Source organism: Flavobacterium cheonhonense, from assembly GCF_035671315.1.
GTDB lineage: Bacteria > Bacteroidota > Bacteroidia > Flavobacteriales > Flavobacteriaceae > Flavobacterium > Flavobacterium cheonhonense.
This window is the reverse complement of sequence record NZ_JAXAVY010000001.1, coordinates 922745-1153430: the sequence shown is the minus strand read 5'-3', so window position 1 is coordinate 1153430 and position 230686 is coordinate 922745. Positions and strand designations below refer to the sequence as shown.

The 230686-nt window shown below is 39.1% G+C and carries 203 protein-coding genes and 5 tRNA genes (1 of these 208 only partly in view); 101 read left to right on the top strand and 107 right to left on the bottom strand.

All coding sequences use genetic code 11. The features are described from left to right. Positions 1 to 592, bottom strand: partial view of a 1-aminocyclopropane-1-carboxylate deaminase/D-cysteine desulfhydrase gene (locus tag SK086_RS05060; RefSeq protein WP_324690236.1) — the 5' portion only. The gene continues 305 nt to the left of window position 1, outside the view; the window shows 592 of its 897 coding nt (coding positions 1–592); the start codon lies at positions 590 to 592; its stop codon lies off the left edge, out of view. Positions 593 to 1154: 562 nt separating this feature from the next. Between SK086_RS05060 and SK086_RS05055 the strand changes: the two genes are divergently transcribed. After that, positions 1155 to 7250, top strand: a complete 6096-nt coding sequence (locus SK086_RS05055; RefSeq protein WP_324690234.1) for a fibronectin type III domain-containing protein — start codon at positions 1155 to 1157, stop codon at positions 7248 to 7250. Here the strand turns inward: SK086_RS05055 and SK086_RS05050 are convergent. After that, on the bottom strand, positions 7247 to 7573 hold the full coding sequence (locus tag SK086_RS05050) for a hypothetical protein (RefSeq protein ID WP_324690444.1): 327 nt from the start codon (positions 7571 to 7573) through the stop codon (positions 7247 to 7249). The two genes, SK086_RS05055 and SK086_RS05050, sit on opposite strands and share 4 nt — an antisense overlap. A 31-nt stretch (positions 7574 to 7604) precedes the next feature. Between SK086_RS05050 and SK086_RS05045 the strand changes: the two genes are divergently transcribed. The 5 genes from SK086_RS05045 to SK086_RS05025 all read left to right on the top strand — a co-directional run bounded on the left by SK086_RS05045 (position 7605) and on the right by SK086_RS05025 (position 12968). Next, the gene (locus SK086_RS05045; RefSeq protein WP_290876127.1) at positions 7605 to 7781 is read left to right on the top strand and encodes a DUF5522 domain-containing protein; all 177 of its coding nucleotides are present in this window, start codon (positions 7605 to 7607) and stop codon (positions 7779 to 7781) included. Positions 7782 to 7938: 157 nt separating this feature from the next. Beyond that, complete coding sequence (locus SK086_RS05040; RefSeq protein ID WP_324690232.1) at positions 7939 to 9930, top strand: urocanate hydratase; 1992 nt, start codon at positions 7939 to 7941, stop codon at positions 9928 to 9930. Between the two features lie 90 nt (positions 9931 to 10020). Beyond that, positions 10021 to 10554 carry a DUF4136 domain-containing protein gene (locus SK086_RS05035; RefSeq protein ID WP_324690229.1) on the top strand — a complete coding sequence of 178 codons (534 nt, stop codon included), beginning with the start codon at positions 10021 to 10023 and terminating at the stop codon, positions 10552 to 10554. Positions 10555 to 10833: 279 nt separating this feature from the next. Further along, entirely contained in the window at positions 10834 to 12597 is a 1764-nt protein-coding gene (locus SK086_RS05030; protein ID WP_324690227.1) for an aromatic amino acid hydroxylase, read from the top strand. A 62-nt stretch (positions 12598 to 12659) separates the two neighbouring features. Next, positions 12660 to 12968, top strand: a complete 309-nt coding sequence (locus SK086_RS05025) for a rhodanese-like domain-containing protein (protein WP_324690226.1) — start codon at positions 12660 to 12662, stop codon at positions 12966 to 12968. 46 nt (positions 12969 to 13014) lie between these two features. Here SK086_RS05025 and SK086_RS05020 read toward each other — a convergent pair whose 3' ends face one another. The 12 genes from SK086_RS05020 to alaS form a co-directional block, all read right to left on the bottom strand. After that, positions 13015 to 14385, bottom strand: a complete 1371-nt coding sequence (locus SK086_RS05020; RefSeq protein WP_324690224.1) for an RCC1 domain-containing protein — start codon at positions 14383 to 14385, stop codon at positions 13015 to 13017. 71 nt (positions 14386 to 14456) lie between these two features. Next, complete coding sequence (locus SK086_RS05015) at positions 14457 to 15104, bottom strand: response regulator transcription factor (protein WP_324690222.1); 648 nt, start codon at positions 15102 to 15104, stop codon at positions 14457 to 14459. A 239-nt stretch (positions 15105 to 15343) separates the two neighbouring features. Next, positions 15344 to 17296, bottom strand: coding sequence for a tetratricopeptide repeat-containing sensor histidine kinase (locus tag SK086_RS05010; RefSeq protein WP_324690220.1), 1953 nt, complete (start codon positions 17294 to 17296; stop codon positions 15344 to 15346). Between the two features lie 3 nt (positions 17297 to 17299). Next, positions 17300 to 19192: a tetratricopeptide repeat-containing sensor histidine kinase gene (locus SK086_RS05005; RefSeq protein WP_324690219.1), complete on the bottom strand. Its 1893-nt coding sequence runs from the start codon at positions 19190 to 19192 to the stop codon at positions 17300 to 17302. A 49-nt stretch (positions 19193 to 19241) separates the two neighbouring features. Further along, positions 19242 to 19523: a hypothetical protein gene (locus tag SK086_RS05000; RefSeq protein WP_324690218.1), complete on the bottom strand. Its 282-nt coding sequence runs from the start codon at positions 19521 to 19523 to the stop codon at positions 19242 to 19244. A 95-nt stretch (positions 19524 to 19618) separates the two neighbouring features. After that, positions 19619 to 20146, bottom strand: a complete 528-nt coding sequence (locus SK086_RS04995) for a DUF6252 family protein (protein ID WP_324690217.1) — start codon at positions 20144 to 20146, stop codon at positions 19619 to 19621. Positions 20147 to 20237: 91 nt separating this feature from the next. Then, positions 20238 to 21665 (bottom strand): hypothetical protein, encoded by a 1428-nt coding sequence (locus SK086_RS04990; RefSeq protein WP_324690216.1) that lies wholly within the window; start codon positions 21663 to 21665, stop codon positions 20238 to 20240. Positions 21666 to 21725: 60 nt separating this feature from the next. Continuing rightward, positions 21726 to 23558 carry an outer membrane protein assembly factor BamB family protein gene (locus tag SK086_RS04985; RefSeq protein ID WP_324690215.1) on the bottom strand — a complete coding sequence of 611 codons (1833 nt, stop codon included), beginning with the start codon at positions 23556 to 23558 and terminating at the stop codon, positions 21726 to 21728. 23 nt (positions 23559 to 23581) lie between these two features. Further along, on the bottom strand, positions 23582 to 23953 hold the full coding sequence (locus tag SK086_RS04980; RefSeq protein WP_324690213.1) for a hypothetical protein: 372 nt from the start codon (positions 23951 to 23953) through the stop codon (positions 23582 to 23584). 76 nt (positions 23954 to 24029) lie between these two features. Continuing rightward, positions 24030 to 24977, bottom strand: coding sequence for a GSCFA domain-containing protein (locus tag SK086_RS04975; protein ID WP_324690212.1), 948 nt, complete (start codon positions 24975 to 24977; stop codon positions 24030 to 24032). An 87-nt stretch (positions 24978 to 25064) separates the two neighbouring features. After that, positions 25065 to 25841, bottom strand: coding sequence for a hypothetical protein (locus SK086_RS04970; RefSeq protein ID WP_324690211.1), 777 nt, complete (start codon positions 25839 to 25841; stop codon positions 25065 to 25067). A gap of 200 nt (positions 25842 to 26041) precedes the next feature. After that, a complete protein-coding gene (gene alaS, locus SK086_RS04965; protein ID WP_324690210.1) occupies positions 26042 to 28678 on the bottom strand; it encodes an alanine--tRNA ligase in 2637 nt (878 codons plus the stop codon). Positions 28679 to 28973: 295 nt separating this feature from the next. Here alaS and SK086_RS04960 point away from each other — a divergent pair, with 295 nt between their 5' ends. The 5 genes from SK086_RS04960 to SK086_RS04940 all read left to right on the top strand — a co-directional run bounded on the left by SK086_RS04960 (position 28974) and on the right by SK086_RS04940 (position 32258). Further along, entirely contained in the window at positions 28974 to 29954 is a 981-nt protein-coding gene (locus tag SK086_RS04960; protein WP_324690208.1) for a M23 family metallopeptidase, read from the top strand. 50 nt (positions 29955 to 30004) lie between these two features. Further along, on the top strand, positions 30005 to 30337 hold the full coding sequence (locus SK086_RS04955) for a MerR family transcriptional regulator (RefSeq protein ID WP_290875676.1): 333 nt from the start codon (positions 30005 to 30007) through the stop codon (positions 30335 to 30337). 62 nt (positions 30338 to 30399) lie between these two features. Beyond that, positions 30400 to 30987, top strand: a complete 588-nt coding sequence (locus tag SK086_RS04950) for a LemA family protein (RefSeq protein WP_324690206.1) — start codon at positions 30400 to 30402, stop codon at positions 30985 to 30987. A 9-nt stretch (positions 30988 to 30996) separates the two neighbouring features. Further along, complete coding sequence (locus SK086_RS04945; RefSeq protein ID WP_324690204.1) at positions 30997 to 31434, top strand: TPM domain-containing protein; 438 nt, start codon at positions 30997 to 30999, stop codon at positions 31432 to 31434. Positions 31435 to 31436: 2 nt separating this feature from the next. Further along, positions 31437 to 32258: a TPM domain-containing protein gene (locus SK086_RS04940; protein ID WP_324690203.1), complete on the top strand. Its 822-nt coding sequence runs from the start codon at positions 31437 to 31439 to the stop codon at positions 32256 to 32258. Positions 32259 to 32315: 57 nt separating this feature from the next. On the opposite strand, the gene SK086_RS04935 is transcribed toward SK086_RS04940, so the two are convergent. Further along, positions 32316 to 35087, bottom strand: a complete 2772-nt coding sequence (locus tag SK086_RS04935) for an outer membrane beta-barrel protein (protein WP_324690202.1) — start codon at positions 35085 to 35087, stop codon at positions 32316 to 32318. Positions 35088 to 35190: 103 nt separating this feature from the next. Beyond that, positions 35191 to 36501, bottom strand: a complete 1311-nt coding sequence (der, locus tag SK086_RS04930) for a ribosome biogenesis GTPase Der (RefSeq protein WP_324690200.1) — start codon at positions 36499 to 36501, stop codon at positions 35191 to 35193. Between the two features lie 96 nt (positions 36502 to 36597). Here der and SK086_RS04925 point away from each other — a divergent pair, with 96 nt between their 5' ends. After that, complete coding sequence (locus SK086_RS04925; RefSeq protein WP_324690198.1) at positions 36598 to 37107, top strand: hypothetical protein; 510 nt, start codon at positions 36598 to 36600, stop codon at positions 37105 to 37107. A 1-nt stretch (position 37108) separates the two neighbouring features. On the opposite strand, the gene era is transcribed toward SK086_RS04925, so the two are convergent. After that, positions 37109 to 37993: a GTPase Era gene (era, locus tag SK086_RS04920; RefSeq protein WP_290875690.1), complete on the bottom strand. Its 885-nt coding sequence runs from the start codon at positions 37991 to 37993 to the stop codon at positions 37109 to 37111. A 116-nt stretch (positions 37994 to 38109) separates the two neighbouring features. On the opposite strand from era, the gene SK086_RS04915 reads away from it, so the two are divergent. Next, a tRNA-Met gene (locus tag SK086_RS04915) sits at positions 38110 to 38182 on the top strand. 59 nt (positions 38183 to 38241) lie between these two features. After that, the gene (locus tag SK086_RS04910) at positions 38242 to 38685 is read left to right on the top strand and encodes a DnaJ domain-containing protein (RefSeq protein WP_290875031.1); all 444 of its coding nucleotides are present in this window, start codon (positions 38242 to 38244) and stop codon (positions 38683 to 38685) included. Between the two features lie 65 nt (positions 38686 to 38750). On the opposite strand, the gene SK086_RS04905 is transcribed toward SK086_RS04910, so the two are convergent. Continuing rightward, positions 38751 to 39605, bottom strand: coding sequence for a leucine-rich repeat domain-containing protein (locus SK086_RS04905; protein WP_324690195.1), 855 nt, complete (start codon positions 39603 to 39605; stop codon positions 38751 to 38753). 181 nt (positions 39606 to 39786) lie between these two features. Here SK086_RS04905 and SK086_RS04900 point away from each other — a divergent pair, with 181 nt between their 5' ends. Both SK086_RS04900 and SK086_RS04895 read left to right on the top strand, forming a co-directional pair. Then, a complete protein-coding gene (locus tag SK086_RS04900; protein WP_324690193.1) occupies positions 39787 to 40275 on the top strand; it encodes a DUF1761 domain-containing protein in 489 nt (162 codons plus the stop codon). A 52-nt stretch (positions 40276 to 40327) separates the two neighbouring features. Then, positions 40328 to 41476 carry a GNAT family N-acetyltransferase gene (locus SK086_RS04895; RefSeq protein ID WP_324690192.1) on the top strand — a complete coding sequence of 383 codons (1149 nt, stop codon included), beginning with the start codon at positions 40328 to 40330 and terminating at the stop codon, positions 41474 to 41476. A gap of 97 nt (positions 41477 to 41573) precedes the next feature. Here the strand turns inward: SK086_RS04895 and SK086_RS04890 are convergent, their stop codons facing one another. Both SK086_RS04890 and SK086_RS04885 read right to left on the bottom strand, forming a co-directional pair. Continuing rightward, on the bottom strand, positions 41574 to 41948 hold the full coding sequence (locus SK086_RS04890; protein ID WP_324690190.1) for a DUF4345 domain-containing protein: 375 nt from the start codon (positions 41946 to 41948) through the stop codon (positions 41574 to 41576). 175 nt (positions 41949 to 42123) lie between these two features. Beyond that, entirely contained in the window at positions 42124 to 44028 is a 1905-nt protein-coding gene (locus SK086_RS04885; protein ID WP_324690189.1) for an ABC-F family ATP-binding cassette domain-containing protein, read from the bottom strand. Between the two features lie 100 nt (positions 44029 to 44128). On the opposite strand from SK086_RS04885, the gene SK086_RS04880 reads away from it, so the two are divergent. Then, a complete protein-coding gene (locus tag SK086_RS04880; RefSeq protein ID WP_324690188.1) occupies positions 44129 to 44515 on the top strand; it encodes a DUF983 domain-containing protein in 387 nt (128 codons plus the stop codon). Here the strand turns inward: SK086_RS04880 and SK086_RS04875 are convergent. From SK086_RS04875 to topA, 7 genes are all read right to left on the bottom strand, one after another. Beyond that, positions 44502 to 45548 (bottom strand): NAD(P)/FAD-dependent oxidoreductase, encoded by a 1047-nt coding sequence (locus SK086_RS04875; protein ID WP_324690187.1) that lies wholly within the window; start codon positions 45546 to 45548, stop codon positions 44502 to 44504. The two genes, SK086_RS04880 and SK086_RS04875, sit on opposite strands and share 14 nt — an antisense overlap. Before the next feature lie 64 nt (positions 45549 to 45612). Continuing rightward, positions 45613 to 46527 carry a type IX secretion system ring subunit PorN/GldN gene (gene porN / locus SK086_RS04870; protein ID WP_324690186.1) on the bottom strand — a complete coding sequence of 305 codons (915 nt, stop codon included), beginning with the start codon at positions 46525 to 46527 and terminating at the stop codon, positions 45613 to 45615. 46 nt (positions 46528 to 46573) lie between these two features. Next, positions 46574 to 48115, bottom strand: a complete 1542-nt coding sequence (gene porM / locus SK086_RS04865; protein WP_324690184.1) for a type IX secretion system motor protein PorM/GldM — start codon at positions 48113 to 48115, stop codon at positions 46574 to 46576. Positions 48116 to 48166: 51 nt separating this feature from the next. Further along, on the bottom strand, positions 48167 to 48814 hold the full coding sequence (gene porL / locus SK086_RS04860) for a type IX secretion system motor protein PorL/GldL (protein WP_290875049.1): 648 nt from the start codon (positions 48812 to 48814) through the stop codon (positions 48167 to 48169). A gap of 53 nt (positions 48815 to 48867) precedes the next feature. Further along, positions 48868 to 50292, bottom strand: a complete 1425-nt coding sequence (porK, locus tag SK086_RS04855) for a T9SS ring complex lipoprotein PorK/GldK (RefSeq protein WP_290875051.1) — start codon at positions 50290 to 50292, stop codon at positions 48868 to 48870. Positions 50293 to 50551: 259 nt separating this feature from the next. Next, positions 50552 to 51703 (bottom strand): formimidoylglutamase, encoded by a 1152-nt coding sequence (locus SK086_RS04850; protein ID WP_324690180.1) that lies wholly within the window; start codon positions 51701 to 51703, stop codon positions 50552 to 50554. Positions 51704 to 51706: 3 nt separating this feature from the next. After that, positions 51707 to 54223: a type I DNA topoisomerase gene (gene topA, locus SK086_RS04845; RefSeq protein ID WP_324690178.1), complete on the bottom strand. Its 2517-nt coding sequence runs from the start codon at positions 54221 to 54223 to the stop codon at positions 51707 to 51709. A 331-nt stretch (positions 54224 to 54554) separates the two neighbouring features. On the opposite strand from topA, the gene miaB reads away from it, so the two are divergent. The 10 genes from miaB (at position 54555) to SK086_RS04795 (ending at position 65013) form a co-directional block, all read left to right on the top strand. Then, positions 54555 to 56003, top strand: coding sequence for a tRNA (N6-isopentenyl adenosine(37)-C2)-methylthiotransferase MiaB (miaB, locus tag SK086_RS04840; protein ID WP_324690176.1), 1449 nt, complete (start codon positions 54555 to 54557; stop codon positions 56001 to 56003). A 4-nt stretch (positions 56004 to 56007) separates the two neighbouring features. Then, the gene (locus tag SK086_RS04835) at positions 56008 to 56505 is read left to right on the top strand and encodes a YcxB family protein (RefSeq protein ID WP_324690174.1); all 498 of its coding nucleotides are present in this window, start codon (positions 56008 to 56010) and stop codon (positions 56503 to 56505) included. 7 nt (positions 56506 to 56512) lie between these two features. Then, positions 56513 to 57775, top strand: coding sequence for a sigma-54 interaction domain-containing protein (locus SK086_RS04830; protein ID WP_324690173.1), 1263 nt, complete (start codon positions 56513 to 56515; stop codon positions 57773 to 57775). A gap of 52 nt (positions 57776 to 57827) precedes the next feature. Beyond that, positions 57828 to 58667 carry an RHS repeat domain-containing protein gene (locus tag SK086_RS04825; protein WP_324690171.1) on the top strand — a complete coding sequence of 280 codons (840 nt, stop codon included), beginning with the start codon at positions 57828 to 57830 and terminating at the stop codon, positions 58665 to 58667. Positions 58668 to 58707: 40 nt separating this feature from the next. Beyond that, the gene (locus SK086_RS04820) at positions 58708 to 59211 is read left to right on the top strand and encodes an LptE family protein (RefSeq protein WP_290875587.1); all 504 of its coding nucleotides are present in this window, start codon (positions 58708 to 58710) and stop codon (positions 59209 to 59211) included. A gap of 49 nt (positions 59212 to 59260) precedes the next feature. Continuing rightward, a complete protein-coding gene (locus tag SK086_RS04815) occupies positions 59261 to 60085 on the top strand; it encodes a tetratricopeptide repeat protein (RefSeq protein ID WP_290875585.1) in 825 nt (274 codons plus the stop codon). Between the two features lie 12 nt (positions 60086 to 60097). After that, entirely contained in the window at positions 60098 to 60436 is a 339-nt protein-coding gene (gene secG / locus SK086_RS04810) for a preprotein translocase subunit SecG (RefSeq protein ID WP_290875583.1), read from the top strand. Between the two features lie 139 nt (positions 60437 to 60575). Beyond that, positions 60576 to 60851 carry a co-chaperone GroES gene (locus SK086_RS04805; RefSeq protein ID WP_290875581.1) on the top strand — a complete coding sequence of 92 codons (276 nt, stop codon included), beginning with the start codon at positions 60576 to 60578 and terminating at the stop codon, positions 60849 to 60851. Between the two features lie 50 nt (positions 60852 to 60901). Then, on the top strand, positions 60902 to 62533 hold the full coding sequence (gene groL, locus SK086_RS04800) for a chaperonin GroEL (RefSeq protein WP_324690168.1): 1632 nt from the start codon (positions 60902 to 60904) through the stop codon (positions 62531 to 62533). A gap of 128 nt (positions 62534 to 62661) precedes the next feature. Beyond that, positions 62662 to 65013, top strand: coding sequence for a hypothetical protein (locus tag SK086_RS04795; RefSeq protein WP_324690167.1), 2352 nt, complete (start codon positions 62662 to 62664; stop codon positions 65011 to 65013). Positions 65014 to 65041: 28 nt separating this feature from the next. On the opposite strand, the gene SK086_RS04790 is transcribed toward SK086_RS04795, so the two are convergent. From SK086_RS04790 to xrtF, 9 genes are all read right to left on the bottom strand, one after another. Further along, positions 65042 to 65731: a DedA family protein gene (locus SK086_RS04790; RefSeq protein ID WP_324690165.1), complete on the bottom strand. Its 690-nt coding sequence runs from the start codon at positions 65729 to 65731 to the stop codon at positions 65042 to 65044. Between the two features lie 76 nt (positions 65732 to 65807). Beyond that, a complete protein-coding gene (locus SK086_RS04785) occupies positions 65808 to 66530 on the bottom strand; it encodes a DUF2490 domain-containing protein (protein ID WP_324690163.1) in 723 nt (240 codons plus the stop codon). 54 nt (positions 66531 to 66584) lie between these two features. Then, entirely contained in the window at positions 66585 to 66926 is a 342-nt protein-coding gene (locus SK086_RS04780; RefSeq protein ID WP_324690161.1) for a heavy-metal-associated domain-containing protein, read from the bottom strand. A gap of 34 nt (positions 66927 to 66960) precedes the next feature. Then, positions 66961 to 68982 carry a TonB-dependent receptor plug domain-containing protein gene (locus tag SK086_RS04775; RefSeq protein ID WP_324690160.1) on the bottom strand — a complete coding sequence of 674 codons (2022 nt, stop codon included), beginning with the start codon at positions 68980 to 68982 and terminating at the stop codon, positions 66961 to 66963. Positions 68983 to 69054: 72 nt separating this feature from the next. After that, positions 69055 to 69474, bottom strand: a complete 420-nt coding sequence (locus SK086_RS04770) for an HYC_CC_PP family protein (RefSeq protein ID WP_324690158.1) — start codon at positions 69472 to 69474, stop codon at positions 69055 to 69057. 52 nt (positions 69475 to 69526) lie between these two features. After that, positions 69527 to 70882 (bottom strand): MBL fold metallo-hydrolase, encoded by a 1356-nt coding sequence (locus tag SK086_RS04765; RefSeq protein ID WP_324690157.1) that lies wholly within the window; start codon positions 70880 to 70882, stop codon positions 69527 to 69529. A gap of 1 nt (position 70883) precedes the next feature. Beyond that, positions 70884 to 71714, bottom strand: a complete 831-nt coding sequence (locus SK086_RS04760) for an ATP cone domain-containing protein (RefSeq protein ID WP_324690156.1) — start codon at positions 71712 to 71714, stop codon at positions 70884 to 70886. Positions 71715 to 71759: 45 nt separating this feature from the next. Further along, positions 71760 to 72206, bottom strand: a complete 447-nt coding sequence (locus SK086_RS04755; RefSeq protein ID WP_324690154.1) for an exosortase F system-associated membrane protein — start codon at positions 72204 to 72206, stop codon at positions 71760 to 71762. Continuing rightward, positions 72181 to 72738, bottom strand: a complete 558-nt coding sequence (gene xrtF / locus SK086_RS04750) for an exosortase family protein XrtF (RefSeq protein ID WP_324690152.1) — start codon at positions 72736 to 72738, stop codon at positions 72181 to 72183. The genes SK086_RS04755 and xrtF overlap by 26 nt, the downstream gene beginning before the upstream one ends. Positions 72739 to 72810: 72 nt before the next feature. Between xrtF and SK086_RS04745 the strand changes: the two genes are divergently transcribed. From SK086_RS04745 to rpe, 5 genes are all read left to right on the top strand, one after another. Further along, positions 72811 to 73266 carry a GAF domain-containing protein gene (locus SK086_RS04745; protein WP_324690150.1) on the top strand — a complete coding sequence of 152 codons (456 nt, stop codon included), beginning with the start codon at positions 72811 to 72813 and terminating at the stop codon, positions 73264 to 73266. Between the two features lie 106 nt (positions 73267 to 73372). Next, the gene (rpsO, locus tag SK086_RS04740; protein ID WP_133533524.1) at positions 73373 to 73642 is read left to right on the top strand and encodes a 30S ribosomal protein S15; all 270 of its coding nucleotides are present in this window, start codon (positions 73373 to 73375) and stop codon (positions 73640 to 73642) included. A gap of 138 nt (positions 73643 to 73780) precedes the next feature. Beyond that, positions 73781 to 75958: a polyribonucleotide nucleotidyltransferase gene (locus tag SK086_RS04735; protein ID WP_324690149.1), complete on the top strand. Its 2178-nt coding sequence runs from the start codon at positions 73781 to 73783 to the stop codon at positions 75956 to 75958. A gap of 140 nt (positions 75959 to 76098) precedes the next feature. Next, positions 76099 to 76962, top strand: a complete 864-nt coding sequence (locus SK086_RS04730) for a sigma-70 family RNA polymerase sigma factor (RefSeq protein ID WP_026711939.1) — start codon at positions 76099 to 76101, stop codon at positions 76960 to 76962. A 365-nt stretch (positions 76963 to 77327) separates the two neighbouring features. Continuing rightward, entirely contained in the window at positions 77328 to 77990 is a 663-nt protein-coding gene (gene rpe / locus SK086_RS04725) for a ribulose-phosphate 3-epimerase (RefSeq protein WP_324690146.1), read from the top strand. 5 nt (positions 77991 to 77995) lie between these two features. On the opposite strand, the gene SK086_RS04720 is transcribed toward rpe, so the two are convergent. Further along, on the bottom strand, positions 77996 to 78994 hold the full coding sequence (locus tag SK086_RS04720) for a GntR family transcriptional regulator (protein ID WP_324690145.1): 999 nt from the start codon (positions 78992 to 78994) through the stop codon (positions 77996 to 77998). 103 nt (positions 78995 to 79097) lie between these two features. Here SK086_RS04720 and SK086_RS04715 point away from each other — a divergent pair, with 103 nt between their 5' ends. The 7 genes from SK086_RS04715 (at position 79098) to SK086_RS04685 (ending at position 88656) form a co-directional block, all read left to right on the top strand. Further along, on the top strand, positions 79098 to 80150 hold the full coding sequence (locus SK086_RS04715; RefSeq protein ID WP_324690143.1) for an aldose epimerase family protein: 1053 nt from the start codon (positions 79098 to 79100) through the stop codon (positions 80148 to 80150). Then, positions 80147 to 81217: a glycoside hydrolase family 53 protein gene (locus tag SK086_RS04710; protein WP_324690141.1), complete on the top strand. Its 1071-nt coding sequence runs from the start codon at positions 80147 to 80149 to the stop codon at positions 81215 to 81217. The genes SK086_RS04715 and SK086_RS04710 overlap by 4 nt, the downstream gene beginning before the upstream one ends. A 2-nt stretch (positions 81218 to 81219) precedes the next feature. After that, on the top strand, positions 81220 to 82236 hold the full coding sequence (locus tag SK086_RS04705) for a glycoside hydrolase family 53 protein (protein WP_324690139.1): 1017 nt from the start codon (positions 81220 to 81222) through the stop codon (positions 82234 to 82236). A 5-nt stretch (positions 82237 to 82241) separates the two neighbouring features. Next, on the top strand, positions 82242 to 84662 hold the full coding sequence (galA, locus tag SK086_RS04700; RefSeq protein ID WP_324690137.1) for a beta-galactosidase GalA: 2421 nt from the start codon (positions 82242 to 82244) through the stop codon (positions 84660 to 84662). Then, positions 84662 to 85828 carry a galactokinase gene (galK, locus tag SK086_RS04695; RefSeq protein ID WP_324690136.1) on the top strand — a complete coding sequence of 389 codons (1167 nt, stop codon included), beginning with the start codon at positions 84662 to 84664 and terminating at the stop codon, positions 85826 to 85828. The genes galA and galK overlap by 1 nt, the downstream gene beginning before the upstream one ends. 103 nt (positions 85829 to 85931) lie before the next feature. Beyond that, positions 85932 to 86984 (top strand): UDP-glucose--hexose-1-phosphate uridylyltransferase, encoded by a 1053-nt coding sequence (locus SK086_RS04690; protein ID WP_324690134.1) that lies wholly within the window; start codon positions 85932 to 85934, stop codon positions 86982 to 86984. A 1-nt stretch (position 86985) separates the two neighbouring features. Further along, on the top strand, positions 86986 to 88656 hold the full coding sequence (locus SK086_RS04685; RefSeq protein WP_324690132.1) for a sodium/sugar symporter: 1671 nt from the start codon (positions 86986 to 86988) through the stop codon (positions 88654 to 88656). A gap of 3 nt (positions 88657 to 88659) precedes the next feature. Here the strand turns inward: SK086_RS04685 and SK086_RS04680 are convergent, their stop codons facing one another. The 17 genes from SK086_RS04680 to mraZ form a co-directional block, all read right to left on the bottom strand. Continuing rightward, positions 88660 to 89409: a zinc-dependent peptidase gene (locus SK086_RS04680; RefSeq protein WP_324690130.1), complete on the bottom strand. Its 750-nt coding sequence runs from the start codon at positions 89407 to 89409 to the stop codon at positions 88660 to 88662. 415 nt (positions 89410 to 89824) lie between these two features. Continuing rightward, positions 89825 to 89898: transfer RNA gene (locus SK086_RS04675), tRNA-Arg, on the bottom strand. 85 nt (positions 89899 to 89983) lie between these two features. Beyond that, on the bottom strand, positions 89984 to 90433 hold the full coding sequence (locus SK086_RS04670) for a GatB/YqeY domain-containing protein (protein WP_324690129.1): 450 nt from the start codon (positions 90431 to 90433) through the stop codon (positions 89984 to 89986). Positions 90434 to 90798: 365 nt separating this feature from the next. Continuing rightward, positions 90799 to 92751: a cell division protein FtsZ gene (gene ftsZ, locus SK086_RS04665; protein ID WP_324690127.1), complete on the bottom strand. Its 1953-nt coding sequence runs from the start codon at positions 92749 to 92751 to the stop codon at positions 90799 to 90801. Between the two features lie 35 nt (positions 92752 to 92786). After that, positions 92787 to 94172, bottom strand: a complete 1386-nt coding sequence (ftsA, locus tag SK086_RS04660; RefSeq protein WP_324690126.1) for a cell division protein FtsA — start codon at positions 94170 to 94172, stop codon at positions 92787 to 92789. A 6-nt stretch (positions 94173 to 94178) separates the two neighbouring features. Continuing rightward, positions 94179 to 94901 (bottom strand): cell division protein FtsQ/DivIB, encoded by a 723-nt coding sequence (locus SK086_RS04655; protein ID WP_324690125.1) that lies wholly within the window; start codon positions 94899 to 94901, stop codon positions 94179 to 94181. Continuing rightward, positions 94898 to 96238, bottom strand: coding sequence for a UDP-N-acetylmuramate--L-alanine ligase (murC, locus tag SK086_RS04650; RefSeq protein WP_290876365.1), 1341 nt, complete (start codon positions 96236 to 96238; stop codon positions 94898 to 94900). The genes SK086_RS04655 and murC overlap by 4 nt, the downstream gene beginning before the upstream one ends. 22 nt (positions 96239 to 96260) lie before the next feature. Further along, positions 96261 to 97352 (bottom strand): undecaprenyldiphospho-muramoylpentapeptide beta-N-acetylglucosaminyltransferase, encoded by a 1092-nt coding sequence (murG, locus tag SK086_RS04645; protein ID WP_324690123.1) that lies wholly within the window; start codon positions 97350 to 97352, stop codon positions 96261 to 96263. Beyond that, on the bottom strand, positions 97353 to 98663 hold the full coding sequence (locus tag SK086_RS04640; protein WP_324690122.1) for an FtsW/RodA/SpoVE family cell cycle protein: 1311 nt from the start codon (positions 98661 to 98663) through the stop codon (positions 97353 to 97355). Positions 98664 to 98700: 37 nt separating this feature from the next. Next, positions 98701 to 99063: a four helix bundle protein gene (locus tag SK086_RS04635; protein ID WP_324690120.1), complete on the bottom strand. Its 363-nt coding sequence runs from the start codon at positions 99061 to 99063 to the stop codon at positions 98701 to 98703. Positions 99064 to 99092: 29 nt separating this feature from the next. Then, on the bottom strand, positions 99093 to 100430 hold the full coding sequence (gene murD / locus SK086_RS04630; RefSeq protein ID WP_324690118.1) for a UDP-N-acetylmuramoyl-L-alanine--D-glutamate ligase: 1338 nt from the start codon (positions 100428 to 100430) through the stop codon (positions 99093 to 99095). Position 100431: 1 nt separating this feature from the next. Continuing rightward, positions 100432 to 101658 (bottom strand): phospho-N-acetylmuramoyl-pentapeptide-transferase, encoded by a 1227-nt coding sequence (gene mraY, locus SK086_RS04625; protein ID WP_290876376.1) that lies wholly within the window; start codon positions 101656 to 101658, stop codon positions 100432 to 100434. A 4-nt stretch (positions 101659 to 101662) separates the two neighbouring features. Beyond that, entirely contained in the window at positions 101663 to 103126 is a 1464-nt protein-coding gene (locus SK086_RS04620) for a UDP-N-acetylmuramoyl-L-alanyl-D-glutamate--2,6-diaminopimelate ligase (RefSeq protein WP_290876378.1), read from the bottom strand. Further along, positions 103123 to 105132, bottom strand: coding sequence for a penicillin-binding protein (locus SK086_RS04615; protein WP_324690117.1), 2010 nt, complete (start codon positions 105130 to 105132; stop codon positions 103123 to 103125). Before SK086_RS04615 ends, SK086_RS04620 begins: the two co-directional genes overlap by 4 nt. Next, positions 105123 to 105470 (bottom strand): FtsL-like putative cell division protein, encoded by a 348-nt coding sequence (locus SK086_RS04610; RefSeq protein ID WP_324690115.1) that lies wholly within the window; start codon positions 105468 to 105470, stop codon positions 105123 to 105125. The genes SK086_RS04615 and SK086_RS04610 overlap by 10 nt, the downstream gene beginning before the upstream one ends. Before the next feature lie 4 nt (positions 105471 to 105474). Continuing rightward, positions 105475 to 106383, bottom strand: a complete 909-nt coding sequence (gene rsmH / locus SK086_RS04605; protein WP_324690114.1) for a 16S rRNA (cytosine(1402)-N(4))-methyltransferase RsmH — start codon at positions 106381 to 106383, stop codon at positions 105475 to 105477. Then, positions 106358 to 106831, bottom strand: coding sequence for a division/cell wall cluster transcriptional repressor MraZ (gene mraZ / locus SK086_RS04600; protein ID WP_290875307.1), 474 nt, complete (start codon positions 106829 to 106831; stop codon positions 106358 to 106360). The genes rsmH and mraZ overlap by 26 nt, the downstream gene beginning before the upstream one ends. A 390-nt stretch (positions 106832 to 107221) precedes the next feature. Here mraZ and SK086_RS04595 point away from each other — a divergent pair, with 390 nt between their 5' ends. Both SK086_RS04595 and yihA read left to right on the top strand, forming a co-directional pair. Next, positions 107222 to 107986: an alpha/beta fold hydrolase gene (locus tag SK086_RS04595; protein ID WP_324690112.1), complete on the top strand. Its 765-nt coding sequence runs from the start codon at positions 107222 to 107224 to the stop codon at positions 107984 to 107986. 46 nt (positions 107987 to 108032) lie between these two features. Then, complete coding sequence (gene yihA / locus SK086_RS04590; RefSeq protein ID WP_290875311.1) at positions 108033 to 108650, top strand: ribosome biogenesis GTP-binding protein YihA/YsxC; 618 nt, start codon at positions 108033 to 108035, stop codon at positions 108648 to 108650. A 3-nt stretch (positions 108651 to 108653) separates the two neighbouring features. On the opposite strand, the gene gldC is transcribed toward yihA, so the two are convergent. After that, positions 108654 to 108989: a gliding motility protein GldC gene (gene gldC, locus SK086_RS04585; protein ID WP_290875313.1), complete on the bottom strand. Its 336-nt coding sequence runs from the start codon at positions 108987 to 108989 to the stop codon at positions 108654 to 108656. Next, positions 108982 to 109947, bottom strand: coding sequence for a gliding motility lipoprotein GldB (gene gldB / locus SK086_RS04580; protein ID WP_324690110.1), 966 nt, complete (start codon positions 109945 to 109947; stop codon positions 108982 to 108984). The genes gldC and gldB overlap by 8 nt, the downstream gene beginning before the upstream one ends. 93 nt (positions 109948 to 110040) lie before the next feature. Here gldB and nadE point away from each other — a divergent pair, with 93 nt between their 5' ends. Beyond that, positions 110041 to 110847 (top strand): NAD(+) synthase, encoded by an 807-nt coding sequence (gene nadE / locus SK086_RS04575; protein WP_324690109.1) that lies wholly within the window; start codon positions 110041 to 110043, stop codon positions 110845 to 110847. A gap of 83 nt (positions 110848 to 110930) precedes the next feature. Beyond that, positions 110931 to 111560 carry a response regulator transcription factor gene (locus SK086_RS04570; RefSeq protein ID WP_290875319.1) on the top strand — a complete coding sequence of 210 codons (630 nt, stop codon included), beginning with the start codon at positions 110931 to 110933 and terminating at the stop codon, positions 111558 to 111560. A 30-nt stretch (positions 111561 to 111590) separates the two neighbouring features. Here SK086_RS04570 and dnaG read toward each other — a convergent pair whose 3' ends face one another. From dnaG to SK086_RS04545, 5 genes are all read right to left on the bottom strand, one after another. Continuing rightward, positions 111591 to 113570, bottom strand: a complete 1980-nt coding sequence (dnaG, locus tag SK086_RS04565) for a DNA primase (protein ID WP_324690108.1) — start codon at positions 113568 to 113570, stop codon at positions 111591 to 111593. A gap of 186 nt (positions 113571 to 113756) precedes the next feature. Next, positions 113757 to 114779 (bottom strand): cell envelope integrity protein TolA, encoded by a 1023-nt coding sequence (locus SK086_RS04560; protein WP_324690106.1) that lies wholly within the window; start codon positions 114777 to 114779, stop codon positions 113757 to 113759. A gap of 30 nt (positions 114780 to 114809) precedes the next feature. Next, a complete protein-coding gene (locus tag SK086_RS04555) occupies positions 114810 to 115577 on the bottom strand; it encodes a hypothetical protein (protein WP_324690104.1) in 768 nt (255 codons plus the stop codon). After that, entirely contained in the window at positions 115564 to 116124 is a 561-nt protein-coding gene (locus SK086_RS04550) for an RNA polymerase sigma factor (RefSeq protein ID WP_324690102.1), read from the bottom strand. Before SK086_RS04550 ends, SK086_RS04555 begins: the two co-directional genes overlap by 14 nt. A 148-nt stretch (positions 116125 to 116272) precedes the next feature. Further along, on the bottom strand, positions 116273 to 117253 hold the full coding sequence (locus SK086_RS04545; RefSeq protein WP_290875329.1) for a polyprenyl synthetase family protein: 981 nt from the start codon (positions 117251 to 117253) through the stop codon (positions 116273 to 116275). Positions 117254 to 117384: 131 nt separating this feature from the next. Here SK086_RS04545 and SK086_RS04540 point away from each other — a divergent pair, with 131 nt between their 5' ends. Further along, entirely contained in the window at positions 117385 to 118218 is an 834-nt protein-coding gene (locus tag SK086_RS04540; RefSeq protein WP_290875331.1) for a hypothetical protein, read from the top strand. 58 nt (positions 118219 to 118276) lie between these two features. Here SK086_RS04540 and rlmN read toward each other — a convergent pair whose 3' ends face one another. Next, complete coding sequence (gene rlmN / locus SK086_RS04535) at positions 118277 to 119317, bottom strand: 23S rRNA (adenine(2503)-C(2))-methyltransferase RlmN (protein ID WP_324690101.1); 1041 nt, start codon at positions 119315 to 119317, stop codon at positions 118277 to 118279. Positions 119318 to 119389: 72 nt separating this feature from the next. On the opposite strand from rlmN, the gene SK086_RS04530 reads away from it, so the two are divergent. Next, entirely contained in the window at positions 119390 to 120031 is a 642-nt protein-coding gene (locus tag SK086_RS04530; protein ID WP_324690100.1) for an O-methyltransferase, read from the top strand. A gap of 16 nt (positions 120032 to 120047) precedes the next feature. On the opposite strand, the gene SK086_RS04525 is transcribed toward SK086_RS04530, so the two are convergent. The 6 genes from SK086_RS04525 to SK086_RS04500 all read right to left on the bottom strand — a co-directional run bounded on the left by SK086_RS04525 (position 120048) and on the right by SK086_RS04500 (position 125352). Beyond that, entirely contained in the window at positions 120048 to 120605 is a 558-nt protein-coding gene (locus SK086_RS04525; RefSeq protein ID WP_324690098.1) for a phosphatase PAP2 family protein, read from the bottom strand. After that, positions 120605 to 120928, bottom strand: coding sequence for a Sec-independent protein translocase subunit TatA/TatB (locus tag SK086_RS04520; RefSeq protein WP_290875339.1), 324 nt, complete (start codon positions 120926 to 120928; stop codon positions 120605 to 120607). The genes SK086_RS04525 and SK086_RS04520 overlap by 1 nt, the downstream gene beginning before the upstream one ends. A 45-nt stretch (positions 120929 to 120973) precedes the next feature. Beyond that, positions 120974 to 123223, bottom strand: coding sequence for a M1 family metallopeptidase (locus SK086_RS04515; RefSeq protein WP_290875341.1), 2250 nt, complete (start codon positions 123221 to 123223; stop codon positions 120974 to 120976). Between the two features lie 61 nt (positions 123224 to 123284). Beyond that, positions 123285 to 123785, bottom strand: a complete 501-nt coding sequence (locus tag SK086_RS04510) for a DUF6702 family protein (RefSeq protein ID WP_324690094.1) — start codon at positions 123783 to 123785, stop codon at positions 123285 to 123287. A 6-nt stretch (positions 123786 to 123791) separates the two neighbouring features. Beyond that, on the bottom strand, positions 123792 to 124556 hold the full coding sequence (locus SK086_RS04505) for a peptidase associated/transthyretin-like domain-containing protein (RefSeq protein ID WP_324690092.1): 765 nt from the start codon (positions 124554 to 124556) through the stop codon (positions 123792 to 123794). 28 nt (positions 124557 to 124584) lie between these two features. After that, positions 124585 to 125352, bottom strand: coding sequence for a hypothetical protein (locus tag SK086_RS04500; protein ID WP_324690090.1), 768 nt, complete (start codon positions 125350 to 125352; stop codon positions 124585 to 124587). A gap of 123 nt (positions 125353 to 125475) precedes the next feature. On the opposite strand from SK086_RS04500, the gene pepE reads away from it, so the two are divergent. Further along, positions 125476 to 126189: a dipeptidase PepE gene (gene pepE / locus SK086_RS04495; protein WP_324690088.1), complete on the top strand. Its 714-nt coding sequence runs from the start codon at positions 125476 to 125478 to the stop codon at positions 126187 to 126189. Between the two features lie 43 nt (positions 126190 to 126232). On the opposite strand, the gene SK086_RS04490 is transcribed toward pepE, so the two are convergent. Beyond that, a tRNA-Gly gene (locus tag SK086_RS04490) sits at positions 126233 to 126305 on the bottom strand. A 120-nt stretch (positions 126306 to 126425) separates the two neighbouring features. On the opposite strand from SK086_RS04490, the gene SK086_RS04485 reads away from it, so the two are divergent. After that, entirely contained in the window at positions 126426 to 126869 is a 444-nt protein-coding gene (locus SK086_RS04485; protein WP_324690086.1) for a GNAT family N-acetyltransferase, read from the top strand. Here SK086_RS04485 and SK086_RS04480 read toward each other — a convergent pair. Beyond that, entirely contained in the window at positions 126858 to 127565 is a 708-nt protein-coding gene (locus SK086_RS04480) for a murein L,D-transpeptidase catalytic domain family protein (RefSeq protein WP_324690084.1), read from the bottom strand. The two genes, SK086_RS04485 and SK086_RS04480, sit on opposite strands and share 12 nt — an antisense overlap. A gap of 191 nt (positions 127566 to 127756) precedes the next feature. On the opposite strand from SK086_RS04480, the gene SK086_RS04475 reads away from it, so the two are divergent. Further along, the gene (locus SK086_RS04475) at positions 127757 to 130216 is read left to right on the top strand and encodes a DUF5916 domain-containing protein (RefSeq protein ID WP_324690083.1); all 2460 of its coding nucleotides are present in this window, start codon (positions 127757 to 127759) and stop codon (positions 130214 to 130216) included. 44 nt (positions 130217 to 130260) lie between these two features. Then, positions 130261 to 131787, top strand: a complete 1527-nt coding sequence (gene gpmI / locus SK086_RS04470) for a 2,3-bisphosphoglycerate-independent phosphoglycerate mutase (RefSeq protein WP_324690081.1) — start codon at positions 130261 to 130263, stop codon at positions 131785 to 131787. 27 nt (positions 131788 to 131814) lie between these two features. Here the strand turns inward: gpmI and SK086_RS04465 are convergent, their stop codons facing one another. Continuing rightward, complete coding sequence (locus tag SK086_RS04465) at positions 131815 to 133083, bottom strand: acetyl-CoA hydrolase/transferase family protein (protein WP_324690080.1); 1269 nt, start codon at positions 133081 to 133083, stop codon at positions 131815 to 131817. Positions 133084 to 133239: 156 nt separating this feature from the next. Here SK086_RS04465 and SK086_RS04460 point away from each other — a divergent pair, with 156 nt between their 5' ends. From SK086_RS04460 to SK086_RS04425, 8 genes are all read left to right on the top strand, one after another. Further along, positions 133240 to 133884, top strand: a complete 645-nt coding sequence (locus SK086_RS04460) for a leucine-rich repeat domain-containing protein (protein ID WP_290876438.1) — start codon at positions 133240 to 133242, stop codon at positions 133882 to 133884. A 2-nt stretch (positions 133885 to 133886) separates the two neighbouring features. Further along, a complete protein-coding gene (locus tag SK086_RS04455) occupies positions 133887 to 134591 on the top strand; it encodes a TerC family protein (protein ID WP_324690077.1) in 705 nt (234 codons plus the stop codon). Between the two features lie 6 nt (positions 134592 to 134597). Then, complete coding sequence (locus tag SK086_RS04450; RefSeq protein ID WP_324690076.1) at positions 134598 to 135272, top strand: TetR/AcrR family transcriptional regulator; 675 nt, start codon at positions 134598 to 134600, stop codon at positions 135270 to 135272. Between the two features lie 2 nt (positions 135273 to 135274). Then, positions 135275 to 136939, top strand: a complete 1665-nt coding sequence (locus SK086_RS04445) for a peptidase domain-containing ABC transporter (protein ID WP_407652322.1) — start codon at positions 135275 to 135277, stop codon at positions 136937 to 136939. 5 nt (positions 136940 to 136944) lie between these two features. Beyond that, positions 136945 to 138291 carry an HlyD family secretion protein gene (locus tag SK086_RS04440; RefSeq protein ID WP_324690075.1) on the top strand — a complete coding sequence of 449 codons (1347 nt, stop codon included), beginning with the start codon at positions 136945 to 136947 and terminating at the stop codon, positions 138289 to 138291. Next, a complete protein-coding gene (locus SK086_RS04435; protein WP_324690074.1) occupies positions 138291 to 139676 on the top strand; it encodes a TolC family protein in 1386 nt (461 codons plus the stop codon). Before SK086_RS04440 ends, SK086_RS04435 begins: the two co-directional genes overlap by 1 nt. A gap of 73 nt (positions 139677 to 139749) precedes the next feature. After that, positions 139750 to 140568 carry a type I methionyl aminopeptidase gene (map, locus tag SK086_RS04430; protein WP_290876325.1) on the top strand — a complete coding sequence of 273 codons (819 nt, stop codon included), beginning with the start codon at positions 139750 to 139752 and terminating at the stop codon, positions 140566 to 140568. Next, on the top strand, positions 140568 to 141338 hold the full coding sequence (locus tag SK086_RS04425; RefSeq protein WP_290876323.1) for a class I SAM-dependent methyltransferase: 771 nt from the start codon (positions 140568 to 140570) through the stop codon (positions 141336 to 141338). Before map ends, SK086_RS04425 begins: the two co-directional genes overlap by 1 nt. Before the next feature lie 60 nt (positions 141339 to 141398). Here the strand turns inward: SK086_RS04425 and SK086_RS04420 are convergent, their stop codons facing one another. Next, entirely contained in the window at positions 141399 to 144203 is a 2805-nt protein-coding gene (locus SK086_RS04420; RefSeq protein WP_324690071.1) for a M16 family metallopeptidase, read from the bottom strand. Between the two features lie 193 nt (positions 144204 to 144396). On the opposite strand from SK086_RS04420, the gene SK086_RS04415 reads away from it, so the two are divergent. From SK086_RS04415 to SK086_RS04400, 4 genes are all read left to right on the top strand, one after another. Beyond that, positions 144397 to 145650 (top strand): type IX secretion system plug protein, encoded by a 1254-nt coding sequence (locus SK086_RS04415; protein WP_324690069.1) that lies wholly within the window; start codon positions 144397 to 144399, stop codon positions 145648 to 145650. A 75-nt stretch (positions 145651 to 145725) separates the two neighbouring features. Further along, positions 145726 to 146112, top strand: coding sequence for a Co2+/Mg2+ efflux protein ApaG (apaG, locus tag SK086_RS04410; protein WP_324690068.1), 387 nt, complete (start codon positions 145726 to 145728; stop codon positions 146110 to 146112). A gap of 134 nt (positions 146113 to 146246) precedes the next feature. After that, positions 146247 to 147875: an L-glutamate gamma-semialdehyde dehydrogenase gene (gene pruA, locus SK086_RS04405; RefSeq protein ID WP_324690066.1), complete on the top strand. Its 1629-nt coding sequence runs from the start codon at positions 146247 to 146249 to the stop codon at positions 147873 to 147875. 109 nt (positions 147876 to 147984) lie between these two features. Further along, positions 147985 to 150273, top strand: coding sequence for a T9SS type A sorting domain-containing protein (locus SK086_RS04400; RefSeq protein WP_324690064.1), 2289 nt, complete (start codon positions 147985 to 147987; stop codon positions 150271 to 150273). 29 nt (positions 150274 to 150302) lie between these two features. Here the strand turns inward: SK086_RS04400 and rsmG are convergent, their stop codons facing one another. After that, positions 150303 to 150932, bottom strand: coding sequence for a 16S rRNA (guanine(527)-N(7))-methyltransferase RsmG (rsmG, locus tag SK086_RS04395; protein ID WP_324690062.1), 630 nt, complete (start codon positions 150930 to 150932; stop codon positions 150303 to 150305). Between the two features lie 112 nt (positions 150933 to 151044). Between rsmG and SK086_RS04390 the strand changes: the two genes are divergently transcribed. The 10 genes from SK086_RS04390 (at position 151045) to SK086_RS04345 (ending at position 158215) form a co-directional block, all read left to right on the top strand. Continuing rightward, positions 151045 to 152139 (top strand): fatty acid desaturase family protein, encoded by a 1095-nt coding sequence (locus SK086_RS04390; protein WP_290876715.1) that lies wholly within the window; start codon positions 151045 to 151047, stop codon positions 152137 to 152139. 59 nt (positions 152140 to 152198) lie between these two features. After that, positions 152199 to 153383 carry a pyridoxal phosphate-dependent aminotransferase gene (locus SK086_RS04385; RefSeq protein WP_324690060.1) on the top strand — a complete coding sequence of 395 codons (1185 nt, stop codon included), beginning with the start codon at positions 152199 to 152201 and terminating at the stop codon, positions 153381 to 153383. Between the two features lie 218 nt (positions 153384 to 153601). Further along, complete coding sequence (gene purT / locus SK086_RS04380; protein ID WP_324690058.1) at positions 153602 to 154768, top strand: formate-dependent phosphoribosylglycinamide formyltransferase; 1167 nt, start codon at positions 153602 to 153604, stop codon at positions 154766 to 154768. 2 nt (positions 154769 to 154770) lie between these two features. Then, on the top strand, positions 154771 to 155118 hold the full coding sequence (locus tag SK086_RS04375; protein WP_290876315.1) for a DUF6370 family protein: 348 nt from the start codon (positions 154771 to 154773) through the stop codon (positions 155116 to 155118). Between the two features lie 66 nt (positions 155119 to 155184). Then, entirely contained in the window at positions 155185 to 155760 is a 576-nt protein-coding gene (locus tag SK086_RS04370) for a Crp/Fnr family transcriptional regulator (RefSeq protein ID WP_324690057.1), read from the top strand. 215 nt (positions 155761 to 155975) lie between these two features. Continuing rightward, the gene (locus SK086_RS04365; protein ID WP_324690056.1) at positions 155976 to 156692 is read left to right on the top strand and encodes a pirin family protein; all 717 of its coding nucleotides are present in this window, start codon (positions 155976 to 155978) and stop codon (positions 156690 to 156692) included. A 63-nt stretch (positions 156693 to 156755) separates the two neighbouring features. After that, positions 156756 to 157040 (top strand): GNAT family N-acetyltransferase, encoded by a 285-nt coding sequence (locus SK086_RS04360; RefSeq protein ID WP_324690054.1) that lies wholly within the window; start codon positions 156756 to 156758, stop codon positions 157038 to 157040. A gap of 10 nt (positions 157041 to 157050) precedes the next feature. Next, positions 157051 to 157458: an OsmC family protein gene (locus SK086_RS04355; RefSeq protein ID WP_290876307.1), complete on the top strand. Its 408-nt coding sequence runs from the start codon at positions 157051 to 157053 to the stop codon at positions 157456 to 157458. Between the two features lie 5 nt (positions 157459 to 157463). After that, on the top strand, positions 157464 to 157694 hold the full coding sequence (locus SK086_RS04350; protein WP_290876305.1) for a (4Fe-4S)-binding protein: 231 nt from the start codon (positions 157464 to 157466) through the stop codon (positions 157692 to 157694). Beyond that, entirely contained in the window at positions 157691 to 158215 is a 525-nt protein-coding gene (locus tag SK086_RS04345) for an NADPH-dependent FMN reductase (protein WP_324690051.1), read from the top strand. Before SK086_RS04350 ends, SK086_RS04345 begins: the two co-directional genes overlap by 4 nt. A 32-nt stretch (positions 158216 to 158247) precedes the next feature. On the opposite strand, the gene SK086_RS04340 is transcribed toward SK086_RS04345, so the two are convergent. Beyond that, on the bottom strand, positions 158248 to 159864 hold the full coding sequence (locus tag SK086_RS04340; protein WP_324690050.1) for a hypothetical protein: 1617 nt from the start codon (positions 159862 to 159864) through the stop codon (positions 158248 to 158250). A 119-nt stretch (positions 159865 to 159983) separates the two neighbouring features. On the opposite strand from SK086_RS04340, the gene fabD reads away from it, so the two are divergent. From fabD to SK086_RS04325, 3 genes are all read left to right on the top strand, one after another. Further along, on the top strand, positions 159984 to 160856 hold the full coding sequence (gene fabD, locus SK086_RS04335) for an ACP S-malonyltransferase (protein ID WP_324690048.1): 873 nt from the start codon (positions 159984 to 159986) through the stop codon (positions 160854 to 160856). Between the two features lie 76 nt (positions 160857 to 160932). Continuing rightward, positions 160933 to 161610, top strand: coding sequence for a peptidoglycan DD-metalloendopeptidase family protein (locus tag SK086_RS04330; protein WP_324690046.1), 678 nt, complete (start codon positions 160933 to 160935; stop codon positions 161608 to 161610). Between the two features lie 8 nt (positions 161611 to 161618). Next, positions 161619 to 161879, top strand: a complete 261-nt coding sequence (locus SK086_RS04325; protein WP_324690044.1) for a hypothetical protein — start codon at positions 161619 to 161621, stop codon at positions 161877 to 161879. A 31-nt stretch (positions 161880 to 161910) separates the two neighbouring features. On the opposite strand, the gene SK086_RS04320 is transcribed toward SK086_RS04325, so the two are convergent. Genes SK086_RS04320 through SK086_RS04310 form a run of 3 tightly spaced genes read right to left on the bottom strand, consistent with a single transcriptional unit; the run spans position 161911 to position 164975 of the window. Beyond that, on the bottom strand, positions 161911 to 162801 hold the full coding sequence (locus tag SK086_RS04320) for a DMT family transporter (RefSeq protein ID WP_324690043.1): 891 nt from the start codon (positions 162799 to 162801) through the stop codon (positions 161911 to 161913). 24 nt (positions 162802 to 162825) lie between these two features. Then, positions 162826 to 163842 carry a UDP-glucose 4-epimerase GalE gene (gene galE / locus SK086_RS04315; protein WP_324690042.1) on the bottom strand — a complete coding sequence of 339 codons (1017 nt, stop codon included), beginning with the start codon at positions 163840 to 163842 and terminating at the stop codon, positions 162826 to 162828. Between the two features lie 2 nt (positions 163843 to 163844). After that, positions 163845 to 164975 (bottom strand): DegT/DnrJ/EryC1/StrS family aminotransferase, encoded by a 1131-nt coding sequence (locus tag SK086_RS04310; RefSeq protein ID WP_324690040.1) that lies wholly within the window; start codon positions 164973 to 164975, stop codon positions 163845 to 163847. 96 nt (positions 164976 to 165071) lie between these two features. Here SK086_RS04310 and SK086_RS04305 point away from each other — a divergent pair, with 96 nt between their 5' ends. From SK086_RS04305 to SK086_RS04295, 3 genes are all read left to right on the top strand, one after another. Further along, the gene (locus SK086_RS04305; protein ID WP_324690038.1) at positions 165072 to 166307 is read left to right on the top strand and encodes a 3-deoxy-D-manno-octulosonic acid transferase; all 1236 of its coding nucleotides are present in this window, start codon (positions 165072 to 165074) and stop codon (positions 166305 to 166307) included. A 35-nt stretch (positions 166308 to 166342) separates the two neighbouring features. Next, positions 166343 to 168490: a S46 family peptidase gene (locus SK086_RS04300; protein WP_324690036.1), complete on the top strand. Its 2148-nt coding sequence runs from the start codon at positions 166343 to 166345 to the stop codon at positions 168488 to 168490. A 154-nt stretch (positions 168491 to 168644) separates the two neighbouring features. After that, on the top strand, positions 168645 to 168839 hold the full coding sequence (locus SK086_RS04295; protein WP_290877471.1) for a hypothetical protein: 195 nt from the start codon (positions 168645 to 168647) through the stop codon (positions 168837 to 168839). Positions 168840 to 168928: 89 nt separating this feature from the next. Here SK086_RS04295 and SK086_RS04290 read toward each other — a convergent pair whose 3' ends face one another. Further along, a complete protein-coding gene (locus tag SK086_RS04290; RefSeq protein WP_324690033.1) occupies positions 168929 to 169279 on the bottom strand; it encodes a DUF1508 domain-containing protein in 351 nt (116 codons plus the stop codon). A gap of 294 nt (positions 169280 to 169573) precedes the next feature. On the opposite strand from SK086_RS04290, the gene SK086_RS04285 reads away from it, so the two are divergent. The 6 genes from SK086_RS04285 (at position 169574) to SK086_RS04260 (ending at position 174660) form a co-directional block, all read left to right on the top strand. After that, a complete protein-coding gene (locus SK086_RS04285; RefSeq protein WP_324690031.1) occupies positions 169574 to 170914 on the top strand; it encodes a tyrosine-type recombinase/integrase in 1341 nt (446 codons plus the stop codon). Positions 170915 to 170947: 33 nt separating this feature from the next. Next, positions 170948 to 171739, top strand: coding sequence for a hypothetical protein (locus tag SK086_RS04280; protein WP_324690029.1), 792 nt, complete (start codon positions 170948 to 170950; stop codon positions 171737 to 171739). Positions 171740 to 171843: 104 nt separating this feature from the next. Next, the gene (locus tag SK086_RS04275) at positions 171844 to 172122 is read left to right on the top strand and encodes a helix-turn-helix domain-containing protein (RefSeq protein WP_324690028.1); all 279 of its coding nucleotides are present in this window, start codon (positions 171844 to 171846) and stop codon (positions 172120 to 172122) included. 129 nt (positions 172123 to 172251) lie between these two features. Continuing rightward, the gene (locus SK086_RS04270) at positions 172252 to 173391 is read left to right on the top strand and encodes a hypothetical protein (protein ID WP_324690027.1); all 1140 of its coding nucleotides are present in this window, start codon (positions 172252 to 172254) and stop codon (positions 173389 to 173391) included. A 42-nt stretch (positions 173392 to 173433) separates the two neighbouring features. Then, positions 173434 to 174093 carry a hypothetical protein gene (locus SK086_RS04265; RefSeq protein ID WP_324690025.1) on the top strand — a complete coding sequence of 220 codons (660 nt, stop codon included), beginning with the start codon at positions 173434 to 173436 and terminating at the stop codon, positions 174091 to 174093. A gap of 306 nt (positions 174094 to 174399) precedes the next feature. After that, positions 174400 to 174660: a hypothetical protein gene (locus tag SK086_RS04260; protein ID WP_324690023.1), complete on the top strand. Its 261-nt coding sequence runs from the start codon at positions 174400 to 174402 to the stop codon at positions 174658 to 174660. Positions 174661 to 174892: 232 nt separating this feature from the next. Here the strand turns inward: SK086_RS04260 and SK086_RS04255 are convergent. The 3 genes from SK086_RS04255 to mutS form a co-directional block, all read right to left on the bottom strand. After that, a tRNA-Leu gene (locus SK086_RS04255) sits at positions 174893 to 174978 on the bottom strand. A gap of 13 nt (positions 174979 to 174991) precedes the next feature. Beyond that, positions 174992 to 175064: transfer RNA gene (locus SK086_RS04250), tRNA-Gly, on the bottom strand. A 140-nt stretch (positions 175065 to 175204) separates the two neighbouring features. Further along, positions 175205 to 177772 (bottom strand): DNA mismatch repair protein MutS, encoded by a 2568-nt coding sequence (gene mutS, locus SK086_RS04245; protein WP_324690442.1) that lies wholly within the window; start codon positions 177770 to 177772, stop codon positions 175205 to 175207. A 204-nt stretch (positions 177773 to 177976) separates the two neighbouring features. On the opposite strand from mutS, the gene SK086_RS04240 reads away from it, so the two are divergent. From SK086_RS04240 to SK086_RS04230, 3 genes are all read left to right on the top strand, one after another. Further along, entirely contained in the window at positions 177977 to 178438 is a 462-nt protein-coding gene (locus tag SK086_RS04240) for a DUF1573 domain-containing protein (protein ID WP_290876345.1), read from the top strand. Between the two features lie 103 nt (positions 178439 to 178541). Next, positions 178542 to 179072, top strand: a complete 531-nt coding sequence (locus SK086_RS04235) for an RNA methyltransferase (RefSeq protein WP_324690020.1) — start codon at positions 178542 to 178544, stop codon at positions 179070 to 179072. A 57-nt stretch (positions 179073 to 179129) separates the two neighbouring features. Next, complete coding sequence (locus tag SK086_RS04230) at positions 179130 to 181232, top strand: Ig-like domain-containing protein (protein ID WP_324690018.1); 2103 nt, start codon at positions 179130 to 179132, stop codon at positions 181230 to 181232. On the opposite strand, the gene folK is transcribed toward SK086_RS04230, so the two are convergent. Continuing rightward, a complete protein-coding gene (gene folK, locus SK086_RS04225) occupies positions 181233 to 182366 on the bottom strand; it encodes a 2-amino-4-hydroxy-6-hydroxymethyldihydropteridine diphosphokinase (RefSeq protein ID WP_290876339.1) in 1134 nt (377 codons plus the stop codon). Positions 182367 to 182544: 178 nt separating this feature from the next. Here folK and SK086_RS04220 point away from each other — a divergent pair, with 178 nt between their 5' ends. Then, positions 182545 to 185139 carry an AsmA-like C-terminal region-containing protein gene (locus SK086_RS04220; protein WP_324690016.1) on the top strand — a complete coding sequence of 865 codons (2595 nt, stop codon included), beginning with the start codon at positions 182545 to 182547 and terminating at the stop codon, positions 185137 to 185139. Positions 185140 to 185217: 78 nt separating this feature from the next. Here the strand turns inward: SK086_RS04220 and SK086_RS04215 are convergent, their stop codons facing one another. Next, on the bottom strand, positions 185218 to 186012 hold the full coding sequence (locus tag SK086_RS04215; protein ID WP_324690014.1) for a DUF2797 domain-containing protein: 795 nt from the start codon (positions 186010 to 186012) through the stop codon (positions 185218 to 185220). 135 nt (positions 186013 to 186147) lie between these two features. Between SK086_RS04215 and SK086_RS04210 the strand changes: the two genes are divergently transcribed. Together SK086_RS04210 and SK086_RS04205 are read left to right on the top strand one after the other, a co-directional pair. Beyond that, positions 186148 to 187680: a GH3 auxin-responsive promoter family protein gene (locus SK086_RS04210; RefSeq protein WP_324690012.1), complete on the top strand. Its 1533-nt coding sequence runs from the start codon at positions 186148 to 186150 to the stop codon at positions 187678 to 187680. Between the two features lie 240 nt (positions 187681 to 187920). Next, the gene (locus SK086_RS04205; protein ID WP_324690010.1) at positions 187921 to 190116 is read left to right on the top strand and encodes a TonB-dependent receptor domain-containing protein; all 2196 of its coding nucleotides are present in this window, start codon (positions 187921 to 187923) and stop codon (positions 190114 to 190116) included. 51 nt (positions 190117 to 190167) lie between these two features. Here the strand turns inward: SK086_RS04205 and clpX are convergent, their stop codons facing one another. The 6 genes from clpX to SK086_RS04175 form a co-directional block, all read right to left on the bottom strand. Continuing rightward, positions 190168 to 191397 carry an ATP-dependent Clp protease ATP-binding subunit ClpX gene (gene clpX, locus SK086_RS04200; protein WP_290876795.1) on the bottom strand — a complete coding sequence of 410 codons (1230 nt, stop codon included), beginning with the start codon at positions 191395 to 191397 and terminating at the stop codon, positions 190168 to 190170. A 95-nt stretch (positions 191398 to 191492) separates the two neighbouring features. Further along, positions 191493 to 192179, bottom strand: coding sequence for an ATP-dependent Clp endopeptidase proteolytic subunit ClpP (gene clpP, locus SK086_RS04195; RefSeq protein WP_290876801.1), 687 nt, complete (start codon positions 192177 to 192179; stop codon positions 191493 to 191495). A gap of 277 nt (positions 192180 to 192456) precedes the next feature. Continuing rightward, positions 192457 to 193791 (bottom strand): trigger factor, encoded by a 1335-nt coding sequence (tig, locus tag SK086_RS04190; RefSeq protein ID WP_324690007.1) that lies wholly within the window; start codon positions 193789 to 193791, stop codon positions 192457 to 192459. Positions 193792 to 193879: 88 nt separating this feature from the next. Beyond that, entirely contained in the window at positions 193880 to 194224 is a 345-nt protein-coding gene (locus tag SK086_RS04185) for a phage holin family protein (RefSeq protein ID WP_324690005.1), read from the bottom strand. A 23-nt stretch (positions 194225 to 194247) separates the two neighbouring features. After that, a complete protein-coding gene (locus SK086_RS04180) occupies positions 194248 to 195012 on the bottom strand; it encodes an alpha/beta fold hydrolase (RefSeq protein WP_324690004.1) in 765 nt (254 codons plus the stop codon). An 85-nt stretch (positions 195013 to 195097) separates the two neighbouring features. Continuing rightward, on the bottom strand, positions 195098 to 195811 hold the full coding sequence (locus SK086_RS04175; RefSeq protein ID WP_290876534.1) for a pyridoxine 5'-phosphate synthase: 714 nt from the start codon (positions 195809 to 195811) through the stop codon (positions 195098 to 195100). A gap of 114 nt (positions 195812 to 195925) precedes the next feature. On the opposite strand from SK086_RS04175, the gene SK086_RS04170 reads away from it, so the two are divergent. The 8 genes from SK086_RS04170 to murI all read left to right on the top strand — a co-directional run bounded on the left by SK086_RS04170 (position 195926) and on the right by murI (position 204194). Next, complete coding sequence (locus SK086_RS04170) at positions 195926 to 196585, top strand: CBS domain-containing protein (protein WP_290876536.1); 660 nt, start codon at positions 195926 to 195928, stop codon at positions 196583 to 196585. Between the two features lie 50 nt (positions 196586 to 196635). Continuing rightward, positions 196636 to 197517, top strand: a complete 882-nt coding sequence (locus SK086_RS04165) for an NAD kinase (RefSeq protein ID WP_324690001.1) — start codon at positions 196636 to 196638, stop codon at positions 197515 to 197517. Between the two features lie 164 nt (positions 197518 to 197681). Beyond that, on the top strand, positions 197682 to 198368 hold the full coding sequence (gene porG, locus SK086_RS04160) for a type IX secretion system protein PorG (protein WP_324689999.1): 687 nt from the start codon (positions 197682 to 197684) through the stop codon (positions 198366 to 198368). Positions 198369 to 198371: 3 nt separating this feature from the next. Further along, positions 198372 to 199112, top strand: a complete 741-nt coding sequence (locus SK086_RS04155; RefSeq protein WP_324689998.1) for an isoprenyl transferase — start codon at positions 198372 to 198374, stop codon at positions 199110 to 199112. Continuing rightward, on the top strand, positions 199045 to 201792 hold the full coding sequence (locus SK086_RS04150) for a BamA/OMP85 family outer membrane protein (RefSeq protein WP_290876544.1): 2748 nt from the start codon (positions 199045 to 199047) through the stop codon (positions 201790 to 201792). The genes SK086_RS04155 and SK086_RS04150 overlap by 68 nt, the downstream gene beginning before the upstream one ends. Positions 201793 to 201826: 34 nt before the next feature. Next, positions 201827 to 202822, top strand: a complete 996-nt coding sequence (locus SK086_RS04145; protein ID WP_324689996.1) for an OmpH family outer membrane protein — start codon at positions 201827 to 201829, stop codon at positions 202820 to 202822. A gap of 23 nt (positions 202823 to 202845) precedes the next feature. Next, positions 202846 to 203346: an OmpH family outer membrane protein gene (locus SK086_RS04140; RefSeq protein ID WP_324689995.1), complete on the top strand. Its 501-nt coding sequence runs from the start codon at positions 202846 to 202848 to the stop codon at positions 203344 to 203346. A gap of 68 nt (positions 203347 to 203414) precedes the next feature. Further along, on the top strand, positions 203415 to 204194 hold the full coding sequence (gene murI, locus SK086_RS04135) for a glutamate racemase (protein WP_324689993.1): 780 nt from the start codon (positions 203415 to 203417) through the stop codon (positions 204192 to 204194). Positions 204195 to 204302: 108 nt separating this feature from the next. Here the strand turns inward: murI and SK086_RS04130 are convergent, their stop codons facing one another. Genes SK086_RS04130 through SK086_RS04120 form a run of 3 tightly spaced genes read right to left on the bottom strand, consistent with a single transcriptional unit; the run spans position 204303 to position 212204 of the window. After that, positions 204303 to 204821 carry a gamma carbonic anhydrase family protein gene (locus SK086_RS04130; RefSeq protein ID WP_324689992.1) on the bottom strand — a complete coding sequence of 173 codons (519 nt, stop codon included), beginning with the start codon at positions 204819 to 204821 and terminating at the stop codon, positions 204303 to 204305. A gap of 43 nt (positions 204822 to 204864) precedes the next feature. After that, entirely contained in the window at positions 204865 to 205863 is a 999-nt protein-coding gene (locus SK086_RS04125; RefSeq protein WP_324689991.1) for a PorP/SprF family type IX secretion system membrane protein, read from the bottom strand. Between the two features lie 5 nt (positions 205864 to 205868). Next, positions 205869 to 212204, bottom strand: coding sequence for a choice-of-anchor L domain-containing protein (locus SK086_RS04120; RefSeq protein ID WP_324689989.1), 6336 nt, complete (start codon positions 212202 to 212204; stop codon positions 205869 to 205871). A 126-nt stretch (positions 212205 to 212330) separates the two neighbouring features. Between SK086_RS04120 and SK086_RS04115 the strand changes: the two genes are divergently transcribed. The 3 genes from SK086_RS04115 (at position 212331) to SK086_RS04105 (ending at position 216404) form a co-directional block, all read left to right on the top strand. Next, positions 212331 to 213227, top strand: a complete 897-nt coding sequence (locus SK086_RS04115) for a NifU family protein (RefSeq protein WP_324689987.1) — start codon at positions 212331 to 212333, stop codon at positions 213225 to 213227. Between the two features lie 173 nt (positions 213228 to 213400). Continuing rightward, positions 213401 to 215449 (top strand): thioredoxin domain-containing protein, encoded by a 2049-nt coding sequence (locus tag SK086_RS04110; RefSeq protein WP_324689985.1) that lies wholly within the window; start codon positions 213401 to 213403, stop codon positions 215447 to 215449. Positions 215450 to 215570: 121 nt separating this feature from the next. Then, positions 215571 to 216404: a mechanosensitive ion channel family protein gene (locus SK086_RS04105; protein WP_324689983.1), complete on the top strand. Its 834-nt coding sequence runs from the start codon at positions 215571 to 215573 to the stop codon at positions 216402 to 216404. Here the strand turns inward: SK086_RS04105 and tsaB are convergent, their stop codons facing one another. From tsaB to SK086_RS04090, 3 genes are read right to left on the bottom strand one after another with little or no spacing between them, the layout of a single operon-like run. Further along, complete coding sequence (tsaB, locus tag SK086_RS04100; RefSeq protein ID WP_324689981.1) at positions 216405 to 217067, bottom strand: tRNA (adenosine(37)-N6)-threonylcarbamoyltransferase complex dimerization subunit type 1 TsaB; 663 nt, start codon at positions 217065 to 217067, stop codon at positions 216405 to 216407. Between the two features lie 11 nt (positions 217068 to 217078). Then, positions 217079 to 218374 (bottom strand): efflux RND transporter periplasmic adaptor subunit, encoded by a 1296-nt coding sequence (locus SK086_RS04095; protein WP_324689979.1) that lies wholly within the window; start codon positions 218372 to 218374, stop codon positions 217079 to 217081. A gap of 3 nt (positions 218375 to 218377) precedes the next feature. Then, positions 218378 to 219823, bottom strand: a complete 1446-nt coding sequence (locus SK086_RS04090) for a TolC family protein (RefSeq protein ID WP_324689977.1) — start codon at positions 219821 to 219823, stop codon at positions 218378 to 218380. Between the two features lie 190 nt (positions 219824 to 220013). On the opposite strand from SK086_RS04090, the gene SK086_RS04085 reads away from it, so the two are divergent. Further along, a complete protein-coding gene (locus SK086_RS04085) occupies positions 220014 to 221381 on the top strand; it encodes a DUF4403 family protein (RefSeq protein WP_324689975.1) in 1368 nt (455 codons plus the stop codon). Positions 221382 to 221485: 104 nt separating this feature from the next. Here the strand turns inward: SK086_RS04085 and SK086_RS04080 are convergent, their stop codons facing one another. The 12 genes from SK086_RS04080 to gcvH all read right to left on the bottom strand — a co-directional run bounded on the left by SK086_RS04080 (position 221486) and on the right by gcvH (position 230681). After that, complete coding sequence (locus SK086_RS04080) at positions 221486 to 221683, bottom strand: hypothetical protein (protein ID WP_324689973.1); 198 nt, start codon at positions 221681 to 221683, stop codon at positions 221486 to 221488. A 34-nt stretch (positions 221684 to 221717) separates the two neighbouring features. After that, positions 221718 to 222311 (bottom strand): DUF420 domain-containing protein, encoded by a 594-nt coding sequence (locus SK086_RS04075; protein WP_324689971.1) that lies wholly within the window; start codon positions 222309 to 222311, stop codon positions 221718 to 221720. Further along, positions 222304 to 222987, bottom strand: coding sequence for an SCO family protein (locus SK086_RS04070; RefSeq protein WP_324689969.1), 684 nt, complete (start codon positions 222985 to 222987; stop codon positions 222304 to 222306). The genes SK086_RS04075 and SK086_RS04070 overlap by 8 nt, the downstream gene beginning before the upstream one ends. Position 222988: 1 nt before the next feature. Next, positions 222989 to 223645 (bottom strand): hypothetical protein, encoded by a 657-nt coding sequence (locus SK086_RS04065; protein ID WP_324689967.1) that lies wholly within the window; start codon positions 223643 to 223645, stop codon positions 222989 to 222991. Positions 223646 to 223722: 77 nt separating this feature from the next. Next, positions 223723 to 224079 carry a cytochrome C oxidase subunit IV family protein gene (locus tag SK086_RS04060; RefSeq protein ID WP_290872605.1) on the bottom strand — a complete coding sequence of 119 codons (357 nt, stop codon included), beginning with the start codon at positions 224077 to 224079 and terminating at the stop codon, positions 223723 to 223725. Positions 224080 to 224101: 22 nt separating this feature from the next. Then, on the bottom strand, positions 224102 to 225130 hold the full coding sequence (locus SK086_RS04055) for a cytochrome c oxidase subunit 3 (RefSeq protein WP_290872604.1): 1029 nt from the start codon (positions 225128 to 225130) through the stop codon (positions 224102 to 224104). Between the two features lie 43 nt (positions 225131 to 225173). Next, entirely contained in the window at positions 225174 to 225761 is a 588-nt protein-coding gene (locus SK086_RS04050) for a cytochrome c oxidase subunit 3 (RefSeq protein ID WP_290872603.1), read from the bottom strand. 2 nt (positions 225762 to 225763) lie between these two features. Further along, entirely contained in the window at positions 225764 to 226666 is a 903-nt protein-coding gene (cyoE, locus tag SK086_RS04045) for a heme o synthase (RefSeq protein ID WP_324689963.1), read from the bottom strand. Positions 226667 to 226892: 226 nt separating this feature from the next. Further along, complete coding sequence (locus SK086_RS04040; RefSeq protein WP_324689961.1) at positions 226893 to 229007, bottom strand: gliding motility protein RemB; 2115 nt, start codon at positions 229005 to 229007, stop codon at positions 226893 to 226895. A 17-nt stretch (positions 229008 to 229024) separates the two neighbouring features. Continuing rightward, positions 229025 to 229768, bottom strand: a complete 744-nt coding sequence (gene deoC, locus SK086_RS04035) for a deoxyribose-phosphate aldolase (RefSeq protein ID WP_324689959.1) — start codon at positions 229766 to 229768, stop codon at positions 229025 to 229027. Positions 229769 to 229936: 168 nt separating this feature from the next. Continuing rightward, positions 229937 to 230329, bottom strand: a complete 393-nt coding sequence (locus SK086_RS04030; RefSeq protein WP_324689957.1) for a VanZ family protein — start codon at positions 230327 to 230329, stop codon at positions 229937 to 229939. Further along, positions 230301 to 230681, bottom strand: coding sequence for a glycine cleavage system protein GcvH (gcvH, locus tag SK086_RS04025; protein ID WP_324689955.1), 381 nt, complete (start codon positions 230679 to 230681; stop codon positions 230301 to 230303). The genes SK086_RS04030 and gcvH overlap by 29 nt, the downstream gene beginning before the upstream one ends. Between the last annotated feature and the right edge of the window lie 5 nt (positions 230682 to 230686).

Below are 230686 nucleotides of genomic sequence, written 5' to 3'. Positions count from 1 at the left end.
TTAAAAAATCGCCTTTGAGCGCCGGAAATCCTAAAACTTGTTGACTAACTTTTGAACTGTTAATAATACCTGAAATAGTCCCACCGGTCCCAACAGCGCAACAGATGAAATCAAAATCAGCATCGATTTCCTCTAAAATCTCTTCACATCCTTTGACTGCTAAGTTGTTAGTACCGCCTTCGGGCAACAAAAAAAAATCTCCAAACTGTTCCTTTAGTCTTTGCAAAAACGCTTCATCATTCTTTTTCCGATAATCTTCTCTTGAAACGAAGTCAAAAACCATTCCGAATTCACAGGCTTTATTGAGAGTTGGATTGCATGAGACTTTGTCCCGAAGCTCTTCTCCGCGAATAATTCCAATCGTTTTCATGCCGTTTTCTTTACCGGCAGCGGCTACGGCTAGTATATGATTAGAAAAAGCACCACCAAAAGTTAACAAAGTAGAATAATTGTCTTCTTTGGCCTTTTGCAAATTGTAGTAAAGTTTTCGGAATTTATTACCGGAAACATGAGGATGTAGCAAATCCTCTCGCTTTATATAAAGCGAGTAATCGTCAGTTTCCAGAGGTATTTTTTGATTGTAACTTTTCAAAAAAAGTCTTTTAACAAAGGTACAAATCGATTTGTTTTAATTATATAAACATTGGTTTTAATTCCTTTTAGATGATTTAGCAACATAGCAATGTATCAATTCCCTTAAGTAAAACTCCAGAACCCAATAATGAATTGAAAATTAATTATGCATTAAAAAACCTATGGATGATTTACAAAAACAAAGCTATTTGACACAAAAAAATCGTGAATAACATCAAATACTTGTTAAAAAAACAACTCCGAAAAATAATATCCTGCGCTAAATCAAATATTTTATTTGCCATATTTAAACGATAATAAAGGTTATTAGAAACTAAAAAAAATAATTTTACGTACATAAATTAGCTTTTCGACGTTAATTTTAACTTTTAACCGTAAATCTTTTTTCTCAACTAAAAACTACATTATTTTTATTATGTTTTTTAAAGAATTTTAAGAGAATTTCCATTGTTTTAACTTTTTTTATAAATACTAAACAATATATGATAAAAAAATTACCCCAAAAAAAAACAACATTTAACAATAGAAAAAACAAGGATACGACACACTTAGTCTTACTAATGGCAATGTTTCTTTTGTTAGGCAATGTTTCTGCATACAGTCAATGTTCAAACTATCAAGTTTATGAAAGTTTCAACGGAATATCCACTCCAACATCTGGAGGAACTTGGGCAGAAAATTCAATAACACACGGAAACAATCTACCTAGAACCGGAGGGTCTAGTATAGCTTTCAATGCTTCTAACGATGCTATCCGAACACCTCTAATTAGTAATCCCGGAATTTTTTCGTTTTGGTATGTTAGGAACAACAACAACAATAACCACTCGTTTACAATCCAAACTTCTCCCGACGGAACAACCTGGACTACACGCGGAACAACTACACAACCAACAACTACCTACCAACAATATTCTATCAATATAGGGGCCTTAGGCTTAACTAATGTATATATTAGGATAATAGACACTCGACCAAGCGGAACTAACCTCCGCGTTATAGATGATATCTCATGGACGTCAACCGTGAGCTCAAACAATACAGTTGTCCCAAGTGTAGCCGATTGCACACAAACCATTTCGTGCGGAACCACTTATACGTTTACGGATGCGGGAAGCCAAAACGACACTTACAATAGTTCAACCGATTACACCATAACTTTCACTCCTTCTGTGGCAACTAACAAGATTCAAATGGTTTTTAGTGCATTCAACACTGAAAACAATTATGACGGAATGGTCATTTACAACGGCCCAAATACATCCTCTCCGATAATTCCTTCTACTTTACCGGCTGGAACAGACCCTGTGAATTGCCCCGCCGATTCGTTTTACGGAAACAATAGTCCCGGTACTATTATATCAACTGATGTCTCAGGTGCCATAACAATACGCTTCAGATCTGATACCGTAACCAATCGTGCAGGATGGTTAGCCAGCGTTAGTTGTATTTCTATACCCAATTGTGTTGCTCCGACAAGCCAGGCCAGCGCCTTCACCTTAGGAACATCAACCTCAAGTTCATTACCAGCAACATTCAGCGGCACAGCCAACGGCTATTTAGTGATTCGTTCAACCAGTAGTACCCCTCCAAGTCAACCGGTTAACGGCACTACTTACTCTGCAGCCAATATTACTACTCTGGGAAGCGGTTTGACATTTGTTCAAAGCAGTAATTCAACTACTATCACTGGAACAGGTCTTGCTGGCAACACTCAGTATTATTATTTCATTTATGCTTACAACAACACAAGCTGTTCCGGAGGTCCCGTATACAATACTAGTGGTCCTTTAGTTGGAAATGGTATAACTTGTCCTGCCGTTCCCAATTCCGTAACCACTTCAGGTATTACTACCAACAGCTTTACACTCAACTGGGCTTACCCAACAGGAGGTATGTCGGCTGCCATATCCTACACCATCCAAATCACTACAGATGCAGGATACACAAGTAATATTCCCGGCTCCCCGTTTACAATATCAGCCCCTACAACTAGTTTCAATGTCACCGGTCTCTCCGTAGGTTCCACTTATTATTATCGAATATTAGCCAGCAACGGATGCAACAGTAGTTATGTAACCGGCAGTATTTTAATACCGATAGCTAATGATAATTGTAATGGTGCTATTCCACTAACCGTTAATGCAAATACCTCCTGTTCATCAGCAACAACAGGCAGTACAGTGGGCGCAACTCAGTCGCAAGCTGGTTGTGTTGGTACTGCTGATGATGACGTTTGGTATAGTTTCGTAGCCACTTCAACTTCTCATATAGTAACAGCAACCCCTAACACAATTTCTGATATCGTTTTACAAGTTTTTAGTGGAAGTTGCGGTAGTTTAAATAGCTTAGGATGTACCGACGCTACCATTTCTTCACCTGAAACTACTACATTAACCGGCTTAACTCCGGGCAATACTTACTACGTTAGAATATACAGTTATGGAAGCGGCTCAGGACAAGGAAGTTTTTCATTGTGCATTACCACTCTGACGCCTTGTACAACACCAAACGCTCAAGCATCCGGCTTAGTTATCGGCACTATAACTTCAAGCGATATTCCGGCCACTTTTACAGGTACTGCTGACAGCTATTTGGTTATCCGATCAACCTCCAGTACTCCACCGTCTCAACCTGTGAATGGAGTTGTTTATTCAGCTGCCAATATTGCTACTTTAGGAGCAGGACTAACATTCGTCCAAACCGGTAATTCAACATCTATTACCGGCTCTGGTCTAAATGGTAACACCCGATACTATTACTACATTTATGCCTACAACAACACCAATTGTTCAGGCGGACCAATGTATAACACTAGTGGTCCATTAAGCGGCAACGCTGTTACTTGCCCGGCAGCTCCAAACCCGGTAACAATAACCGGAACAACAACCAGTAGCTTTACACTAAATTGGACTACCCCAACAGGTGGTGGATTTGCTCCAATTTCATATAGTATTCAAATTACAACGGATACCGGTTACACCAGCAATATCCCGGGCTCTCCTTTTTCATTATCCGCTCCAACAACCAGTTTGAATGTTACGGGATTGAATCCTAGTACAACCTACTACTACAGAATACTGGCCAATAACGGATGTAATAGCCCGTATAGCACCGGTAATGCTTCTACAACTCTTACCAATGACAATTGCAATACCGCCATCCCGCTTAGCATATCTTCCTCATGCAATTACACTTATTATTCTAATAACGGCGCGACTGACAGTTCAGGCGTACCGGCTCCGGGTTGTGCGAGTTATTCCGGAGGAGATGTTTGGTTTAGCGTAGTGGTTCCTGCAAATGGCATTATTGAAATTGATACTGACGATTCGGTTATGACCGACAGCGGAATGGCAATATACAGTGGCACATGTGGCAGTTTAACTTTGATTGAATGCGACGACGATGACAGTGCCAACGGATTAATGTCTTATATATTCAGATCAGGCTTAACTCCGGGAAGCACTATTTTCATTAGACTTTGGGAGTATGGAAATGATAACAACGGTAGTTTCGGAATATGTGTTTCAAGCCCTGTCCCTCCGGTTAATGATAATCCTTGTGGCGCAATAGATTTAAACGTTAACACAAGTTGTAGTTTTCAAACATTTTCAACCTCCGGTGCTACTAACACTACAGCGGTAACTGCACCAATTTGCGGTAGTTATGCTGGTGGAGATGTTTGGTTCAGCGCAATGGTACCAAGCAATGGAATTATTAGAATTGATACTAATTCAAACACTATTACCGACGGAAGTATGGCTGTTTACAGCGGAAACTGTGGTTCATTAACTCTTTTGCAATGTGATACAGACAGCAGTACTAATGGATTAATGCCTTATTTAAACTTGACCGGATTAACCCCGGGAACAACAATTTTTATTCGTTTTTGGGAAAGTGGCAACGATGTTTTCGGCACTTTTTCAATCTGTCTTTCTACCGATTGCACTTCAGGTAACGGCTCAGGTAATACATCAATCTCTTGCCCTAATATTCTGGCCGGAGGATTAGACTTGAATGGAGCTGACCCTTCTCCGGTTACTTGCGGTTCATCAAGCTGTACTACCATAGAAGCAGAATATTTACAACTGGGAACCACCTCCAACTATACTGTTGAAAATATCGTCTATAATCCACCATACCAATTCAACTGTTTGGCTAACCCGGTTAGTGTTAACGTAGATGATGTTTGGTCTCCGGTGGTCAACCTACCTTTTAATTTCTGCTTTTACGGTACTAACTACAATCAGTGTGTAATTGGTTCTAATGGTGTTTTAACTTTTAACACTAGTTATGCCGGCACCGCCTCAGGCTATGCTTTTAACGACAATCTTCCAAACAACACCGATGATCAGTTGGTTGGCAATGCTATTTTTGGGGTATTCCACGACATTGACCCAAGCGAAGGTGGTGAAGTTGGATGGGAATTGGTTACTTTGAATACCGGATGTAGAGCTTTAGTCGCTTCTTGGTATAATGTACCTATGTTCTCAGACAATTCTATTTTATACACCGGCATGATGGTTTTATATGAAGACACTAACATCATCGAGGTTTATGTTAAAGAGAAAAAAATAGACAACAACAACGTTTCTCCATGGAATAGTGGAAATGCCATTATCGGCTTACAAGATGGCACACGTACACAAGCAGTAGTTGCCCCTAACCGCAATGGTTTGAGCAACAATTGGACTGCCACGAATGAAGCTTGGAGATTTGTTCCGTCCGGCACATCCATAACGTCTATCAAATGGTTCGAAGGCGCAGGCACATCAGGAACGGTAATTGGCAACACAGACACTATAAGCGTATGCCCGGCTTCAACCACTACTTACACCGCTGAAGTAACTTACAATATGTGTAACGGTGGCATCGTAAAATTAGTAGACCAAACAACTGTAGTGGTGTCAAACTCAAAAATCTGGAATGGTTCAGTAGACAACGATTGGAACAAAAGCAACAATTGGACTCCAAGTGGTATTCCAAACAATGCTGATTGCGTAAAAATTCCTGCAACTGCTAACAATCCGGTTATTTCAGGAACCAACTATGTAGGATATGCCGGTTCATTATTGGTGTATAACGGCGCCACATTAACCGTCAATTCTAATAATGCTATCTCCGTTACTGATTGGGTAAATGTTGCAAGCGGCGGAACTTTTTTAATCAACAACAACGCCAGCTTAGTCCAAATTAACAATACAACCAATACCGGAAATATCATTTACAAGAGAAATGCGAGTATTCGAAAGCAAGATTATGTGTATTGGTCGTCTCCGGTGGCAAATTATACTGTAAATAACATCGCATCTCCATTATCTTTTGCTACTATTTTCAAATGGAATACTACAGTAGCAAACTCAAATGGCGGTCAAGGCAATTGGAATCCTGCCTCGGGCGACATCATGATTCCCGGCAAAGGATATATAGCCAGCGCTCCAAACAGTTTCAGTAGTACCACTAATACAACTTTTTACGGAAGCTTTACCGGAGTTCCTAATAATGGTCCTATATCAATAGGTGTTTCCAGAGGAAGTGACACCAATACAGCCTACCACGTTGGACTTAACGGTACAGAAATCAACAATTACAGTGACAACTGGAATTTACTCGGTAACCCATATCCTTCTGCCATCCGCGCCAGTCAATTTTTATTGGACAACAACACGAAAATCATGGGGAATGTGAGACTATGGACGCATGGTACATTACCTAGCAACATCTCGAGTCCGTTTTATGGTTCGTTTGTTTACAATTACAGCCCGGGAGATTACTTAACGTACAACTTCACGGGAACCAGTTGCTGTCCGGCAGCAGGAGCCGACTTGTTTATTGGATCCGGACAAGGTTTCTTTGTTCAAATGGTGGACGGTCCGACAGCGTCAGATAACGTGAGTTTTAACAACAACCTGAGAAGTACAAGTTACACCAACAGTAACTTTTACAGATTGGCCAATTCCAATAGCGCCGAAAGTTACGTTGACAGTATGGAAAGAAACAGAATTTGGCTAGATATCGTAAACAGCTCCAGTCGCTCAGACAGAACTTTATTCGGTTACATCCAAGATGCCACTATGGCCGAAGACAGCTTCTTCGATTGCTTGACCCAAAACACCGGTGATTTAAGAATCTACTCGTTGATTAACGATAAAAAATACATCATCCAAGGCCGAGCTTTACCTTTCGATATAAACGATGAAGTTCCGATAGGCGTTAATGTGCCAACCACCGGAAATTATAGTATCGGACTGGCCGGAATAGACGGATTATTCAACGAACAAAACATCTATTTAAAAGACCTTTTGTTCAACACTACTCACGATTTGAAATCGGCACCTTACCAATTCACCGCTAATGCCGGAAATTATAACGACCGATTCCGTGTGGTATATTTGACTTCTACATTGGGCAATACCGACTTAGATTACAACAACGAAATCAAAGTCATTACCAACGAATCACTTAGCGTGAGCTCAAGCCATCAAATCATGCAGTCGGTAATTGTTTACAACGTACTCGGACAAGAAATAGACCGTTACGAAAATGCCAATAGCAATTTCCTAACGTTATCCAACGTTAGAAAAAACAACACTACTTTGTTACTAAAAATAAAACTCGACAATGGTATGACTACCGTCAGAAAAGTAATTTACTAACCAAAATACTTTAAAAACTTCCAAAAAGACCTTTGCTTTACATAGTGAAGGTCTTTTTCGTTAGCATATGCTTCTCGCTCAAACGAAATGGCACGATACGCCCTTTTGGCATCTTGTTCCTTCGAAAAATGCCATAAAAACGCTAAAGCATACCATACAAAAAAAGGCAAAATCAACAACTCCAATTGCTGGCGCAAATGGATCTTCTCATGATTCAACAACACCGCATCCGCAACACTCTCCCGCTGCTTCAAAAACACAAACGGGAAAACCGTCAATCCTCTATACCCTTTCGGCACTAAATATTTCGAAACGATGAGTATCATTACTTATAAACTCTTTAAATTTGCGACTATGAACGAGCAAAATAAGGAAAATAAATTAATCGAAGGCGAGGACTATTACCTCACGCCCGAAGGTTATAAAGTTTTCACCGAAAAATACCACTTAAAACGCGGCTATTGCTGCAAAAGTGGTTGCCGTCATTGTCCGTACGGATTTGATAAAAAAACAGGAATAATAAAAAAATAATTTGGGCGTTACCACAAGGGTCGGGCTTTCCGTTGCAATCTTTTTAAAGAGGATTTGTCTTCTACGAAGACCAATCCTTAAAAAGGATTTCCACTCCAATCCCTAACGCTTCAGGCAAAAACAACAAACAACATATAACAAACAACTTACAACCAAAATGACTTTTCAAGAACAAATACTTCAAGGAATTCCGGCCGTTTTACCACAGCCGAAAGCTTATGAACCACAAATCAATCACGCGCCAAAACGCAAAGAAATACTAACCGAAGAAGAAAAAAAATTAGCCTTAAGGAATGCATTACGCTATTTCGAACCGCAACATCATGCTACGCTAATTCCGGAGTTTAAAGCTGAGTTAGAAACCTATGGCCGGATTTACATGTACCGCTTTCGTCCGGATTACCGCATGTATGCCCGTCCTATATCTGAATATCCCGGAAAATGCGAACAAGCCAAAGCCATCATGCTCATGATTCAAAATAATTTGGATTATGCCGTAGCGCAACATCCGCACGAGTTAATCACTTATGGCGGTAACGGTGCAGTTTTCCAAAATTGGGCCCAATACTTACTCACCATGAAATACTTGGCGGAAATGACAGAAGAACAAACTTTAGTCATGTATTCCGGTCACCCAATGGGATTGTTTCCATCGCATCCGGATGCACCGAGAGTCGTAGTTACTAACGGTATGGTCATCCCAAATTACTCCAAACCAGACGATTGGGAAAAAATGAATGCCTTAGGCGTTTCCCAATACGGACAAATGACAGCGGGCAGTTATATGTACATTGGACCACAAGGCATCGTTCACGGAACAACTATAACGGTTCTGAACGGTTTCCGAAAAATCAAAAAATCTCCCAAAGGCGGTTTATTCGTAACCTCAGGTCTTGGCGGAATGAGTGGTGCCCAACCTAAAGCCGGAAACATTGCCGGTTGTGTAACGGTTTGTGCCGAAGTAAATCCTAAAATTACGCATATCCGTCATTCTCAAGGTTGGATTAACGAAATCATTGAAAACATAGATGAATTAGTACCAAGAGTTAAAAAAGCCTTAGCTGCCCAGGAAGTAGTTTCTATTGCGTATTTAGGAAACATAGTAGATGTTTGGGAACGCTTTGACCAAGAGAATTTACACATCGATTTGGGTTCAGATCAAACCTCATTACACAATCCGTGGGCTGGTGGCTATTACCCTATCGGTTACACTTTTGAGGAATCAAATGAACTAATGGCGAACCAACCGGAAAAGTTCAAAGAAGAAGTCCAAAAAACCCTGCGCCGTCATGCCGCTGCCATCAATAAACACACGGTAAAAGGCACTTACTTTTTTGACTACGGCAATGCTTTTTTATTGGAATCTTCTCGTGCCGGCGCCGATGTAATGAACGACCATCCTACTTTGGGAAGAGAATTCAAATACCCGAGTTACGTACAAGATATTATGGGCCCGATGTGTTTTGACTACGGATTTGGCCCTTTCCGTTGGGTTTGCGCCTCCGGAGATCCGAAAGATTTGGCCAAAACCGATCAAATTGCCTGTGAAGTGTTAGAGGAAATGATGAAAACCGCACCCGAAGAAATCCAACAACAAATGGCCGATAACATCCAATGGATCAAAGGTGCTCAAGAAAATAAATTGGTTGTAGGTTCGCAAGCACGTATTTTGTACGCAGATGCCGAAGGACGAATCAAAATTGCCGAAGCTTTCAACCAAGCTATCGCCCGTGGCGAAATCGGATATGTGATATTAGGCCGTGACCACCACGATGTTTCTGGCACTGATTCGCCTTACCGCGAAACCTCAAACATCTATGACGGCTCTCGTTTTACTGCTGATATGGCTATTCACAATGTGATTGGTGACAGTTTCCGTGGCGCCACTTGGGTGTCCATTCATAACGGCGGAGGTGTCGGTTGGGGCGAGGTAATTAACGGCGGATTTGGTATGGTTCTTGATGGTTCAAAAGCAGCGTCAAGACGCTTAGAATCAATGCTTTTTTGGGATGTTAACAACGGAATCTCACGAAGAAGTTGGGCCAGAAATGAAGGTGCTGTTTTCGCTATCAAAAGAGCTATGGAAACGCAACCTTTGTTGAAAGTTACCATCCCTAATGTAGTTGATGACGGATTGTTAGATTTTTAAGATTATTAGACTGACTTAGACTAAATAATCCTTGTAAGTTAATTCAAAATCTGACGATCTAAGAAGTCTAACAATCAAAAAAAATGACATATGAAAACAACTAAAATTTTACCGTTTCTACTACTGTTAGTATTTGCTTCTTGTAGTTCGGTTAGAGTGTATTCTGACTATGACAAACAAGTCGATTTTACACCTTACAAGACTTATGCCTTCCACAAGAACGGCATAGACAGAGCCGAGATATCTGATTTAGATAAAAAGCGTATTTTACACACCATAGATGAAACTATGAGTGCTAAAGGATTTACCAAAAGTGACAATCCCGATTTGTTGATTTCCTTCTTTACCAAAGAAAGAGAAGAAGTCAATGTCAACCAATTCAATGCCGGCTGGGGTTACGGTTGGGGTTGGGGTTGGAATCCGTTCTTATGGGGCGGCAATACTATGGTAACCCGCCATACTGAAGGTTCATTGTACATCGACATTATTGACGCCAAGAAAAAAGAATTAATTTGGCAAGGTGAAGGCGAAGGCGTGTTAACCAAAGACCGTGACAAAAAAGAAGCCCTGATTAAAGAATTTGTGTCCAAAATTCTGGAACAATATCCACCACAGAAGAAGTAAAGAGTAAAAAAACCGCAATAGAAAAATATTGCGGTTTTTTTAGCTGATGCCCTAGCCCGGATGGAAACGGCATCCTTTTACAGCTGTTAGGTTTAAAAAACCTGACAGCTGTAAAAGATATAGTGGACAGCCGGAAACGAGCTCCTAAAGAGCGAACTGGCGAAGCAAAAAGCTCCTTCCATCCGTTGCACTCTTGATGAACGTTTGTTTTTTTATGATTTTTATCACAGTTGTTTTGGCTAAGATTTGTAAATTTACGAACACAACAAAACACTCTATATGGAAGCGCATTTTGAAAGCAACCCTTTGATTGACAGGCTACCAAAGCATCTAAAACAGTTTATCAAACCGCAAGATTACAACGATTATACGCCTATAAATCAGGCCGTGTGGCGTTATGTGATGCGCAAAAATGTGGATTATCTTTCAAAAGTAGCACACGAATCTTACTTGGACGGATTGCAAAAAACCGGTCTGGAAGTGGATTCTATTCCGAACATGTACGGCATGAACCGCATTTTAAAAGAAATTGGTTGGGCTGCCGTGGCTGTAGATGGTTTTATTCCGCCGAATGCTTTTATGGAATTCCAAGCGTATAACGTTTTGGTAATTGCTTCCGATATCCGACAATTAGAACATATTGAATACACACCTGCTCCGGATATCATACACGAAGGTGCAGGCCACGCGCCTATTATTGCCAATCCGGAATACGCCGAATATTTGCGACGTTTTGGGGAAATTGGCTGTAAAGCGATTTCGTCCTCGCGCGATTACGAATTGTATGAAGCGATTCGTTTGTTATCGATTTTAAAAGAAGCGGAAGACACTCCGGAAGCCGAAATTAAAAAAGCAGAAGATCAAGTAGATTTTTTGCAAAATAATATGGGCGAACTTTCGGAAATGTCCAGAATCCGGAATCTACACTGGTGGACAGTGGAATATGGTTTAATCGGAACAATAGACAATCCGAAAATTTATGGCGCAGGCTTGCTTTCCTCTATAGGTGAAAGCGCTTGGTGTATGACAGATAACGTTAAAAAAATCCCTTATGATATCTCGGCTGCCGATCAAAGTTTTGACATAACCAAACCGCAACCGCAACTGTATGTAACCCCCGATTTTGCGCATTTGAGCTTGGTTTTGGAAGAATTTGCCAATACTATGGCTTTGCGAACCGGAGGTTTATCAGGCGTTAAAAAACTGATTGATTCCAAGGCTTTGGGCACTATTGAATTGAGCACAGGGATTCAAATTTCCGGGGTATTTACTAACGTGATTGAACACGAAGGAAAGCCGGTTTATGTGCAAACTACGGGTAAAACGGCCTTGTCTTACCGCGAAAAAGAATTGGTAGGTCACGGAACCGCATACCACGCTGAAGGATTTGGTTCGCCAATCGGAAAACTAAAAGGCATTAACTTAGCCATTGAAGACATGAGTCCGCGTGACTTAAGAGCTTACGACATTTACGAAGCGGAAAAAGTTACCTTAGAATTTGAAGGCAATATCAAAGTAACCGGAGAAATCATTACTGGTTCCCGAAATCTGCAAGGAGAAATTATCATTATCAGTTTTAAAAACTGCACAGTAACCCACAACGAAACCGTACTCTTTTTACCGGAATGGGGAACATACGATATGGCAGTAGGTAAAAAAGTTATATCCGTTTTTTCCGGTCCGGCCGATGTGAACAGTTTTGACATGATTAACCATGTGCCTTCTTCGCAAACTATCAAAGCCAAAAAATCAGCAGAGCGCGAAGAATTAGAAGGTTTATACCTCAACGTACGAAACATACGTGAAGGCAAACCGGCAGTCATTTCACTAGAAAAAACGTTCGAATTGGTCAAAGACAAACATCCTAAAGACTGGTTATTGTCTGTAGAAATTGCCGAATTATGTGACAAAACGAACAATACTGCTTTATTACATGATGTTTTGGTGCATTTGGAAAAAGTGAAACAAAGTCGCCCCGAGATAGCTCATTTAATTTCAGGCGGACTAGGATTGTTTCTGGAAAAAGTAAGTTTACAACACTAGTGTAACCTTTGTTACTGCCAACTAAAGCCGACTAAAATATCTTTGCTGAAAAAATTTGAATTATGGGACTATTAGACATGTTAGGTTTAGGCGGCAAATCAGAAAGCATTAAAGATTTTGTAACGAAAGGCGCTGTGATTATTGATGTAAGAACCATTGGAGAATTCCGCGAAGGACACATTAAAAGTTCAAAGAATATTCCACTCGACACCATTAGCGGTAAAGTAAACGACATTAAAAAGTTAGACAAACCCGTAATTGTCTGTTGTCGTTCCGGAATGCGAAGTGCTCAAGCCGCTTCTATGTTGAAATCGGCCGGCATTAACGTAATCAACGGTGGTGGTTGGCAGAGTTTGGAAAGTAAATTATAGTATAAAGCCCCGAAGTATCGGGGCTTTTATTTTGTTTATACCAATGTTATCTAATAACCAACTTACGTGTTTCAATCCCTTTATTTTCGAATTGAATTTTGATTAAATAAATTCCGGGACTTTTCTCCGCTAAATCAAAATTGGCATGATTTCCGAAAATATTTTGCGCCACCAACTGCTTTCCTAAAACATCATAAACCCAAACAGATTGAATTGATTCTCCTTCGGATTGGATTGTAAAAAGACCACTACTCGGATTGGGAAAAATCTTTAAAGAGGATAAATTATTTTCTGTTACATTCAATCCTGTGCAATTGAATAAAGCCGAAGGAATTGTTTTTTGTATATATGTGCCATCACCCAACATTCCATCAGAGTTGTTCCCAAATCCCCAAGTACTTGTAGTTCCGTCTTGGACAAATGAGAAACTCAAACCTGCTGTAGCATTTTGAATACCTGTTACACCGGAAATCTGAAATGGCGCTACTCTATTGGTAATGGTTCCGTCACCCAATTGATAAGAAGTATTCAATCCCCAACCCCAAACAGAGCCATTGGTTTTGATAGCCAAATTATGATTATTGGCTTGCACTTTTAGCCAATCTGTATCGGTTCCTATTGGAATGGGGGCTGTTTTATTGGTGGTTGTATTGTCACCTAATTGTCCTTGTGCATTATAACCCCAAGTCCATAGTGTTCCATTGGTTTTAATCGCAACACCATGTTGTTCACCTGCTGTGGCAAAAGCCCAATCTGTTCCGGTCCCAACTTGCGTAGGAGTATTAACAAACATAGTGGTCCCCAAACCCAATTGTCCATTTAGTCCGACGCCCCAAGTCCATAACGTGTTATTCGCGCGTCTAGCTATGCTGTGCGAACTTCCGACAGAAACCGACACCCAATCATTTGCGGTTCCGATTCGTACAGGAGAGGGACGATTGACATAGGTTCCATCACCTAATTGTCCCGACATATTGCCGCCCCAAGCCCAGAGAGAACCATTGGTTTTGATTCCCATAGTGCAATTAATATTAGACGAAATTGACTGCCAATCGGAATCGGTTCCTATTTGGACAGGAGTGTTGCGCTGAGAAGTTGTCCCATCTCCTAATTTCCCGTAGGTATTTTGTCCCCAAGCCCAAAGTGTTCCGTTATTTTTAATGGCAAAAACAGAGTACCATCCGGCAAAAACAAAAGACCAATCATTATCGGTTCCCACTTGTACCGGAACACCAACATCTGACGTTACCGGACCAATTCCTAGCTGACCATACTGATGATCGCCCCAAGTCCAAAGTGTTCCGTCTGATTTAATAGCAGCGGTAAAATGATTTCCTGCCGATATTTTTTGCCAGCATTGGGCATTAACACCTATAGCAAGTAAAAAGAAAATAATAAGTAATTTTGATCTCATCATGATATGTTTTAGTGAAACAAACTTATAATGAGATTGACGTAAAAAAAATACGACAGATGCCGTATTCTACCTTATATCAGATTATTACTCTTAGCTTTTTGAATCGCTTCGAGTTTGTTGTGGACTTGTAGTTTATTGTAAATATTCTCGATATGCTTACGCACTGTAGAAGGCGACAAGAATAAATTATCAGCAATAATATTGTAATTCAATCCTTTGCTAAGTTGTTCCAGCACTTCCACTTCTCTGGTTGTCAGCTTGATTTCTTCTTGACATTTTTCTTCAAAACTCACAGGATTTCTCAGCAGTTTCAGGGTTTTTAATGCGATAGAAGGATTCATCGCCGCACCGCCATTGAGCGTTTCTATAATACCTTGATGTAATTCTTTGGGATTGACTTCCTTTAACAAATAGCCATCAGCTCCTGCTTTAATGGCGTTGAAAATATTTTCATCGTTGTCAAACACCGTCAACATGATGATTTTGATTTGCGGGTATTTCGATTTGATGATTTTAGTGGCTTCAATTCCGTTGCAAACCGGCATTTCAATATCCATCAAAATCAAATCAATACACTTGTTTTGCTCGAGCTTCTTTTGTAGATCATTGCCATCCACCGCGGTAAACTTCAAAACCAAGTCGTCGAAAAAAGACAACTTCTCGGCTACTGCTTTTTGCAAAAAAACATTATCGTCTACTATGGCTATTTTGGTGGACATATGCTGCTATTGTATAACAAATTTGACTCTTTTTTTTGAATGTTGGTTCATCCATTCTAAAAAAGTCCTTTTCAAACGTGTAGATTGGCTTGAAAATCCACAGAATGAAAAGGACAACAATAAAAACAACCTATTGTTTTTTATTAATCAATACCACTTGACATTCCAAAGTTGAAAAAAGAAAGGGTAAAAAAAAATACGTCATTTGACGTATTTTCTCAAGTGGCATTACAACATCACTATGTTAACCTAATAGTAATTTTAGTACCTTCATTAGGTTTGGAAACCAAATCAAAATCGCCTCCGATATCCTGAATGCGCTTTTGCATGTTGTGAATTCCGTTGCCCATCACGACCATCTCTCGGTCAAAACCTTTACCGTCATCGGCAATTGTAATTGCTATCCCGTTTTCGTCAGGTTCAATGTTCACCGTAACGTTTTTAGGCTGGGCATATTTGATGCTGTTGTTGATGGCTTCTTGTATGGTTCGGTACAAATTCATCCCTTCTACAGAAGAAAAAGTATTGCTTTTCAGCAGTGGATTGACTGAAAACGTAAAGCAAATATCCTCTTTAGCTTCCTGAGCTTTCTCCATAAAATTGTGGATTCGCGCTTGTAAATCTTCAAAGGTAATCTCGCTTTTTTTCATCGCCCAAATCGTATCGCGCAGTTCAATAATGGTGGATTTGGCAAAATTGCTGATACCGTTTAGTTTACTATCTAGTTTGGCATTTTGTATATCAAAGGCATATTTAATATTGTCTATAGATGAAATAATAAAGGTTAATTGCGAACCTATATTGTCATGCAAATCTCTTGAAATAGCCAAACGCTGCTCTTGTAATTTGTTTTGGGTTTCGATTTTGGCAATGGCCGATTTGAGTTCATACTCTTGCTCCTGCTGTTTGTTTTTAAGTTTTTGCTGGCGGTAAACCAAATAAATGATAATCAATAAGGCTAACGAGATGAGTCCGAGTATTAAAAATTGGGTTTCTTTCCTTTTGATTTCCAACTCACGGGTAGCGATTTCAGCTTTGGATTTCTGTATCAGCCTTTCTTTCTTTTCCGTTTGGTATTTGGTTTCCAACTCGGCGGTTTGCTTCTCCGATTTACTTACCAATAACTGCTCGTTAAGTACTGCTAATTTGTCTATGTAATAATCAACACTGTCGGGTTGGTTCAAGTGAGAACAAACCTTAATTAAGCATTTGTAATTCTTTTGCAGTTTTTCGTTATGCTGCGTTTGTTCGTAAAACTTTCGAGTGCGTAAAAGCACCGCTTTCGCCTCATTAAACTTGTTATTGGCCAAGTAATTAGTCGCCAAGTTTAAATCGAAATTATTCTTATCCAAATCCGAATTCAGCTCTTCTCGAGCCTGTTTTGATTTTTCGTATAACGCCAATGCGTCTTTCGATTTTTTTTGCTCCGACTTAATGGATGCGATATTATTGAATCCGCTGGAAATACCTTTTTTATTGCCTACAGCCGTACAAGCTTTGACACTTTTATCGTAAAACTTTAAAGCATTGATGGTGTCATTCAAATTGAGATAAACATTGCCAAGGTTGAGGCAAGAAACGCATAAATCTTCGGTAAAATTATTTTTCTCCTGATAGGCTACTACTTCTTGGATGTATTGCAGCGCTTTAGGGTAATTTTTGAGTTTAAGATGGATTAAACCGATGTTGCCTTTGATAATGCCGATATTTTTCTCGTCTTTAATGCTTTCAAAATAAGACAACGCTTCAATAAACGACGCCATAGCCGCTTTGTATTGGTTGGTTTTTTCGTAAATGTTGGCCAAATTATTATTGATTTTAGCCAAACCTCTACTGTCTTTTCTGAGTTTTCTGATTTTATAAGCTGAAAGGTAATTCAGTTTTGAGTTCACAAAATCGCCTTTAATGAAATATACCGCACCAATATCGCTGTATACCTGAGCCATCAAAGTAGAATCGTTTAATTTCTTAGATTCCGACAAGGCTTTTCCGCCGTAATGCAAGGCCGAATCGATAGAAACTTTCGAATAATACCAAGTCAAATCGGAATAAATAGAAGCTACTTTTTTAGTTTCCGGATTGGCTTTCAAATCCTTTTTTAAGCCATCGATTATGTCTTGGGCATTTTGAGCAAACCCTTGGAAAGACAAGCCAAACAGCGCTAGGAACCAGATATATAATTTCCATTTCATGGCTTACAAAAGAATGTTGATTTCAGTTCCCGAAGCAGCACTTTGTAGGTTGAAATGACCGTTAATCTCAGTGATGCGTTTTTGCATGTTAAATAAACCGTGTCCTTTCGCTACCGCAGCTACATCAAAACCTTTTCCGTCATCTTTGATTTCGATGGCTATTTGTGTCCCTAACTTTTTTACCTTGATGTCGATGTTCTTGGCTTCGGCATACTTGATACTGTTGTGAATCGCTTCCTGAATAGTGCGGTAGATGTTCATCCCTTCGATGGAACTGAACTTACGGTCTTTCAAATCGCTGTCGACAAAAAAATTGAACTGTATCTCCTGCTTCACCTCTTTGGCCTTGTCTACAAAATTGTGGATTCGGGTTTGCAAATCTTCGAACGAAATTTGGCTTTTATTCATCGCCCAAATCGTGTCGCGCAATTCAATAATGGTGTCTTTGGCAAAGCTGCTGATGTTGGAGAGTTTGGCATCCAATTTTTCATTTTGTATGTCGAAGGCGTACTTGATATTATCGACGGAAGAAATAATAAAAGTCAGCTGAGAGCCTATGTTATCGTGTAAATCTCTTGAAATGGCCAATCGTTGTTCTTGCAATTTGTTTTGGTTTTCGATTTTAACAATGGCGGATTTGAGTTCAAACTCCTGTTCCTGCTGCTTAATTTTTAATTTTTGTTGGCGATAGACCAAATAAATAATACACAGTAAAGCAAAGGAAATCAGCCCTAAAACCAGGAACTGCATGTTCTTGTTCTTGATTTCGATTTCGCGTTCTCTGATTTCAGCCTTGGATTGCAGGAGTTGTTTTTCTTTCTTCTCGTTTTGATATTTAGCCTCTAGCTCAGAAAAGGTTTGGGCGCGATCCACATCAAAAACAGAATCCCTGAGCTTAATATAGCTTTCTTGGTCTTCCACGGCTTTGGCCAAATTGTTACGTTTCTTATTGAACAAAGCGCGTTGCATATAAAAATCGCGCAACTTCTCGGCGTTTCCGCTTTTTTTAGAAAACCAATAGGCTTTTTCAAAGAGTTTTTCAGCTTCGTTAAAATCATCCAACTCATGGGCTATGGTGGCCAAATTGGTATAGTTGGTGGCGCGTTCGTAATAGTAATCCGTGTCTTTATTGCCTTGGCTGAGTTCAAAATTTTTATCATTGATTTTTAGGGCCGAAGTAATCCAGCGTTTGGCTTCTTTGAACTTTTTTTGTTTCAACAAAGTGTTCCCGATATTGTTATACGTTTCTCCCACATTCAGCGTATCTTTTCCTTTGTAGTATTGAAATACTTGTTTGTGATAATACAAAGCGCTGTCGGGCTTGTTCCAATCGTCAAAATTGATGGCTACGGCATTTAAGGCATTGCTGATCATATCCGGACTTTTCTCTTTTTGACTTACCCAGTATTTCAGGGCTTTTTTTCCGTAATAAATGCCTTTAGGATAACTTTCAAAATCGTGATAAGTTAACGAGAGCATAGCGTTGAAAAAAGCAATCCAGTTTTCTTTTTTTTCTTTTTCGGCTATGCGAATGCCTTGTAAACAATAGGCTACTGCCTTATCATACTGTCCTTGCTTGCGATAAACTTTGGCCATATTGTTGTAAACCGTAAGCAACGATGGAATATCATTTCCCGATTGCAAAATTTTCAAAGCGCGATTTCCATAAACTACGGCGCTGTCCAGTTGATTGTAATCGGTGCAACGAGCATTTTTACAAAAGAAATATTGACCTTCATCAGCCTGGGTTTTAATAAGCCGTTTAGCGATTTTAAAATAATAATCTGAAGAATCCTGAGAAGTAAAAGCTTTGCCCAAGGTTGTTCTTAAATCTTGGGCCATAGTCATTACTGACATGAATAAACCGACAAAGAGGAAGTAGTACTGCTTTTTCATTCGGATATAGTATACCATAAATGTAGTGAAAATGTTAAAATTTTCAATATCACTTCTCTTTTTTAGGGGTTGATTCTTCAAATAACTGGTAATTGAGTTCGAAGATATTACGACTCAAAGCGGCATTAACATCTCTCATTTTCACTTTTAAATCGTCCGAAAGTTGGATTTGGAGTGATTGATTTTTGCAATCTTCGTTGAGTTGTATTATCAGTTGCTCCAGCGGTTCCAGTTTAGAAGCAAAAGCGTTGCGTTCGGAAAACATCTTATACTGAAGGTAAACGATGAGTCCGATGAGTACCAAAAAAACAGTTATCAAAAAAAATGTCATATCGATTTGGATGTAGCCCGTAAAATTCCGTTAAAAATGAAGCAAAAAAAATACGGCATACGCCGTATTTTTTAGTGACAAACAGGTTTGATTGTTTAGTTTGACGTGAAATTTACGTTGAACGCACCGTTAGTAACTGCTTTGGTGTCTTCTCCGGCTTGATTTTTCCCGGTAAAATTAAATGTTCCTTTTACGTTAGTTTCAGAAATTTCAGTAATGGTCACTGTACCGGCTACTCCTGAGTTTTCATAAGGCGCTGCCCAAACCAAGGAGTTCATCGGATTGCTGATGTTGCTTTCGATGTAACTGGCTACCGTTGAAATGGCAGCATCCTCACTGATTTCGTAAGAACCAAGTCCGTCGTAACCTGTAATTATAATTTGAATGGCTTTCCCGGAAGCATCACTTCCTTGAACAATAATTGTAGTAAGTCCGCCAATGACTTGTTTGGTAGCAAATGTTCCCATCTCCATAGAGGTGTAATTTGCTCCGCCTACCTTGGCTTTAACAGTTCCCAGAGTTGCATTACTTCCGCCACCACCATTGTCATCGCTACTGCAAGAGGTAGTTAAAGAAATAAGGGCAATGGCAAAAAATAATCCGATTTTTTTAATAGTTTTCATGTTTATATAAGGTTAAAGTTATTAGAGCAAATTTGGTGTAATCCTAAAAAGCAATCAATACGACATTTGCCCTATTTTTCTCATTATTAACCTATTTCCCTTTCATTAACAAGACTTTAGGGAAAGCCACTGCTTTTAAACTGTTGGTTTCATTCTGACTTGAAATAAAATATAGCGTTTCATTGGTCTCATCATAAAAAGGCAAACCATCGAAATCAGGCGAATTGATTTTGCTACCCAAATTAATCGGCTCTGACCAATTCTTCCAAGTATCATCTAAACGATATGTAACATAAATATCATAACTCCCGAAAGCACTGAACCCATTACTGCTAAACAACAAAGTTTTGGTATCCGACAATAACTGACACATGCCTTCATCTGCCGCAGAGTTAATTACTTTGCCCATGTTTTGCAGAAAACCATAACTACCATCTTCCTTTTGTTGGGCGAAATACAAATCGCTTCCGCCTTGGGAAAAATCGGTTTCTATTCCCATAATTAAGACCTTCAAATCGGGCGTTAAATGCGCTTCGGCAGTTTCATCATAATTGTTGTAAGCCGAGACTTTTAGTTGGCCTTGATTAACATAAGTTCCGTTTTGGACCGTAAACAACTCAAAACCCGTTTCTGTGGTTCCGCGTGTATAAGTGGCACCACCTTTTAAAATAAGATTATCGGTTATGCACCACAAATGATTATAATACTGATTGGTATTCAGTGTCGGCTCCGGCTTTTTGTTATCCCATCGACCGGACGCATTTTTTGTAAAGCTGTAGATTTCGGTTTTTGCCTCACCAACTGCTGTAATATAAAGCGTTTTTCCATCGGTTGACACTGCTCCGCTGGAAGGCACTAATCCTTGTAATTCGATGGTTTTCGCATTAGGTAACAATTCGAAAGCGGTTGTTGTATTAACCGTTGGTGCTATAGGCGCATCGCTATCTGAGATCCCAATCGCATCAATTTCTTTTTGTCCGGGAAGCAAGGCAAAATTAAATTCGACCCTAACGGCTACTACACCTGATACTGCTTGTTCCAAAATGGCATATTCCACACCCGGATTAACCACATCGGGTGCTTCCTGAATTTTTCTTCTTTTGCGTTTAAAATAATAGTTTCTGTCAGCAGGTATAGTGGCTTTGAATGTTGGTGTTTTGTAGTCTTTCTTTCGACCCCAAACCGTTTCGTATTTACCGTTTCCTTTGTCTACAGCAATGCGAACAACACAACCCGCATTTAAGTTTTCAAAAACAGCCACTTGCTTTACGGTTTGTGGTTTTTCAAAACTCACTTCTACCCATTCGTAACCGTCCAACGCTTTTTTGGGCATCCAGGCATTCGGACTAGTTCCGCCTTGTGGAAAAGCATCAGGTTTGCCTAAAATTCTTTTTATACTGTTTTGTTTTCCACCCAAATCGGAGGAATATTTTATCAATTTATGAGCCCACTGAACTTGTTGTGCTTGCGTCATTCCAAAGACTAAAAAAAACGCATACAGTAATATTTTTGTTTTCATTTTAACCGAATTAAAAAAGGACTGCAAAAAATTGCAGTCCTTAACCACTTACTCAAAAACTCAATTATTTACTTTTATCTTTTCTACTTTTTTGCCTTTGAAAGCAAAGATGAATTCGCCATCATCTGTAATATCAATACCGGCGCCGTATTGCGGACTTCCGCCTTTTCCTTTAGATTGAACTGACCCTTTGGTTTCACCGTTAGTCATATCAATACCATAGATGATGTTTTTGCTGTTTCTTTGGTCTCTCAGATAATAATTACCTTCTATTTCGTAGAAATAATCCACACCTCTGATTTTTTCGGTGGCGTATACTCGAGAACCATCTTTTTTGTTGTAAGACGCTAATCCCTTTTCAGAAAGCACCACTACTTTATCGCCAAAATCGATTACATCTGTTGCTTTTCCTACTTTAGCATCATTGTGTTTTACATCGAACAATTGGTTCCCGGACGCGATATCGTAACCATAAAACTCATCACCATCACCTACAAAAAGGGTTTTGTCATTTTCGATAATGAAATCGGTGATGCGTTTATCGAATTTTTCAGAACGCCATGACGTTTTACCGGTTTTGTCATCCAAACACAACACAGAGTTCTTTTGGGCTTTGTAATCCCAGTAAATGTATGGTACCCATTGTTTTACCGAACCGCCACCAAAAGCAGAGGCTGCACCGAAACCTGCTGACGTTTCCTCCAAACGGAATTCTTGTACTTGAACTTTACCACCAACTTGCACCAAAACTTTATCGCCTGATTTATAGATGTTCGGCATACAAAAGGCACCGGTAATTTTTTCAGAAGCCCAAAGCAATTTTCCGGATTCTAAGTCGTGTTTTTCTACATATTTGGTTCGGTCGCGAGTTCCTAAAATCACTATGTACACTGCGTTATCGGTAAATAAAGGTTCGGCTATAGTACGGTAAATTTTAGATCTTCTGCCACCGCTGAACAAACCGCCGTTGGCGCCTTGCATATCATTTTCATAAGTCACTTCCCAAAGCTTCTGCCCGTTGTTGATGTTGTATACTTGCAAACCGTCGAGATACATGTACAACTTATCGCCTTTGATCCACAAATCCACTATAGCTCGGCGGGTAACCAACTCTTTTTCGATGGTTCCTATAAAAGTCGCATCCCATAAAATATCCCCATTTACCGCATTAATTTTCACCAATTGGTTTTTAAATCCGGCAAACAAAGCGCCCAAAGCAGTTGGCTTGAAGTTAATCATCACGATTTCATTTCTTCCCGGATCATAGATGTATTTTCCAACACCACCTTTAAAACGGTTGGTTTCCCAAACTTTCTCACCGGTATTGGCTTTAACCAAGATTACCGAAGCTTTTTGCGAAATCAAGAAAGCATCCAATTCACTGATGTATTTTACAGTTTCCAATTCACCTTGATCGGTTCCTTCCTCGGCTTTAGTGCCTTTTGGAATTAAGTTTTGGTATTCTTCAGAATTCCAAAGTTCTTTTCCGGTAGCAATATCAATAACCGCTACTCTGTCGGTTCCTAATTTTCTTTCATCAAAAAGAAACAAATAGCCGCCTTTATCACCTCCGCGTTGAATCACGTATTGGTATTCGCATTTGTTGGTTTTGTTGGTCGTGATTTTTTTGTAGTCACCGCTCCAAACGGTTTTCCCGTTGGCATCTAATACGGTAGCCGAATTGTCATCGGTACCTAATACGTACTGCCCATTGTTAATGGATACAGCCAAACGAGTAGCTTTGTTATCGAACTCAGCTTCCCAAGCGGTAGCAAAACTTCCCGATTTTTTTCCGGCGGATTTGCCTTTTCCTAATAATTTGCCAAATTGGGCATTGGCAGGCAATGAGAACGCCAACAATAGCGTCATCATTAGTAAAGTAACTTTTTTCATGTTTTTTGTTTTTATTGTTAGGGTTAAAAGGTAACGGTATAGCGAATTTTATAACGTTGTTGCTTTTGCAGTTTGAACTTGAATTTGTGCTCAAGAATGTAATTCGACATGAAATTGATGAAGTCAATATTCTTAATGTCGCTGTCTACTTTAAAGAAAGAAGAAACCTTCCCGTTTTGGACTACGCCGATATCGACTACCATAGTACCTTTGACTTCAGCGTATTTTTTGTTTTTCTTTTTTTGGAAGTCATCCGATTGAAATACGTCATCGATTTCTTTGGTTACGGTTTCCGAAACCACTTCTTCGTCGGTTAGCACCGGACGTTGGGCCGAAACTTTTTGACTGGCCAATAGGACAAAAGCCAAGACCAAAAGGGTTTTTATTGTTTTCATGTTTTAGGTTGTTAAATAGCATAACAAACCTATAGCGAAATACTAAGGCAGGAAATACGGCAAATGTCGTATTTTGTTAAAATTGGAAGTGCGGAAACTGCTCTTTTAGACTGATAATCTTCTGGTTAAGGGTTTCCAAAAACTGTTGGTGACTTTTGGTCTTAGGATTAAACGGGCGATGGGCCAAGCCTTTTTGAATGTTGCAAACTTCCTGCATGGTAGCAAAACAATTGTCATTGACATAATGCTCAAAAAAGCGAATCCAAATGTAATCGATAGCGATTTGGCTGGGATGCAACATATCATCGGCGTAGAAGCGATAATCTCTGAGTTCGTCCATCATAATTTCGTAAGCCGGAAAATAGTTGGATGAGGCGTTATCGAGCACGATTGCGTGAACAGCCGTCATCAAATGGGCTTTGCTGCGTTGGTTTTCGGGAAAACCGTCTTTGGTATGGCGTACCGGTGAAATGGTAAAAATGAACTTGACCTCCGGATTAATTTGGCGAATCAAATTCATGATATTTTGAATCGATTGCGCTATGCTTTCAGGTGAAATAATTTCTTTGGCAAACTCGCTTTGCGGCACTTTATGACAATTGGCTACAATGGCATTAGAAGATTTTAATCGATAAATCCAGGAAGTGCCGTAAGTAATTACCACATGTGTAGCTTCGGTGATTTGCCGATGCATGGCATGAAGCGTATCGTTCAATTCTTGTAAAAAAACTGATTTATCCGCCCGACTGCATTCAGAATGTACTTCGTAACTGTGCCACAAATCGTTGTGATAGAAAATATCAGTTTCAGTAAAAAATTTTTGGTTGACCACTCGGTTGACCAATTGCTCTATAGAAATCGGATTGAAGATAATTCCGAATGGATTAATAGTCGTTTGAAATTTAAAGTAGTCGAATTTCTCGCCCATATTTTCGGCAAAACACGACCCTAACAACAACACCTTCGAATGGTAATTGATGGGAAACTCATAGGTTTTAACCGGAACTTTAGTAGTGAAATTCATAGCTTACTATTTGCCTCAAAAATACAAAAAATAAAAACCCTTTCCTTGACAGTGGAAAGGGTTTTCGGAAATAGTGTTTGATTTGAATTATTTGAAATATGTAAATTGATGTTGGTATTGCCCGTCGGCACTGTAAAGCGCTACCGGATAATTGATATTATTGTAATCCGCATCCATGGAAACTTCAATTGGAGATTCACCCGAAACGGTAGTAATTTGTTGTGTTACATTGTGCTGCATCCCGAATAAACCATCGGCAATAAAACTGTACAATTTGATGGTGTTGATTCCGGTTACATTTTGCATCGGATGATTGGCATTGTCATAAGTATAAGCAACACTGAAATTTGTTGTGTTAGATGCAAACTCTTTTTGGATCACTTCCCCATTGTGGAAATAAAATCTTTCTACAATATCTGACGGTGCATTTTGAGTGGCTGTATTACCACTAAATCCGTTTACAGTCACCGAACCATCTACATTGTATGTAAAGACACTTTTAAAGCCATAATTGCTGGTCGGTTGTACTTTTACCGCTTGAATTAATTGGTTGTTACTGTTGTAAGTAAAAGTGGTAGTAGCTATATTTTGGTTGGCTGTGTTGAATCTTTTAACCTCAGCAATCAAATTACCGTTATAAGTGTATAAGTCATATCCTGAACCATCGGCTACCGCTTCGATTTCAAAAGCCACCTTAGTCAATTTAGTTCCTTTGTAAAAGAAAGTATAGCTGGCATTTTGACCCATGTTTACAGAAGTTAATTTTCTAAGTAAGACAGGACTATCAGTATCGCTATCGCTGGAACACGAAACCAAAGAGGTAATGATTAAAACAAGGAATAGGTATTGAAATACTTTTTTCATGACGCATTAGTAGTTTTGGCATATTCAATTGCTGGGGCTTTTTGAATACGAGTCAAAAGTATTCAGGCCAGTAGTAACTCAAAAAAACTTTCGATATACTACCCGAAAATCTGTTAAACAACAATTGAAATGTAGTTTATCGACAAAAAAAAGCCTTTTCCGTTTTGGAAAAGGCTCATTTATAATCTACTATCAATTTGTTATTTCACAAAATCCACAGCTTTGGTTAACGCTTCTTGGATTCCGGCTACATTTTTACCTCCGGCTGTAGCAAAGAACGGTTGTCCGCCGCCACCGCCTTGGATGTATTTACCCAATTCACGAACTACTTGACCGGCGTTTAAGTTTTTCTCGGCTACTAGTTCTTTTGAGATGTAGCAAGTTAACATCGGTTTGTCCTCATCGGCTGTGGCTAACACTAAGAATAAATTAGTGCCTAAATTGCCTAATTCATAAGCCAAATCTTTAGCGCCTTCCGCATTCAAATCGACTTGAGTAGCCAAGAATTTAACGCCGTTGATTTCTTGTAATTGTGACGCCAATTCACCTTTTAGGTTTTTGGCTTTCTCTTTTAACAATTGCTCTATTTGCTTTTTCAATTTGGCGTTTTCGTCTTGTAACGAAACAACCGCTTTGAGCGTATCTTGTGGGTTTTTCAAAGTTTCTTTAATGGAAGCCAAGGCATTTTCTTGTTGGGCAAAGAAATCTTTCACCGCTTCTCCGGTAATCGCTTCAATACGACGAATTCCGGCCGCTACGGCGCCTTCGGACACAATTTTGAAATGCCAGATTTCGGCGGTGTTTTTTACGTGAATACCACCACACAACTCTTTGCTGTCGCCAAATTCGATCATGCGAACCGTATCACCGTATTTCTCGCCAAACAACGCCATAGCACCTTTGGTCAATGCTTCTTGTATTGGAATATTTCGGTATTCCCCTAATTGGAGTTGGGCTTCAATTTGGGCATTCACACTGGCTTCCACCTGACGTAATTCTTCGTCGGTGACTTTACTGAAATGCGAAAAGTCGAAACGCAAATAGTTTGGATTCACCAACGAGCCTTTTTGCTCCACATGCGTTCCCAAAACAGTTCTCAAAGCCAAATGCATCAAATGCGTAGCCGAGTGGTTTTTGGAAGTTGACGTTCTCAAATCGGTGTTGACCTTGGCCATGAAAGTGGCGTTTACATTTTCCGGTAACTGTTTGGCGAAATGCAAAATCAGGTTGTTTTCTTTTTTAGTGTCGATAATGGCAATCGTTTCATTGGCAGAAACCAATGTCCCTTTGTCGCCTACTTGACCACCTCCTTCCGGATAGAATGGTGTGTTATCTAGAACGATTTGGTATAAAACACCGTCTTTTTTAGAATCGACTTTACGGATACGGGTGATTTTGACTTCGTTCTCTGTTTGGTCATACCCCACGAACGTTTCCACATTTCCCGGAATTAACACTTGCCAATCTTCAGTAGAAACCTCAGAAGCAGCGCGAGAACGGTCTTTTTGTTTTTGCAACTCAGCGTCAAATTCCGATTCGTTGAACGAATAACCTTTTTCTTTTAAAATCAGTGCTGTTAAATCTTTCGGGAAACCGAACGTGTCATACAATTCGAATACTTTTTCCCCTTTGATTTCTTTATCCGAAGCTTCGGCAACGACTTTATCCAGCAATTGCAAACCTTGTTCTAAAGTTCTAAGGAATGATGATTCTTCCTCGCGAATAACATTGGTGACTAACTGTTGTTGCGATTTGATTTCCGGGAAAAAATCGCCCATTTGATCTGCTAAGACCGAAACTAATTTATTGATAAACGGTTCTTTCGTATTTAAGAACGTAAAGCCGTAACGAATGGCTCTACGCAAAATTCGGCGAATCACATAACCAGCACCTCCGTTAGACGGCAATTGTCCGTCGGCTATAGCGAAAGCCACGGCACGAACGTGATCAACAATGACGCGAATGGCAATATTCGTTTTATTTTGTTCCTCAGAAATATTTTTGACTTCGTTAGAAGTGTATTTTAATCCTGTAATCTCTTCTACTTTGGCAATTAGTGGCGTGAACACATCGGTATCATAATTCGAGGTTACGTTTTGCATGGCCATACACAAACGCTCGAAGCCCATCCCGGTATCTACGTGTTGGGCAGGCAATTTTTCTAAACTGCCGTCGGCTTTGCGGTTAAATTCCATGAATACGTTGTTCCAAATTTCCACCACTTGCGGATGATCGGCATTCACCAAGCTACGCCCTGACACAGCCGCTCTTTCGGCATCGGTTCGTAAATCGATGTGGATTTCGGAACACGGACCACACGGGCCTTGGTCACCCATTTCCCAGAAATTGTCTTTTTTGTTGCCTAAAATGATACGGTCTTCCGATACGTATTGTTTCCAAATATCAAAAGCTTCTTGATCGAACGGTACATTTTCGGCCGGATTACCTTCAAAAACGGACACGTACAAACGGTCTTTGTCCAATTTCAACACTTCAGTCAGGAATTCCCATGCCCAAGCCAAGGCTTCTTTTTTGAAGTAATCGCCAAAAGACCAGTTGCCCAACATTTCGAACATAGTATGGTGATAGGTATCAAAACCTACATCTTCCAAATCGTTGTGTTTTCCGGAAACGCGGAGACACTTTTGGGTATCGGCTATTCTTGGACTTTTCGGTGTTCCGTTGCCTAAAAAGAATTCTTTGAATTGTGCCATACCCGAGTTGTTGAACATTAGGGTTGGGTCGTCTTTCAAAACGATAGGTGCTGAAGGAACAATTAAGTGTCCTTTGCTTTCGAAGAATTGCAAGTAGGCTTTACGGATGTCTTGTGATTTCATTTTAGATGGCTAGATTGTTAGATCTTTAGATTATCAGATTTTAAAAAAAAACGGCTTACTGTTTAGCCCCGATTGCAGTGAAAATCCTTTTTGTAAAAAAGATTGTAACGGAAAGCGGGAAAATGGTTTAGCAATTGACCCAAACGTTTCGCTCCCAATCCTTCAACTTAGCTCAAGATGACCCTTAATTTGAAAGCTTCAAATTAAAATTTCGGATATGACTGAAACATTTGTTAAATTTGTTCGTATAACCATTGTTTTTTTAAACAAGCACAAAAATAGTATAAAATCAAAGATGGCGAAAAAAGTAAAGTATTATTTCGACCCCGAAAGTTTGGCTTACCGAAAAATCAAGCCGAAACTGTCTAAAAAACTGGGATACATAGGGTTGTTTTTGCTGTCTTCTGCCTTGTTTGGTTTTTTGTGTTTTGTGGTTTTATTGAATTCTTCCTTCTTGGAGACGCCGAAAGATCGTTTGCAAGCGCGTGAGATTGAGACCATGAAATTGCGGTATGCGATTTTGAATAAAAAAATCGATCAAGTAGAAGAAGTTTTGGCGGATGTTGAGGATAGAGATAACAATATTTACAGGGCCTATTTTAACACCTCTCCCATTCCGGCGGAACAACGAAAAGCGGGATTTGGCGGCGTAAATCGATACAAAGAATTAGAAGGTTTTGACAATTCGGAATTGGTGATTAACACCTCGAAACGAGTAGATGTAATTTCCAAAGAGTTGGCCATACAGTCGAAATCGTTGGATGAAATTTTGAAATTGGCCAAAGAGAAAAACAAATTATTAGCGGCCATACCGGCGATACAACCGGTAAAGAATGAACAAATGAAGCGAGTAGCCTCGGGATTTGGATACCGCAGTGACCCGTTTACCAAAGTGCGCAAAATGCACCAAGGCATGGATTTTACGGCTAAAACCGGCACACCGGTGTTTGCTACAGGCGACGGTGTGGTTAAGAATGCCGACAACTCCAAATCGGGTTACGGGAATCACATAGAAATCAGCCACGGTTATGGCTATTTGACCTTGTATGCGCACTTGAGCAAGTATAAAGTAAAACGCGGTCAACGTGTAAAACGCGGCGACATTATAGGCTATGTGGGTAGTACAGGACGAAGCGAAGCACCGCATTTGCATTATGAAGTACACAAAGACGGCAAAGTAGTGAATCCGTTGAATTTTTACTACGGCAATATTTCGGCGGCAGAGTACAATGTGATTTCGAAAATAGCAAACCAGGAGAATCAATCATTGGATTAACGATTTTAGATTGTTGATTTAAGATTTATGAATAAAAAAATATAACGACTATGCATATCGAGTTAAAAGAAGGAAAAAGGTATTACAGCATTGGCGAAGTGGCAAAGGCTTTTAACGTGAATGCGTCATTGATTCGTTTTTGGGACAAAGAATTCGATATCCTAAAGCCGAAAAAGAACGCTAAAGGTAATCGTATGTTTACCCCGGAAGATGTAAAGAATTTGCAACTCATTTACCACTTAGTAAAAGAACGCGGCTTTACGTTAGAAGGTGCCAAAACCCATTTAAAAGAAGGCCAAAAGAAAACCTTAGACAAATTTGAAATCATTAGCAAACTCGAGGCGGTGAAAGCCCAATTATTAAATATCAAGAACCAACTTTAGGCTTGGTTTTTGTAACAAACAACAAAACTTAAAACTAATAACAAACACTTAAATTAAAAAACATGGATTTTAAAAAATTTTTACCTTGGATTATTGGAATCGGATTAGTATTGATTATTGGATTCTGGGTTATGGGAGTTATGAACACCGGATTACAAAAAGATCAAGCCGTTAATAAAGAATGGGGAAATGTTAATACTGCTTACCAAAGAAGAAATGACTTAATTGGCAACTTAGTGAATACCGTAAAAGGAGCTGCCGAGTTTGAAAAAAGTACGTTAACTGCTGTAATCGAGGCCAGAGCTAAAGCTACAGCTGTTACTATTGATCCGACTAATGTTACACCCGAACAATTAGCGGCCTTTAATTCCGCTCAATCCGGAGTTTCTTCTTCGTTATCAAGATTATTGGTTTCAGTAGAACAATATCCTAGCTTGAAAGCCAATGAAAACTTCTTGAAATTACAAGACGAATTAGCCAGCACAGAAAATCAAATTCTTACAGCCAGAACTCGTTTCAATGAAGTGGTACAAGAATACAACAATTATGTTTTGGCTATGCCACAAAGTATTTTCTTAGGCAAGTACAAAGAGAAACCATACTTCAAAGCTGTTGAAGGTGCTGAAAAACCGGTAGAGGTAAAATTCTAATCCCATACGATGTCAAAAGTAGAAGATTTTCTAACTCCTGAAGAAGAACAAGAAATTGTAGCAGCCATTCGCACGGCTGAAAAGAATACTTCGGGAGAAATCAGAGTACATCTTGAAAAACATACTTCCATTGCTGCGTTTGATCGCGCGATGGAAGTTTTTCATTTGCTCAAAATGGACGAAACCGAGTTGAAAAACGGGGTTTTGATTTACCTAGCGGTGAAAGACAAAACCTTTGTGATTTGTGGCGACAAAGGCATTAACGATTTGGTGCCAAATGATTTTTGGGATTGCACCCGTGATGTTATGGCGACCCATTTTAAAGAAGGTCGATTCAAACAAGGTTTGATTGACGGCATTTTGCGCGCCGGGGAACAATTGCAAAAGTACTTTCCGTACCAAGAAGGCGATACCAACGAATTGTCGAACGAAATATCAAAAGGATAAATATGAAAATTCCAAACCTGAACATTCCAAATTCCAAATGGGTTTTGAAATTGGTCTTTATCCTCTCCTTTTGGCTGAGTAGTAATAGTGTTTTTTGTCAATTTACCATTCCCAAAGTGCCGGCTGAACAAACCTCAGTTTACGATTATGCCGATGTTTTAAAGCCCGACGAAGAAGCGCAACTCAAAGAGAAACTGATACGTTATTCAGACAGTACCACTTCACAAATTGTAGTAATTACTATTGAGAGTTTACAAGGGGAAGATATTGGTATCTTAACCCCAAAATGGGGACATGCCTGGGGAATCGGCGGCTCTAAACAAAACGACAATGGTGTTATCATTTTGTTGGCCAAAAAAGAACGCAAAATATGGATTTCGGCCGGTTACGGTTTAGAAGATCGATTGACTGCCGGAATTGGAGGAGAAATTACCCGTAACATTATTATACCGGAATTCAAAGCCGGCAGTTATTATAAAGGCCTTGACAAAGGAACTGACGCTTTGTTTGATGTTTTTAAAGGCAAGTACAAAGGAGAAAGAAAAAAAGCTAAAAAAGAAGGCAATATTCCTATCTTACCCATTATTATCATTGTAATTGTAATCATTTTTATCATTGCTAAAAATAAAGGCAACGGCGGCAATCATGGTAATCGCGGTGGCGGTGGTTTTGACTTAGCCGACATCATCATCTTGAGCAGTTTGGGTCGCGGTGGTGGCGGTGGCTTTGGCGATTCTTCCGGTGGTGGTTTTGGAGGCGGAGGCTTCGGTGGCGGCTTTGGCGGCGGCGGATTCTCGGGCGGTGGTTCGGGCGGAAGCTGGTAGATTTAGTGAGCAGATTTAAGATATAAAAAAACTCGGTCAAATGACCGAGTTTTTTATTTAATCCGTTATAAAGATACCACCTTCTGCTTTTTTCTTGCCGCCAAACTTTTCGAGTTTGCAGGTTAGTGAAAACATCACGTAACGGCGCAATACAGTATTCTCAGAATCGATAATCGCTGTTGGCGTAATGGTTCGGGTGGCGTTTTGGTTTTGGTCTAATAAGTCGTAAACTTTGACTTTGGCCAAAAACTGGTCTTTGAAGAAATTGTACCCTAAACTCACATTCCACAAATAGAAATCCTTTTTGTAACCATCAGCTATGTTGGAATTATAATTGTATCCGAAATCACTACCAATAACAAACTTTTTAGGCACATAAGAAGTAATTTCCAACTTGGCATTATGAACAAAGTTCTGTGCATTATCAATGATATAGTTTTTGTAATTGGTGGTATTAAGAGTGTAGCGATAACTTGGTGCTATAGTAATTAATTCGTCTATACTCCAAGTTAAATTGACCCTCGGATTAATTTGTAAGCCTTTCGACTCAAATTCAACCGCATTGGTCAACCCTTTGTTGGCATCATAATTAAAATTGATTCCGGCACCGTAACGCAAGGTTCTTTTTTCTTTTTTGAACGACTTATTCCAGTTTACGCCGAAATATGAATTGTAAACTACATCAACGTTTTGGTAAGTGGTTGTCGCTTTAAAATTAGTATCGAAAACCGTTGAAGATACTACAGCATCCTGACTCAAATTGAAGCCCGAATAGATGTAATAACCGGAACGACTTTGGTAATCATAATCATTGAAACTAAAGTATAAATTGTGTCTTTGTGTGGGTTTAAGCGCATCATTCCCTACGAATGTACTTAATGGATTAGATAAATTTTCAACCGGTAAAACCTGATTGGCTTGCGGCAATTGTACGCCAAAATCATAGAAGGAATAAATCGATTTAGATTTCCCCATACGGTGACTGATATAGCCTTTAATTCTTGGGAAAACGTAATTTTTGTTACGATTGGTAGTCACGCCTAAATAGTTCGAACGCGCATCAAAGGTCACAAATTCAGGGCCGATATTAATGCGCCCGTTGGTTTTGTTTTTCCCTAAAATCAATCCGGTTGAAGGGAAGAATGTAGTAGCTTTAGATGAAGTTTCATTCGATTGCAAATCGTTGAAATCGTTATAATCAACTCCATCAAAATCAAAAGTAGTCAAGCTATTTTTGATGTTGCGATACGTTACTTCTGAAGTCAAGCTCAACCGAAGTGAATCGGCTATAGGCTCGCCAAATCGGACTTCGAGTTTCACAAAATCGTTATTGGTTTTATCCCACTGATTTTGATTCCTAATATCATCGGGCGTAGTATCGGTAAAGAGTGTGGCCGAATTGGTATTCAAGAAATTGTCTCTGCGTTGGAATTCCGATTCAAAATTAATCGACATACCTCGGTTTTTCTTCAAAAATTGTTTGCTGTAACTGGCTTCTGTTCCAAAGGTGGTAAAGTCATTTTCGCTGTAATCGTCATTGGTGCTCGAATTCAGTTCGTCTGATGCTTCATTAACGGTGACTTGATTTCTAGACGACTTGTTGTAATTTTTAGTTTTTTGAAAGTTAGGATTGATATAAATAGTATTCAAAGAATCTATCGCAATTTCAAAATCCATGTCTAAAGTATGTCCGTTACTACCGCTTCTACTCAAGCCATTAGAATTGGTAAAGGTTTTGCCTTCCGGAAGCAGGTTGATTCTGTCTGTTCTTGAAGTATTTTCGGTTTCGGCATTAGAGAAATAATAGCTACCGCTTTGGTCAATTTTTTTCATCCATTTGTCTTGGTAATTCACCCCAACCAAATTCGATCGTGTAATTCCGCGACTGCCACCAAATGACATATTGTTAATCCCGAAACTGCCATCATCATTGTAAAAGACAGAAGAGTTTCGGCCGCCACCCATATTGTCAAACACTTCGTCCATGGAAAAACCGATGGAGTTGATGTTGTTGGAAGAAGCCAAGACACTGACTTTCCTTTCTCCTTTAAAATAGTTGAGTAGCAAACTCGATTCGTATCTTTTGTCCGAACCCGTTCCGGCTACCACTTTTCCGAAAAAGCCTTTATTTTTTTCTTCTTGTATCGTAAGATTGATGGTTTTTTCTTGTGATCCGGAAGCTTCTCCTGAGATTTCTTCGGCTTTGGTTTTGGTGTCTACTACTTGCACCTTGTCAATAAGTTCTGCCGGCAAGTTTTGGGTAGCGATTTTACCGTCTTTGCCAAAGAACGGTTTGCCGTTGACCAAAATATTATTCACTTCCTGGCCGTTAACGGTGATTTTACCTTCAGGAGTAATTTCTACTCCCGGCAATTGCTTGAGTAAGGCTTCTACGTTGGCATCGGCGCCGACTTTAAACGAAGCGGCATTGAACTCCAAGGTATCTTTTTTGATGCGGATAGGCGGAATTTCGGCTTTCACCACTACTTCATCTAATTGATTCGTAGCTTCTTTGAGTTCGATAGCACCAAAATCTTTGTCGTTTACCAAAGAAGTCATTTCTTCCTTAAAATCTTGGTAACTGATGTAGGATACTTTTAACGCAACCGGCTTGTCTATCTTTTTGATTTTAAAAGAAAACGTACCCATTTTGTTGGTAATCGTATAGTCGATAATAGTAGAATCTTTTACTGAGGTGAGATACACGGTAGCCGATTCGATGGGCAACTTGGTGGTTTGATCAATTACTTTTCCCTTTAAGGATAGCGTTTGACCGAAAGCAACAGTAGAGAAAAGAACTAGTAAGGCTAGGTAAAGCGATTTTGGCATAAAAAAAATTTAGCAGTTATTATTGGTTAAGGAAAGCATAATAACGGCTAAATTCTTATTTTAGTATGGAATGTAAAAATTTCTTACGAAAATTTAACATTTTCTACTTTTCACGGATGTAGATGTCAATCGGCACCCCTGAGAAATCCCAGTTTTCGCGGATTTTATTTTCCAAGAAACGCTTGTACGGTTCTTTTACGTATTGCGGTAAATTGGCAAAAAACACAAACTGTGGTGTTGGTGTTGGCAACTGCATACAATACTTGATTTTTACGTATTTCCCTTTCAACGCCGGCGGTGGATAGGCTTCGATTAATTTCAACATATAGTCGTTGAACTTAGAGGTTGGGATGCGTTGCTTTCTGTTTTCGTATACTTTTACAGTACCTTCCAAAGCTTTCAGCAAACGTTGTTTGGTTAGTGCTGATGTAAAAATAATCGGCACGTCGGTAAACGGTTGCAATTCTTCGCGGATTTTGTTTTCATAATCGCGGGTTGACATGGTATCTTTTTCCACCAAATCCCATTTGTTCACCAAGATAATAACCCCTTTTCGGTTTTTTTCGGCCAACCAGAAAATACTTTGGTCTTGACCTTCAAAACCACGGGTAGCATCGATTAGTAAAATACAAACATCCGAGTGTTCAATAGCACGCACTGAACGCATTACCGAATAGAATTCTAAATCTTCTTTTACTTTTGCTTTTCTGCGGATTCCGGCGGTATCTACCAAATTAAATTCGAATCCAAAACGATTGTATCTGGTATCGATAGAATCTCTTGTGGTTCCGGCGATATCGGTTACTACGAATCGATCTTCACCTATTAAGGCATTGATGAAAGACGATTTTCCGGCGTTCGGACGACCTACTACACAAAAACGCGGTAAGGCTTCTTCTTCTTCGGTTACTTCCGGTAATTCCGGTAATACTTCGACTAACTTATCTAGCAATTCTCCCGTTCCACTACCGCTGATACTGGCAATCGTATAATATTCACCTAAGCCTAAATTATAGAATTCCACGGCGTCTTTTTCGCGCATGGCATTGTCTACTTTGTTAACAGCTAATAAAATCGGTTTGGTTACTTTTCGGAGCAATTTGGCTACTTCTGCGTCCATCGGCGTGATGCCTTCTTCAACATCGACTACAAAAATAATCGCATCGGCTTCATCAATGGCCAATTCCACCTGACGACGGATTTCACCTTCAAAAATATCATCTGAACCTTTGATATAACCACCGGTATCAATCACCGAAAATTCTTTGCCGTTCCATTCGCTTTTGCCGTAATTTCTGTCGCGCGTCACACCGCTAACCGAATCTACAATGGCTTCTCTTCTTTTGATTAAACGGTTAAAAAAAGTGGATTTCCCTACGTTAGGTCTTCCAACTATGGCTACAATATTGTTCATAATCATTTTAAATATGGTGCAAAGGTAGTATTAAAGAGCACAAATTCAATTATTTTATTATTTTTAGTATTGCTTTAACCACCAAATAAACCTTTTATGGACACGCAACAAGAAGTTAGACTTCGCCCTCGGTTTTTTAAAGACATCGACCAAAATATTGAAATCGTCAGGGAAAAGTTTGTAAACTACCGACAAAAAAACCAGTCGACAGACTTTTTGATGAAAGTGAGAAACAATCACATACAGTTTACTTTTTCTGCAGAAAAGAGACAGTATTGGTCACCTCATTTGAGTATTGAATTGGAAGAAAAAGAAGGAAACGAAAAAAATGCAACTCACATTCGCGGCTTGTTTGGCCCCGATCAAACGTTGTGGACGATGTTTGTGTTTTTACATTTTGTAGTGGCCGGTATTTTTATTTTATTCGGCATGTTTGCCTTATCTAACTATTCGCTGAACGAACCGGTAACTATGGATTTAGTAGTGATGTTTATTATGGTAATTGTTTGGTTTTTATTGTATGTCGTAGCCCGTCAAATACGAGAAAGAGGGCATTCCCAAACCGATGAATTGGAAGCCATCTTTTTAGACGTTATTAAAGACTGAATTATTTTTGGTTGTAGCCAAAACGACGCAATTGGTAAGCATTACTTCTCCAATCTTTATTGACTTTCACGTACAATTCGATATGGATTTGCTTGCCGAAAAACTGCTCTAAATCTTCACGAGCCTGCATGCCGACTTTCTTCAAAGCGCTGCCTTTGTGACCGATGATAATTCCTTTTTGCGTATCACGTTCTACCATGATGACGGAACGGATTCGGATGATTTTGTCGTCTTCCAAAAACTCTTCGGTTTCGATTTCAACGGCATAAGGAATTTCTTTGTCGTAGTTCAATAAGATTTTCTCGCGGATGGTTTCATTGACAAAGAAACGCTCCGGTTTGTCGGTTAATGCATCTTTAGGGTAATAAGGCGGTGATTCGGGTAATAATTGTAAAATGCGGTCAAAAACTTCTTTAACGTTGAAATTTTCCAACGCGGAAATCGGGAAAATTTCGGCATTCGGCACTTTGGTTTTCCACAAATCGATTTGCTCTTCTAGTTGTTCTTGGTTGGATTTATCGATTTTGTTGAGTAACAATAAAACCGGAATTTTGGAATGGATGATTTTATTGAAGAAGTCTTCGTCTTTGAGTTCCTTCTCGCCTATTTCCACCATATAAATCAAAACATCGGCATCTTCAAAAGCCGACTTCACAAAGTCCATCATGGATTTTTGCATTTCGTAAGCCGGTTTGATAATTCCGGGCGTATCCGAAAGCACTACTTGGAAATCCTCTCCATTTACGATTCCTAAAATTCTGTGACGCGTGGTTTGCGCTTTAGAGGTAATAATAGATAATCTTTCGCCCACAAAGGCATTCATTAGCGTTGATTTTCCAACGTTTGGGTTACCGATAATGTTAACGAAGCCTGCTTTGTGAGTCATGTAATCTGATTTATTTTTTGCAAAGGTAGTCATATCAGCCCAATAGAAGAAAAAAAGATTTTTTCTGTTTTTTGTTGCATTTGTTGATATTCGTTGTATATTTGCACTCGAAACATCGCGGGATAGAGCAGTAGGCAGCTCGTCGGGCTCATAACCCGAAGGTCACAGGTTCGAGTCCTGTTCCCGCTACTAACGAAAGCCATTCTGAAAAGAGTGGCTTTTTTTATAGCAAAAGGCAACCTATGAATATGAAAAAAATTGTCGAGTACAGAACTTTGCTCGGCGTTACCAAGACCGCAACCTTAAAAGAGTTGAAAACCATCTACCGCAACAGCATGAAAGAGTGTCATCCGGATGCTATAGCAGATGAGCACGAAAGACATTTGGCAGAAGAGAAAAGCAAAGAGATTATTGCTGCTTACCACTTTTTAGTGAGCATTGCTCCTGAAACGATGGAGAAAGACAAAGCTGAATACGACCGAATCACATCAACTACTAATATTGCCGATTTTTATTATGAGAATAGCGTGCTGTACATCACTTTGTTGGACGGCAGTTCATTTGAATATTTCGGAGTTTTGAGACCGGCTTATATTAAAATGATTAATGCAGAGTCGCCGAGTCGTTTTGCCAGAAGACATATTTACAACAACTATTTGTACAGAAGTACAGCTAAGTTAGTTGCTGAGTAACATTAAAAAAGGCCTCAAATTACTTTGAGACCTCCTTTACTATTTAAACCAATCCAATTTTTTTCTTATTCATCTGCGGCAAAAGCTGAATTCTTATCGATATTCACTTTTAGCGTTGTAGCAACTCCTTGCTCATTAACCATCGTCATGTTTAGTGTATCCAATTTGGCTAAGTTTTTAGTCACAAAACCATTGAACATGTTGTAAGAGATATTCATTTCTTTCAAGTTTTTCAATTTCTCTAAATCGAAAGGCACTTGTCCATCCATTTTATTTTCAAACAAACTTAAGGTTTCCAAAGAACTCAAGTTAGATACTTCTTTCTCTAATTTACCGGTTAACTTGTTACTGTTCAACAATAAAACTTTTAATGATTTCAATTGGTAGTAAGAAGTTGGAATAGTACCTTCAATCTCATTGTTGAATAACGATAATGTTTCCAAATTGGCCAAACTTCCAATAGCTGTTGGCAAAACACCGGTTAAACGATTCATGTGTAACTCAATCGATTTTAACTGAGAAGCACTTCCTAATGTTTCCGGTAATGAACCTGAAATTTTATTAAAAGCCACGTTCAACTTAGTCAAACTTTTAAGATTTCCTAAAGTTGCAGGCAAAGTTCCTGAAATATCATTTCTGAATAAATTCAACACTTCTAATGCCGTTAAATCCCCAATCTCAGCAGGCAATTCACCTACTAAATTGTTATTGATTAATTTGATAGCCGTAACTTTATCGTTTTTAACTTCTACTCCGTACCAAGTGGACACCGGTGATTTTAAATCCCATTTGTTGGTCCATTGAGCACCTTTAGTGTTTTTGTACAATTTTATTAATGCATTTTTTTCAGTAGAAGACACTTCAGCAAATACTGAGGCCGATAAAAAGAATACTGCTAAGCAAGTAAAAATAGATTTCATATCATATATATTTGGGGTTAATGACGGTGTAAACTTATAACTGTATTCGTCAAAAAACAAAAAAAATCGATGAAATGCACATTTTGTGAAATTAATTAAGTATTTATCTTACATTAAATAAAATTATAGGTTAAAAATTAATTTAGCTATCTTTGGTATACTAATCAATAAAACTATTATTATGCCATTTAATTTTTACGCTGTTTTAGCATCAACGTTAGTAACTTTACTCGTTGGATTTGTATGGTACAATCCGAAAGTTTTCGGAACCATATGGATGAAAGAAACCGGAATGACCGAAGAAAAAGCAAGACAATCCAGTATGCTTAAAGTTTTCGGGTTGACTATTTTATTCTCTTTTATGTTGGCTTTTTTAATGCCTGTTTTGGTAATTCACCAATTTGGTGCATTGGGAATGATTGGCGGCCCTGAATTTATTGAAACCGCTAAACCTTCTTACGCAGCCTTTATGGCCGATTACGGAACAGCTTTCAGAACTTTTAAGCATGGGGCTTTGCACGGCTTTATGACCGGATTGTTTTTTGCACTTCCTATGACGGCCATCAACAGTTTGTTTGAACAAAAATCATGGAAATACATCTTAATTACCTCAGGATATTGGATTGTTTCCTTTACTTTTATGGGTGCCATTTTGTGCGGGTGGCAATAATTAACATTTTATTATAACCCAATCGCTCTACATTTGTGGGGCGATTTTTTTTATGGCAAACAGCTTTTCATTTCAAATTTACGCAGCTACGGCAGACCTCCCAAAGTCATGGGACCAAGTTGCCGTAGATAATATTTTCCTGCAAACCCATTACTTACAAGTACTGGAAAACTCGGCTCCCACCAATATGCAGTGTTTTTACATTGGTATTTTTGAGGGTTCAGATTTGATTGGCGTTGCTTTATCTCAATACCTCGATTTGAATAGATTAGAGTCGTTTGGAGAGCGTGATCAATGCATGAAAACTTATGTCCGCAATTTCATTTTTAAAAACTTCGCCTCTCATGTTCTCTTTTTAGGCAACAATATGATTACAGGTCAGAACGGTTATGCCTTTTCCAAAACAGTTGATTTTAAATGTATAAGCGATTTACTTTTAGATTGTGCACAATCCATTACTACCTATTTCAAGGGAAAAGGCATAAAAATTCACATTGTTTCATTTAAAGATTTCTATCAGCATTGCTCGGACGAACTTAAAAATTATGGTTTTAAAGCGGTATACGAATTCAAAACCCAACCGAATATGATTTTTGAACTGCAGGAAAGTTGGCAAAACCATGAAGCGTATATCGGTGCGTTTACCAAAAAATACCGCGACCAATACAAAAGAGCCCATAAAAAGGGAGACAGAATTGCAATTCGGGAATTGTCACTTGAGGAAATCACAACCTACGAAGAAAGAATTTACGAACTCTACCATCACGTGGCTAAGAATGCGCCTTTCAATACGTTTTTCCTGGCAAAAAACCATTTTTCCGTGTTTAAAAAACATTGTGGTGACCGATTCCGTTTGACAGGCTATTTTTTGGAAGAAAAATTAATTGGGTTTCATTCTCTGTTACTTAACGGCAATGTTTTAGAAACTTATTTTCTGGGTTACGACGAGCAAATCCAGAAAGAAAAAATGTTGTACCTGAATATGTTGTACAATATGACGCAATTTGGCATAGAAAACCGTTTTAAAAAAATCATTTTCGGCAGAACTGCCTTAGAAATAAAAAGTTCTGTTGGCGCGGAACCGGTAATGATGTCCGGCTTTATTTACCATACCAGCGCTTGGGTTAACCGACTATTGCCGAGAGTATTTCCAAAATTAGAACCTACTTTGACTTGGCAACAGCGACATCCGTTTAAGTAATTCAAAACTTTGTAAACTTCGCTATCACTAGCAAAACGGTTTAACTTTTTTACAAAAAACACTACTTAAGTTGATTTGGTCTTTGATAAGCAATAAATCAGTTGGCTTTTTTGAGTTGCGAATAAGCGTAAATGGCCAAGGTTAACTCGCCAACAGTGCCCAAAAGCAATACTACTGATGGCATCCCGTCGGTTACAAAACTGATCAAACGACCTAAACCCAATCCGAGCATAAAAAGCATATTCGATATCGTGGCGGCCTTCCAGTATGAAGTTTGCTTGAGTCCGATAAACCAAAAAGCAGCAAAGCACAAATACAAGCCCATGATGGCTTTGTAAATATTGGATTCGTCTGTGGTTTGGATAGACAACTTAAAAAGGATATCGAGCTTAAAACCATAGACCAAAGCAGCTACTGCAACTATAGGTATGGAAATGTAAAGGTGTAAATTGTGGCGCCAACTGGTTTTCATGCTATAAAAATACGAAAAGTTCAACTACTACTGTCCTAGCCCGGATTGCAGTGGAAAGCTTTTTGCGCCAACGACTCTACATTTTAAAGGGTTTCTAAGCGACCCACGGAAGCTCATGAAACCCTTATAAAATGATGTTGTTGACGGAAAAACTTGGAATGAAAAGCCGGATAAGCTACAAATTATCGATTTCGGTTTGTACAGTTTCCCAGTCTTCGAGCAATTGATCGAGTTCGGCTTTCTTCTTGTTGTAAGCCACAAAAAAGTTCGCGTTTTCGATGTGCTTGTCGTAATTCGAAGCCAATTCTTTGTCGTCATTTTGGATATCGATTTCGAGTTGCTTGATTTGACTTTCGATTTTACTCAGGCGATTTTGCAGTGATTTGCTCTTTTTTTGGTCTTCGTAAGAAAGGTTTTTAGCAGTTGTTTTGGTTTCGACTACGACGTCCTTCTTTTCAATTTCTCGCATGTTGCTGGCGTTGCGTTGCTCGAGGAAGAAGTTGATATCGCCCAAATATTCCCTGATTTTTTGGTCTTTGAATTCGTATACGATATTGGACATGCCTTGGAGGAAATCCCTGTCGTGCGACACCAAGAGTAGTGTGCCTTCGTACTTTTGGAGTGCGGCTTTGAGGACGTTTTTAGATTTGATATCTAAGTGGTTGGTTGGTTCGTCCATCACCAAAACATTGATGGGTTGCAAAAGCAATTTACACAAGGCCAAACGGTTGCGCTCGCCTCCTGACAATACTTTTACTTTTTTATCTACATCGTCGCCACGGAACAAAAAGGAGCCTAACATGTCGCGGACTTTAGCGCGATTGCCGTCGGTTGCTGCATTGGTCATAGTTTCGAGTAAGGTGAGTTCGCCATCGAGGTACTCCGCTTGGTTTTGGGCGAAATAACCCAATTGCACGTTGTGACCTAATTTGATGCTGCCTTCGTATTGGAATTCGTTTACAATGGCTTTGACGAAAGTCGATTTCCCTTGACCATTTTGACCGACAAAGGCAATTTTGCTACCGCGTTCTACTAAAAGCGAAATATCTTTGAGGATGACTTTATCTCCGTAGGCTTTGGTCACGTGTTCTGCTTCGATGACAACTCTACCGGGTGTTTGCGAAACCGGGAAGGAAATATTCATGACCGAATTGTCGTCTTCATCAACTTCGATGCGCTCGACTTTATCTAATTTCTTGATTAAAGATTGCGCCATGGAGGATTTGGTGGCGCTGTATCGGAAGCGTTCGATGAGTTTTTGGGTTTCTTCTATTTTTTTGGCTTGGTTTTTTTGGGTAGCCAATTGTTTTTCGCGAATTTCTTCACGTAAAACCAAATACTGCGTATACGGCTTATTAAAATCGTAGGCTTTTCCTAAGGAAATTTCTATGGTACGATTGGTGACGTTATCGAGGAACATTTTATCGTGCGATACTATCACGACAACGCCGGGAAAGTTTCTTAAAAACCCTTCGAGCCAAATGATACTTTCGATATCTAAGTGGTTGGTTGGCTCATCCAGCAATAGAATATCATTGGATTGTAATAAGAGTTTGGCCAATTCAATTCGCATACGCCATCCGCCGGAAAAAGTATCGGTTTGGTTATTGAAATCTTCGCGTTTGAAACCGAGACCTAACAAAATTTTCTCGGTATCGCCTACATAATTGTAACCACCCAAAATTTCGTAATGGTGTGTTACATCGCTTAATTGTTCGATTAATTCGGAATAGCTTTGGCTTTCGTAATCGGTTCGTGTCACCAATTGGTGGTTGATTTCGTCGATTTTCAGTTCAGCCCTTTTGATTTCTTCGAAAGCTTGATACGCTTCTTCCAGTACGGTTCGGCCTTTGACGAAGTCGATATCTTGGCGGAGAAAACCGATTTTCACTTCTTTTTCGGTTGCAATCTGACCGGAATCCGGTTTGAAATCGCCCGCTAAAATTTTGAGCATGGTTGACTTCCCGGCACCGTTTTTTCCAACCAATCCAACTCGGTCACCCGCTCCTAAACGAAAGGTTACTTCTTCAAAAAGGTAGGTTCCGCCAAAAGAAACCGATAAATTGTGTATGTTTAACATAATGAATTGTTACAAAAGTTACAGCCAAAAGATTTCTAAAAAGTACCTTTGTAGACGAAAAGCCACTGGGCTGAAAAGTTCCAAATAAAAATTTTTGCAAATGTTAAAAAAAGGATCCAAACTAAATAGCATTTTAACAGGAAGTTGTCCGAAATGCCAAGAAGAAAATATGTACGTAGACCCGAATCCGTACCATCTTAAAAATATTTACGACATGCATGAAGAATGCGGTCATTGCGGATTGCATTACCAAATTGAACCTTCGTTTTTTTACGGCGCGATGTATGTTAGTTATGCCTTGACTGTGGCAATTGGTGTGGCTGCTTTTATTATAGCTAAAGTTTTTATTGGCTTAGATTTGATTGCCTCGTTTGCCGCTATCATTGTAGCTTTATTACTTTTGATGCCGGTAACTGCCCGTTTAGCGCGCAATATTTACATCAATATTTTTGTCCATTACGACAAAGATGCGGCTAAAAAGAAGTAATATATCTTTCAATATTCACGCTTTGGTGTAATGGTTTTTGGTTTTCGATATAGTTGAATAAATCCAAAGCCATAGCGGGAGCCAGCATGACGCCTCTGGTTCCTAAGCCGTTTAAAATATGTATATTTTTGTGCGACGGATGGGTTCCCAGTAAAGGCCTTCTGTCGTTGACCGTTGGGCGTACACCGGCCAAGTGCTCTATGATTTCAAAATCACAATGCAATAATTCTTTGATGCGGTCTATCAGTTCTTGCTTACCTTGATCTGTAGGCAAATCTGTTTTATCTTCCCAATTATAAGTAGCGCCGACCTTAAACAAACTATTACCCAGCGGTAAAATAAAAATGCTGGTATTAATAATCACATCTATATCCAAATCGGGTGCTTTGATAATAAATAATTCACCTTTAGTTCCATCCAGCGGAAGGTTTTTGAAGTACGGGTTTGCGTGCATACCGAAACCTTCTGCAAAAACAATATGTTTGGATTGGTAATCCTTATAAGCAACGAAGTTTGATTCCGGTTTAAGCTTATCATATTCAAAAGTAACAGCCTCATAAACCTTAAGCCTTTTTAAGTAGTCTCGGTAGCTATCTAAAAAAACATCCGTATCTAAATAACCTGTGTGCAATACTTCACCGTATCCGAATGGAGCGTTGATAGCATTGTATTTCTTATGGACTATAGCATTGGAAAGAAAAGGTGCTAAAGTTGGTTTATCAGAAGCGGCAAACCAATTGTTTTGTTCTTCAATAGAAAAGAACTTACGATAGATAGGCAGTTTAAAATCGACTTTTACCTCAAGTTTGGCTTCTATTTGCGCGTAAAACTGTTCGGCTAAAGCCAATTGTCGTTCTGCGTCCCAAACTTGGCTAAAACGCTTTAAAATGACAGGATTGTATAAACCTCCGGCTACTCGAGAAGAATTTTGCGATAGGTTTTCAAAAACCACAAAAGATTTTTGATTTTGCAAAAGGGTTTCAGCAAAAGCAATACCGGCTAAACCGGAACCAACTATAATATAATCGAGCATAATTTTGAGCTAAAAAAAACTCTCACCAGATTGATGAGAGTTTTGTATAGTTTATGAAATAATCTTAGTAATTCCACATATCAGATTCGAAACTGCGAATCTTTTCTTTGACACGCTCAGATTCCAACAATTGCATTTGTGCGTTGTCTTTCATATACTGTTGAATTTCTCTATCGCCATATACATTTTCTTCTTTGTATATCACACCGTTAAATCTTCGTGAATTCAATAAATGGTCGAACGTAATTGGCATGGCAGAGTTTTTATCATTGAAAGCTTTGGCCTCATGCAAAATGTCTCTAGCAGCAGGGAAATATACCCAAAATAAATCGATTACATCTGGGTTCTCTTTCCCAATATCTCTAGCCTCAGGAGTGACAGGACAAATAGCTAATAGTCTGTATTTCAATTCACCTTGACGCTTGTCAAAGTACCAGTATCCTTTAATTTTGTAACCTGAAATATCTTGAGCTGTTAAATCTTGCTTGTTGATATACTGAGGATCCAAAACTTTTCTTCCTGATTTGTAATCATCATAGTAATTATTTATCTCATTGAAACCTTCAGGAATGGTGTCAATGTAGGTAAACGAAGATTCCATATCTTTGATTGATTTCTTGGTATTGAAATAATCATCACCATAAACCTCGGTAATTTTACCATTCTTAATATTCTTTACTAAAACATCAAATAGAGATCTTCTTTCTTTACCTACAAAAGCAGTGTCTATAGGATAATACAAAGGAAAATTAATACGTTCATCAATATCAACAAACTCCCAGATGGTTTTACCCATTAATACATCTCTATCATGCACATAACCGTAAGGAAGCGGTTTGTCGTTGTCAGAAATTAACTGAGCAGGTGTCTTTTTACCAATTTCACTCGGCACTTTAGCATTCAATAAATTTGACTGAGCAAAAGTAGCAGCACTCAATGACACAGCAAATACGACTGATAAAAGATTCTTAATTTTCATGTTTTAAATTGTAAGTTATTTAAGTAGGTATTACTAACTCAAATTATTATTGTATTTCATATATAACTGGAGCTGCAGTTGGTACTACAATTTTAGCTCCTCCAACAACTTTAGTTTTAATATCAGAAATAGTTACTTGGTCTCCACGTGTAACTCTTGCCAAAGCAGCCTTACATCTTCCATCAACTCTATCGCCATTAACAACAATAGCAGGTTGACCAGGAACTTTAAATGTAAATTGAGTTACTTGGAAACTTAAATCGTATAGGAAATCCTCTAACTTAGCTGATACTTGAGATACTTCTAAACGAGATTTAGCACCTTTTTGTACTCCAGTACCTCCACCGATTGCACCAGCAGGCGCAGGAATATTTTTAATACGGAATACTTTTTTGTCAGTAACTGTTTTACCATCGGTCATTTTACCGTTTACAGTAACAGTAACTTCTGTACCTGCACCAGGGTTTAAAAGATATTTACCATTCCCACCAACTTTAGTTAAACCAGGTGCTGAAGCATTTACAAAATTATCACCAATACCGGCAAATGAAATTGTCATTGGATTATCTAAACCTCTGTACACTACGTTCATTTTATCAGCAGATATGTTAGCTGTGTTAGGACGAGGCACAACTACATATTTACCTTGGAAAGGCAATTTAATTGGCTTTCCTCCTTCAATAAAGTTGAAAGAACCAGACAAAGTTTGCTCGCCTACAGCTCCAGCAGTTGTTGAAATCACTGCTTGGCCATTTTCTAATCTACCCGGTCCTGAAAAACCTGTAAAGTTAGCATTAGGATCATATTTACCTAATACAACCTTACCAGTAACTGGCTCACCTTGGAAGAATACATTTTTATCTAAAGCTACGATAGCTTGGAATTTACTGTAAGATGCCTCACTAACAGCTGCCTTACCTAAGGCTGCAGCTATTACATCAGACTCCGCTTTTCTTGCATCATTTTGCCAGGCAGTTAATTTAGCTAATGAAGCAATAGCTGGGAAGCCTTTGAAATGATAATCAAGGTACTTGATTTTAACACCCTCTTTATCTTTTACTTCAGCCAAATCAAACTTCTTGGTAACCTCATTTAAAATTGGAGAATACTTTTTATCAGAAAGAGCAGCTGACATATCAGCTTTGTAAGCTTCAATTGCAGCAATAACTTCTTTACCTCTTGCAGTATAACCGTCTCCTGTAAACCAGCTGTGATCTAAATTATCAGCTTTATCCATTGCCTCATATGGCAATTTACCTGTTTCTTTATCTACTTCTACACCTTTTAAAACCTCTGATTTCAAAGTACCAACAAAGTCATAAAACTTTTTGGTCGCTGCTTGAACTTTATGAGCTGTAGCTGCAGCTGCAATAAATTCTCCTTTAGATTCAGAAGCCTTTGTGTCAAGTGCAAGCATCATTTGCTCATTAGTACTAGTAGCAGATGAGTTTGCAGCTTCAAATCTTTCATTCATCAAACCAAAAGCCGAAAGTACTTCTTTTGACATATTCATTGCCAACATCGCGATGAAAACCAAGTACATTAGGTTAATCATCTTCTGTCTAGGGGTTAGTTTTCCTCCTGCCATTTTTTCTAATTAGTTTATTGTTTTGTTAATAAAATATAGTTCAAAAACTAATTATCCTTTGTTACTCATTGCAGACAACATACCACCGTAAACATTGTTCAATGTTTGTAAGTTAGATGTCAAAGATTGCATTTGGTCTTTTAATTTTAAATTGTTTTCAGCAACTTCATTGTTAATTTGAGCATTTCTCTCTGCACTTTGTAATTGTACTTGGTACAAACCATTCAAAGTTTCTAATTGAGTAGCCGCTTTTGTCATCTCTTCAGCATATTTTTTAGTAGAAGCTACAGAGTCAACAGTTGGAGAAATTGCTTTAGCAGCTCCTTCAAAGTTTTTGATACTGTTTCCTAAGCTTTCCATCAACTGACCGTCGATTTTAGCTTCTTTCAACATGTTGTCTAATTTTTGAGACAATAAACCTTGAGCGTCTTTAGCTTCTTCATTCTTTTTATCTTTAGGTCTTGCTTCTCCACCCGCTAATTCCGGATATACTAAAGACCAATCAATTTCTTTTGCCGGTGTTTCGAAAGCTGATAAAGCAAAAATTGCTGCCTCCGTTAATAGTCCTATAGTTAACATCACTGTACCTGTTAAAGGTCCAAGTTCAAAGTGAGCAATTTTAAATAAAGCTCCGACGATTACTACAGCTGCGCCCATACCATAGGCAAAATTCATAACTTTAGGTGATAATAATCCCATAATAAAAATTTTTTTAGTTAGTTAAGTTAAATATAATTAAGTTGGTTTTGAAATTACTTTCTTGGTGCCTTACCATTTTTGGTTACTTGAGTTCCCATGTAGTCTTGAACAGTTCTGAACCCAATATAACTTCTAGCGGTATCAGCATATTCAAAATCTCTGGTTCCTACTTGTAAAAAGTAAGCTACATCTTTCCATGAACCTCCGCGAACAACTTTTCTCATGTTTTTAGAGTCGCCCACAGTTGGGTTCATTGTTGAAACATATTCATAGGCAGCAGCATCGTAAGAAGAATCAGTCCACTCAGCCACGTTACCTGACATGTTATAAAGGTTATATCCATTTGGTTCGTAAGATTTTGCTTCTACTGTGTATAAAGCTTGATCCGCTGCGTAGTCTCCACGATTAGGCTTAAAGTTAGCCAAGAAACAACCTCTGTCATTTTTAGCATAAGGACCACCCCAAGGATAAGTTCCTGACTCAAGACCACCTCTGGCAGCATATTCCCACTCCGCTTCGGTAGGCAATCTAAAAGAATTGATTAGATCAGGTCTGTTCTTTTTCTTTTTAGATTTAATGTATGAATTTTTATTTAACGTTCTCCAAGCACAAAAAGCTTTAGCTTGCTTCCAAGAAACTCCAACTACAGGATAATCTCCGTAAGCTTGGTGCCAGAAATAATCATTATGCATTGGCTCGTTGTAAGAGTAAGCAAAGTCTTTGATCCAAACAGTTGTATCAGGATAAACTTCTTGTTGTTCCGTTCTGATAAAAGAACTTCTTTTACCTACTTTAGCCTTAGCTGCAGCTTGAATGTCCATCCAAGAATAACGGAATTTTAATTTTCTTACATCGATAGTTCTTAATCCGTTGAACGATTCTGCTAATGGCAAATACATACTATCCATCACTTCAGAATAATATTCGTCAGGATATTTGCTGGTATCTTTGATTAATTTTACTTTTCTATTCAATCTTCTACCTGCATAAGGATCATCATCAGTCCCAACACTGTAATAATTCTCATACATGTATTTATCGTAAGGAGTCATCTTTGCTGGATCAGTATCGTTGAAAGCAAAGTCACCGATACTTCCGGCATTTTTCCCGCCTTTACCGCCTTTACCTCCTGACCCCGCTGTTTGACCAACCTCGTCAGCCAAGATAGCCAAGCGAACTCTGATTGTAGAATCTTTTACCCATTCCACAAACTGTCGGTATTCACTATTGGTTATCTCTGTTTCGTCCATATAAAACGATCTCACAGTAACAGTTTTAGTTGGCGCATCCTGTATATTAGCTAAATCATCATCTGATTTACCCATAATATAAGCACCACCAGGAATCAAGGCCATACCAAACGGCTTCTCAGGATGCCATTTTTTACCTTTAACTCCTACTAATTCACCTTTGTCGCTTGATCGTCCACAGCCCGTTAACAAAGCTAAAACTGATGCGAATGCAATGACTTTCTTCATATAAATTGGGGTTATTTGAATATTTTATTTTTAAGGGCGTAAACCTATTTATTATTTTTTAAAAAAGCAATTAAATAATATTAAATTTTACCCTATCTAATTTCCAATTACACTTTAACAATCCAAAAGTAGAATATTAAAAGGGAATAAAAAAACATTTTATCGATAAAATGCATTGTTTTACTGATAAAATGCATGTTTGTGTTATTTTTGAAATAATTATCTTACACAAAATACAATCGTAAACTATTCTAAATCTTTACAGACAATTTTTTCTTTGTGCTTTCCACCATCTTTCCGGAATCTCATGATTACAGGCAGACAAATATTCCTCGTGGGAACACGGTAATAACGTATTTTTTTTGAGTTTATTGTGTTGCCCTGAAAAAAAATTAATTTCAATCCACCATCGGTCCGTTTTGTTACTCTTATAAAAGACCAACTCTTCATTTTCTAGAGGCACTATATATTTTAAGTAATTGTCTTTAGTTCCAAAAGGATACTCATTAGAACGGAAGTTTATCCCTTCCATGAAATACCAAATTACCTGAGCCATCAAAACAGCCTCTTCTTTAGTATTATTGTGATTGAAAACACCAAAAGAACTTACCTTATCACTAATTCCAGCATAACGCGTTAAACTGCAAATCTCTTTTCCGTTGAAACCATTCGGAATAAAATTAATCAAATTACCTGAATCTGAGGATTTTACAGCTGTTAAATCCACACAAACAATGTCTGCATCTCTGAAAACCGGCTCTGAAAGCGCTATATTGTTAGAAATTTCTCCCAAACGATACGCATCAAAATACAATTTTTCAATCAAATCAATTTCTTCTTGAGAATTGAAATACGTTTGGTAACCGATATTACAATAATTGAACAGGTTGTTCGGCTCGTCTAATACTATTTTTGACAAATAAGAGTCAGAAGTAATTCCATCTTCTTGTTTACCAAAATCAAATTTACTATCAATAGCTACCAAATTCACCATCTGCTCCAAACTATCGTAAGCTCTGTACAACGGATAAGTTAAATCTTGTGAGCCACCTATTATAACAGGTATAACTCCTTTGCGAATTAATTTAGCTGCCACTTTTTGCAAAGCGAAATAGGTATCTTCTAAAGAATTCCCCGGGTAGATATCTCCCAAATCAGCGATAGCACTTTGCCAATTTCCGGGAAACAAACTGTACAACTCTTTTCGAACGGCATTCAAATTCACTGCTTCAAAGGCCTTTGGATTACCACGGTTTTCCAAAACACCAACAACGGCAACTTTAATCTGATCTAAATCGGGGAACTCTTTATCGGTATGAAAGGACACTTTGCTACCAAGGTGTTGAGATGACAGCCCTTTTATATATTCAATTATAACATCGTCAACCGGTGAAAGAAAATCAAATTCCATGGATTACTTTTTTTTAGCGGTAGTTTTTTTAGCGGTAGTTTTTTTGGCCGGAGCTTTTTTGGCAGCTGTCTTCTTCTCCGGTGTTTTCTTGGCAATCATTTCTTGCACTTGCTCCAAGGTTAATTTGGCAGCATCAACATCTTTATTCAATTCGATTTTGATTTTACCTTTGGTGATGACCGATTTTCCCCAACGGGCTTTTTCCACTAAAATACCTTCTTCTTTCCAATGATGAATAACTTTATCGATATCTTTCTGTAATTTCTCATCGATTAAAGTTTCGATATCGGATTGCGATAAGTTATTGAAGTCGTATTTTTTGTTGACATTGATAAACATCCCGTTCCATTTTAAGAACGGACCAAAACGACCAACACCCTTTTGCACGTCCATATTTTGGTACGTTCCGATTGGCGCATCAGCTTTGGTTTTTTCATCAATCAATTCCTGTGCTCTTTCCATAGTCACATCTAACGGATCTTCGCCTTTGGGAAGTGAAATAAATTGTTTCCCGAAACGCACATAAGGCCCGAAACGACCATTGCTCACTTCTACTTCTTCTCCGTTATAAGTACCGAGGTTTTTCGGCAATAAAAACAAATTCAAAGCTTCTTCCAAAGTGATATTGCCAATGTTTTGATCCTGACGTAAACTCGCAAATTGCTTATTTTCGTCTTCGGCATCGCCAATTTGAGCCATAGGTCCAAATTTCCCCAAACGCACCGATACCGGTTTACCCGTTTTCGGATCGGTTCCTAAAATGCGCTCACCACTTTCTCTATCGGCATTCTTCTCTACTTCTGTCACATTCGGGTGAAACTTGTTGTAGAAATCCTGCATCATTTTAGCCCAATCGATATTGCCTTCGGCTATTTCATCAAAGTCTTGCTCTACTTTAGCGGTAAAATTGTAATCTAAGATGGATTCAAAGTTTTTTACTAAAAAGTCGTTTACGATGGTTCCGATATCTGTCGGCACCAATTTCCCTTTATCGGAACCGGTGTTTTCTTTTAAAATTTTCTCGTCAACTTGACTGTCTTTCAAAGTCAACTGCACATATTTTCGCTCTATACCGTCTAAGTTACCTTTCTCAACATAATTTCTGTTGATGATGGTAGAAATGGTTGGCGCATAGGTTGACGGACGACCGATTCCTAGTTCTTCTAACTTCTTCACTAAAGAAGCTTCAGTGTATCTCGACGGCGGACGCGAATATCTTTCGGTCGCAGTAATATTATTATTGTGTAATTTTTCGTTAACCTTTAAAGCCGGCAACATGCCTTCTTGTTCTTCATCGTCGTCGTCGTTGCCTTCTAAATAAACTTTCAAGAAGCCTTCAAATTTAATCACCTCACCGGTAGCTTGAAATACTTCAGAATGGTTGTTGGCTTCTATCTTTACATTGGTTCGCTCCAATTCGGCATCAGCCATTTGTGAAGCTAAGGTTCTTTTCCAAATCAGTTCATACAAACGCGCTTGGTCTCGTTCCACATTCACAGTATGACGCGACATGTCTGTCGGACGAATAGCCTCGTGGGCTTCTTGCGCACCTTTGGATTTGGTATTGTAATTTCGAGGCTTGCTGTATTCAGCTCCGTAGTAACTGGTAATTTCTGCTTGAGCCGCGGCCATGGCTTCTTGAGATAAGTTTACACTGTCAGTTCTCATGTAAGTGATGAGTCCGGCTTCGTACAATCTTTGGGCAATTTGCATCGTAATACCAACCGGAAAATACAATTTACGGGCTGCTTCCTGTTGTAAAGTTGAAGTGGTAAACGGAGCCGCAGGAGACTTTTTGGTCGGCTTGGTCTCCAAATCGGCTACCTTATATGTAGAACCGATATTTTTTTGCAAAAAGTCTTCCGCTTCTTTTTTGGTGACGAAGTTTTTCGGCAATTTGGCTTTGACTACTTTTCCGGCTTCATTGGTAAACTCGGCCGTAACCGAATACGAAGCTACTGCTTTGAACTCTTGAATTTCTCTTTCTCTCTCTACAATCAAACGGACGGAAACCGATTGTACACGTCCTGCCGATAATCCGCCTTTCACTTTTTTCCACAATACCGGCGAAAGTTCGTAACCTACCAGTCTGTCTAAAACACGACGGGCTTGTTGCGCATTCACTAAGTTATAATCGATGCCACGCGGATTTTCAATCGCTTTTTGAATGGCCGATTTGGTGATTTCGTGGAAGACAATTCTTTTGGTTTTGGACTTATCTAATTTCAATTCTTCCGCCAAGTGCCAAGAAATGGCTTCTCCCTCGCGGTCCTCATCGGAAGCCAACCATACGGTTTCCGCATTTTTAGACAAATCTTTCAGTTTTTTGACCAGAGCTTTTTTATCAGAAGACACCTCATACTTGGGTTTAAACCCGTTGGCAACGTCTACTCCTATTTCTTTGGAAGGTAAGTCAGCTATATGGCCGTAACTCGACTCTACCTGAAACTCACTTCCGAGAAATTTTTCGATTGTTTTTGCCTTTGCCGGCGACTCCACGATAACTAAATTCTTTGCCATATCCCGATTATTTACGCGGACAAAAGTAAACGTTTTTTTTAAAATATCGATTTAGTGTTGCTTTTTAACGGTGATTGACCAATAAAAGAAATTTATACCTTAAATATATGATTGACTAAAAAAGTACTTTTTTACAAAGTTTACTGAACCAAAAGTCATAACCTATCTAGCCCCGATTGAAGCGGCGCCGTGCAGAGCGTAAAGCGGGAACACGGATGGCAAGTACGCCCAAACTTATCGCTCCAAAACTTTTGTTAAACCGTTTCTGCCATCTTGTCAGATTTCCGAATTTAGTATTATCTTTGCTGTCCGATTAAGCGAAAATCATTTTATGGAAAAGGAAATTGACGAGAAAAAACAAGGTACCAGCCTGGTTTTAGAACACAAAGAAGGCAATAGCAAAAAACTATTTATAGAAAGCTACGGTTGTGCGATGAATTTTTCGGACAGCGAAATTGTCGCGTCCATTTTAACCGAACAAGGTTACAATACTACCCAAAAATTAGAAGAAGCCGATTTGGTTTTGGTAAACACCTGCTCTATCAGAGACAAGGCGGAACAAACCGTACGCAAGCGTTTGGAAAAATACAATGCGGTAAAACGCAGCATTAATCCGGGCATGAAAGTGGGCGTTTTGGGTTGTATGGCCGAGCGTTTGAAAAGTCAGTTCCTGGAAGAAGAAAAAATAGTGGACATGGTGGTTGGTCCGGATGCTTACAAGGATTTACCGAATTTGTTGAAAGAAGTGGAAGAAGGTCGAGACGCTATTAACGTTATCCTTTCCAAAGATGAAACCTATGGCGATGTTTCACCGGTGCGTTTGAACAGCAATGGCGTGAATGCCTTTGTATCGATTACGCGCGGTTGCGATAATATGTGTACCTTTTGTGTAGTACCGTTTACTCGCGGTCGTGAACGCAGCAGAGAACCGCAAAGCATTATGGCTGAAATCCAAGATTTATGGGACAGAGGTTTTAAAGAAGTTTGCTTATTGGGTCAGAATGTGGACAGTTACCTTTGGTATGGCGGCGGTTTGAAAAAAGATTTCGACAAAGCCACTGAAATGCAAAAAGCTACTGCAACTGATTTTGCGCAACTTTTAGAACAATGTGCGATTGCGTTTCCTAAAATGCGTTTTCGTTTTTCGACATCGAATCCGCAAGACATGCATGAAGAAGTGTTGCATGTGATTGCCAAATACGACAATGTTTGCAATTATATTCACTTGCCGGTACAAAGCGGTAGTACGCGAATTTTAAAAGAAATGAACCGCCAACACACCCGAGAAGAATACATGGAATTGGTGGATAAAATCAAACGTATCATTCCGGATTGCTCTATTTCGCAAGACATGATTGCCGGTTTCCCTACTGAAACTGAAGAAGATCACCAAGACACCTTGAGTTTGATGGAATATGTGGAATACGACTTCGGCTATATGTTTGCTTATTCCGAAAGACCGGGCACTTTGGCAGCGCGTAAAATGGAAGATGATGTTCCGGAAGAAGTTAAGAAAAGACGTTTACAAGAAATTGTAGACTTACAGCAAATACTCAGTGAAAAAAGAACCAAGCGTTTCTTGGGCCAAACCGTAGAAGTGTTGATTGAAAAAGAATCTAAGAAGTCTGACAAACACTGGAGCGGCAGAAACTCGGAAAATGTAGTCACTGTTTTCCCGAAAGAAAATTACAAAGAAGGTGATTTTGTGTTGGTGAAAGTCACCGATTGTACTACTGCGACTTTAATTGGTGAAGCGGTTGGTTACAGTCTGATGCAATAAAATTATGGAGAGTCAAATAGTCATTAAACCAAGCTTTGACGCCAATAGTGTTTTTAAAGCTACTTTATTGGTATATAAAAACAGTAGACTTGTTATTTACTTGATTGTCTTTTTTATCATAATGTTAATTAGTGCCTCTGCTAATGCGTCATATGACGAGTATTTCTGGGTTCCATTGGCAACAATTTATCCTTTGGTTGTGCTTTTGTTTGTGTATCGAATTTATGCCACTTCAAAAAAGCAAATTACCGATAATCCCAGGCTGCAGGAAGACATCAGCCATGTATTTACAGTGGATTATTTTCAGGAAAAAGGAGAAAGTTTTGACATCAAATATTTTTGGAAGGACATTGTAAAACTCGAAGAAAAAAACGATCTCTTTTTAATCTACATTAAAAAGAATCAAGCAAAATTCATCAAAAAGTCGGATCTAAAAAATAACCAATACAACGAATTAAAAGCATTATTCAACTCATTAAACATTAAGAAGAGTTTAAAATAATTCAAACATGGAATCAGTTCAAAACATAAAACAACGCTTTGAGATTATCGGGAACGACCCGAAACTCAACCGCGCCATAGAAAAAGCCATACAGGTTGCTCCGACTGACATTTCGGTATTGGTTGTGGGTGAAAGCGGTGTGGGTAAAGAAAGTATTCCAAGAATTATCCATTCGCTATCTCACAGAAAACACGGAAAATACATCGCCGTTAACTGTGGTGCGATTCCGGAAGGCACCATTGACAGCGAATTATTCGGACACGAAAAGGGCGCTTTTACCGGCGCTACCAATACCCGTGAAGGTTATTTTGAAGTAGCCGATGGCGGTACCATTTTCTTGGATGAAGTGGGCGAATTACCGCTTACAACTCAAGTTCGCTTGTTGCGTGTTTTAGAAAATGGTGAGTTCATTAAAGTAGGTTCTTCTCAAGTACAAAAAACCAATGTACGCATAGTCGCGGCCACCAACGTCAATATGTTCGATGCGATTGAAAAAGGGAAATTCCGCGAAGATTTGTACTATCGTTTGAGTACCGTTGATATTACTTTACCACCGTTGCGCGACCGAAAAGACGACATTCATTTGTTGTTCCGAAAATTTGCAGCCGATTTTGCGCACAAATACAAAATGCCACCGATTAAGTTGAGTGACGATGCCATACAGTTTTTACAACGCTATCGTTGGAGCGGAAACATCCGTCAGTTGCGCAACGTGGCCGAACAGATTTCGGTTTTGGAAACTAATCGCGATATATCATTAGCAACATTACAATCTTATCTGCCATTGGAAGGCAGTACATTGCCATCGGTAATAGGCGGTAAAAAATCGGACAGTGATTTTGCTACCGAGCGAGATATTTTATACAAAGTGCTTTTCGACATGAAAAGTGATTTAAACGATTTGAAAAAGCTGACCTTAGAACTGATGAAAAACGGCGCTAAAGTTCAAGATATTAATCCGAGTTTGATTCAGAAGGTCTACGGTTCCAAAGACAACGAAAGCGAAATTGTATTTGAAACCCAACCGCATATTAATGTAATTCCGACACCAAACCAGTCGCAACAAGAAGAATTTGACGACGAAGACGATGCCAATTATTTGATGGCGGAAACCGTTGACGAAGAAGAAACCCTTCGTTTGGAAGCCAAAGAACTGGAACTCATCAAAAAAGCTTTAGAGCGCAACAAAGGCAAAAGAAAAGCAGCGGCAGATGAATTAGGCATTTCGGAAAGAACCTTGTACAGAAAAATCAAACAGTTTGATTTGTAATAATTTAGCTTATTTTCAAATTAATTTATTAGTTTTATAAGATTAAATTTTTATGATGAAAAACTACTGCTTGCTACTACTGCTAATCACTACATTGTTTTCTTGTACAGACGACACAACCCAACAAAATACTCTCAACTCCAATTTACTGCAGAGGGTCGATTTCTTCCCGGGATTGGCTATAGAAACGAGGTGGAATTTTAATGCTGAAGGTTTACTAATTGAGACCACCAAAGCAGACGGAACGATACTACAAAACTTTACTTATGATGCTAACGACAGACTAACAAGCTCAACTTTGTTCAACAATGACGGCACTACCGAAACACACACTTTTACCTATAACAACAATGGTTTTGTGACTAGTGTTGATGGTCAGGCAGTCACTTTTGATGCTAATTTAGACGCTTATTATGTGGGCAACTTATCCGCAAGCTATAGACTCACCCAAATCAATTCAGAAAAATTATTAACCTATGCCAAATCAGTGTATATTGATTTTGACGACAACGGCGATCCGTATGAACAGATTTGGGACGAAGTAACTGCAACCTATGAAAACAATAATTTACTCAGTTTCTCATACAATGAGAGTTGCCATTCTTCAACTTTTGACAACAATACAAATCCACTTAAAAATGCCACACTTGCCATCCGAAGAGCCTTTAGTTTTATTCAAAACAATAGGTGGCTAAATGAACTTTACTGCTCTACTAATAATCCAACTACTCACGATTATTGTCCCGAAGATCCTGAAAGTGAAGTCTTCAATTACACATACAACTCGAACAATCTGCCTTCAATACAAACCAGGGACAATTACTATCTGGGAGTTTTTGAAAATACTGTAACCGCTGCAAAATATTACTATCAAGGAGACGTTTTGCCATAATTAAAAAATAAAGAATTACTTTAGCCCTTTATTTACAACCATGAAGTTTTTTAGAGTCTTATTCCTTTTTATTGTCCTTTTCAGCATCAACGGTTGCGGGGTGTACAATTTTACCGGAGCCAAACCGATTAACGCCAAAACGTTTCAGGTGAATTATTTCCAAAATACTGCCGAATTGGTAGAACCGGGCATCGAAAGAACCTTTACCTTACGATTACAGGATTTGATTCAAAATCAAACCAATCTGAATTTAACCAACTCCAACGGCGAACTTTTATACGAGGGTGAAATTGTTGAGTACCGAATAGCGCCTATGACAGCCACTGCAGATCAAAAAGCAGCTCAAAACCGTTTGACGATTTCTGTGATGGTTCGCTTTTCCAACAAAAACAAAGAAGAAGATAATTTTGAAAAAAGATTTTCCTTCTTTTATGATTACAGCGGTTCCAGCCAATTAGTCGGACCACAATTAACCGATGCGTTGGACGTTATTTTTGAAAGAATTACCCAAGATATCTTTAACGAATCACTAGCCAAATGGTAAACAGTATTTGTAACTTTACAAATCATCTGAACACAGAATACTGATAACTTTGAACCTAACCGATTATACATACTTACTCAACAAACCCGAAGCCATCAACGATAGGCATGCGGAAACCTTAGACCAAGTACTAAGGGCTTTCCCCTATTTTCAGAGCGCTCGAGTACTAAAGCTGAAACATTTGTACAATCAGGACAGTTTTAATTACAACCATGCGCTGAAAGTGGCCGCAGCTTATACCACCGATCGCAGTATTTTATTCGACTTCATCACCTCGGATTCCTTTGTATCCGTACAAAAAGGGCATTACGAAAAAAAGCTGGAAGAGTTAATGAACATCAATGTGATTGGTCTGGAAGAAGTAAAAGTGGCCTATCAGGAACCAACAGTCAATCCTTTAGAACAATCCATACTGACTTCCATCAAAGAAGCCACCGGCAGTGAAGAACAAAAAGCAGAAGTTAAATTGGACATCGGCAAACCATTGGAATTCTCCAAAAACGAAAAACATTCGTTCGAAGAGTGGCTACAATTGTCCCGACTAAAACCTATTGTTCGTGAAACGGCATCAACATCAGAAACTCCGGATAACGATATTAAAAAGAAAAAGCTGGCATTGATTGATAAATTTATCGAAACCAACCCGAAAATCATGCCGGTGGCCAAAGATGCTGTGGTGCCTGCAATTGAGCCGTTTTCGGAAGACACGTCCCATTTAATGACAGAAACGTTGGCGCGAGTTTACTTGGAACAAAAAAAATATTCCAAAGCAATTCAAGCTTATGAAATATTAATTTTGAAATATCCGGAAAAAAGTAGTTTCTTTGCAAACCGAATTTCGGATATAAAGATTTTACAACAAAATAATAACTAATTATAACACATTATGTTTACCATCTTTTTAGCATTAATCACATTGGTTTGTTTTTTATTAATCATTGCCGTTATGGTACAAAATCCTAAAGGAGGCGGTTTGTCTTCTTCATTAGGCGGATCACAAATGTTAGGCGGTGTTCAAAAAACAACAGACTTTTTAGATAAAAGTACTTGGACTTTAGCAGCTGCTTTAATCGTTTTGATTTTGTTATCCAGTTTAAGCTTCCCGGGTATGGGCGGCGGACAAACCGAATCAAAAGTAATTGAACAAACGGAAACCGCAGCACCTAAAACAGCTACCGAAACTCCGGCCGCTACTCCTGCACAACCGACAGGTGAAAAAAAATAACAAAGACTTTGTTCTTTATCCAAATGCCAGCGCTGACATGCTGGCATTTTTTTTAGGAAAAAATGACAGTAAAAAACCCTTGGCATAATTTCTGAAAAAGTGAAGTCAACAAAATATTATAACCTAAAAATATAACATCATGGCATTAAACATTAAACCTCTTTCTGACAGAGTTATTGTGGAACCGGCAGCCGCTGAAACCCAAACAGCTTCCGGAATTATTATTCCTGACACTGCTAAAGAAAAACCGCAAAAAGGTGTTGTAGTGGCAGTAGGTAACGGAAAAAAAGACCAACCGTTAACCGTAAAAGTTGGTGATACTGTTTTATACGGCAAATACGCCGGAACCGATTTAAAATTCGACGGCAAGGATTATCTCATCATGCGTGAAGATGATATTCTTGCGATTATCTAACAGAGTATTAAGATTTGAATATTAAGTATTAAGACAAAAAAACAAACAAAATGGCAAAAGATATAAAATTCGACATTGAAGCACGCGACGGTTTAAAACGTGGTGTTGATGCCTTAGCGAATGCAGTAAAAGTAACCTTGGGACCTAAAGGAAGAAATGTAATCATCTCTAAATCTTTCGGCGGTCCAACCGTAACCAAAGACGGTGTTTCAGTAGCTAAAGAAGTAGAATTGAAAGACGCTCTCGAAAATATGGGTGCGCAAATGGTAAAAGAAGTAGCTTCTAAAACCAATGATTTAGCAGGTGACGGAACTACAACGGCCACCGTACTCGCGCAAGCTATCGTTAAAGAAGGTTTGAAAAACGTGGCTGCCGGAGCCAATCCAATGGACTTAAAACGCGGTATCGACAAAGCGGTGGAAGCTATCATTGAAGATTTGGGCAAACAAGCTCAAGTGGTTGGCAGCGACTCTGAAAAAATCAAACAAATCGCTTCTATCTCTGCCAATAACGATGAAGTAATTGGTGAATTAATTGCTACTGCTTTCGCCAAAGTAGGCAAAGAAGGTGTAATTACAGTAGAAGAAGCCAAAGGAACCGATACCTATGTTGATGTGGTAGAAGGTATGCAATTCGACAGAGGTTATTTGTCTCCGTACTTCGTGACCAATCCTGAAAAAATGGAAGTGGAATTGGAAAGACCTTACATCCTACTTTACGATAAAAAAGTTTCTTCCTTAAAAGAATTGTTACCGGTTTTAGAGCCTGTAGCACAATCCGGAAAACCATTATTAATTATTGCTGAAGATGTTGATGGTGAAGCACTATCGACTTTAGTGGTTAACAAACTGCGTGGTGCCTTAAAAATTGCCGCTGTTAAAGCGCCTGGATTCGGCGACAGAAGAAAAGCAATGTTAGAAGATATTGCTATCCTAACCGGCGGAACTGTAATTTCGGAAGAAAGTGGTTATACTTTAGAAAATGCCACTTTAGAAATGTTGGGTACTGCTGAAAAAGTAACCATTGATAAAGACAATACCACAGTCGTAAACGGAGCCGGAAATGCCGACATGATTAAAAATCGTGTAAACCAAATCAAAGCCCAAATGGAGACTACGACTTCAGACTACGACAGAGAAAAACTCCAAGAGCGTTTGGCTAAATTAGCCGGTGGTGTAGCCGTATTGTACGTTGGCGCTGCTTCTGAAGTAGAAATGAAAGAGAAAAAAGATCGTGTAGACGATGCTTTACATGCGACCCGTGCCGCTGTTGAAGAAGGAATCGTAGCCGGTGGCGGTGTGGCTTTATTAAGAGCCAAAGCTGTTTTAGACAAGTTACAAGCAAGTAATGCTGATGAAGCAACAGGAATTCAAATTGTATCACGTGCCGTAGAATCACCTTTGAGAACCATCGTTGAAAATGCCGGTTTAGAAGGTTCTGTGGTAGTAGCCAAAGTAGCCGAAGGAAAAGCCAACTTTGGATACAATGCTAAAACCGATGAATATGTAGACATGCTAAAAGCCGGAATCATCGATCCTAAAAAAGTAACCCGTGTGGCCTTAGAAAACGCAGCCTCAGTTTCCGGAATGATTTTAACTACCGAATGTGCTTTAGTAGAAATCAAAGAAGAAAATGCCGGTGGCGGAATGCCAATGGGTGGCGGAATGCCGGGCATGATGTAATGCTGAGTACGAAGAAAAAAATCAGAAGTACAAAATACTAGTAAAAGCGTCTTGAGAAATCAAGGCGTTTTTTTTATTTATTATTGTAAATAAAATTTTATATTTTTGGTTATCGTAATCGCTTTCTTATGTTTAAAACTATTTTTCTTATTGTACTATTAGTTACGACCAGTCTACTAAACGCCCAAGAAACTCCTGATGAAAACCGAGACAAAATTGTAGCTGCTTTAGAAAATTACTTCTTCCTGGAAAGAGAAGCCATTCACCTGCATTTAGACAAATCAACTTTTCTGACTAATGAAAAAATTTGGCTCCAAGGATATGTCATCAACCGAAAAACTAAAAAAGCATTTTTTACTACCAATGTTTATGTTGTTTTATATGATGAAGCAGGAACTGTAGTTACCGAAAAATTAGTTTATGCTTATAACGGCACCTTTTCCGGAGTCATTGATTTAAACCCCAAATTACACTCCGGATTATACTACATTCAAGTCTACACTAACTGGATGAATAATTTCAGCGAAGATGAGTCGTCAATCTTTAAAATAAACATCATCAATCCGCAAGAAGGCATCAAAAACTACAACAAAATCGATCAAGAGTCATTAGACATAACGCTCCATCCTGAAGGAGGAAATTTCATCAACGGCATCAAAAATACTATTGGGATTCGCGTAAAAGATTGCCGAAATAATGCTCCAGACAATCTCGAAGCCATCATACAAAATTCCAAAGGTGAAACCCTCAAAACAGTCCGTTTAAATGCTTCAGGCTTGGGTAAATTCGAGGTTACTCCCGATGATGATTTCAATAACGTAAGCGTGACTTATCAAAACAAAAGCATCACAAAAACTTTTACCGATAAAAATGGTATCGGTTTTGGCTTGGAAGTCAACAATTTTTCTATGGAAGGAAAAACCATTATTAAAATTAAAACGAACCTGGCCACTATGTCTATATTCAAAGATAAAAAAGCCTATTTAGTTGTACATCAAGACAATAAACAGTTTATATATGACTTAGAAATTAATAAAAATGCCCTGGAGCAAACCATTTTGCTTCAAAATACTGATTTATTTGGAGGCATTAATACTATTCGAATAATTGATAACAATCAGAAAGAATGGGCGAACAGAACGTTGTACAATGCTCCCAAAAAAGAAGCACCCATAGTGATAACCAAGAATGGTCGAAAAGCAGATCAATTAGAATTTGTCGGATATGCCGCTACAGCAAACACCAACTTAAGTATTAGTGTTCTTCCTACCGATACCAAATCAACAGCCGAAAACTATTCCATCGTAGCCGGTTTGAGTATTAACCCATACATATCAGAACCTTTAATTAATGCTAATTATTATTTGCTACAACCCAAAAGGATTACCAACTACGAGTTAGATTTGTTCTTAATGAACCAAACACATCCCAAATACAATTGGGAAAACATCAAATCATCAAAGCCTGCTACCAATTTCAGTTTCGATATCGGATTGAGCCTAAAAGGGACTATTAGTCCGAATATTAAAAACAAAACTGATCATAAAGTCAAAATAGTTTCTTTCAAAGACCAAATTATCAAGTCGACTGAAGTGAATGATAAAGGCGAATATTTATTTGAAAATTTAATCTTAACAGATTCTACTTCGCTAGCCATGAGCGTTTTAAAATTACCAAATTTTGAAAGTGTCGAAGGCAAAATCAACTACCAATTACTTAATCGAAAAAAACCTTTTTATAAGGCATTCAAACCTACTGTTCAATGCAAAGAAATTACGGCAGAAAAATTAAGTACTGATTTAGAGCTTCCCAAATTTGCTTCAGAAGCCATTCAACTCGAAGAGGTTAAAATTGAAAAAAAACTAACCTACCAAAGAGTAATTGGCAACAGTTTTTTAAACGGCTATAAAGTAGATGAAAAAATGGAATACATAGACTTACTGAGCTTTATAGAGCGGAACGGATTTATCGTAGAAAGACGATTTGGCGAGGCTACCATTTACAGCAGGGTCAACAACACTATTAATGCCCAACGACCAACACCTCTTATCGTTGTTGACGGTAGAGCCTTGATGACTCAATTTGAATTTACCACCATGCGCATGTCTGACTTTGACGAAATATACCTTAGTTCGAATGCATTAGTACCCGGAATGCAAAATCACACCGGGATTATCAGAGCATACACTAAAAAGAATATCAAACCCGGCTATATCAAAGCCGATCCTAACAATGTTTTGATAAAAGAAGCATTCTCAATCTATCCTAGTTTTAAGAATGCTGACTATAAAAGCACAAACAATACTGGTTTTGACTATTATGGTTTAATCGAATGGAAATCACTAATCCGCGCAAATGACGAAGGACAGTTTTTGTTCCGAATAACGGATTATAACAAACCCGAAGTAAAAGTTATTATTGAAGGTATTACCCCGGAAGGCAAATTAATACACGACGAAGTTATCCTGGAAATGAAATAAAAAAAGCCTCAATTTCTTGAGGCTTTTTTTATAATTCCGATTCTGTATTTGGTGTTTTCTTGATCATTTTAAGGAAAACCGGGAAAGTTGAAATCAAAATAATAAGGATCACAATTTTCTCTATATGGTGTTTTAAATCGATATCAAACTCTTCTAAAAACATACCGTACAAATAATGTCCGGCAAAGATTAAAGTGAACGACCACAAAAAAGAACTCACAATATTGTAGAACATAAACTTCTTTTTATCCATAGTCACAATCCCGGCAACTATGGGCGCAAACGTTCTTACTACCGGTAAAAAACGAGCAAAAATAATCGCTTTACCTCCGTAACGTTCAAAGAAGTCTTTGGATTGGATTAGGTATTTTTTCTTCCACCAAAAACTATCTTCTTTTTTATACAAATAGTAACCACTTTTGGCGCCAAACCAATAGCCAACCATATTACCAATGATTCCGGCTACAGCAACCAAAACTGCTAATAGTGTTACATTTAAGACATCACTTTCTATAATGGTAAAATTCTCAATTAAATCTCGACTGTAAATTCCGGCCAAAAACAACAAACTATCTCCCGGTAAAAAGAAGCCGGCAAACAAACCGGTTTCGGCAAACACAATAAACAATACTATCCAAAGGCCAACTCTAACGCCGCCCAGCGACATGGTAATATAAAACTCAGGATTCAGCAATTGCATCCAATCAAAATCACTCATGAACTAACAAATTAAGGGTGAAAATTCGAGCGTGAAATTAAGGATATTTTTCGGGATAGCGACCACTTTAAACTTTTTATAACACGATATTATGAAATAACGAAATCGAGACAGTATGATTCATCAAATCCGATGCGGAGGATGAAGTGATGTAATGATTCATATAACCCAATTCCAAACGGATGGTATTGTTGTAGTTGAGTCCGAATCCCACTAAGAAACGATTTTGATCGATGCCTTTAGAATTCACTTTATTCTTTCCGAGTGTTGCAAACAGCTCATTTTGCACCACCACATAAAGCTGTTCTTTTTCAGATTTTAGGGTTGTCAAATGCCATAAAAAGCGATTCAATATGCGAAACCTGTTCTGATATGCAGTTTCCGATACCGTTTGTCCAAACTCTGAAATTCCGGATTGTTCTACCCAGCGTTGCTCCAATCGAAACCGATTAATTAAAATATCCTTGGACCATTTAGTAGTCATTTGGTATTGTTCCCACAACCTGTTTTCCTTAAAATAATCATCAGCCGCTGCACTATAGGTATTGACCAATGCATAACCGGCAGTAATATTTTTTGACTCGGAGAAATGATATACCACACCAACTCTGAATAAGTTTTGCATGTTTTGCTCCAACTGATTGTCCATCCTAAACTGCGCCTCCATGTGGTAACCCCATTTAGGAGAAGCTTTGTACTGACCAACATAGGCCATCCAAACCCTTTGATCTTGCTTCAACGCTTGAGAAAAACCAAAAGCAAAACAACCAACTGCCAAAATAGTGTATAATCTTTTCATTTTTTTTAGTAAAAATAGCAATAAAAAACTCCTTCGTTGGAAGGAGTTTCAAATTTACTTTCTTTCATACATACAACAACCGTGGAGCTTTTCGTAATCTTCATCGGTCGCTTTAACCTCATCAGTATCATGACCAACCTTAGCTATGGCTTTCTTTACATCAATTAACAAACATTTTTCTTCGTTAATGATCAAATGCAATTGGTGGTCATCTATGTGCCACTCCGCACTTTTTACTCCCGAAACTGAAAAAGCAGCTTTCTCAATTCGTTTTTTACACATTTCGCAATTACCGTTAACTTCAATGTTATACTTTGCATTTTTACTTTTCTTTTCCTGTGCTTGAGCTGTAAAACTTACGAGCATTAAAAGCAAACCGATTACAATATTTTTCATGATATTCATTTTAAATTGTTTGTTATTATTTTTATTACTTGATTTTAAATCTCAATCCGGCATAATACATTTGTCCGAAAACCGGCGCATAAACTATTGAAGTGTCAAATGTTGGTCCAAATGGATTTTCAGCGCCTAAAACTGCTTTGTGTTGAGTATAATTCCCAATATTTTCTCCACCAACATATATTTCAAAAGTGCTCGAAAAAGTTCGGGTAATTTGAGCATTCATGGTAGAAAATGAAGGCGAAAAATTAGGCAAACGATCGTGATGCGGATTCGTTGCAGTATTTGGCAATTGTTGTTTGCCCAACCAATTCCAAGTGAAATCAAATTTCCATTGCTTGCCCTTTTCAACTATATGAGTAGCATATTCCACATTTCCAAAGAAACGGTGTTTGGCTTGTAATGGTCGTTGAAAACTACCGGAAATATAGTCGGTAGCAATATCGTAATACTTGTAAGCTGTTCTTAGATTCAAATGCTTGATGATTTCTAAATTGAAATCGAGTTGCAAGCTATTGGCATAAGATTTTCCGTCTAAGTTGTAAAACAAGACTTGCTGCGACGAATTCATGACATCAACTACGGCTTGGTTCTGAAAATCGGTTCGGTAAAAATCGATAGTGGTATCGGCTTTCATTCCGAAAAACATAAAGTTTTGGGTAAAACTCAAACCGTAATTCCAAGCAATTTCAGCGTCCAATCCGTAAATTTTTCCGTTAGTATCTAATACCGAAAACACTCGAGAACTGGCAAAAAGGTTTTGGTTTTCCGCAAAAATATTGGCGGCACGCTTTCCACGTCCGGCAGAAAAACGCAAAACAGCCTTTTCCCACGGGTTGTATTTCACATGCAATCGCGGTGTAAAAAAGACCCCTAACCTATTGTGATAGTCCATTCTTCCACCTAAAATGTAACTAAACTTGTCGTTATCATCAAAAGTATACTCGAAGAAAGCACCAACGGAGTTGTCAATTCTGCTCACATCGGCTAAATTCACAAACTCGGCATATTTATCATAGGTAAAGTTCAAACCCGTAGCAAACTTGTGCATCGTATTGCTGATAATCGAGTTGAAAATCAAGTTGGAATAATAGCTTTGTTGTTTGATGTTGTATTGATTCAATCCGAAATACGATTGCTGGTTATGGTTACTGAAAGCGTTTTGAAAACCGATACTTTGGTAAGGCATATCCTTGAAAACATAGCCTACTTTGGAACTGAAATCCAAGCGTTCGGTATTGATTTCAGAACCCCAAAAATTGGTAGTCAGTTTATCTCTGTCGGGATTAAAATCAAGTTGACCGGTTTGTTTTTCATCATTCATATAACGAACATTCAAAAACGAAACCCAACCCGATTCGGGGTTAGCATATTGCCAACGATTCACCACATTCAATTGCTTTCCTAACGGATTATCCATAAAACCGTCATCGTTCATATCGTTTTTTGCTACACGAGCATTACCGTGAACGAACAAACTTGTAGCCCATTTATCGGATACTTTTTTATTGAAATGGGTATTCAACTCGAAACGACTTCCGCTATCGCCATAAGCATTTACAAATAAAGGAATATCGCCTATGGGTTTAATTAATTCGGTATTGATTTGCCCCGAAATGCTTTCGAAGCCATTCACTACACTTCCTGCTCCTTTGGTAATTTGGATGCTTTCTACCCAAGTTCCGGGTGTAAACGACATTCCGTAAGCCTGTGAAGCACCACGAACTGAAGGCACATTTTCTTCTGTTATAAGGATATACGGGCTGGTTAATCCAAGCATTTTGATTTGCTTGGTTCCGGTTAATGCATCGGAAAAATTAACGTCTATCGACGGATTGGTTTCAAAGCTTTCGGCCAAGTTACAGCAAGCCGCTTTGAGTAATTCTTTACTGGTAACCAATGTAGTATTGGCCGTAACATTGAGTGATTTTTTTATTCCTTTTCGGCTGCCTTCTACCGTGACTGTTTTCAAAGAATCTTGTTTGATTGTTTCTTGAGAAAAACTTACGGCAGCACACAACATCGTCAGGAATAACAATGGTGTTTTCATAAATTGTGATTTAAAATTAATTCTGATAAGCCGATTCTATGGTATTAGAATCTGTTCGGAATTAAAATCAAATCAGGCGTAAAAGGTGTATTGACAATAGAGTTGGTAAAGCGGCGGCGCATGAGAATCGCAATAAAAAGCCACTTTTTCGTCTACATATTCAGGAGTAATGGCTACTCCAAAAACTTGGTTTTTGTATTCTGAAAAATAAGCCGGTTCAAAATCGAGTGAAATCGTTTTGATGATGATTTTCTCGGTTTTATTTTTCAAATCGACTTTCTTGTCAGAGCAACAGTCTTTATGAGTGACTACTTCTTTAGCACAACAGGTTTTTTCAACCACAACCGGCATATCACAAACTTCCTCTTTAGAAAAAACGGAGGAAATTGAAGCAATTTTACCTTCGCAATAATGCACACTAAAAGCTAAGCCTGAATTGGAAACCAATATCAGCAAAGCGGTTAGTATACTTATGTGCTTTTTAAATTTCATGCCACAAAGTTAATAATATTAGTTTTTGAAAACCTTAATAACGTCTTAAATATTACAAATCAAAAGATTGTCCCAACATTGGCACGGTAGTTTCATATCCGTATTGCTCTTGTATTTTAATACGAAGTGCATCGCTGGGTTCATTCTCACCGTGAACCAAAAAAACTTTCTTCGGTTTGTTTTGGAGTGCTGACAGCCAATGAAGCAAATCATTTTGATCGCCATGAGCCGACAACCCTTCTATCTCCAAAACTTTGGCCAAAACCGGATAATATTTGCCGTAAATTTTGATTTCGGTAGCACCTTCTAATAGTTTTCTGCCGCGTGTGCCCTCGGCTTGGTAACCCACGATAATCAGTGTAGTTTCAGGTAAACCGATGTAGCGTTCCAAATAGCTCAATACTCTTCCGCCGGTTATCATACCACTCGCAGCAATAACTACCTTAGGCTGTTGGTCGAAAATGGTAGCAACTGTTTCCTGATATTCTGAATTCATGGTGAACATTTTACACATGTCAACACACTGCTGCTCGGAGAGTTTGTGCCATGAGCGATTTTCCATAAAAACATCAAGCACACTGATACCCATAGGCGTATCTATCACATACGGAATGTCCGGCAGACGCTCTTCTTGCTTGAGTTGCCAAAGCAGATACATCAATGTTTGAGCGCGTTCGACAGCAAAACTCGGAATAATAACCGTTCCACCGGCTTGGACTGTATTATTGATATAAGTTTCGAGTAATAATTTGACATCTTCTTGCGGATGAATTTTATTCCCGTACGTACTTTCGAGAAAGATGTAATCGGCTTTTTGCGGTTTGGTAGGGGCGAACATCAGCACATCATCGTCTTGACCGATATCACCGGAGAAAACCAAGGTTTTATTTTCCAATTGTAATTCGATACTACAAGCGCCCAAGATATGACCTGCGTTGCTGAACTTCACAACAATTTCCGCGTCGAGCTGCACTTCATCATTGGGTTTTACAACCCTGAAAAGCGGGAAAACTTTTTCGGTTTGCTCCAAATTGTACAACGGTTCCGCCTTTTCGTGTTTGGAAAAATGTTCTTTATTAGCTTTTTCGGCTTCCTCTTCCTGGATTTTGGCGCTGTCCAAGAGTATCAGTTTGGTGATGTCTTTAGTAGGACTCGTGCAATAAATTTTACCTTCAAACCCTTGATTGACCAATCTGGGCAACCAGCCACAATGGTCTAGATGACCGTGAGTAAGCAGGACAAAGTCGATGGTGTTGGGCAAAATCGGCAATGGTTCCCAATTGAGTTCGCGCAAGGATTTTATCCCTTGGAATTGACCACAATCAACTAAAATTCGGACACCATTGCTTTCGATTAACGTTTTGGAACCGGTTACCGTTCCGGCACCGCCTAAAAATTGGACTTTCATTTTAAAGGTATTTACAAAGTTCGGAAGCTTCTTTGATCACATTTTTTACACGGTTGGCACTCAAACCAATTTGCTCCAAAACTTCAGTGTTGTTTATAATTTCGCTTGCGAGAATCACATCTTGAACCAACAATTTGTCTTTTTCAGCCAAAGTCAGCGTCGTCAAACAAGTGATGGGATACAACTGCCCTTCGTCTATTCTTTTTTGCAAACTGAACTCTTTCGGATAATCCCAACTCAGCAATTGCAAACCCGAACAATGGGCAAAAGTCATCGCATCGGCGGTAAAGCGATTATTGGTCACTATCCAACAGCCGGATATTTTATCTTTTTCGGTAAAAATTAAATGATTCCTATCTTTCAAATCGTTGAATCGCGACAAAATGTACATGGGCACTTTCACATCCGAATTGGTTTCGCTTTTGGCATGAAACTTACATTCGACCATTTCGATGTAATTGTTTTTCATGATGGCAATATCAACTTCGTGTCCGACACATTTGCCGGATAAAAAAAGATTGGTTTGCGCCAAATAACCTTCGGATATAAATAATCTGGCAATGTATTTTTCAAAGAAAAACCCGGCCGGACCTAACAATTGCAACGCCGCCCTTAAATTGTAACGCGCGGCATGGGAATGAGAGGATTTTTTTAGTAAGTTAAAAGCTAATTTGTAGATTTTCTTAGTAGAAATACCATCGTAGACTTGTTTTTCAATCACTTGCAAAACGTCTTCCACTACTTTCTTATCGGCACCCGATTTAAGCAATGAGCTTTTAAGCTTGTCTCGATTAAAATCGACTATACTACCCGAATGCTTTACAATTTTCATGGTCATTGGTATTGGCGGAATTATCGTAAAGTTACGAAAAATAGCTTACCGCTTGACTTGCTTTTGATAATAAAAAGCCGGAATGAAAAGCAAGATGAATATCGGTTGGATTAAAAATCGACGAAGATAAAAAAGGGCCAATTTGTTTTCTTCTCCGAAAAAATTCAACACAAACAAAAAGCTGATTAACAATATAGACCCCAAAATCATGTAGAGCAGTATAGAAAACTTGACCATTTTAGTGTCTTTGAAAATCACATACAACAAGAAAAGCGATAAAACTGTATTGAGATAAAATCGCATACCCAAACTAAAAAACAGTTTAAAAACATTGTACTGCGGTAACTTGGTGTGCGCATATTCGCTTTTGAAATACGCCAAAAATGGGTCGTAAAACAATTGGTCTTCAAAAAAACGAATACCAACCAAAAGTAAAACCAAGATAACAATCCAAAGGAGTTGTTGTTTATTTTGAAGGATTTTTGTTAGCATGTAATGAAAATTTATTGACCCAAATCACCCAAAGTAAAAAAACAACACCGTAAATAATGAACGGAAAAATCACGGCGTGCAACAGCTGTTCTTGCTCAGGGTAATGACATAAAGCCACACTTAGCAAAGCAATTCGGGATATATTTAAAAGATGTATCAGTAGCAAACCAAAAAGAATAAACAACAGCGTTTGTTTCCATCTTCCGGTAAAGGCCACTACAAAAGAAACAAACAAAATCATCACACTTAAGGCATTACAACCTTCAATGATACGGGAAACATACTTACCGTTATAAATGATTTTCAAGCTTGGCTCTGTCGGATGAGATTCGATTTGAGCATCGTTATCAAAAAGAGTCAACAGCGTTTGCGTTTGATTGGCTACCATTTGAGTAAAAGAATCTACCTGATTGGCAGCTGAATCAAATCGATTTAAATACGACTGATACAATACGGTAAGCACTAAATAGGTCAGCAAAAATTTTCCCAGAAAAAGTAAAAAAGGACGGTATTGCTGCAGCAGATTCTTCAAGACTGATTTTTTAACAAATTTATATAAATTTAAAAAAGCGCAGTCGTTACTTTTGCATAAAAATTGGAAAAAATGAATTTAGAAAATTTAAAACCTCAAGTAACCGCCCTGCTTACGGAAGCCAATACTGAGAGAGAAGTAAAGCTTAAAAACTTATGTCAATATTTGTCCGACAATATTTCCTATTACAATTGGGTTGGTTTTTATTTTGCCAATCATGAAAACAGAACCTTACATCTTGGCCCTTATGTTGGTGCTGAGACCGATCATACTGTAATTCCGTTTGGGAAAGGCATTTGCGGTCAGGTAGCCGAATCTAATGCCAACTTCGTAGTACCTGATGTGGCAGCCCAAGACAATTACATTGCTTGTAGTTTTACCGTGAAATCAGAAATTGTGGTTCCTTTATTTGTAAATGGAGTCAACATTGGTCAAATCGACATCGACAGTCATGTACTCGATCCTTTCACAGAAGCTGACGAACGATTTTTAGAGTTTGTAAATGAGGAAGTTGCGAAATTATTTTAAAAATAATTTACAATTTATATTTCACTATTCACAATTATTTCTACCTTTGCACACGAATTGAGAAAGTCTTAATTCATACATAATAATCATTTAAATAAATATTGGAATGTATTTAAGTAAAGAAACAAAAGCTGAAATCTTCGCTAAACACGGAGGAAAAGCTGAAAACACCGGATCTGCTGAAGGGCAAATCGCGTTGTTCACATTTAGAATCTCTCACTTAACTGAGCACTTGAAAAAAAATCGTCACGATTACAACACTGAGCGCTCTCTAGTTCTTTTAGTAGGTAAAAGAAGAAGTCTTTTAGATTACTTGAAGAAAAAAGATATCAACAGATATCGTGAGATTATCAAAGAATTAGGTATTAGAAAATAATACATATCTAAAGAGGTGCTTGCGCGCCTCTTTTTGTTTTAAAAATAAAAGAAAAGTTTCGGTTTTTCATTGGGTTACAAACAACTACTACAACAACTACAACACAACTAACCTAATTGTTTAAACGAATTAATTTTTATGATTCCAAAAGTAACCCAAGAAACAATCGATTTGGGAGATGGGAGAACCATCTTAATCGAAACCGGTAAATTAGCCAAACAAGCAGACGGTTCTGTTGTTGTTAGATTAGGCGACTGTATGCTTTTAGCCACAGCCGTATCTGCCAGAACTTCAAACCCTGGTGTTGATTTTTTACCGTTAACGGTAGATTACCGTGAAAAATTTGCCGCCGCAGGACGTTTTCCGGGAGGTTTTTTCAAAAGAGAAGCCCGTCCAAGTGACAGCGAAGTATTAACCATGCGTTTAGTAGACCGTGTATTGCGTCCGTTATTCCCGAATGATTACCATGCTGAAACTCAGGTAATGATTCAATTAATGTCGCATGACGAAAACGTAATGCCGGATGCTTTAGCCGGTTTAGCCGCTTCTGCTGCCTTAGCTGTTTCCGACATTCCTTTCTACAACTTAATTTCTGAAGTACGCGTAGCCCGTGTAGACGGAAAATTTATCATCAACCCAAGCAGAGCACAATTGGAATTATCTGATATCGATATGATGATTGGCGCTTCTTTAGATTCAGTGGCGATGGTAGAAGGTGAGATGAAAGAAATCTCAGAAGCAGAAATGGTAGAAGCTATCAAGTTTGCTCACGAAGCTATCAAAGTTCAAATCCAAGCTCAATTAAGATTGCAAGAAGCTTTCGGTAAAAAAGAAATTCGTACTTACGAAGGAGAACCGGAAGACGAAGCAGTTTATGCCAAAGTAAAAGCAGCCGCTTATGACAAATGTTATGCGATTGCACAAGAAGCTTCTGGAAAAAGCGAAAGAGGCGAAAAATTTGCAGCAGTTAAAGAAGAGTGTAAAGCCTTATTTACAGATGAAGAATACGCTGAAAACGCTGACTTAGCCGGACTGGTTGGTAAATATTTTTACAAAACCAATAAAGAAGCTGTTCGTAACGTAATCCTTGAAAAAGGTATCCGTTTAGACGGTAGAAAAACAACCGAAATCAGACCTATTTGGTGTGAAACGGATTACTTACCATCAGTGCATGGTTCATCATTGTTTACTCGTGGAGAAACACAAGCCTTGGCAACGGTAACTTTGGGAACTTCAAGAGAAGCCAACCAAATCGACTCGCCATCTGAACAAGGTGAAGAAAAATTCTATTTACACTATAATTTCCCACCATTCTCAACCGGTGAAGCCAAACCTTTAAGAGGAACTTCGCGTAGAGAAGTAGGTCACGGAAACTTAGCTCAAAGAGCTTTGAAAAATATGATTCCTGCCGATTGTCCTTATACCATCCGTATTGTATCTGAAGTTTTAGAATCTAACGGTTCCTCTTCAATGGCTACGGTATGTGCCGGGACTATGGCCTTGATGGATGCCGGAGTTCAAATGATTAAACCGGTTTCCGGAATTGCCATGGGATTGATTACAGATGGTCAGAAATTTGCGGTATTGTCAGATATCTTAGGAGATGAAGATCACTTAGGTGACATGGACTTCAAAGTAACCGGAACCAAAGACGGTATCACCGCTTGTCAAATGGACATCAAAATTGACGGATTGCGTTATGACATCATGGAACAAGCTTTAAACCAAGCTCGTGACGGTCGTATGCACATCTTAGGCAAATTGGTAGAAACCATTGCCACACCAAGACCTGACGTTAAGAAACACGCTCCGAAAATCATCATGAGAACCATTCCGGGTAACTTCATCGGTGCCTTAATCGGACCGGGCGGAAAAGTGATTCAAGAATTACAAAAAGCTACCGGAACTACTATAGTAATCAACGAAGTAGACGAACAAGGTGTAGTGGAAATTTTAGGAACAGATCCGGACGGAATTGCAGCTGTATTAGCCAAAATAGATTCTATCATCTTCAAACCTGAAGTTGGCGAAGCTTACGAGGTGAAAGTAATTAAAATGCTTGACTTTGGAGCCGTGGTAGAATATACTGCAGCACCAGGAAACGAAGTATTATTACACGTATCCGAATTGGCTTGGGAAAGAACTGAAAACGTTGCTGACGTGGTAAAAATGGGCGATGTGTTTATGGTAAAATACTTAGGTGTTGACCCTAAAACCCGCAAAGAAAAAGTGTCTAAAAAAGCGCTTTTACCAAGACCGCCAAGAGACGAAAATCGTCCTCCTAGAGAAGATAAAAAAGACGCTCCAAAGGGTTAATCCAATTCAAATATTAATTCATAAAAAATCCCGATTCATTAGTTTGAATCGGGATTTTTATTTTTTTTACTTTTTTTGTAACTTTTTGACTCCTCCTTACGTACAACCACCCGAACACTTTAAAGAAAAGGAGAACATAAATGAGACAGCTCAAAATCACCAAGCAGGTTACCAATCGTGAAACCGCATCCTTAGACAAGTACCTACAAGAAATCGGAAAAGTGGATTTGATCACGGCTGATGAAGAAGTGGAATTAGCACAACGCATCAAAGCCGGAGACCAAAGAGCCTTAGAGAAATTGACCAAAGCCAACCTACGTTTCGTAGTTTCCGTGGCTAAACAATACCAAAACCAAGGGTTAACCCTACCCGATTTGATCAACGAAGGAAATTTAGGATTGATCAAAGCCGCTCAACGTTTTGACGAAACCCGTGGATTTAAATTCATTTCTTATGCCGTTTGGTGGATTCGCCAATCCATTCTTCAAGCTTTGGCCGAACAATCTCGTATCGTTCGTTTGCCTTTGAACAAAATCGGTTCTATCAATAAAATCAACAAAATGTACGCTTTGTTAGAACAATCTAACGAACGTGCGCCTTCAGCGGAAGAAATTGCTAAAGAGCTAGACATGACGGTTAACGACGTAAAAGAGTCTATGAAAAACTCAGGACGTCATTTATCCATGGACGCACCTTTAGTGGAAGGTGAAGATTCAAACCTATACGACGTATTGCGTTCAGGCGAATCTCCAAATCCGGACCGCGAATTGATTCACGAGTCTTTACGCACCGAAATCGAAAGATCTTTGGAAACTTTAACACCGCGTGAAGCCGATGTAGTACGTTTATATTTCGGTTTAGGTGACCAACACCCAATGACCTTGGAAGAAATCGGAGAAACCTTCGATTTAACCCGTGAGCGTGTTCGTCAAATTAAAGAAAAAGCAATCCGAAGATTAAAACATACTTCCAGAAGTAAAATTTTAAAAACATACTTGGGATAATCCCAACAACCGCAACAACAGTCTGATTAACTGTTCGTTTTTTGATTGATGATTGAAACTCCGGCTGATTACCGGAGTTTTATTTTTTTCACGGCAAATAAAACTCCAGTCTGTTCGCTACGCTCGAGTTCCCGGAGTTTTATTTTTTTGGCGTGCCCTTTCAGGTCAGGCTTTCGGCTTTATCTTTTTTGCCACAACGAGCGCAGGCGAGGTGCCATTTCCTCAAAAAAGGATACCGCCTCAATCCTTCACGCAAACCCTCTTAAAATTCAACCCATTCTTACCAAATGAACTTCACCAAAAAAACCTTGCGAACTTTGCTGTTAAAAACTTAATTTTGCAACAACAACACACAACTGAATTCAATGAAAAACACACTTATTGCTCCATCCGTTTTAGCCGCTGATTTTGCCAACCTGCAACGCGACATCGAAATGATCAACACTAGTGAAGCCGATTGGTTCCACATCGACATTATGGACGGCGTTTTTGTCCCCAATATTTCTTTCGGTATGCCGGTTTTACAAGCCATTACCAAACACGCAAAAAAAACGATAGATGTGCATTTGATGATTGTTGACCCTGATCGATACATCAAAACTTTTGCCGCTCTAGGAGCTAATATATTGACCGTTCATTATGAAGCTTGCACTCATTTACACCGAACCTTACAAGCCATCAAAGCCGAAGGCATGAAAGCCGGCGTAGCATTAAATCCGCATACCAACGTAAGTTTGTTGGAAGATGTAATTAAAGATATTGACTTGGTTTGCGTTATGAGTGTTAACCCGGGTTTCGGCGGACAATCTTATATTGAAAACACTTATTCAAAAGTGGAAAAACTCAAGGAATTAATTATCCGCAAAGGCGCTTCTACTCTAATTGAAATAGACGGCGGCGTGACCGATAAAAATGCCAAACAATTAGTCCAAGCCGGTGCTGACGTTTTGGTAGCCGGCAGTTATGTTTTTGGCGCACAAAACCCAACACAAACCATAGCCGATCTTAAAAAAACCACAGCCCTATAATCGCTTTAGAGAGAGTTTCTTAAAATTAGTGTAGCGTTGTTTTTAACACGCAACTTCGAATTGGTGTTAATCATGTTCGCCAGTATTCTACCCATTGCTTTAAAATCAGTTGAAATGGTTGTAATGCCGTTTTCTACTACTTTTTTTAACGGAGTATCGTTGTAGGATATGATGCCGTAATCAAGCCCTAATACTAAATTTTGAAGTTTCGCCTGCTCTATCACATTCACTAAATGGCGGTCATTAGGAATGATAAACAAACTCCCTTTCCGAATAGCATCGCTTTCAAATGACGAAACTACTTGGTGAGCGCAATCATTTTCTAAACAAAACTTTACAAAGCCATTAACCATTCCGACCGGTTCTTTCTCTCCCGGAAAAATCAAAATCAACTCGGAATATTGCTTTATCTTTTCCAATCCTAAAGTCAACGCATCATACATATCCGTCACAAAGTCTTGATAAACGGCAGGAAATCCCTTGAACAATTCATTGGTTTGGTCTAAAACATAAGTATCATTTAAAGGCAATGATGCAACAACATCACCTGGAATTTCCAAATTGGACGGCATAAGGATAAATTTCGAATAATTCCCTTTGCTTTCGTCAACCAGTTTCTTAAACATCTCCAAATTAAAATGATGAAAGAAAATATCAATTTGAAAGTTCTTGTTCACATGAGAAAGAAATGAATTGTACAAATCTTCTTTAAAGGTATTCAACTCATCGAACAAGAGAAATATTCTTTGTTCCAAAGTAAACTCAACACTCTTAACATAATAGCCTTTACCTAAAACAGCGTAAATAATGCCACGCTTTTTCAATTCCTCATAAGCCAATAAAACCGTATCACGCGAAATAGAAAACTCCAAACTAACTTTATTTACCGACGGCAACTTGTCTTCTCTTTTCAATCGCTTTTCGGCTATAGCCATCTCAACCGACAACACGATTTGTTTGTATTTGGGTTGCGCAGATTGGTTATTTATGGTGATGATTTTCATGCTTGTGCAATTAACTGGTGGTAAGGTACAAAAAAACCGGTAGGTAGTGGTATGGATACAAAAGATTAAATCATACTTTCGTTATAAGATTGATAAAAAAACCATGCTTAAAAACCACATTTCACAAAATTACCTGGGTCTAAATGGGAAATTCTTCGGGTTGACACCCGAGAATCAAGAGGTGTTTTGCTACACTTTAGCCAATAAACAGGGTATGGAAGTGAGTGTAATTAATTACGGCGCCACCATAACATCCATCAAAATCCCGAATTCAAATGGCCTAAAAACCGATGTGGTTTTGGGATTCGACAAACTGGAAGACTACATCAAATCGTTCGATTTACCGAGCGCACCTTATTTGGGAGCCGTAGTTGGCAGATACGCAGGCAGGATAAACAAAGCTTCATTTATTTTAAACGGCGAAAAAATCCAATTGACCCAAAACCACAATACGCATCAAATTCATGGTGGCGAAAGCGGTTTCAGTCAAAAAGTATGGACAATAAAACGCATTCCTTCAGATAAAAACCAATCCATTACTTTAGAATATTTGAGCTGTCACAATGAAGAAAATTTCCCGGGAACGTTAACCATAAGCGTAACTTATACCCTGACTGACGAAAATGAATTAATAGTTGACTTTTCAGCAAAATCAACCGAAGATACTGTTGTTAACCTCACACAACACAGTTACTTTAATTTAAATGGACATCTGGAAAACATCAACCATCAAAAAGTTACGATTAATGCCGACCAGATACTGGAAACTACAGAAGAATTAATCCCGACAGGTAAGTTTATCCCTTTAAAAAATCATGATTACGATTTTTCAACAGCCAAAGATTGTCCGTCAATTATTGACAACACTTTTGTATTAAACGATAGTAAAGCAGCATCATTATACGGTGAAAAATCAAAAATAAAAATGACTGTCACGACCAACCAACCTGCTGTTCACGTTTACGTCGGCGGCAACTGTTTTGGTCAAATAAAAGGCAAAGAAAATGCCGATTATCATACTACCAGCGGGATTTGTTTTGAAACTCAAAACTTTCCTGACGCACCCAACCACAGTCATTTTCCAAACGCCATTTTAAAAAAAGACGAGTGTTACACTCATCAAACTATATTCAAATTTGAAAATCAATTGCCATGAAAAAGTTATTATTTGTACTATTATCCATTTCCTTTTTTTCTTGTTCCTCCGACAATAACTCAGAACCGCAACCACCGGTTGATAATGATGTTTTTATCAGAGGTGCTGACATGTCTTATCTTCCTTTAATTGAAAGTGAAGGTACCGTTTACAAACACAACGGTGTCAATCAAGATCCAATTACAACCCTCAAAAATGCCGGTTGTAACGCTATCAGAATTCGCTTATGGCAAAACCCATCCGATGGGCATTCGGGCATGGCAGAAGTAAAAACCTTTGCCCAAAGAGTTAAAGCCGCTGGCTTAAAAGTTTGGTTAACAGTGCATTATTCAGATACTTGGGCCGATCCGGCACATCAAACCAAACCTGCGGCTTGGCAAAGCTTAACTTTCAGCAGTTTAAAAACGGCTGTTACTGATTACACCAATTTAGTCATGACCGAAATCAATCCCGATATCATCCAAATCGGAAACGAAACCAACGACGGTATGCTTTGGCCGGAAGGGAAACTTTCTACTAATGAAACTCAATATTTAGAGCTCGTTGCTGCCGCCAGTACTGCCATCAGAAGCAAATCAACAACAGCAAAAATCATGTTACACCATGGAGGTTTATCCGGTTCTGATTGGTTTTTCAGCAAAGTAGCCAACATCGATTACGATTACATCGGTCTTTCCTATTACCCGATATGGCACGGTACCAGCTTGGTAACACTTCAAAATACAATTAACAGTTTGGGACAATTGTACAATAAAAAAGTAATCATCGCCGAGACCGCTTATCCTTTTACTTTTGATTACAACGATTACACCAACAACATCATAGGTTTACCAAGCCAAATACTACCGGCTTTTCAAGCCACGCCAACCGGCCAAAAAGGATTTCTTTCCACCATTAAAAACACTGTCACGCAAAGCAATTACGGTTTAGGTTTTTGCTATTGGGGTAGTGAATGGGTTGCGTTTAGAGGACCAACATCAACCAATGGCTCTTCTTGGGAGAATCAAGCGTTATGGGATTTTAACAACAACTCTCTTCCGGCTTTGGAAGTCTTTAATGCCGAATAATTATGCTGAAAAATCTATTGATTCTAGTTGTTTTAGCACTATCGAATGTCCTTTTTGCGCAGCATAAAGAAATTGCTTTTGCCAAAGGCGCCGATATAGGCTGGCTACCGCAGATGGAAGCCACCGGATACAAATTCTATAACAACAACGGTAAAGAAACAGATTGTTTGCAATTACTGAAAGATTTAGGCATGAACTCGATTCGTTTGAGAGTTTGGGTCAATCCGTCCGATGACAAAGCCAGTGGTCATTGCAGCAAAGAGGAAACCATAGCCATGGCATTGCGCGCTCAAAAAATGGGATTTCGTATCATGATTAACTTCCATTACTCTGATTCTTGGGCAGACCCTGCCAAACAATTCAAACCCAAAGCGTGGGAAAAACATTCCTTTGCCGAACTATTGAATGACGTATACAACCATACTTTTGACGTCATCAATGCACTAAAGGTAGCCGGAGTTACTCCGGAATGGGTTCAAGTAGGCAACGAAATCCCGGGCGGTATGCTATGGCCGGAAGGTAGCACCGATAATTGGCCGCAACTCGGACAGTTATTAAACAAAGGTTACGATGCTGTAAAAGCAGTAGATAAAAACATCAAAGTCATCGTACACGTTGACGAAGGAAACAATAATGAAAAGTTCCGAACCTTCTTTGATAATGCCACAGCCCAAAAAGTAAGATACGATGTGATTGGCCTATCTTATTATCCGTATTGGATTAAAAAAGACTACACCGAAACCATAGCCGATTTACAATTTAACCTAAACGACATGGCACAACGTTATGGAAAAGAAGTGATGATAGTGGAAGTGGGCGGCGAAGACGATAAAGTGCAAAACACGCACGAATTATTGACGGCTACCATCAAAGCCGTTAAAAATGTTCCTAACAACAAAGGAATCGGTGTACTTTACTGGGAACCACAAGGCGCCAGAAGCTGGAGTCATTACGCGCTAAGTGCTTGGCAAGCCGATGGTAAACCTTCTCCGGCATTGAACGCTTTCAAAGAAAATTAATCGCAATGAAAAACTTTCAAAAACAATACCTCACCGCCTTATTTTTGGCACTGAGTTTTATAACCTCAGCTCAGCAAAGAATCAGTCTTGATGACGACTGGAGATTCCATTTTGGCCACGCAGCCAATCCGGACAAAGACTTTGATTATGGCAATAAACTACTCTTCCACAAATCCAATGTGTTTGAAACTACGGTAGTCAACCCTAAATTCATCGACACCACTTGGCGTAAAATCAATGTGCCACACGATTGGGTCGTCGAATTGCCATTTGTAAAATCTACTACGCATGAAATGGATACGCACGGCTACAAACCGGTTGGCAGTGCTTATCCGGAAACCAGCATCGGTTGGTATAGAAAACATTTTTCCATCGATAAAAAAGACAAAGACAAGCGTTTCGAACTGCAATTTGACGGCATTTACAGAAATGCAGCCATTTGGATTAACGGCTTTTATGTCGGCACCAATTTTAGCGGCTATCTGGGCAATACTTATGATGTGACCGATTTCATGAATTTTGAAGGCGATAATGTAATCGTTATTCGCGTTGATGCCACCCAAGCCGAAGGTTGGTTTTACGAAGGTGCCGGCATCTACCGTCACGTTTGGTTAAATATCACTAACAAAGTTTTTATCCCGGAAGACGGCATTTTTGTGCATTCAGAAATCAAAGGCAAAAATGCAGTAACTACTATTGAAACTACTATTGAAACTACTGTTCAAAACAACTACTTAAGAAACTCCGATGGCATCGTTTACAGTTATATAACCGATAGAAACGGGAAAATACTGACCAAGACTTCGGAACAAAAAATCAACTTAGGCATCCGAAAAGAGGTTACCCTAAAACAGAAAGTAAACCTGAGCAATGTGCGTTTATGGTCTGTGGATGATCCTTATTTGTACAAAGTCATTACCGTTGTAAAATCAGACAACCAAATTGTACATCAAACTAAAACCCGATTTGGTATCAAAAATGTGAGATTTGATGCCAATGAAGGTTTCTTTTTAAACGGAAAACACCTCAAAATTCAAGGTACTAACAACCATCAAGACCACGCCGGAATTGGGAGTGCCCTTCCCGATTACCTGCAGTATTACCGCGTAAAATTGCTAAAAGAATTAGGCTGTAATGCTTACAGAGCGAGTCATAACGCCCCAACTCCGGAATTATTAGAAGCCTGCGACAGCTTAGGTATGTTAGTCGTCGATGAACAACGTTTGCTCAATAGTAGCCCGGAATATATCGACCAATTCAAACGACTAATCAAACGCGACAGAAACCATGCTTCCGTGTTTTTATGGTCTATTGGTAACGAAGAACAAAACATCCAAGGCAACGACTACGGCAAAAGAATTGCACAAACGCTATTGGCTGTCCAAAAAGAATTAGATCCAACCCGAACCAGCACCTATGCAGCTGATATGGCGAATGATTTTAAAGGTGTTAACGAGGTCATCCCGATTCGCGGTTTCAATTACCGTGAATACGCTGTAGCCGATTACCACAAAGACCACCCGAACCAACCTCTTTTGGGAACCGAAATGGGAAGCACCGTAACCACCCGCGGCATCTACGAAAAAGATACAATCAGAGCATATGTCCCCGACCAAGACATTACCCATCCGTGGTGGGCAAGTAAGGCGGAAACCTGGTGGAAACTCGCAGCCGAAAACAACTATTGGCTCGGCGGATTTGTTTGGACCGGATTCGATTATCGCGGCGAACCTACGCCCTACAAATGGCCTAACATTAGCTCCCATTTCGGCATTATGGATGTGTGTGGCTTCCCGAAAAATATTTACTACTACTACCAGAGTTGGTGGACTGATAAAGATGTTTTGCACATTTCCCCTCATTGGAACTGGCCGGAAAAAGTAGGCCAACCTATAGAAGTTTGGGTCAATTCCAATGCCGAGGAAGTAGAGCTTTTCTTAAACGGAAAAACCTTGGGCAAAAAAGTCATGCCAAGAAACAGCCACCTCAAATGGCAAGTAAACTACGAACCGGGTACGCTCGAAGCTATCGGTTACAAAAAAGGCAAAAAAATCACTTCAAAAACAGAAACCACAGGAACACCCTATAAAGTTATGTTAACCACTGATAAAACTATCCTCATCGCAGATGGCAAAGATACCACCGTTTGTAACGTATCCATTGTAGACGATAAAGGCCGAGAAGTACCGGTTGCCGATAATATGGTAAAATTTCATTTATCCGGCGACGCAAAAATCATTGGCGTAGGTAATGGAGATCCAAGTTCTCACGAACCCGACAAATGTGCAGAAGGCGCTTGGCAACGCAGTGCTTTCAACGGCAAATGCCAAGTAATTATTCTGTCCGGAAAAACACCGGGAACCCTAACCTTAGAAGCCAAGTCTAACGGATTAATTTCGGCATCCGCCACGATTCAAACGCGATAATGAAGAAAAAACTCGTCCAACATACTACGGAACACTTTAAAAAAGTATTTCAAAAATCACCCGATTACCTTTTCCTTTCACCGGGAAGAATTAACATCATTGGGGAACACGTTGATTACAATGATGGTTTTGTAATGCCTGCAGCCATTAACAAATATGTTTGCTTTGCTGTCTCTAAAAACAATGATGCGGCCTTTACCCTTATTGCCCAAGACCTAAACGAAGCCTATCAATTTAAGGTAACCGACGACCTAAAACCGGTAAATCAAATGTGGGTGAACTACATTTTAGGCGTGCTGCACCAACTTAAAGCCAAAGGCCTAAATCAAGGTTGTTCTATCGTTTTCAGCAGTACTATTCCCATGGGAGCAGGATTATCCTCTTCTGCGGCATTAGAATGCGGCATTGCTTATGCCATGAATAAAATATTCGACTTAGGCTTAACCAAACAAGACATAGCGCTTATCGGACAACAATCGGAACATACTTTCGTTGGGGTTAATTGTGGTATCATGGACCAATTTGCCTCGGTTTTCGGCAAAAAAAACAGTGTCATCAAACTCGATTGTAACTCTTTGGAATACAATTACTACAAAGCCGATTTCAAAAAATATTCGCTACTTTTATTAGACAGCAATGTAAAACACACGCATTTGACTTCGGGTTACAACGACCGAAGACAAGAGGTAGAAAAAGGATTAGACATCCTTAAACACTTTCATCCGGAAATCAAAACTTTCCGTGACTGTAATGAAAAAATGGTTACTGACCTCAAAGACCAGTTAAGCGATACCATTTTCAAACGCTGTTTGTTTGTGGTAAAAGAAATCCAAAGGGTTCAAGATGCTGCCATGGCCTTGAACATTTCCGATTTCAAAAAATTAGGCGCCTTAATGACTGAAACCCATCACGGATTGTCTAAAGATTACGAGGTCAGTTGTGCGGAAATTGACTTTTTAGTCGATGCCGTGCAACAAGAAAAATCGGTTTTAGGAGCACGAATGATGGGCGGTGGCTTTGGCGGTTGTTCCATTAATTTGGTCGAAAAAGGAACCGAAAAAGCCTTAATAGAGCGCATTTCAACAGCATACCGTAGTCAATTTGGCATCGAATTAAAAGCGTATAAAGTTAAAATTTCAAAAGGCACAACAGAGTATAAAAATTAAATAGGGCGTTACCCCTCGGCCTGCCTTGAGCCTGCCGAAAGGGGTCGGGCTTTCCGTCTCGTCCAAAGACGAGACTGCAATCCCTAACGCAAACAAAAACAACATGCAACAATTCAACCATAACGAACACCCACACAGAAGATACAATCCGTTACTCGACGAATGGATCTTGGTTTCGCCTCATCGCGCCAAAAGACCTTGGCAAGGTCAAAGAGAAACCCTTCCCGAAGACAACCGACCGGCACACGATGCAAATTGCTACTTATGCGCCGGAAACACGCGGGCCAACGGTGAAAAAAATCCCGATTATAGCGATTGCTATGTGTTTGAAAACGACTTTTCGGCCTTGCTCAGCACTGAAGTTAATTTTGAAAGCAAAGAACAATCACTCTTCCAATTAAAACCGGAACGCGGCATCAACAAAGTAGTTTGCTTTTCACCCAAACACAACCTCACTTTACCCGAAATGGAAGTCGAAGCCATCGAAAAAGTTGTCCAAACCTGGAAAGCCCAATACCTCGAATTGGGCAGTCACGATTTCATCAACTACGTTCAGATCTTCGAAAATAAAGGCAGTGTAATGGGTTGCAGCAATCCGCATCCGCACGGTCAAATTTGGGCGCAATCGTCATTGCCAACCCAAATCGAAAAAACCCAAAAAAACCTGCGTGCTTATTACGAAAAAAACAAAACCAGTTTGCTTAAAGACTATCTGGAGCAAGAATTAAAACAACAAGAACGCCTCGTTTTAGAGAATGAACATTTTGTAGTTTTAGTACCGTTTTGGGCAACTTGGCCTTATGAAACCATGATCATCTCTAAAAGACATTTCAGCAACATCATTGCTATGACGCAGGAAGAAACCAAAGCATTTGCCGAAATCATCAAAGACATCACCGTAAAATACGATAATCTTTTTGAAACTTCTTTCCCCTATTCTTCCGGCATTCATCAAGCACCAACCGACCGAGTAGCGCACCCCGAATGGCATTTTCACATGCATTTTTATCCGCCTTTGTTGCGAAGCGCTACTGTAAAAAAATTCATGGTCGGCTACGAAATGCTAGGCGAAGCGCAACGTGATATTGCTCCGGAACAGAGTGCCAAAATTTTAAGAGACTTACCTAACCAACATTATAAAACTAAAACCACTTAGCATGCAAACTTTAGCCACCCAAGATTACATCGTTTTCTTCGCGTATTTCGTCATTATTGTCGGCTACGGCTTTTGGATTTACAACCGCAAAAAGAAAGCACAAACCAGTAGTAACGACTATTTTCTGGCAGAAGGCTCGCTGACTTGGTGGGCGATTGGCGCATCGTTGATTGCCAGTAACATTAGTGCCGAACAATTCATCGGCATGAGTGGCAGCGGTTTCAAAATGGGATTGGCTATTGCCACTTACGAATGGATGGCGGCGGCCACTTTAGTAATTGTTGCCATATTCTTTATGCCGGTATATTTGAAAAACAAAATTTTCACCATGCCTCAATACCTAAAAAAGCGGTATAACAGTGATGTAGCAATGATTATGGCAGTGTTTTGGTTGTTGCTTTACGTATTGGTAAACCTAACTTCCATACTGTATTTAGGTGCTTTGGCCATTAGCAGTATTTCGGGATTGAACATTACTTTTTGTATGGTGTTTTTAGCTTTTTTCGCCGTGATGATTACATTGGGCGGCATGAAAGTAATTGGTTATACAGATGTCATTCAAGTCTTCTTTCTGATATTAGGCGGATTGGTAACCACTTATTTGGCGTTGAACTTGGTAGCTGCCGAATTCGGTTCCGAAGGTGTCATCAGCGGGTTTAACTTGATGCGAGAGAAAGCTGATGACCATTTCCACATGATCTTCGACACTTCAAATCCGAATTATATGGATTTACCCGGTTTGTCGGTATTAATTGGTGGTATGTTAATCATTAATCTGAATTATTGGGGATGCAACCAATACATCACGCAAAGAGCTTTGGGCGCCGATTTAAAAACAGCTCGCGGCGGCATTTTATTCGCGGCTTTCTTAAAGTTATTAATGCCTGTAATCGTTGTTTTACCAGGAATTGCCGCTTATGTTTTATACCAAAACGGCCATTTTCAAACCGAAATGCTACAAGATGGTAGTGTAAATCCTGACCGCGCCTATCCTATTTTATTAAACTTATTACCCGTTGGTTTAAAAGGATTGTCTTTTGCCGCTTTAACGGCGGCCATTGTGGCCTCTTTAGCCGGCAAGGCCAATAGTATTGCCACCATATTCACTCTAGACATTTATAAAGAGAAAATCAATGTAATAGCCGATGAAAAGAAATTGGTCAACATTGGGAAATTAACCATCATAACCGCTATGATTATTGCTGTAGTTGTGGCTCCGTTTTTAGGGATTGACAAAAAAGGCGGATTTCAATACATACAAGAATATACAGGTTTTGTCAGTCCGGGTGTTTTCGCGATGTTTATCCTTGGCTTCTTTTGGAAGAAAACAACTTCCAATGCGGCTTTATTTGCTACCATAGGCGGATTCATTATGTCGATTTTATTCAAGTTCATGCCGGCGGTAATCGATTTGTCTTTCTTGCATCCTATGGGATTTGCAGTTCCGAATGCAGATGGCGTTTACGAAATTCCGTTTATCGATCGTATGGGATTTGTATTTGCACTTTGCGTTATCGGGATGTACTTTATCAGTATTTATGAAAACAAAAAAGGCCTAAAACCGAATGGTCTCGAAGTAGACAAAACCATGTTCCGCATGTCGCCGAGTTTTACCGTAGGCATGTTGGTTATCCTATCGCTATTGGCTGCATTATACACCTTGTTTTGGTAACATTTAATGTTTGTGATTGAGCATTTTGCTGACCAATTGAAACAACTCCGGAAATCGGCGTTCAAACTCAGACGGCGTTTCAAAGTAATGTTCGATGATGACCGAGATGAATTCAAACTGATTGGTGAAGGCATAAATCCGAAAATAATCGGAGTCAATCAAGCGTTGGCGATTGGGCGGATGATTCACTTGTTCGCGTAATTTATTATAATGTTTGCGAAAGGCCAACGAACTACCATCGTTGCTACTTAAACAATGATGGTGAATAACGTGTGAAAACTCATGGATGCCTAAATTGAGATTGTCGTTTTCCACTTGATAACCTTCCGTAAAATGTTTCCAAGAAAAAACCACGGCTTTGAGTCGCGGGTTAAATTCTCCTTTGTGGTAATTCTCAGAATAGTCGGAATAGTATTCTTCCGGATAGATGAGAATTTTATCAAAAACATCGACCAGATAGCGGCGCATACCAAAAGTCAGCATGACATAAGTTCCGGCAATCAGGGTTTGCATTTCGTAGGTAACTGGTGCTTCACTGCGAGAAATAAAGGCATATTTTTCGGTAAAAGAAGCCAATCGATGATGAAAATAAGCTTTGTGCTTTGGCGAAAGCTTTCGGTAAAAGTCGAATTGATTGTGAATGATTTGTGCTTCCTGAGGTGTTATGGTTTTGCGAGACCAATACCAGTGAATGAACAACGGTCGCTGCCATACTGTAATACTGATATCATCCATTAGCGTGAACAAAAACATTATTACGTAGGAAAAAAGGAAGACCAGAACGAAAAAAATTATAAGGGCAAAAAACACTTCCATTGGCTAAAGATATAAAAAAAGCCCAAGAGTTAACTTGAGCAATTTAATGATGGGAAGATAAATTTTGGGTACCGCTATATTACTTAAAGCACCGCTTTAAAATTAAGAGAAGAAGTGCAAAAGCGCTCTTCTAATACCTGACAGCCACCGGCTGTCCTCCTTTTAATTTCAAATCTCAAAGCTCCTCCAGAAGCTTCGGGATTGAAAATACAAGAGCAAAGAAAATGCTCAAGCGAGCTTGGACATAGGGATTTTGCTGCGCAACATCCCTCAAAGCTCCGCTTTGAAAATACAACATCCAAGAAAATGCTCAAGCGAGCTTGGACATTTTCTTGGATGTTGTATTTATTCGTGACCGCGAAGGGATTCGAACCCCCAACCCTCAGAGCCGAAATCTGATATTCTATCCAGTTGAACTACGCAGCCGATTTAAAGTTTGAGGTACAAAGTACGAAGTTAAAAGGAACACTTCCTACTTCCAACTTTGTACTTTGTACTTTGTACTTTTCAATTATGCTAATAATTTTTTAACGATAGTCGAAATGGTTTTACCATCGGTTTTACCGGCTAAAACGGCTGAAGCTTTGCCCATAACTTGACCCATAGCGGCCATACCTGAAAAACCGCCTTCAGCAATAATGGCCGCTACTGCAGCTTCTACTTCGGCTTCAGACAATTGGGCAGGAAGGAATTTTTCGATTACGGCTACTTGCGCCAATTCCGGTTCTGCCAAATCAGCTCGGTTTTGTTGTTGGAAAATAGCAGCGCTGTCTTTGCGTTGTTTTACCAAACGTTGCAATAATTTGATTTCATCGTCGGCCGATAATGTATCGCCGGCACCTGCTTCAGTTTTGGCTAAGATGATACCGGATTTGATGGCTCTTAAGGCTTCTAAAGCAACGGTATCTTTGGCTCTCATGGCGTTTTTCATTTCGTCCATGATTTGGGTTTCTAAACTCATATTTCAGATTATTAGATTGTTAGATTATCAGATTTTCAGAAAATGCTAAAATGGTTGGCTTTTTAGCCCCGATGGGAGCAAGTATACTTTTTTGTTTTGAGAAAAGCCCTTCGACTGCGCTCAGGGTGACAAAACAAAAAAGATACTGCGGACAGCGGGAATAAGGATTACTGAAACTGCCCGAACCATTCGCTCCAAAAAGCACTGCGAAGGTAAAAAAATAACCCGAAAATCTCAAGGAAATTTTCGGGTTGTTCGATTAGAAAAATGGCAGACTAATCTACGTTATCATATTTGAGAGTAAGAGGAGGAAGTCCGGTGGACTTCAGGTATATGAGCTTTAGCTCAACTCTTATTCCTAACTTTTAATCCACATTGTCATGTAAAAACGAATTGTTGGTACGGATTTGTAAATCGTCGTTACTATCGGTTCCTAAAGACATTCTGGAGTTTGCGTTATTGCCGGTGTTGTTTGACAGGTCAACACCCAATCTTTTGTATGCCGGTTCTTTTTCCAATTCCTCAATGCGTGACGGATTGTTGTGGAATTTATAATTGAACTCTTTTAATTTTCTTCTTCGTTCGTCGGCTCTGTGTTTCAACGTTTCTTCGATAGTCATTTCCATAGGAGATACTTCGTCGAAATAGTTTACCGCTTGCGGCTTTTCGGTTTCCACTTTCATGGTAAAGTTCAATTCTTCTGCGATTGGCTCTTCCACTACTTTAGCGGCCGGTTTAGAGTTTAACAAGTCGTTTTCCAACTCCATGTACTCTTCCAAAGAATATTTGATTACACCGCCTTCGTTGAGTTCAGTTACCGGAACAAATTGTACCGGCTCGTTGACCACAATTTCATTGGCTTCCGACAAATCGAATACGATTTTAGTTTCTTCTACAGCTTCTACCGTTTCTATTTTTTCGAAAACAGGCGCTGCGGCCGGCATGTCAAAAGTGAAAGTGATTTGCTCTTCTTCCACAACATTGGTTGGCTCTACTACGTCCATGGCTTTTACTTCCGGAGTGGTTACTTTGAAATCGATATCTTTAATAGGAGAAACGATTTCGAAAGTCACGTCTAAGTTGCGGATAAACTGGTTCATGGCAATCAACTCATTTTCATTGATAGCCGCCGGAGTTTCAACCACAGGCGCTTGAATTTCTTCTTCAATCAATTCGAATACGATTTTCTCTTCCGGGGTTTCCGCTTTAGGTGTATCAACTATATTTTGGAATACTTCAACCGGTTTTTGCGTTAAGTCGCGTACCAATTTTTGGTCGTCTTCCAAGGCGTGAACAATTTTCTTAACTTCTGTATTAACGATACCGTTTTGTTGTTCTACATTGAAACCGGTAGCAATAATGGTTACCGCGATGGCTTCGCCCAAGCTTTCGTCTTCACCAACACCCATGATGATGTTAGCGTTGTAGCCTGCTTCGGTTTGGATATGATCGTTGATTTCTCCGATTTCGTCAATGGTAATTTCGTTAGAGCCTGAAACGATAAGCAACAATACGTTTTTAGCTCCTGTAATTTTATTATCGTTTAACAATGGAGAATCCAAAGCGGTAATAATAGCCTCTTTGGCACGGTTGTCCCCGGTAGCCACAGCAGAACCCATGATAGCAGTACCGCTATTGGACAATACCGTTTTAGCATCTTTTAAGTCGATGTTTTGCGTGTAGTGGTGCGTAATTACTTCTGCGATACCGCGAGAAGCCGTAGCCAACACTTCATCGGCTTTTGAGAAACCGGCTTTGAAACCTAAGTTTCCGTACACTTCTCTTAATTTATTGTTATTGATAACAATCAAAGAATCAACTTGTTTTCTTAATTTTTCAACGCCTAACAACGCTTGTTCCGAACGTACTTTCCCTTCAAATTGGAATGGAATAGTTACGATTCCCACAGTAAGAATATCTCTTTCTTTGGCCAATTGAGCAATGACCGGCGCAGCACCTGTTCCGGTTCCACCGCCCATACCGGCTGTGATGAAAACCATTTTAGTATTGCTGTCCAACATTTTTTCAATATCGCCCACGCTTTCCAAAGCCGATTGGTGTCCTACGTCGGGGTTAGCGCCTGCGCCAAGACCTTCGGTTAGGTTCACTCCTAACTGAATTTTGTTAGGTACCGGACTGTTTTGCAATGCTTGTGAGTCGGTGTTACATACAATGAAATCTACACCTTTGATTCCTTGTTTGAACATGTGATTGATAGCGTTACTTCCGCCGCCACCAACACCGATTACTTTGATCACATTTGATTGATTCTTTGGTAAATCAAATGAGATGCTTCCAAATTCTGAGTTGCTTATCATACTATTTTGGTGTTAGGTATTTATTCTGTTATTCTTTACTCTGCGTTATCTAAAAAATCTTTGATCTTGTCTACATAGCGATCAAAGAAGGAGCGCTTGATTTGCTTTTCTGTCTCGCGCTCTGCCGGTTTTTCTACTTCCAACGGTTGCTCAATGGCTGCGACCACCTCTTCTTTCGGTTCGAAGACCGGTTGTTGTGGTGCAGTTTTCGGGGCTTCGGCTACTACTTCTTTCAGCTCTATTTTGTAGGCACTGTTAGAGTTGTTTTCGATGCTGTTCATCACCAATCCAACTGCGGTAGCAAATAACGGACTGGAGATTTCTTCGCCCGAGTTACCGGCTAAATGTTCGTTAGGATAACCAATTCGGGTATCCATTCCGGTAATGTATTCCACCAATTGCTTGATGTGTTGGAGCTGTGAACCGCCACCGGTTAACACGATTCCGGCAATTAATTTTTTGCGTGGATCTTCGTGTCCGTAAGCTTTGATTTCCGTGAAAACCTGTTCTATAATTTCCACTACTCTGGCGTGGATAATTTTTGATAAATTTTTAAGCGAAATCTCTTTGGGATCTCTGCCTCGTAAACCCGGAATAGAAACAATTTCGTTGTCTTTATTTTCCCCAGGCCACGCGGATCCGAATTTGACTTTCAACAATTCGGCTTGCTTTTCAATAATCGAGCAACCTTCCTTGATGTCATCTGTAATAACATTTCCACCGAAAGGCACCACTGCGGTATGACGAATAATGCCGTCTTTAAAGATGGCCAAATCTGTGGTTCCGCCTCCAATATCGATTAAAGCTACACCGGCTTCTTTTTCTTCCTGACTCAAAACCGCATCGGCAGAAGCCAATGGCTCTAAAGTCAAGCCCGACAATTCGATACCGGAACTTTGGATGCATCTGCCCACATTTCTGATGGAAGACGCTTGTCCGACTACCACGTGGAAGCTGGCTTCCAAGCGAGCGCCGTACATTCCGATAGGTTCTTTGATCTCGGTTTGTCCGTCAATTTTAAATTCTTGCGGCAATACATGGATGATTTCTTCGCCCGGCAACATGGCCAATTTGTTAACTTGGTCGATTAGCAATTGTATGTCTTTCCCGCTTATTACTTCCTCGGGATTGGTTCGAATTACGTAATCCGTGTGTTGTATGCTTCTGATGTGTTGTCCGGCTATGCCAACCACTACATCATTTATTTTATAACCTGAATTATTTTCTGCCTCAAGAACTGCTTGTTGAATAGACTGAATGGTTTGGGTGATATTGTTTACTACACCACGAGCCACACCAAGGCTTTTGGATTTGCCAACGCCCAAAATCTCCAATTTCCCATACTCATTCTTCTTGCCAATCATGGCTACAATCTTGGTTGTCCCAATGTCTAACCCTACTGCAATATTCTCTTTTTCCATAATCTTCTATTTAATGCACACCACTTGCTTGGTAAACTTTAAATTAATTCTTCGGTACTTTTCCAAAGTGCTGTCAGAAACAGCCTTCTGAAAAAAGGCTTTATAATTCTTAAATTTTCTTTCAATGTTGATGGTTCTTCCGAAATCGATTTGGTAATCGTAATTTCGGTTGGCCATAACCATGCTTCCGTTAGACAAAATTTGCACGCCGATAATGTTTTTTTTCAAAAAATCATCTTCGGCAATATTTCTCAAAACTTCCGCTAATTTTTCTTTTTTCACCGCCGTTATTTCGCCCGAAACTAAGGGTACTCTGGCAGCAAAATTATCAGATAACGGCATTTTATTCCCCTCATAATCAAGATAAAAAGAACCCGTTTCTTCAAACACGCGACCCAGCGGTTGTTTTTGTTCCACCACTGCTTTTAAAACCCCATCAACACTGACAAAAACATCTGCTTTGTGGACCATTGGATGACTGCTTACAGTTTTCTCCAATTTATTCAAATCTAAACCATCTTTATTGATAGTTTTTAGGTCCTGATTTTTTTCTATTAACAATTTATTAACCGTTTCAGGCTTTAAAAAAAGGCTGTTTTCACCTACAAAAACCACTTCGGTTTTCACAATTTTTCGCATGGCATTTCGGTGCGAAGTGAACGAAAACAGGAAGATGACAACGAAAATCATCAACAGTAATCTAATATTTGTCCAAGTCAGCAATTTCATGACAACGCCAATTTAATTTTCGGAACTAATTCACCTATATCTCCTGCGCCGATTGTGACAATTATTTTAGCCGAATTTTCTAAAATAGTCGGAATCAAATCGCCTTTAGAAACCAATTTTTTATTGGGATTTTCCATTTTGGAAAGTAGCCAACTTGACGTTACCCCTTCCATAGGCAATTCTCTGGCCGGGTAAATATCTAACAACAAAATTTCGTCGAATTGCGATAAGCTTTTGGCAAAATCATCGGCAAAATCTTTGGTTCTGCTGAACAAATGCGGTTGGAATACTGCCAGCACTTTTTCACCCGGATACAACTCTCGAACCGCTTGGTGCACGGCGTTGATTTCGGTTGGATGGTGTGCATAATCATCGATGTAAACCAAATCGGTAGTTTTGATTTGATACGAAAATCGGCGTTGGATTCCTTTAAATGAAGCCAAGGCCTTAGCAATGGACTCGGTTGGGGTTCCATAAGTCTTAGACATTGCTAAAGCCATCAAGGCATTCATCAAATTGTGTCTTCCGGGCAAACCGAACTGCAAATCACGGATGGTTTCTGAAGGCGTTTGCACATCAAAAACATAAAACCCGTTTTCAATTCGGATGTTGAAAGCGCTATAGGTTGCTTCTTCATTAATACCGATAGTTAACCCTTCTAACGGCAACCCTTTTGGGACAAAAAGTTGGTTCTTATCGGCTACTTTATTGGCAAATTCTCTAAAAGAATCCTCAATGGCGGTAGCATCGCCGTAAATATCTAAGTGATCCGCATCCATAGAAGTCACGCAAGCAATATCCGGATGCAAATGCAAAAAGGAACGATCGAATTCATCGGCTTCCACTACGGTAACGGTTTTGCCGCTGCCGATTAAATTGGAATGGTAATTTTCGACAATTCCGCCTAAAAAAGCAGTAACATCGGCACCACTTTCGTAAAGAATATGGCCTAAAATACTGGAAGTAGTAGTTTTTCCGTGTGTGCCGGCTACAGCGAAACAAAAAGTATCTTTGGTGATGATTCCTAAAACCTCTGCGCGTTTTTTAACCACGTAATCTCGCTCTAAAAAATAATTCCATTCCGAATGCGTCACCGGAACAGCCGGCGTGATGATTACCAGTGTATTTTCGACATAAAATTCTTTTGGAATTAAGTTGATATTGTCTTCAAAATGAATGTCCATACCGGAAGCCTTCAACTCATCGGTTAACATAGTCGGGGTTTTGTCATAGCCCGAAACTTTTTTACCAATGTTTTGGAAATAACGCGCCAAGGCACTCATCCCGATGCCCCCGATGCCGATGAAATAGACGTTATGGATTTGGTTTAGATTCATTTGAGTTACTGAGTGGCTGAGTTTACTTTATTAATTTAATTATTTCTTCTACTATGTCTTTGGTGGCGTTAGGCTTGGCCAATTTTTTAATATTTTGACTCAATTCCTGCTGCCAATTTTCGTCGGCTAACAACTTGGAAAATGTAGTTTCAAATTGCTCGTCCAATTCAGTTTCACGCAATAAAACCGCTCCGTTTTTATCGGCTATGGCTTTGGCATTTTTGGTTTGATGGTCTTCGGCTACGTTGGGTGACGGAATAAAAATAGTTGGTTTTCCTACCAAACACAATTCGGATACCGATGATGCTCCCGCACGAGAAATAACAACATCAGCAGCGGCATAAATCAAGTCCATTTTATCAATAAATGCTACTACTTGAACATTTTCTCTTTCATTGAAATGTTGGTAGTCGTCGTAGTACAACTTCCCGCATTGCCAAAAAACTTGTACTCCGCTAGCCAATAGAAAATCGAGTTCTTTCGCTATTAATTGATTCACTCTTCTGGCGCCCAAACTTCCGCCTAAAACCAAAAGTGTTTTTTTATTGGAATCTAATTTGAAATAACCGATGCCTTCGCTTCTTTTATGGTCAACATCAAGTAAATCTTGACGTACCGGATTACCGGTTAAGATCATTTTTTCTTTTGGGAAAAAGCGTTCCAAATTATCATAAGCGACACAAATCGCATTCGCTTTTTTACTCAACAATTTGTTGGTGATGCCGGGATAAGAATTTTGTTCCTGAATCACCGTTGGAATATTCATACTATTCGCCGCCTGTAATAACGGTCCGCTGGCAAAACCGCCGGTACCGATAACCACATTGGGATTGAACTTTCTGATGATTTTTCTCGATTTCCACAAACTGCTCATGAGTTTGAGAGGAAACAGCATGTTTTGCAACGTCAATTTTCGTTGTAAACCTGCAATCCACAAGCCTTCGATTTTATAACCGGCTTGCGGTACTTTTTGCATTTCCATTTTATCGCTTGCACCTACAAAAAGAAATTCCGCCTCCGGGAATCGAGACTTTAACTCATTGGCAATGGCAATAGCCGGATAAATATGTCCGCCTGTACCGCCGCCGCTTACTATGAATTTCAACTTTTTCATTTACTTTTTCTTCAAAATAGGTTCCAACGGATTGGCATCTTCTTGGATGGAATAACTTTCCAATTCGGCTTGCTCCGCTGCTTTTTCAGCCGCTTCTTCCTCTTGCAATTGTTTGTCTATCATGCGTTGTAAAGCGTCTTCTCGTTTTTGTTTTTCAGCTAACTCTTCGGCAATTTCTTCTTCTTTCTTGGTCACACTCAAAATAATCCCCAGCGCCAAACAAGTCATCCAAATAGAACTACCACCGCTACTGATTAGTGGCAAAGTTTGTCCGGTTACCGGCAGTAACTCCACCGCTACAGCCATGTTGGTCATCGCTTGAAAAACAATTGGAAAACCTAAACCAATAACCACGAGTTTTCCGAAAAGCGAATTGGCTTTGTGTGCAGCGACTACAAATCGGAACAACAACAACAAGTACAAACTCAACACCAAAATACCACCGAACAAGCCGTATTCTTCCACTATAATGGCGTAGATAAAGTCGGATGATGATTGCGGTAAAAAGTTTTTTTGCACACTTTTTCCGGGACCGAGACCATAAACACCACCTGACGCTATAGCAATTTTAGCCTTTTCGATTTGGTAATCGTCTTCATCGGGTTTGTCTGTGGTAAAATTATCGATACGATTGATCCAAGTATCCACACGATTCGGAAACGCATCCGGAAATTGTTTGGCTACCAAAATAAAAAAGGTCAGTCCAACAATACCGGCGCCTAAAATCACTCCAATATACTTGATTGGATATTTTCCGATAAACGCCAACATCACTACCATTGCAAAAATCAAGGCTGCAGTAGACAAGTTGGCCGGTAAGATTAAGGCGATCGTAATAAAAACAGGCGTCCATAATTCCCACAACGAATTTTGTAAGGTTATTGGCGTTTCACGGGTTTTCGACAAGTAGCGAGCTACAAAAACATAGAGCACTAATGAAGCCAAAGCCGAGGTTTGGAAGGTAATCCCGATAAACGGAATTTGAATCCATCGACTGGCGTTAGCGCCTTGAATTACCTTTCCGTTGACCAAAGTATAAATCAACAAAACCCAAACCACCGGTAACATTACACGCGAAATGGTTCTGAAATAGTGATACGGTACTTTGTGAATTTTGTATAAAATAAAAAACCCAACAAAAACTTGAGCGCCGTGTTTGAGCAAGTACGTTAAAGCATTCCCCGAACCATGACGCATGTACGCCAAATTACTACTCGCGCTAAACACAGGCATAAACGAGAATAGCGCCAACAAGGCCACGAAGGCCCAGATGACTTTATCTCCTTTTAAGCTGTGAATGAGTTCTTTCATTTTTAATTTTAGATATTAAATTTTAAATATTAAATATTCATTTATTGTTCAATCGGTTATTTACTGTTTTTAGGGTTGAGACAAAAATCGCAACTAATTCGCTTGATTCTTTTAAAGGAAACTCTAATTCTGATTTGCTTAACCAATTCATTTCAGTTATAATTTCAAGCCAAAATTGTGTTTCATCAACTTCTTCTAAAACAATATTTAATTTTGCTACAAACTCTTTATCACTTCTTGCTCTACATACGGCTCTGTAATTTGCACCGACAGAAGTTGCACTTTTAGCCAATTGATTAATGACAACTCTTGATGAAATTGAAATCGGCATTTTCTCTACTAGATTTAATATGAGCAAAGAGAATTGCTTGGTTCTATTTTTAAATTCATCATTTGTCATATTTGATATTTAATATCTAATATTTTAGATTATAAATTCTTAACAGCAGCTTTAAATTGGTTTCCTCTGTCTTCATAGTTTTGGAACAAATCAAAGCTGGCACAAGCCGGTGACAACAAAACCGCATCACCTTTTTCCGCTAAGTGTTTGGCCGTGTTTACCGCATCGCGCATATTATCCACTTCTACCATCATATCAACTACGTCACTGAAGGCATCAATGATTTTTTTATTATCTAAGCCCAAACAAATGATGGCTTTTACTTTTTCGCGCACCAAAGGCATCAACTCGCTGTAGTCATTTCCTTTATCCACACCACCAACTATCCAAACGGTTGGTACCGTCATACTGTCGAGAGCGAAGAAAGTCGCATTGACATTGGTGGCTTTGCTATCGTTGATGTACTGTACATTTTGAATTTTGAGTACTTTTTCCAAACGATGTTCAACGCCTTGGAAATTCGACAAGCTTTCGCGTATGGTTTGCTTTCTGATCTTCATCAGTTGGGCTACAGAAGTAGCGGCCATAGCGTTTTTCATGTTGTGCTTTCCTTCCAATGAAATGTCAGCGGTTTTCATTTCAAATTCTTCGTTGTTGATGATAATGTCCATAGTGTCGTCGTTTTTAATAAAGGCTCCGTTTTCAAAAGTTTTTGATAACGAAAAAGGTATAGTTTGTGCTTTTGTTTTATTGTTTTTTAACCATTCAGCTATCGCTTCGTCATCGGCATCATAGATGAAAAAATCAGCTTCCGTTTGATTCATTGTGATTCTGAATTTAGAGGCGATATAATTTTCATATTTATACTCATATCGGTCTAAATGATCGGGACTGATGTTGGTTAACAACGCAATGTCCGGTTTGTAATTGATGATGCCGTCCAACTGAAAACTGCTTAATTCCAACACGTAGTAATCGTAGTTTTCTTCGGCCACTTGCCAGGCAAAGCTTTTCCCGATATTCCCGCCTAAACCTACGTTCAGTCCGCCTTCTTTGAGCAAATGATACGTTAGCATGGTGGTAGTTGTTTTACCGTTGCTTCCTGTAATCCCGATGGTTTTCGCTTTGGTAAACGGATAAGCAAACTCGATTTCAGAAATGACCGGTATTCCTTTTTCAACCAATTTTTTTACCATTGGCGCTTTGTCCGGAATTCCGGGGCTTTTCATCACTACATCGGCATTTAGAACCAAAGCTTCCGTGTGCTTTTCCTCTTCCCAATCGATGTTATATTGTGTAAGAACGTTTTTGTATTTCTCTGTTATCTTTCCGAAATCGGACACGAATACTTCATAGCCTTCTTTCTTTCCTAAAATGGCGGTTCCCACACCACTTTCGCCTCCGCCCAGTACAACCAATCGCTTCATGCTATCTCAATTTTAAAGTCACAATAGAAACAATGGCTAATAAGATGGCTACAATCCAAAATCGGGTTACAATTTTACTTTCGTGATAGCCTTTCTTTTGGTAATGATGGTGCAAAGGTGACATTAGGAAAACCCGTCGGCCTTCGCCAAAACGCTTCTTGGTATATTTGAAATAAGCCACCTGAATGATTACTGATAAATTTTCGGCAAAGAAGATGGCACACAACACCGGCAATAACATTTCTTTGCGAACTGAAATGGCCAATACGGCTATGATTCCGCCTATGGTTAAACTTCCGGTGTCGCCCATAAATACAGAGGCCGGAAAGGAGTTGTACCATAGAAATCCGATTAGCGCTCCAACAAATGCAGAAATGAAAACCGTCATTTCACCCGAATTCGGGATGTACATAATATTTAAGTAACTCGACAAAATAAGATTCCCCGAAACGAAGGTAAAAATCCCTAGTGCGAGCACGGATATGGCGGATGTTCCTGCGGCCAGACCGTCGATTCCGTCAGTCAAATTGGCTCCGTTAGACACTGCTGTGATGATGAAAATCACAATCGGAATAAATACCAACCACGCCCAATTTTCGTAACCATCTCCTGTCCAAGCGATGATTTTAGCATAATCCAACTCGTTATTTTTAACAAACGGAATAGTCGTGGTCGTTGATTTTTTCTCCACCGGTGCTTGGGTGATGACATTTTGCGTTTGATTGAAAGTGATAGGCGTATTCGAACGTTCTCTCACAGTTACACCCGGATGGAAGTACAATACAGAACCTACGATTAATCCGAGTCCAACCTGCCCGATTACTTTGAAAATCCCTTTTAAACCTTGTTTGTCTTTCTTGAAGATTTTGATGTAATCGTCGATGAAACCAATGGTTCCCATCCAAAGCGTGGTTACTATCAACAAGATGATGTAGATATTATTGAGCTTGGTTAACAAAATCACCGGAATCAACGTAGCGATAATGATGATTAAACCACCCATTGTTGGCGTTCCTGCTTTTTGGGTTTGGCCTTCTAAACCTAACTCTCTCACCGTTTCCCCAACTTGCTGGTTTCTTAAGAAGTTGATGATTTTTTTACCGTAAATGGTAGAAATCATCAGCGACAAGATTAAGGCCAAAGCCGAGCGAAACGTAATGTATTGGAATACCCCGGTTCCGGGCACATCCATAGTTTTGTCGAGGTATTCAAATAAATAATATAGCATAGGTTTATTTATTTAGCTGTTCTAATAGTTCTTTTACAATTTTCATATCGTCGAAATCGTGGCGAACGCCCTGAATTTCTTGGTAGGTTTCGTGTCCTTTTCCGGCGATTAGGATAATATCGTTTGGTCCGGCCAACTGACAAGCGGTTTTAATGGCTTGTTTACGGTCGACTATGGACAAGGTTTTCTTTTGATTTTGCGGCTCAACACCTTTTTCCATATCGGCTATAATGTCAATCGGATCTTCTGTTCTTGGGTTGTCCGAAGTGATGATGACCTTATTGCTCATGCTGCTGGCAATGTGCGCCATGATTGGTCTTTTGGTTTTATCTCTGTCACCACCGCAACCTACCACTGTAATCAATTGTTCATTATTGGTTCGGATGTCGTTAATCGTTTTGATTACATTTTCCAAAGCATCCGGTGTGTGCGCATAATCAACTACCGCCGTAATTTTTTGATCGGATACGATGTATTGGAATCTTCCGGACACGCTCTCCAATTCAGATAACAATCGCAATACTTCTAACTTATCCAAACCTAGTTCAACTGCTGTTCCATAAATGGCCAATAAATTGTAGGCGTTAAAAGTGCCAATCAATCGCACCCAAACTTCACTTTCATTAATCTTTAGCAACAAGCCGGACAATTGGTTTTCCAAGATTTGGGCTTTATAATCGGCATACGACTTTAAGGCATACGTTAACTTTCTGGCGGAAGTATTTTGGAACATTACCGCTCCGTTTTTATCATCAACATTCGTCAAGGCGAAAGCCGTTTTAGGCAAATGATCGAAAAATGATTTCTTCACATCTCGGTATTCGGCAAACGTTGCGTGGTAATCCAAGTGATCGTGTGACAAGTTGGTAAATACACCACCGGCAAAATGTAAGCCTTCGGTACGTTTTTGATGAATCCCGTGCGAGCTTACTTCCATAAAGCAATATTCTACACCGGCGGCATTCATTTCTGCCAGATAATGGTTAATGGTTAACGAATCCGGTGTCGTGTGGGTGGCTTTGTATTCGATATCATTCACCATAATTTTTACGGTAGACAACAAGCCTACTTTGTAACCTGCTTTTTGGAACAATTGGTACAAAAGCGAAGCAATCGTTGTTTTGCCGTTGGTTCCGGTAATGCCTACTAACTTTAGATTTTGCGACGGATTACCGTAATAATTGGTCGCCAAATAAGCCAAAGCCGTATTGGTATCTTTTACCTGAATGTAAGTCACACCTGTAACGATAACTTCCGGCAATGTATCGCAAACAATAGCGGTAGCGCCCAAGTTGATGGCTTTTTCGATAAAGTCATGTCCGTTAGAAACCGTACCACGTATGGCCACAAACACATCGTTTTCTTCCACTTTTCTGGAATCAAATTCGATTTTGTGTATAGGCATTTCGGTCGAACCTTTAACGACTTCGATAGCTACTCTGTATAATATGTCTTTTAAAATAATCACGATAATTCGAGTATGATGATTTGATTTTTGGTTAAGGCTGAGCCCGGTTGGATGGATTGTCTTTTCACTTTGCCGAAGCCGATGACTTTAACCTTCATTTTCATATTTTCTAAAAGTGCCACAGCATCCATACCGCTCATTCCTTTTACATTCGGGACAACTTTGGATTCGGAATTGGCTTTGGTTTCAAACTCGGCATAAGCTTTCTCTTGCTTGCCGATTTTTTTATTCAAGTTTTTGATTTCGTTTGTGGATGGCGCATCCGTAAAGATCTTTTGCGCTACTCTTTTAAATACCGGACCAGCTACATCGGCACCATAATAATTATTCCCGGAAGTATTTGGCTTGTGCACCACTACGATACAAGAATACTTAGGGTTTTCTGCCGGAAAGAAACCTACGAAAGATGAAATGTAATGCTTCTCGCTTCCGCCGTTTTTACCGTAATTGGCTTGAGCAGTTCCGGTTTTTCCAGCCATCGAAAAATCTTTAGAATACAACTTAGATCCGGTTCCTTTTTTGACTACATTGGTCAATACTGCTTTTAGTTTCTTAATCGTTTCAGGTGCGCAAATTCTCGGATTAATGACTTCTTTATTGTATTTTTTAATGGTTCGGTTCCATTCTTTGATTTCGGACACAAATTGTGGCTTTACCATTTCACCGTTATTCGCTACCGCATTATACAACGTTAGTGTTTGCAAAGGCGTAACCGAAACTCCGTAACCGAAAGCCATCCATGGTAAGGAAATCGCACTCCAATGTTTGTCGCCCGGCTGAGGAATGTATGGTTTACCTTCACCTTGGAAGGGTAATCCAAGTGGTTTGTTTAAGCCCATACGATCGATGCGATCTACAAATTCTTTAGGGTTGTTTTTGTAATTTTCGTAAACCGCTTGTACTAAAACAGTGTTCGAAGACACCTCAAAACCTCTGCCTAAAGAGATACTACCATAACCGCCTTCGTGAGAATCTCTCACTTTTTTGCCGCGGTAATCGATTACTCCACCAAACGTATTATACACTTTACTGGTATCGACTTTTTGGTCATCCAATAAAGCAATCATGTCGACCAACTTGAAAGTAGAACCCGGTTCGTGAGATTCAGCAATAGCATAATTGGTGGTTTCAAAATAAGTAGAATCGGATTCTCTTAGTTTTCCCAAATTAGAAATGGCTCTGATTTTACCCGTTTTGGTCTCCATAACCACCACACAACCGTGATCGGCTTTGTATTCTTGCAACTGCTTCAACAAAGCATGGTGTGCAATATCTTGGATGTAAACATCTATAGTTGACATTACATCATAACCATCTTGCGGATCTACTTCATTTTGGTCACGTATAGGTTTCCATTGTCCTTTGGCAATTTTTTGTTTCAAGACTTTACCGTCTTTGCCATTTAAGTAATGGCGAAACGACCATTCGATGCCTTTCCCGACTAACTTTCCGTTTTCGTCTTCTCTTTCATAACCAATAGTTCGCTCGGCAATTTTCCCAATAGGATGTTCGCGTACCGTTTTTTGTTCCGTAATCATACCGCCTTTGTTGGCCCCCAAATTGAACAATGGAAAACTTTTAATTTTCACATACTGAGTATAGCTCAACTTTTTGGCGATTAACAAATAGCGATTTTTGTTTGCCCGTGCGGTTTTGAGTTGGTTTAGGTAAAAACCACTTGGTTTGCCTAACATTACGGAAAGTGAATCAGCCAAAAGTTTTACGTTGGTTTCAAAATCCTCCGACTTCGGTGCTACCGCATCGAAACGGATGTTGTAGTTAGGGATTGATGTTGCCAATAAGCTTCCGTCAGCCGAATAAATATTGCCTTTATTCGCCGGAATGACAAAGTTTTTCACTGTTCGTTCTTTGGCCAGTTTTCGGTAATGATCGCCTTCCACCCACTGAATTTTAGTGAGTTTAAACGTAATTGCCAAAGCCATCAAAAACAAGCAGAAAGCCACTAGGTAAATACGGTAAGAGATATGTTTATCTTCTACTGCCATAGCTTTTGAAAGAAACTTTTTTCTATTGGTTTTTTAATTTTTATTTTTTGTGGCGGAACCGATGAAGGGAAAATATTTCGCTCCTTCATTTTTTCGGAAATGGTCGATTCCATCTTTAATTTCATTAATTCCGAACGTTTGTCTACAAATTCAGAACGCAATTCTTTGACTTCGTTAGTCAGCTCGGCGATTCTGAAGATTTTTTGATCGTAACGGTGTTCGTTGGCAATCATCAAAATGGCCAGTAAAATCAAAAACACGATGAAACGCCAATTTTTGGTAGCATCTTCATTCACTAAAAACCGAGCTTTTAAAATGCTGTAAACACCTTTTTTCATCGGATTAAATTTTTTCAGCTATTCTTAATTTGGCACTTCGTGCTCTGTTGTTGATTTTTATTTCGGCTTCTGTCGGCACAATTAACTTTCCTACTAATTTGAACGGTACCGAAAAGTTTCCGAAGAAATCGCGTTCCGGTTCGCCTTCAAAAAGGCCGTTTTTCATAAAGCGCTTCACCAAACGATCTTCCAACGAATGGTAAGAGATAACACTTAAGCGGCCGCCCGGTTTCAATATTTCAAGCGATTGCTCTAAGAACTCTTTGAGCACTTCCATTTCTTGGTTTACCTCAATTCGTATGGCCTGATAGATTTGAGCCAAGACTTTATTTTTTACTTTCTCCGGCAGGTATTTTGCCAAAACCGTTTTCAGTTCTTCGGTCGTTTTGATGTCTTTTTTCTCTCTGGCATCTACTATGGTTCGGGCCAAAGCCGGCGCTACTTTTAACTCGCCGTAATCCAAAAACACTCTTTTCAGGTTGTTTTCGTCGTATTCGTTGATGACTTTATAAGCATCCAACTCGTTTCTTTTGCTCATTCGCATATCGAGGTCGGCATCAAATCGAGTGGAAAAACCTCTTTCCGGCACATCAAATTGGTGAGATGAAACGCCTAAATCGGCTAAAATTCCGTCTACGCTTTTCACCCCATGAAATCTCAAAAAACGCTTGATGTATCTGAAATTCTCTTGAACCAAAGTAAACCGTTCATCCGGCAAGGCGTTATTCCAAGCATCTTCATCCTGATCAAAACCGAACAACTTTCCATCAGGTCCGAGTCTTCGCAAAATTTCTTTGGAATGACCACCACCGCCAAAAGTCACATCGACATATATGCCATCAGGCTTAATATTTAAACCATCTACAGTCTCGTATAATAAAACCGGGTTATGATATTCCATCGCTGTCGTCATTTATGTTTCCCATTACATCTTCTGCTAAATCTGCAAAATCAATGTCGTCACCGGCAATCGATTTTTCATACAAATCTTTATCCCAAATCTCCACAATGTTTACGGCTGACGAGAGCACGATATCTTTTGAAATCTGACTAAAAGTCGTTAAGTCTTTCGGAATCAATAATCGGCCTAAATCGTCAACTTCAACCATTTTTACACCAGCTGTAAAGCGGCGGATGAAGTCGTTATTTTTTTTTACGAATCGGTTAAGCTTATTGATTTTTTGCATCATTAAATTCCACTCTGCCATTGGATAAAGTTCCAAACAAGGCTGAAACACAGAACGCTTCAAGACGAAGCCATCTTGAAGAGAATTAGCCAGTTGCTTCTTCAAAGCCGAAGGAATCATCAGTCTTCCCTTAGCATCAACTTTGCATTCATATGTTCCGATAATGGAGTTCAATTGCTATTTATTTTGGTTATCAGCAAAAATATAAAAATTATTACCACAATTTACCACAAACTACCACTTTGTTAATAAGTTTTACCACTTACTGCCATTTTCCGAGAAAAATCGCCGACAGCCATCTTTTGGTAATTATTGATGATTGTTTAACAAATCCGAACAGGAACAGAAAAAAAGAGATAAAAAACTCATTATTAGCTATATTGTTGACAAAAATTAATTTTTTGAGCTAAAAAAACAGAGTATAAGTCAACTAAAAATTGAGGTTGCTGTTTTGAAAAAAGCGATTGAAAAATCAACTTTCAAGACGGAAATATTAGTGGTAAACCATAATTGTTAGGTATAAAATCATATATTTGTTGCCGAGGTAAAAAGTCAAAAAATTACATGGAAGGAAATTTTAAAAAAGAAGGAAGATATACCTATTTTGAAGTCGGAGAAGGCACGCCTATTGTTGTTTTACACGGATTAATGGGCGGCTTGAGTAACTTTAACGGGGTAGCCGATTATTTCTCCAAAAGAGGTTACAAAGTTGTCATTCCCGAATTGCCTATTTACACTCAAAACATTCTGAAAACCAACGTGAAAGCGTTTGCCAAATACGTGAAAGACTTTATCACTTTTAAAGGATTTGACCGTGTTATTTTGTTGGGCAATTCATTGGGTGGACACATTGCTTTGTACCATTCTAAAATGTACCCTGAAAAAGTGGCGGGTTTGGTGTTAACCGGAAGTTCCGGACTTTACGAGAGCGCCATGGGCGACAGTTATCCGAAAAGAGGAGATTATGAATACATCAAACAAAAAGCAGAAGCCGTTTTTTACGACCCTAAGGTAGCCACCAAAGAAATAGTAGATGAAGTTTTTGCTGTAGTCAACGATCGCATTAAAGTTTTGAAAACTTTAACGATAGCCAAAAGCGCAATCCGTCATAATATGGCCAAAGACTTACCTAAAATGCACGTTAAAACTTGCTTGATTTGGGGAAGAAACGACCAAGTAACACCGCCTCAAGTGGCAGAGGAATTTCATAAATTGATGCCGAATTCGGCTTTGTATTGGATTGACAAATGTGGTCATGCGGCCATGATGGAACATCCGGACGAGTTCAATCGTTTGTTAGACGAGTGGCTTAAAGAGGTTCATTTATAATTTACAAAGAGTCCGTTTTGGACTTTTTTGTTTTTACCGAAACACTATGAAAATTAATACTGCCGAATTTATCATCAGCAACTCCGACGCCAGCAAGTGTCCGAAAGAACCATTGCCGGAATACGCTTTTATTGGTCGCTCCAACGTTGGAAAATCTTCGTTGATTAACATGCTGACCAATCATAAAAATTTGGCTAAAACTTCAGGAAGACCGGGAAAAACCCAGTTGATTAATCATTTTAAAATCAATTCGAATTGGTTTTTGGTCGATTTGCCGGGTTACGGTTATGCGCGTGTTTCTAAGAAAACCAAAGATGTTTTTCAGCAATTCATCACCGATTATTTTGAAAAAAGAGAACAATTGGTTTGTGCTTTTGTGCTGATTGACATTCGTTTAGAGGCGCAAAAAATCGACTTGGATTTCATCAATTATTTAGGCGAAATCGAAGTGCCTTTTTGCCTGATTTTTACCAAAGCCGACAAAATCAGTCGCGGTAAAATTGACGCGCATGTTGCAGCTTACCGTAAAGCATTGTTAGCCAATAATTGGGAAGAAATGCCACAGCACTTTGTAACCTCTTCTTTGGAGAGCACTGGAAGAGATGAGCTATTGGCTTTTATTGACGATGTCAATGCGCAGGTGTTTAAAAGTGGCGAATTATAAACGCTACCCTTTCAACTCCATTTTCTCCGCAAAGTAATCACAAAAATCCTTCATAGTATCCACCATTTTTTCATCACCGGTTGCTCGTTGAAACGTATCTGCCATGGCCACTAAGGTTTGATGGAAAAACTTTTTCATTTCATCTACCGGCATATCTTTGGTCCACAAATCAATACGAAGGGTTTCTTGCGCATTGCTGTCCCAAATAGACAACATCAAGGCTTTGGCTTCTTCTTGCTCAACACCGCCGTCTTGAGCCGTCCATGTGAGTTTTTCGGGAATTCTGTTTTCGTCGAGTTCAACGTTGAATTTTATTTCGGATTTGATGGTATTACTCATTTTTCTTAGGTTTATATTTTGATCTATCGAAGATTTGTTTGGCATCCATTTTTAGCATTTCCTGCAAACTCACTTCGTTATTTTCCATGAAGGAGCGGACAATTTGCCATCCAATCCACTGTCCTATTCTACCCGGCGATTCATTATCAATTTCGAGATAGAACTTGGAAAACGGGGCCATGTTGACAAAACGATTCTCTAGTTTGGCATCGGTACTGAACAACAAATCTTCTTCTATAAAATAGCGCCAAATGTAACTTTCATTTTCTTGACTCCAAGTAATTTGCTCCGGCGTATATCCCATTTTTTCGGCATCTGTATAATCCGGCAGCATAATATCTTTCATATAAAGTTCCTTGCCGTAGTAAATCATATTGGCCAACAAGGTTTTCTCTGTAGGCGGCGGAATTTTTCGAACAGCAAAACTTGATACGATATCCGGCATCATTTGGCGCTCTTCAAAATTTTGTTTCAAATATTCCGGAAAAGTGTAAAATTGATGCGACTTCCCTAAGTACAGCTCCAAAGCGATAATTAATTTATCGTCGGCATAAATGGCTTTGTTGTGATAATCCATTTCGGCTATAACAGTGTAAATTTTAGGCATCACCGTTTCCGGGAAATAGTATTTGAAATGTTTGAACAAGTCCTCTATCTCAGTAGTTTGTTTGTTAAAATCCGGGAATTTCTTTTGGACTTCAGCATACAATGCTCGCCAATCTTTGTTTTGCATTTTATCAATCCAGACCGCATCCGGCGTGCCTTCGGGGAAAAAAAATGGGTACTCGGCTTTTAAATTGGCCAACTCGTTTGGTTTGGCTTCAAAAAAAGCTTGATCAAAACGGTCTACTTTCAAGGCAACCGGAATGGCTTCAACCGCTTTTTCCACCTTGGATTTCTTATCGCAGGAAACCATCAAAACAACCAGTAATACTATTGTGAAATACTTTTTCGTCATAGGGATTAAATATCAGAAAACAAGCAATTGAAAGTTTGCGTTTTTTTACATTTGCAAATATACATTTCAGTTTTTAAAAATTTTCATAAAAAAATGGCTAAAAAAAGCAATCTTAAGGTAGGGGAAACTAATACCCATATTGTTTCATGGTTAAAGAATTACGCTACAATTGCAAAAGTAAATGGTTTTGTAGTAGGAATTTCGGGCGGAGTTGACTCGGCAGTAACCTCAACTTTGTGTGCGCAAACCGGCTTTACTACCTGGTGTATTGAAATGCCGATACACCAAGACAGCAGTCAAGTGAGCCGTGGCAGAGAACATATTGAACAGTTGCAAAAGCGATTTCCGAATGTAAAACACGCGGAAGCGAATTTGACCGAAGTATTTGAAACGTTTAAAAAAGCGGTTCCGAGTTCGGAAGACGAAGGCAAATTGAATTTGTCTCTAGCCAATACAAGAGCTAGATTGCGAATGAGCACATTGTATTATTTTGCCGGAATTCATGGCTTATTGGTTGCCGGAACGGGCAATAAAGTGGAAGATTTCGGTGTTGGTTTTTACACTAAATATGGAGATGGCGGTGTTGATTTGAGTCCGATTGCCGATTTAATGAAAAGTGATGTGTATGCGCTGGGAGCGTATTTAGAGATTCCTGAATCCATCCAACAAGCAGCACCAACCGATGGTTTGTTTGGCGATTCGAGAACCGATGAAGACCAGTTAGGCGCCAGTTATGACGAATTAGAATGGGCTATGTTAGCCGCTGAAGCCGGAAAAAAAGCGACTGATTTTGAAGGCAGAAATAAAGAAGTTTTTGAGATATACAGTCGATTACATAAGATAAATCAGCATAAAATGAACCCTATACCGGTTTGTTTGATTCCTGAAATCTTTAAATAAATGCTATTTTTTTTAACATTTTAATAATATTATTTTTTAACTTTACAGTAAATTTCTATTAATTTTTATCAAATACCACAATTATGATAAATGTATGTATTGCGGATAACTTTCCGGTTGTACACTTTGGAATGAAAGCTTATTTTAAGGATCATCCTGAAATTAGCATCGTGTCCAATGTAGGGAATTTTTTCATGGTCCCAGATGCTTTGAGAAACAAAGAAATTGACGTCCTAATTATAGACTTAGAGCTTGAAGGACTGAAGAGTATTTACGAAATCAAGTCGATCATTAGAAACTTCCCGAAAACCAAAGTTATTGTTTTCAGTAGTTTGTCGGAGCAAATTTATGCGCCTAACGCCATTAAAGCCGGATGTGCAGGATATGTTCACAAGACATCAAAACTTGAGAATTTAGGAATAACCATTGTGAAAGTTCACCAAGGGCAAATTATCCTAAATGAAGAAATCAAGAGAAACTTAGCGTTGATTGCTAAACAAAACAAATCGGAGCGTTTGTATCGAAAACTTTCGAACAGAGAAATCGAGGTGTTGCGTTTCCTAAGCGACGGTAAGAAAAACAATGAAATTGCTAAGATTTTAGCGCTTAACGAAAAAACCATCAGTACGTACAAGCTTCGTTTACTGACCAAACTCAACGTGACTAACTTAGTTGACTTGGTAAACAAAGCCAAAACATTGGAAATCGTTTAAAATTAAAAAACCCCGAAATTCGGGGTTTTTTTATAAGTATATGGAACGTATTCTTCCTATTTTATTGGTCAAACTCACTTTAAGCTTGTTGTAATCGTTGATCATTGTTTTAAGTTCTTCCAAATCGGTTTCCGGTTCCGCCTGAAACGAACCCATCAAATCTTGAATCAACTTATTGATTAAATATTCCCGAAGCGAAATAATCGTTTCCGAAACATATTGCCCAACATTTTGCGTTTTGGTTTTGACATAGATGTGTTTCGTTTCCCAATTATGAAGCAACTCTCTTTCTTCCGACATCAAAATATCAGTAACCACTTGGGAATGTTCCGGAGACAACTGCATCAGATAGTGTTCTACGTTAAACACCTCATTTTGGTTGTAATATTGAATTAAATCGCTGTATATCTCTTTAAAAGTCGGATGAGCCAATTCTACTTCATCTTCCTGTAAACTCAAATAAATTCTTTGGAAAACCTTGTAGGTATTGGTCTCCTTCTCTTCTACCATTTCACCTTCTTCGTTGGCTTTTAAAATATAATCATCAAAATCCGCTTCTTGAGAACCGTAAAGCAACAGCATTTCGAGAATTTTACGTTCCAGTTCATAAATGATATTAACGCGTTCCTGACTGACTTGCGGTTCGTTCTTAACCACTTCAAAAGCCTTTTGCTCTTGCTTTTGTTTCTTTCCTGCTTCGGTAATGTCCTTTTGCACCAATTGCGCCAAAGTATTCAGTAAAACCTGCTCGGAAATATCCATGATACGCGCAGTTTCCTGTATGTAGATTTCGCGCTTAATCCTGTCCGGAATTTTAGAAATACTCACCACCATATCCCGAATCAAATCGGCTTTCTTGATAGGATCGTTGTTGGCTTCGTTCATCAGCAACGAGGCTTTGAACTGTATAAAATCTTTGGCGTTATTCTCTAAATACTGTACTAAATCGTCGTACGAATTTTTTCGGGCAAAACTGTCCGGATCATCGCCATCTGGAAAGGAACAGACTTTAACGTTCATACCTTCTTCCAAAATCAAATCGATACCTCTAATAGAAGCACGCAATCCGGCGGCATCTCCGTCAAAAAGCACCGTAATATTTTTGGTCAAGCGATTGATTAAGCGAATTTGATCCGGCGTTAAAGCCGTACCCGAGGACGCTACCACGTTTTCTATGCCGGCTTGGTGCAGCTGAATTACATCGGTATACCCTTCTACCAAATAACAATTGTTTTGTTTGGCGATGGCTTGCTTGGCATGGAAAATCCCGTAAAGAACTTTGCTCTTGTGGTAAATATCGCTTTCAGGTGAATTAAGGTATTTGGCTGCTTTTTTATCGTTGGTCAAAATTCGACCACCAAAACCCAGATTTCTGCCCGACAAACTCTGGATTGGGAACATCACGCGACCTTTGAAACGATCAAAGTGTTTGCCGTCTTCACGCGTAATGGTTAATCCTACTTTCTCTAAATAATCCAATTGATAGCCTTTGGACAAGGCCTCTTTAGTAAAAGCATCCCAAGTTTCGGGCGAATAACCCAAGCCGAACTTGGCAATGGTTTCGTTGGTAAATCCTCTTTCTTTGAAATAAGACAAGCCAATGGCTTTGCCTTCTTCGGTGTTTAAAAGCGTGTCATGAAAATAGGTTTTGGCGAATTCCGAAACCAAATACAGACTCTCTTTTTCGTTAGCTTCGATTCTGTCTTCTTGCGAAACTTCGGTCTCTTCGATTTCAATATTGTATTTTTTGGCCAAATACCGAATGGCTTCGGGATAGGTGAAATGCTCGTGTTCCATCAGGAAAGTCACCACACTACCGCCTTTTCCGGAACTGAAATCTTTCCAAATTTGCTTCACGGGCGACACCATAAAAGACGGCGAGCGCTCATCGGAAAACGGACTCAACCCTTTAAAATTACTACCGGCGCGCTTGAGCTGGACGAAATCACCAATGACTTCCTCTACTCGAGCAGTTTCAAAAACTTTGTCTATGGTTTCGCGGGTAATCAAAGTTGGGTTTAAGGTTTAAAAGTTTGCGGGTTTAAAGTTATGAAAAAATTGATGTAAGATTGTTGATTAACGATTGTAGATTTCAGATTTATTCTGCAATCATCAATCTGCAATCATCAATCTGCAATAAAAAAAGATGCTCCATTGCTGAAACATCTTTTTGAAGTATAAACTAACCTAATCAAATTAATTGAAGTCGAAGCGAACACCCAAGGAAATGTTGTTTTGCTTGATGGCGTTGTCTTTGAACATCGGATTCAAATCGTATTTCAAATACAAACTGGTTTCGCCGTAACCGATGTAAGTGCTCACACCGTAGATAAAATCGTTCACATTGAAATCGCCTTTTTCTTTTACTGAAATATCATTTCCGTCAAGTTCGTAGCATAACTTTTGTTTTGATTTCACACGCATTCCGGCATAACCTCCGATTCCGAAACGAACACTTTGATGCGTTCTGAATATTTTTTTACCGTCTTTTTCCTTGGCTTTGGTAAAGTCGAATTCCAAGTGAAGCGGCAAGGTTACAAACACGTTGCGCAAACGAGAATCTTTAAGATTGTACCCGAAAGTCTCCAAGTTGGTTTGATCGCCATTGGTCACAAATACACGGTTATCCGTTGGACGCAAGTTGTTGTACATAACCGACATCCCGTATTTCAAATGCAATAAATTGTCGTTTTTAAACAAACGGGTGTTCGATGTAAAACCCCACTCGTAGAAGTGTGAACCCCAGTATCTGAAGTCGGAATTAGCCACACTGCCATCAGTCACCAAGTTGTTCACTCCGGCAGCGAAAACGAATTGAGAAGTAGTTCTTCTTTCACCCAAGATTTTGCGAATAGAATCGCGTTTGATGACTACAGAAAAGTAATGGTTTTTACCTTCTTTGATTTTCCCTTCTACTTTTTGATTCACCAATTCTTTCAATTCATCCTGCGCTTGACCAACGCGGGTTTCGATGTTTTTGGAACGGGTTTCGGCTAATAGTAATTTCTTGGCATCGGCTTGTTCTTTGGTAATTGTTCCGGCTTCCAATTCTTTATTCACGGCTTCAATTTCAGCTTTAAGCGCTGCTTTTTCTTCTTTAGTAATGCTTTCAATCTTTTCAGCTATAGCTCTGGCTTTGGCTTCAAAAGTTTCCTGTGCCAAAGTTTTGTTTGCTAAAAGGCATAGGAAGAGTGCTAAGTAAATGGTAAAATTTCTCATGGTAATTAATTTAGATATGATTAATGATTGCTATTCGTTGTTTCGGTTGGCCAAAGCCACTTTTACTTCTTGGTAGTTTTTGTTGATTTTTTGGAGCATTTTTTCTCTGAAACTGTACTCAACTTCGCCGTCTACTTGCGACAGCAGACTTTTGGCATCTACTTTTACAGTCGCAGTTTTGTTGGTTGATTCTTTGACTTTATGGTCTAAATCGGCTAACAAACTTTCGTCGGATTTGGCTTTGACTTCTTTTCGGATAACGATTTCTTTTTGCTCCATTATTTTGGGCAACTCTTTAAGTGCTACATCCGAAGAAACTTGGTATTCGATGGTTTTGTCTCTGATGATTTGATTGGATTTTGGTGATTGATTTTGGATTGAAACTCCTTGACGATTAGTTCTTTTTTGTTGCCCTTCGACTGCGCTCAGGGAGACATTGTTGTGGGTTGTGGGTTGAACATCAGAAGCAGCTACTGCTTTATTTTGTTTTTGACTTTCAACGATGGGCGCCGTTCTGATTTCAGCAGGATTTTGAGCCGTATCGTTTTTAGTTTCCGTTCCTACTATTGTATTCGGAGTACTGATTACAGTATCGTTTTGATTGAAAAAAAACAAACCAAGCGTTACTAAAACCAAAATACCGGCAGCAATAAACAAAAAGCCAAAAGGTTTTCTTGTTTTTTTTTCTTCGGCTACCGAAAGCATGGCATCCAATCGGTCCCAAGCTTGGGCGGACGGCTGAATTTCTCTGGCATTCAGTTGGTCTCTGAATTGTTTTTCTAATTTATTCGGTTCCATTATGGTAATTTTTTAATTTAATAATGTGGTCTTGGAGCATTTTTCGAGCGTGTGACAATTGCGATTTCGAGGTACCTTCACTAATGTTCAGCATGGTCGCTATTTCGTGATGCTTGAATCCTTCAATAGCATACAAATTGAAAATCATACGATAGCCATCGGGTAAATTGTCAATTAAAAACTGAATATCTTCCACCGAAAACTGACTTTCAATATTGTTATGTCGCTCTTCGAAATAAGTCTCGTCTTCAATAAACTTCACTTTCTTTTGCACTCGGATAAACGAAATACACTCGTTAATCATAATGCGGCGAATCCAACCTTCGAAACTGCCTTTGTGTTCAAAATTTTTCAGATTGGTAAACACTTTCATAAACGCCGTAATCATAATATCTTCCGCTTGGTGCACATCTTTAATGTACTGACGGCAAACACTCAGCATTTTAGGAGCGAATTTCGAATAAATCTGATGTTGCGCATGCCGATTGTTTTCGACAGCCAATTCGATCAATTCTTTCTCGTCTTTATGTAAGTTGATTACTTTCAAAACTATTGGTTAGTGTTTCTATTAGCATAGACGAATGTCAATGAAAAAGGGTTGCATCATCATTTGAAATTTTTTCAATTTGGAGATTTGAAAATTAAAAACCCCAGTAAAACAAAGGCTTTGCAGTGGCCAATATTTTTTAAAAAAATTATTTTTTTCTTTCAATAACGTAATTCACCATGAGTGAAAGCGCATCTCTGTATTCGGATTGGGGAAAATTTTGAAGAATTTGGAGTGCTTCTTCCTGAAACTGCAACATTTTTTGCTCGGCATATTGCAAACCGTTTTTGTCTTTAACGAATTGGATAACTTCCTTAACGCGTTTCTTGTCCTTATTGTGGTTTTTAATCGAATTGATACACCAACTCTTTTCTTTATCGGTACAATGGTTCAATGCATAAATGAGTGGCAAGGTCATTTTTTGTTCTTTGATGTCAATTCCTGTTGGTTTGCCGATAGCGTCATCCGTATAATCGAATAAATCATCTTTGATTTGGAATGCCATTCCTATCAACTCGCCAAATTTTCGCATGGCTTCTACTTGCGTTTCATCTTCCGAAACCGACTTGGCACCGAGAGCACAACACGACGCTATTAAAGTAGCCGTTTTTTTGCGGATGATTTCGTAATATACTTCTTCTACAATATCTAATCTTCGGGCTTTTTCTATTTGCAGTAATTCGCCTTCACTCATTTCTCGAACCGCTACCGAGATGATTCGAAGCAAATCGAAATCGCCATAATCAATAGAAAGCAACAAACCTTTGGACAGCAAATAATCGCCTACCAAAACGGCAATTTTGTTTTTCCATAACGCGTTGATGGAAAAGAATCCTCTACGGCGATTACTATCATCAACCACATCATCATGCACCAAAGTGGCTGTATGGATCAACTCGATTACCGAAGCGCCGCGATAAGTTCGTTCGTTTACTTCGCCTTTCTCAGAGAGCATTTTGGCTACCAAAAACACAAACATTGGACGCATTTGTTTGCCCTTGCGATTGACAATATAATAGGTGATTCGGTTTAAAAGCGCAACCTTAGAAGTCATCGATTCGTAGAACTTTTTTTCGAAAAGCTCCATTTCGGCTTGTATAGGCTGTTTTATTTGCGAAGTGATATTCATTAACAAAAGCACCGAGTTCCATCGGGCATTCAAAGATACAACAATGCCCTCGTTTGAAAAAAATATTTACATTTGATTAAACCTTTTTTAAACTTAGCATTCAAAGCAGAGAACCAAAAATTAAAAAAAATATGAAAATTAAAAGTCTAATATTGAGTACTGCCATAGCAGTTTTAGCGCTAAGCTGTAGCAAAGATGACAGCAACAATGCTGCTTCAAATGATTTAAGTGACGCGAAAGTCAATGCGAAAATCGACTTGGTAACGGAAGATGTTAGCAAAATTGTAGATGAACAATTTGCTTTACAAGCTAATCCATCGGCCGGAAGAAACAGTCAAGAAGTTTCGGCTTTGCCTTCATGTGTAACAGTTGACATTCAATTGACTGCTAACAGTTGGACCAGAACCTTAACCTTTGACAACTGCGAATTGCCTAACGGTAATGTCCTAGACGGAACTATTATTGTAAGCGGAAGTTTGAACTTTGACGCGCCGTCACAAACCATCAGTTACAGTTTTGTAGATTTCCATCACAATGACATTTTAGTGGAAGGCAATCGCACTGTGGTTCGTTCTATTCAAAGCACTTCAGCTCAAGCAGCACCGCATCCGGTAGCCAATATGAGCATAGACATGCATGTAACATTCCCTAACGGAAATGAGTACCACCGAGTTGGAAACAGAATCCGCGAAATGATTGAAGGCTTTGGTACACCGATGATTTGGGCTGACAATGTGTTTACCATCTCCGGAAACTGGACCACCACTTTCCCTGCCGGAACGAGAACATCTACCATCACTACTCCGTTAAGAGCAGAAGCTAACTGCCCGCATATTGTAAGCGGTGTAATTACCACCGTAAGAGATAATAATACCGCTACTTTAGATTACGGTAACGGCGATTGTGACAACCAAGCAACTTTGACTGTGAACGGAAACAGCACCACAATCACTCTAGGAAATTAATTTTAGTTGACTTAGTTATATAAGGAAGAAACTCTCGACAAATTGTCGGGAGTTTTTTTTAGGATTTATTGGCCAATTGACCGCAAGCCGCATCAATATCTTTCCCGCGTGAACGACGCACCTTAGCGACTATATCATTGCGTTCCAAAGCGGTGATGTATTGGTTGATGGCTTCCTCTGAGGCTTGCTGAAACTCACCGTCGTCTATCGGATTGTATTCGATTAGATTGACTTTACACGGTACATATTTGCAGAACTTTACTAAGGCATCAACAGAGGCTTTGTCGTCATTAATTCCTTTCCAAACTACGTATTCATAAGTCACTTTACTTTTGGTTTTTTGATACCAATATTGCAAGGCTTCCCGTAATTCCGGGAGCGGAAAGTTTTTAGTAAACGGCATGATGTGGTTTCGAGTCGATTCGATAGCCGAATGCAAGGATACGGCGAGTTTGAATTTAACCTCATCATCGGCCATTTTTTTAATCATCTTAGAAACGCCTGAAGTAGAAACCGTAATGCGTTTGGGCGACATCCCTAAACCTTCTTCCGAAGTAATCATATCGATGGCTTTCATCACATTATTGTAATTCATCAAAGGCTCACCCATTCCCATAAAAACAATGTTCGATAGCGGTCGGTTATAGTACAACCGACTTTCCCTGTCGATGGCTACCACTTGATCGTAAATCTCGCCCGGTTCCAGGTTTCGCATTCTTTTTAAGCGAGCAGTAGCGCAAAAATTACAGTCTAAGCTACAGCCAACCTGACTGGAAACACAAGCAGTAGTTCGGGTTTCGGTTGGAATCAAAACGCTTTCCACAACCAAGCCGTCGTGCAAACGAACCGCATTTTTGACAGTGCCGTCTTCACTGCGTTGCATTTGATCGACTTTGACATGGTTGATTACAAAGTGGGCTTCTAACATGGCTCTAGTTTCTTTCGACACATTGGTCATATCCTCAAAACTGTGCGAAGCTTTGCTCCACAGCCATTCGTAGACCTGATTGCCGCGAAATGCTTTGTCGCCGTTGGCCACAAAAAAATCACGCAATTGGGTTTTGGTCAAACTTCGGATGTCTTTTTTCTCGATTTCCATGGCGCAAAGTTAGTCATAAAGTTGAAATACTAATTTTGGAATTTGTAATTTTGGCTATCGAAAATTATTCCTATGCATTTCCTTTCCGACGAATTAGATGATTACGTAACGAAACATTCGCAAGACGAACCCGAATTGTTGGCAAAGTTAAACCGAGAAACCCATTTGAAAATCTTGCAACCTCGGATGTTGAGTGGGCATTTTCAAGGTCGCGTTTTGAGTATGTTGTCGAAAATCATCCATCCGACCAACATTTTGGAAATCGGAACTTATACGGGTTATGCCACTTTGTGTTTGGCCGAAGGTTTAGCGGAAAACGGCACCATTGACACCATAGACGTGAATGAAGAATTGGTTGACTTTCAACGAAAATATTTCGACCGCAGCCAATGGGATAATCAAATTTTCCAACATTTAGGTCCGGCTTTGGATATTATCCCAACTTTGGACAAAAAATACGACTTGGTTTTTATTGATGCTGATAAGGACAATTACATCAACTACTTCCACGCCATTGTTCCGATTATGAACAAAGGCGGTATTATTTTATCCGATAACGTGTTGTGGAGCGGCAAAGTGGTGGAAGAAGTGAAAGCCAACGACAGAACAACCAAACTGCTCATGGAATACAATCAGTTGCTGAAAAATGATTCAAGAGTGGAAACCGTTTTGTTGCCTATCCGCGACGGATTAACGGTGTCGAGAGTAAAGTAAAAGTTGGAAGTGCGAATTACGAAGTACGAAAGATGTATTTTGCGTACAACCTGTAAGCGATGTATCCGCAAGTAGCTCCAAAGGCGTAACCGGTTAAAATATCCGTAGGAAAATGCAAGCCTAGGTAAATGCGACTGTAAGCAAAAATCAACGGGAATAAAAACAGTAAGTAAGCGTGTTTGTAGTAGCGTTTTAAAATCAGGAACGTCAGTACTGTTGATGCCATAGAATTCGTGGCGTGACCGGAGAAGAAACTAAAGGAACTACTGGTTTTAACTCGGCGAATAATTTCTCCTATTTCCATATCGTTACAAGGCCGTAACCGTTCAAAACTGTATTTGAAAAGATTGACAGTTTGGTCGCAAATCAGCACCATCACGGCTATAAAAAGAACGTAGTAGCCAAAATTTTTCCAACCGATTTTTTTTTGCAGCAGGTAAAAAACCAAAATAAATACAGGTGCCCAATTCAGTTGTTTGGTAATAATCAACCACAACCAGTCCCATTGTTCCGAACCTAATCCGTTAAGATAAACCAAGACTTGCTTGTCGAGTTGGATGATTCTTTCGAGCATTACATTTGGCGTTTGATCGGACCGGACATTGACTCGAGGTCTTCGGCAGCTTGTTTGATTTCGGGCAAAATGCCTTGATCTACGCTGCTTTTTACTTTATCAACCTCTTCAGTAAAAGTCCCGGTGATGCTTTTCACAGAATCATTTAATTCTTGTACTTCAGCACTTTTCTGAATTTCAGACTTAATTTCGTTGGTGGCATTTTTAAGTTGTGCCATAATCTTCCCCAACGTTCTGGCTATTTCGGGCACTTTATCAGAACCGAATAACATCAAAGCGATGAAGATGATAAAAATTAATTCGCCAAAACCAAATCCGAGCATATCTTAAAACTTCTTTTAATGAGATTGCAAAGTTACAAACTTAAGTTAATCAAACTTAGATTTCTCCGCTGTTTTTGGCCAAGTATTGTTTGCCGTATCGATATCGGCTGTTTCCTCTTTCGGATCCACAACAATCTTGGCAATCGCTTTTTGGGTGGCAAAAGTACGGTTGACTTCTTTGTCGTTCATACGCCAAATTTGCGCCGGGAAATAATGGTTTTCTTTGGTTCCGTCTTCAAAAGTAATTTCAACGATAATCGGCATTACCAATCCGCCCGGTTTATCGAAAGTCACCTGATAGAAATACTTAGGTTCGTTAAGCTTGGCTCTTTCTTCGGCAGTAAAGTTCTTATTGACATACTCATCTAACGCTTGGAAATCGGTAATTTTGAATGGCTTGTTCAATTCCGGTTTGTAATCGGCACTGCCTTCTGCAATCATGTACACCATTGCTCCTGTTCTGGAATCACGACGGCGTCTGGTTTTCATAAAATCGCTCACCTCTTTTGACGGATTATTGCTCACAAAGTATTTTTTCACTTCTTTGATTCCGATGTCATTGTAATCTGTTGTGTAAAACCAACCTCTCCAAAACCAATCCAAATCAACTGCCGAAGCATCTTCCATAGTTCTAAAGAAATCTTCCGGTGTTGGATGTTTGAATTTCCATCGATTGGCGTAGGTTTTAAAGGCGTAGTCAAACAATTCCGGGCCCATAATGGTTTCGCGCAAAATGTTCAGTGCTGTAGCCGGTTTCCCGTAAGCATTGTTGCCAAACTGACGAATGCTTTCGGAATTGGTCATGATTGGTTCTAAACCGGTTTGGTCACCACTCATGTAAGGAATGATATTTTTAGCCGGACCACGACGCGTTGGGAAATTAGGATCGAAAGTTTTTTCGGCTAAGTATTCCATAAACGAGTTTAAGCCTTCGTCCATCCAAGTCCATTGACGCTCATCGGAATTGACAATCATGGGGAAAAAGTTGTGCCCAACTTCGTGACAAATTACGCCTAACATACCATATTTGGTTTGGTCGGAATATTTTCCGGTTTCATCCGGACGACCGAAATTCCAACAAATCATTGGGTATTCCATACCCTGATCACGAGCGTTCACCGAAACAGCTTTCGGATAAGGATAATCAAAAGTATAATTAGAATAGCTTTTTAGAGTGTGCGCTACCATACGAGTGGAATACTCTTCCCAAAGCGGATTACCCTCTTTCGGATACAAAGAAATAGCCATAGAAGTAGTACTTCCTGTTTTTACCGCCATGGCATCGTAGATAAACTTTCTGGAAGTTGAAATCCCGAAATCGCGCACATTTTCAGCTTTGAATTTCCAAGTTTTTTTCTTGTCTGAAAAGCCTTTTTCTGCAGCTTCGGCTTCGGCTTGCGTTACCACAATTACCGGTTTGTCAAAAGATTTCTCGGCTAAAGCATAACGTTTTAATTGTTCCGGAGTAAAAACTTCGCTGCGGTTCATCAAAGTTCCGGTAGCTTCCATGATATGATCGGCAGGAACGGTAATGTTAACTTCGTAGTTTCCGAAAGTCAGCGCAAATTCGCCCGAACCCCAAAACTGCATGTTCTGCCAACCTTCCACATCATTATAAACCGCCATTCGAGGATAAAATTGGGCCAACACATACAAATTATTGCCGTCTTTTTCAAAATGTTCGTAACCCGAACGGCCACCGTCGATGATGTAATTATTGATGTTGTACCACCATTTGATGGAAAACGTAATTTTTTCTTTGTGTTGTAATAGTTTCGGCAACTCTATACGCATCATGGTTTGATTGATGGTATATTTCATTGGATTACCTTGGGCATCTTTAACGTATTCGATTCGAAAACCACCGTCGAAATCTTCTTCTAAATATTTTCTGGAGAAAGTTTGCGCCGAAATAGCCGGATCGGTTTTGCTGTTTTCCACCAATGGCGAATTGGAGTTTCTGGCTTTTTCATTTTGATCCAATTGCACCCATAAATAATCTAAGGCTTCTTTGGCATTGTTGGTATAAGTAATGGTTTCAGAACCGTAAAGACGTTGGTTTTTATCATCTAATTCAACGTCTATCTTATAATCCGCTTGTTGCTGATAATACTCCGGCCCCGGAGCCCCTGATGCTGTTCTGTACATGTTAGGCGTAGCCAACAAGTCGTACATTTGCTTAAATTTATCCGGATTTCTTTCGTCGGTTTTATTGGTTTTAGGTGTTTCCTGAGCTTGGGCAAAACCCATAGACATACAACACAAAAAGGCTACAAACTGAAAAGTACGCTTCATAGAATTTTCTTTAAAGGGCTAAAAATAAAATAAAATTGGGGATTAGCCACGCTAAAGAAAACTATTTTAACATTCCTTTAGTGGTTGAGGAAGACAACAATAGGTTTTGCTTTTTGCCATTGTTGTTAAATTGAATGATATTTTGCTGTTCGTCATGAAGCTCTGTAAGGATACTGTTTTCAACTTCCATCTTATTGATTTTCGAGACTTCTTTTACTGTTAAATAACAAATGATCACATTGTTTTCTTGTTCGTGACTGTGATAGTTCATGGTTTTGAGCTGACCGTTAAGATAAATCTTGAACTTATCCGACAAGTATTTCTTCATCAAAGTCACATCTTCAGGCGTTTCCTTTTGGTCCCCGATATTCGTTTGTTTTTTGTAGGCTTTGGTCAAAGCATCATTCAAATCGTCCATAAAAATGCGGGTAGTGATTTCAAGTCGTTTTTTTTGCGGCACAAAATCGACTTGGTAAATACCAACATAAAAGCGATGCACAGACATGGCAGTTAATCCGATAAAAAGAATGAGTAAAGCCGATATTTTGATTGCTTTCTTCATAAACCTTTATTCTTTTCCATTTTTTAACAACGTCAAATACTGAGAAGCCAATTCGCTCAAACGGAATTTGGCCAATCCTTTGTTTTTCTTTTTCATGTACTCGTCTAATTTGCTGTCATCTGCAATATAATACAGAAATCCTTTGACGTATTCACTCGGAATTTTTAGGCGATTGGTAAAATACTCCGGCTTGAATTGGTTCTCCACCTTGGTTATCAATCGCTCTTTGCGTTCTACTTCCAATTCCTTTTTTAACATCTCAGTTCGTCCTGAAATGGCGTTTAAAATCGGATCTAAACCTATTGAGCCACCGGCCATCATACCCGCTGATGCTGTTGCGTCTAAATCGGTAGCTGTCTTCAATCTTCTTTCAGCCGGCGTATATTTCTTGGCCGGTTTGTCTAAAATGCCCAATGAAACTGCATTAATGTTGCTGTGGTCCTGAATTTCCACTTCCTCTAGCTCGATTATTTTAGGCAGTAATTGGGTGACCAACAATGATTTCTTGACATCGGCTTCCGTCAGCACTATTTTTTTGGTTTCTGTTTGTAGATTTTGAAACCGTAAGGTGTCGCCCACTTTAACAAACAAGGAATAATTTCCGGTTTCATCAGTAGCAGTTGATGATTCCGAGCGTAAGTTGTAAACATTCACCTCGCGAAGTTCCTTCACTGTAGTAACCACTTTCCCTTTCAAAAAAAACAATTCGCCGGATTGCGAAAAACCCGTAACGGAGATAATTAAAGCGAAAACAAGGTACAGTGGTTTCATTAAAGTCTTTTTTTCAAAAGTAAGCATACTATTTTGCATCCGCTTGTTGCAGACTGATATATTTTGTGGCCAATTCTGCCAAGACAAAAGCAGTCATTACCTTATTCTTAGTTTTCATGGCTGCTACAAATTTAGGTTCATCCACTATATAATACCAAAAACCTTTCACGTATTCGGACGGAATTTTAAGTTTGTCAATGCAATAACTTATCCCAAACTGATTTTCTATTCGCTGTAATAAGGTTTCTTTTCGTTCAACTTCCAACTCCTTCTTTAATAGCGCTGTTCTGCCCGACATCCAATTAAATAAAGGATCTAATCCAACCGAAGCACCACTGCTTCCGTCTGTATTTCCTTCAATTCCATCTCCATTAGCAGTTCTCAGTCTTCTTTCAGCCGGTGTGTACTTTTTTATTGTTGGTGCCACAATACCCAAATCGACTGCATTGATGTGTTTATACTGCTTAATCACTACTTCATTCAACCGATGAATCATTGGTTCCAACTTAATAAACACAAGTTTTTGGTCGAAATCGGCTTCCGTAATCACGCGTTTTAAACCTTTGATGGGTAGCGCTGCAAACATCAAAGTATCACCTACGCTGACACTGATGGAAAAAAAACCTTGACTTGCCGTAGTCGCCGTTTGATCCGTATTCAAATTAATCACATAAATACCATCCAAATTAACCGCTTCGGAAACTACTTTCCCGTTCAGCACTTTATCGGAAATCTTTTGAGCCTGAACCACATGCCCAATCAGCAACACTGCTATTATTTTCAAACTGATTTTCATAGACCAAATTTGTAGGGTTAAAAATATAGGCTGCCATTCCTAAATAAATCCCAACAACATGGTAATTTTATGTTAATTAAAAGCGGTAAAAGCTGTACTTTTGAAGGAGAATCAGCAAAAACAATGAAAAAACTAATTATAGCGAGTACCTCAACAGTGCACGGAGGAAAATATTTGGATTATTTGTTGCCTACTTTGGCGCAACACTTTAAAGCTTGTGACGAAATACTTTTTATCCCTTATGCCCGTCCCGGCGGCATCAGTCACGATGACTACACTGCTAAAGTTCGAGAAGTTTTCAGCGCCATTGATAAATCGGTCAAAGGCTTGCACGAATTTCAAAATCCTGTCGAAGCCATTCGGAAAGCACAAGGTATTTTTACCGGAGGCGGCAACACCTTTTTATTGGTAAAACAACTGTACGATAACGAAGTGATGACCGTTTTAGCCGAAGTTTTAAACCATGGAACGCCCTACTTAGGCACCAGTGCAGGCAGCAATATTACCGGCATCAGTATGCAAACCACGAATGACATGCCGATAGTATATCCGCCAAGTTTTGCAACTTTAGGCGTTATTCCTTTTAATTTGAATCCGCATTACCTGGATCCCGATGCAAACAGCACACACATGGGCGAAACGCGGGAAACCCGAATTACAGAATTTCATGCCTTTAATACAACACCTGTTTTAGGTTTGCGTGAAGGCAGTTGGTTAGAAGTAAACAATCATACTATTGTATTGAAAGGACCTTTAACTGCCCGATTGTTTCTGCCGAATAAAGAAGCGGAAGAACTGGCCTCGGAAACTGATTTGACTTTTTTGGGAACACTGTAAAAAATAAAAAACCTCTAACGTAAATTAGAGGTTTTCATTTAAGAGCGGAAGACGAGGCTCGAACTCGCGACAACCAGCTTGGAAGGCTGGAGCTCTACCAACTGAGCTACTTCCGCATTTGTGAGTGCAAATATATAGAATAAGTTTCCTTTGATGCAAATTTTTTTGGAAAAAATTATTGTAAAATCAGAGACCATTTATAACCCAAACAAAACCAAAACGTTAGAAAAAGACTAATGATTACCATTCGAAAAATAACAGCTGAAGCAAGCTATCCGGTACGACATGAAGTGCTGAGAAAAGGCAAACCTATCGACTCTTGTCGTTTTGAGGGCGATGACATTCCAACAACCCAACATTACGGTTTGTTTGAAGATGACAGTTTGCAGGGTATTATTTCGGTGTTTGAGACTTCAAATCCGCTGTTTACAGAAACCCGTCAGAAGCAAATCAGAGGTATGGCGGTTTTAGAACACAACCAAGGTAAAGGCTACGGCAAACAATTAGTGCAGTATTGCGAAAAGGTATTACTCGATTCCGATTGTGAACTGATATGGTTTAATGCCCGAGAAAACGCTAAAGGTTTTTACCAAAAATTAGGATATACTATACAAGGAACACCTTTCAATATTGAAGGCATCGGAATACACTATGTAATGTGGAAAAAATTAAGCGCTTAATTTAGTTACGATCTCTTCTTTAGCGGTTGGATGGTAAATGAACAAACAAGATTTGTCTTTAATCGCATTGATGATTTTTTCGTTCATTTCTACCGGAACAGCCGGACAGCCCTGACTTCTGCCCAAACGCTTGTTTTGTTTGATAAAAGATTCCGACACATAATCGGCTCCGTGGATAACCACCGCTCTCTCGCGGGCCTTATCGTTTAATCCTTTTTGTAAACCGTCTAATTTTAAAGACAAGCCGTGTTTTCCGTTGTAAACTTCGGCCGTCACGTAAAAACCTAAACTACTTTGGAAAGACTCTGCTTTATTGGAAAAAGCCTTAGCAAAATCTTCGCCGGTATTTCTGCCGTGCGCTACCAAAGTTTGAAACAAAACCCTATTTTGATCTAAGTCGATTACCCAAAGTCGTTTGGCAGTAGAAGCCAAACTGAAATCAACTAAAGTCAGTATGTTTTTCTTAACAATACCCTTCTCTTTCAACAATTGAAAACCTTCTAAGGCCACTGAAAAGCTCTCAAAACTAGGCAATGCGAAAGAATTGGCATCCAACTGATGATAGACCGCCACTATCTTAGACTCGGCATCAATAACTGGTTTTTCAGAAATAAAAGCGGTATTTGTTTTGTCGGGAAAACTGTTGAAAGACATCAACAAAAACAAAAAAATTAAAGAAAAAGACTTATAATTCATTGACATTAATAGGTTTAGGATCAGACATGGGTAGGGCAAATATAAAGTATAAATTAAGTAAAGCAAATTTTTCTGCATCAATTAAGCAAATTTTAATCTTTTAACGCCATAATAATCAATCCGTTTTTATTTGAAAGAGGGTTGGAAATATGAATTAAATAATTACTTTTGTTGGTCTAACGCCCATTTAAATGTCTAACCATTCTTACTTTTTTTTCGGCTTGGCTATGCTTTTCTCAAGCATGGCATTGGGACAAAAGAAAACGCTTTTAACTAAAAGCACTACCGAAAAAATAGTAATTGATGGCAAATTCACTGAAACTTCATGGACCAACGCCGATGTTGCCAAAGATTTCTTGATGATAGAACCCGACAACGGCAAACCTATCGCCGAGGGTAAAAGAACCGAAGTCAAAGTGATTTACGACAACAGCGCCATCTACATCGCTGCCACATTATACGATGACGAACCTTCCAAAATTTTAAGCGAATTTACCCTGAGAGACGACTTTGCTGTAGCCGATCATTTTGGCGTTTTGCTCAATGGATACAACGACGGTCAACAAGAGTTTCGCTTTTTCGTGAGTGCTGCAGGTGTTCAGCAAGACGGTGTTTATACGGAAACCTACGGAGAAGATTTTTCTTGGGATGCGATTTGGGACAGCCATGTGGAAATTACCAATTTCGGGTGGACGGTTGAAATGCGAATCCCTTATGCTGCTCTCCGATTTCCTTCTGAAAAAAAGCAAACTTGGGGATTGAATTTTTACCGAGAAATTCGCCGTGATCGCCAACAATATTCTTGGTCATTGTTAGACCGAAAAATCGAAAACGAAAGCATACAAGCCGGAATATTAGAAGGCATCGAAAACATCGAAACGCCTACCCGATTATTCTTGATTCCTTACGCTTCCCAGTATTTTTATTCCAATACTTCCCAAAGAACTTACGGAGAATTACGCGGCGGTATGGATATCAAATACGGGATTAACGATGCCTTTACTTTGGACGCTATTTTGATACCCGATTTTGGTCAGACAAAATTTGACAATGTAGAATTGAACTTAACGGCTTTTGAACAACAATTTACCGAAAACCGACCTTTCTTTACCGAAGGAACGGATTTATTTAACAAAGGTGATTTGTTGTATACCCGAAGAATAGGAGAAACACCGGATTACTTAACCCTTGCCGACAATGAAACCGTCATTGACCAACCCAGTACCATAAAACTCATCAACGCTTTCAAAGTATCAGGGCGAACAAAAAACGGATTGGGCATCGGCGTATTGAATGCGGTTTCTGAAAAAACAAGCGTACATATCAGAAATAATGATACCGGTGAAACCCGACTCGAAACACTATCGCCATTAACCAATTACAATGTATTGGTGCTCGACCAACGTTTTCGCAAAAACTCTTCCGTATCTTTGGTTAATACTAACGTAACTCGAAACGGCGAGTTTCGTGACGCCAATGTTTCTGCCTTGGTTTGGGACTTGAACACCAAGAAAAACACCTACAATCTTTCGGGAAATTTCAAGTACAGCTACGTCAACAACCATTTTGATTTAGAAGATAAAAAAGGTACTAGTGCCTATTTCAATTTAGGCGAAACCAGCGGGAAATACCGCTACAGTATTGGCGGTGTTTATGCCTCAGATGATTTTGACAACAACGACTTAGGGATTAACTTCCAAAACCACTATCATGGATTTTACCTTAACTCGAGTTACCGGATTTTAAATCCTAATAATATTTTCAACACCTTTTTTACAAACCTGAACAATTACGTAGAATTTGACAACCGAACCGGTCGCATTCAATCGGGTTACTCTCGTTTGAACTTCAACACCACCGACAAAAAGAACGACTACTACGGCTTTGGCGCTACTATAAGTCCGTTAAAAATTTACGATTTTTACGAACCTCGATCAGAAAACCAAGAAAAGTTTGTCACGATACCGGAAAGCTTTAATGCGTATTTCTATTTTTCTAGTAATTACAATCGGAAATTTGCCTTAGATGTAAATCCTTTTGCCACGAAATTCAACGAAAAAGACCGCATGAATTATGGTTTTGTCATCAGTCCTAGATACCGTTTCAGCGACCGATTGGCCTTGATTTACAATTTCACTTTCAACCGACAAAACAACAATATCGGCTGGATTGCTTTTGACGAAGATGACAACACCATCTTTGCGCGAAGAAACCGCATAACTTACACCAATACCTTGCAAGGAAAGTATTCCATCAATAATAAAATGAACTTCAATCTGAATGTTCGCCACTATTGGTCGTTTGTAACCAACCACGATATTTTGACCTTACAAGACGACGGCGGTTTTGAAACCAATACAACCTACACCGAAAACCGTAACTCTAATCTCAACTTATGGAATTTAGACCTAACCTATTCTTGGTGGTTCGCACCGGGCAGTCAGGTTTCCATTCTATACCGCAACAATTCGGCTTTGTTCAGCAGAGAATTCAACCGACAGTTTGAATCTAATTTCCGCGACGCTTTGAACAACGATAATTTGAATCACGTATTCTCTATCAGCGTTCGTTATTTTATCGATTACAACTCGGTTAAAAATTCTCGTTTTTACAATTCGTTTACCAAACCTAAAACGAGAGAACGCTTCTAAAAAATCAATTTTATCCCTTATCTTTGTCGGGTAAAATTTTTCTCATGAACAAGAAAGTAATCCTGATGATTTTAGACGGTTGGGGCAAATCACCCGACCCGAAAGTTTCCGCTATTGACAACGCCAATGTGCCGTTTATTAATGGTTTATACAAACAATACCCGAACGCCCAATTAAGAACCGACGGTTTGAACGTAGGTTTACCCGAAGGACAAATGGGGAATTCAGAAGTGGGACACATGAACTTAGGCGCCGGTAGAATCGTGTATCAGGATTTGGCCAAAATTAACTTGGCCGTAGCCAACAAAACCATGGCACAAGAAAAGCCTTTGGTGGCTGCTTTTGAATACGCCAAAGCCAACAACAAAGCCGTTCACTTTTTAGGATTGGTTTCCGATGGCGGCGTGCATTCGCATACATCGCACTTGCGTGGTTTGATAGACGCTTCTCAGGAATTTGGTTTGTCAAACGTATTTATACACGCCTTTACTGATGGGCGCGATGTTGACCCGAAATCAGGTAAAGGTTATATTGAAGACCTGGAAAAATTCATCGGAAATACTTCGGTAAAAATAGCTTCAGTTGTTGGTCGTTATTATGCCATGGACCGAGACAAACGTTGGGAACGCGTAAAATTGGCGTACGATTTAGTGGTAAACGGTTTGGGAAAACACACTACTGATTTGACGCAAAGCATAGCCGATAGTTATACCGAAAACGTAACCGACGAATTCATTTTACCTTTGGTGAAAGTAGATGCCAACAACCAACCTTTGGCTAAAATTCAAAACGATGACGTGGTGATTTTCTTCAACTTCAGAACCGATAGAGGACGCGAATTAACCGAAGCCTTATCGCAAAAGGATTTTCACGAACACAACATGCACAAACTCAATTTGTATTACGTAACGATGACCAATTACGATGATACATATGAAAACGTACACGTAATTTACGATAAAGACAACATCACCGAAACCTTGGGCGAAGTGTTGGAAAAAGCCGGAAAGCAACAAATTCGCATTGCCGAAACCGAAAAATATCCACACGTAACCTTTTTCTTTTCGGGCGGACGCGAAGTGCCGTTTGAAGGCGAAACCCGCATTTTGAGAAATTCACCCAAAGTGGCCACCTACGATTTACAACCCGAAATGAGCGCCTACGAACTCAAAGATGCTTTGATTCCCGAATTGGAAAAAGGCAAAGTTGACTTTGTGTGTTTGAATTTTGCCAACGGCGATATGGTGGGTCATACCGGCGTAATGGAAGCTGCCATTAAAGCTTGTGAAGCTGTTGATGTTTGTGTGAAGGAAGTGGTTGAAACCGCTTTGGCAAATGACTACACTACTATAATTATAGCCGATCATGGGAATTGCGAAACCATGATTAACCCGGATGGTTCGCCGAACACGGCACATACAACAAATCCAGTGCCGATTATTTTAGTTGACAAAGACCATATTAGAGTGCATGACGGCGTTTTAGGCGATATTGCACCAACCATTTTAGAATTGATGGACATTCCGAAACCGGAAGTCATGACCGGAAAATCACTTTTAGTAAGACTATAAAAAAGCCCCGAAGATTCGGGGCTTTTTTTATTTCAACATTTCATAATAACTTCTTTCGATGTTTTCCTGATGGGTTGGATGCGCAATTTTCACCATCTCGTCGATGCGTTGCTTAAGGGTTTTACCGTATAAATTGGCTATGCCGTTTTCGGTGATGATGTATTGCACATGAGAACGCGTGCTAACTACACCGGCGCCTTGTTTGAGATACGGTACGATTCGACTCTCGCCTTTTTTGGTAATGGAAGGCAAAGCAATGATGGCTTTTCCGCCTTCGCTTAATGAAGCGCCTCGGATGAAATCCATTTGACCTCCAACACCGGAATACATGTTTGCCCCAATAGAATCGGCACAAACCTGACCGGTAACATCAACTTCTATTGCGGAATTAATCGCCACCATTTTCGGATTTTTGCGAATGCGTGCGGTATCGTTTACCATAGAAGATTCCTTCATTTCAATAAACGGATTGTCGCTTACAAAATCGTACAATCTTTTGGAACCGATTAAAAAGGTAGCTAAAACGCGACCACGCAAGGTGCCTTTGTAATTACAATTAATAACATCGCTTTCGATTAAATCGATGACACCGTCGGAGAACATCTCAGTGTGTAAACCTAAATCTTTATGGTTAGTTAATTTACTCAAAGCGGCATTGGGTATTGAGCCGATGCCCATTTGCAAGGTGCTTCGGTCTTCAATCAAGGAAGCTACATACTCGCCTATTTTTTCTTCTTCTTTAGAAAAAGTCGTTGGTTCATGACCAAAAATAGGTTCATTGACAGCTACCAAATAATCAATTTCGGATTCGTGCAAAATACCATCGCCAAAGGTTCTCGGCATTTGCGGATTGACTTGCGCGATGACAATTTTGGCATTTTCAATAGCAGCTACAGTAGCTTCAACAGAAACGCCCAGCGAACAATAGCCGTGTCTGTCGGGTGGTGAAACGTGGATAAAAGCCACATCAATCAGCAAGACTTTTTTGCGAAACAAATGCGGTAACTCGCTTAAAAATACCGGTGTATACGAACCGTTTCCGGCTTTTAAAGTGTGGCGCACATTGGCACCAATAAAAAATGAATTGACGTGAAAACTATCGGCTAAATCGGGATTGGCATAAGGCGCATTGCCTTCGGTGTGTAAATGACAAACTTCAACATTTCGTAACTCAGCTGCTCTTTCGGCTAGCGCTTTGGTTAACACAGTAGGTGTTGCAGCCGCAGCTTGAACATACACTCGATCGCTCGATTTGACCACTTTAACTGCTTCAGCAGCGGTGACATATTTGCTCATAACTAAAATTTTGTCCAAAATTAGACCTCAAATCCTTATAAAAATATGACATTTCTCATAAAGCCGTAATGAACTACTTTTAAATAAAAGTTAAAATTTCAATATTGATAGTTTTACTATTATCTTTGCAATCAAATACATTCAAAATCAATAGCTATGAAAAAGATTGTGATTTTAGTTTTAGGATTTCTCGGCGGGATTAATAGTTTGTCATCACAATCTATTCCGGTAGCCGACAACAAGAGAGTGGTGAGTTTAGAAGAAGCTTTGCGTTCGCCCAAAGAGGTGATTAATTTAGACCTGAGCAATCAGCAAATCAACTTAGATAAGATTGATTGGTCTGTATTTTCCAACTTGGAATACTTGAGTTTGAAAAACGACAATTTAACGGTTATTCCGGAAGGCCTTTCGAAACTGAGCAAATTAAAAACATTGGACTTGAGCGGCAACAACTTTAAAGTGTTACCCAAAACCCTGAAGAGCTTGTCCAAATTACAAGTATTGTATTTGAATGACGAAAAGCAATTCGATTTGGAAAAAAGCATGGACGTTTTGAGCAACCTGAGTAGCTTAAAAGAATTACATTTGGAAAACGACAAATTACAATCGCTTCCCAAACAGTTTGACAAAATGAAATCTTTGGAATTGTTGTATTTGAACGACAACGACTTTATGGAATTACCCAAACAAATCATGCGCCTGGATCATTTGCGCTTTTTGGATTTTAAAAACAACAAGGTTGACCCGAACCTACCTGACATGAGAAATTTGAACTTCGGATTTAAATTAATATTAGAATAACTATGATGACAGAAGCCATTATTCCGTTATTATCTTTGATTGCCTTAGAAGTAATCCTGGGGATTGACAACATTATTTTCATCTCTATTTTAGCCGATAAATTACCTGAAAGCCAACGGAACAAACTAAGGTTTTGGGGAATCGGATTAGCACTAATTATGCGTTTGTGTTTGTTGGCCTTGATTTCCTGGATTTTAAAACTGGACCAAACCTTGTTCCGCATATCAGACATCGATTTTACCGGAAAAGGCCTTATTTTGATTGTTGGCGGATTGTTCCTGATTTACAAAAGCACCAAAGAGATTTACCACAAAACTGAAGCTTTACAATCCGATGAACCAGTTACCGTTAAAAAAGCGTCTTTCGGGAAACTGCTGGGCGAAGTAGTTTTGTTGGATTTGGTTTTCTCAATCGACTCTATCATCACTGCGGTTGGCATGGTACAACAACTTTGGGTGATGTATACTGCAGTAATTGTCACGGTAGTAATTATGCTGGCAGCGGCTAAACCGATTAGTGAATTTATTGCCAAACATCCTTCTTTTAAAATCTTAGCCTTGTGCTTTTTAATGATGATTGGCGTTTCACTTATTGCTGAAGGCCTGCATTTTGAAATCCCGAAAGGTTACATCTATTTCTCGATGGCTTTTGCCTTTTTAGTCGATGTAATCCAAATGAAAACAATCAAATCGGTTCCTCATAAATAAAACAACATGAATAGTATCTTATCCAACATCACGATTACGGTAAATCCGAAACTATTTGTAAAAAATCCGGAGACCTCAGATTTAGGTAAAAAAATCATTCAAAAAAGCATACTCTTAATGGATGATATTGGTTTTGAGAATTTTACCTTCAAAAAGTTAGGCGAGCAAATCGGTTCAAACGAAAGCTCAATATACCGTTACTTTGAGAGCAAACACAAACTCTTGCTGTATTTATCTTCTTGGTATTGGGGTTGGTTGGAATACCGCATGGTTATTTCGACCACCAATATTCCTGATCCGATGGAAAAATTAAAAAGAGCCATTACGATAGTAACCGAAAAAATAGAAGATGATTCGAGTACTTTACATATCAATGAATCGATTTTAAACAAAATCATCATAGCCGAATTCACCAAAACATTGTTAACAAAAGAAGTAGACGAAGAAAACAAAGAAGGTTACTTTTTGGTTTACAAAAGGGTAATCAATCGCATCATCGACATTATTCAGGAAGTGAATCCGGATTATGCTTTTGCCAAAAGTTTGGCTTCTTCTATAGTAGAAGGTTCATTGCACCAACACTTTTTAAAAGACCATTTAAAAACCATTACCAATTGTAACGAAAACAATTCGCCAACGCAATTTTACATTGATTTGGCCCAAAAAATCTTAAGCAAATAATTATGGCTATAACAGCGTCTCAAAGGTTAATTAACCTACTCAAACTCGACCGCAAAGACATCACACAGGTATTTTTCTACGCCATCTTTGCCGGGTTGGTCAGCTTGTCTTTACCACTCGGAATTCAGGCCATCATCAACTTAATCCAATCCGGAAGAGTAAGCGTTTCTTGGATTGTATTGGTCTTCATTGTAATTGCGGGTGTGGCATTGGTTGGCATTTTATCGTTGATGCAATTGCGCATCACAGAAAATTTACAACAAAAAATATTCATTCGTTCCTCGTTTGAATTCGGATATCGTTTGCCCAAAATTAAAACGGAAGCTTTGCACAACCAATATCCGCCCGAATTAGCCAATCGCTTTTTCGACACTTTGACTATTCAGAAAGGAGCGTCAAAATTATTGATCGACTTTTCTTCGGCTTTGTTGCAAATTGTTTTCGGAATCATATTACTATCGCTTTACCATCCGTTTTTTATCTTCTTTGGTATCTTTTTGATGGCTTTGTTGTATATTATTTTTAAGTTCTCTTACAACTCGGGTTTGTCAAGTAGTTTGAAAGAATCGAAGTATAAATATAAAGTAGTGAGCTGGTTACAAGAAATGGCTCGAAACAACTTCAGCTTTAAAAAAACATCTAATTTCGACTTTGCCTTGACCAAAAACGACCGCTTGGTAGCTGAATATTTAACCCATCGCGAAAAACATTTCGGGGTAATTAAAAGACAATTTACCCAATTAATCATCTTTAAAATCATCATTACAGCCGGATTATTACTCATTGGCGGTTATTTGGTTTTGAATCAAAAAATGAACATAGGTCAGTTCGTAGCTGCGGAAATTATCATTTTATTGGTGATTAACTCGGTAGAAAAAATCATCATCGGATTAGAAACCTTGTACGATGTTTTAACTGCAGTAGAAAAAATTGGTCAAATAACCGATTTAGACATTGAAGAAACATCGTCTAAACCGGCCGACTATTGCTACACCAACATCCAATTGGCGGCGGAGAATTTAAGCTTCAAATTTCCCGATGCCACCGATTATGTGTTGGAAAAGATAAACCTCACTATCGAACAATCGGACAAAATTTATTTAGAAGGCAACAACGGTTCGGGAAAAACCACCTTAATCAGAATTCTATCCGGTTTAATGAAACCAACTTCAGGTTCGTTTTACATTAATGATGACACCTACCGCAAAATCGACTTAGAACAATATCGCTCGCAAATCAATACCATTATCACCGGCGAAACACCGTTTGAAGGCACCATTTTGGAAAACATTACTTTTAACAACCCATTGGTTTCTCAAGACGATTTAAAATGGGCGATTGACAGCGTTAAATTGGGCGACTTCATCAAATCGTTACCTAAAGGATTGGATACCAAAATTTATCCGGAAGGCAAGCAACTGTCTTCTTCCAATGCCCAAAAAATATTATTGGCCCGAAGCATTATCAACCGTCCGAAGATATTGTTCTACGAAGATGCCTTAGATAAAATGGACAACGATGCAGCGCAAGAAGTAATCGATTTTATCACTTCAAACGAGAATAAATGGACCTTAATTGTTTCCTCTAAAAACGACTATTGGAAACAAAAATGCAACCGAAAAATCACCATGAGCGACGGAAAAATTATTAACGACACTAAACAGTAATCGAAATGCTTAATATTTCTAACAACAATCGAATTGGCGAAACCATAGAAAAATACAGCACTTTTAAAACGCTGAGTGATCGCCCGCATTACAAAGTTTTGAATAAAATAATTGGAGGCGTTTCCCTTTTTGGTTTATTGATTTTGTTCTTGCCTTGGACGCAAAACATCTCAGGTTCGGGTGCTGTAACGACGCTAAAACCGGATCAAAGACCGCAAACCATTCACTCGGCTATTGCCGGAAGAATAGAAAAATGGTACGTTAAAGAAGGTGATTTTGTAAAAAAAGGCGACACAATTTTATTCATTTCGGAAACCAAAGAAGACTACCTGGATCCAAATTTGGTTAAAAACACCGAAAGCCAACTTAAAGCCAAAGAAATGGCCGGACAATCCTACGGCGGTAAAGTAGTTTCGTTGGAAGGTCAAATTGAAGCCATTCGAAACGAACGCCAACTCAAATTACAACAAGCCCAAAACAAAATCCGTCAAGCCATCTTAAAAGTCAAAAGCGACAGTATGGATTTGGTAGCCGTGCGTACACAAATTAAAATCGCCACTACCCAGTTCAATCGTTCCTTGGCCTTAAATAAAGAAGGCCTGAAACCAATGACTGATGTGGAAGAAAAACGCTTGAAATTGCAAGAAACCGAAGCCAAAATCATCACGCAGGAAAACAAATTATTGGCCAGCGAAAACGAATTGATTAACGCCAAAGTAGAAGTTAATCGCATCATAGCCGAATACAACGAGAAAGAGCAAAAAGCCAGCAGCGACAGGTTTACGGCCTTAAGCAGTCAGTACGATACTGAAGCCCAAGTCAATAAACTCAAAAACCAATACACCAATTACCAAATCCGAAACGGGATGTATTACATCAAAGCGCCGCAAAGTGGTTATGTTAACCGCGCATTGCAATCGGGAATCGGTGAAACCATTAAAGAAGGCACTCAGATTGTGAGTATCATGCCGGCCAAATACGACATCGCGGTAGAAACTTTTGTTTCGGCTACCGATTTACCGTTGTTACACAAAGGAGAAAAAGTCCGAATTTGGTTCGACGGCTGGCCTACTATTGTCTTCTCGGGTTGGCCTAACTTGTCTTACGGAACTTTCGGCGGTAAAATTGTAGCCATCGAAAACTTCATCAGCGACAATGGTAAATTTCGCGTTTTGATTGCGCCGGATGAAAACGAAGAAGCCTGGCCAAAACAAATCAGCATCGGTTCGGGCGCACAAACCTTAGCCTTACTCGACAATGTACCGGTTTGGTTTGAAATTTGGCGTACGCTGAACGGATTTCCACCAAACTATTATCAGCCTAAAAACAGTACTCAAAAAGACAAAAAATAATGAAATCGATTCTCATAGGTTTTTTATTGCTCGGATTTTCGGTTTGGGGTCAAAACACTACCAAAGAACTTACCTACAATGAGTTTTTGGGCTTTGTCAAAAAATACCATCCGCTGGTGAAAAGCGCCAACTTAGAAATCAATCAGGCACAAGCCAATTTAATGATGGCGCGCGGCGGTTTCGACCCGAAAATTGAAGTCGATTTTGAACAAAAGAAATTCAAAGACAACCAATACTATTCGATTTTAAACAGCAGTTTTAAAATCCCGACTTGGTACGGTGTGGAAATCAAAGCCGGTTTCGACAATAACGAAGGCATTTACCTCAACCCTGAAAACACCGTTCCCAATCAAGGCTTGACTTCTTTGGGAATTTCTGTGCCTTTGGGACAAGGTTTGTTTATCAACCAAAGAATGGCCGATTTGCGCAAGGCTAAAATTCAAGTAAAATTGAGTCAAGCCGAAAGAAATTTAATGGCCGTTTCGGTTTTATACGACGCTTCGGTGGCGTATTTCAATTGGAAACGAAACTATAATGAAGTTACACTATATCAAACCTATCTCAACAATGCCAATATCCGTTATCAAGGCATCGCCAAGTCGATTGAACAAGGCGACAAACCGGCTATTGACAGCGTAGAAGCAGGAATTATCGTTAGAAACAGAAAATTGAGTTTGGAAGAATCACAGTTGAAACTGGCCAAAGCCAAATTGGAGTTGGCCAACTTCCTGTGGTTGGAAAACAATGTCCCTCTCGAATTACAAGACGACATCATTCCGGAAGAAAATTTAGTGCTTACTATTAAAGAAACCTTGCGCACCAACGACTTAATGTTGGATAATCCTTCTTTGGAAAACCATCCGAAGATTAACGCTTTGGAGCAAAAAATCGAAATGCTCGAGGTAGATCGAAAACTCAAAGCCAATATGTTGTTACCAAGAATCGATTTAGGATATTCGTATTTGTCCGAGCCAAGATACTTTGACAATTATCGATTTCAAGATTATAAAGTCGGTTTGAACTTTTACTTCCCGCTTTTTTTGCGAAAAGAACGCGGCAGTTTGCAACTGGCCAAGCTGAAGTTACAAGATGTAAAATTCGATTTGGATTTGGAGCGAGTATCGTTGAAAAACAAAATTAAAGCGCAACAAACCGAAATCAGTTCCTTAGAAAAACAGAAACAGTTGATTGACAATTTAGTGGTAGATTACAACACCATGTTAACTTCGGAAGAACGGTTATTTACCTTTGGCGAAAGCTCGATTTTCTTAATTAATACACGTGAAAACAACTTAGTTTCCGCTCAATTGTCGAAACTAGTAATCGAAAACCGCTACTTCGATTCGAATGCCAAACTGTTTAAAATCATGGCCAATCCTGAATAAGTAAGCGTAAAATAATTACTTTTGCAACCTCATTCACGGCAACAAGCCCAATGCAAAAGTTAAATTACAGCAGATGATTATTCAAAAAACAGCAGAAGAAATCGAATTGATGCGCGAAAGTGCTTTGTTGGTTTCCAAAACTTTAGGCATGATAGCCACCGAAATAAAACCCGGAGTTACTACTTTACAACTCGACAAATTAGCCGAACAATTCATCCGTGACCATCAAGCGGTTCCGGGATTTTTAGGTTTGTATGGTTGTCCGTCGACTTTATTGACCAGCGTAAACGAGCAAGTAGTTCACGGTTTACCTACCAGCCGACCTATCGAAGAGGGCGATGTGGTATCGGTAGATTGCGGGGTGTTGAAAAACGAGTTTTACGGTGATCACGCTTATACTTTTGAAATTGGCGATGTGGCACCGGCGACCAAAAAATTGTTACAGGTTACCAAAGAAAGTTTGTACGTAGGAATCCGCGAGTTTAAAATAGGAAACCGCGTAGAAGATGTTGGAAATGCCATTCAAAAATACACTGAAGCACATGGCTACGGCGTAGTACGAGAATTAGTCGGACATGGCTTAGGACGCGTGATGCACGAAGCACCAGAAATGCCAAATTACGGCAAAAAAGGTCGAGGCAAATTATTTGTAGAAGGCATGGTAGTAGCTATCGAACCGATGATTAACATGGGAAGTCGCAACATCAAAACCTTGAAAGACGGCTGGACAATAGTAACCGCAGACAAAAAACCAAGTGCGCATTTTGAACACAATGTAGCTTTGGTAAACGGCAAGCCCGAATTGCTTTCGACTTTTGCCTATATCTATAAAGCTTTAGGTATTGAGAGTAACGAAGAAGAAGAATTCCGCCAAAAACCATTAGTGCTGTAATGAAGAAATTATTCAAATTCATCTTAAACACTATTCCGAGACCTATCTTAATTCGGTTAAGTATAGTAGTGCGTCCGATTTTGGCTTTTGTTTTGAAAGGCAGTCGTTTCACGGATCCGATTGACGGGAAAAGTTTCCGCATGTTTTTACCTTACGGTTACGGCAACCAAAGAAATAATGTGTTGTCTCCGAGTACACTTTCCTTAGAAAGACATCGTTTGTTGTGGTTGTATTTGCAAAACGAAACCGATTTTTTCACTGCTAAAGACAAAAAGAAAGTCTTGCATTTTGCGCCCGAACAGGAATTTTACAAACGGTTTAAGAAACAAAGCAATATCGAGTATACGACCACCGATTTACTTTCACCATTAGCAGATGTGAAGGCTGACATTTGTAACTTGCCTTTTGAAGACAACCACTACGATATTATTTTTTGTAACCACGTTTTGGAACACATTCCGGATGACACTAAAGCCATGCAGGAATTGTATCGTGTATTGAAACCGGGCGGCATGGGCATTTTCCAGATTCCGCAAGATTTGTCCAGGGCCGTTACTTTTTCGGATGACAGCATCACCGATCAAAAAGAGCGCGCTAAAATTTTCGGACAATACGATCACGTTCGGGTGTACGGCAGGGATTATTTTGACAAATTGAGAAGCATTGGATTTACTGTAATCGAAGAAGATTACACCCACAAGATTGCTCCTGAATTGGTAGAAAAATATTGTTTGGCCAAAGGCGAAATTATTCCTGTTTGTTACAAATAAAAAACCGCAAATTCACAAATTATCTATTTGCGAATCTGCGGTAAATTTTTTAAAAAAAATCTATTCCGGCATTAAAACACCAATGGCTTTATCTTTGGTTAAATATTTCTTTGCTACCTCTTGGATTTCTTTGGCAGTAACAGCTTTTACTTTTTCTGACACTGTTAAAATTTCCTCAGGATTTGAGCCATTCATAAACGAACGGGTAAAATTAGTCAACCAATAACGGTTTTCTTTGATTTTCTTTTTATACTCTAAAGCTTCAGCTTCTTTGTATTTGTTAACGTCTTTTTCTTCCGGACCGTTTTTAACAATTTTATCCAATTCAGCCAAAGCCGATACCGTTAGTTTTTCAGCATTTTCCGGACCGCATGGGAAACTGATGTTAAACCCGTATGATTCATATGGGACTTTAGACATACTGCCACGAGCGCTAACGCCATACACGCCACTTTCGTTTTCTCTTAATTCTTCCACCAATTTAATGGTAAGCACTTCACCTAAAGCAGTCATAGCAATAGCGTCATTAGAAGAATATGTTGCATCACCATAGTACATAATGGTTACATTACTTTTGGGATCTTTTCCTTTGTTGATTACTTTTTTAACATCGCCTTTTAAAAAGCGGTAGCCTAAATCTTTAGCCGTTTCTTTCGTATTGTTAGAAGGCAAAGAGGCAATATACTTTTTGGCAAAACTTTCCATAGCTGCATCATCAACATTACCAACAAAGAAGAATTCAAAATCAGCTGCATTAGCAAAGCGTTCTTTGAATTTGTTGTATGCTAATTCATAATCGGTGGCTGCCCATTTTTCTTCTGTTGGCACGATGCCGTTCCATCTTGGATTTTCTTTGTTCAAATAGCCGTAAAACTCTTGTTGGAAATAAAATCCGGGTTGTGAAATCATATTCCCCATAAAGTTGGATTGCTTTTGTTTGTAGCCTTCAAAAGCCGCTTTATCAAAATTCAAATCGGTAAAATAAGCGTGTAACATTTGGAACGCATACTCTAAATCTTTAGGCGTGGTATTCCCTCTGAAACCTTCTGTTACATTGCTAATGTAAGGCGTTACTGAGGCTATTTTGCCGGCCATAAACTTATCAATGTCGTTTTGGGTTAAACCTGAAAATCCGGCTTCTGTTAAACCGTTATTGGCGAACTGCGTTTTTTTGATTTCTTCATTTGAGTACATGTTGGTTCCCCCGAAACTAATGGCTTCTAACAAAATTTCGTCGTTTTTGAAGTCGGTTTTCTTATAAGTCACTTTTGCACCGTTGGAAAGCGTTAAAGTGGTCGCCCCAATTTTGTCATTGGTTTCTTTTTTCACTATAGCGCCTTCTTTAATGGGTTTGCGCAACAAACTTGAAGCTACCGCCTTATCTTCATATGGTTTTAAATCTTTAGCATTAACAACTAAAGCCTCTAAAACTTCTTTTTCGGTTACTTTTTTCAATCCTTCTTTTTCAGGTGAAGTAATCACCACTACCCTGTTATCGTTTTTGATAAAATCTTTAATTAAACCATTCACCTGTTCTAATTTGATGGAAGAAAGTATTTTTCCCATATTTTGGTATTCCCATTCTATGCCGGGCATTGGGCTTTCTTCTAAGAAATTTGATTGGCATTCCCAGATTAAGTCCTCTGAGTTGGTCTTGTCTCTGTCTTTGTATTGATTTTCTATTCTGGAAATGATTTCGCTTTTGGCTCTTTCAAATTCTCCGGTTGTAAAACCATACTTTTTGACTCTTTCGTTTTCGGCAACCAATACTTTCAATGCTTCAATTTGTTTCTTTTCATCAATCATAGCAAAAGATTGGAAAGCTTCTTTGTTTCTGGCAAAAGTTCCGCCGTGATAAGTATACCCATAAGTAAATGGTGGTGTCGGTGAATTGGCCAACTCGTTCAAACGGTTATTCAACATGGTTGAAAAAACACCTTCAGTCAATTTATCTTGTAAATCCTTGATGGTTTTGATTTTTTTTGGCGCTTCATAATCTTTATACAACAATTGAATTTGGGTTTGAGCCGCTTCTTTATCACTTTCAATCGCCACTAAAGTTTCTTTGTGATTGGGAACATCAAACACTTTTCTTGGTTTCTCATTAGCCGGATTTTTGTAACTCTCGAAATGATCTTTGATTTTTTGCTCCATTTGGGCCACATCAATATCTCCAATTACAATAACACTCATCAAATTAGGACGATACCAATCTTTGTAAAAATTGGTTAATTTTTCATGAGTGAAATTTTGTAGAATTTCTTTTTTCCCTATCGGCAAACGATCGGCATATTTGGATTGGTACATCATTTTAGGAATGTAGCGATCTTCCATTCTTTTGTCGGCGCCTAACCCTAATCGATACTCTTCTAAAACCACTCCTCTTTCTTTGTCAATTTCCTCAGGAGTTAAATTGGCATTAAAAGCCCAATCTTCGATGATTTGGAATCCTTTTTCTAATTTTTCTGGATTGTCGGAAGGTAACGGAAGAAAATACACCGTTTCATCAAAACTGGTATAAGCATTGAGGTGTTGACCAAATTTTATCCCTATACTTTGTAAGTAATCCACCAATTGATTTTTCGGAAAACGTTTGGTTCCATTAAAGCACATGTGTTCCATAAAGTGCGCCAATCCTTGTTGGTCGTCGTTTTCTAAAATGGAACCGGCATTAATAACCAGTCGCAAATCCACTTTATTTTCTGGCTTACTGTTTTTCCTAATGTAATAAGTGAGTCCATTCTTTAAGGTTCCTTTTTTTACATTAGGATCAAAGGGAATAGCATCGGTTGGTTTTAACTCCTGAGCAAAAAGTGCTGCCGGAAACAAAAAAAGGACCAATGCCGATTTTAAAATTTGTTTCATAAAAATTTAGATTTTTGTTTTTGAATTAAGGATAATAACGGATAAAAGCAATCTTTATTGTGAAACTAAGAAAAGATTTACGAAATTTAAATCTCATTAACTATAATTTAGTAACTGCAAATTGGAAATGACTATAAGTGGCACCATTCGTGTGGTATTAATTAGTATATTTACGTTTCGAAAATTGAATATCATGTTTAAAAAGCGCTGCTACACCTTAGCTTTATTTATTCTTTCTGCCACGGTTTTTGCTCAAGTTGAAAAAGAAATCCCGCCACCCTATAATATCAAAACTGTCAGCTTTGTCCAAAACAGTCAAAATGCCATTCCGATTTTCCGATTGGGCGATACCTTTCAGTTTCAGTTTGACGATTTGTATGGCAACGAAGCCAATTATTTTTACACCATCACGCATTGCGATTACGATTGGAAGCCTTCGCAATTATTTAAAAACGAATATCTGAATGGTTTCGACGATCAGCGCATACAAGATTACACCAATTCGTTGACCACTTTACAATTGTATTCGCATTATCGATTGACTTTCCCCAACCGTTTCACTCAGTTTCGTGTTAGCGGCAACTATATTCTAAAGATTTTAAACGATGACAAAGAAGTCGTTTTTACCAAAAAATTCATCTTGTACGAAGAATTGGTAACCGTTCCGATGCAAGTGAGAAGAGCCCGAAACTTATCGGTTACCAATCAAAAACACAATTTAGACTTCACCATAAAGTCGACCACCATCACTTTCCAAAGTCCGCTCCAAAACGTAAAAGTAATGTTATTGCAAAACGGCAAATTTGACAATGCGATTACCGGAATCAAACCGCAATACACTATCGGAAACGATTTGATTTACCGCTACGACAGTGAAACCCAATTTTGGGCTGGTAATGAGTTTTTGTTCTTTGAAAACAAAGACATCCGCGCGGCCAACAACAGCATCGGAAGAATAGATTCGAACGGCGGTATTTACAATGCGCATTTGTATTTGCACGAAGCCAGAGCCAATGCACCTTACACCTACTATCCCGATATCAACGGAAATTTCATCATTAAAAACATCAACGCCCAAAACAACGAAATTGAAGCCGATTACGCTTGGGTGTTTTTTACGCTCTCAGCACCCAATTATTTTGGTAAAAAGTCGGTTTATGTTAATGGCATGTTTAACGGTTTTGCCATAGGTGAAGAAAACAAAATGGAGTATAACGCTGAAAAAGCCATTTATGAAAAAGCCATCATGATCAAGCAAGGATTTACCAACTATCAATACGTGATTGCAGATGCTAATGGTAAAGTTGATGAAGAAAATGCTATCGACGGCAACTTCCACCAAACCGAAAACAATTATTTTGCCTTGGTGTATTACCGCGAAAACAACCAACGTTACGACCGCATTATCGGCAAAGGAATTGCCAGTTCCGTTGATATCACTTACTAATCAAAATTTAACATCTAATTCACTTAAGCAAGCGTATTTTTTGTAAATTTGACAACCTAATAGAATGAATACTACATGGTTTCACAAATAACAAGAGGCATTAAAATTTCGGTTCTGACTAGTTTTGAAGGTACTTACTTCAAAAACTATAAGATTCATTTTGCCTTTAGTTATGAAATTACGATTGAAAACCACAGTAAAGATTCGGTACAACTCAACTCACGCCATTGGGAAATTTTAGATTCTCTCAATGAAAAAGAAATTGTAGATGGCGAAGGTGTAATCGGCAAAAAACCGGTACTCAAACCTGGCGAAAAACACACTTACAACTCGGGTTGTTTGTTGGCTTCTCCTTTTGGAGCCATGAGCGGTCACTTCAACATGATCAACTTTACTACGACCAAAACGTTCAAGGTAATAGTGCCGACTTTCAAATTAAGCGCTCCTTTTGCTTTGAACTAAAGCGAGGTTTCTCCAAAGTTAATCTTTGCCTTCTCGTATTAAGAAATCGGAAATTCCTTTGTACTTTTGTGTCAGTTTTTCAGATTCTGATTATCTGAAATTCTAAGATGTCTAACACTCTAATACTCTAAAATATGCCTAAAGGATTTTTTCATGTCCCTAAAGCGGTCAATGAACCTGTAAAATCATACGCTCCTAACTCGCCTGAAAAAGCAGCCGTTTTAGCAGCCTACCAAAAAATGTGGAACGAAACCATTGATGTTCCCAATTATATCGGAAGCGAAGAAATCCGCACCGGTAATACCCGTAATATGACGGCACCTCACGACCACCAACACGTGGTTGGCACCTATCATTTAGCCGAAAAAAAACACATTGAACAAGCCATCGCTGCTGCTTTAGAAGCCAGAAAAAAATGGGCCAATATGGCTTGGGAACAAAGAGCTGCTATTTTTTTAAAAGCAGCCGAGTTGATTGCCGGACCTTACCGCGCTAAAATTAACGCTGCGACCATGATTGCACAATCCAAAACTATTTTCCAAGCTGAGATTGATGCTTCTTGTGAATTAATCGACTTCTTGCGTTATAACGTGGAATTCATGACACAAATCTATAGCGACCAACCTAAGTCAGTTTCCGATGTTTGGAACCGAGTAGAATACCGTCCGCTGGAAGGTTTTGTGTACGCTATTACGCCTTTTAACTTTACAGCAATCGCTGCCAATCTTCCTGCCAGTGCCGCCTTAATGGGCAACACTGTGGTTTGGAAACCTAGCGACAGTCAGGTTTTTTCAGCAAAAATCATTATTGATGTATTCCAAGAAGCCGGTGTGCCTGAGGGTGTGATTAACGTAGTGTTCGGAGATCCGGTTATGATTACTGATACCGTTTTGGCCAGTCCTGATTTTGCCGGAGTACATTATACCGGTTCCACTTTCGTATTCAAAGAAATTTGGAAAAAAATCGGCCAAAACATCCACACCTATAAAACATACCCAAGAATCGTTGGAGAAACCGGAGGAAAAGACTTTATAATGGTTCACCCGAGTGCCAATGTAAAACAAGTGGTAGCCAACAGTATTCGCGGTGCTTTTGAATTCCAAGGCCAAAAATGTTCCGCCGCTTCCAGAGCGTATTTTCCAAAATCGCTTTGGCCGGCTATTAAAGAAGAAATGGGCAAAGAATTGGCTACCATCAAAATGGGAAGCCCTGAAGATTTCTCCAATTTCGTTACTGCAGTTATTCACGAAGGTTCTTTTGATAAATTGGCTAAATATATTGACCTAGCAAAACAAGATGCTGACGCTGAAGTAATTTTTGGCGGGAATTACAATAAATCGAAAGGTTATTTCATCGAACCAACCGTAATCTTGACTTCCAACCCGAAATACACTACTATGGAAACCGAATTGTTCGGGCCGGTATTGACAGTTTATGTATACGAAGACGCTCAATGGTCTGAAACTTTAAAATTGGTAGATGAAACTTCAGAATATGCTTTAACCGGAGCTATTTTCAGCAGAGACCGCTATGCTATTGAAGAAGCTACTTTGGCTTTACAAAATAGCGCCGGAAATTTCTACATTAACGACAAACCAACCGGAGCTGTAGTAGGTATGCAGCCTTTTGGTGGCGCCAGAGCTTCAGGAACTAATGACAAAGCCGGTTCAATGCAAAATTTACTGCGTTGGGTTTCTCCAAGAACCATCAAAGAAACCTTTGTTACACCAGCCGATTATCGCTATCCTTTTTTAGGAGAATAATCGTATCTTATTCAAAATCAAAAAAGTCCGGGTTTACACTCGGACTTTTTTTTTACGATTCAAATGGTATTTTTTGTATATTCGAGCGTCAAAATCAAAAATTGAAACTATGAAAAAAATTACGCTTTTGGTAATTTCTTTACTATCCCTATTTACTTTCGGCCAAGACAAATCCTGTGACTTGCTGCAAGAGAAAAGCCAAACCAAAATTATCTACGACAGAGTTTTCGGCTTGGCGGATGCTACCAAAGCCCGTCAAAAAGACGTGAGTACTACCTATTTTATTCAGTTGTACCACGAAATACAAAGAGCCGATTTTTTAAAGCGATTGCCTCAATTGGAAATATTGAAGAACGCCGGTAAATTGGGAGCCATACAAAATGAAATTCCGTTAAGTGTATTAATCACCGATTTTGAAAAAATCAGTGCCAATGCCATTGAAAGCGGTGATGTTTTTTTGAACGCCAACCAACAATACCAACCTAAAGAAGGCTCGGCAACCATTTTTGAACGTCATAGTGCAAACTTGATTTCACCTTTGGTCGGAACAGCTAAAACCAATACGATTACTTTTGTTTTAAAAGATGCATTTATATTTAACACCACTAACCGAACTATCAGCAATATAGCCTATCAAGATAAAGGGAACGGTCAATGGCATAACATAGTGCAAAACCAACCTTTCACGATTCATTTCAATGAAGAAGGCTTACAAACTGTAAATTGTCGATTGGAGTTCAGCAACGGAGAAACCACCTACCAATCTTTTACAATAAAAGTTGGCTCTACAAACGGAATCACAGCCAGAAACAATCAAAACCCAAATGCTCCAAATGCGGTTAACACCGTAACAGCTACTATACCTTATCAAGGTTTTGGCGAAACTGCCGCTTTTTTTGGTCAAGGCGAATACGAAATTTTCCCGGACACTGTAGACGGTATTTTAGACAAACCGGTTTTTTTAGTAGATGGATTTGATCCGGGTGATGCCAGAAGCATTGCCTTAACCTATGCCGGTTTAAATTATGGCACCAACCAAAATTTAGCTGATTATTTAAGATCTCTCGGTTTTGACATTGTTATTGTAAACTTTCCAAATTACACACGCCCTAACTCTACAACAGTAATCGATGGCGGTGTAGATTTCATCCAAAGAAACGCCTTCGTTTTGGTACAAGTCATCAATCTGATTAACGCTCAAAAAGTAGGTGTCGAGAAAAACGTGATTATCGGGCCAAGTATGGGCGGACTGATTTCCCGTTACGCCTTGCGCTATATGGAAATAAATAATTTGAACCACGATACGCGATTGTACATTTCGTTTGACTCGCCACACAAAGGCGCTAATGTTCCAATTGGCTTTCAACACTTATTCAATTACATGGCCTACGGACCGCTGGGAAGTACCGCTGTACAACCGGTTGTGGATGGTTTAATAAAAAGTCCGGCCGCCCGACAAATGCTAATTGATCACATGGAAGGACACCTTCAATCCGGAAGTGCCTTCGAATTCAACACCGCTGCAGCTTCCTTGTTACCAGTTGGCGTGCCTAACTACAGAAATGCTTTCCAAAACGAATTGAACGCAATGGGATTCCCAACTACTGTTAGAAATGTTTCAATTGCTAACGGAGCCGGAAACGGAACCATGAATTACACTCCGAATTTTGAGGTCATGAATCATACTTTCAATGTAACCTCAACACAAAGAGCCATTATTAACCTTCGTTTCACACCTGCTGCCAACCAAACCAATCAAGTAAGTCGATTCCGAGGACAAGCCAATCTTTTTACTTGGTTCACCGTTTATGAAAGTTTAGCGAATTCAAAAGCACCAACGGATACCGACGGATTGGACACCGCTCCGGGAGGTCGATTTGACATGACCGGTTTTCAAGCCGATTTGGGAGCGGATCCTTTATTGACTGAGTTTTTCGACAACCTCAACGCCGATTATTTTACGTTTATTCCCACTTGGAGTTCGATGGCTATCTCCGGAACTAACAATTTGTATGCTCCGGTGACCGGTTCCTCAGCGACTCCGTTTGTGGCGTCTTCGATACCGACAGTTAATGAAAATCACGTGACTTTAAACTCCAACAATGTGACTTTTGCATTGAATGAAATTATCAGCGGCGCTTTAGTAACAAATGACCAAGCACTAACGTCACTTTGGATCAAAAATCCGGCAGACAAAACCATCGAAATCAATAGTGATTACAGTATAGAAAATGCGGCTATCACAGTAACCGATATGTTAGGCAAAATCATTTATAGTGTGAAGCATCAAAACATCAACGGCATTCTTGAAATTCCGGTTTCATTGACGAAAGGGATTTACTTCATCAATATCAACACCGAAAACGGTAGTATTACCAAGAAGATCATTAAAAACTAAAAAAAAGCCTCTCGATGGAGAGGCTTTTTTTATGGTTTAAATTTTAAAGGCAAGTGCACTACCTTTTTGGTTTCGAAAAAAGGATCCGAAAAAAGGTTGGCTATGTTGTACTCGGTAGCTTTCGGGAAATCTTTCAACTCTTCGGTTAAATCGCCGCCTTTTAAGTATAAAATGCCGTTGTGTAAGGCGTGCTTGTTTTGTTTTTTGATTTTATCCTTGACCCAAGCGTAAAAATCAGGCATATTGGTTACGGCTCTACTGACGATAAAATCATAATCGCCTTTGGCGTTCTCGGCTCTCATTTGCTCTGCTTTGACATTTTTTAAACCCAAACCATCCGCAACGGCTTGAACGACTTTGATTTTTTTGGCGATAACGTCAATCAGGTAAAAACGTGTTTCAGGGAATAAAATAGCCAAAGGAATTCCGGGAAATCCGCCACCGGTTCCGACATCCAAAATGTAAGTTCCGGGTTCAAAAGGCTGCACTTTGGCAATGGCCAACGAATGTAAAACGTGTTTGGTGTACAATTCATCGATGTCTTTTCGGGAAATAACGTTAATCTTCGCATTCCAATCGTGATACAGCGATTCCAATTTCTGAAACTGTACAAGCTGATTATCAGTAAGATTAGGAAATTGTTTAATAATTTCTTCCATAAAAAGAGTTTTGAACAAAAATAGCGTTTTCGTTGATATTTATGATAGCTTTATCATCTTTAAAATAATTATATAATTATCTTTACGGAAATTTTTAGAATACCCTTAATTTATGAATACCACAACACCCGTTTTCTCTAAGAACGACAACCTTAAGTTTTTCAGAACACTAAACTCCAGAGTAAACAACTACTTTAAAGAAAACAACCTCGACAAAACCGGAAATTGGAAATTACATCTTAAAACGATTGTAATGTTTACCATTTTCCTAACCCCATATTTTATCTTACTAGCCATGGATATGCCTTTTTGGGCTTATCTGTTATTGAACGTAGTTATCGGAATCGGAATGGCCGGCGTTGGCATGAATGTAATGCACGACGGAAACCACGGTTCTTATTCCAACAAATCATGGGTGAACAAAATCATGGGCGGCAGCATTTACATCTTGGCCGGAAATGTTTACAATTGGCAAGTCCAACACAACGTTTTACACCATACATACACCAACATTTTAGGACACGATGAAGATTTAGAAGCCGGAAGAATTTTGCGTTTTTCCAAAACCGCCAAATGGTACCGTTTTCATAAATTTCAACACTATTACTCGATTTTCTTGTACGGTTTGTTAACCTTCAACTGGGCGATTACCACCGATTTCCTTCAAATGAAACGCTATTTGAAAAGAAACTTATCTTATGGCGAATTCAAAAAACCGGCAATCCGTTGGACAACCTTAATCATTACTAAAGTCATCTACTTCTCCATTTGGTTAGTACTTCCTATAGTTATGGGAATCTCTTGGTGGAAAGTAGTATTAGGCTTTTTAGTAATGCACTACACTGCAGGTGTTATCTTAAGCGTTGTATTCCAATTAGCGCACGTTGTAGAAGACACCCATAATCCCGTACCGGATGAAAACGGTGAAATTGAAAACACTTGGGCCATTCACCAATTGTTTACTACTGCCAACTTTGCCCCTAAAAACTGGTTGGTAAACTACTACACCGGTGGATTAAACCACCAAATTGAACACCACATTTTCCCAAATATTAGCCATATCCACTACGGCAAAATCGCCGAAATCGTGAAGCAAACCGCCAAAGAATGTGAGTTGCCTTATTACGAATTCAAAACCACGCGAGCGGCAATTGCCTCTCATTTCAAGCACTTAAGAGAATTGGGCAGACAACCGCAATTAACATAACATAAAAACGGGACGCCTTTATTGGCGTCTCTTTATTTAACATCCTATACAACAACACAATGAGTATTTTATCGGACAGAATTAACAAACTATCTACCTCACAAACACTGGCTATGGCAGCCTTAGCCAGAGAATTAAAAGCCCAAGGCAAAGACATCATCAGCTTGAGTTTAGGTGAACCCGATTTTAACACGCCCGACTTCATTAAAGAAGCGGCTAAAAAAGCCATCGATGACAACTACAGCACTTACACCCCGGTTGACGGTTATGTAGAACTCAAAGAGGCCATTTGCCGAAAGTTCAAAAGAGACAACAACCTCGATTACAAACCGGCCAACATCGTCGTTTCCACCGGTGCCAAACAATCATTATACAATGTGGCGCAAGTGATGTTGAATGACGGTGACGAAGTCATCCTTCCCGCACCGTATTGGGTTTCATATTATGAAATCATCAAACTTTCCGGCGGCGTTCCGGTAGAAGTACCAACGTCTGTTGAAAGCGATTTCAAAATCACACCCGAGCAGCTGGAAAAAGCCATCACACCCAAAACCAAAATGATGTGGTTCAGTTCTCCTTGCAACCCAAGCGGTTCGGTGTATAACCGTGAAGAATTAGAGGCCATCGGCAAAGTCTTAGAAAAATACCCAAACATCTATATTGTTTCCGACGAAATTTACGAACACATCAATTTCTCAGGAACGTTTTGCAGTATCGCTACCATTCCTGGCTTATTCGACAGAACCATTACGGTTAACGGTGTTGCCAAAGCCTTCGCCATGACCGGCTGGAGAATCGGTTACATTGGCGCACCCGAAATCATCGCTAAAGCGTGTACCAAAATGCAAGGTCAAGTCACTTCCGGCGCTAACTCTATCGCACAAAGAGCTACAATCACAGCCGTGGATGCCGACCCTAGTGTACTGAACAATATGGTGACGGCCTTTAAAAACCGCAGAGACTTGGTAGTCGCCTTAGCCAAAGAAATTCCGGGCTTCAAAATCAACGTGCCCGAAGGTGCCTTTTACCTTTTCCCTGATGTTTCGGCTTATTTCGGTCAAACCTTACGCGGAAAAACCATCAACAACGCCGACGATTTCTCGATGTATTTGCTCTCCGAAGCCAACGTAGCTACCGTTACCGGCGACGCTTTCGGAAACCCGAACTGCATCCGTTTGTCATACGCGACCAGCGAAGCCTTACTGACAGAAGCTTTTAAAAGAATTAAGGAAGCATTAGCTTAAAACCATACGCCTCAAGGAAACTTGGGGCTTTTTTATAGCGTTACCCTTTGGGTCAGGCTTTCGGCTTTATCTCTCCGCTACACTACGAGGATATCGCCTCAATCCTTAACGCAAAACAGACCGCTTAGACATTTTAGAATGTCAGACACTTTCGTAAAAGTTCTGATTTTTTTTAAATCTAAGAAGTCTAAAAATCTAACAATCTAAAAAGTCTAAACATGACTAAAAAAATACTACTTCTCGGTTCCGGCGAACTAGGCAAAGAATTTGTCATCGCCGCCCAACGCATCGGACAAACGGTTATTGCTGTCGACAGTTATGAAAATGCACCCGCCATGCAAGTCGCCCACGACTTTGAAGTCATCAACATGCTCGATGGTGCCGAACTCGACCGTATCGTAGCCCAACACCAACCGGATTTTATCGTTCCCGAAATCGAAGCCATTCGCACCGAACGTTTTTACGATTATGAAAAACAAGGCATAACCGTTGTGCCATCCGCAAAAGCAGCGAACTTCACCATGAACCGCAAAGCCATTCGCGATTTAGCGGCCAAAGACTTAGGCTTACGAACCGCCAACTATAGATACGCAACCTCAGCCGAAGAATTACGCAACGCAGTAGCGGAAGTCGGTATACCGTGCGTGGTAAAACCATTGATGAGTTCTTCCGGCAAAGGCCAATCCACCATCAAAACCGAAGCGGATATCCTAAAAGCTTGGCAATACGCCGAGGAAGGTTCGCGTGGCGACATCATTGAAGTCATCGTAGAAGCCTTTGTCAATTTTCATTCCGAGATTACTTTGTTGACCGTTACTCAAAATGGCAATCCAACGTTGTTCTGTGCACCAATCGGTCACCGACAAGAGCGTGGCGATTACCAAGAAAGTTGGCAACCGGCCGAGGTTTCTGATAAAGACCTTCAAGAAGCCCAAAACATGGCGCGAAAAGTCACCGAAGCGTTGGGCGGCGCGGGTTTATTCGGCGTTGAATTTTTCCTGACCAACGAAGGGGTTTATTTCTCAGAATTATCACCAAGACCACACGATACCGGTATGGTAACCTTAGCCGGAACGCAAAACTTCAACGAATTTGAATTGCATTTGCGTGCCGTTTTGAGCCTGCCTATTTTTGAAATTACGTTGGAAAAAGTAGGAGCCAGTGCTGTAATTTTAGCAGGAGGAAATTCGAATAATCCAACGTTTAGCGGAATTTCCGAGGTAGCCGCTTTACCCAAAACCGATTTTCGTATCTTTGGGAAACCAAGTGCTCGTCCTTACCGCAGAATGGGAGTCGTTTTAACACATGATTCGTTAGAAACTCCAATTGAAAACGTAGTAGAAAGAGCCAAAGAAACCGCAAAATTAGTAACCGTAAATTTATAATGATGAAGAAATTATTGTTAGTGGCTTTCCTCACTTTAGGAATCAACGCCATGAATGCCCAAGAAAAAAAGCCACAAGTAGTAGAAGCTTCTTGCGGACAATGCCAATTCGGAATGAAAGGCAAAGCCGGTTGTGACTTAGCCGTTCGCATCGATGGAAAAACCTATTTTGTAGACGGAACCGACATCAACAAACACGGAGATGCTCACGCTGATGACGGGTTTTGCTCAGCCATCAGAAAAGCGGAAGTAGTGGGAGAAATTAAAAACGACCGATTCGTAGCTTCGAGTTTTAAGTTACTACCTCTGAAAAAAGAAGACCACAACAACCACGACGGTCACCAACATTAAAAACCAAGCGGCCTTTCAGTGACGAAAGGCCGCTTTTTTTGGCGCTATTTTCGTATTTTTGAAACCATGAGCTTGATTTTAGACAATATCGCCAAACACATTTCCCTAACGCCGGAAGAAGAACAACTGTTTTTGTCTAAAACTGAAACGCGACAAGTCAAAGCCAAAACCATTTTACAAAATGCCGGTCAGGTTTGCAAGGATGGCTACTTTGTAAATTCTGGTTTGCTGCGAAGCTTCAGCATTAACGACAACATCGTCGAACACGTGATGAGCTTTGCCTGCGAAGGTTGGTGGATCAGCGACATGTACAGTTTACTTTCTCAAAAACCCGGCAATCTTTTTATTGAAGTATTGGAGGATGCCGAAATTATTGTCCTTTCTAAAGAAAATCAAGAACAACTTTACCTCGAAATTCCAAAATTGGAACGATTCTTCCGGATCTTAACGGAGAATTCGTTAGTAGCCAACCAAGAGCGCTTGATGGACAACTTAAGTCTAACCGCCGAAGAACGCTACGAGAAATTCTGCAAAAAATACCCATCGCTTATTCAAAAATTACCTCAAAAGCAAATGGCTTCTTATATTGGTGTTACTCCTGAATTTTTTAGTAAAATGAAAGCGCGAATGTTGAAGAAGTAAACGCAATCCTCATGCATATTACTGATTATCGAATAACTCAGCTACTTAGTTACTCAGCCAGTCATCAACTTCAAATATTTCTTAACCTACATTAAGTGTCTCAACTTACCCTTGATTGTAAATTTGTATCATAATAATCACTAAATTTATACATCATGGCATCGAAACAAAGTTTCGATTGCATTTGACCATTAAAAAACAAACTAAAAAAGCAAATGAAAAATACCATTTTACACAAAGCCGAGACCAGAGGACATGCCAATCATGGTTGGTTAGATGCGCACCATACCTTTAGTTTTGCCAGTTACTATAATCCCGACCGAGTACAGTTTGGCGTTTTGCGCGTATTAAACGACGACATAGTGGCCGGCGGCATGGGCTTCGGGACACATCCGCACGACAATATGGAAATCATCACCATTCCGCTCGAAGGCGATTTGGCGCACAAAGACAGCATGGGCAATACCGAAGTTATCAAGTTTGGTGATGTGCAAGTTATGAGTGCCGGAACCGGAATCCAACACAGTGAATTCAATCCGAATCACGACCGCAGAACCAATTTGCTGCAAATTTGGGTATTCCCAAAATACCGCAATGTGGAACCGCGTTACCAACAAATAACCTTAGACACCACCGACCGTCATAATAAGTTACAACAAATTTTATCTCCTAATGCCGATGATGCCGGTGTTTGGATTCACCAAAATGCTTGGTTTCACATGGGCAATTTAGACCAAGGTGTAACTTTGGAATACAGCCGTAAATTAGAAGGCAACGGATTGTATGTATTTGTAATCAAAGGAAATGTGAAAGTAGACGGACAAGACTTGTCCCAACGCGATGGGTTAGGGATAACCGATTTTGAAAAAGTAACTTTTGAAGCGACTTCCGAGGCTGAAATCTTGTTGATGGAAGTCCCTATGTTTCAATAATTAAAAACCTCCGCAAATTCGCAAACCAAATAATTGGTGCATTTGCGGTTAAACCTTAAAAAGATGCAAAACGAAGTACAACTTAAAATCGACGGCAATAAAGGCTTTTTTTACATTGAAATTGAGGGCAAGCAAGAAGCCATGATGACCTTTGTTTTTGCCGGCGAAGATAAAATCATCATCGATCACACCGAAGTCAATCCCGGCAATGAAGGCAAAGGCTTTGGCAAAAAAATGGTCACCAAAGCCGTGGAATATGCTCGAGAAAACAACCTCAAAATCATTCCGCTCTGTCCTTTTGCCAAAAGTGTATTTGACAAGGTGGCCGAATTTAGAGACGTTTTATAATTAATAGTTTATGGCAAATCTTTTAGAAAATAATGTAGAAGGTAAAATTGGCACCCAAAAATATTTGTGTTCCATTACTTGGCGCAATGGTACTTTGTTGATGGACGAACCGGAAAATGTGGGCGGACAAAATATCGGTCCCGATCCGTTTTCTACTTTTTTAGCCTCTTTAGCGGGTTGTACATTATCTACCCTACGCATGTACATAGACCGAAAAGGATGGGACATCCCGGAAATTTTCATTTCACTAAACTTATCTCAGGAAATTAAGGGCGAATTAGTCACTACCATCACTCGTGACATTTCGTTTTCAAACGAAGTAAGTCCGGAAATTAAAGAGCGATTATTGCTGATTGCCGAAAAATGCCCGGTCTCAAAAATTCTGAAAAACCAAATTCAAATCGACACTAAAATCTAAAAATCATGGATCCTAACAACCTAACCAAAGAATACACCAACGGCGAAGTGACCATAGTATGGCAATCGGGCAAATGCATTCATTCGGCCAATTGCGTCAAAAACAATCCGGATGTATTTAAACCTAAGGAAAAACCTTGGATTACACCTGAAGGTTCGACTACTGAAAAAATTATCGAAACCATCAACAAATGTCCGTCGGGCGCCTTGACGTATTATTTAAACCAAGCAAAATGAAAAAAATACTAGCCTTTGGCGGTTCGTCGAGCCGGAATTCGATTAACAAACAACTGGCCGTTTATGCCGCTAATTTGTTTAAAAATACCAGTATTGAAGTATTAGATTTAAACGATTACGATATGCCTGTTTTTTCCGTTGACCGTGAAAAGGAAAACGGAATTCATCCTTTGGCTCAGGATTTTTATGATAAAATGGGTCGAGCTGATTTCATAGTGCTTTCCTTGGCTGAGCATAACGGCGCTTATTCAGCCGCTTTCAAAAATATCTTGGATTGGGCATCTCGTATCAACGCTAAAACCTTCCAACAAAAACCCATGCTTTTATTGACTACTTCTCCCGGTGCTCGTGGCGGCTCTAGTGTTTTGGACATCGCTTCAAAACGATTTCCTTTTCAAGGCGCTGACCTGAAAGGAAGTTTTTCTTTGCCGAGTTTTCACGATAATTTTAAAGACGGAAAAATTGTTAATTCCGAATTGGAACAGGCATTGAAAGAAATAGTTTCGAACATCAACTTATAAAAAAAGCCCTAACACTGGTTAGGGCTTTTTGATTATTGGTACGCTTTATTGTCAAATCGGGTGACATCGATTATTTTTTCTTCATCAATATCAAATGAAATTTCCACACTATCGCCTACTACTGTAATGGGCAACTCTCCGGATACTTGAGTAGAACCCACGAATATTCTCGGATAATCTTTGATGGTGAAATAGTAAAAACTGTTACCGTTTTTCACATCATTCTGAATTCGAGTAATCATAGATTTAATGCTTTTTTTAGCTTCCGTACTACTCGGGTTTATTTTATTGCCGGAAGAGTTGTAGGCACTCTTGAAAGCCGTTAAAGTTTCTCTCATCGAGTTCCCAACGCCTACTATAGTATAATCGTTAATGGCTACCATCGCATACATTTTTACCAAACCACCATCATCTTTTAAAGTCATTACATATGTGGGAATATTATTGATGTTATAAGGAATTGGCAAGGAAGCGCGATAACCCTTCTCTTGCACTTTCCCTTCAGCCGATTGCTGAGCGGCATATTCTGTAGCACCGCTTTGCTTGTAAAAAGTGGTTTCTTTGGTTCGGGTATCGACTAAAACAAACCCAACAGCACTTTCGTCGCTGCCCACAGAAGTCAATCCGGTGTACCAATACGAACGGTCATTTTTGCCGTAAACCAAAGTTAACCCTTCAGTGATTTGCAATTTATCACGGTTGGAAAAGTTCCAATAGCCGTTAATCAGTTCGCCCCAATCGTTCAACTGTTCTTCTACAATTACCGCCGGCTGAATGCGATCTACCCAGGCCGGTGTATCGGCTATAGCATATTGTTGTATCGCTCCGGTTTGGGCATCTACCACCAAAACGCCGGTAGCATCTTTACCCGAAAACCCGATTTCTTTTTGGTAAGTGGAAATTACCCAATACGGATTTCCTTTTTCGTCAATTTCAAAAACAAAATCTTCCAAACCGGTAGTTGCATAACCGTTAAAATAAACATGTCTGTGAATATCGCTTTGGAAATAGGCCCCCGGTTGGTATTTTATTTTGAGCGGTTTGTTGTCTATAGTTTCTACCAATCTAACATCGCGTTCGTTGGTGGCGGAAACCATAACATAGCCCGGCGTTCCTTCTGGGTTGTTAAACCATTTGAAAAATCCGGAGTGCAACAATGGCGCCACCCAAAACAATTCGTTGTTGACTTTTTGTATCGAAAATCTCCCCAATTGAATCTGACTTCCGAGAGCCGGTTGAGAACCGATAATTTTTTCACCTAACAAATAAGCCAACTCCTGATCAACTACTCTGATTTTGTCCATAGAAATTGGTGCTATGTGTTTGGAAATCTCATTCCCTTTCTTCACTTCTCCAATCATTTTTTGATACTTGGAAGTGTACAAAAAGGTGGCTGAAGTGATTAAAGGCAATATTGTTAAATAAACAAGAACAATTGCCATAGTCAAAAGTATCCACTTTTTGGGTCTTTGATTCACAATGAATTTCTTTCCGGCTTTGTCGGTAGTAATCCCTAAAGAGAATAAGAACAAGAAGAACAACAATACTAAAATAATGACGCCAACACTGTAAAATCCGTAGTTGAGAACCGGCATTGCTAAATAAATGAGCAAAAAGAAAAGAATTACAAACAGTAAATACTTCTTCATCGTTTTTTGGGTTTTAAGTTTAGCTATTTGACGTAAATCTACACCTTAAAGTTACAATTTCACCTGAGTTGTTCTTTATTCCGCAGTTATCCTTATTTTTGTCCTCTAATTTTATTTCTATGAAAGCATACGTATTTCCCGGTCAAGGCGCTCAATTCACCGGAATGGGCAAAGACCTATATGAAAATTCGGCTGTAGCCAAAGCGCTTTTTGAACAAGCCAACGAAATTTTGGGCTTCCGAATTACCGATATTATGTTTGAAGGCACTGCCGATGAACTCAAAGAGACCAAAGTAACCCAACCGGCCGTATTTTTACACTCGGTGATTTTGGCCAAAACGTTAGAAAATTTCCAACCCGATATGGTTGCCGGTCACTCATTAGGAGAGTTTTCGGCTTTGGTAGCCAATGGTACTTTGTCGTTTGAAGACGGCTTGAAGTTGGTTTCCCAACGTGCGATAGCCATGCAAAAAGCTTGCGAGATTAAGCCTTCTACTATGGCAGCTGTTTTAGGTTTAGACGATACAATTGTAGAAGACGTTTGTGCTTCTATTGATGGTGTTGTCGTAGCAGCCAATTACAACTGTCCCGGACAATTAGTAATTTCAGGCGAATTTACAGCCGTGGAAAAAGCTTGTGAAGCGATGAAAGCCGCGGGTGCCAAAAGAGCCTTATTATTACCGGTAGGCGGAGCATTCCATTCGCCTATGATGGAACCGGCTCGAGAAGAATTAGCCGCCGCTATTGAAGCTACTACTTTCCACACACCAAGCTGTCCGGTTTACCAAAACGTTACAGCCAGCGCCGTTTCTGATGCCAATGAAATCAAGAAAAACTTAATCATCCAGTTGACCGCTCCGGTAAAATGGACGCAATCGGTACAACAAATGATTAAAGACGGTGCGACTAGTTTTACGGAAGTTGGTCCCGGAAAAGTTTTAGTTGGCTTAGTCAACAAAATTGATCGTGAAGTAGAAACGATTTCGGCTTAATACATTTCGAAAATAATTATAAAATACAATCCTCGTGAAACATTGATTTTACGAGGATTGCTTATTTTTGTGTACTATGAATACAATACGCGATATTTTACAGCAAACCGAATCGGCTAAAGTCATTGCCAACCACATTGACTATGCAGATTATGTAGCTTTAGATTTATCGGTAACCAACACCGATTTAGCCGGGGAATCCTTAACTGCTGCTAAAGATTATGAGCATTATATACAGCGTTATTTGGATAATCATCAGGCACAAATTGCCTTTGGCGGTTATAATGAAACCCGAAATTTATACCAAAGAAGTGCGGTTTTTAAAAACGAAAATACCGACGAGCGCAACATCCATATCGGTTTAGACTTATGGATAAACGAAGCCGCACCGATATATGCCGCTTTAGAAGGTAAGATTCACAGTTTTCAAAACAATGAAGCTTTGGGCGATTACGGTCCGACTATTATTTTAGAACACGAAATTGAAGGTTGTAAATTTCACACGCTTTACGGTCATTTGAGTTTAGAGAGTTTGAAAGATAAAAAAGTCGGGCAGCCAATAGCCAAAGGCGAACAAATTGCTGAATTAGGCTTGCCTCCTGTAAACGGCGATTACGCACCGCATTTGCATTTTCAAATCATCATCGATATGGAAAACAAAAAGGGTGATTATCCCGGGGTTTGCAGCTCAAAAACCTTGGCATTTTATTTGCAGAATTGTCCTGATCCTAATTTATTATTAAAAATTAAATAAAAATAAAAATGAAAAAGATTGTTTTGTCCTTGGCCTTAGTAGCTTTATTAGCTTCTTGTAAAAACGAAACCCAAGAAAAGTTAGACGCCGCTAAAGATGCTTTAAAAGAAGAAGTAAACGAAACCATAGATTCTGCTACCATTAAAGCCAACATCAAAATCGATTCGTTAAAAGAAAAAACCAAAGCCAAAATTGACAGCGCCAAACTCAAAAGTGCTGAAAAAATGGAGGAAGCTGCTCAAAAGCTGAAAGAATCGGTAAAAAAATAAGTCAAAATCCCATGTGTAAGCGTGGGATTTTTTATTGTCGCTTATAGTTGGTTATGAAAACACCCAAAATAATCAATACCGTTGCTATTAGAAAATCGAAGGTGATTACCTCATCGAGCAACAACCAACCTAAGAACACGGCTATGGCTGTATTGAAATAATTCAAGACCGTAATTTGAATGGCCGAAACTCTTTTAAGCGCATAATGATAGGCGAAAAAAGCGATCACCGAACCGAAAACCGAAAGGTATAACGTTGCTCCAATACTTCGAGCGCTCCAAGTCGTAAAATCGACATTCGGATTGAAAAGTAGCGCTAAAACAAATTGCACTATAGCCGCTATAGAAAACTGATAAAATAAATTCAGCGCTATATTATTGGATTTGTGCGTGTGCATTTTGGTATACAATGTTCCAAAAGACCAAGATAAAATGGCAATGCTGAGAAACAACACTCCGGTTTTATAATTCGGATCCAAAATATCGCCTAAGCCATCTCGGAAAATAAAAACTACACCCAAAAAGCCAATCAAAACCCCGATAAATCCTTTAAAGGTTGGTTTTTGCAAACCGGTAGCTGTACCGCCCAAAAAAACTACTAATGGTGAGAGCGCGCTTAGGATAGACGTTAGTCCGCTGGGCAAAGTTTTTTCGGCTATGGTAGTGAAACCATTGGCTAACACTATCATTAAAATAGCCGGAATAAATTGGAGCTTGAAGTTTTCCCAACCAATCCATGCCAATTCCTTTCTATATAATAAAATGGCCAAGACTATCAAGGCAGCCAATCCTTGACGGCTCGAAGTAATGTACCATTCCGGTATGGTTTCAACCGCTATCCGAATACCCAAATAGGTGGTACCCCAAACTACTGCTACAATAAACAGACAGAAAAGCAGTTTGAAATCGGTTTTTGACGACATGAAAAACAAGGATTGGAAGCCGGATTAGCCTCTGATTTTTTGTTCCCATTTCCAGGCAGAAGCCAAACTTTCTTCCAAAGTCAATTCGGCTTTCCAACCCAAAACGGTATTGGCTTTATCGGTATTGGCATAAGCCGACGTAATATCGCCTTCTCTTCTGCCTACTATTTGATAAGGTAATTTTTGCCCGGATACTTTTTCAAACGCTTGAATGACTTCCAACACTGAACTTCCTGTTCCTGTACCCAAATTGAAAGTTTCCACTTTTTCAGTATTTTGCTTATTCAGTAATCGTTGTAAAGCCACCACATGCGCTTTGGCCAAATCCACCACATGTATGTAATCGCGAATAGCTGTCCCATCAGGCGTTGGATAATCATTGCCATAAACCGAAAGTTGTTGGCGTAATCCCATTGCGGTTTGCGTGATAAAAGGTACTAAGTTTTGCGGAACACCGTTAGGCAATTCGCCGATTTCAGCACTGGGATGTGCTCCAATCGGGTTGAAATAGCGCAATAAAATCGAATTGATGTTAGTAACCTTAGCTGTATCGGTTATGATTTCTTCCCCAATTTGCTTGGTGTTTCCGTAAGGTGACATAGCAGGCTGTACTGAAGCGTCTTCAGTAATCGGCATTTTTTCGGCTTGTCCGTATACAGTACACGAAGAACTGAAAATAAAATTAGCTTCAGGAATTTGGGACAATTCTTGGAGAATATATACCAAAGTATTCAGGTTGTTCTCGTAGTATAATAACGGATTTTCAACACTTTCTCCCACCGCTTTCGATGCAGCAAAATGAATCACGCCAACCAAGTCTTTATGTTGGGCAAAAAACTGTTGAACAGCGGCTTTTTCACGAAGGTCTATTTTTTCAAACAAAGGTTTTTTACCAATGATTTTTTCAATTCCGTCTAAAACCGAAATGGAAGAATTGGATAAATTATCGATAATAACCGCTTCAAAACCGGCATTGTGTAACTCTACTACGGTGTGAGAACCAATAAAACCTAAACCTCCCGTTACTAAGACTTTTTTCATAATTAATTGAAGTATTCTAAAACACTGCTGGTGATGAATTTGATTTGCTCGTCATCAAGCTCGGTGTGCATTGGCAACGAAATTACTTCTTTCACCAACTGATTCGTTACCGGAAAATCTTCTTCTTTGTAACGAGCATCCGCATATGCTTTCTGACTGTGCAGCGGGATAGGGTAATAAATAGCACATGGAATTCCTTTGGCTAACAGATGTTCCATTAAACCATTGCGGTCACCATCAATAATTCTTAAAGTATATTGATGAAAAACATGGCAATCACAGATATCACAAATACTTGGAGCAATGATATTTTTGTGTCCTTCAAAAGCAGCTGAATATTTTCGGGCCGCATTTTGACGGGCTTTGCCATACTCGTCTAAGAAAGGCAATTTGGCTTTTAAAACCCCCGCTTGAATACTGTCTAAACGCGAATTCACACCCACCACATCATGGTGGTAACGCACATACATCCCGTGATTTACAATCCCTCTGATTTTATGTGCTAAATCATCATCATTGGTGAAAATAGCACCGCCATCGCCGTAACATCCTAAATTTTTGGAAGGAAAGAAAGAAGTAGAAGCTACATGCCCGATGGTTCCGGCTTTCTTTTTGGTACCGTCTGAAAATTTACAATTGGCGCCAATGGCTTGAGCATTATCTTCTATAACGTACAAATTATGTTCTTTGGCAATGGCCATAATCGCCTCCATATTGGCGGCGCGACCAAACAAATGCACCGGCACTATCGCTTTGGTTTTTGGCGTGATGGCTTTTTTAATCGCTTCGATAGAAATGTTCATGTTTACGATGTCCACATCTACCAAAACCGGTGTTAGTTGTAATAGGGCAATCACTTCAACGGTGGCTGCAAACGTAAAATCGGCAGTGATGACTTCATCGCCCGGTTTTAAATCCAATCCCATCATGGCGATTTGCAAAGCATCGGTTCCGTTGGCGCAAGGGATCACGTGTTTTACATCTAAATAAGCCTCTAAATCCTTTTGAAACTCATGAACTAATGGGCCGTTGATATAAGTAGTGGTATCTAAAACTTCCTGGATAGAAGCATTAACAGTATCTTTTATTTTATCGTATTGACTTTTCAAGTCAACCATTTGAATTTTTCTCATCTTGTAAAAAATTATGAGTAGCAAAAGTAAGAAATTCTGAAGTAGAATTTCCTATTCGGCAAAAGAAACGTATTTTAGCGCATCAAATTTTTCGGGATGTTTTTATTGTACAATTTTATCGTACTGTTGGCTGCTGCTACCGTGAAGATTTTGGCCTTTTTTAGTCCGAAAATGAAGCTGTTTGTTAATGGGCGAAAAAACGTTTTTAAAACACTCAACGAAAAAATCAAGGCTAAAGACAAAACGATTTGGTTTCATGCGGCTTCTTTAGGCGAATACGAGCAGGGTTTACCGGTAATGGAGCAAATCAAAGCAAAATATCCCAACCATAAAATCGTATTGACGTTTTTCTCACCTTCGGGTTATGAAGTCAGAAAAAACAATACTGTAGCTGATGTAACGGTTTACTTGCCTTTGGACACTTCGTTCAACGCCAAAAAATTTGTAGCATTGACACACCCCGAATTGGTGTTTTTTATCAAATACGAATATTGGCCAAATTACCTCAAAGTCTTGAAACAAGCAGGCATTAAAGCCTATTTGATTTCGGGGATTTTCAGAGAAAAACAAGCTTTTTTTAAATGGTATGGTGGCTTCTACCGGAATGCTTTACAAACTTTTGATTTCTTTTTTGTTCAGAATGAAAGTTCCAAAAAACTACTGCAAAGTATCGGTCATCAAAATGTAAAGATTTCGGGAGATACACGATTTGATCGTGTAGTTTCAATATTAGACCGTGACAACCGCTTGGATTTTATCGAAGCATTTAAAAACGATACTACTACTGTTGTCATCGGAAGTTCATGGCCAAAAGATGAAAATTTATGGGTGACTTATATCAATCAGTGCTCGAACGAGGTGAAATTTATTATAGCACCACACAACATCAAAGCAGAACAAATTGCCGACTTAAAAGCACAAATTACCAAGCCTACGGTATTGTTTTCTGAAAAAGAAGGCAAATCGCTATCCGATTACACCGTTTTGATCATTGATACTATCGGAATTCTGACTAAGATTTACAGTTATGCCGATATTGCTTATGTGGGCGGAGGATTTGGTCATCCGGGCGTTCACAATATATTAGAGCCGGCTACTTTTGGCGTTCCGATAGTGATTGGCCCGAATTACAGTCATTTTGCTGAAGCCACTGCTTTAGTCAATATAGAAGGTTGCGTTACTATTACTAATCAGTATCAACTGAATGACGCCTTCAATAATTTGATTATGAATGCTGATATTCGCCACGAAAAAGGACACATTTGCGAAACCTTTGTCCAAATGAATAAGGGTGCAACAGCGGTGATTTTGGATCACATCAACAACAATTAACAAACAAACTCCTCAAATACAAACCAATGAAACACATGAAATTTTTAAGACTGCTTCTCCTCTTTATTGTTGTACAAGTTCAAGCGCAACAAGGCGGCATGTGGATTCCTTCTTTATTAAAAGGAATGAACGAAAGCGAAATGAAAAACTTGGGTATGAAAATTTCTGCCGAAGACATCTACTCGGTAAACCAATCCAGTTTAAAAGATGCCGTTCCGCATTTTGACGGTGGTTGTACGGCCGAAGTGATTTCAGACAAAGGGTTGATTTTAACCAATCATCACTGTGGTTACGACAACATTCAAAGTCATTCCACCGTAGAACACGATTATCTCACCAATGGTTTTTGGGCTTATAAAATGGAAGACGAATTGCCTAACAAAGATTTATTCGTAACATTTATCGTGCGCATTGAAGATGTAACCGCTAAAGTATTGGAAGGCACAACCGGAATAAATTCGGAAAGCGACAAACAGAAAAAAATTCAGGAAAACATCAATTTATTAAATAAAACGCTTCCCAAAGAAACTTGGCAAGAAAACAGCATCAGAACGTTTTTTGACGGAAACCAATACATTTTATTTGTAACAGAAACCTTCCGCGATGTCCGTTTGGTAGGCGCTCCGCCAAGCTCCATCGGTAAATTTGGTTCCGATACCGACAATTGGGTTTGGCCACGTCATACCGGTGATTTTTCTTTGTTCCGAATTTACGCCGACAAAGACAATAAACCGGCAGCTTATTCCAAAGACAATGTGCCTTACAAGCCTAAACACTTCTTCCCTATTTCATTGAAAGGATTAAAGGAAAACGATTTTACAATGGTAATGGGTTATCCCGGAAGAACCCAAGAATACCTTCCGGCTATTGCAGTTGAGCAAATTGTAAGCACACTGAACCCGGCCAAAGTAGCCATAAGAGACGCAACCTTGAAAGTACAAAACGAATTTATGCGTAAAGACAACGCCATCAAAATTCAGTATGCTTCCAAAAATGCAAGCATTGCCAATTCTTGGAAAAAATGGATGGGCGAAACCAAAGGTTTGAAAAAAGCCAATGCTGTGGGTGTAAAAAAACAGTTTGAAGCCGATTTTCAACAAAAAGTTGCTGCTGCCGGGAAACAAGCCGAGTACGGAAATTTATTAATCGACTTTGAAAAAAATTACACAGAAATCCAAGAATATGCTTTGGCCAGAGATATTTTTAGTGAAATTGCTCTTCGCAATACCGAGATTTTAAGCTTGGGCTACAAATTGTTCCAATTGGAGCAAATTTACAATACAAAAGGAGAGCAATCTTTTAACGACAGAAGAAACAATTTAATTAACGGTTTAGGCGATTTTTACAAAGACTTCAATCCTAAGGTTGACGAAAAAGTATTTGAACAGTTAATCGCTATTTATACTGCTAAATACCCAAAAGCCTTTTTACCGGCTGAATTTGAAAATGTAAACGCCACGAATTTGGCTTCGGAAGTTTTCAATCAATCACAATTGGTTAGCTACGATAAAATCAAAGAATTGCTTACAGGAGACAGTAAAACTGTTCTGGAAAAATTAAATAAAGACCGCGGTTTTCAAGTGATAAAAGCGATGGCCGACAGTCATTTGAAAAAAGTAGCCCCTAAATACGACGAAATCAACCTGAGAAACATCGCTACTCAAAGAACCTACATGAAAGCCATTATGGAATTGAGTCCGAAATCGGCACGCATTTTCCCGGACGCGAACAGCACATTGAGAGTAACTTACGGCAAAATTAAAGGTTACAAACCGAATGATGCCGTAGTTTACGAACCGTTTACTTATTTAGACGGCGTAATGGAAAAATACATTCCGGGCGATTACGAGTTTGACGTTCCTAAAAAACTAATTGATTTATACAATGCTAAAGATTACGGAAAATATGGAGTTAACGGAAAAATGCCGGTCGCTTTCATTGCAACCAACCATACCACAGGAGGAAATTCGGGCAGTCCGGCTTTAGACGCCAAAGGAAACTTAATTGGTTTGAATTTTGATAGGGTTTGGGAAGGTACCATGAGTGATATTTATTATTCTCCTGAAATTTGCCGTAACATTATGGTTGACTTGCGTTATGTATTGTTTATAGTGGATAAATTTGCCGGAGCCAAAAACCTGATTGAGGAAATGAAAATCATTTATCCTAAAGAAAGAAAATAATTTTAACAAATATTTTTGTTTTGGCACGATTGTTGTTAAACAAAAAGCGGAATCCAAAGATGATTTTTAAAAAAAGTTAAATAAAAGTTTTTCTGAATAAAAAAATTTATATCTTTGCTCCGAATTAATAATTAACCTTTTATAATTAAGTAAGATGAAAAAAGTATTTTTAAGTTTAGCTGTTGTTGCTACTTTAACTGTAGTTTCTTGTAAACAAGCTGACGCTGCTGCTGAGCCAGCTGCTGACACAACTGCTGTAGAGGCTGTTGATACTACTGCTGCTGTTGACACAACTGCTGCTGACACAACTGCTGCTGACACAACTGCTGCACCTGCTGAGAAAAAATAATTAGAAATAATTATTTCAAAGAATCAAAGCCACGCAATGCGTGGCTTTTCTTATTTAACTCAGTCGCTTTTTTCAATAAAAACAACTCATTACATCTCCGAAAAAATAGAATCCCCCGAAGAAAAGTCTAGAATCTCTGATTGTGCACCATACTTCACAATTTCGTCAATACCCTTTTGCATCATCAGCTCTGTCGAATACTTTCTGCTGACAGCAAAAACCTTGTCGCCTTTAATCACTTTAAAGAAACTCTTCCCTTTGGCCGTTTTGAACCTCAAAAAACTATAGGTTTCAATGGAAGCTTTAAACGATTCAATCGCCTCTTCACATTCAAAACGCAACTCAAAATTAGAACCGGTAAAAATAGGTTTCCCTTTTCTGGAAACAAATTCAAATTTATATTCGTCGTTAAGTCGTTTACTAATTACAAAGGTTCCCATGGAATTTTAAAAGAGATTAAAACAAAAAAGCCTCTAACTATGTTAGAGGCTTTTGTACTCAGAGCGGGACTGAAACCCACTCAATTTTCAAGATTTTACAATCATTGAAAAGACAATAAAAAAGCCTCTTAACGCTTGAAAATTCAATGTTTTCAAGTGATGACAAAGAAAACAAAAAAATAGAATAAAAACTAATAAAATAGAATAATGTTTGGCAAATGTTTGGCAAATGTTTGGCAAGTTTAAAAAAAGCCTTAATTTTGAGTTGTTCAAAAGTTCAAAACGTTCAAAATCATGGCAAGTGTAAATTTTAGATTAAGAAGCAAAGCAAATAAAAATGTTGCTATTAAGGTTTATTTATCAACTGGAAGAAATAACCTTATTGAGTTGAATACAGGGTTCACCATTAACCCGAAAGATTGGAGCGACACTACAAACCGCCCTAAACAAAATACAGACACAAACAAACAACTATTTAACGAACTCAAAAAGTTAGATAGTTATATTTTCAACAATCTAAATACAGACCTTTCAAAAGGGGTTTTAATCGATAAATTTTGGCTACAAAACCAAATTAACGAATGCTTTAAAAGGGTTGAAAAAATAGACTCCGGTTTACTAAAAAACCATATTCAATACATTATCGATAACGCCAATACTCGCAAAATAGTAGGAAGTCCAAAAATTGGAATTTCAGAGAGTAGAATTAAAGGTTATGAAACTTTCAAAAAGATAATTGAAGACTACGAAAAAAAAAGCCTAAAAAAACAAATCCACCTCTTAGACATTAACAAAAGCTTTGTTGATAAATTCATCAACTGGCTTATAAACTCCAAACATTATTCTAAGAACTACGCCGGTAAACAAATAGATAACTTGAAAACAGTTTGTTTAGATGCTAGTAAAATGGAAATACAAACGAACCCTTATATAAAGCAAATACAAGGATTTACAGAACCAAACGACGAACGTTTTATAGTAACCCTGTCATTTGATGAATTAGAGCAAATTAGGACATGCAACAAACTCACAAATGAAGCTCATATTAACGCCCGGAAATGGATTTTAATAGGTTGTGAAATTGGCCAACGTGGCGGGGACTTGTTAAATATTACGAGAGAAAATATAAGATACAAAGGCGGGCGCATGTACCTTGATTTAATACAGCAAAAAACAAAAAAATCCGTAACTATTGGAATAATAAACCCGCATGTTATTGATATTTTAGAAAACGAATTTCCTTATAAGGTTAGTTCTCAGAAACTAAACGAACATATAAAAAAGGTTTGCCAACTTGCTGAAATTAATGAAATAGTTGAGGGCAAAAAATTAAACCCAAATGCAAAAAAAGAAAATCCCGAAAGCATGCGTAAAATAAGGGGCTTTTATCCAAAATGGGAACTTGTAACCTCGCACACTTTCAGACGCTCATTTGCTACAAATTATTACAAAAAAATACCAACGGCTGTATTGATTGGAATAACCGGCCATTCAAAAGAAAGTTTATTTCTTGATTACATTAACAAAAGCGAAGACAAAGACGCAAACGCAGACCTTTTTATGCAGTTTTACGAACAATTAAACAAAGACAAAGCACCGGAGCTGAAAGTTATTAAAAACGGCACAAACGACTAAAAAAGCATTCTTTAAAAACTAATTTCGATCAAAATGAAAGCCAACAAAATCATTACCCAATATTTAACAGACGTTTCAAATATTCATAGTGTAAGTAGTTATGTAGAAGTTTACAAAGAAATTTTAAAAAACATCGATTTAATAATCGAAAACGAATTTATTGAAGACCAATTAAGCCATTATTGCGGGAGTTTAAAAAGCGCAATTGAACGCATTTTAGAGTACCTTAAAACACACAATGTTAATAGTAAACATTACTTTGTTTTAGCTAAAGAAATAAACATTTTATTAAGTCAGTTTGAAAAAATAATGATTGAAAAAGGTTTTGAAGTTAAAGAAAGCTCTGAAGAAGAAAAAGTTATTTCAATGTATCAAAGAATAGCTTTAAAATTAAATGCTGAAAAACAGTATTTACCGCATGCATACGAACTTGAAAAAGAATTCAAAGAATATATCAAAATTGAAGACATAGAACAAAAAGAACTTGAAGCGAAAAGCAATGCAAAAAGAAACGAAATTGATAAAGAAATTTTTGATTTAACTCTTCAATTTGCAACTGGTAAATTAGATAGTTATTTCAAAATAAATAGTGATAAAACTACATACACTAACAACAAATTAAGTGCTCCAAAAATTGCAAAGGAAATCAAAAAAGAGAGTCTTGAGAAATATATTTTGTGCACACTAAACTACCATAATAGTACTAAAAACTTATGGAAAAGCAAGAAATACTTAAATGCTGTATATGATTACAGTATAAAAAATAAAGAGATAACATTAACCTACTTTTTTAAAGAAAAACACAATCAAATTAACCAAGATTAAACACTATTCTAAAATAGTATTTATTATAGTACTGGTACCGTAATAGAGTACCAAAGAAATAGCAAAATATTTGTGCTCAAGTTTAACAATTAAAATTAAAACTTATGAGTACAATTCAATTTTTTCAAGTTTCGCCCGAACAACTACAAAGCGAAATTACAAAAGGCGTTAAAGCGCATTTAGACGACTTTCTAAAGCATTTTAAACCCAAGCAACCAAATGATTATTTGACTAGGTCAGACGTTGCGCAAATGTTCAACGTGGACTTATCAACAATTGCCAACTGGCAAAAAAACGGAAAACTCAAGCCCTACGGTTTGGGCGGGCGTGTTTACTTCTTACGCTCCGATATTGAAGCAAGTTTAACACCGTTAAACGGCTAAAGCCTTACTTATTTACTCTTTTACTCTTTGAATTTTGGATAAAAAAAGGGCGGTTGTTCAATCCCGCCCTTTATAGTTCAAAAGTTCGTTTTCACTTGGCAAGCAAAAACTATTTACAAATATAGTATTATGGTTGATTTTCTCAAAATACTAATTACTGACAATCAATTAAGAATGTTTTTTTATCAAAACTCATTACTAACTTGGTTAAGCAAAAACGAGAAACTTTCTCATTTTGACTTTGAAACTATCTACTGTAAAGAAACTAAAGTTTACAAAGGCATTTTGTTTTGCTTTTACGAAAACAAGTTAGAAATACTATTCAGGCCTCACTATTACTTTAATGACAATCTACATAATGCAAACGATTTTAAAACATTAGACTGCATAAACGTATTTAAAGAGTTTGTAAATGTTTTTACAATAAAGAACCCGGAAGCACTCAAAATAATCAATATAGAGTATGGAATAAACATAAAAAGCCCTATTGACGTTAAAACACTAGTGACTTATTTAAGTTATCATTCAAAAAATGAATTTAGAAACGATGACTTACTGGCTTTCTCAAAAAAATCATACAGAACAAATAAAAACGGCACGGCAAACACTCACAAAATCATAAAAGCATACGCAAAAGGGGTGCAGTTTCCTGACTATTGCGAATTCAACACATTACGTTTTGAAGTAAAAAGCAAAAAAAGTGCATTTATCAATAGTTTGAGAATATTCACTTTCAACGACTTGTTACAACCTGAACTTTATAGTGAAATGGCAAACAGCATTTTGAATGAGTGGGACGAATGTTTGATACTCGGAACAAATAACGAAAGCGATAAGCTAACCACTAGGGAAAACAATTTTTTATCGAAGTATCAAAACCCTTTTTATTGGTTTGAGATTAAACAAAAACATCGTAATGAGTTCAATAAGGTAAAAAAAAGATACTTCAAACTTCTTAACAAGTCAGGCATAAATATTCACATTGAAATAAAAAATATCATACAACAAAAACTAGAGCAAACGGGTGCGTTTTTACCAACTATTCAAAATAGGCAAAAGGGTGCAATTTTACATGTATATATAATGAAAGAATGCACCTCTTTGCAAGTTTCAAAAATGAACAATTCAGTTTATAAAAAACAACCGAAAAAAACTGAAAAAATAGACTGGAGTTATACGGCTCAAAAAGAAGCTATTTCAAAGCATAATAAACTAGCTGTAATAAATTACAACAATCGCAACCACCCGGAGCGAACAACTAGAATTTAAGAGAATATAAAAACAGAATATTAACAATTAATTATTATCAAAATGAGTACAAAGAAATTATTAGTACATGAAGACAAAACAGAAATTAACAAAACAATTTATTGTTTAGAACAATTCATTCCTGAAATGAACAAATTAAAAACAGCCTTTGAAAACTTAAAAATAGGCAGTTTTTCAAGTGAGATTTATAACAGCGTCAAACAAAGCTTGAGCGACGAAAACATGATACAATTGTACTATGAATCGGTAAACAAAGAACTTGACAAAGTAGGCATTGAAAACGCAATCACTAGAGCGAGCTTATTAAAAGCGCATGAAAACACTATTGAACAATTCAAAACCGAAATGAAACGGTTTTTCGACAGTCTAAACACCTCTTTCGGCATGGTTGATTTAAGACTATTGGACTATCAGGGCGGAAAATTTTTTATTTCAAATGAGAGTGTAACGATAATCAGAGAGCGAAATAGTTATTACCTAGAAACAAAAGAAGAAATAGAGCTATTCAATTCCTTGAATGAATTACTAAAATCGATGCAAAAAACCAGGCTCGCAATGACTGATTTAATAGGTTATGAATACCCTGATCACATTAGCACAATTGATTTAATTAAAAAGTATTTCATTTTTGAAAACAATAAGACATTAACCCTAAAGCCGGTCGGCATTAGAGAATTTAAAAGGAATCACAAATCACATTAAAAACTTAGGGGCTGAAGACTTAATCAGCCCTTTTTAAATGAGTATATTAAGACTATTGCAATAAAGCAAAGTACAACAATAGAGATTAAAAAAAGGTACTGTAAAACGTTCCCGATAAGGTGCTCAAGATGTTGCATTCCGCATTTTTTATACTCATAACCGTTTTTTAATACTGTCACGCTATAAATTTGTCCCCTAAGCTTTTTAAGGCGATTATATTGTATTTAAAGGGCTTTAAAGACAAATAATAAAGATTATAAGAAGTTGCATAAAGTTTTAAAATTACAAACTATAAATATTAATAACATGGCACAATACACAACAAAAGAATTTGCGATTTTATCAGGTGAAAACGAAACTACGATAAGAAAGCATATTGAAAGAGGGAAGTTACTAAGGAATTCCAAAGGGTTTATTGATGACGAAAACCCGATTAATATGGTTTACATTAAGTCAATTGCTCACGGCTTAGGAATAACACCCCGTTACGTGAGAAATAGCAACAATGAAATTATATTAATGAATATCAATTTATACCCGCCGGATGAGGTCGAACATTTGAGGTAACAAAATAATTTAAAAGCCATGATAGAAATTTCTGTTATGGCTTTTTTTTGGTTTTGTGATAAAATGTACTAAGGCTGAAAATTGATAATAACACCGCTAGTAAAAAAAAGGAAAACAAAAGAATTTACAACAAAAAAAGAGGCGTTTTTGTAAATGTTTGGCAATAGTTTGTCAAAAAGCAAATAAAAAACCCGCAAACGATTAATAATTAATTGTTTACAGGTTTTCTGTGTACTCAGAGCGGGACTTGAACCCGCACGAACATTGCTGTTCACTGGATTTTAAGTCCAGCGTGTCTACCAATTTCACCATCCGAGCGTATTGGCTATTGAGCGAAAAACGGGGCTCGAACCCGCGACCTCGACCTTGGCAAGGTCGCGCTCTACCAACTGAGCTATTTTCGCATGTCAAATTTTATAAGAACCGCAACACTTGTACCGTATTGCGGATGCAAATGTAACACTAAAATTGAATTATACAAACCTTTTTTTGAAAAAAAAGTTTCTAAAATCTAATTCGCTGATTAGCAAAATCAACCGATTGATTATTTTTTCAACAACATCCTTTTTAACTCATTTAACTTCATCAAAGCTTCCACCGGAGTCAACGTATTGATATCTAAATTCAGGATATCTTCTCTGATTTCTTCTAACAAAGGATCGTCCATACTGAAAATATTCAGTTGCATTTCATCTTTTGCAGATTTAATAGTATTTAACGCATCACTAGAATGATTCTTCTCCAATTTTTTCAAAAGCTTCTGGGCTTTCTGTATTACCATTTGCGGCATTCCCGCCATTTTAGCTACGTGAATTCCAAAACTGTGCGCACTACCGCCTTTAACCAGTTTTCTAATAAAAAGCACCGTGTCTTTTAATTCTTTTACAGACACATTGTAATTCTGAATTCGCGGCAACAGCTCACTCATTTCATTTAACTCGTGATAATGCGTAGCAAAAAGCGTTTTAGCGCGAGCAGGATTTTCGTGTAAAAACTCAGCAATCGCCCAAGCAATTGAAATACCGTCATAAGTACTGGTTCCGCGACCGATTTCATCCAACAACACCAAACTTCTGTCGGAGATATTATTTAAGATAGAAGCCGTTTCATTCATTTCCACCATAAAAGTCGACTCGCCCATCGAAATATTATCGCTGGCACCAACTCTGGTGAAAATTTTATCCACTACGCCCATTCTCACTTTTTCTGCCGGGACAAAACTTCCCATTTGCGCCAACAGCACAATTAAGGCGGTTTGTCTTAGTATAGCCGATTTCCCCGACATATTCGGCCCGGTAATCATGATGAGTTGTTGGGTTTCTCTATCCAAGTAAACATCATTAGCCACATAAGGAACACCAACCGGCAGCTGCTTTTCAATCACCGGATGTCGACCATTAGTTATTTCCAACTCGTAACTATCATCAATTATAGGACAAACGTAGTCGTTTTCAATAGCCAATTGCGCAAAGGAAGTCAAACAATCCAATTGCGCAACCAAATTAGCATTCAACTGCACTTGTTTGATATAAGTGCCAATCCAAATGACCAATTGTTCAAACAAATGGCTTTCAATTTGGTGGATTTTTTCTTCGGCACCGAGAATTTTGGTTTCGTATTCTTTTAATTCTTCGGTTATATATCTTTCGGCATTGACTAAAGTTTGTTTTCGTATCCACTCTGCAGGCACCTTGTCTTTGTGCGTATTTCGAACTTCAATGTAGTAACCAAAGACATTGTTGAACGATATTTTAAGCGATGAAATACCGGTTCTTTCCGATTCTCTGGCCTCAATACCTTCCAGGTATTCTTTACCCGAAAAGGCAATGCTTCTCAACTCATCCAACTCAGGATGAACACCCGCCGAAATAGCATTTCCTTTGGCAATAGACACAGGTGCATCTTGGTTCAAAGTTGATTTTATCTTCTCGCGCAATAAATCGCAGGCATGCAAATTATCACCAATAACGCGAACCGCTTCTTGCTTACTTTCTAACGCAATGGTTTTTATCGGAATGATGGCATCTAACGATTCTTTTAAATAAATGACTTCACGAGGCGAAATTTTTCCGGTAGCTACTTTGGAAATCAAGCGCTCTAAATCGGAAATTTGTTTGATTTGGTATTGGATCTTTTGAAGGATTTCCTGATTTTCTGTAAGATACGAAACCACTTCATGGCGGCCTTTTATCTTGTTGACCTCTTTTAAAGGCAACGCCAACCAACGTTTCAACAATCGCGAACCCATTGGCGAAAGCGTTCTATCAATCACATCCAAAAGCGTGACTGCATTTTGCGAATGACTGTGGTACAACTCTAAATTCCGAATGGTAAAACGATCCATCCAAACATAAGCGTCTTCAGCTATGCGTTGAATGTTAGTGATATGTTGGATTTTATTGTGCTGGGTTTCGGATAAATAATAAAGAATAGCGCCGGAAGCAATGATGCCGTCCTGCAATTCTTCAACCCCGAAACCTTTTAAAGAATTGGTTTGAAAATGATTTTGTAACGTTTCGACGGCATAGTCTTGTTTATACACCCAATCTTCCAAATAAAAGACATTATAATCTTCTCCGAAAGCCGTTTTAAATTGGGCTTTGGTATTTTTCTGAATCAGAATCTCGCTCGGGCTAAAATTCTGCAGTAGCTTATCAATATACTCTTCATTGCCTTGTGCCGTTAAAAACTCGCCGGTAGAAACATCCAAAAAAGCGACACCTAACTGGCGTTTGCTAAAATAGACAGAAGCCAAGAAGTTGTTGGATTTGGCTTGCAAAACCTCATCGTTCATCGCTACTCCGGGAGTTACCAATTCGGTCACACCTCGTTTTACTATCGTTTTAGTCATTTTCGGATCTTCGAGCTGGTCGCAAATCGCCACACGAAGACCGGCTTTTACCAATTTAGGCAAATACGTATTTAGAGAATGATGCGGAAATCCGGCCAAAGCAGTTTCGCTGTCAGATCCTGCGCCTCTTTTGGTTAAAACAATCCCCAAAATTTTAGACGCCCGAATCGCATCTTCACCAAAAGTCTCATAAAAATCGCCTACTCTGAATAACAAACAGGCATCGGGATACTTTACTTTGATCTCGTTGTACTGCTTCATCAAAGGAGTTTCTTTGACTTTACTTTCTTTAGATTTGCTTTCCTTGGCTGACAATGTAATTTGGTTTTAAATAAATAAGATAGCGAATTTAAAAATTTAGAGCGAATAGCCGGCTAAAAAAATTAATTTAATATTAAGGCAAAAAAAAAGACAGGGGTTCAAATTTTAAATAGATTTGCTTCAGAAACTTAAAAACATAATAAGATGAAAAAAATAATTTTACTTGCTGCCTTAGTAGCTTTTGGTGTTACCTCTGCCAATGCTCAAGCCAAAAAAGCAGCTGCAAAACCGGCAGCTAAAACAGAAACTCCAAAAGTGGACGGACCTGGAATGTTATTTGAAAACGAAACAATCGATTACGGTACCATTCCTGCCAATTCTGACGGAAAAAGAGAATTCGTATTCGTAAATAACGGTACTAAGCCTCTTATTATCGAAAGCACTCAAGGATCTTGTGGTTGTACTGTACCTTCAAAACCGGACAAAGCAATCCAACCGGGAGAAAGAGGTGTAATTGGAGTAAAATATGATACTTCAAGAGCCGGACAACCTTTTACTAAAACTGTAACTGTAAAATCAAACGCAGTAGGTCAAGAAACTAAAGTTTTGACTATCAAAGGAAATGTATTACCAGCTGAACCAAAAGTTGAGCCTACAAAAAGTTAATTGTACTTAATTATAAATTCGAAAGAGTCCCGATCAGTCGGGACTTTTTTTTTGAATATCTTTGCCGTCCGTGACCTAAAGTCGAATATTTAAATCAGAAAAAATGCGAAAACTCGAAAATAAAGAATTAGAACGCAAATCGGTTACCGACTTTAAGCAAGCCGAAAAAACACCAATCATCATTATATTAGATGATATCCGTAGTTTGCACAATATTGGCTCTGTATTCCGAACAGCTGATGCTTTTTTGATTGAAAAAATTTTCTTATGTGGTATTACGGCAACGCCGCCTCATAAAGAAATCCACAAAACAGCTTTAGGAGCTACAGAAACAGTAGCTTGGGAATACCAAAAAAACGTTACGGAAGTGATTGCGCAATTAAAAAAAGAGCAAGTAAAAGTTTTTGCCGTTGAGCAAGTAGAAAAGGCTGTTTTTTTGCAAGATTTCAAAGTTGAAAAGGAAACAAACTACGCCTTAGTCTTTGGCAATGAAGTTTATGGGGTTTCTCAGGAAGCTATTGCCCTTTGTGACGGCGCTATCGAGATTCCGCAATTAGGAACAAAACATTCACTCAACATTTCTGTTAGTACCGGAATTGTGGTTTGGGATTTATTTCAAAAGTTAAGCTATTAACATCCTTTTAAGAAAATTTTATACTTCAGCTTATAGTCTTTTCTTTACTTTTATAAAATGAAAAAGAGCATCTTTCTATTTTGGATAATTTCACTTTGCCTCTCAAATCACGGCTACTCAGCTCGTGTAAGCACTGCTCTATTTCAACCCATAACTAATGTCGCCCCGACACTCATAGCTACCGGAAACCAGATTTACTGTCCGGGAACCTCCATGAAAATTGTGACCAATATGACCATCACAGATCCCGATGACACCGGTATAGATGCGATTTACATCCAAATTTCCTCTGGATATGACCTTGGCGCAGACTTACTAACCTTAACGGGCACACACCCTAACATCACAACTTTATGGAATCCCACAACCGGAACACTTACACTAAGTGGCGTTAGCGGACAACCTACTTACATAGAACTGATTGCTGCCATCAAAGACGTAGAGTTCTCATCAAGCGCAGCCAATCCCTCGGGAATTAGAAATTTTTCCATTTCTGTCGGACAAGCCAATTACCTTCCGTCTAACGGACACTATTATTTGTACATCCCTAACATCGGTATTACATGGTCGGCAGCCAAAATAGCAGCACAAAACAGTACTTATTACGGACTACAAGGCTATTTAGCAACGATAACTTCGGCAGAAGAAGCACAAATTGCCGGAGAACAAACTACCGGTGCCGGTTGGATTGGCGGCAGTGACGAACAAACTGAAGGCATTTGGCGTTGGATGACAGGCCCGGAAAACGGGACTGTTTTTTGGAACGGTAATTTTACCGGTTTTACCCCAAACTATGCTTTTTGGAATACCGGTGAACCTAATAGTTCGGGCGATGAAGATTATGCTCACGTAACGGCTCTAGGTGTTGGTATACCCGGCTCTTGGAACGATTTATCCAATACCGGCTCTTCCAGCGGAGATTACCAACCTAAAGGTTATATTGTAGAATATGGCGGCATGCCGGGCGACCCTGTTTTAAACATTGCTACCAGCACAACGATTACCATCGCGTCTATTACCTCTACAGCAACAGCCACTCGTTGCGGTAACGGAACTGTATCTTTACAAGCTACTTCAAACACCGGAACAGTACATTGGTATGACGCTCCTACCGGGGGGAATTTTTTAGGAAGCGGCAACTCATTTACAACGCCAACAATAAGTGCAACTACCCTATTTTACGCAACTGCTTTTTTAAGTGGCTGTACTACAAACACTGGAACTGCGGTTACGGTATCCGTAATTCCAAAACCACAATTAACCTATACTTCACCTTATGCAATGTGCGAAGAAAGCTTTGAAGTGATTGAAGTACAAACCTCAGCCGGCATCTTGTTCTGGTACGACAGTCAAACCAGCACAACGCCCATTTTTTTGGGCACCAACTTTTTAATTCCCAACATCAATCAAGACACTACTTATTATGCTCAAGCTGATTTTAACGGTTGTTTGTCAGACAGAGTTGCAGTTGTTGTTGATGTTTATCCTAACCCGATTTTAGCTGATGAAACTATTGCACTTTGCGAAGGCGACACCATACTTTTAGACGCTGGAAATCCCGGCATGACATACTTATGGTCAAATGGTGCTACAACCCAAAGCATCATGTCTGACGGGCAAACGAATTACTCCGTAACCGTTACAACGCCCGCTCCGGAAAGCTGTTCGAAAACCAAAAACTTCAGCTTGGCTTATAACCCTGATCCTGTAATTTCATCTGTAACCACCAACGATTTGGCAGTTACCATTAATACCGTTCAAAACGGGAATTTTTTGTATTCTTTAGACGGAGTCAACTATCAAAACTCAAATTCCTTTACCGTAACCGAAGGCGGATTGTATATGGCTTATGTTAAAGAACCTAACCAATGTGGTGAAGACCAAAAACCTTTTGTGGTGATTTCTATTCCGGCTTTTTTTACGCCAAATAACGACGGGATAAACGACCGCTGGTACATTAAAGGCATGTCCTATTTTAACAATGCTCAAGTCACCATTTTTGATCGTTTTGGGAAGTTAATTACGGTCTTAAATAGTTCCAATCCTTCATGGGACGGCACTTATAACGGACAACTCTTACCTTCAACAGATTATTGGTTTGTGGCTAAAATTGAAGGAATGATGCCCGAAACCAAAGGCCATTTTGCTATGAAACGCTAACTATTGTATCTTATTTCGAATTTCTTCCAACACAAACACGTAGTCTTCCTGATTGTTTAAGAAATCGCGATTGGTCACGTCTATAATCAAGACATTGAGGTTTTTTTGCGATTTGATGTAATCCAAATAGCCATTATTGATTTTTTCCAAATATTCGGCCGGAATTTCCTGCTCGTAACTTCTGCCTCTGGTTTTGATATTCGCTAAAAGACGTTCCGTACTTTGGTATAAGTAGATATACAAATCAGGCTTCGGCATTTCTTTGTAGATGATGTCAAACATCGTTTTGTACAAACGAAATTCATCTTCCGCCAAAGTCACTTTCGCAAAAATCAAGGATTTGAAAATATGATAATCGGCTACTATAAAATCCTTAAACAAATCGAATTGCGCTAAATCATCAGAAATTTGTTGGTACCTATCGGCCAAAAAAGACATTTCCAGCGGAAAAGCATAGCGACTCTGATCTTCGTAAAACTTTGGCAAAAACGGATTATCGGCAAAGCGTTCTAATACGGTTTTCGCGTTAAAATCTTCCGCTAATTTATTTGTCAAGGTAGTTTTCCCGGCACCGATATTACCTTCAATGGCGATATAATTAAAATGGTCTAACTTGATTTTGGCTATCGGGATTTCCAAATTTTGCAACACTTTACAATTGCTTTTGTCTTCGGACAATACTAACAATTCATGCAAATATTTTTGTAAAATCGGATGACGCCAATCCAAGTTTAAATCGCGCATCGGCAACAATACAAACAAACGATTTTGCATTTGCGGATGTGGTACTTGCAATTTTTCGGAAGCGATAATTTCTTCATCGTAAGCAATCACATCAATGTCAATCATTCGGGCTTGGTAACCGGCTAAATCTTCTCGAACTCTGCCCAAAGCTTCTTCCAACAATAGCACTTCTTCCAAAATCTGATGGGCCGATTTGTGCGTATTCATCACCACGGCACAATTGTAAAACGGCTCGCTTTCAAATCCCCAAGAAGGTGTTTCATAAAGCTTGGAAACCTTAATAATAGTGCCGATTTCTTTGTGCAAACAATCGATGCAATTCTCTATATTTTCGAGACGATTGCCTTGGTTGGTTCCTAAAGATAAAATGACTTGATGCTGCTTATTCATAGAAGCACAAATTAACTAAAACTATTTCAGACTATCGGCAAAAACTACCCGACTGTTAATAACATTTTCTCAACAATTTAAATACTTGGAAATCATAAAACTTCTATAAATAGTAACTGCTTTGTGCGAAAAAGGCATTATTTTTGTTTGGTCAATGCGTATCTAAATCTGTCCTATCATGTTAAAGAAAATCCTTAAAATTGTCGGTGTTATTTTGTTGCTTTTAGTGGTTTCCGCTTTTGCAATTCCGTATTTCTTTAAAGACCAAATTAAGGCTAAAATCGAAAAAGCCATCAATGAGAAAGTCGATGCCAAAGTGACTTTTGCCGATGCCGATTTGAGTTTGTTTAAAAACTTTCCGAACGCCAGCGTGACTATTGAAAAATTATCCATCGTAAACAAAGCACCGTTTGAAGGTGATACTTTAGTCGCTTTTGACGAATTGCATTTGAAAATGGCAATCGGACAATTGTTCAACAGCGAAAATGAACCGATGCAAATTGACGGCATCGATTCGAAAAACGGACTAATCAACATCATCTTCAACAAAGACGGCGTTGGTAATTTTGATATCGCTTTAAAAGAAGAAAAACAAGCAAGCGAGAGTAAAAGCAAACCACTTTCCCTAAAAATTAAAGAATATTCGATTGAGAATTTCCAATTCAGATACTACGACGAACGTTCGAAAATCAAAATGGTTTTAGACAGCATCAACCATGAAGGAACGGGCGATTTTGCGGCTTCCAAACTCGATTTGACGACCAAAACCACCACCAAAGTATCGCTGGACATGGACAAGGTGAATTATATGAAAAACGTTGCCATTTCATTGGATGCGATTTTGGGTATCGATTTAGACCAAAGTAAATATACTTTCAAGAAAAACGAAGCCAAAATCAACGAATTACCGCTGAAGTTTGATGGGTTTATCCAATTAGCGGATGACGGTCAAGTGTATGATTTGACGTTTCAAACGCCAACTTCCTCGTTTAAAAATTTCTTGGGCTTGATTCCGGCGCAATATGCGGCCAATTTGAAAGACGTTACTACTAACGGAGATTTCACCGTAACCGGTTTTGCCAAAGGAAAATTAACCGATACTACTGTACCTAAATTCAACATTGATATTGCTTCTAACAATGCTTCCTTTCAATATGCGAATATGCCGAAATCGGTTAGAAATATTGTTATCGACACCAAAATCATCAATGAAACCGGAGTGATGAACGATACTTATGTCAATTTGGATAAATTGTCTTTTCAAATTGATCAAGATGTGTTTAATGCCAAAGCCAATATTAAAAACATAGCCGAAAATGCCTTGGTCAATGCCGAACTCAAAGGCACTATCAACTTGGCGAATGTAACCAAAGCTTATCCGGTAAAATTAGACAAACCGTTGACCGGAGTATTGAAAGCCGATGTGAAAACGGAATTCGACATGCAATCGGTAGAGAAAAGCGATTATGCCCGTATCAAAAATGCAGGAACCATCGACTTAACCGGATTTAATTACACCGACGAAAACGGCAAAACCATGAAAATCAGTCGCGCTTTAGTGTCATTTGATCCGAGTCGTGTAAACCTAAAACAGTTCAATGCCGTAACCGGAAAAACCGATTTAGCGGTAAATGGGGTGTTGGAAAACTTCTACGGCTTTGTGTTTAAAAACCAAGAGTTGAAAGGCAACTTCAACTTACAATCCAATCAGTTAGCGGTCAACGATTTTATGACTACAGAAGCCGATACCAAAAAAGATACGAAAGCCGCTGAACCGATGAAAATCCCGGCCTTCCTGAATTGCTCTTTGACCGCCAAAGCCAATACGGTTTTATACGACAATTTGGTATTGAAAAATGTTTCGGGTAAGGTGATTATAAAAGACCAAAAAGTGACTTTGGAAAATGGAAAAACGGATATTTTCGGTGGTTCAATTGCGTTTAACGGCGATGTTTCCACCAAAGAAAAAACACCAAAATTCAACATGGATTTGGGATTGAACAATGTCGACATCATGCAAACGTTCACGCAATTAGAAATGATGAAAAAAATTGCGCCGATTGCCGGCGTAATCAATGGAAAATTAAACTCTAAAATCAAATTGTCCGGAAACTTGAACGCGACCGAAATGACCCCGGATTTGAACAGTTTATCGGGTGATTTGTTGGGACAATTGCTTTCGACTACCGTGAATTCGAGTAATTCAACTTTGCTGACGGCTTTGGATGACAAGCTGAATTTTGTGGATTTGAAAAAACTCAACCTCAACGATTTGAAAGCCGCTATAACTTTTAAAGACGGAAAAGTCAATGTAAAACCATTCGACATCAAATACCAAGACATCAAGGTAACGGTTGGCGGAACACATGGTTTTGACCAAAACATGAACTACAATTTGAAGTTGGATGTTCCGGCGAAATATTTGGGTACAGAAGCCAACAATTTATTAGCTAAACTGTCTCCGGCCGATGCTAAAAAAGTAGAAAATGTACCTATTAATGCGAGTTTGGGCGGTAATTTTAAAAACCCGAAAATCACTACCGATGTGAAGCAAGCTACAACCACTTTGGTCAACAACTTGGTCAAACAACAAAAAGACAAAATTACTTCGGGTGTGAAAGAAGGAGTGAATTCGATTATTGCTAACGCTACCAAACCAAAAAACGACACTACCAAAACGGACGTGAAAACGGATGTAAAAACAAAAGCCAATAACCTGCTGAACGGTTTGTTGAACAAAAAGAAAAAAGAAGCGCCGAAAACAACTGAATAGCTATTTGAGATTAACGATTTGAGATTTAAGAATTTTAATGCTGCAATCCTAAATCGTTAATCATCATTCTAAAATCAATTATATCGATATCTTGACCACATAACCTTCAAAAGTCCGAACGTTAAAAACCGTTCCGTCTTCAAACAGTAAGTACTGACCTTTAACGCCGGTGAGTTTTCCGGAGAAGTTGGGCGACTTGTCTAAATTTAAGCTATTCACTTTGGTTGGATATTGTAAAACCGGATATTGCAATTCGTATAAATCTTCTTTCGTAGAAAAGAAATATTCTTGCACTTCGGTTGGAATAAGGTTTTCTAATTTTAGGCGTTCGGCGACCAAATCTACCGAAGGCACATCATTTTTGAGCATCTTTTGCCAATTGGTTTTATCGGCATAATGGTTTTTGAGGGCAACTTCGGTAATACCGGCTAAATAACGATTCGGAACCTCAACAATCGGAATGGCTTGTACAGCGCCTTGGTCTATCCAACGGGTTGGTACCTGGGTTTTGCGGGTTACGCCGACCTTTACTTCACTCGACAAAGCCAAATATACGATATGCGGTTGCAATTGAACTCTTTTTTCGTATTCCAAATCGCGGTCTTCGATGTCTAAGTGTGCAGTGCTCAATTCGGGTTTCATAATCCAATCGCCTGCAGCAGCAGAACTCATGAAGCAATCGTAACAGAATCCATGGCGGAAAATCTTTTTCTTTTTACCACAATTTAAACATTGATAACCTTGAAAAGAAATCTCCAGCGATTTGTCTAACAACTGATTCAAACTTAAAAAACTGTTCTCAAATACCAAATAGTATTGGATTGGGTTTGAAAATTCGGTTTGCATTTTGGTTAAAACCCCTTCGTATGTCATTATTATTTAGGAATTAGCCCTTCGACTGCGCTCAGGGTGACAGTATTTGATTATAAAAAATAACTTTAGGAATTATTTCCTATTTTAGCGTAAAGTTATCAATCCTAAATCGCAATTCCTAAATCCTAATTCAAAATGCCGTTTCCCATCATTAATTCTATCGCCTCTTGGGTTTTGAAGCAGCGCATTCATCAGATTGAGTTGTTTTTAAAATACCCTAATGAAGTTCAGAATGAGTTGCTGATGAATTTAATCCGCACCTGCGACGAAACGGTAATGGGAAAAAAATACGATTTCGAAAGCATCAAATCCTATGAAACTTTTGCCGAACGCATTCCGGTTTCTTCCTATGAAGACTTAGAACCGATGATTGAAGAAACGCGCAAAGGCTATCAAAATGTTTTTTGGAATACACCAATTAAGTGGTTTGCCAAATCGAGCGGCACCACCAATGCCAAGAGCAAATTCATCCCGGTAAGTAACGAAGCTTTAGAAGATTGTCATTACAAAGCCAGTAAGGACTTGTTGTGCATGTATTTGAACAACAACGAAAATTCGGAAATGTTTTTAGGGAAAAGTTTACGTCTCGGCGGCAGTTCACAGATTTATGAAAACAACAATACGTTCTTCGGTGATTTATCGGCCATTCTAATCGAAAACATGCCAATGTGGGCTGAATTCAGCAGTACACCCAGCAATAAAGTCTCTTTGATGAGCGAATGGGAAAGCAAACTGACCGCCATTATCAACGAAACCAAAAACGAAAACGTAACCAGTTTTGCCGGTGTTCCTTCTTGGATGCTGGTCTTGCTGAACCGAATATTAACCGAAACAGGTAAAGACAATTTATTCGACTTGTGGCCGAATTTGGAAGTGTATTTTCACGGAGGCGTGAGTTTTGAACCCTATCGCGAACAGTACAAAAAAATATTGCCGAAAGCCGATTTCAAATACTATGAAATCTACAATGCTTCCGAAGGTTTCTTTGCTATTCAAGATTTGAATTACTCCAATGATTTGTTGTTGATGTTGGATTACGGCATCTTCTACGAATTTATCCCGATGGACACTTTTGGCACACCGAATCAAAAAATTATCCGTTTGGCTGATGTGGAATTGTTTAAAAATTACGCCATGGTCATCACTACCAATGCCGGTTTGTGGCGATATATGATAGGCGATACCGTGCGATTTACGTCTTTGAATCCATATCGCATTCGGGTTTCCGGCAGAACCAAACACCATATCAATGTTTTTGGCGAAGAGCTGATGGTGGAAAATACCGATACTGCAATTGCCAAAACTTGCTCGGTACTAAACTGTGAAGTAATTGATTATACTGTAGCTCCGATTTTCATGCAAGACAAAGAAAAAGGCGCACATGAATGGATGATAGAATTCAAAAAACATCCGGAAAACATGGCGGTCTTCCAAAAAACCTTAGACGAAAACATTCAGTCTGTTAACTCCGATTACGAAGCCAAACGCTACAACAACATGACGTTGAACGAGCTCAAAATCAACGTAGCACGTGAAAATTTATTCTATGATTGGCTCAAAGAAAACAACAAACTCGGCGGTCAACACAAAATTCCGAGATTGTCCAACCAACGCGATTACCTGGAACAATTGAAAGCCATGCAGCAAGGTATAAATTCCAAATTTTAAAAATTTCAAATCTCAGATTCTAAATTTCAGATGAAAAAAATAGTTGCTTTACTCCTGCTTTCTGGCTTTATAACTTCTTGTGGTCCAAAAAGATTGGGCTGCGGTCCGGGACGCTGTGAGGTAGAAAATCCGACACTAAAAACAAAGCCTTTAAAAAATATTTGCTAAAAATTTCACCATTGCTGTAACATTTGGATGTGTTGAAAGTCTTACAAGACAATCATCAATCAATCAACATCCATGAAATCATTAAGTATTGCCTTGTGCTTACTGGCTAGTGCCTTTACTTTCGCGCAAGAAACGCCCAAAACCGAAGACAAAAAACCTTCAGAAAATCCCAACGAACTCAAAGAGGTTACCCTTTACGGTAACAAGAAACAGTACCTAAAGGTCGAATCCGACAAAACTACGATTAGTGTTCGTGAAAATCCTATGCTCAACAGCGGCAGCAGTTTAGAAGCCGTAAAGAAAATTCCCGGCGTTATTACATCACCAACGGGAAGTATCACTTTAAACAGTCGTGGTGTAACCATTTATATCGATGGTGCGCCGAGTACGTTAAGCGGCAACGACCTGCAAAACTACTTGTCAACTTTACCGGCCAATGCCATTGAGAAAGTAGAATTAATTTACAATCCGGGCGCTTCCTTTGATGCCGATGCCAGCGGTTCGATTATCAATATCGTAACCAGTACCAAGCGCAAAAAAGGGTTGAATGCCAGTGTAAACATGAATTACAACTTCAATCAATACCAAAAACCGAGTCCGCAAATATTGCTTAATGGTAAAGTAAAAGAGCTGAGTTGGCAAACCATGATAGGCTACAATTATATCGACAGCGAAAACAACAGTAGCAACGACCAAATCTTCACCTCTTTTTCCCCAAATGAAAGATTATTCCAAAAGAATTTCGCGCAGTTTACCAACCGAAATTTCTATTGGAGAACTGGAACCAACTACAAACTGAACGAAAAATCAAACTTGTTGTTCAACTACAACTTGAATTTGGGCAACGACCGAATTACAGGAGATGCGAGCACAGTCGGTACCGGGATTGATTTCACTAACAACAGTTTGTCGAAAATAAAAAACAGCAACAACGAGTTGAGTTTGCAGTACAAAACCAAGTTAGACACCATTGGCAGAACGCTGGACATTATTGCTTACAGTAACTTTTTCAACCGAAATCCGAACACGGTTTCTAATGGACAAAACAATGGAACATCTACTTTTTACAATGGAAAAATCGATTTCAACTTGACCAACCATTACTTAAAATACGACTTCGCCATTCCTTTTAAAAAGCTGGATCTATCTATAAACACCGGTGGAAAATACAACTATATCAAAGTAAACGACAAAGGAATTTACAACTTGAATTCGCCAACAAACAGTGTTATCGATTTTGATTATACCGAAACCAATTTGGCCTTTTACGTGGAAGCCCGTAAAAAAATCAAGAAGTTAAGTTTGACTGCCGGATTGCGTTTTGAAGATTATAAAGTCGACCGATTGGCCATTCAAGACGGTACAGAAACCGAAGTTGATTTTACCAACTCCAATTTCTTCCCAAATGCGAGCGCTATGTACGAGTTTAGCGAAAACATGAACTTGTCGGCCTCCTACTCTAAGAAAATTTTCCAAGCAGATTACAATGTATTAGACCCGAACAACTTTGCCAACTTCGATCAGTACAACACTTCGCAGGGAAATCCGTTTTTGGATCCGGCGTTTTTTGACAACTTCGAATTGAAATTGACTGCGTTCCAATTTGTGAGTTTGGGTGGAAATTATACCATTGCCCGCGACAGAAACAATTTTATTTTCACCGCTGAACCCGGCGAATTGGTAAGCAACCAAACCTTCCAACAGTTTGACAAAGTAAAAACGATGAGTTTGTTTGCTTCGTTCCCTCTGCCGTTGGATTACTTCTTTAAAAGCAAGGAAGAATTCCAAAAGCGCATGAACAACATGGACAAGATGAATTACATTTTCTTTAATGTGAATTACATCAAAACCACTACGGAAGGCTATGATTTTTCGTTTGAAAATAAACCGATTTGGAACTATTCGGCCCAGGCGCAATTTATCTTGCCTTGGGACATTAAAAATACTATGTCGTATTTCATTTTACCAAAAGGCACATGGGAAATCTACCAAATCACCAAACCGATACAGCAGTTTGACATATCGTTCAACAAAGATTTCCTAAACAAAAAATTAAAAATTGGGTTGCATTGTTTTGATGTCTTCAATAGCAATGAAGTGAATGCTTTGGTTTCTTCCACCAATTTGGAGACCAAGTTTTACCAAAAACAAGATTCCAGAACCTTTAGAATATCGTTGACCTATAATTTTGGTGACTTGTCTTTGAAGAAAGAGAACACCAACATCAACATCGAGAAGACCAACTCGGGTGGAGGATTCCTAAAATAAATTGGTTATAATTAGTAAACGAAAAATCCCTCAGCTGAGGGATTTTTCAATTTAAGAGGCTATTTCTAAACGCTTTAATAAGTTTTTGGTCAGCGCATCGTGCGTATAATCCAAATCGATATGAAGTTGTTTTTCGTCCGAACTTGGTAAGTCGTACATCGCATCGGTTAAAATGGCTTCGCACAACGAACGCAATCCGCGGGCGCCGAGTTTGTACTCTAACGCTTTCTCTACTATATAATCTAAAGCTTCGTCCGTAATGCTGAATTTAACTTCGTCCATGGCGAACAACTTTTCATACTGTTTGATTAATGCATTTTTAGGTTCAGTTAAAATGGCGCGTAAGGTGGCTTTGTCTAACGGATCCATGTGTGTCAACACCGGCAAACGACCAATGATTTCCGGAATCAAACCAAAATCTTTGATGTCTTTCGGGATGATGTATTGGAGCAAATTGTCTTTGTCGATATTATCCGTGTTTTTCGAAGTACTATATCCTACCGCTTGACGGTTCAATCGTTTGGAAATGATACGCTCGATGCCGTCAAACGCACCACCGGCTATGAATAAAATATCTTTGGTATTGACTTCCACGAATTTTTGGTCCGGGTGTTTTCGACCACCTTTTGGCGGTACGTTAACTACAGTGCCTTCTAGTAATTTCAACATCGCTTGTTGTACGCCTTCACCGGAAACATCACGGGTAATGGACGGATTATCGCTCTTGCGGGCAATTTTGTCAATCTCGTCTATAAACACGATACCTCTTTCGGCTTTGGCCACGTCGTAATCGGCGGCTTGTAGCAAACGGGTTAAAATACTTTCCACGTCTTCGCCTACGTAACCGGCTTCGGTTAATACCGTTGCATCTACAATAGCCAACGGAACGTCTAACATGCGCGCGATGGTTTTCGCCACCAAAGTTTTTCCGGTTCCGGTTTGACCTACCATGATGATGTTGGATTTTTCAATTTCCACATCTTCCTCATGTTGGAGTTGCATTAAACGTTTGTAGTGGTTGTATACGGCTACCGACATGACTTTTTTGGTTTGGTCTTGTCCGATCACGTATTGGTCTAAAAATGCTCGGATTTCTTTGGGTTTTTTCAACACCAAATCGGCCGATTGTTTTACTGCATTTCCTTTTAATTCCTCCATCACGATGCCATGTGCTTGTTCGATACAGCGATCGCAGACATGCGCATTAATTCCGGCGATTAATAAATTGGTCTCCGGTTTTTTCCTCCCGCAAAAGGAACATTCTAAAACTTGTTTTGCCATTTTTCTTAGTTGCAAAGTGGCTGAGTAACTGAGTAACTGAGTAACTGAGCCAAAAACTCAGGAACTCAGGAACTCAGGAACTCAGGAACTTTTATTTATCTTCTTAACACTTCATCAATCATTCCGTACTCTTTGGCTTCATCGGCGATCATCCAATAGTCGCGTTCCGAGTCTTTGTACACTTTTTCGAAAGGTTGGCCTGAATGGTGCGAAATGATTTGGTACAATTCGTCTTTCAGTTTCAACATTTCTTTTAAGTTGATTTCCATATCGGAAGCCACGCCTTGTGCACCGCCTGACGGTTGGTGAATCATGACTCTAGAATGCGGTAAGGCTGAACGTTTTCCGGCAGCTCCGGCACACAATAATACCGCGCCCATAGAGGCAGCCATACCGGTACAAATGGTCGCTACATCGGGTTTGATGTACTGCATGGTATCGTAAATGCCGAGTCCGGCATAAACGCTTCCGCCCGGTGAGTTGATGTAAATTTGGATGTCTTTAGACGCGTCAACACTTTCCAAGAACAACAATTGCGCTTGGATGATGTTGGCCATATAATCGTCGACACCCGTTCCCATGAAAATGATTCTGTCCATCATTAAACGCGAAAACACGTCGAGTTGCGAGATGTTTAATTGACGTTCTTCAATAATATAAGGTGTCATGCTTGCTACGATTTTATCGTAATACAGACTGTTTACGCCGTGTTTTTTGGTCGCAAACTTTTTAAATTGCTTCGCCATTTCGAGCGTAGCTCTCGGGTCTTTTCCGTAATCCATTTTGGTTGTAAGTTGTAAGTTATACGTTGTATGTTGATACTGATTCTTGAAGTCAAAGTTTGTGCCTTTTTTAAAAGATGACATTGTGTCGCTTAAGGTTGGAACCCTAGCCCGGATAGCCCCGAAGCTTCGGGGGAAATCCTTTTTATTGTTTAGAAAAAACCCTTCGACTGCGCTCAGGGTGACAACAATAAAAAGATTGCAACGTATAGCCGGATTAGCTTCTAATAAAAAAAGCGCCAAATTACTTTGACGCTCAAATATAGTAAATAATCTTTTAGTGTTTCAACTCGCCGTACATGGCTTTGATGAACTCGTCGTAGTTTACTTCTTTGGTTTTGGCTTTCACCTTGTCTTTGAACAAGTTCAACATTTTTTCGTTCATGACTTGTTCTGACAAACGACGTACTTCGTCTTGGTTTGACATGACGCGCGCCACAATACCTTGTACATCTTCGTCGGTTGGGTTCATTTGACCGAATTGAGCCATTTGTTTTTTGATCAACTCAGTAGTGTAGGCTTTTAAATCGTCGAAAGTGATTTGCAAACCGTTTTCGGTGATAACTTTACCTTCGATCAATTGGTAACGCAAACCGTTTTCAGATTTAGCATATTCTGCTTCTGCTTCTTCGGCAGTTAACGGATTTTCTCCGGCAGATTGGATCCATTTTTTCAAAAACTCGGCCGGTAAATCAAACTTGGTGTTGGCGATTAAGAACTCGGTTACATCGTTTAAGAATTTTTGGTCGGCTTGTTGGGCGAATTGTTTTTCAGCGTCTTCTTTGATTTTAGCTTTTAACTCGTCTACCGAAGTTACCACTTTTGGTCCGAATAATTTATCAAACAACTCTTGGTCTAAAGTAGCCGGTTCGTGCGCAATTACTTCGTCGATAGTGAAGGTTACTTCGATGTCTAAACCGTGAACATCGTCGTGACCCACGGCTAAGTAATCCATTAATTTGTGATCGTCATCGAACAAACCTTTGGTTTTTAAGGTAACCACATCGCCTACTTTTTTACCGATGAACGCTTTTTGCGTTTTTTTGTCGGCGAAAGCGTCGATGGCCAAAGTAGTTCTGTTGTTGATGCCTTTTTCTTCGTTAGCAAAAATACCTGAAACGTCGTCTCCGGCTTCCACTACATCTTTAGCGATTAACTTTCCGTATTGTTTTTGGATACGCGCTACTTGGTCGTTCAACATTTTGTCATCGGCTACGATTTTGTATTGTACCAAGCTGTTTTTAGCGGCTAAATCCACTTTGAATTCCGGTGCTAAACCTAATTCGAATTCGAATTTATAATCTTCTACATCCCAATTGAAATCTTCAGTTACTTTAGGTAGCGGATTCCCTAAGATATCTAACTTTTCTTCAACCAAATAGTTGTTCAAGTTTTCTTGCAACAATTTGTTTACTTCGTCTAACAATACTGCTTTTCCGTATTGTTTTTGGATTAAACTCATAGGCACAGCCCCTTTTCTGAATCCGGGAATGCTAGCATTTTTTCTATAGTCTGCTAATACTTTTTCTACTTTTTCTGCGTAATCCGATTTTGATACTTCTACAGTAACTACAGCATTTAACGCGTCTACATTATTTCTTGTGATGTTCATTTTTTGTGTTTTTACATACTAAAATTGGGTGGCAAAAGTATAACATTTATGCCACCCAACCAAGTTTATTTTATTGATTTTAACGGTCTTATTTTGTGTCGCCGGTGATTTGATAAACCAATGATTGCGAAAGCGATAAGATGATACTGAAAAGCATGGCAGTCCAGAAAGAGTTGACTTCAAAACCATCTACAAATTCGTCGCAAAGGAGAATCATAATGGCATTGATTACAAGTAAAAACAGACCGAGCGTAAAAAAAGTTACCGGCAAGGTAAACAGCACCAATATGGGTTTTACAAAAAAGTTGAGCAATCCCAAGACGATGGCTACGGTTAATGCGGTAGTAAATTCGTCTACGCGAACGCCTTTCATTAAGTAGGCGATGGCCATAACAAGTAAAGACGTGATAAAGATTCTTAATACTAATTTCATAAGTTATTTTAATTTTTAGAAATTCACTTTGACAAAAACCTTGCCGTTTCTTCAAAAAACAACTTTGGGTTTTCGGCGTGTAACCAATGGCCGGCGTTGGGAATGGTGACTAGTTTAAAATTAGGAAAATGTTTTTGAATATTAGGCAAATCAGTGTCTAAAATGTATTTAGAATTGCCGCCGCGGATGAAAAGCGTTGGTTTGTCAAAATGATTTTCAGCCGGTAAGGCCTCGCCTATTACTTCAATTTTGGCATTAAAAACTGCGAGGTTGAATCGGAAAGCGAGTTGCCCGGGTTCCTTCCAATACAAGTTTTTCATTAAAAACTGGCGTGTGCCGAAATCGGGTATGTACGGGTACAAGATTTCTTCCACTTGGTTTCTATCGGGTTGCTCAGAAAAATCTACGGCGTTCAACCCGGCCAAAATGTCTTGGTGGTGTGGCGCGTAATATTTGGGACCGATGTCGGCTACAATTAATTTCTCCACCAATTCCGGATGTGTTGTAGCCAAAAGCATCGCCACTTTGCCACCCATGGAGTGCCCAATGACATTGATGTTGGTTAATTGATGTTCCTGACAATAGTCAAATACATCTTTGGCCATCAAGGCATAGCTGAAATCATCGGAGTGAAAACTGCGGCCGTGATTGCGCAAATCCAACAGATGCACTTGAAAACCTTCGGCGGCGTAGAGCGAACTGAAGGACTTCCAATTGTCGGACATGCCGAGAAATCCGTGGATGATGAGTAGCGGTTTTCCTTCGCCTTCTATTCTGGAGTATAACATAATGATTGAAGATTTTTGATTGAAGATTGACGATGGCAGAATGGATTGAATCTTAAATCAGCATTCGTTAATCAACAATCTTACATCATTTTAATTTTTGCAAATACATATTCACCACATTGTCCAAGCCAAGGTACAAAGCTTCGGAAATTAAGGCATGACCGATGGACACTTCCAACAAGCCGGGAATATTTTGTTTGAAGAATTGAATGTTATCCAAACTCAAATCGTGTCCGGCATTGATCCCTAATTCCAATTCGTTGGCCAACTCGGCAGCTTTTACATAAGGCTGGATACCGGCTTTGTTGCCCAAACTGTATTGGTGTGCGAAGTCTTCGGTATACAATTCGATACGGTCGGTTCCGGTTTTTTTGGCACCTTCAATCATTTCCAAAATAGGGTCGACAAAAATGGACGTTCGAATGCCGTTTCTTTTGAATTCGGCTATTACTTCGGTTAAATACTCTTGAAACTTTATCGTATCCCAACCGGCAGAAGACGTAATCGCGCCAATCGCATCGGGCACTAAAGTCACCTGTTCCGGTTTGCATTCGAGTACCAAATCGATAAAATTGTGCTGCGGATTGCCTTCGATATTGAATTCGGTGTACACTATTGGTCGTAAATCACGCGCATCTTGATAGCGAATATGTCTTTCGTCAGGTCGCGGATGTATGGTAATGCCTTGCGCGCCGAACTGTTGAATATCTTTGGCAACTTGCAACAAATCGGGCACATTGCCGCCGCGGGCATTTCGCAAAGTCGCTATTTTATTGATGTTTACGCTTAGTTTTGTCATAGCTGTTTTTGATAAAGCTCATCGTTTAAAAATGTGATTACAAAAATACAAAGTAAAAGCAAGCGCGCATGTCCCAAAATTTGATTATTTTGCAGACGCTAAAGAAAAGAATACATGAGAGTACTTTCGGAATACATCAACAACGATTTCAAACCATTTTTGAGTGGCGAAACCGTAGCGGATATTCAGGATTTTTTTGCCGACAGCACCTATTCCCACTTTCCGGTTTTGGAAGATGGTGTGTATTTGGGTTGTATTTCGGCGGTAGATGCGGAAACTTTTGAAATCCAAAAAAGCGTCGCTGATTACCGTTATGCTTTGGAAGGTTTTTTTGTGAGAACCACTATGATTTGGCTGGATGTGTTGGAGGTTTTTGCCCGAAACAATGCCAATGTGGTTCCGATTTTAGACGAAAACAATAAATATGTCGGCTACTACGAGATCACAGATGTCATTAAGTTTTTAAACGAAACGCCGTTCTTAAAAGAAACCGGCGGCATTATCGTAGTTGAAAAACCTACTGTTGATTATTCGATGAGTCAGATTGCCCAAATTGTAGAGAGCAATAACGGGAAGTTGTTAGGGATTTTTGTCTCTGAAGCCAGCAACGACAAAGTACAAGTTACGGTTAAGATTACTTTGGGCGGCATGAATGAAATCATCCAAACGTTTCGCCGTTACAACTACGAAATCATCTCGGAACACCATGAAGACAATTATTTGAACAACTTAAAAGAGCGTTCGGAGTATTTGGATAAATATTTAAACATGTAATTGAAAGTACGAAGTAAGAAATACGAGGTACAAAGTAAAATCTAGACTCTATGAAAGTTGCTATTTTCGGACAATATTACCAAAACGATACGCGACCTATTATTAAAGACATTTTTGTTTTTTTTAATCGGAATAATGTAGAAATGGTTATTGAGGAAAACTTCCTGAAAATATTGTACGAAGAAAAAATTGTCGAAAAACAATACAAAACATTCTCCTCACACACCGATTTAGACAACAGTTTCGCCATTGTAATCAGTATTGGTGGCGACGGAACTATTTTGCGAGCGGCGACTTATGTTCGAGATTCCGGAATTCCGATTTTAGGCGTAAATGCCGGAAGATTAGGATTCTTGGCCAAGGTTCAAAAAGAAAGCATCGAGTCGTTTTTGCAAATCGTTTTAGAAAAAAAATACAGTATTACCGAGCGCACTTTGCTTTCTATGGAATGTTCGCCGACACTTGCTCAGATGAGTGTTGATTTTGCCATGAATGAAGTGGCCGTAAGCCGAAAAGACACGACCTCGATGATTACCATTGAAACGTTTTTGAACGGCGAATACCTTAACTCTTATTGGGCAGACGGATTAATCATTGCTACACCAACCGGCTCTACGGGCTATTCATTAAGTTGCGGCGGTCCTATTTTAACTCCCGATGTCAAAGCATTAGTAATTACTCCTATCGCACCTCACAACTTGAATGCCAGACCCTTAGTAATTCCCGATGATACAGAAATCACCTTAAAAGTATCCGGTAGAGAAGAACAATATTTGGTTTCTTTGGATTCCAGAATCACCTCTGTGAGCAACAACTCGGTATTAAAAATTAAAAAAACGCCTTTCCGCATCAACATGGTAGAAATCCCGGAAGAGACTTTTTTCAAAACTTTACGCAACAAATTGCTTTGGGGCGAAGACAAGAGAAATTAGAAAAAAATTCTCCTGTTCTATACTACATTTCCAAAAAAATCGTTTTAGAAAAGAACCTTGCTAACCGTAGTAGTTATCAGCACTTTAATTTATTTGGCAGAAATCCGAAATTCATGCTATATAAGTACTGAGAATTGTTATATTTGCACGCTATTTTCAATTGAATGAAAAAGATTTTAGTATTATTTTTCGGCTTATTTTTCCAAAATGTAATGACCGCACAAATCAATGAGATTGGTGTTTTTTTGGGAGGCAGTAACTTTGTAGGCGATGTGGGTAAAACCAACTATATCGCTCCTAATGAACCTGCTTTCGGTATCGTTTACAAATGGAATAAAAGTCCGAGACATTCATATAGGTTTTCCTATATGCAATCAACGATAACCGCCAACGATTTAGACTCGGATGTACCGGGCCGAAATTTGAGAGGGTACCGTTTTAAAAACAACATTAAGGAACTGACCGCCGGAATGGAATTCAATTTTTTCGATTTCAACCTGCACGAAGTTTTAAAAAGAAAAATAACACCTTATGTCTTTACAGGGGTTTCCTATTTTGCCTACGACGAGTTGTATGTATTGAATGGACAAACCAAAAAAGACAAGACTGAAAGAACTTTGGCCATCCCGATGATTGTTGGTGTCAAAACCAACATTTTAGATCATTTTGTATTGGGTGTAGAAGTTGGGGCAAGATATACTTTCACTGATAATTTAGATGGAAGTTTGCCCGCAAATGAAAATTTAGCGCCGCTGCAATTCGGCAATATTAATAGCAAAGATTGGTATGTTTTCACCGGTATTACCCTAACGTATACCTTTACTGAAAAACCATGTTATTGCGCAGAATAAAGAATGAATCTAACCGATAAAATAAACAAAGACAATTTACCCAAACACTTAGCCATCATTATGGATGGTAATGGTCGTTGGGCAAAACAGAAAGGTTTAATGCGAGCGTTTGGTCATGAAAACGGCACCAAATCGGTCAGAATAACAGTGGAAACCTGCGCCAAATTAGGCATCGAAAATCTCACCCTATACGCATTTTCAACCGAAAACTGGAACCGACCAAAGCTGGAGGTTGATACTTTAATGCGTTTGTTGATTTCGTCTTTAAAGAAAGAACTCGATACCCTTCAAAAAAACAACATTCGTTTAAATTGCATTGGAAATATTACAATGTTGCCCGACAGTGCCAAAAAAGAACTTTTGGCTGTAATGGAAAAAACGAAAAACAATACTCGAATGACCTTAACATTAGCCCTGAGCTATGGTTCTCGCGAGGAATTGTTAAATGCTGTTAAAACCATCTGTGATAAAGTTAAAAATAATATAATTTCAATTGATGCGCTTGATGAATCAATTATTAATCAGCATCTTTACACGCACAATCTGCCCGATGTGGATTTGGTAATACGAACCAGCGGCGAACACAGAATCAGTAATTTCCTGCTCTGGCAAATCGCTTACGCTGAATTTTATTTCACCGATGTACTCTGGCCCGATTTTAAAGAAGACGATTTATATGAAGCCATCATTAGCTATCAAAAAAGAGAAAGAAGATTTGGAAAAACAAGTGAACAAATTAAATAATATTTCAGTGCATATCAATACATTAAAAACAATTCTGACGCTGTGTTTTTTCGGAACTGTTTTTCAACTACACGCCCAAGACAGAATCCCATTTGATCAAGGAAAGAAATACATATTAGCCGATGTAACGGTAACAGGTAAAATCAGTTACAACCAACAAACTGTTGTGACTTTCTCCGGCTTGGAAAAAGGGCAACAAATCACTGTACCCGGAGAACAAATTAGTAATGCCATCAAGAAACTGGGGAAATTAGGTTTGTTCAGCGACATCGATTTTTACATCAATAAAACAGAAGGCGACAGTATTTGGCTTGACTTAAACATTGCCGAACTTCCCAAATTAAGCGATGTTAAGATTCAAGGAGTCAAAAAATCCAAAGTTGAAGATTTAATCAAAGAAAACAGTTTAACCAAGGGGAAAATTGTGAATGAAAACCTCATTACCACTACCAAAAACTACTTGGAAAACAAATACAAAAAAGACGGTTATTTCAACACCAAAGTATTCATCACTACCACACCGGATACCACTGAAGGAAACCAAGTAAAAATGTTGGTGAATATTGACAAAGGCGACAAACTGAAAATCTCTAAAATCAGGTTTGACGGCAACGAGAAATTCTCAGATAAAAAGCTGAGAAGTGCCATGAAAAACACCAAGCAAATCAATCCGATTCGCATTTTCAAAGCCTCTAAATTCATCAAAGACAAATACCAAGAAGACTTAACATCTATCGTGGCCAAATACAAAGAAAAAGGATACCGCGATGCTCGAGTGGTAACCGACTCCGTTTTCTTGAACGCTAAAAAAACCAAGTTAGCCATTAATGTTAAAGTGGAAGAAGGTAGAAAATATTATTTCGGAAACATCAAGTTTTTGGGGAATTCTGTTTACTCTGACCAATTGTTAGGTCGCGTTTTGGGTATTAAAAAAGGAGAAACCTACAATGGTGTTTTATTGGAAAAAAGAATTGCCGATAAAACCAAACCGGATAGTGAAGACCTAACCAATTTATACCAAAACAATGGTTATTTGTTCTCTAACATCAATGCGGTAGAGGTTAAAACAGCGAATGATACCATCGATTTTGAAATCAGAGTTACCGAAGGACCTGTGGCCTACTTTAACAACATTACCGTAGTAGGAAACGACAAAACCAACGACCGCGTTATTTACCGTGAATTAAGAACCAAACCGGGACAAAAATACAGCAAAGAAGACCTCGTAAGAACCATCCGTGAGATTGGACAATTAGGTTTCTTTGATCCGGAAGCTATCGATCCTAAATTTAAAAATGTGGATCCTGCAGCTGGTACGGTGGACATCGAATACAACGTAGTGGAAAAAGGTTCCAGCCAAATTGAATTGCAAGGTGGTTACGGCGGTGGCGGATTCATCGGAACTTTAGGGCTTTCGTTCAATAACTTCTCTGCCCGTAACATGTTCAAAAAAGAAGCTTATAAACCGCTTCCTATGGGTGACGGACAAAAAGTAGCCTTGCGTTTACAAGCGAGCTCCTTCTTCCAAACCTACAGTTTATCGTTTTCAGAACCTTGGTTGGGCGGTAAAAAACCGATTCAGTTTTCAACCTCATTATCGCACAGTAAACAGTTCTTGTATACCGGACGTTCTACCAATGTAGACCGCAGTAAAAGTTTTAACATTACCTCGCTTTCTGTGGGTTATGCGAAGAGATTAACAGTGCCGGATGACTTTTTCGTGTTCTCCAACTCGGTGAGTTTTCAATACTACGATTTGAACAATTACAACACCGGACTTTTCACTTTTGGTGATGGCGCTTCTCGTAACCTGGCGTTCACTTTGGGATTAAGCCGTAACAACAAAGGGGTGAATCCAATTTATCCGACTTACGGTTCTGAATTCAGTTTTAGTGCTAAATTCACTTTGCCTTACTCGGCTTTCAACGGAGTTAATTACGGCGACTTACAAAACCAAGAAGCTTATAAATTACGCTACAGAGAAAACGGCGGATTCAACATTACGCCTAATGCGAATGGTGAATTGCCTGCCGCTGGCGACTTCTTGAAAGAAACCACAGAAAATTCCGGAATCTACGAAAAGGTATACAACTATCAAGATGCTTCTGCTGACCAAGGCAGAGTGGATCAGGAAAAATTCAAATGGTTGGAATACTACAAATTAAAATTCAAAGCCGATTGGTATACACGATTAGCCGGTAGCCCATCAAAAGCTTTGGTATTAAGAGCTCTCGGCGAATTCGGATACTTAGGTGCTTACAACAGTGGTAGAGGTTTAGTACCTTTTGAACGTTTCTTCTTAGGAGGTGACGGTTTAGCGAACTTTGCCCTCGACGGTAGAGAGGTTATTCAGTTAAGAGGTTATCCAAACCAATCGTTGTCTAACCAAGACGGAGCAACCGTTTACAATAAATTCTCATTAGAATTGCGTTACCCGTTAACGTTAAAAGCAGCTGCCTCTATTTATGCGTTGACTTTCGTGGAAGCCGGTTCGTCTTTCGACACTTTTAGAGAATACAATCCATTCGTATTACAACGTTCTGCCGGATTTGGTATCCGAATCTTTATGCCGGCCTTTGGATTGTTGGGAATTGATTTTGCTCACGGATTTGATGCTGTACCAGGCTATACACAAAAGAATGGTTGGGAAACACATTTTATCATTGGTCAACAATTTTAATTATATTTGATACATATTTTTAAATCATAACGGCATGAAAAAATATTTTGCAATATCAATATTACTTTTATTCTTCGGCTACAATGCCCTTGCGCAAGGTCGTGGTGTAAAAATCGGCTATATCGACATGGAGTATATTCTACAAAATGTTCCCGACTATACTGAAGCCAAAAATCAATTGGAACAAAAAGCCGAAAAATGGAAGCAAGATATTGAAGCCAAAAAAGTTGAAATTGCAAAATTAAAAGATGCCCTTAGAACAGAAAGAGCTTTACTAACTAAAGAGCTCATAGAAGAGCGCGAAGAGGAAATCAAATTCCAAGAAAACGAACTCATCGAATTCCAACAAAAAAAATTCGGCCCTAATGGCGATTTAATAACCCAAAAAGCCGTTCTAGTAAAACCAATACAAGACCAAGTTTTTACAGCTGTACAAGACATAGCCGAACTCAAAAAATACGATTTCATCTTCGATAAGTCTTCTGATTTGACTATGTTGTTTTCTGCCAAAAGACATGACATTAGCGACCAAGTGATTCGCGCCATTACCCGTGCCGAAAGAAGAGAACAACTTTCTAAAAAAGAACTCAAAGAGCAAGAGAAAAAAGAATACCAAGAAGATGTAGAAGACGAAAATCCGGCCTTAGCAGCCAGAAAAAAAGCCTTGGAAGAGAAAAAAGCAGCTCGCGACAAAATGATGGAAGACAGAAAGTTAGCAGCCGAAGCCAAGAAAAAAGAAGCCGACGATAAAAGAAAAGCCGCTGCCGAAGCGCGTGAAGCTAAAAAAAATGGCACGGTTCCTGCTAGTGACAAATCAACGGACAAACCTGCAGGTGAAACCGCTAAAACAGTGTCAGACAGCACTGCAACAGCTAATCCGAATTCTAAAGAAGCCAAAGCAGCAGCCAGAGCCAAATTAATTGAAGATCGCAAAAAAGCGCTGGAGGACAAAAAGAAAAAAATACTCGAAGACCGAGAAGCGGCTAAAAAAGCCAAAGAAGACAAAAAAACAGAAACGAAAACAGAATAAATAATTAATTAATACTTTTTACAATGAAACGATTGAAATCATTACTAATAGCTACTGTATTGTTTTTAGGAGCAAGTCAAACCATCAATGCGCAAGCTAAAACAGCACACGTAGATGTAAATGAAATTATTTCTAAAATGCCGGCGATGTTAGACGCTCAAAAACAATTAGAAAAATTGAGTGCTACTTACGATGCTGAATACAAAACAATGGCCGAGGAGTACACCAATAAAATGAAAAAATACGAACAAGAAGCCAATACTGTTGGAGATGCTGTTAACCAAACCCGTCAAGCTGAAATGCAAGACTTGGTTAAAAGAATTACTGACTACAGAGACAATGCTCAAAAAGAATTGCAAAAGAAAGAATCAGACTTAGTAAAACCTTTAATGGATAAAATCAAAGCTTCGATCCAAAAAGTAGGAAAAGCTAAAGGTTACCAATACGTATTAAACGTAGCTGATTTATTGTTGGCTGACGGTCCGGACTTAACAGCCGATATCAAAAAAGATTTAGGTTTCTAATATCAAAAAATATTTTTTAAAGCTGCCCATTCCCTTCAGGTTTGGGCAGTTTTTTTTATTTTTGTGTTATGACGAACAACAACCCTATAGGCCTTTTTGATTCCGGTATCGGCGGCACGTCCATTTGGAGCGCAATTCACGATTTACTGCCCAATGAAGACAGCGTCTATTTAGCCGACAGTAAAAATGCGCCTTACGGACAAAAATCAAAAGAGGAAATTATCCATCTGAGTTGTAAAAACACCGAGTTTCTGCTGGAACTGAACTGCAAAATCGTTGTCGTGGCCTGCAATACCGCAACTACCAATGCCATCAAAGAATTAAGAGCCAAATACGATGTACCTTTTATCGGTATAGAACCGGCCATCAAACCTGCAGCGCTCAATTCGCAACAACACGTCATAGGAATCTTAGCTACGCAAGGCACACTCAACAGTGAATTGTTTCACCAAACCGCGCAACAATTTCAAAACACCAAAATTATCGAACAAATCGGTCACGGCCTCGTCCCGCTTATCGAAAACGGTGATATCAATTCACCCGAAATGAATCAGCTATTGCACGATTATCTGAATCCTATGATAGAAGCCAATATCGACTATCTCGTGTTAGGTTGTAGCCATTACCCATACTTGATACCACAAATCAAAAAAATCCTCCCAAATCACATTAAAATCATCGATTCGGGTGAAGCAGTAGCAAGGCAAACCAAAAAAATATTAGTAGAGAATGTGGGCTTAAGTCAGGACACAAAAAAGGGGAAAGCTATCTTCTATACCAATGCCAACTCAAAAGTGCTGAGTGACATCTTAAAACACCAACACGAAGTAATTCAAAAAGATTTTTAGGAGCCAAACTCAAGGCATTCTTTAAATCTTATTCCTGCTGTACGCGTTACCCCGAAGTTTCGGGGCTAACTGCTTCCATCAGGGCTAAACTAAAACTAAAGGCTCCTATTATTCGTCGTCTTTAAACCAACTCGAATACATCACATAGTTATTAGAAATACGTTCAATCTCGCCGGCAAAATCCGATTGGTTGATGTCCTTAACTTTCTTAGCCGGAACACCGGCATAAATGCTCCTGGATTCTACAACCGTGTTTTGTGTTACCACAGCTCCGGCAGCCACAATAGCATTGCTTTCCACCACGCAATTATCCATGACAATCGCACCCATACCAATCAAAACATTGTCGTGAATAGTACAACCGTGCACAATGGCATTGTGTCCGATAGATACATTGTTTCCGATAACCGTGGGATGCTTTTGATACGTACAATGAATAATCGCACCGTCTTGTATGTTAACCTTATTCCCTATTTTGATGAAATGTACATCACCTCTTACCACCGCATTAAACCAAACACTACAAGAACTTCCAAAAGTTACATCACCCACAATAGTGGCATTTTCCGCCACATAACAATCCTCCGGGATTTGAGGATGTTTTCCGTTTACTGATTTGATTACCATATAAAAAAAATAGTCCCGAAATAATCGGGACTTGTATTTAAAATTAATTAATAGCAGGACAGTTACAGTGGTACTTCTCAGGAGAACAGAACAAGTTGATTCCTAAAGTTAACTGGTGAAAACCACCGGAATCAAACTTAACATTACCCAACAAATGAGAGTAAGTGTATGAGAATACATAATTTTTAAAATTCACCCCAATGATAGGCGTTACATATTGCATTTTTTGATCAGAAACGGCATTTCCCTCAACAAACTGAGCACCGTCTAAACTTCTTCTGTACGAAAGGCCACCCCATAACATCCCAAAATCTAATTCTTTGTATGCTTTGATGTTAAAGTCCATTGTTTTTTCTTGGGTTTGTGTCACCAATTGGAACATAAAAGAAGGCTCCCACAAAATGGTTTCAGCATCTCCAAAAGTGTAACCGGCATTCAAGATAAAACGTCTCAAGTTCACAGGCTCGCGGTCTGAATATAATTTTCTGTCACTGGCTAAAGCATTTTTTACAGTAGCGTGTACGTAAAAATCCAAAAAGTTATAAGAAGCTCCAATATCTACGTTAAAGTAAGAAGCTCTTTGAATCGAATTAAAAATTAATGGATCGTAAGAAGGATCGTTTGTATAAAAAGTACTTTGATCTAAACTACTTTGAACAAAACCGGCACTCATCCCAAAAGACAACTGATTCAAATCTACTTTATCTCTTGAAAACATCAAATGATGCGCATAAGTCAACTTCATTCCGGTTTGTGAGTGATACCCGTTTTTGTCATTAAAAACAATGATACCTCCACCCGATCTCTCGCCCAAAGCACCATTAAAACTTAATGTTTGCAAAGCCGGTGCATCTTCTTGTCCGAACCATTGTTGTCTAGCGGTTAGTCTGACTTTGGCACAGTTTGCTGCTCCTGCCATGGAAGGATGCAACAAGTAATAATTGTCCGAAAGATAGTCCGAATAAACCGGTAAACCTTCCTGAGCATTTGAAAGTTGTGATACCAAAAGCACTACTAATAAGTAAAATTTTCTAAAATTCATTGTAACTATCTTTTTAATGAGAAATGGGCCTTAAATTGTTTCATAGTTCCTTGCTCAGGATAATCCACTGTAAACCAGTAATCCGTAGCCGGTAATAATTGTCCGTTATAGGTTCCGTCCCAACCATCACCTGCAGCACTAATCTGTTTTATTAGTTTTCCGAAGCGGTCAAATATATAAATTTTTGTTGTATTGGCATAATTAAATAATCCGGTTACATTCCATTTATCATGGAAACCATCACCGTTTGGTGTAAAGTATCTCGGGTAATCTATCACTTGTACATTCTCGATTGAAACCACACCACAAGAATAGCCATCCGGACTTCTAACATCCCATACATAAATCGTATGACTGCCCAATGATACGTTTTCAAACACATTGCTGGCTTGTCTTGGTCCATCGTCTAAACTGTATTCGTAGATGCCGTAACCGTCGTTGGTTACCGTGATGATTTGGTTTTCTTCAAAAGCATTGGTCACCGTATACGTAATGTTAGCTGCCGAACCTGAACGAACCACTTCAAAGGTTGATGCGGCTGTTATAACAGACACACAGCCCAATAGTGGTGGATTAACACTCACAGCCTCTACCGTGTAAGTCACGCTATCCGCATTGATATCCGTTACCGGATACGTTGCTGAGTTGGCTCCCGGAATCAAGTTGCCGTCAGCATACCAGTTAAAGGTATAGTTCGGTGCCGTGATACCGCTGTCTAAGATTAAGTTGTTGTTCACTGCCGTTTGGTTCCAATTCACACAAGCGATATTGCTGCCCGTGTTGCTGGTAATTACCGGCTCGGCCAATTTCTCTATCACTACATCAAAAGAATCCAATTGGTAACAACCCGTTACCGTATTGGTTACTCTTATCCAATATGTACCGGTTTGTACTTGGTAAGTATCTAAGTTGGTCAGCGCGTTGGCTGAGTTGCCTGCTTCGGCATCCGCCTGACTGTTATAATAGAACTCTACTATGAATGTCGGTGCCGTTTGCGCTGCTCCTAAAATATCATCCACATAACCCGCTAAGCTTGGTTGCGCATTGGTTGGGTTTTGCGTGTACAACATCAAGCCGTCGTTCACCCCATCGTAATCACACTCCAACATATCAGCCATTACAATGTTGATCGTTGGTTTCGGATTCACCAAGATATTGAACTGTCCTACTACACTGCGACACGTGGTAGCATCATTAGTGATTTGAACATAAATCGTTTGCGGATTAGTAAGATTGGTATAGGTACTTGCATTGTTGATTGGAATGGTCAACGCGGCATCTTCATAGAATCTTACCGTGTATGTTGGTGGTGTTGGGTTGTTGGCCATCAAGGCGGTGATTTGACTGGTTAAGTCGAATACCTCAAAGCCGTCATTTACTCCCGATGGATCTGCCTCACAGATTTGGTAATCAGCAATAGCAGCTACTGTTGGTAAAGGATTCACCGTGAGTGGTTGCTCTACTAGTACATAACAGTTATTCCCTAAATAATCCACACGGTTATTCTCTACTCTAATCCATACGCTTTGCTCATTCGGATCAACATCACCTACTAAAGCATTGGTTGGGCTTAGAATTGGGTTAACTTGGTTAATCGCATCCGCTTGGCTGTTGTAATACTCCAATGTTAAGTTAGGGTCGTTGTTTAAGATGTAAGCCGCATTCACCGTTAAGTTAAAGTACTCCAACATATCGCCAGGGTTGTTGTAATCACACTGTACACCCAAACTCGGTGGATTGGTGTTTGGTGTTGGAATTGGCAGTACCCTGATGTCTAAAGTTGTTACACTGTAACAACCCGCGGCACTCGTTACACGTACCCCTAAGGTTTGAACTGCCGGTTGAGTGTTAGTATAGTTGGTAAAATCGGCAATGTCACTCGCTCCTCCAACTTGTGCCAAAGCATACGTTGAATAGTAAGTCACAGTATAGCCTGATAATCCTTGGGTAATCATCACATCTCTCACTGTCAAATCAAAACTGTGGAATTGGTTATTCGGATTAGCATCGTCGTCACAAACACTAAGCGGTGTTGGCGTGGTTAACAACAATGGAATATTGATGATAACATCAAACGATCCGATGTTGTAGCAACCCGTGTTGTTGTCTTCTACTCTAACCCAAATTTTTTGACTTGTGGTCACATAATTTGTAGCCGGAATAATTGGTGATGTACCTTGCTGCGCTGCCGTTGAACTCGTGTAATAAGTCACCGTATAATTGCTTGCTGCTAAAGGTTGTTGGGCCAAAACATCAGCTGTACGAACCGTTAAATCAACGCCTGTTACTGCATTTTGGGTATTGTTGTCTTGGTCACAAACTTCGATATTATCCAAATTAATCGGAGCAATCGGACTCGGATTCACGCGTAAAACTATAGGCATTACCGTTACACAGCCGGTGTTAGGGTCAACTGCTCTAACGTAAAGCGTTTGGGTAAAGGCATACAAGTTATCATACAACACTGTAGTATCGATGGCTGAGCTACCCGTTTCTGCATCGGTAAACGTTTCGTGATAGGTAATAATGTATGGAGCGCCTTGTAATATATCTGTTGTTAAGGTATTCAAATCAAATCCGGCAAAACCATCCTGATTGTCATCGCAAATGGTGTAAGGTTGTGTTGGCGGTATAGGCGTTGGTAGCGGCACTACTCTAATGTCCATCGTTGAGATTACATAACAACCTGTAACGCTGTTGGTGATACGAATACCCAAGGTTTGTACATAAATGTCTTGGTTTTGGTATTGTAAGGTGGTAATCTCATTGGTGTTGTTTTGCGCATCATTCAAACTCGGATAGAAGCTTACTGCCATACCGGTTTGACCTAATAAGATGTTATCTACTTGGTCGGCTAAGTTAAACACTTCAAAACCTACTGCGCCGTTGTAATCACACAAAGTGTATTGCGGATAGTTCGGCTGGGTTGCGTTTGGTAGCGGATTAACGATTAAGTCTAAAGTAACTATATCAAAACATCCGGTATTGTTGTTCTCTACTCTAACATACAATGTTGTAGTAGCCGTTACATAGCCGATGATGTTTCCGATAGCACCAATATCACCTTGAGCATCTCCCAAACTGGTGTGGAAGGTTACCGTATGAGTCGACGGGTCGATACTACCCAAAATTTGCGGTACAGTAGTAGTCAAATCAAAACTCTCAAAGCCTACGGCTCCGGTGTAGTCACACAACTCGTAATCATCAGGCTCTGTAGCTTCAGGAGTTGGATCTACAATTAATTCCAATTCCACATAATTGGCACAGCCCGTTAAAGTATAGAATACTCTAACATATATCGTTTGGTTCCAATCGTTGATGTTTTCATAAGGGCTCGTTAACGGGTTCCCGCCTATCAAAGCATCTGTCGGTGTTTCGTGGTAAGTAACCGAAACCCCGGTTTGAGCGGAACCGCCTTGGATAGCCAAAGTAGCGTCTTCTAAATTAAATACACCAAAGCCATCGTTGTTCGGATCACAATAATGAAGTGCCGGCGGGGTCAAGGCCAATGGCCCTTGGGTAACTCTTAATAATTGGGTGGTAATGGAGAAACAACCTGTAGTGATGTTTTCTATTCTGATGTAAACCGTTTCATTGTCGGTACCTAAATAAGACAGTGCATCCAAAGCGCCTAATTCATTTTGAGCTTCTGCCAAAGAATTGTGATACGTAACCACAACACCTCCTGCACCTCCGGTTGATACAGATTCATTAACCGTTAAATCAAAAATAGCTTGGTTGGAAACACCATTACTACATTGGAAAATAGGATCAGGCGTAACAGCAACCGGTAATGGATTTACAACCAAGAAGAATGAACTGATAGAGTTACATCCTGTAACCGTATTGGTAATAACAATCCAAATCTCTTGTGGGCTACCTGTATTAGGATATAAGTTTGGTAACGCTCCGGTTTGGGTTTGTGCATCAGACAAACTCTCATAATAAGCAATACTTACATTACCTTGACCGTTGGCTATCTCTGCATCTTTACTGTTTAACGTAAATATTTCCACGCCATCACCCGGATTAGTATAATCACACAATTCGTAATTGCTGATAACCGGATTGGCCAATGGCAACGGATTAACAATCAAATTGAAAGTGGTAGTGCTAAAACAGGCTGGTGATCCATTGTTGTAGGCTCTTACATAAATCGTTTGTAAGCCCGGATCGATATTACAATAAGGACTCGCTATCGCAGATCCACTAGTGGATGTCTCGAAAAACTCAACAGTAATGTTTGGATCGCCTCCCGTAATTTCAGCGATTTTTGTACTCAAATCAAAACCGCAATAAAATCCATCGTTGTTGTAACTGTCATCACAAACTACATAATCCGTAGGCGTGTTTATCGTTGGAGCCGAATTAATCGTAACCGTTGCCGAACCCGTTTGGGTTTGGGAACAACCGGTTGCAGGATTGAGAACACTAATTAAATTGCAAGTGGATGGTGCTGTAACCGGCGCTGTAGCAACCGACGCAGTACCGGCAGCATTCAAAGTTACGGTTTGAGCCGAATTAGAATCTATACTATAAGTAACCTCAGCATTAGGTGTTCCGGAAAAAGTAATCACAGCAGTCTCATTTAAACAAACTGCCGCAGGCGATATTGACACTGAAGCCGTTGGCAACGGATTAACCACTAACTGGAAAGAAGTAGTTCCAAAACTAGTAGGATCGGCATTATCTTCCAATCTTACATAAATCGTTTGTCCGTTGACTCCGGTGAAAGCATTTGCCGGAATTATTGGACTAACCCCTGCATCAGCAGCAGACTGACTGGTATAATAAGTCACCGTGTAATCAGCGGCCGGATAATTTGTTCCTAAAACTATTGGGGTTTGTGGCGTAAGATTAAAAATTGCCGAGCCACTTCCAAAGCTACTCTCACAACTCACTAAATTAGGTGGTGTTTGCGGTATCGGACCGGTAGCACACAAAGCCGTATCAATTTGCAATGGGAATTGTGTAATTACAATACATCCTGTGTTATCATCTTCCACAGCTACATAAATGATTTCACCATCTGTTCCGTTATAGTTCGTTACATTAGAAATCGGCGATGCTAACTGTTGAGCCTCCGCTAAAGAGTGATGATAAGTCAATGTATTACTCAACCCATTCAAAATGACTGATGCATTTTGGGTAAGATCGAAAGGAGCTTCACATTGAACAAGTGGGGTTGGCGTACCAACAGACAAAGAAGGAATGTATTCTATTAACATACAATCGGTTTGTTCACAACCTCCTGGATAGGTTATAGTAACACAATAATTCCCTTCATCAGTAATAGTGTAGGTATTAGAAATAGCTCCCGGTATCACATCACTACCTATAGTCCACTCATAAGTGGCTCCAAAAATTGGAGAAGGTCCTGCTTGAATCGTAACTGTTTCCGAACCACATACCGCATTTGGACCTGAAAGATCAGGCAAACCATCAAACTGCCCGGTTCCTACAATATCTGCAGTTCCAATATCAAAACTTCCCGCTCCAAGAAAAACCGCAGAATCGTAAGAAGTATCATTCCTATCGGCAATGACCAACTTAATGTGATAAACGTTATTCGGGATTACCGCTGAAGTGGCTGTCATTAGAACAGTTTCACCATTAAAATTAGTAGCCGCAGTTGCAGCATTCGCACCTCCATTATACGCCCCAAAATAGGCTGGGTTTTCAGAAGTACAAGAATTATTATTGGCATCATCCCTAATAGTTACTACAGAAATTGGGGTAGTTGTACTTGGAATTAAAGCTAAATTAACTGGCGCCGTAGCAGCAGTAACATTTGTCAAGAAAAAAGCAAAGGAGTCTGAATAAGAACATTGAAAAGTTCCGTACTCCTCTGAGGCAAACAAAAAGTCAAAACTCATCTGATTGGTCAAAGGCGTAAAATCAAACTCTAAGATAGTAGCATTATTATAATCCGTAAGAAAGGGATCAATCCCTAAGCCTGTAATGTAATTAAACAAGTCATTATCACCTCCCCAAGCATTATTACCATCGCTCAATGTGCTTGTATTGGGCCCCGGTGCGCTCATGGCATTACCGGTACTCAAAATAACACCCGCGTTCAAAGGAAAATTGGGATTGATATTTTGGAAGTACGCAATTCCATTGGACGAGCCAAAACCAGGCCCGCTGCTGGATCCGCTTCCAGTACTCCAGGTAATATTAGAAATGGTTCCGACACAAGAAGAATTAGGACCGTTGCTTCCAAACAGAACATCCTGAACCAACTGCGGCACAGTATAAGTGGTATTGTTAACAGTAATGGGCTGTGAAAACGAATCTATAGAAACCAATAAAAAGAAAAAAATAAGTAGAGCTCTTTTCATGCGTGACGGGATTTTAAGACAAAAAATTAATTAAGTCTCACAAATGTTAATAATTGTTTAATTGTCCAAATATAAGTATTCATAGAAAATAACTTTGTTAAATTTGCAGAAAAATAAACTACTCTCATGAAAATCACCATAAAAGAAACCCAAAACCCAACGATAATCAAATTTGAATTCCCGGATTTCATTACACAGAATGAAAACTTTGAATTCAAAAACATCGACGAAGCCAAAAATTCGCCTCTGGCCCAAAAATTATTCTACTTGCCATTTGTAAAAACTGTTTATATCTCCGGCAATTTTGTTGCAGTAGAACGCTTTAGTATCGTAGAATGGGCTGATGTACAAGACGACGTGGCAGAACAAATTGAAGAATTCATTCAAAACGGCGGTGTCATTGTGTTGCCCTCAGAACAAAAAGCCAAAAAACAACCCATAACGGTTTACGGCGAGACGACGCCCAATCCGGCTTCGTTAAAATTTGTAGTCAACAAAGCACTCACCAAGAACATGGTCGAGTTCAAAAACATCGACGAAGCCAAACCATCTCCACTTGCCCAAGCGCTTTTCAAATTCCACTTTGTTAAAGAAGTTTTTATCACCGAAAACTACATTTCTGTCACCAAATACGATAGTGTTTCTTGGGACGAAATTACCCTGGAACTCCGCACTTTTATCAAAGAATATCTGGAAAACGGCGGTATCGTTTTAGACGAAACTTTAATCGCCGATGACGTCAAACAAGAGAAACAACAAATCAAAAATTTTGACCAACTCGACGTCACTTCCCAACAAATCATAAACATTCTAGAAGAATACGTAAAACCGGCGGTGGCTGCCGATGGCGGTAACATTTTATTCGACTCTTACGACGAAAATCAAAAAAGAGTAAAAGTAGTGCTTCAAGGTTCATGCAACGGCTGTCCTTCTTCGACTTTCACCCTGAAAAACGGCATCGAAAACATGCTGAAAGACATGCTCAACGACAAAGACATCGTCGTAGAAGCTTTGAACGGCTAACTATTTCAAAATAAAAACATACCTTTAAGCGTCATCAATTATGGCGCTTTTTTTTAATTTTTTAAGGAGCTATTTCCGGCTTTCCGCAGTATCTTTTTTTACAACCAACTTCACATACGAGACATTCAGTCAAAAAAAAGGATACTTGCTCCAATCCGGGCTAAAACACATTTATGAACGAGCTATATTTAGAAACCAGTCCGTATTTATTACAACACGCCAACAATCCCGTACATTGGAAAGCTTGGAATGCCAAAACTTTGTCGCAAGCCCAAACAGAAAATAAACTCATGCTAATCAGCATTGGTTACTCAGCTTGTCATTGGTGCCACGTAATGGAACACGAAAGTTTTGAAGACGAAGAAGTAGCAGCAGTCATGAACGCGCATTTTATCAACATCAAAATCGACCGCGAAGAACGTCCCGACATTGATGCTGTGTACATGAAAGCCGTTCAAGTAATGACCGGACGTGGCGGCTGGCCTATGAATGTAGTGGCCTTACCCGATGGCAGACCGATTTGGGGCGGCACCTATTTTCGAAAAAATGATTGGATTAACGCACTCGAAAAACTCCAGGAAATTTACACCCAAAATCCGGAAACCATCTACGACTACGCACAACAATTGCACGAAGGTTTACAAACCATCAGCATCGTTCCAAAGTCTGAAAACAGCAGCGACTTTGATTTCACCATTTTAGAAAGACTACTGGAAAAATGGCAAAAAAGTTTTGATTGGGACTTCGGCGGCATGGCGAGAGCGCCCAAATTCATGATGCCAACTAACTACGAATTCCTACTCAACTACGGACACCAAACCCAAAACCAAGAACTATTAAAATTTGTCGATTTAACCTTAACCAAAATGGCGTACGGCGGTTTGTTCGATACGGTTGATGGCGGTTTTTCCAGGTATTCAGTCGATTTAAAATGGCACGTGCCGCATTTCGAAAAAATGTTGTACGACAACGGACAATTGGTTTCGCTTTATGCCAATGCCTACAAACTAACCCAAAACCCTCTGTACAAAGAAGTCATCGAAAAAACGCTGAACTTTGTGGAAAAAGAATGGCTCACCGAGGAAGGTAGTTTTTATGCCGCTCTGGATGCCGACAGTTTAAACGCCGATAATCTTCTGGAAGAAGGTGCTTTTTATGTTTGGACTTCGGAACAATTGCAACAAATTTTAGGTGCAGATTTCGACTTGTTTGCTCAAGTATTCAACATCAACGAATTCGGACATTGGGAACACGGGAATTATGTGTTGATTCAAAATCAACCGTTGACAGCCATTGCCGAAAAACACAATATAACTATCGAATTCTTGGTTGAAAAGAAAAAAAACTGGGAAGCCCAACTCTACGCAATCCGAGAAAACCGAAGCAAACCACGCTTGGACGACAAATGCCTTACCTCATGGAATGCCATCATGCTCAAAGGTTTTGTAGAAGCTTACAAAGCCACCGGCAATAGTCGCTACTCAGACATCGCCATAAAAAACGGGCAATTTATCATTCAAAAAATGTGGAGTCCGGAAGGTCATTTGTACCGAACTTACAAAATCGGCACTCGAGGCGAAGCCGAACAGAGCGAAGCTAAAGCCACCATTAACGCCTATTTAGAAGATTATGCCCATGTCATTGCGGCCTTCATTTCGCTTTACGAAATTACCTTAAACGAGCAATGGCTAACGTATGCCAAACAACTGACGGATTATACTTTTGACCATTTTTACAGTAACGAAGCAGAGTTCTTTTCGTTTACCTCACATTTGGACAAGGCTTTAGTCACACCGCATTTTGAAGTAGAAGACAATGTGATTCCGGCCGCCAATTCGGTTATGGCAAATAATTTATTCCGTTTGAGTATTTATTTCAACCACTCGTATTACGAAAAAGTAGCCCAACAAATGCTGCAACACATCCTGCCAACTATCGATTATCCTTCGGCTTTTTCCAATTGGCTGAACTTGCTGTTGCACTTTTCCGAATCGCAAAACGAGTTGGCTATTTGCAGCGCAGAAGCTTCCGATTATCTGAAAAAACTCAACAGTTGGTATACTCCGAATTTGATTGTGGCCGGAACCGACAAAGCTTCGGAATTGCCTTTTTTAGCGAATCGATTTGTAAAAGACCAAACCTTATTTTATTGGTGTCAAAACAAAACTTGTGATTTGCCGGAAACCGAATTTGAAAAAATCAGTGCAAGAATCCGGTCTTAATTGATGAGTTTTGTTCCAATTTTTGACTTGGATTTTTAACCTTTCGTTTGATTTTTAAATTTTCAAAAAAACTATTTTTGCCAACAAGATTAGGCAACAATACTTTAGTAATATCTAACCAATGCAAAAACAAGAATTACAATACATCCATTCCTTTGCCGAATATGTAGATCGGTTTATCAAACTATTAATTGATTATTCTCCCAAGATGATTTCGGCCTTGGTCATCCTCTTTTTGGGATTGTATGCCATTCGCGTCATCAACCGCTTGGTGAAGAAAATCATGTTGAAAAGAGAACTCGACCCAACACTGTCGAAGTTTTTAGCCGATAGTTTACTTTGGGCGTTACGCGTGTTGTTGTTTATTAGTGTTATTTCAAAATTGGGTATTGAAACCTCTTCTTTTGTAGCCATTTTGGGAGCGGCAGGTTTGGCCATTGGTTTATCATTACAAGGTTCGCTGTCCAACTTTGCCGGCGGCATGTTAATTATATTGTTTAAACCTTTTCGCGTGGGCGATACTATCGAAGCACAAGGCGTAATTGGAACCGTCTTGGAAATTCAGATTTTTGTGACCAAACTCATCACAGGGAACAACCAAACGATTTTTATTCCAAACGGGATTTTGTCTAACAATGTCATTATTAACTATTCGATGCAAGGCAATCGCAGAGCGGATTTGATTTTTTCACTTTCTTACGACACCAATATTAAAGTGGCAAAAGACATCGTAATGCAAGTCATGCAAAATCACCCTAAGGTATTGAAAAATCCGGCGCCGACGGTTGTAGTTAGAGATTTAACCGATTCAGCCATCCATTTATCCATTAAACCTTGGGCTAAAAATATTGATTTTAGCGAAATGAGTTCTGATATTTTAGAACAATGTAAAGAGGCTTTTGACTCGGCCGGCATTGTAATCCAACCGTTTGTTCGAGAAGCTTCGAAAGGATAATTATTTAGGATTCAGCATAAAATCTTTCAAGTAAAACGGCTCGAAATACGCTACGTCTTCAAATTCCTTTTGTTCAAACTTAACAAAACTCAAAGCACTCATGGCTTTAGCAGACGGAAATTTGTGTTCCGATAAAAACACAAAGTTCGGCTTAGTAAGCACTGTTTGACATTTCTCTTGACAATCGCCTACGATATAAATAGTCTCGGTAACGTCCGAATAACTTTTTTCGGTTAAAATTTCAGCCTGAACATCTTTAATTTTTTGATGATTTTGATCGAATACTGCACTGTACACTTCCATTCTGCGCGCATCAATCATTGGAACAATCCAACCATCGTTTTGCGTCACAGTTTCCGCTAAAACAGCCAAAGTATCCACCGAAATCAACGGAATGCCCAAAGCATAACACAAGCCTTTGGCGGTAGAAACCCCAATGCGCAAACCTGTATAAGAACCCGGTCCTTTGCTCACGGCAACGGCATGCAAGTCTTTTATATTAAGCCGGCTTTCTTTGATAATTTCTTCGATAAAAACATGTAATTTTTCAGCATGAGAATAGCCTTCTTCGGCAATTTCCTTGCACAAAATGGTTTCACCGTTTAGAGCCAAAGACACCGAACAGTTTTTGGTGGCCGTTTCGATGTTCAGTATATAGTTCAAAGTCAAGTCGGTTATTTTTTAGGTTTTTCCGGTGCTTTCTTAGCGATTACTTTATCTCCGGGTTTCAAATCCTTGGTTACCGTGGTGTACGGACCAATAATAACCACATCTCCTTTTTTCAAGCCCGAAACCACTTCGATATTGGTATCGTCTTGTATGCCGGTTTTAATGACTCTGAGTTTGGCTTTGTCTCCTTGTTTCACAAAAACGCATTCGAATTTTTTGTCGTTTTTGGCCATCACTTTCTTGTCATCGCCTTCCACTTTCATCTCGGTTTTCGGAGTAGCGGTAGTATCGTTTTTAACTACTACAGCGCTAATCGGCACACCTACAACTTTCTCTTTTCTGGTGGTAATAATGTCGACTGTAGCGGTCATACCCGGACGGAACGGAGAAAAATTCGCCGGTTTTCCTTCTAATAAATCTTGGTAAGATTCTTTAAGAATTCTCACTTTCACTTTAAAGTTGGTCACCTGATCAGCGGAAGTGGCAGAACTCGCCGAGTTAGAAATGCTGGTTACTATCCCTTTAAACTCTTTTTTCAAATAAGCATCTACTTGAATATTGGTGCTATCACCTATGCTTACTTTTACAATATCATTTTCATTCACATCAACCTCTACCTCCATATTGTCTAAATTGGCAACGCGCAGTATTTCGGTTCCGGTCATTTGTTGGGTTCCTAACACTCGCTCTCCTAATTCAACGCCTAATGACGAAATAGTTCCGTCGGCCGGAGCATAAATAGTAGTTCTTCCTAAGTTGTCTTTGGCTTCTTTAACAGTGGCATTGGCGCTTTGTACGTTGTAATAAGCCGACTCTTTGTTGGCTTTTGCTACTTCAAACGACGCCACGGCTTTGTCCCAATCCGAACGAGAAATAATCCCTTTGTCGTACAACAATTTGCTGCGGTCATAACTGGCTTTAGCTTCTTTAAAAGAGGCATCGGCTTGGCTCAATCCGGCTTTGGTTCCGGATAAATTGGAGATGGTTCTGTTGTATCCTGAAGTGTACAAATCCGGGTTGATTCGCACCAACAATTGGCCTTTTTTAACCACTTGTCCTTCTTTAATCGGCAAATCGATGATTTCTCCTGATACTTCTGAGGAAATTTTCACTTCAATTTCAGGTTGGATCTTTCCGGTAGCGGAAACGGTTTCGACGATGGTAATCTCATCCGCTTGGGCAGTTTCAATTTCGATGCCTTCGTCTTTTTTTCCGATTACACCATTTTTGGCTAAGACTAACAATACCGCAATTAAAACAATTGCGATTCCTGAGATCCAGTATATTTTACTTTTTGACATGATTTATTGTTTTTGAATGATTGGGATTCCAAAATATAATTCTACTACTTTCGTTTTGAAGATGTAATCGTACTTGGCACGGATTACATCGGATTGGGCATTTAAATATAAGGTTTGGGCTTGGTTAAAATCGAAAGTGTTGATTAACCCTACCGCATATCTTTCCTTGGCATAATTGAAGGCTTCTCGTCTGGCTTCCATAGTAGTGATTGAAGCTTCGTAAGTATTCAACGCTCCTTTGGTATCAGTGATGGCTTTATACACATTGGTTTCTAAATCCAATTTAGCTTGATCGAAAGCATTTTTAGACTTTTCGAAAGCTACTTTAGAACGTTCCACCGAATTCTTAGCTGAGAAGCCGTTAAATATAGGAATATTCAATTGCAATCCGAAATTGTGTCCTTTATTGTCACTAAACTGATCAAACACCGGTGCCGCTTTTCGGAACAACGGAATAAAATTAGGCTGAACCACATTTTGTCCTGTGCCTTCTACTTGTCCGATAATGGTAGTCGGGTTAGCGCCATCTAGAACAGCTCCTGAAACCCTGTCAGAATATCCTGCTCTGGTACTAAAACTATAAAAACCAGTTACGCTCGGTTGCAAAGCACCTTTAGCAATTTTAATATCGCGTGCTGCCAAATCGAGATTGGCTTGTGCTATTTTAATTTCAACTCTTACTTCATTGGCTTTGGCTACTATAGCTTCCGGTGTTTGTAACATCACTGAACTGGCGGTAGGCTCAATATCAACATCAGCTACATCAAAATTTTGCAAATCTTCGATACGAAGCAATTGTGCCAAACTCAAACGAGAAAGCAACAAAGCATTTTCTGCAGCGATAACACGTTGTTTATCCGAAGCTACCGTAGCTTTCATATCGAGCAAATCACCTCTTGGCACTACGCCCGCGTCCACCAATTCTTGGGTGCGCAGCATTTGCTTTTCGTCGTTGGTCAATTGGTTTTGCTGTACTTTTAGATTTTCACGGTTGAAAAGAATGTCCAAATACGAATTGGCCACAAACAACGAAATATCGTCCTGCATTTTGGTCAATTGGTATTGGGCCGCAATCTGCGTCAACTTGGCCTTGCGCAAACGGTTTTGGTTTTGTAACCCGTTGTAAATATCAACACTCGAATTCAAACTGGCCGAGGTAAACTGGATGGTTTGGTTTTCTAAAAGACCAGTGGTAATGTTTTGATTCAAACCGATATTCCAAGAATGCGAAGCGCCACCATTTAAGTTGGGCAGAAAAGCACCCAAAGCCGCTCTTTTGTCGATGGCCGTGGCTTTCAAATCGAGTTCGGACTGTTGAATCGAAATGTTGTTCTTCAGGGCGTACTCAACACACTCTTGTATGGTCCATTTTTTGGTTTGTGCTGTAGCTTTTCCGCAGAGAAGCAACAACAATCCCAAGATGACATACTTTTTAAAAACTATTTTCATAAGTAAACAGGCTTTTACCGCCCAATATTCGTGACTAAACAAAGATATTGCTTTTGCCTTACAGTTGTTACGATAAGACACAATGTTTTAGACTCTGTTTTTTTATTATTGTTACAGCTGTTTTACAATATTTCCTATTATTTTTGAGGAAAAATATTTCGCGTTTATGTGCTCTGCAAAATCAACTGCTTTGTTTCTTAGCCTTACCTTATTGTTGGTTGGCTGTTCTACTTCTCAAAAAATTGAAGCTTTAAAACCACTACCTTCCAATGATGCGCCTATGGTATACAAAACCAAGACATCGTTTGTGAACATGCCTTTGGAAATCACACTCAAAGAAATTGAAAACCAATTGAATAAAACCCTAAGCGGACAAATTTACGACGATTCCAATTTGGAAGACGATAAAACCGAAATGAAAATCTGGAAAACCGCGCCCATTCGAATTACCGAGAAGAACGGAAGAATTGAAACCGTAATGCCGTTAAAAATTTGGGCGAAATTTAAGTATGGCACTGAATTTATGGGTTTGAATGACACCCGTGAAATCAACTTAAACGGCACCATAACTATGAGCAGTTCCGTGAGATTATCCAATTGGAAGTTGAATACTACATCGAAAATTGAAGATTTTGAATGGTCTGAAAGTCCGACCATATTGGTAGCAGGCAAAAATGTTCCGATTACATATATCATCAATCCTACACTATCGATATTCAAATCGAAAATGGCTAAAAAAATTGATGAAGCCATTGAAAAAACATGCGATTTCAAACCTTATGTTTTAGATGTACTCGAAAAAATGAGCACGCCTTTTGTGACCAGCGAGCAATACCAAACTTGGTTCAAATTAATCCCAATTGAAGTATATGTGACCGATGCAGTTTTGGAAAAAACACAGATTAAAATGGACATGGGTTTGAAATGCAATATGCAAACCATGGTTGGATTACAACCTAAAAACACTTTTGATCGTACTGCTATTCAATTCAAAGCAGTGACAAAAATACCCAATACTGTAACCGCTAATGTGGTGGCTATCTCTACTTATGATAGTGCATCGCGTATTATTACCTCCAATTTCAAAGGAAAAGAATTTGCTTCAGGTAGTCGAAAAATAGTAGTGGAAGATGTAGCTTTATGGCAAAAAGACGGCAAGATTATCATTGCCTTAGGCATGTCGGGCAGTATTAACGGCAGCATTTATTTGTCGGGGATTCCGAATTACAATCCTATTACCAAAGAAATCTATTTTGACCAAATGGATTATGTGCTCGACACCAAAGGCTTGTTAACCAGAACTGCCAATTGGTTGTTACAAGGTGTCATCTTGAAGAAGATACAGGAAAACTGTCGCTATTCGATCAAAGATAATTTAGAAGAAGGCAAGAAAAGCATGTTACCGTATTTGAGCAACTATTCGCCCATGAAAGGTGTTTTTGTAAACGGCACTATGGGTGATTTTGAATTTGAAAAAGTGGAAATCACAGACAAAGCCATAATCGCTTTTATTACAACAGCAGGAAAAATGAGCGTTAAGATTGACGGAATGGAATAAAGAAAACCACAAGTTTTAAATAAACACAATCAAAATAAAAAAGCGAGCTATCAACCTTTTGAGAATTGATACTTCGCTTTTATCTTTTTTAAATTTATGTCTTGTTATTTCTTCTTGTAGTACATCTTATAGACCACAAAACCAATTCCGGCCACAATGATGTATGGAATAGCCATTAAGAAAACGATACCATCGTTTACGGCTTCGGCTTTAACTGCATTCCCAGAACTTTCTAAAGCGGCTCTGCACATGGCACATTGCGCATTAGCTGCTACTGACAGCAGCAATATACAAATACTCAAAAAGAGTTTTTGAAATATGATTGAAACAGGTGACTTAGTGGGCATAATACGGTGATATCATCAAATAAACCACTACTCCGGTTACAGCTACATACAGCCAAATCGGAAATGTAATTTTGGCTAATTTTTTATGTTTGTCAAATTGCTCAGCTAAAGCTCTGACATAAGTAAACAATACCATCGGAATGATGATAACCGACAAGGTAATGTGCGTTAACAAAATAAAATAATACAAATAGCGTATGCTGCCTACAGCTGCTTTTTCAGCTTCATCCAAATTACCATTAAAATTGGTGTCGCCAAACTTTACAGATTCGGCCGTCATATGATAAGCCACATACATCACCAAAAACACCACCGAGCAAGCAATGGCAAAAGTCATTAATCGTTCGTGTAGTTTTCGATTTCCTTTTTTAATGGCCATTACAGCAGCCACTAACAAGACGGCTGTTAATCCATTAATTCCTGCATAAATGGGCGGCAAAAAAGACAAAGGTTCTACATCAAAACCGAAATCTTTCAACTTAACCGAAAACAAAACGGCTACTGCAATGGGAATGATAATAGACACGGCTATAATCGACCCTTTAAATTTACTCTCCAGCGTGGTTGGTTTGGTATTACTCATTTAATAGTTTTTTGATGTCTTCAATAATAGCTTTTACACCGGCTTTTTCCAATCCGTCGTAATACATGATAGGATTTCCGTGTGCGTCTTTTCGGCAACGAATATTGCCTTCTTTATCAATCAAAGCAAATAAGCCGGAATGTTCGAATCCGCCGGCAGCTTTTCCGTTTTCACCGGTATAGATGTTAAATCCTTTGTTCGAGATATTGTAAATGTACTCTTTATCACCTGTCATCAAATGCCAGTTAGACGATTTGACACCTATTTGCGCCGCATGCTCTTTCAAAACTTCCACGGTATCGTACTCCGGATTAATCGTTATCGAGGCTATCCCAAAATTAGGATTCCCAAAAAACTTGTTTTGAATTTCTGCCATGTTTCGGTTCATGATAGGGCAAATGGATGGACAAGTAGAAAAGAAAAACTCAACCACATACACTTTCCCTTGGTAAGTTTCATTGGTGACTTTAGTTCCGTTTTGATCCGTTAATGCAAAGTCAGGCGCTTTGCCTAGAATAAGCAAATCCGTTTCGGCATTTTTATGATTGGAAACCGCATCGATACGATCACCTTGAACAACCGTGTTGCTTTGTATCCTGTTCACAATCTTCGGAATGAAAATAATTCCAAAGATTAACACTATGAAAGAAAGGCCTATATAAGATTTATTTTTCATATTAAATTTTTCTGTTGGCATTATTGCGTTTCAAAGCCAAACGATATTCGGCCAAAATAATTTTCACATCATCCATCATATCGTTGTGCAAATCTGAGGCAGATGTTGTATTGTACCCTTCTTTATATTCCGGTTCTCCTTGAACACTTTTCCCTTTTCTGCCACGCAGGTTTCTTTTCTTATCAATTATATAAACATTGGGCGTACCTACTTTTTCATCCAGTTTCCCCAACAGTTTTAATTCATTATGATAGGCTGTAATGGCTTCAGGAGAGGCAAAAACAAAATGATAACCGGAAACATTGGCAATCTTCCCTAGTTCCTTCAAAAGGGTTTGGGCTTGTTGTTGGGTGCCGTCGGGAGCAATAAATACCATCTGAAAGTCTTTAAACTCACGATACTTGTTATAAATCTTTTGGTTCAACGTAAAAAAGTTACCGCTGTTAGGCATGATATCTCGACCGGTAAAGCCCAAGATGGTTATTTTATTATTGAGCGTAACCTTTTCCCCGTTCAAAGAAGTCCACTGTGAATTTACATCGGGAATGGTTGGTGTAATAGTAGGCAAAGTGATAAAACTGTTAACTCCTGAGGCAAAAAAAAGATAAGCCACTATTGGAAGTATGAACAGTACAAAAAGGACCAAGTTTTTTTTCATGGCGAACTAAAATATTAGCTTTACAAAAATAAAAAAAGGTACGCAAAGCGTACCCTTTTTTTTGAATTAATATAGTGTTAAAAATTCCATTTAATAGTTGAATTTTTAAAAACCCCATATACATAATCTCCTTCTACTAATAAGATAAAGACCAGATATAACACTAGGAAGATAACCGTAGCTACAACAGCCCAACGCAGACTGCTTTTTTCTCCTTCCATGTGCATGAAAGCCCATACAATATAATAAGCTTTGTATAAAGTTAAGATGATGAATACCCAGTTAAGCAAATTCATGCTTAAGAAATTATTGTAGAACAACACTTCAGGTCTTATGATCCCTAAAGCCACCTCAACAATAGTTACTAAAGATAGTAAGATGAAAACTTTCCAGATTCTGGAAGTATTTGATACGTGTTCGTGTGCGTGTGACATACTATTTTATGTTTTTCTGTGATTAAACTAAGTAGAAGAAAGTAAATACGAATACCCAAACCAAATCCACGAAGTGCCAATAAAGTCCAACTTTCTCAACCATTTCGTAGTTCTTTCTTCTCTCGTAGGTTCCTAAAAGAACGTTTAGGTAAATAATGATATTGATGATAACTCCCGAGAATACGTGGAATCCGTGGAAACCTGTAATAAAAAAGAAGAAATCAGCGAACAATTTACTTCCGTACTCATTGCGCTCTAAGTTTGCTCCTTCTACAACCAAATGAGCATTAGCTACCATCGCTTCAGAAGCTTCTCTGGTTAAAACCTCACGGTGTTTGTTTTTGTTCAAACCTTGTTGTAAATCCTTGTTGGCTTTATCTTCCGGTGTATCTCTGTAGATTTTTTCTGTTCTTACTAATAAGTCAGGGTGTGCTTTAAATCCGGCTTGAACTTCAGCAACTGAATAAGTTGGCAAAGATGACTCACCTACAAACCAAACACCATTACTTTTTTTGTGTTGCTCTCTTTCTTCCGGTAATACTACCGCAAAATCTTCTAATTTAACTCTCTTACCGTTTTTGTCAACGAATTGAATAATGCTACCTCCTTTGGTTTCAATAGCACCATACTCTCCTTTGATAAAGTTTTTCCACTCCCAAGCTTGTGAACCTACGAATATCAAACCTCCGATAATTGTCAGCAACATATAAAACGCTACTTTTTTCTGTTTCATTTGGTGTCCGGCATCAACGGCCAAAACCATGGTTACAGAGGAGAAAATCAAGATAAATGTCATCAATGCCACGTAGTACATCGGCGCATCAACACCGTGCATGAACGGGAAGTGGGTAAACACTTCGTCGGCAATTGGCCAGTTGTCAATAAATTTAAATCTTGAAAATCCGTAAGCAGCAAGGAAACCCGAGAAGGTCAAGGCATCTGATACGATGAAAAACCACATCATCAATTTACCATAACTGGCACCCATTGGCTCGTTTCCGCCACCCCAAGTATTTTCGTTTGTATTTGCAGTAGTAACTGTAGCTCCCATAAAAGTTATTAGTTAAAAAGTTCCCAAATTTAGATTTTTTTTCTTATTTAAAGAAATATAAAAATAAAAACAAACAAATCCACAAGAAATCGAGAAAGTGCCAATACATCGCACCTAGCTCAATGCCAAGGAATTGAGTTGAATTGTATTTTTGTTTAAAATGATTATAAATTATGATTAAAAGCGAAATAATTCCTCCGGCAAGGTGCGCCATGTGTACCACGGCAATCACGTAAAGAAAAGTGGTGGCAATGTTACTCTCCGGTCCGGTAAAGTAATAGCCTTGCTCAATCAGTTGGCCAAAGCCAGCAAACTGCAAAGCCACAAACGCTATTCCTAATCCTAAAGTGGCTAAAAGCAAACTTGAAACCAAACTTCTGTTGTCTTTTTGAATAGCCTTTTGCGCCAGGTGAAAAGAGACACTACAAAGCACTATAGCCAAAGTGCTAAAATAAAAAGCAGAAGGAAATTGAAAATCTTTCATCCAATCTTCTCTCGACTTACTCACCACAAAAGCGCTGGTAATTCCGGCAAACATCATGGTCATACTGGCCATAGCAAACCACAACAGTAACTTTTGGGAACGTGCCTTTCTGGCTTGGTGTTCGTCTATCGACATCATTGTTGCCATAACTATCTTAAAAATTTATCTGTTATATAAACTATTTGTAACAACGTAATATAAGAAACACTAACCAACATTAGCGTTCTGGCGGCTTTAGCTGTTCTCAATTGGTATAATTTGATAGCGTAAAAAATAATCCAAAGCCCTAACAAAAATACTATCCCGGCCGCGATCGGGGAAATAAACAATTTTCCGGTATAACCCAAACAAGGCAATAATGAAGCTACCAGCAACCAAACGGAATACAATATGGTTTGCAAAGCCGTTGACGAATCTTTCTTTCCGGTAGGCAACATAAAAAATCCGGCCTTTTCATAATCCTCATACAAAAACCATCCTATAGCCCAAAAATGCGGAAACTGCCAAAAAAACTGGATTAAAAAAAGCGTTCCCGCCTCAATCCCAAAATGATCAGTAGCGGCTACCCAACCCAACATAAATGGAATCGCTCCGGGAAAGGCGCCCACAAAAACCGACAATGGCGTGACTGTTTTTAATGGCGTGTAAACACTGGTGTATAAAAAAATGGAAATCGCACCAAACATGGCCGACTTCGGGTTAATCAGATACAACAAAACCAAACCGACTATTGTTAGCAAACTGGCTGCAAACAATGCGCGATTTGGCGCCATTCTGCCTGATGCCACCGGACGGTTTTTGGTACGATCCATCAAAGCATCCAAATCTTTTTCGATGACTTGATTAAAAGCATTGGAAGCGCCTACCATACAATAACCGCCAACCGCCAACATCAACAAAGTCGTCCATTGCAAGCTTTCAAAATCTGCTACACCAAGCAAGTACCCGGCGATGGAAGAAAACACCACGCTAACCGCTAAACCTGCTTTAGTGATTTCTTTAAAATCGACAGCAAGTTGTTTGAAAGAAAATGTGGTAGCCGTTGCGTTCATCCTTAATTTTAAGCTCGTGCAAAGGTACTTTATAGAAAACGATTTGACAAAAAAATATTAAAGATAAATTTCAGATTTAGCAGTTGTTGAAGCGAATGTCAAGTGTGTATTTGCCAACCTTATTCCCGCTTTCCGCGCTACGAGGTAGCCGACTCCAATCGGGGCTAAAAAAGTAAGCGAATGGCGTGTTGGGAATCTATCAAAAAAAGCCCCGCTAAACTAACTGTTAATAGTCAAAATACCAGTTGAAAATATCACATCTTAACCCAATTGAAAACCAAGTAGTACTTTCTTTAACGGCTAAAAAGGTTTCCGTGGCCGGACTAAAGTTTCGGTAAATCAAACTACCATATAACTTCATATTCGTGGCCGGATTAATCAAATAACCGGCTTGTAAATCGGCTATAAATACATTGGTTTTATTGCCTTGTCCAATAGTTACACCGGTATCAAATGGTCTTTGCTCATCATAATCACGGTAAATATCGCTTCCGTAATTAAAACTGTTGGTGTTATTATTAATATCCAAACCGCGTGTTCCAACCGTAATTTTAGCATCGGCAAAATAACGACCGTTATGGTAACGAGCAATGGCAATAAACTCTCTGAAATTACCACCCCACTGGTGTCCCAAACTCTGGTTGTTGTGTCCGTAATTGGTAATCGCTTCACTGTGTGCATACACATAAGGACGCACTACATTATATTCGGCCTGCAAGAGTAAATTTTTAATATTAAAGGCATGGAAATACTTTGCGCCTAACTGGTAGCCGTATTTGTTCTTCCAACTTTTAGTCCCGGAACGCATGTCATCCAACGAAAACTCATCCAACAAAAACTGCCCGTAAAACTGAATTTGATTGTTCCATTTGTATTTCGACGTTAATCCCAACATGGCATTTCCGCTTCTGGAGGAAGAGGCAAACTCAACCGAACGGTAAAAAATAAGCGGATTCACAAAACTCATGTCAAAACCGCGATTGTTGTTATTGGCCCAAACCACCGATTCAAACAAACCAATATTCCATTTATTGGTCACATTCAAACTCAAATAATGACTGGCGGCAAACTTAGTCGCATAAGTCCTGTCGAGGGTTGCTTCCGGGCGTACGTCTTTGAGCCAAGTGTACAAATTGGTGTATTTGATTTTCCAAAAAGTGGTATTCAATTTAAAATACGGATACGGACTGGCGCCATCGCTCCACAACAACGAACGATAACCATCGCCTATAAAATTACGACCGTAACCCAGATTCATATTGATAAATTTACTCGGCGTATAGGCCAAATTTGCTTCCGCCAGAGGAAAGTCATAAGCATCGGTTTTGAATCGTTTGGCTATACCAATCCCAGGAATAATAGCAGGATTTCCACCATCGGGCGCTATAGATTCGGCATATCGATTAAAGTAATCGGCAAAACGTCCTTGGCTTTCGTAAATGGTCGTAGTAAAATTGAGTTGGCTTCCCAAACCGCCATTAAACTGTATTCCTCGGGTATTGACATAAGTATAACTGCTAACGCTGGGATCGCTTTTTCCAAACTGTAAATCCAAAATCGGATTCAACGTAAACCAATAGTCTTCTCCTTGAATTTGCACCAAGCTTTCGTTCCAAAGTTTTTTACCCCACCAACCTTGCTTGTTTTTCAACAATTTTTGGTTCTCGGCAGCCAAATCGTAATATTTCGACACTTCAGCATATGCATAAGGTTTAGAACCGGTATGGTTGTTAGCGCCAACCTGATTCATTTCGTCATCAAATTGCGAATAATAGCTATGGGAAAACGGAATATTTAAATGGCTTTTAAATTGCGGATTGGAAAAAGTATTGTACTTCATATTGTCCAATTCCTTCAAATAAGCTGTATTCGGTCGGTATTCTTGAGCCGCTTTTTCTGCCGCCAATTCGGCTTCTTTTTGTGCCTGAATTTCAGCGGCACTCTGCAATGGAACGGCTATTTTGATTGTGTATTTAGCATAAGTTGGCTCGCCATTGTGCGTAGGCGGACTAATTTTCGGCATCTGGCCAAAAACCCTTCTGCCTTCAGAGGCTAACGATTCTTCTACCGCATCAACATAAATGACTTTAAAATTACCTTGGTCGTTTACTTCAAACAAAACAATCAAGCTGCCTTTGTAATTTTTCTCTTGTAAGGCTGCAGGCACTTTGAAATTGTTGTACACAAAATCCTGAACCTGATTGTAAAAACAGTTCTCCAACGCTTTTAATTCTTGTCCTTCACAAGCCGGAAATACCGGAAAACGCTCCATACTATTGTTAGAAACCTGAGCCGTTGCCGCTAACGAAAACAACGCTATTAAAGAGAATATCTTTTTCATAAATGAGCAATAAAAAATTAGTAACCGCCTTTGGCTGTCTCGCCATTGGCAATAGTTTTGGCAGCAGATGTTCCGATGCGTTTTACACCCAAACGAATCATTTCCTCGGCTTCATCATAAGTACGAACTCCGCCTGCTGCTTTTACCGGTAAAGGTGACGCATTTTCCAACATCATTATCACAGTATGTTTTGTAGCGCCATTAGGCAGATTATTTTCGGTCACATAAAAACCGGTAGAAGATTTGACAAAAACATTATGATAGCAATCTTCTTTAAAATGTGCCATAACAACATTTTTTATCAAAGCCGAAATTTGAATGATTTGATCATCGGTTAAGGCCGCTACTTCTATAATCCATTTGGCTACTTTGTGATGATTGAATGCCAATTGAGTACCTCGCAAAATTTCTTCTTTCACCAAGTCGACTTCGCCTTTTTTAAACGCTTCGTAGTTGCACACATAGTCCAATTCGTCCACGCCGTCTTCAATCGCTTTTTGAGCTTCCGCCAATTTTGCTTCCAAAGAACTGGTGCCTTCCGGAAAAGAAATTACAGTACCTATGAGCAATTTTGATCCTGCGGCATCAATCATTTTTCGTGCAGTTTTCACATAGTCCGGACGAATCATAATCAACTTAAAGCCTTCGGAAATCGCTTCCTGAATAAAGCCTTCAACAACGGTGGCGTTTTCCTTTTCCGTTAAGCCGGCTTGGGCTGCGGTTTTAAGATAAGTGGAATCGAGGTATTGTTTTATATTCATCTATATAAAATATATTTTTCAGAGGTCCAATATGGTATCGCTTTTATTAATTGGTGCTTGTTTATAACAAACTTCATTTTAGTGGCGATTTCATGGCATAAAAGTAACAAAAAAACCGTTTTCTTCTTCAAAAGAAAACGGTTATCTAGGATGGAAAAACAATAGTGTTCAGACTTTACTTTTCGCCTTCCAAAGTACCAGCACAAGGAAAGCCACGATGGCTCCGGCAGCATTTGCCGCCACATCCATTATATCAGCCTTACGGGTTTGGGTAAAAGTTTCTTGTAAAATTTCGATTAGTATACCGTAACCTATGGAAAGGCAAACGATAATAAGACTACTTTTCAAAACCCATTGCCCTAAGCGCAAGCGATTGTAAAAACCCCAAAGCAAGGTAAACGTAAAGTGAAACGTAAAATGGACGTACTTATCGACTCCCGAAACTTGGACAGAAGGTAATTTATTGAACTTAACCAAGCAAAGGACTAAAATTAAAAAAGTCCAGCCGATGGCCAGACTTAGTGTTATATTTTTAAGCACCGATGAGCTGTTTGTAGCCATCGCTGTCTAATAAATCGTCAACTTCAGCAGGGTTAGCAATTTTCACTTTAATCATCCAACCTTTTCCATAAGGATCGCTGTTTACATTTTCCGGATTCACCTCTAAATCGTCGTTGAATTCGAAAATTTCACCGGACAAAGGCAAGAACAAATCGGAAACTGTTTTCACTGCTTCTACAGTTCCGAACACTTCGTCTTTGGCTAAGTTTTGGTCCAATGTTTCTACTTCTACATAAACGATATCGCCTAATTCTTTTTGTGCGAAATCGGTAATCCCTACAGTAGCTATATCGCCTTCAATTAAAACCCATTCGTGGTCTTTAGTATACTTTAAATTGCTTGGAATATTCATTATAA

What these genes read in the sequence shown, in the direction of transcription:
- SK086_RS05055 (WP_324690234.1), top strand. Translation starts at nt 1,155, where the DNA reads ATGGCAATGTTTCTTTTGTTAGGCAATGTTTCTGCATACAGTCAATGT.
- SK086_RS05045 (WP_290876127.1), top strand. Translation starts at nt 7,605, where the DNA reads ATGAACGAGCAAAATAAGGAAAATAAATTAATCGAAGGCGAGGACTAT.
- SK086_RS05040 (WP_324690232.1), top strand. Translation starts at nt 7,939, where the DNA reads ATGACTTTTCAAGAACAAATACTTCAAGGAATTCCGGCCGTTTTACCA.
- SK086_RS05035 (WP_324690229.1), top strand. Translation starts at nt 10,021, where the DNA reads ATGAAAACAACTAAAATTTTACCGTTTCTACTACTGTTAGTATTTGCT.
- SK086_RS05030 (WP_324690227.1), top strand. Translation starts at nt 10,834, where the DNA reads ATGGAAGCGCATTTTGAAAGCAACCCTTTGATTGACAGGCTACCAAAG.
- SK086_RS05025 (WP_324690226.1), top strand. Translation starts at nt 12,660, where the DNA reads ATGGGACTATTAGACATGTTAGGTTTAGGCGGCAAATCAGAAAGCATT.
- SK086_RS05020 (WP_324690224.1), bottom strand. Translation starts at nt 14,385, where the DNA reads ATGATGAGATCAAAATTACTTATTATTTTCTTTTTACTTGCTATAGGT.
- SK086_RS05015 (WP_324690222.1), bottom strand. Translation starts at nt 15,104, where the DNA reads ATGTCCACCAAAATAGCCATAGTAGACGATAATGTTTTTTTGCAAAAA.
- SK086_RS05010 (WP_324690220.1), bottom strand. Translation starts at nt 17,296, where the DNA reads ATGAAATGGAAATTATATATCTGGTTCCTAGCGCTGTTTGGCTTGTCT.
- SK086_RS05005 (WP_324690219.1), bottom strand. Translation starts at nt 19,192, where the DNA reads ATGAAAAAGCAGTACTACTTCCTCTTTGTCGGTTTATTCATGTCAGTA.
- SK086_RS05000 (WP_324690218.1), bottom strand. Translation starts at nt 19,523, where the DNA reads ATGACATTTTTTTTGATAACTGTTTTTTTGGTACTCATCGGACTCATC.
- SK086_RS04995 (WP_324690217.1), bottom strand. Translation starts at nt 20,146, where the DNA reads ATGAAAACTATTAAAAAAATCGGATTATTTTTTGCCATTGCCCTTATT.
- SK086_RS04990 (WP_324690216.1), bottom strand. Translation starts at nt 21,665, where the DNA reads ATGAAAACAAAAATATTACTGTATGCGTTTTTTTTAGTCTTTGGAATG.
- SK086_RS04985 (WP_324690215.1), bottom strand. Translation starts at nt 23,558, where the DNA reads ATGAAAAAAGTTACTTTACTAATGATGACGCTATTGTTGGCGTTCTCA.
- SK086_RS04980 (WP_324690213.1), bottom strand. Translation starts at nt 23,953, where the DNA reads ATGAAAACAATAAAAACCCTTTTGGTCTTGGCTTTTGTCCTATTGGCC.
- SK086_RS04975 (WP_324690212.1), bottom strand. Translation starts at nt 24,977, where the DNA reads ATGAATTTCACTACTAAAGTTCCGGTTAAAACCTATGAGTTTCCCATC.
- SK086_RS04970 (WP_324690211.1), bottom strand. Translation starts at nt 25,841, where the DNA reads ATGAAAAAAGTATTTCAATACCTATTCCTTGTTTTAATCATTACCTCT.
- alaS (WP_324690210.1), bottom strand. Translation starts at nt 28,678, where the DNA reads ATGAAATCACAAGACATCCGTAAAGCCTACTTGCAATTCTTCGAAAGC.
- SK086_RS04960 (WP_324690208.1), top strand. Translation starts at nt 28,974, where the DNA reads ATGGCGAAAAAAGTAAAGTATTATTTCGACCCCGAAAGTTTGGCTTAC.
- SK086_RS04955 (WP_290875676.1), top strand. Translation starts at nt 30,005, where the DNA reads ATGCATATCGAGTTAAAAGAAGGAAAAAGGTATTACAGCATTGGCGAA.
- SK086_RS04950 (WP_324690206.1), top strand. Translation starts at nt 30,400, where the DNA reads ATGGATTTTAAAAAATTTTTACCTTGGATTATTGGAATCGGATTAGTA.
- SK086_RS04945 (WP_324690204.1), top strand. Translation starts at nt 30,997, where the DNA reads ATGTCAAAAGTAGAAGATTTTCTAACTCCTGAAGAAGAACAAGAAATT.
- SK086_RS04940 (WP_324690203.1), top strand. Translation starts at nt 31,437, where the DNA reads ATGAAAATTCCAAACCTGAACATTCCAAATTCCAAATGGGTTTTGAAA.
- SK086_RS04935 (WP_324690202.1), bottom strand. Translation starts at nt 35,087, where the DNA reads ATGCCAAAATCGCTTTACCTAGCCTTACTAGTTCTTTTCTCTACTGTT.
- der (WP_324690200.1), bottom strand. Translation starts at nt 36,501, where the DNA reads ATGAACAATATTGTAGCCATAGTTGGAAGACCTAACGTAGGGAAATCC.
- SK086_RS04925 (WP_324690198.1), top strand. Translation starts at nt 36,598, where the DNA reads ATGGACACGCAACAAGAAGTTAGACTTCGCCCTCGGTTTTTTAAAGAC.
- era (WP_290875690.1), bottom strand. Translation starts at nt 37,993, where the DNA reads ATGACTCACAAAGCAGGCTTCGTTAACATTATCGGTAACCCAAACGTT.
- SK086_RS04910 (WP_290875031.1), top strand. Translation starts at nt 38,242, where the DNA reads ATGAAAAAAATTGTCGAGTACAGAACTTTGCTCGGCGTTACCAAGACC.
- SK086_RS04905 (WP_324690195.1), bottom strand. Translation starts at nt 39,605, where the DNA reads ATGAAATCTATTTTTACTTGCTTAGCAGTATTCTTTTTATCGGCCTCA.
- SK086_RS04900 (WP_324690193.1), top strand. Translation starts at nt 39,787, where the DNA reads ATGCCATTTAATTTTTACGCTGTTTTAGCATCAACGTTAGTAACTTTA.
- SK086_RS04895 (WP_324690192.1), top strand. Translation starts at nt 40,328, where the DNA reads ATGGCAAACAGCTTTTCATTTCAAATTTACGCAGCTACGGCAGACCTC.
- SK086_RS04890 (WP_324690190.1), bottom strand. Translation starts at nt 41,948, where the DNA reads ATGAAAACCAGTTGGCGCCACAATTTACACCTTTACATTTCCATACCT.
- SK086_RS04885 (WP_324690189.1), bottom strand. Translation starts at nt 44,028, where the DNA reads ATGTTAAACATACACAATTTATCGGTTTCTTTTGGCGGAACCTACCTT.
- SK086_RS04880 (WP_324690188.1), top strand. Translation starts at nt 44,129, where the DNA reads ATGTTAAAAAAAGGATCCAAACTAAATAGCATTTTAACAGGAAGTTGT.
- SK086_RS04875 (WP_324690187.1), bottom strand. Translation starts at nt 45,548, where the DNA reads ATGCTCGATTATATTATAGTTGGTTCCGGTTTAGCCGGTATTGCTTTT.
- porN (WP_324690186.1), bottom strand. Translation starts at nt 46,527, where the DNA reads ATGAAAATTAAGAATCTTTTATCAGTCGTATTTGCTGTGTCATTGAGT.
- porM (WP_324690184.1), bottom strand. Translation starts at nt 48,115, where the DNA reads ATGGCAGGAGGAAAACTAACCCCTAGACAGAAGATGATTAACCTAATG.
- porL (WP_290875049.1), bottom strand. Translation starts at nt 48,814, where the DNA reads ATGGGATTATTATCACCTAAAGTTATGAATTTTGCCTATGGTATGGGC.
- porK (WP_290875051.1), bottom strand. Translation starts at nt 50,292, where the DNA reads ATGAAGAAAGTCATTGCATTCGCATCAGTTTTAGCTTTGTTAACGGGC.
- SK086_RS04850 (WP_324690180.1), bottom strand. Translation starts at nt 51,703, where the DNA reads ATGGAATTTGATTTTCTTTCACCGGTTGACGATGTTATAATTGAATAT.
- topA (WP_324690178.1), bottom strand. Translation starts at nt 54,223, where the DNA reads ATGGCAAAGAATTTAGTTATCGTGGAGTCGCCGGCAAAGGCAAAAACA.
- miaB (WP_324690176.1), top strand. Translation starts at nt 54,555, where the DNA reads ATGGAAAAGGAAATTGACGAGAAAAAACAAGGTACCAGCCTGGTTTTA.
- SK086_RS04835 (WP_324690174.1), top strand. Translation starts at nt 56,008, where the DNA reads ATGGAGAGTCAAATAGTCATTAAACCAAGCTTTGACGCCAATAGTGTT.
- SK086_RS04830 (WP_324690173.1), top strand. Translation starts at nt 56,513, where the DNA reads ATGGAATCAGTTCAAAACATAAAACAACGCTTTGAGATTATCGGGAAC.
- SK086_RS04825 (WP_324690171.1), top strand. Translation starts at nt 57,828, where the DNA reads ATGATGAAAAACTACTGCTTGCTACTACTGCTAATCACTACATTGTTT.
- SK086_RS04820 (WP_290875587.1), top strand. Translation starts at nt 58,708, where the DNA reads ATGAAGTTTTTTAGAGTCTTATTCCTTTTTATTGTCCTTTTCAGCATC.
- secG (WP_290875583.1), top strand. Translation starts at nt 60,098, where the DNA reads ATGTTTACCATCTTTTTAGCATTAATCACATTGGTTTGTTTTTTATTA.
- SK086_RS04805 (WP_290875581.1), top strand. Translation starts at nt 60,576, where the DNA reads ATGGCATTAAACATTAAACCTCTTTCTGACAGAGTTATTGTGGAACCG.
- groL (WP_324690168.1), top strand. Translation starts at nt 60,902, where the DNA reads ATGGCAAAAGATATAAAATTCGACATTGAAGCACGCGACGGTTTAAAA.
- SK086_RS04795 (WP_324690167.1), top strand. Translation starts at nt 62,662, where the DNA reads ATGTTTAAAACTATTTTTCTTATTGTACTATTAGTTACGACCAGTCTA.
- SK086_RS04790 (WP_324690165.1), bottom strand. Translation starts at nt 65,731, where the DNA reads ATGAGTGATTTTGATTGGATGCAATTGCTGAATCCTGAGTTTTATATT.
- SK086_RS04785 (WP_324690163.1), bottom strand. Translation starts at nt 66,530, where the DNA reads ATGAAAAGATTATACACTATTTTGGCAGTTGGTTGTTTTGCTTTTGGT.
- SK086_RS04780 (WP_324690161.1), bottom strand. Translation starts at nt 66,926, where the DNA reads ATGAAAAATATTGTAATCGGTTTGCTTTTAATGCTCGTAAGTTTTACA.
- SK086_RS04775 (WP_324690160.1), bottom strand. Translation starts at nt 68,982, where the DNA reads ATGAAAACACCATTGTTATTCCTGACGATGTTGTGTGCTGCCGTAAGT.
- SK086_RS04770 (WP_324690158.1), bottom strand. Translation starts at nt 69,474, where the DNA reads ATGAAATTTAAAAAGCACATAAGTATACTAACCGCTTTGCTGATATTG.
- SK086_RS04765 (WP_324690157.1), bottom strand. Translation starts at nt 70,882, where the DNA reads ATGAAAGTCCAATTTTTAGGCGGTGCCGGAACGGTAACCGGTTCCAAA.
- SK086_RS04760 (WP_324690156.1), bottom strand. Translation starts at nt 71,714, where the DNA reads ATGAAAATTGTAAAGCATTCGGGTAGTATAGTCGATTTTAATCGAGAC.
- SK086_RS04755 (WP_324690154.1), bottom strand. Translation starts at nt 72,206, where the DNA reads ATGCTAACAAAAATCCTTCAAAATAAACAACAACTCCTTTGGATTGTT.
- SK086_RS04745 (WP_324690150.1), top strand. Translation starts at nt 72,811, where the DNA reads ATGAATTTAGAAAATTTAAAACCTCAAGTAACCGCCCTGCTTACGGAA.
- rpsO (WP_133533524.1), top strand. Translation starts at nt 73,373, where the DNA reads ATGTATTTAAGTAAAGAAACAAAAGCTGAAATCTTCGCTAAACACGGA.
- SK086_RS04735 (WP_324690149.1), top strand. Translation starts at nt 73,781, where the DNA reads ATGATTCCAAAAGTAACCCAAGAAACAATCGATTTGGGAGATGGGAGA.
- SK086_RS04730 (WP_026711939.1), top strand. Translation starts at nt 76,099, where the DNA reads ATGAGACAGCTCAAAATCACCAAGCAGGTTACCAATCGTGAAACCGCA.
- rpe (WP_324690146.1), top strand. Translation starts at nt 77,328, where the DNA reads ATGAAAAACACACTTATTGCTCCATCCGTTTTAGCCGCTGATTTTGCC.
- SK086_RS04720 (WP_324690145.1), bottom strand. Translation starts at nt 78,994, where the DNA reads ATGAAAATCATCACCATAAATAACCAATCTGCGCAACCCAAATACAAA.
- SK086_RS04715 (WP_324690143.1), top strand. Translation starts at nt 79,098, where the DNA reads ATGCTTAAAAACCACATTTCACAAAATTACCTGGGTCTAAATGGGAAA.
- SK086_RS04710 (WP_324690141.1), top strand. Translation starts at nt 80,147, where the DNA reads ATGAAAAAGTTATTATTTGTACTATTATCCATTTCCTTTTTTTCTTGT.
- SK086_RS04705 (WP_324690139.1), top strand. Translation starts at nt 81,220, where the DNA reads ATGCTGAAAAATCTATTGATTCTAGTTGTTTTAGCACTATCGAATGTC.
- galA (WP_324690137.1), top strand. Translation starts at nt 82,242, where the DNA reads ATGAAAAACTTTCAAAAACAATACCTCACCGCCTTATTTTTGGCACTG.
- galK (WP_324690136.1), top strand. Translation starts at nt 84,662, where the DNA reads ATGAAGAAAAAACTCGTCCAACATACTACGGAACACTTTAAAAAAGTA.
- SK086_RS04690 (WP_324690134.1), top strand. Translation starts at nt 85,932, where the DNA reads ATGCAACAATTCAACCATAACGAACACCCACACAGAAGATACAATCCG.
- SK086_RS04685 (WP_324690132.1), top strand. Translation starts at nt 86,986, where the DNA reads ATGCAAACTTTAGCCACCCAAGATTACATCGTTTTCTTCGCGTATTTC.
- SK086_RS04680 (WP_324690130.1), bottom strand. Translation starts at nt 89,409, where the DNA reads ATGTTTTTGTTCACGCTAATGGATGATATCAGTATTACAGTATGGCAG.
- SK086_RS04670 (WP_324690129.1), bottom strand. Translation starts at nt 90,433, where the DNA reads ATGAGTTTAGAAACCCAAATCATGGACGAAATGAAAAACGCCATGAGA.
- ftsZ (WP_324690127.1), bottom strand. Translation starts at nt 92,751, where the DNA reads ATGATAAGCAACTCAGAATTTGGAAGCATCTCATTTGATTTACCAAAG.
- ftsA (WP_324690126.1), bottom strand. Translation starts at nt 94,172, where the DNA reads ATGGAAAAAGAGAATATTGCAGTAGGGTTAGACATTGGGACAACCAAG.
- SK086_RS04655 (WP_324690125.1), bottom strand. Translation starts at nt 94,901, where the DNA reads ATGAAATTGCTGACTTGGACAAATATTAGATTACTGTTGATGATTTTC.
- murC (WP_290876365.1), bottom strand. Translation starts at nt 96,238, where the DNA reads ATGAATCTAAACCAAATCCATAACGTCTATTTCATCGGCATCGGGGGC.
- murG (WP_324690123.1), bottom strand. Translation starts at nt 97,352, where the DNA reads ATGAAAAAGTTGAAATTCATAGTAAGCGGCGGCGGTACAGGCGGACAT.
- SK086_RS04640 (WP_324690122.1), bottom strand. Translation starts at nt 98,663, where the DNA reads ATGAAAGAACTCATTCACAGCTTAAAAGGAGATAAAGTCATCTGGGCC.
- SK086_RS04635 (WP_324690120.1), bottom strand. Translation starts at nt 99,063, where the DNA reads ATGACAAATGATGAATTTAAAAATAGAACCAAGCAATTCTCTTTGCTC.
- murD (WP_324690118.1), bottom strand. Translation starts at nt 100,430, where the DNA reads ATGAAGCGATTGGTTGTACTGGGCGGAGGCGAAAGTGGTGTGGGAACC.
- mraY (WP_290876376.1), bottom strand. Translation starts at nt 101,658, where the DNA reads ATGCTATATTATTTATTTGAATACCTCGACAAAACTATGGATGTGCCC.
- SK086_RS04615 (WP_324690117.1), bottom strand. Translation starts at nt 105,132, where the DNA reads ATGGCAGTAGAAGATAAACATATCTCTTACCGTATTTACCTAGTGGCT.
- SK086_RS04610 (WP_324690115.1), bottom strand. Translation starts at nt 105,470, where the DNA reads ATGAAAAAAGGTGTTTACAGCATTTTAAAAGCTCGGTTTTTAGTGAAT.
- rsmH (WP_324690114.1), bottom strand. Translation starts at nt 106,383, where the DNA reads ATGACGACAGCGATGGAATATCATAACCCGGTTTTATTATACGAGACT.
- SK086_RS04595 (WP_324690112.1), top strand. Translation starts at nt 107,222, where the DNA reads ATGGAAGGAAATTTTAAAAAAGAAGGAAGATATACCTATTTTGAAGTC.
- yihA (WP_290875311.1), top strand. Translation starts at nt 108,033, where the DNA reads ATGAAAATTAATACTGCCGAATTTATCATCAGCAACTCCGACGCCAGC.
- gldC (WP_290875313.1), bottom strand. Translation starts at nt 108,989, where the DNA reads ATGAGTAATACCATCAAATCCGAAATAAAATTCAACGTTGAACTCGAC.
- gldB (WP_324690110.1), bottom strand. Translation starts at nt 109,947, where the DNA reads ATGACGAAAAAGTATTTCACAATAGTATTACTGGTTGTTTTGATGGTT.
- nadE (WP_324690109.1), top strand. Translation starts at nt 110,041, where the DNA reads ATGGCTAAAAAAAGCAATCTTAAGGTAGGGGAAACTAATACCCATATT.
- SK086_RS04570 (WP_290875319.1), top strand. Translation starts at nt 110,931, where the DNA reads ATGATAAATGTATGTATTGCGGATAACTTTCCGGTTGTACACTTTGGA.
- SK086_RS04560 (WP_324690106.1), bottom strand. Translation starts at nt 114,779, where the DNA reads ATGAGAAATTTTACCATTTACTTAGCACTCTTCCTATGCCTTTTAGCA.
- SK086_RS04555 (WP_324690104.1), bottom strand. Translation starts at nt 115,577, where the DNA reads ATGGAACCGAATAAATTAGAAAAACAATTCAGAGACCAACTGAATGCC.
- SK086_RS04545 (WP_290875329.1), bottom strand. Translation starts at nt 117,253, where the DNA reads ATGAATATCACTTCGCAAATAAAACAGCCTATACAAGCCGAAATGGAG.
- SK086_RS04540 (WP_290875331.1), top strand. Translation starts at nt 117,385, where the DNA reads ATGAAAATTAAAAGTCTAATATTGAGTACTGCCATAGCAGTTTTAGCG.
- rlmN (WP_324690101.1), bottom strand. Translation starts at nt 119,317, where the DNA reads ATGGAAATCGAGAAAAAAGACATCCGAAGTTTGACCAAAACCCAATTG.
- SK086_RS04530 (WP_324690100.1), top strand. Translation starts at nt 119,390, where the DNA reads ATGCATTTCCTTTCCGACGAATTAGATGATTACGTAACGAAACATTCG.
- SK086_RS04525 (WP_324690098.1), bottom strand. Translation starts at nt 120,605, where the DNA reads ATGCTCGAAAGAATCATCCAACTCGACAAGCAAGTCTTGGTTTATCTT.
- SK086_RS04520 (WP_290875339.1), bottom strand. Translation starts at nt 120,928, where the DNA reads ATGCTCGGATTTGGTTTTGGCGAATTAATTTTTATCATCTTCATCGCT.
- SK086_RS04515 (WP_290875341.1), bottom strand. Translation starts at nt 123,223, where the DNA reads ATGAAGCGTACTTTTCAGTTTGTAGCCTTTTTGTGTTGTATGTCTATG.
- SK086_RS04510 (WP_324690094.1), bottom strand. Translation starts at nt 123,785, where the DNA reads ATGAAGAAAGCAATCAAAATATCGGCTTTACTCATTCTTTTTATCGGA.
- SK086_RS04505 (WP_324690092.1), bottom strand. Translation starts at nt 124,556, where the DNA reads ATGAAACCACTGTACCTTGTTTTCGCTTTAATTATCTCCGTTACGGGT.
- SK086_RS04500 (WP_324690090.1), bottom strand. Translation starts at nt 125,352, where the DNA reads ATGAAAATCAGTTTGAAAATAATAGCAGTGTTGCTGATTGGGCATGTG.
- pepE (WP_324690088.1), top strand. Translation starts at nt 125,476, where the DNA reads ATGAAAAAACTAATTATAGCGAGTACCTCAACAGTGCACGGAGGAAAA.
- SK086_RS04485 (WP_324690086.1), top strand. Translation starts at nt 126,426, where the DNA reads ATGATTACCATTCGAAAAATAACAGCTGAAGCAAGCTATCCGGTACGA.
- SK086_RS04480 (WP_324690084.1), bottom strand. Translation starts at nt 127,565, where the DNA reads ATGAATTATAAGTCTTTTTCTTTAATTTTTTTGTTTTTGTTGATGTCT.
- SK086_RS04475 (WP_324690083.1), top strand. Translation starts at nt 127,757, where the DNA reads ATGTCTAACCATTCTTACTTTTTTTTCGGCTTGGCTATGCTTTTCTCA.
- gpmI (WP_324690081.1), top strand. Translation starts at nt 130,261, where the DNA reads ATGAACAAGAAAGTAATCCTGATGATTTTAGACGGTTGGGGCAAATCA.
- SK086_RS04465 (WP_324690080.1), bottom strand. Translation starts at nt 133,083, where the DNA reads ATGAGCAAATATGTCACCGCTGCTGAAGCAGTTAAAGTGGTCAAATCG.
- SK086_RS04460 (WP_290876438.1), top strand. Translation starts at nt 133,240, where the DNA reads ATGAAAAAGATTGTGATTTTAGTTTTAGGATTTCTCGGCGGGATTAAT.
- SK086_RS04455 (WP_324690077.1), top strand. Translation starts at nt 133,887, where the DNA reads ATGATGACAGAAGCCATTATTCCGTTATTATCTTTGATTGCCTTAGAA.
- SK086_RS04450 (WP_324690076.1), top strand. Translation starts at nt 134,598, where the DNA reads ATGAATAGTATCTTATCCAACATCACGATTACGGTAAATCCGAAACTA.
- SK086_RS04445 (WP_407652322.1), top strand. Translation starts at nt 135,275, where the DNA reads ATGGCTATAACAGCGTCTCAAAGGTTAATTAACCTACTCAAACTCGAC.
- SK086_RS04440 (WP_324690075.1), top strand. Translation starts at nt 136,945, where the DNA reads ATGCTTAATATTTCTAACAACAATCGAATTGGCGAAACCATAGAAAAA.
- SK086_RS04435 (WP_324690074.1), top strand. Translation starts at nt 138,291, where the DNA reads ATGAAATCGATTCTCATAGGTTTTTTATTGCTCGGATTTTCGGTTTGG.
- map (WP_290876325.1), top strand. Translation starts at nt 139,750, where the DNA reads ATGATTATTCAAAAAACAGCAGAAGAAATCGAATTGATGCGCGAAAGT.
- SK086_RS04425 (WP_290876323.1), top strand. Translation starts at nt 140,568, where the DNA reads ATGAAGAAATTATTCAAATTCATCTTAAACACTATTCCGAGACCTATC.
- SK086_RS04420 (WP_324690071.1), bottom strand. Translation starts at nt 144,203, where the DNA reads ATGAAACAAATTTTAAAATCGGCATTGGTCCTTTTTTTGTTTCCGGCA.
- SK086_RS04415 (WP_324690069.1), top strand. Translation starts at nt 144,397, where the DNA reads ATGTTTAAAAAGCGCTGCTACACCTTAGCTTTATTTATTCTTTCTGCC.
- apaG (WP_324690068.1), top strand. Translation starts at nt 145,726, where the DNA reads ATGGTTTCACAAATAACAAGAGGCATTAAAATTTCGGTTCTGACTAGT.
- pruA (WP_324690066.1), top strand. Translation starts at nt 146,247, where the DNA reads ATGCCTAAAGGATTTTTTCATGTCCCTAAAGCGGTCAATGAACCTGTA.
- SK086_RS04400 (WP_324690064.1), top strand. Translation starts at nt 147,985, where the DNA reads ATGAAAAAAATTACGCTTTTGGTAATTTCTTTACTATCCCTATTTACT.
- rsmG (WP_324690062.1), bottom strand. Translation starts at nt 150,932, where the DNA reads ATGGAAGAAATTATTAAACAATTTCCTAATCTTACTGATAATCAGCTT.
- SK086_RS04390 (WP_290876715.1), top strand. Translation starts at nt 151,045, where the DNA reads ATGAATACCACAACACCCGTTTTCTCTAAGAACGACAACCTTAAGTTT.
- SK086_RS04385 (WP_324690060.1), top strand. Translation starts at nt 152,199, where the DNA reads ATGAGTATTTTATCGGACAGAATTAACAAACTATCTACCTCACAAACA.
- purT (WP_324690058.1), top strand. Translation starts at nt 153,602, where the DNA reads ATGACTAAAAAAATACTACTTCTCGGTTCCGGCGAACTAGGCAAAGAA.
- SK086_RS04375 (WP_290876315.1), top strand. Translation starts at nt 154,771, where the DNA reads ATGAAGAAATTATTGTTAGTGGCTTTCCTCACTTTAGGAATCAACGCC.
- SK086_RS04370 (WP_324690057.1), top strand. Translation starts at nt 155,185, where the DNA reads ATGAGCTTGATTTTAGACAATATCGCCAAACACATTTCCCTAACGCCG.
- SK086_RS04365 (WP_324690056.1), top strand. Translation starts at nt 155,976, where the DNA reads ATGAAAAATACCATTTTACACAAAGCCGAGACCAGAGGACATGCCAAT.
- SK086_RS04360 (WP_324690054.1), top strand. Translation starts at nt 156,756, where the DNA reads ATGCAAAACGAAGTACAACTTAAAATCGACGGCAATAAAGGCTTTTTT.
- SK086_RS04355 (WP_290876307.1), top strand. Translation starts at nt 157,051, where the DNA reads ATGGCAAATCTTTTAGAAAATAATGTAGAAGGTAAAATTGGCACCCAA.
- SK086_RS04350 (WP_290876305.1), top strand. Translation starts at nt 157,464, where the DNA reads ATGGATCCTAACAACCTAACCAAAGAATACACCAACGGCGAAGTGACC.
- SK086_RS04345 (WP_324690051.1), top strand. Translation starts at nt 157,691, where the DNA reads ATGAAAAAAATACTAGCCTTTGGCGGTTCGTCGAGCCGGAATTCGATT.
- SK086_RS04340 (WP_324690050.1), bottom strand. Translation starts at nt 159,864, where the DNA reads ATGAAGAAGTATTTACTGTTTGTAATTCTTTTCTTTTTGCTCATTTAT.
- fabD (WP_324690048.1), top strand. Translation starts at nt 159,984, where the DNA reads ATGAAAGCATACGTATTTCCCGGTCAAGGCGCTCAATTCACCGGAATG.
- SK086_RS04330 (WP_324690046.1), top strand. Translation starts at nt 160,933, where the DNA reads ATGAATACAATACGCGATATTTTACAGCAAACCGAATCGGCTAAAGTC.
- SK086_RS04325 (WP_324690044.1), top strand. Translation starts at nt 161,619, where the DNA reads ATGAAAAAGATTGTTTTGTCCTTGGCCTTAGTAGCTTTATTAGCTTCT.
- SK086_RS04320 (WP_324690043.1), bottom strand. Translation starts at nt 162,801, where the DNA reads ATGTCGTCAAAAACCGATTTCAAACTGCTTTTCTGTCTGTTTATTGTA.
- galE (WP_324690042.1), bottom strand. Translation starts at nt 163,842, where the DNA reads ATGAAAAAAGTCTTAGTAACGGGAGGTTTAGGTTTTATTGGTTCTCAC.
- SK086_RS04310 (WP_324690040.1), bottom strand. Translation starts at nt 164,975, where the DNA reads ATGAGAAAAATTCAAATGGTTGACTTGAAAAGTCAATACGATAAAATA.
- SK086_RS04305 (WP_324690038.1), top strand. Translation starts at nt 165,072, where the DNA reads ATGTTTTTATTGTACAATTTTATCGTACTGTTGGCTGCTGCTACCGTG.
- SK086_RS04300 (WP_324690036.1), top strand. Translation starts at nt 166,343, where the DNA reads ATGAAATTTTTAAGACTGCTTCTCCTCTTTATTGTTGTACAAGTTCAA.
- SK086_RS04295 (WP_290877471.1), top strand. Translation starts at nt 168,645, where the DNA reads ATGAAAAAAGTATTTTTAAGTTTAGCTGTTGTTGCTACTTTAACTGTA.
- SK086_RS04290 (WP_324690033.1), bottom strand. Translation starts at nt 169,279, where the DNA reads ATGGGAACCTTTGTAATTAGTAAACGACTTAACGACGAATATAAATTT.
- SK086_RS04285 (WP_324690031.1), top strand. Translation starts at nt 169,574, where the DNA reads ATGGCAAGTGTAAATTTTAGATTAAGAAGCAAAGCAAATAAAAATGTT.
- SK086_RS04280 (WP_324690029.1), top strand. Translation starts at nt 170,948, where the DNA reads ATGAAAGCCAACAAAATCATTACCCAATATTTAACAGACGTTTCAAAT.
- SK086_RS04275 (WP_324690028.1), top strand. Translation starts at nt 171,844, where the DNA reads ATGAGTACAATTCAATTTTTTCAAGTTTCGCCCGAACAACTACAAAGC.
- SK086_RS04270 (WP_324690027.1), top strand. Translation starts at nt 172,252, where the DNA reads ATGGTTGATTTTCTCAAAATACTAATTACTGACAATCAATTAAGAATG.
- SK086_RS04265 (WP_324690025.1), top strand. Translation starts at nt 173,434, where the DNA reads ATGAGTACAAAGAAATTATTAGTACATGAAGACAAAACAGAAATTAAC.
- SK086_RS04260 (WP_324690023.1), top strand. Translation starts at nt 174,400, where the DNA reads ATGGCACAATACACAACAAAAGAATTTGCGATTTTATCAGGTGAAAAC.
- mutS (WP_324690442.1), bottom strand. Translation starts at nt 177,772, where the DNA reads ATGAAGCAGTACAACGAGATCAAAGTAAAGTATCCCGATGCCTGTTTG.
- SK086_RS04240 (WP_290876345.1), top strand. Translation starts at nt 177,977, where the DNA reads ATGAAAAAAATAATTTTACTTGCTGCCTTAGTAGCTTTTGGTGTTACC.
- SK086_RS04235 (WP_324690020.1), top strand. Translation starts at nt 178,542, where the DNA reads ATGCGAAAACTCGAAAATAAAGAATTAGAACGCAAATCGGTTACCGAC.
- SK086_RS04230 (WP_324690018.1), top strand. Translation starts at nt 179,130, where the DNA reads ATGAAAAAGAGCATCTTTCTATTTTGGATAATTTCACTTTGCCTCTCA.
- folK (WP_290876339.1), bottom strand. Translation starts at nt 182,366, where the DNA reads ATGAATAAGCAGCATCAAGTCATTTTATCTTTAGGAACCAACCAAGGC.
- SK086_RS04220 (WP_324690016.1), top strand. Translation starts at nt 182,545, where the DNA reads ATGTTAAAGAAAATCCTTAAAATTGTCGGTGTTATTTTGTTGCTTTTA.
- SK086_RS04215 (WP_324690014.1), bottom strand. Translation starts at nt 186,012, where the DNA reads ATGACATACGAAGGGGTTTTAACCAAAATGCAAACCGAATTTTCAAAC.
- SK086_RS04210 (WP_324690012.1), top strand. Translation starts at nt 186,148, where the DNA reads ATGCCGTTTCCCATCATTAATTCTATCGCCTCTTGGGTTTTGAAGCAG.
- SK086_RS04205 (WP_324690010.1), top strand. Translation starts at nt 187,921, where the DNA reads ATGAAATCATTAAGTATTGCCTTGTGCTTACTGGCTAGTGCCTTTACT.
- clpX (WP_290876795.1), bottom strand. Translation starts at nt 191,397, where the DNA reads ATGGCAAAACAAGTTTTAGAATGTTCCTTTTGCGGGAGGAAAAAACCG.
- clpP (WP_290876801.1), bottom strand. Translation starts at nt 192,179, where the DNA reads ATGGATTACGGAAAAGACCCGAGAGCTACGCTCGAAATGGCGAAGCAA.
- tig (WP_324690007.1), bottom strand. Translation starts at nt 193,791, where the DNA reads ATGAACATCACAAGAAATAATGTAGACGCGTTAAATGCTGTAGTTACT.
- SK086_RS04185 (WP_324690005.1), bottom strand. Translation starts at nt 194,224, where the DNA reads ATGAAATTAGTATTAAGAATCTTTATCACGTCTTTACTTGTTATGGCC.
- SK086_RS04180 (WP_324690004.1), bottom strand. Translation starts at nt 195,012, where the DNA reads ATGTTATACTCCAGAATAGAAGGCGAAGGAAAACCGCTACTCATCATC.
- SK086_RS04175 (WP_290876534.1), bottom strand. Translation starts at nt 195,811, where the DNA reads ATGACAAAACTAAGCGTAAACATCAATAAAATAGCGACTTTGCGAAAT.
- SK086_RS04170 (WP_290876536.1), top strand. Translation starts at nt 195,926, where the DNA reads ATGAGAGTACTTTCGGAATACATCAACAACGATTTCAAACCATTTTTG.
- SK086_RS04165 (WP_324690001.1), top strand. Translation starts at nt 196,636, where the DNA reads ATGAAAGTTGCTATTTTCGGACAATATTACCAAAACGATACGCGACCT.
- porG (WP_324689999.1), top strand. Translation starts at nt 197,682, where the DNA reads ATGAAAAAGATTTTAGTATTATTTTTCGGCTTATTTTTCCAAAATGTA.
- SK086_RS04155 (WP_324689998.1), top strand. Translation starts at nt 198,372, where the DNA reads ATGAATCTAACCGATAAAATAAACAAAGACAATTTACCCAAACACTTA.
- SK086_RS04150 (WP_290876544.1), top strand. Translation starts at nt 199,045, where the DNA reads ATGAAGCCATCATTAGCTATCAAAAAAGAGAAAGAAGATTTGGAAAAA.
- SK086_RS04145 (WP_324689996.1), top strand. Translation starts at nt 201,827, where the DNA reads ATGAAAAAATATTTTGCAATATCAATATTACTTTTATTCTTCGGCTAC.
- SK086_RS04140 (WP_324689995.1), top strand. Translation starts at nt 202,846, where the DNA reads ATGAAACGATTGAAATCATTACTAATAGCTACTGTATTGTTTTTAGGA.
- murI (WP_324689993.1), top strand. Translation starts at nt 203,415, where the DNA reads ATGACGAACAACAACCCTATAGGCCTTTTTGATTCCGGTATCGGCGGC.
- SK086_RS04130 (WP_324689992.1), bottom strand. Translation starts at nt 204,821, where the DNA reads ATGGTAATCAAATCAGTAAACGGAAAACATCCTCAAATCCCGGAGGAT.
- SK086_RS04125 (WP_324689991.1), bottom strand. Translation starts at nt 205,863, where the DNA reads ATGAATTTTAGAAAATTTTACTTATTAGTAGTGCTTTTGGTATCACAA.
- SK086_RS04120 (WP_324689989.1), bottom strand. Translation starts at nt 212,204, where the DNA reads ATGAAAAGAGCTCTACTTATTTTTTTCTTTTTATTGGTTTCTATAGAT.
- SK086_RS04115 (WP_324689987.1), top strand. Translation starts at nt 212,331, where the DNA reads ATGAAAATCACCATAAAAGAAACCCAAAACCCAACGATAATCAAATTT.
- SK086_RS04110 (WP_324689985.1), top strand. Translation starts at nt 213,401, where the DNA reads ATGAACGAGCTATATTTAGAAACCAGTCCGTATTTATTACAACACGCC.
- SK086_RS04105 (WP_324689983.1), top strand. Translation starts at nt 215,571, where the DNA reads ATGCAAAAACAAGAATTACAATACATCCATTCCTTTGCCGAATATGTA.
- SK086_RS04095 (WP_324689979.1), bottom strand. Translation starts at nt 218,374, where the DNA reads ATGTCAAAAAGTAAAATATACTGGATCTCAGGAATCGCAATTGTTTTA.
- SK086_RS04090 (WP_324689977.1), bottom strand. Translation starts at nt 219,823, where the DNA reads ATGAAAATAGTTTTTAAAAAGTATGTCATCTTGGGATTGTTGTTGCTT.
- SK086_RS04075 (WP_324689971.1), bottom strand. Translation starts at nt 222,311, where the DNA reads ATGAGTAATACCAAACCAACCACGCTGGAGAGTAAATTTAAAGGGTCG.
- SK086_RS04070 (WP_324689969.1), bottom strand. Translation starts at nt 222,987, where the DNA reads ATGAAAAATAAATCTTATATAGGCCTTTCTTTCATAGTGTTAATCTTT.
- SK086_RS04065 (WP_324689967.1), bottom strand. Translation starts at nt 223,645, where the DNA reads ATGAAAAAAAACTTGGTCCTTTTTGTACTGTTCATACTTCCAATAGTG.
- SK086_RS04060 (WP_290872605.1), bottom strand. Translation starts at nt 224,079, where the DNA reads ATGTCACACGCACACGAACACGTATCAAATACTTCCAGAATCTGGAAA.
- SK086_RS04055 (WP_290872604.1), bottom strand. Translation starts at nt 225,130, where the DNA reads ATGGGAGCTACAGTTACTACTGCAAATACAAACGAAAATACTTGGGGT.
- SK086_RS04050 (WP_290872603.1), bottom strand. Translation starts at nt 225,761, where the DNA reads ATGGCAACAATGATGTCGATAGACGAACACCAAGCCAGAAAGGCACGT.
- cyoE (WP_324689963.1), bottom strand. Translation starts at nt 226,666, where the DNA reads ATGAACGCAACGGCTACCACATTTTCTTTCAAACAACTTGCTGTCGAT.
- SK086_RS04040 (WP_324689961.1), bottom strand. Translation starts at nt 229,007, where the DNA reads ATGAAAAAGATATTCTCTTTAATAGCGTTGTTTTCGTTAGCGGCAACG.
- deoC (WP_324689959.1), bottom strand. Translation starts at nt 229,768, where the DNA reads ATGAATATAAAACAATACCTCGATTCCACTTATCTTAAAACCGCAGCC.
- SK086_RS04030 (WP_324689957.1), bottom strand. Translation starts at nt 230,329, where the DNA reads ATGGCTACAAACAGCTCATCGGTGCTTAAAAATATAACACTAAGTCTG.
- gcvH (WP_324689955.1), bottom strand. Translation starts at nt 230,681, where the DNA reads ATGAATATTCCAAGCAATTTAAAGTATACTAAAGACCACGAATGGGTT.